At 71.0% G+C, this 198,726-nt stretch carries 189 protein-coding genes, 1 tRNA gene and 3 pseudogenes (1 of these 193 running past the window's edge); 87 read left to right on the top strand and 106 right to left on the bottom strand.

Annotation, left to right across the window (positions count from 1 at the left end; all coding sequences use genetic code 11):
* From AQJ84_RS29025 to pgl, 5 genes are all read left to right on the top strand, one after another.
* Window positions 1–494 (top strand): transketolase-like TK C-terminal-containing protein (locus tag AQJ84_RS29025; RefSeq protein WP_318717188.1); only part of this gene is annotated, 494 nt, incomplete at its 5' end.
* Between the two features lie 34 nt (window positions 495–528).
* A complete protein-coding gene (gene tal, locus AQJ84_RS29020; protein WP_030045713.1) occupies window positions 529–1,647 on the top strand; it encodes a transaldolase in 1,119 nt (372 codons plus the stop codon).
* A 4-nt stretch (window positions 1,648–1,651) separates the two neighbouring features.
* On the top strand, window positions 1,652–3,175 hold the full coding sequence (zwf, locus tag AQJ84_RS29015) for a glucose-6-phosphate dehydrogenase (RefSeq protein ID WP_059198881.1): 1,524 nt from the start codon (window positions 1,652–1,654) through the stop codon (window positions 3,173–3,175).
* Window positions 3,172–4,272, top strand: a complete 1,101-nt coding sequence (opcA, locus tag AQJ84_RS29010; RefSeq protein ID WP_053191923.1) for a glucose-6-phosphate dehydrogenase assembly protein OpcA — start codon at window positions 3,172–3,174, stop codon at window positions 4,270–4,272. Before zwf ends, opcA begins: the two co-directional genes overlap by 4 nt.
* Window positions 4,269–5,051: a 6-phosphogluconolactonase gene (gene pgl / locus AQJ84_RS29005; protein WP_030045710.1), complete on the top strand. Its 783-nt coding sequence runs from the start codon at window positions 4,269–4,271 to the stop codon at window positions 5,049–5,051. The genes opcA and pgl overlap by 4 nt, the downstream gene beginning before the upstream one ends.
* Window positions 5,052–5,158: 107 nt before the next feature.
* On the opposite strand, the gene AQJ84_RS29000 is transcribed toward pgl, so the two are convergent.
* From AQJ84_RS29000 to AQJ84_RS28980, 5 genes are all read right to left on the bottom strand, one after another.
* Window positions 5,159–5,998 carry a carbohydrate ABC transporter permease gene (locus tag AQJ84_RS29000; protein WP_030045709.1) on the bottom strand — a complete coding sequence of 280 codons (840 nt, stop codon included), beginning with the start codon at window positions 5,996–5,998 and terminating at the stop codon, window positions 5,159–5,161.
* Window positions 5,995–7,359, bottom strand: a complete 1,365-nt coding sequence (locus tag AQJ84_RS28995; RefSeq protein ID WP_053191922.1) for a carbohydrate ABC transporter permease — start codon at window positions 7,357–7,359, stop codon at window positions 5,995–5,997. The genes AQJ84_RS29000 and AQJ84_RS28995 overlap by 4 nt, the downstream gene beginning before the upstream one ends.
* A gap of 6 nt (window positions 7,360–7,365) precedes the next feature.
* Window positions 7,366–8,694: an ABC transporter substrate-binding protein gene (locus tag AQJ84_RS28990; RefSeq protein ID WP_053191920.1), complete on the bottom strand. Its 1,329-nt coding sequence runs from the start codon at window positions 8,692–8,694 to the stop codon at window positions 7,366–7,368.
* Window positions 8,695–8,732: 38 nt separating this feature from the next.
* A complete protein-coding gene (locus AQJ84_RS28985; protein ID WP_374935407.1) occupies window positions 8,733–10,391 on the bottom strand; it encodes a glycoside hydrolase family 13 protein in 1,659 nt (552 codons plus the stop codon).
* Window positions 10,392–10,557: 166 nt separating this feature from the next.
* Entirely contained in the window at window positions 10,558–11,829 is a 1,272-nt protein-coding gene (locus AQJ84_RS28980) for an ABC transporter substrate-binding protein (RefSeq protein WP_030045702.1), read from the bottom strand.
* 120 nt (window positions 11,830–11,949) lie between these two features.
* Here AQJ84_RS28980 and AQJ84_RS28975 point away from each other — a divergent pair, with 120 nt between their 5' ends.
* The 3 genes from AQJ84_RS28975 to AQJ84_RS28965 are packed head-to-tail and all read left to right on the top strand — an operon-like array spanning window position 11,950 to window position 15,727.
* Window positions 11,950–12,465 (top strand): PadR family transcriptional regulator, encoded by a 516-nt coding sequence (locus AQJ84_RS28975; protein ID WP_030045701.1) that lies wholly within the window; start codon window positions 11,950–11,952, stop codon window positions 12,463–12,465.
* Window positions 12,435–13,211 carry an ABC transporter ATP-binding protein gene (locus tag AQJ84_RS28970; protein ID WP_030045700.1) on the top strand — a complete coding sequence of 259 codons (777 nt, stop codon included), beginning with the start codon at window positions 12,435–12,437 and terminating at the stop codon, window positions 13,209–13,211. Before AQJ84_RS28975 ends, AQJ84_RS28970 begins: the two co-directional genes overlap by 31 nt.
* 53 nt (window positions 13,212–13,264) lie before the next feature.
* The gene (locus tag AQJ84_RS28965) at window positions 13,265–15,727 is read left to right on the top strand and encodes an ABC transporter permease (RefSeq protein ID WP_030045699.1); all 2,463 of its coding nucleotides are present in this window, start codon (window positions 13,265–13,267) and stop codon (window positions 15,725–15,727) included.
* Window positions 15,728–15,844: 117 nt separating this feature from the next.
* Here the strand turns inward: AQJ84_RS28965 and pgi are convergent, their stop codons facing one another.
* From pgi to uvrC, 12 genes are all read right to left on the bottom strand, one after another.
* On the bottom strand, window positions 15,845–17,500 hold the full coding sequence (gene pgi, locus AQJ84_RS28960; protein WP_053191918.1) for a glucose-6-phosphate isomerase: 1,656 nt from the start codon (window positions 17,498–17,500) through the stop codon (window positions 15,845–15,847).
* 73 nt (window positions 17,501–17,573) lie between these two features.
* Window positions 17,574–18,842 carry an MFS transporter gene (locus AQJ84_RS28955; protein WP_030039590.1) on the bottom strand — a complete coding sequence of 423 codons (1,269 nt, stop codon included), beginning with the start codon at window positions 18,840–18,842 and terminating at the stop codon, window positions 17,574–17,576.
* 133 nt (window positions 18,843–18,975) lie between these two features.
* Window positions 18,976–19,311: an RNA polymerase-binding protein RbpA gene (locus tag AQJ84_RS28950; RefSeq protein WP_003957010.1), complete on the bottom strand. Its 336-nt coding sequence runs from the start codon at window positions 19,309–19,311 to the stop codon at window positions 18,976–18,978.
* A gap of 216 nt (window positions 19,312–19,527) precedes the next feature.
* A complete protein-coding gene (secG, locus tag AQJ84_RS28945; RefSeq protein WP_030039589.1) occupies window positions 19,528–19,758 on the bottom strand; it encodes a preprotein translocase subunit SecG in 231 nt (76 codons plus the stop codon).
* A gap of 101 nt (window positions 19,759–19,859) precedes the next feature.
* Window positions 19,860–20,636 (bottom strand): triose-phosphate isomerase, encoded by a 777-nt coding sequence (gene tpiA / locus AQJ84_RS28940; protein WP_030039588.1) that lies wholly within the window; start codon window positions 20,634–20,636, stop codon window positions 19,860–19,862.
* A 5-nt stretch (window positions 20,637–20,641) separates the two neighbouring features.
* Window positions 20,642–21,853, bottom strand: coding sequence for a phosphoglycerate kinase (locus AQJ84_RS28935; RefSeq protein ID WP_030039587.1), 1,212 nt, complete (start codon window positions 21,851–21,853; stop codon window positions 20,642–20,644).
* Window positions 21,854–21,988: 135 nt separating this feature from the next.
* Window positions 21,989–22,999 carry a type I glyceraldehyde-3-phosphate dehydrogenase gene (gap, locus tag AQJ84_RS28930; RefSeq protein ID WP_030039586.1) on the bottom strand — a complete coding sequence of 337 codons (1,011 nt, stop codon included), beginning with the start codon at window positions 22,997–22,999 and terminating at the stop codon, window positions 21,989–21,991.
* A gap of 225 nt (window positions 23,000–23,224) precedes the next feature.
* Window positions 23,225–26,176, bottom strand: coding sequence for a M14 family metallopeptidase (locus AQJ84_RS28925; protein ID WP_030039585.1), 2,952 nt, complete (start codon window positions 26,174–26,176; stop codon window positions 23,225–23,227).
* A gap of 155 nt (window positions 26,177–26,331) precedes the next feature.
* A complete protein-coding gene (gene whiA, locus AQJ84_RS28920; protein WP_030039584.1) occupies window positions 26,332–27,321 on the bottom strand; it encodes a DNA-binding protein WhiA in 990 nt (329 codons plus the stop codon).
* Window positions 27,312–28,379, bottom strand: coding sequence for a gluconeogenesis factor YvcK family protein (locus AQJ84_RS28915; protein WP_030039583.1), 1,068 nt, complete (start codon window positions 28,377–28,379; stop codon window positions 27,312–27,314). Before AQJ84_RS28915 ends, whiA begins: the two co-directional genes overlap by 10 nt.
* Window positions 28,376–29,335, bottom strand: a complete 960-nt coding sequence (gene rapZ / locus AQJ84_RS28910; protein ID WP_030039582.1) for an RNase adapter RapZ — start codon at window positions 29,333–29,335, stop codon at window positions 28,376–28,378. Before rapZ ends, AQJ84_RS28915 begins: the two co-directional genes overlap by 4 nt.
* On the bottom strand, window positions 29,332–31,389 hold the full coding sequence (gene uvrC / locus AQJ84_RS28905; protein ID WP_030039581.1) for an excinuclease ABC subunit UvrC: 2,058 nt from the start codon (window positions 31,387–31,389) through the stop codon (window positions 29,332–29,334). The genes rapZ and uvrC overlap by 4 nt, the downstream gene beginning before the upstream one ends.
* Before the next feature lie 168 nt (window positions 31,390–31,557).
* On the opposite strand from uvrC, the gene AQJ84_RS28900 reads away from it, so the two are divergent.
* The 4 genes from AQJ84_RS28900 to AQJ84_RS28885 all read left to right on the top strand — a co-directional run bounded on the left by AQJ84_RS28900 (window position 31,558) and on the right by AQJ84_RS28885 (window position 35,494).
* A complete protein-coding gene (locus AQJ84_RS28900; RefSeq protein ID WP_037802578.1) occupies window positions 31,558–31,794 on the top strand; it encodes a hypothetical protein in 237 nt (78 codons plus the stop codon).
* Window positions 31,795–32,308: 514 nt separating this feature from the next.
* Window positions 32,309–33,265, top strand: a complete 957-nt coding sequence (locus AQJ84_RS28895) for a hypothetical protein (protein WP_053191916.1) — start codon at window positions 32,309–32,311, stop codon at window positions 33,263–33,265.
* 206 nt (window positions 33,266–33,471) lie between these two features.
* The gene (locus AQJ84_RS28890) at window positions 33,472–34,524 is read left to right on the top strand and encodes a LacI family DNA-binding transcriptional regulator (RefSeq protein ID WP_030039577.1); all 1,053 of its coding nucleotides are present in this window, start codon (window positions 33,472–33,474) and stop codon (window positions 34,522–34,524) included.
* Window positions 34,525–34,588: 64 nt separating this feature from the next.
* Window positions 34,589–35,494 carry a carbohydrate kinase family protein gene (locus AQJ84_RS28885; protein ID WP_030039576.1) on the top strand — a complete coding sequence of 302 codons (906 nt, stop codon included), beginning with the start codon at window positions 34,589–34,591 and terminating at the stop codon, window positions 35,492–35,494.
* 53 nt (window positions 35,495–35,547) lie between these two features.
* On the opposite strand, the gene AQJ84_RS28880 is transcribed toward AQJ84_RS28885, so the two are convergent.
* The 3 genes from AQJ84_RS28880 to uvrA all read right to left on the bottom strand — a co-directional run bounded on the left by AQJ84_RS28880 (window position 35,548) and on the right by uvrA (window position 41,286).
* Window positions 35,548–37,500 carry a tetratricopeptide repeat-containing protein gene (locus tag AQJ84_RS28880; protein ID WP_030039575.1) on the bottom strand — a complete coding sequence of 651 codons (1,953 nt, stop codon included), beginning with the start codon at window positions 37,498–37,500 and terminating at the stop codon, window positions 35,548–35,550.
* On the bottom strand, window positions 37,497–37,916 hold the full coding sequence (locus AQJ84_RS28875; protein ID WP_051869725.1) for a DUF4231 domain-containing protein: 420 nt from the start codon (window positions 37,914–37,916) through the stop codon (window positions 37,497–37,499). The genes AQJ84_RS28880 and AQJ84_RS28875 overlap by 4 nt, the downstream gene beginning before the upstream one ends.
* Before the next feature lie 295 nt (window positions 37,917–38,211).
* Window positions 38,212–41,286: an excinuclease ABC subunit UvrA gene (gene uvrA, locus AQJ84_RS28870; RefSeq protein WP_053191914.1), complete on the bottom strand. Its 3,075-nt coding sequence runs from the start codon at window positions 41,284–41,286 to the stop codon at window positions 38,212–38,214.
* Window positions 41,287–41,509: 223 nt separating this feature from the next.
* Here uvrA and AQJ84_RS28865 point away from each other — a divergent pair, with 223 nt between their 5' ends.
* Window positions 41,510–42,199, top strand: a complete 690-nt coding sequence (locus tag AQJ84_RS28865) for a maleylpyruvate isomerase family mycothiol-dependent enzyme (protein ID WP_030039572.1) — start codon at window positions 41,510–41,512, stop codon at window positions 42,197–42,199.
* Window positions 42,200–42,245: 46 nt separating this feature from the next.
* Complete coding sequence (locus AQJ84_RS28860) at window positions 42,246–42,899, top strand: MBL fold metallo-hydrolase (protein WP_030039571.1); 654 nt, start codon at window positions 42,246–42,248, stop codon at window positions 42,897–42,899.
* Between the two features lie 186 nt (window positions 42,900–43,085).
* Here the strand turns inward: AQJ84_RS28860 and AQJ84_RS28855 are convergent, their stop codons facing one another.
* Window positions 43,086–45,182: a hypothetical protein gene (locus AQJ84_RS28855; protein WP_128092233.1), complete on the bottom strand. Its 2,097-nt coding sequence runs from the start codon at window positions 45,180–45,182 to the stop codon at window positions 43,086–43,088.
* Between the two features lie 164 nt (window positions 45,183–45,346).
* On the opposite strand from AQJ84_RS28855, the gene AQJ84_RS44790 reads away from it, so the two are divergent.
* Entirely contained in the window at window positions 45,347–45,469 is a 123-nt protein-coding gene (locus tag AQJ84_RS44790; protein WP_259294338.1) for a hypothetical protein, read from the top strand.
* A gap of 330 nt (window positions 45,470–45,799) precedes the next feature.
* Window positions 45,800–46,588, top strand: coding sequence for a DnaA ATPase domain-containing protein (locus AQJ84_RS28850; RefSeq protein ID WP_053191912.1), 789 nt, complete (start codon window positions 45,800–45,802; stop codon window positions 46,586–46,588).
* A 161-nt stretch (window positions 46,589–46,749) separates the two neighbouring features.
* On the opposite strand, the gene AQJ84_RS43615 is transcribed toward AQJ84_RS28850, so the two are convergent.
* Complete coding sequence (locus tag AQJ84_RS43615; RefSeq protein WP_128092232.1) at window positions 46,750–47,103, bottom strand: hypothetical protein; 354 nt, start codon at window positions 47,101–47,103, stop codon at window positions 46,750–46,752.
* A 793-nt stretch (window positions 47,104–47,896) separates the two neighbouring features.
* Here AQJ84_RS43615 and AQJ84_RS28840 point away from each other — a divergent pair.
* Entirely contained in the window at window positions 47,897–48,217 is a 321-nt protein-coding gene (locus tag AQJ84_RS28840; RefSeq protein WP_225877175.1) for a hypothetical protein, read from the top strand.
* Between the two features lie 433 nt (window positions 48,218–48,650).
* The gene (locus AQJ84_RS43210; RefSeq protein ID WP_157874968.1) at window positions 48,651–48,791 is read left to right on the top strand and encodes a hypothetical protein; all 141 of its coding nucleotides are present in this window, start codon (window positions 48,651–48,653) and stop codon (window positions 48,789–48,791) included.
* A gap of 57 nt (window positions 48,792–48,848) precedes the next feature.
* Here AQJ84_RS43210 and AQJ84_RS28830 read toward each other — a convergent pair whose 3' ends face one another.
* Window positions 48,849–49,382, bottom strand: a complete 534-nt coding sequence (locus AQJ84_RS28830) for a hypothetical protein (RefSeq protein WP_128092231.1) — start codon at window positions 49,380–49,382, stop codon at window positions 48,849–48,851.
* A 157-nt stretch (window positions 49,383–49,539) separates the two neighbouring features.
* Between AQJ84_RS28830 and AQJ84_RS28825 the strand changes: the two genes are divergently transcribed.
* Complete coding sequence (locus AQJ84_RS28825; protein ID WP_030039565.1) at window positions 49,540–49,740, top strand: hypothetical protein; 201 nt, start codon at window positions 49,540–49,542, stop codon at window positions 49,738–49,740.
* A gap of 184 nt (window positions 49,741–49,924) precedes the next feature.
* Here the strand turns inward: AQJ84_RS28825 and AQJ84_RS43205 are convergent, their stop codons facing one another.
* Window positions 49,925–50,098, bottom strand: coding sequence for a hypothetical protein (locus AQJ84_RS43205; RefSeq protein WP_157874967.1), 174 nt, complete (start codon window positions 50,096–50,098; stop codon window positions 49,925–49,927).
* A gap of 220 nt (window positions 50,099–50,318) precedes the next feature.
* On the opposite strand from AQJ84_RS43205, the gene AQJ84_RS28820 reads away from it, so the two are divergent.
* The 3 genes from AQJ84_RS28820 to AQJ84_RS28810 all read left to right on the top strand — a co-directional run bounded on the left by AQJ84_RS28820 (window position 50,319) and on the right by AQJ84_RS28810 (window position 51,920).
* Window positions 50,319–50,777 carry a hypothetical protein gene (locus AQJ84_RS28820; protein ID WP_051869720.1) on the top strand — a complete coding sequence of 153 codons (459 nt, stop codon included), beginning with the start codon at window positions 50,319–50,321 and terminating at the stop codon, window positions 50,775–50,777.
* A 323-nt stretch (window positions 50,778–51,100) separates the two neighbouring features.
* Window positions 51,101–51,364, top strand: a complete 264-nt coding sequence (locus AQJ84_RS28815) for a DUF4873 domain-containing protein (RefSeq protein ID WP_030039563.1) — start codon at window positions 51,101–51,103, stop codon at window positions 51,362–51,364.
* A 1-nt stretch (window position 51,365) separates the two neighbouring features.
* Window positions 51,366–51,920: a hypothetical protein gene (locus tag AQJ84_RS28810; RefSeq protein WP_063753077.1), complete on the top strand. Its 555-nt coding sequence runs from the start codon at window positions 51,366–51,368 to the stop codon at window positions 51,918–51,920.
* Here the strand turns inward: AQJ84_RS28810 and AQJ84_RS28805 are convergent.
* A complete protein-coding gene (locus AQJ84_RS28805) occupies window positions 51,896–52,129 on the bottom strand; it encodes a hypothetical protein (protein WP_128092230.1) in 234 nt (77 codons plus the stop codon). The genes AQJ84_RS28810 and AQJ84_RS28805 overlap by 25 nt on opposite strands.
* Window positions 52,130–52,448: 319 nt before the next feature.
* Between AQJ84_RS28805 and AQJ84_RS28795 the strand changes: the two genes are divergently transcribed.
* From AQJ84_RS28795 to AQJ84_RS44785, 3 genes and pseudogenes are all read left to right on the top strand, one after another.
* Window positions 52,449–52,784, top strand: a complete 336-nt coding sequence (locus AQJ84_RS28795; RefSeq protein ID WP_059198880.1) for a hypothetical protein — start codon at window positions 52,449–52,451, stop codon at window positions 52,782–52,784.
* Between the two features lie 164 nt (window positions 52,785–52,948).
* Window positions 52,949–54,011 (top strand): annotated as a pseudogene (locus AQJ84_RS45265) (IS630 family transposase).
* A 37-nt stretch (window positions 54,012–54,048) separates the two neighbouring features.
* On the top strand, window positions 54,049–54,180 hold the full coding sequence (locus tag AQJ84_RS44785; RefSeq protein ID WP_259294337.1) for a hypothetical protein: 132 nt from the start codon (window positions 54,049–54,051) through the stop codon (window positions 54,178–54,180).
* A gap of 69 nt (window positions 54,181–54,249) precedes the next feature.
* Here AQJ84_RS44785 and AQJ84_RS28780 read toward each other — a convergent pair whose 3' ends face one another.
* Window positions 54,250–54,513, bottom strand: a complete 264-nt coding sequence (locus tag AQJ84_RS28780; protein ID WP_030039559.1) for a hypothetical protein — start codon at window positions 54,511–54,513, stop codon at window positions 54,250–54,252.
* Between the two features lie 103 nt (window positions 54,514–54,616).
* On the opposite strand from AQJ84_RS28780, the gene AQJ84_RS28775 reads away from it, so the two are divergent.
* The 3 genes from AQJ84_RS28775 (at window position 54,617) to AQJ84_RS28770 (ending at window position 55,748) form a co-directional block, all read left to right on the top strand.
* Entirely contained in the window at window positions 54,617–55,039 is a 423-nt protein-coding gene (locus AQJ84_RS28775; RefSeq protein ID WP_128092228.1) for a hypothetical protein, read from the top strand.
* Window positions 55,040–55,132: 93 nt separating this feature from the next.
* Window positions 55,133–55,288: a hypothetical protein gene (locus AQJ84_RS43200; RefSeq protein WP_157874966.1), complete on the top strand. Its 156-nt coding sequence runs from the start codon at window positions 55,133–55,135 to the stop codon at window positions 55,286–55,288.
* A gap of 208 nt (window positions 55,289–55,496) precedes the next feature.
* Entirely contained in the window at window positions 55,497–55,748 is a 252-nt protein-coding gene (locus AQJ84_RS28770) for a hypothetical protein (RefSeq protein ID WP_051869718.1), read from the top strand.
* A gap of 359 nt (window positions 55,749–56,107) precedes the next feature.
* On the opposite strand, the pseudogene AQJ84_RS45260 reads toward AQJ84_RS28770, so the two are convergent.
* The 5 genes and pseudogenes from AQJ84_RS45260 to AQJ84_RS28750 form a co-directional block, all read right to left on the bottom strand.
* Window positions 56,108–56,353 (bottom strand): annotated as a pseudogene (locus AQJ84_RS45260) (competence protein CoiA family protein); the annotation flags it as partial.
* Window positions 56,354–56,624: 271 nt separating this feature from the next.
* On the bottom strand, window positions 56,625–57,293 hold the full coding sequence (locus tag AQJ84_RS28765; RefSeq protein ID WP_030039556.1) for a hypothetical protein: 669 nt from the start codon (window positions 57,291–57,293) through the stop codon (window positions 56,625–56,627).
* 13 nt (window positions 57,294–57,306) lie between these two features.
* Entirely contained in the window at window positions 57,307–58,296 is a 990-nt protein-coding gene (locus AQJ84_RS28760; protein ID WP_037802627.1) for a site-specific integrase, read from the bottom strand.
* A 151-nt stretch (window positions 58,297–58,447) separates the two neighbouring features.
* Entirely contained in the window at window positions 58,448–58,804 is a 357-nt protein-coding gene (locus AQJ84_RS28755) for a hypothetical protein (RefSeq protein ID WP_030039554.1), read from the bottom strand.
* Between the two features lie 57 nt (window positions 58,805–58,861).
* The gene (locus tag AQJ84_RS28750; RefSeq protein WP_030039553.1) at window positions 58,862–59,290 is read right to left on the bottom strand and encodes a hypothetical protein; all 429 of its coding nucleotides are present in this window, start codon (window positions 59,288–59,290) and stop codon (window positions 58,862–58,864) included.
* A gap of 426 nt (window positions 59,291–59,716) precedes the next feature.
* Between AQJ84_RS28750 and AQJ84_RS28745 the strand changes: the two genes are divergently transcribed.
* From AQJ84_RS28745 to AQJ84_RS28725, 5 genes are all read left to right on the top strand, one after another.
* Complete coding sequence (locus tag AQJ84_RS28745) at window positions 59,717–59,989, top strand: hypothetical protein (protein ID WP_030039552.1); 273 nt, start codon at window positions 59,717–59,719, stop codon at window positions 59,987–59,989.
* Window positions 59,990–60,189: 200 nt separating this feature from the next.
* On the top strand, window positions 60,190–61,236 hold the full coding sequence (locus AQJ84_RS43605) for a hypothetical protein (protein WP_030039551.1): 1,047 nt from the start codon (window positions 60,190–60,192) through the stop codon (window positions 61,234–61,236).
* Between the two features lie 306 nt (window positions 61,237–61,542).
* A complete protein-coding gene (locus tag AQJ84_RS28735) occupies window positions 61,543–61,722 on the top strand; it encodes a hypothetical protein (RefSeq protein WP_030039550.1) in 180 nt (59 codons plus the stop codon).
* A 400-nt stretch (window positions 61,723–62,122) separates the two neighbouring features.
* The gene (locus AQJ84_RS28730; protein ID WP_030039549.1) at window positions 62,123–62,476 is read left to right on the top strand and encodes a hypothetical protein; all 354 of its coding nucleotides are present in this window, start codon (window positions 62,123–62,125) and stop codon (window positions 62,474–62,476) included.
* A 208-nt stretch (window positions 62,477–62,684) separates the two neighbouring features.
* A complete protein-coding gene (locus tag AQJ84_RS28725; RefSeq protein ID WP_053191910.1) occupies window positions 62,685–63,137 on the top strand; it encodes a hypothetical protein in 453 nt (150 codons plus the stop codon).
* Between the two features lie 91 nt (window positions 63,138–63,228).
* On the opposite strand, the gene AQJ84_RS28720 is transcribed toward AQJ84_RS28725, so the two are convergent.
* Window positions 63,229–64,743, bottom strand: a complete 1,515-nt coding sequence (locus AQJ84_RS28720; protein WP_051869716.1) for a recombinase family protein — start codon at window positions 64,741–64,743, stop codon at window positions 63,229–63,231.
* An 18-nt stretch (window positions 64,744–64,761) separates the two neighbouring features.
* Here AQJ84_RS28720 and AQJ84_RS41450 point away from each other — a divergent pair.
* From AQJ84_RS41450 to AQJ84_RS28705, 4 genes and pseudogenes are all read left to right on the top strand, one after another.
* Window positions 64,762–64,947, top strand: a pseudogene (locus tag AQJ84_RS41450) (MBL fold metallo-hydrolase); the annotation flags it as partial.
* Window positions 64,948–65,271: 324 nt separating this feature from the next.
* Window positions 65,272–66,156: an ABC transporter substrate-binding protein gene (locus tag AQJ84_RS28715; protein ID WP_030039546.1), complete on the top strand. Its 885-nt coding sequence runs from the start codon at window positions 65,272–65,274 to the stop codon at window positions 66,154–66,156.
* Window positions 66,153–67,091, top strand: a complete 939-nt coding sequence (locus AQJ84_RS28710; RefSeq protein WP_030039545.1) for an amino acid ABC transporter permease — start codon at window positions 66,153–66,155, stop codon at window positions 67,089–67,091. The genes AQJ84_RS28715 and AQJ84_RS28710 overlap by 4 nt, the downstream gene beginning before the upstream one ends.
* On the top strand, window positions 67,088–67,840 hold the full coding sequence (locus tag AQJ84_RS28705) for an amino acid ABC transporter ATP-binding protein (RefSeq protein ID WP_030039544.1): 753 nt from the start codon (window positions 67,088–67,090) through the stop codon (window positions 67,838–67,840). The genes AQJ84_RS28710 and AQJ84_RS28705 overlap by 4 nt, the downstream gene beginning before the upstream one ends.
* 47 nt (window positions 67,841–67,887) lie before the next feature.
* Here the strand turns inward: AQJ84_RS28705 and aroQ are convergent, their stop codons facing one another.
* Window positions 67,888–68,361 (bottom strand): type II 3-dehydroquinate dehydratase, encoded by a 474-nt coding sequence (aroQ, locus tag AQJ84_RS28700; protein WP_030039543.1) that lies wholly within the window; start codon window positions 68,359–68,361, stop codon window positions 67,888–67,890.
* A gap of 102 nt (window positions 68,362–68,463) precedes the next feature.
* Here aroQ and AQJ84_RS28695 point away from each other — a divergent pair, with 102 nt between their 5' ends.
* Both AQJ84_RS28695 and AQJ84_RS28690 read left to right on the top strand, forming a co-directional pair.
* Window positions 68,464–69,510: a S66 family peptidase gene (locus AQJ84_RS28695; protein ID WP_030039542.1), complete on the top strand. Its 1,047-nt coding sequence runs from the start codon at window positions 68,464–68,466 to the stop codon at window positions 69,508–69,510.
* A 60-nt stretch (window positions 69,511–69,570) separates the two neighbouring features.
* On the top strand, window positions 69,571–70,878 hold the full coding sequence (locus AQJ84_RS28690; RefSeq protein WP_225889175.1) for an MFS transporter: 1,308 nt from the start codon (window positions 69,571–69,573) through the stop codon (window positions 70,876–70,878).
* Here the strand turns inward: AQJ84_RS28690 and AQJ84_RS28685 are convergent.
* From AQJ84_RS28685 to AQJ84_RS28655, 7 genes are all read right to left on the bottom strand, one after another.
* Complete coding sequence (locus AQJ84_RS28685; RefSeq protein WP_030039539.1) at window positions 70,868–71,968, bottom strand: calcium:proton antiporter; 1,101 nt, start codon at window positions 71,966–71,968, stop codon at window positions 70,868–70,870. The genes AQJ84_RS28690 and AQJ84_RS28685 overlap by 11 nt on opposite strands.
* Window positions 71,969–72,027: 59 nt before the next feature.
* On the bottom strand, window positions 72,028–72,330 hold the full coding sequence (locus AQJ84_RS28680) for a hypothetical protein (RefSeq protein ID WP_030039538.1): 303 nt from the start codon (window positions 72,328–72,330) through the stop codon (window positions 72,028–72,030).
* Window positions 72,331–72,459: 129 nt separating this feature from the next.
* The gene (locus tag AQJ84_RS28675; RefSeq protein ID WP_030039537.1) at window positions 72,460–73,461 is read right to left on the bottom strand and encodes a TerC family protein; all 1,002 of its coding nucleotides are present in this window, start codon (window positions 73,459–73,461) and stop codon (window positions 72,460–72,462) included.
* A 224-nt stretch (window positions 73,462–73,685) separates the two neighbouring features.
* On the bottom strand, window positions 73,686–75,818 hold the full coding sequence (locus AQJ84_RS28670) for a TerD family protein (protein WP_053191906.1): 2,133 nt from the start codon (window positions 75,816–75,818) through the stop codon (window positions 73,686–73,688).
* A gap of 51 nt (window positions 75,819–75,869) precedes the next feature.
* Entirely contained in the window at window positions 75,870–76,436 is a 567-nt protein-coding gene (locus AQJ84_RS28665; RefSeq protein WP_030039536.1) for a TerD family protein, read from the bottom strand.
* Window positions 76,437–76,684: 248 nt separating this feature from the next.
* On the bottom strand, window positions 76,685–78,820 hold the full coding sequence (uvrB, locus tag AQJ84_RS28660) for an excinuclease ABC subunit UvrB (protein ID WP_030039535.1): 2,136 nt from the start codon (window positions 78,818–78,820) through the stop codon (window positions 76,685–76,687).
* 40 nt (window positions 78,821–78,860) lie between these two features.
* Entirely contained in the window at window positions 78,861–79,730 is an 870-nt protein-coding gene (locus AQJ84_RS28655) for an MHYT domain-containing protein (protein WP_030039534.1), read from the bottom strand.
* A 278-nt stretch (window positions 79,731–80,008) separates the two neighbouring features.
* Here AQJ84_RS28655 and AQJ84_RS28650 point away from each other — a divergent pair, with 278 nt between their 5' ends.
* Window positions 80,009–80,884: a glycerophosphodiester phosphodiesterase gene (locus AQJ84_RS28650; protein ID WP_030039533.1), complete on the top strand. Its 876-nt coding sequence runs from the start codon at window positions 80,009–80,011 to the stop codon at window positions 80,882–80,884.
* Window positions 80,885–80,976: 92 nt separating this feature from the next.
* A complete protein-coding gene (locus tag AQJ84_RS28645) occupies window positions 80,977–81,531 on the top strand; it encodes a methylated-DNA--[protein]-cysteine S-methyltransferase (protein ID WP_030039532.1) in 555 nt (184 codons plus the stop codon).
* A gap of 52 nt (window positions 81,532–81,583) precedes the next feature.
* On the opposite strand, the gene AQJ84_RS28640 is transcribed toward AQJ84_RS28645, so the two are convergent.
* On the bottom strand, window positions 81,584–82,012 hold the full coding sequence (locus AQJ84_RS28640; protein ID WP_030039531.1) for a VOC family protein: 429 nt from the start codon (window positions 82,010–82,012) through the stop codon (window positions 81,584–81,586).
* 98 nt (window positions 82,013–82,110) lie between these two features.
* Between AQJ84_RS28640 and AQJ84_RS28635 the strand changes: the two genes are divergently transcribed.
* Together AQJ84_RS28635 and AQJ84_RS28630 are read left to right on the top strand one after the other, a co-directional pair.
* Window positions 82,111–83,019 (top strand): pseudouridine-5'-phosphate glycosidase, encoded by a 909-nt coding sequence (locus tag AQJ84_RS28635; protein WP_030039530.1) that lies wholly within the window; start codon window positions 82,111–82,113, stop codon window positions 83,017–83,019.
* Window positions 83,020–83,093: 74 nt separating this feature from the next.
* The gene (locus AQJ84_RS28630; protein WP_030039529.1) at window positions 83,094–83,984 is read left to right on the top strand and encodes a carbohydrate kinase family protein; all 891 of its coding nucleotides are present in this window, start codon (window positions 83,094–83,096) and stop codon (window positions 83,982–83,984) included.
* Between the two features lie 96 nt (window positions 83,985–84,080).
* Here the strand turns inward: AQJ84_RS28630 and AQJ84_RS28625 are convergent, their stop codons facing one another.
* Complete coding sequence (locus tag AQJ84_RS28625) at window positions 84,081–84,875, bottom strand: methyltransferase (protein WP_030039528.1); 795 nt, start codon at window positions 84,873–84,875, stop codon at window positions 84,081–84,083.
* A gap of 276 nt (window positions 84,876–85,151) precedes the next feature.
* On the opposite strand from AQJ84_RS28625, the gene AQJ84_RS28620 reads away from it, so the two are divergent.
* Window positions 85,152–86,279 (top strand): magnesium and cobalt transport protein CorA, encoded by a 1,128-nt coding sequence (locus tag AQJ84_RS28620; protein WP_030039527.1) that lies wholly within the window; start codon window positions 85,152–85,154, stop codon window positions 86,277–86,279.
* Window positions 86,280–86,297: 18 nt separating this feature from the next.
* Here the strand turns inward: AQJ84_RS28620 and AQJ84_RS28615 are convergent, their stop codons facing one another.
* Both AQJ84_RS28615 and AQJ84_RS28610 read right to left on the bottom strand, forming a co-directional pair.
* Window positions 86,298–86,729 (bottom strand): CBS domain-containing protein, encoded by a 432-nt coding sequence (locus tag AQJ84_RS28615; RefSeq protein WP_030039526.1) that lies wholly within the window; start codon window positions 86,727–86,729, stop codon window positions 86,298–86,300.
* A 281-nt stretch (window positions 86,730–87,010) separates the two neighbouring features.
* The gene (locus AQJ84_RS28610) at window positions 87,011–87,652 is read right to left on the bottom strand and encodes a nucleoside/nucleotide kinase family protein (RefSeq protein WP_030039525.1); all 642 of its coding nucleotides are present in this window, start codon (window positions 87,650–87,652) and stop codon (window positions 87,011–87,013) included.
* A gap of 182 nt (window positions 87,653–87,834) precedes the next feature.
* Here AQJ84_RS28610 and AQJ84_RS28605 point away from each other — a divergent pair, with 182 nt between their 5' ends.
* From AQJ84_RS28605 to AQJ84_RS28595, 3 genes are all read left to right on the top strand, one after another.
* Window positions 87,835–88,566: a DUF2293 domain-containing protein gene (locus AQJ84_RS28605; RefSeq protein ID WP_078631752.1), complete on the top strand. Its 732-nt coding sequence runs from the start codon at window positions 87,835–87,837 to the stop codon at window positions 88,564–88,566.
* A gap of 310 nt (window positions 88,567–88,876) precedes the next feature.
* Window positions 88,877–89,356 (top strand): anthrone oxygenase family protein, encoded by a 480-nt coding sequence (locus tag AQJ84_RS28600; RefSeq protein WP_030039523.1) that lies wholly within the window; start codon window positions 88,877–88,879, stop codon window positions 89,354–89,356.
* 168 nt (window positions 89,357–89,524) lie between these two features.
* Window positions 89,525–91,012: a glutamate synthase subunit beta gene (locus tag AQJ84_RS28595; RefSeq protein WP_030039522.1), complete on the top strand. Its 1,488-nt coding sequence runs from the start codon at window positions 89,525–89,527 to the stop codon at window positions 91,010–91,012.
* Between the two features lie 175 nt (window positions 91,013–91,187).
* On the opposite strand, the gene AQJ84_RS28590 is transcribed toward AQJ84_RS28595, so the two are convergent.
* On the bottom strand, window positions 91,188–91,736 hold the full coding sequence (locus tag AQJ84_RS28590) for a carboxymuconolactone decarboxylase family protein (RefSeq protein ID WP_374935425.1): 549 nt from the start codon (window positions 91,734–91,736) through the stop codon (window positions 91,188–91,190).
* 47 nt (window positions 91,737–91,783) lie between these two features.
* On the opposite strand from AQJ84_RS28590, the gene pdxR reads away from it, so the two are divergent.
* Window positions 91,784–93,199 (top strand): MocR-like pyridoxine biosynthesis transcription factor PdxR, encoded by a 1,416-nt coding sequence (pdxR, locus tag AQJ84_RS28585; protein ID WP_053192486.1) that lies wholly within the window; start codon window positions 91,784–91,786, stop codon window positions 93,197–93,199.
* Between the two features lie 277 nt (window positions 93,200–93,476).
* Here pdxR and AQJ84_RS28580 read toward each other — a convergent pair whose 3' ends face one another.
* Both AQJ84_RS28580 and AQJ84_RS28575 read right to left on the bottom strand, forming a co-directional pair.
* Window positions 93,477–93,731: a DUF397 domain-containing protein gene (locus AQJ84_RS28580; RefSeq protein ID WP_030039518.1), complete on the bottom strand. Its 255-nt coding sequence runs from the start codon at window positions 93,729–93,731 to the stop codon at window positions 93,477–93,479.
* The gene (locus tag AQJ84_RS28575) at window positions 93,732–94,592 is read right to left on the bottom strand and encodes a helix-turn-helix domain-containing protein (protein ID WP_030039517.1); all 861 of its coding nucleotides are present in this window, start codon (window positions 94,590–94,592) and stop codon (window positions 93,732–93,734) included.
* 242 nt (window positions 94,593–94,834) lie between these two features.
* Here AQJ84_RS28575 and AQJ84_RS28570 point away from each other — a divergent pair, with 242 nt between their 5' ends.
* The 3 genes from AQJ84_RS28570 to AQJ84_RS28560 all read left to right on the top strand — a co-directional run bounded on the left by AQJ84_RS28570 (window position 94,835) and on the right by AQJ84_RS28560 (window position 98,272).
* Window positions 94,835–95,650 (top strand): ATP-binding protein, encoded by an 816-nt coding sequence (locus tag AQJ84_RS28570; protein ID WP_225877174.1) that lies wholly within the window; start codon window positions 94,835–94,837, stop codon window positions 95,648–95,650.
* Entirely contained in the window at window positions 95,647–96,084 is a 438-nt protein-coding gene (locus AQJ84_RS42570; protein ID WP_030039514.1) for a hypothetical protein, read from the top strand. Before AQJ84_RS28570 ends, AQJ84_RS42570 begins: the two co-directional genes overlap by 4 nt.
* Window positions 96,085–96,385: 301 nt before the next feature.
* Window positions 96,386–98,272 (top strand): ABC transporter ATP-binding protein, encoded by a 1,887-nt coding sequence (locus tag AQJ84_RS28560; RefSeq protein ID WP_079022724.1) that lies wholly within the window; start codon window positions 96,386–96,388, stop codon window positions 98,270–98,272.
* A gap of 2 nt (window positions 98,273–98,274) precedes the next feature.
* On the opposite strand, the gene AQJ84_RS41445 is transcribed toward AQJ84_RS28560, so the two are convergent.
* The 5 genes from AQJ84_RS41445 to AQJ84_RS28540 all read right to left on the bottom strand — a co-directional run bounded on the left by AQJ84_RS41445 (window position 98,275) and on the right by AQJ84_RS28540 (window position 102,849).
* Window positions 98,275–98,463, bottom strand: coding sequence for a hypothetical protein (locus AQJ84_RS41445; RefSeq protein ID WP_078631750.1), 189 nt, complete (start codon window positions 98,461–98,463; stop codon window positions 98,275–98,277).
* A gap of 352 nt (window positions 98,464–98,815) precedes the next feature.
* Window positions 98,816–100,954 (bottom strand): FUSC family protein, encoded by a 2,139-nt coding sequence (locus AQJ84_RS28555; protein WP_053192484.1) that lies wholly within the window; start codon window positions 100,952–100,954, stop codon window positions 98,816–98,818.
* Between the two features lie 282 nt (window positions 100,955–101,236).
* Entirely contained in the window at window positions 101,237–101,995 is a 759-nt protein-coding gene (locus AQJ84_RS28550; RefSeq protein WP_030039511.1) for a nucleotidyltransferase domain-containing protein, read from the bottom strand.
* 41 nt (window positions 101,996–102,036) lie between these two features.
* Window positions 102,037–102,465: a hypothetical protein gene (locus tag AQJ84_RS28545; protein WP_030039510.1), complete on the bottom strand. Its 429-nt coding sequence runs from the start codon at window positions 102,463–102,465 to the stop codon at window positions 102,037–102,039.
* Between the two features lie 3 nt (window positions 102,466–102,468).
* The gene (locus AQJ84_RS28540) at window positions 102,469–102,849 is read right to left on the bottom strand and encodes a hypothetical protein (protein ID WP_030039509.1); all 381 of its coding nucleotides are present in this window, start codon (window positions 102,847–102,849) and stop codon (window positions 102,469–102,471) included.
* Between the two features lie 565 nt (window positions 102,850–103,414).
* Between AQJ84_RS28540 and AQJ84_RS28535 the strand changes: the two genes are divergently transcribed.
* Both AQJ84_RS28535 and AQJ84_RS28530 read left to right on the top strand, forming a co-directional pair.
* Entirely contained in the window at window positions 103,415–103,843 is a 429-nt protein-coding gene (locus AQJ84_RS28535) for a RidA family protein (protein WP_030039508.1), read from the top strand.
* On the top strand, window positions 103,840–104,307 hold the full coding sequence (locus AQJ84_RS28530) for a GNAT family N-acetyltransferase (RefSeq protein WP_053192483.1): 468 nt from the start codon (window positions 103,840–103,842) through the stop codon (window positions 104,305–104,307). The genes AQJ84_RS28535 and AQJ84_RS28530 overlap by 4 nt, the downstream gene beginning before the upstream one ends.
* Window positions 104,308–104,422: 115 nt before the next feature.
* Here AQJ84_RS28530 and AQJ84_RS28525 read toward each other — a convergent pair whose 3' ends face one another.
* Together AQJ84_RS28525 and AQJ84_RS28520 are read right to left on the bottom strand one after the other, a co-directional pair.
* On the bottom strand, window positions 104,423–105,160 hold the full coding sequence (locus AQJ84_RS28525; RefSeq protein ID WP_037802566.1) for an aspartate/glutamate racemase family protein: 738 nt from the start codon (window positions 105,158–105,160) through the stop codon (window positions 104,423–104,425).
* Window positions 105,161–105,165: 5 nt separating this feature from the next.
* Window positions 105,166–106,656, bottom strand: coding sequence for an NCS1 family nucleobase:cation symporter-1 (locus AQJ84_RS28520; RefSeq protein ID WP_037802565.1), 1,491 nt, complete (start codon window positions 106,654–106,656; stop codon window positions 105,166–105,168).
* Between the two features lie 199 nt (window positions 106,657–106,855).
* On the opposite strand from AQJ84_RS28520, the gene AQJ84_RS28515 reads away from it, so the two are divergent.
* Window positions 106,856–107,521, top strand: coding sequence for a GntR family transcriptional regulator (locus AQJ84_RS28515; RefSeq protein ID WP_030039504.1), 666 nt, complete (start codon window positions 106,856–106,858; stop codon window positions 107,519–107,521).
* Between the two features lie 22 nt (window positions 107,522–107,543).
* Here the strand turns inward: AQJ84_RS28515 and AQJ84_RS28510 are convergent, their stop codons facing one another.
* Window positions 107,544–108,254 carry a uracil-DNA glycosylase gene (locus AQJ84_RS28510; RefSeq protein WP_030039503.1) on the bottom strand — a complete coding sequence of 237 codons (711 nt, stop codon included), beginning with the start codon at window positions 108,252–108,254 and terminating at the stop codon, window positions 107,544–107,546.
* 268 nt (window positions 108,255–108,522) lie between these two features.
* Between AQJ84_RS28510 and AQJ84_RS28505 the strand changes: the two genes are divergently transcribed.
* On the top strand, window positions 108,523–109,194 hold the full coding sequence (locus tag AQJ84_RS28505) for an RNA-binding S4 domain-containing protein (RefSeq protein ID WP_030039502.1): 672 nt from the start codon (window positions 108,523–108,525) through the stop codon (window positions 109,192–109,194).
* A gap of 170 nt (window positions 109,195–109,364) precedes the next feature.
* Here AQJ84_RS28505 and AQJ84_RS28500 read toward each other — a convergent pair whose 3' ends face one another.
* The 3 genes from AQJ84_RS28500 to AQJ84_RS28490 all read right to left on the bottom strand — a co-directional run bounded on the left by AQJ84_RS28500 (window position 109,365) and on the right by AQJ84_RS28490 (window position 111,659).
* Entirely contained in the window at window positions 109,365–109,853 is a 489-nt protein-coding gene (locus AQJ84_RS28500; protein ID WP_030039501.1) for a DoxX family protein, read from the bottom strand.
* A 99-nt stretch (window positions 109,854–109,952) separates the two neighbouring features.
* On the bottom strand, window positions 109,953–110,633 hold the full coding sequence (locus AQJ84_RS28495) for a class I SAM-dependent methyltransferase (RefSeq protein ID WP_030039500.1): 681 nt from the start codon (window positions 110,631–110,633) through the stop codon (window positions 109,953–109,955).
* Window positions 110,634–110,759: 126 nt separating this feature from the next.
* Window positions 110,760–111,659, bottom strand: coding sequence for an acyltransferase domain-containing protein (locus AQJ84_RS28490; RefSeq protein ID WP_030039499.1), 900 nt, complete (start codon window positions 111,657–111,659; stop codon window positions 110,760–110,762).
* Between the two features lie 78 nt (window positions 111,660–111,737).
* Between AQJ84_RS28490 and AQJ84_RS28485 the strand changes: the two genes are divergently transcribed.
* Window positions 111,738–112,004 (top strand): DUF6343 family protein, encoded by a 267-nt coding sequence (locus tag AQJ84_RS28485; RefSeq protein ID WP_030039498.1) that lies wholly within the window; start codon window positions 111,738–111,740, stop codon window positions 112,002–112,004.
* A 9-nt stretch (window positions 112,005–112,013) separates the two neighbouring features.
* Here the strand turns inward: AQJ84_RS28485 and AQJ84_RS28480 are convergent, their stop codons facing one another.
* The 4 genes from AQJ84_RS28480 to rpsA form a co-directional block, all read right to left on the bottom strand.
* A complete protein-coding gene (locus AQJ84_RS28480) occupies window positions 112,014–112,394 on the bottom strand; it encodes a tetratricopeptide repeat protein (RefSeq protein ID WP_030039497.1) in 381 nt (126 codons plus the stop codon).
* A gap of 49 nt (window positions 112,395–112,443) precedes the next feature.
* On the bottom strand, window positions 112,444–113,073 hold the full coding sequence (gene coaE, locus AQJ84_RS28475; protein WP_030039495.1) for a dephospho-CoA kinase: 630 nt from the start codon (window positions 113,071–113,073) through the stop codon (window positions 112,444–112,446).
* A 55-nt stretch (window positions 113,074–113,128) separates the two neighbouring features.
* Complete coding sequence (locus AQJ84_RS28470) at window positions 113,129–114,067, bottom strand: PAC2 family protein (RefSeq protein ID WP_030039494.1); 939 nt, start codon at window positions 114,065–114,067, stop codon at window positions 113,129–113,131.
* A gap of 199 nt (window positions 114,068–114,266) precedes the next feature.
* Window positions 114,267–115,772: a 30S ribosomal protein S1 gene (gene rpsA / locus AQJ84_RS28465; RefSeq protein ID WP_053192478.1), complete on the bottom strand. Its 1,506-nt coding sequence runs from the start codon at window positions 115,770–115,772 to the stop codon at window positions 114,267–114,269.
* Window positions 115,773–116,131: 359 nt separating this feature from the next.
* Here rpsA and AQJ84_RS28460 point away from each other — a divergent pair, with 359 nt between their 5' ends.
* Both AQJ84_RS28460 and hrpB read left to right on the top strand, forming a co-directional pair.
* On the top strand, window positions 116,132–116,962 hold the full coding sequence (locus tag AQJ84_RS28460; protein WP_078631748.1) for a class I SAM-dependent methyltransferase: 831 nt from the start codon (window positions 116,132–116,134) through the stop codon (window positions 116,960–116,962).
* Between the two features lie 49 nt (window positions 116,963–117,011).
* Complete coding sequence (gene hrpB, locus AQJ84_RS28455) at window positions 117,012–119,558, top strand: ATP-dependent helicase HrpB (protein ID WP_053192476.1); 2,547 nt, start codon at window positions 117,012–117,014, stop codon at window positions 119,556–119,558.
* Here hrpB and AQJ84_RS28450 read toward each other — a convergent pair.
* From AQJ84_RS28450 to AQJ84_RS28445, 3 genes are all read right to left on the bottom strand, one after another.
* The gene (locus tag AQJ84_RS28450; protein ID WP_030039491.1) at window positions 119,548–120,540 is read right to left on the bottom strand and encodes a DUF3068 domain-containing protein; all 993 of its coding nucleotides are present in this window, start codon (window positions 120,538–120,540) and stop codon (window positions 119,548–119,550) included. The two genes, hrpB and AQJ84_RS28450, sit on opposite strands and share 11 nt — an antisense overlap.
* Before the next feature lie 21 nt (window positions 120,541–120,561).
* A complete protein-coding gene (locus AQJ84_RS42565; protein ID WP_107082795.1) occupies window positions 120,562–120,696 on the bottom strand; it encodes an SPW_0924 family protein in 135 nt (44 codons plus the stop codon).
* Window positions 120,697–120,864: 168 nt separating this feature from the next.
* Complete coding sequence (locus tag AQJ84_RS28445) at window positions 120,865–122,676, bottom strand: lytic transglycosylase domain-containing protein (protein WP_053192474.1); 1,812 nt, start codon at window positions 122,674–122,676, stop codon at window positions 120,865–120,867.
* Between the two features lie 286 nt (window positions 122,677–122,962).
* On the opposite strand from AQJ84_RS28445, the gene AQJ84_RS28440 reads away from it, so the two are divergent.
* Window positions 122,963–123,814 (top strand): DUF4184 family protein, encoded by an 852-nt coding sequence (locus tag AQJ84_RS28440; RefSeq protein WP_053192472.1) that lies wholly within the window; start codon window positions 122,963–122,965, stop codon window positions 123,812–123,814.
* Here the strand turns inward: AQJ84_RS28440 and AQJ84_RS28435 are convergent.
* The gene (locus AQJ84_RS28435) at window positions 123,738–124,295 is read right to left on the bottom strand and encodes a hypothetical protein (RefSeq protein ID WP_030039489.1); all 558 of its coding nucleotides are present in this window, start codon (window positions 124,293–124,295) and stop codon (window positions 123,738–123,740) included. The two genes, AQJ84_RS28440 and AQJ84_RS28435, sit on opposite strands and share 77 nt — an antisense overlap.
* Before the next feature lie 465 nt (window positions 124,296–124,760).
* Window positions 124,761–127,487: a DNA polymerase I gene (polA, locus tag AQJ84_RS28430; protein ID WP_030039488.1), complete on the bottom strand. Its 2,727-nt coding sequence runs from the start codon at window positions 127,485–127,487 to the stop codon at window positions 124,761–124,763.
* 179 nt (window positions 127,488–127,666) lie between these two features.
* Here polA and AQJ84_RS28425 point away from each other — a divergent pair, with 179 nt between their 5' ends.
* The 8 genes from AQJ84_RS28425 (at window position 127,667) to AQJ84_RS28390 (ending at window position 137,246) form a co-directional block, all read left to right on the top strand.
* Window positions 127,667–129,946 (top strand): FdhF/YdeP family oxidoreductase, encoded by a 2,280-nt coding sequence (locus AQJ84_RS28425; RefSeq protein ID WP_030039487.1) that lies wholly within the window; start codon window positions 127,667–127,669, stop codon window positions 129,944–129,946.
* Between the two features lie 67 nt (window positions 129,947–130,013).
* The gene (locus AQJ84_RS28420) at window positions 130,014–130,502 is read left to right on the top strand and encodes a PaaI family thioesterase (RefSeq protein WP_030039486.1); all 489 of its coding nucleotides are present in this window, start codon (window positions 130,014–130,016) and stop codon (window positions 130,500–130,502) included.
* 183 nt (window positions 130,503–130,685) lie between these two features.
* The gene (locus AQJ84_RS28415) at window positions 130,686–131,306 is read left to right on the top strand and encodes a hypothetical protein (RefSeq protein ID WP_051869714.1); all 621 of its coding nucleotides are present in this window, start codon (window positions 130,686–130,688) and stop codon (window positions 131,304–131,306) included.
* Window positions 131,307–131,579: 273 nt separating this feature from the next.
* Complete coding sequence (locus tag AQJ84_RS28410) at window positions 131,580–132,812, top strand: branched-chain amino acid ABC transporter substrate-binding protein (protein ID WP_030039484.1); 1,233 nt, start codon at window positions 131,580–131,582, stop codon at window positions 132,810–132,812.
* Between the two features lie 129 nt (window positions 132,813–132,941).
* Window positions 132,942–133,871: a branched-chain amino acid ABC transporter permease gene (locus AQJ84_RS28405; RefSeq protein WP_053192470.1), complete on the top strand. Its 930-nt coding sequence runs from the start codon at window positions 132,942–132,944 to the stop codon at window positions 133,869–133,871.
* A gap of 5 nt (window positions 133,872–133,876) precedes the next feature.
* Complete coding sequence (locus tag AQJ84_RS28400) at window positions 133,877–135,667, top strand: branched-chain amino acid ABC transporter permease (protein ID WP_030039483.1); 1,791 nt, start codon at window positions 133,877–133,879, stop codon at window positions 135,665–135,667.
* Window positions 135,668–135,672: 5 nt separating this feature from the next.
* The gene (locus AQJ84_RS28395; protein WP_030039482.1) at window positions 135,673–136,533 is read left to right on the top strand and encodes an ABC transporter ATP-binding protein; all 861 of its coding nucleotides are present in this window, start codon (window positions 135,673–135,675) and stop codon (window positions 136,531–136,533) included.
* Window positions 136,530–137,246, top strand: coding sequence for an ABC transporter ATP-binding protein (locus AQJ84_RS28390; protein WP_030039481.1), 717 nt, complete (start codon window positions 136,530–136,532; stop codon window positions 137,244–137,246). Before AQJ84_RS28395 ends, AQJ84_RS28390 begins: the two co-directional genes overlap by 4 nt.
* A gap of 81 nt (window positions 137,247–137,327) precedes the next feature.
* Here the strand turns inward: AQJ84_RS28390 and AQJ84_RS28385 are convergent, their stop codons facing one another.
* Complete coding sequence (locus tag AQJ84_RS28385; RefSeq protein ID WP_030039480.1) at window positions 137,328–137,993, bottom strand: ANTAR domain-containing response regulator; 666 nt, start codon at window positions 137,991–137,993, stop codon at window positions 137,328–137,330.
* Between the two features lie 102 nt (window positions 137,994–138,095).
* On the opposite strand from AQJ84_RS28385, the gene AQJ84_RS28380 reads away from it, so the two are divergent.
* Window positions 138,096–138,169, top strand: a tRNA-Leu gene (locus AQJ84_RS28380).
* Window positions 138,170–138,363: 194 nt separating this feature from the next.
* Here AQJ84_RS28380 and pyk read toward each other — a convergent pair.
* Together pyk and AQJ84_RS28370 are read right to left on the bottom strand one after the other, a co-directional pair.
* On the bottom strand, window positions 138,364–139,794 hold the full coding sequence (gene pyk / locus AQJ84_RS28375) for a pyruvate kinase (protein WP_030039479.1): 1,431 nt from the start codon (window positions 139,792–139,794) through the stop codon (window positions 138,364–138,366).
* 144 nt (window positions 139,795–139,938) lie between these two features.
* A complete protein-coding gene (locus AQJ84_RS28370) occupies window positions 139,939–140,649 on the bottom strand; it encodes an SIMPL domain-containing protein (protein ID WP_030039478.1) in 711 nt (236 codons plus the stop codon).
* A 139-nt stretch (window positions 140,650–140,788) separates the two neighbouring features.
* Here AQJ84_RS28370 and AQJ84_RS28365 point away from each other — a divergent pair, with 139 nt between their 5' ends.
* On the top strand, window positions 140,789–142,588 hold the full coding sequence (locus AQJ84_RS28365; RefSeq protein ID WP_030039477.1) for a bifunctional metallophosphatase/5'-nucleotidase: 1,800 nt from the start codon (window positions 140,789–140,791) through the stop codon (window positions 142,586–142,588).
* A gap of 71 nt (window positions 142,589–142,659) precedes the next feature.
* Here AQJ84_RS28365 and AQJ84_RS28360 read toward each other — a convergent pair whose 3' ends face one another.
* From AQJ84_RS28360 to AQJ84_RS28335, 6 genes are all read right to left on the bottom strand, one after another.
* Window positions 142,660–144,084, bottom strand: a complete 1,425-nt coding sequence (locus AQJ84_RS28360) for a lysine N(6)-hydroxylase/L-ornithine N(5)-oxygenase family protein (protein WP_030039476.1) — start codon at window positions 144,082–144,084, stop codon at window positions 142,660–142,662.
* Window positions 144,081–145,448 carry a pyridoxal phosphate-dependent decarboxylase family protein gene (locus AQJ84_RS28355; protein ID WP_030039475.1) on the bottom strand — a complete coding sequence of 456 codons (1,368 nt, stop codon included), beginning with the start codon at window positions 145,446–145,448 and terminating at the stop codon, window positions 144,081–144,083. Before AQJ84_RS28355 ends, AQJ84_RS28360 begins: the two co-directional genes overlap by 4 nt.
* Before the next feature lie 213 nt (window positions 145,449–145,661).
* Entirely contained in the window at window positions 145,662–148,163 is a 2,502-nt protein-coding gene (gene pepN / locus AQJ84_RS28350) for an aminopeptidase N (protein WP_059198882.1), read from the bottom strand.
* A 56-nt stretch (window positions 148,164–148,219) separates the two neighbouring features.
* Window positions 148,220–148,771, bottom strand: a complete 552-nt coding sequence (locus AQJ84_RS28345) for a response regulator (RefSeq protein ID WP_030039472.1) — start codon at window positions 148,769–148,771, stop codon at window positions 148,220–148,222.
* Window positions 148,772–148,912: 141 nt separating this feature from the next.
* Entirely contained in the window at window positions 148,913–149,263 is a 351-nt protein-coding gene (locus tag AQJ84_RS28340) for a chorismate mutase (protein WP_030039471.1), read from the bottom strand.
* Window positions 149,264–149,274: 11 nt separating this feature from the next.
* Entirely contained in the window at window positions 149,275–150,165 is an 891-nt protein-coding gene (locus tag AQJ84_RS28335; protein ID WP_030039470.1) for a helix-turn-helix domain-containing protein, read from the bottom strand.
* Between the two features lie 90 nt (window positions 150,166–150,255).
* Here AQJ84_RS28335 and AQJ84_RS28330 point away from each other — a divergent pair, with 90 nt between their 5' ends.
* Both AQJ84_RS28330 and AQJ84_RS28325 read left to right on the top strand, forming a co-directional pair.
* Entirely contained in the window at window positions 150,256–152,031 is a 1,776-nt protein-coding gene (locus tag AQJ84_RS28330; protein ID WP_030039469.1) for a glycoside hydrolase family 35 protein, read from the top strand.
* A gap of 38 nt (window positions 152,032–152,069) precedes the next feature.
* Entirely contained in the window at window positions 152,070–152,951 is an 882-nt protein-coding gene (locus AQJ84_RS28325; RefSeq protein ID WP_053191277.1) for a hypothetical protein, read from the top strand.
* Window positions 152,952–153,187: 236 nt separating this feature from the next.
* On the opposite strand, the gene AQJ84_RS28320 is transcribed toward AQJ84_RS28325, so the two are convergent.
* Together AQJ84_RS28320 and AQJ84_RS28315 are read right to left on the bottom strand one after the other, a co-directional pair.
* Window positions 153,188–154,105, bottom strand: a complete 918-nt coding sequence (locus AQJ84_RS28320) for an SDR family oxidoreductase (protein ID WP_030039466.1) — start codon at window positions 154,103–154,105, stop codon at window positions 153,188–153,190.
* Window position 154,106: 1 nt separating this feature from the next.
* On the bottom strand, window positions 154,107–154,859 hold the full coding sequence (locus AQJ84_RS28315; RefSeq protein ID WP_225877173.1) for an SDR family oxidoreductase: 753 nt from the start codon (window positions 154,857–154,859) through the stop codon (window positions 154,107–154,109).
* Between the two features lie 83 nt (window positions 154,860–154,942).
* Between AQJ84_RS28315 and AQJ84_RS28310 the strand changes: the two genes are divergently transcribed.
* The 4 genes from AQJ84_RS28310 to AQJ84_RS28295 are packed head-to-tail and all read left to right on the top strand — an operon-like array spanning window position 154,943 to window position 158,314.
* Complete coding sequence (locus AQJ84_RS28310) at window positions 154,943–155,698, top strand: enoyl-CoA hydratase family protein (protein WP_030039464.1); 756 nt, start codon at window positions 154,943–154,945, stop codon at window positions 155,696–155,698.
* Window positions 155,695–156,543, top strand: coding sequence for a CoA transferase subunit A (locus tag AQJ84_RS28305; RefSeq protein WP_053191274.1), 849 nt, complete (start codon window positions 155,695–155,697; stop codon window positions 156,541–156,543). The genes AQJ84_RS28310 and AQJ84_RS28305 overlap by 4 nt, the downstream gene beginning before the upstream one ends.
* Window positions 156,540–157,256, top strand: a complete 717-nt coding sequence (locus AQJ84_RS28300; protein ID WP_053191272.1) for a CoA-transferase subunit beta — start codon at window positions 156,540–156,542, stop codon at window positions 157,254–157,256. Before AQJ84_RS28305 ends, AQJ84_RS28300 begins: the two co-directional genes overlap by 4 nt.
* The gene (locus AQJ84_RS28295; protein ID WP_030039461.1) at window positions 157,256–158,314 is read left to right on the top strand and encodes an NAD(P)H-dependent flavin oxidoreductase; all 1,059 of its coding nucleotides are present in this window, start codon (window positions 157,256–157,258) and stop codon (window positions 158,312–158,314) included. The genes AQJ84_RS28300 and AQJ84_RS28295 overlap by 1 nt, the downstream gene beginning before the upstream one ends.
* On the opposite strand, the gene AQJ84_RS28290 is transcribed toward AQJ84_RS28295, so the two are convergent.
* The 3 genes from AQJ84_RS28290 to AQJ84_RS28280 are packed head-to-tail and all read right to left on the bottom strand — an operon-like array spanning window position 158,298 to window position 160,905.
* Window positions 158,298–159,455: an acetyl-CoA C-acetyltransferase gene (locus AQJ84_RS28290; RefSeq protein ID WP_030039460.1), complete on the bottom strand. Its 1,158-nt coding sequence runs from the start codon at window positions 159,453–159,455 to the stop codon at window positions 158,298–158,300. The two genes, AQJ84_RS28295 and AQJ84_RS28290, sit on opposite strands and share 17 nt — an antisense overlap.
* Window positions 159,456–159,489: 34 nt before the next feature.
* Complete coding sequence (locus AQJ84_RS28285) at window positions 159,490–160,101, bottom strand: TetR/AcrR family transcriptional regulator (protein WP_030039459.1); 612 nt, start codon at window positions 160,099–160,101, stop codon at window positions 159,490–159,492.
* Between the two features lie 15 nt (window positions 160,102–160,116).
* Window positions 160,117–160,905, bottom strand: coding sequence for an SDR family oxidoreductase (locus AQJ84_RS28280; RefSeq protein WP_053191270.1), 789 nt, complete (start codon window positions 160,903–160,905; stop codon window positions 160,117–160,119).
* Window positions 160,906–160,964: 59 nt separating this feature from the next.
* On the opposite strand from AQJ84_RS28280, the gene AQJ84_RS28275 reads away from it, so the two are divergent.
* Together AQJ84_RS28275 and AQJ84_RS28270 are read left to right on the top strand one after the other, a co-directional pair.
* Window positions 160,965–162,104, top strand: a complete 1,140-nt coding sequence (locus tag AQJ84_RS28275) for an acyl-CoA dehydrogenase family protein (RefSeq protein WP_030039457.1) — start codon at window positions 160,965–160,967, stop codon at window positions 162,102–162,104.
* Window positions 162,104–163,138: an acyl-CoA dehydrogenase family protein gene (locus tag AQJ84_RS28270; RefSeq protein WP_053191268.1), complete on the top strand. Its 1,035-nt coding sequence runs from the start codon at window positions 162,104–162,106 to the stop codon at window positions 163,136–163,138. Before AQJ84_RS28275 ends, AQJ84_RS28270 begins: the two co-directional genes overlap by 1 nt.
* Before the next feature lie 12 nt (window positions 163,139–163,150).
* On the opposite strand, the gene AQJ84_RS28265 is transcribed toward AQJ84_RS28270, so the two are convergent.
* The 4 genes from AQJ84_RS28265 to AQJ84_RS28250 form a co-directional block, all read right to left on the bottom strand.
* On the bottom strand, window positions 163,151–163,876 hold the full coding sequence (locus tag AQJ84_RS28265; RefSeq protein ID WP_053191267.1) for a vWA domain-containing protein: 726 nt from the start codon (window positions 163,874–163,876) through the stop codon (window positions 163,151–163,153).
* Window positions 163,877–164,009: 133 nt separating this feature from the next.
* Window positions 164,010–165,473, bottom strand: a complete 1,464-nt coding sequence (locus AQJ84_RS28260; RefSeq protein ID WP_053191265.1) for a glutamate synthase subunit beta — start codon at window positions 165,471–165,473, stop codon at window positions 164,010–164,012.
* Window positions 165,466–170,067: a glutamate synthase large subunit gene (gene gltB, locus AQJ84_RS28255; RefSeq protein WP_078631744.1), complete on the bottom strand. Its 4,602-nt coding sequence runs from the start codon at window positions 170,065–170,067 to the stop codon at window positions 165,466–165,468. The genes AQJ84_RS28260 and gltB overlap by 8 nt, the downstream gene beginning before the upstream one ends.
* 370 nt (window positions 170,068–170,437) lie before the next feature.
* The gene (locus AQJ84_RS28250; protein ID WP_030039448.1) at window positions 170,438–171,169 is read right to left on the bottom strand and encodes a VIT1/CCC1 transporter family protein; all 732 of its coding nucleotides are present in this window, start codon (window positions 171,167–171,169) and stop codon (window positions 170,438–170,440) included.
* A 269-nt stretch (window positions 171,170–171,438) separates the two neighbouring features.
* Here AQJ84_RS28250 and AQJ84_RS28245 point away from each other — a divergent pair, with 269 nt between their 5' ends.
* Genes AQJ84_RS28245 through AQJ84_RS28215 form a run of 7 tightly spaced genes read left to right on the top strand, consistent with a single transcriptional unit; the run spans window position 171,439 to window position 179,433 of the window.
* Window positions 171,439–172,578, top strand: a complete 1,140-nt coding sequence (locus tag AQJ84_RS28245) for an ADP-ribosylglycohydrolase family protein (RefSeq protein WP_079022657.1) — start codon at window positions 171,439–171,441, stop codon at window positions 172,576–172,578.
* The gene (locus AQJ84_RS28240; RefSeq protein WP_374935395.1) at window positions 172,575–173,933 is read left to right on the top strand and encodes an ADP-ribosylglycohydrolase family protein; all 1,359 of its coding nucleotides are present in this window, start codon (window positions 172,575–172,577) and stop codon (window positions 173,931–173,933) included. Before AQJ84_RS28245 ends, AQJ84_RS28240 begins: the two co-directional genes overlap by 4 nt.
* Before the next feature lie 8 nt (window positions 173,934–173,941).
* Window positions 173,942–175,117 (top strand): ADP-ribosylglycohydrolase family protein, encoded by a 1,176-nt coding sequence (locus AQJ84_RS28235; protein WP_053191262.1) that lies wholly within the window; start codon window positions 173,942–173,944, stop codon window positions 175,115–175,117.
* Window positions 175,105–176,490 carry an ADP-ribosylglycohydrolase family protein gene (locus tag AQJ84_RS28230; protein ID WP_053191260.1) on the top strand — a complete coding sequence of 462 codons (1,386 nt, stop codon included), beginning with the start codon at window positions 175,105–175,107 and terminating at the stop codon, window positions 176,488–176,490. The genes AQJ84_RS28235 and AQJ84_RS28230 overlap by 13 nt, the downstream gene beginning before the upstream one ends.
* Window positions 176,487–177,380, top strand: coding sequence for a ribokinase (gene rbsK, locus AQJ84_RS28225; protein WP_030039441.1), 894 nt, complete (start codon window positions 176,487–176,489; stop codon window positions 177,378–177,380). Before AQJ84_RS28230 ends, rbsK begins: the two co-directional genes overlap by 4 nt.
* A complete protein-coding gene (locus tag AQJ84_RS28220; RefSeq protein WP_053191259.1) occupies window positions 177,377–178,603 on the top strand; it encodes a CaiB/BaiF CoA transferase family protein in 1,227 nt (408 codons plus the stop codon). The genes rbsK and AQJ84_RS28220 overlap by 4 nt, the downstream gene beginning before the upstream one ends.
* Window positions 178,600–179,433 carry an HpcH/HpaI aldolase/citrate lyase family protein gene (locus tag AQJ84_RS28215; RefSeq protein WP_030039438.1) on the top strand — a complete coding sequence of 278 codons (834 nt, stop codon included), beginning with the start codon at window positions 178,600–178,602 and terminating at the stop codon, window positions 179,431–179,433. The genes AQJ84_RS28220 and AQJ84_RS28215 overlap by 4 nt, the downstream gene beginning before the upstream one ends.
* 59 nt (window positions 179,434–179,492) lie before the next feature.
* On the opposite strand, the gene lgt is transcribed toward AQJ84_RS28215, so the two are convergent.
* From lgt to hisI, 11 genes are all read right to left on the bottom strand, one after another.
* Entirely contained in the window at window positions 179,493–180,476 is a 984-nt protein-coding gene (gene lgt, locus AQJ84_RS28210; protein ID WP_030039437.1) for a prolipoprotein diacylglyceryl transferase, read from the bottom strand.
* Between the two features lie 93 nt (window positions 180,477–180,569).
* Window positions 180,570–181,346 (bottom strand): DsbA family protein, encoded by a 777-nt coding sequence (locus AQJ84_RS28205; protein ID WP_053191257.1) that lies wholly within the window; start codon window positions 181,344–181,346, stop codon window positions 180,570–180,572.
* An 89-nt stretch (window positions 181,347–181,435) separates the two neighbouring features.
* Entirely contained in the window at window positions 181,436–182,254 is an 819-nt protein-coding gene (gene trpA / locus AQJ84_RS28200) for a tryptophan synthase subunit alpha (protein WP_053191255.1), read from the bottom strand.
* Window positions 182,251–183,537, bottom strand: a complete 1,287-nt coding sequence (trpB, locus tag AQJ84_RS28195) for a tryptophan synthase subunit beta (RefSeq protein ID WP_030039436.1) — start codon at window positions 183,535–183,537, stop codon at window positions 182,251–182,253. The genes trpA and trpB overlap by 4 nt, the downstream gene beginning before the upstream one ends.
* Before the next feature lie 68 nt (window positions 183,538–183,605).
* Window positions 183,606–183,821, bottom strand: coding sequence for a tryptophan biosynthesis modulator TrpM (gene trpM / locus AQJ84_RS41440; protein WP_079022656.1), 216 nt, complete (start codon window positions 183,819–183,821; stop codon window positions 183,606–183,608).
* 21 nt (window positions 183,822–183,842) lie between these two features.
* Window positions 183,843–184,652, bottom strand: coding sequence for an indole-3-glycerol phosphate synthase TrpC (gene trpC, locus AQJ84_RS28190; protein WP_030039435.1), 810 nt, complete (start codon window positions 184,650–184,652; stop codon window positions 183,843–183,845).
* A 166-nt stretch (window positions 184,653–184,818) separates the two neighbouring features.
* Window positions 184,819–185,256, bottom strand: coding sequence for a DUF2752 domain-containing protein (locus tag AQJ84_RS28185; RefSeq protein WP_030039433.1), 438 nt, complete (start codon window positions 185,254–185,256; stop codon window positions 184,819–184,821).
* Between the two features lie 88 nt (window positions 185,257–185,344).
* Window positions 185,345–185,596 carry an HGxxPAAW family protein gene (locus AQJ84_RS28180; protein ID WP_030039432.1) on the bottom strand — a complete coding sequence of 84 codons (252 nt, stop codon included), beginning with the start codon at window positions 185,594–185,596 and terminating at the stop codon, window positions 185,345–185,347.
* Between the two features lie 114 nt (window positions 185,597–185,710).
* Window positions 185,711–186,352 (bottom strand): TIGR02234 family membrane protein, encoded by a 642-nt coding sequence (locus AQJ84_RS28175; protein WP_030039431.1) that lies wholly within the window; start codon window positions 186,350–186,352, stop codon window positions 185,711–185,713.
* Between the two features lie 70 nt (window positions 186,353–186,422).
* The gene (locus AQJ84_RS28170) at window positions 186,423–187,901 is read right to left on the bottom strand and encodes an anthranilate synthase component I (RefSeq protein ID WP_030039430.1); all 1,479 of its coding nucleotides are present in this window, start codon (window positions 187,899–187,901) and stop codon (window positions 186,423–186,425) included.
* A gap of 11 nt (window positions 187,902–187,912) precedes the next feature.
* A complete protein-coding gene (hisI, locus tag AQJ84_RS28165; protein WP_030039429.1) occupies window positions 187,913–188,329 on the bottom strand; it encodes a phosphoribosyl-AMP cyclohydrolase in 417 nt (138 codons plus the stop codon).
* A 75-nt stretch (window positions 188,330–188,404) separates the two neighbouring features.
* Between hisI and AQJ84_RS28160 the strand changes: the two genes are divergently transcribed.
* Window positions 188,405–189,040 carry a TIGR03085 family metal-binding protein gene (locus AQJ84_RS28160; RefSeq protein WP_053191253.1) on the top strand — a complete coding sequence of 212 codons (636 nt, stop codon included), beginning with the start codon at window positions 188,405–188,407 and terminating at the stop codon, window positions 189,038–189,040.
* 12 nt (window positions 189,041–189,052) lie between these two features.
* Here the strand turns inward: AQJ84_RS28160 and AQJ84_RS28155 are convergent, their stop codons facing one another.
* From AQJ84_RS28155 to hisD, 10 genes are all read right to left on the bottom strand, one after another.
* Entirely contained in the window at window positions 189,053–190,303 is a 1,251-nt protein-coding gene (locus AQJ84_RS28155) for an MFS transporter (RefSeq protein ID WP_053191251.1), read from the bottom strand.
* 15 nt (window positions 190,304–190,318) lie between these two features.
* Window positions 190,319–190,909, bottom strand: a complete 591-nt coding sequence (locus AQJ84_RS28150) for an ArsR/SmtB family transcription factor (protein ID WP_030039426.1) — start codon at window positions 190,907–190,909, stop codon at window positions 190,319–190,321.
* Window positions 190,910–191,032: 123 nt separating this feature from the next.
* Window positions 191,033–191,788 carry an imidazole glycerol phosphate synthase subunit HisF gene (gene hisF / locus AQJ84_RS28145; protein ID WP_030039425.1) on the bottom strand — a complete coding sequence of 252 codons (756 nt, stop codon included), beginning with the start codon at window positions 191,786–191,788 and terminating at the stop codon, window positions 191,033–191,035.
* Window positions 191,785–192,180, bottom strand: a complete 396-nt coding sequence (locus AQJ84_RS28140; RefSeq protein ID WP_030039424.1) for a RidA family protein — start codon at window positions 192,178–192,180, stop codon at window positions 191,785–191,787. The genes hisF and AQJ84_RS28140 overlap by 4 nt, the downstream gene beginning before the upstream one ends.
* Window positions 192,177–192,917 carry a bifunctional 1-(5-phosphoribosyl)-5-((5-phosphoribosylamino)methylideneamino)imidazole-4-carboxamide isomerase/phosphoribosylanthranilate isomerase PriA gene (gene priA / locus AQJ84_RS28135; protein ID WP_030039423.1) on the bottom strand — a complete coding sequence of 247 codons (741 nt, stop codon included), beginning with the start codon at window positions 192,915–192,917 and terminating at the stop codon, window positions 192,177–192,179. The genes AQJ84_RS28140 and priA overlap by 4 nt, the downstream gene beginning before the upstream one ends.
* Window positions 192,917–193,567 carry an imidazole glycerol phosphate synthase subunit HisH gene (gene hisH, locus AQJ84_RS28130; RefSeq protein WP_030039422.1) on the bottom strand — a complete coding sequence of 217 codons (651 nt, stop codon included), beginning with the start codon at window positions 193,565–193,567 and terminating at the stop codon, window positions 192,917–192,919. Before hisH ends, priA begins: the two co-directional genes overlap by 1 nt.
* On the bottom strand, window positions 193,558–193,722 hold the full coding sequence (locus tag AQJ84_RS43600; RefSeq protein ID WP_030039421.1) for a hypothetical protein: 165 nt from the start codon (window positions 193,720–193,722) through the stop codon (window positions 193,558–193,560). The genes hisH and AQJ84_RS43600 overlap by 10 nt, the downstream gene beginning before the upstream one ends.
* Entirely contained in the window at window positions 193,719–194,321 is a 603-nt protein-coding gene (gene hisB, locus AQJ84_RS28120; RefSeq protein ID WP_030039420.1) for an imidazoleglycerol-phosphate dehydratase HisB, read from the bottom strand. The genes AQJ84_RS43600 and hisB overlap by 4 nt, the downstream gene beginning before the upstream one ends.
* Window positions 194,318–195,427, bottom strand: a complete 1,110-nt coding sequence (locus AQJ84_RS28115) for a histidinol-phosphate transaminase (RefSeq protein ID WP_053191249.1) — start codon at window positions 195,425–195,427, stop codon at window positions 194,318–194,320. The genes hisB and AQJ84_RS28115 overlap by 4 nt, the downstream gene beginning before the upstream one ends.
* The gene (hisD, locus tag AQJ84_RS28110; RefSeq protein WP_030039419.1) at window positions 195,424–196,749 is read right to left on the bottom strand and encodes a histidinol dehydrogenase; all 1,326 of its coding nucleotides are present in this window, start codon (window positions 196,747–196,749) and stop codon (window positions 195,424–195,426) included. The genes AQJ84_RS28115 and hisD overlap by 4 nt, the downstream gene beginning before the upstream one ends.
* A gap of 169 nt (window positions 196,750–196,918) precedes the next feature.
* On the opposite strand from hisD, the gene AQJ84_RS28105 reads away from it, so the two are divergent.
* Window positions 196,919–198,496, top strand: coding sequence for a hypothetical protein (locus AQJ84_RS28105; protein WP_053191247.1), 1,578 nt, complete (start codon window positions 196,919–196,921; stop codon window positions 198,494–198,496).
* A gap of 137 nt (window positions 198,497–198,633) precedes the next feature.
* On the top strand, window positions 198,634–198,726 hold the 5' portion of the coding sequence (locus AQJ84_RS28100; protein ID WP_030039417.1) for a hypothetical protein. Its footprint extends 930 nt past the window's final position; 93 of the gene's 1,023 nt are visible here — the first part of the coding sequence; it begins with the start codon at window positions 198,634–198,636; the stop codon falls past the right edge of the window.

The raw sequence follows: 198,726 nt of genomic DNA, 5'->3' as shown, positions 1-198,726 counted from the left end.
GCCGCTACACCAAGGTCTTCGGCAAGGGCGCCCCGCACGGCCTGGCGCTGACCCGCCAGGGCGTGCCGACCTACGAGCCCAACGAGGACGCGGCCAAGGGCGGTTACGTCCTGTTCGAGGCGTCCGGCGGGACGCCCGAGGTGGTGCTCATCGCGACCGGTTCCGAGGTGCACGTCGCCGTCGAGGCGCGCGAGCAGCTCGAGGCCGACGGTGTGCCGACGCGGGTCGTCTCCATGCCGTCCGTGGAATGGTTCGAGGAGCAGGACCAGGGGTACCGGGACAGCGTCCTGCCGCCGGCGGTCAAGGCGCGCGTCGCGGTCGAGGCCGGTATCGGTCTCACCTGGCACAAGTACGTGGGTGACGCCGGTCGCATCGTTTCCCTGGAGCACTTCGGTGCTTCGGCCGACGGCAAGGTGCTCTTCCGCGAGTTCGGCTTCACTGCCGAGAACGTGGCCGCCCAGGCCAGGGAATCGATCGCCGCCGCCCAGCGCTGACGCTCATATACGACACGTAGGAGATGCAATTTCCATGACAGACGCACTCAAGCGCCTCTCCGAGGAAGGCGTGGCGATCTGGCTGGACGACCTGTCGCGCAAGCGGATCACGTCCGGCAACCTCGCCGAGCTGATCGACCAGCAGCACGTCGTGGGCGTCACCACCAACCCGTCGATCTTCCAGAAGGCGATCTCCGAGGGCGACGGTTACGACCAGCAGCTCTCCGACCTCGCCTTCCGCAAGGTCAGCGTCGAAGAGGCCATCCGCATGATCACGACGGCGGACGTCCGTGACGCCGCCGACATCCTGCGCCCGGTCTTCGACGCCACCGACGGCAAGGACGGCCGGGTCTCCATCGAGGTCGACCCGCGCCTGGCCCACAACGTCAAGGCGACGGTCGCCGAGGCCAAGCAGCTGGCCTGGCTGGTGGACCGCCCGAACACCCTGATCAAGATCCCGGCCACCGAGGCGGGCATTCCGGCGATCACCGAGGTCATCGGCCTCGGGATCAGCGTCAACGTCACGCTGATCTTCTCGCTGGAGCGCTACCGCATGGTGATGGACGCGTTCCTCGCGGGCCTGGAGAAGGCCAAGGAGCGCGGCCTGGACCTGTCGAAGATCCACTCCGTGGCGTCCTTCTTCGTGTCCCGCGTGGACACCGAGATCGACAAGCGGATCGACGCGCTCGGCACCGACGAGGCCAAGGCCGCCCGCGGCAAGGCGGGCGTGGCCAACGCGCGCCTCGCCTACCAGGCGTACGAGGAGGTCTTCTCCTCGGACCGCTGGACCACGCTGGAGAGCTCCGGCGCCAACAAGCAGCGTCCGCTGTGGGCGTCGACCGGCGTCAAGGACAAGGCGTACAAGGACACGCTGTACGTCGACGAGCTGGTGGCGCCGAACACGGTGAACACCATGCCCGAGGCCACGCTCTTCGCCACCGAGGACCACGGCCAGATCCGCGGCGACGCCGTCGCCGGCACCTACGAGCAGGCCCGCGCCGACCTCGACGCCGTCGAGAAGCTCGGGATCTCGTACGACGACGTGGTCCGGCTGCTCGAGGAAGAGGGCGTCGAGAAGTTCGAGGCGTCCTGGAACGACCTGCTCAAGTCGACCGAGGCAGAGCTTCAGCGCCTCGCCCCTTCGGAGGGCTGAAACCTTGTCGAGCAGCAACCCGCTGCGTGACCCCGCCGACCGACGGCTCCCGCGTATCGCGGGGCCGTCGGGCCTGGTCATTTTCGGCGTCACGGGCGATTTGTCACGAAAGAAGCTCATGCCCGCCGTGTACGACCTCGCGAACCGGGGTCTGCTGCCACCGGGTTTCTCGCTGGTCGGCTTCGCACGCCGTGAGTGGCAGCACGAGGACTTCGCACAGGAGGTCCACGACGCGGTCAAGGAGCACGCCCGTACGCCGTTCCGTGAGGAGGTCTGGCAGCAGCTCATCCAGGGGATGCGCTTCGTCCAGGGCACCTTCGACGACGACGACGCGTTCGAGCGGCTGCGCGGCACGATCGAGGAGCTCGACAAGGCCCAGGGCACGGGCGGCAACTTCGCCTTCTACCTGTCGGTGCCGCCGTCGGCCTTCCCCGTCGTCATCCAGCAGCTGAAGAAGCACAACCTGGCCGACCAGACGAGCGGCTCCTGGCGGCGCGCGGTCATCGAGAAGCCCTTCGGGCACAACCTCGAGTCGGCCGAGGAGCTCAACGCGATCGTCCACCAGGTCTTCGCCCCGGACCAGGTCTTCCGTATCGACCACTACCTGGGCAAGGAGACCGTCCAGAACATCCTGGCGCTCCGCTTCGCCAACACGATGTTCGAGCCGATCTGGAACCGGTCCTTCGTGGACCACGTGCAGATCACCATGGCCGAGGACATCGGCATCGGCGGCCGGGCCGGCTACTACGACGGCATCGGCGCCGCCCGCGACGTCATCCAGAACCACCTGCTCCAGCTGATGGCCCTCACCGCCATGGAGGAGCCCGCCTCCTTCGACGCGGACGCGCTGGCCGCGGAGAAGACCAAGGTGCTCGGCGCGGTGAGGCTGCCCAAGGACCTGGGCCGCGACACCGTCCGCGGACAGTACGCGGCCGGCTGGCAGGGTGGCGAGAAGGTCATCGGCTACCTCCAGGAAGACGGCATCAACGCCAAGTCGAAGACCGACACGTACGCGGCCATCAAGCTGGAGGTCGACAACCGCCGCTGGGCGGGTGTCCCCTTCTACCTCAGGACCGGCAAGCGTCTGGGCCGCCGGGTCACCGAGATCGCGGTGGTCTTCCAGCGGGCCCCGCACTCCCCCTTCGACCACACGGCGACGGAGGAGCTCGGCAAGAACGCCATCGTCATCCGCGTCCAGCCCGACGAGGGCGTCACGGTCCGCTTCGGCTCCAAGGTGCCCGGCACCTCCATGGAGATCCGGGACGTGTCCATGGACTTCGCGTACGGCGAGTCCTTCACGGAGTCCAGCCCCGAGGCGTACGAGCGGCTCATCCTCGACGTCCTGCTCGGCGACTCGAACCTCTTCCCGCGCACCGAGGAGGTCGAGCTGTCCTGGAAGATCCTCGACCCGATCGAGGTGTACTGGGACAAGCACGGCAAGCCCGCCCAGTACCAGGCCGGCACCTGGGGCCCCAACGAGGCGGACGAAATGCTCGAGCGAGACGGACGGAGCTGGCGCCGGCCATGAAGATAGACCTCACGGACACCACGGCCAGCAAGGTCAACAAGGCGCTGGTACAGGGCCGCCGGGCCATCGGCACACCGGCCGTCGGCATGGTGCTCACACTGGTCATCGTCACGGACGAGGAGAACGCGTACGACGCCCTGAGGGCCGCCAACGACGCCTCGCACGAGCACCCCTCGCGCACGCTCGTGGTCATCAAGCGCGTCTCGCGTTCGCCCCGGGACCGTACCCAGTCCCGGTTGGACGCCGAGGTGCGGGTGGGCGCCGACGCGGGCAGCGGCGAGACGGTCGTCCTGCGGCTGTACGGCGAGGTCGTGGACCACGCCCAGTCGGTCGTCCTGCCGCTGCTGCTGCCGGACGCCCCGGTCGTGGTCTGGTGGCCGGTGAACGCGCCCCTGGACCCGGCGGGCGACGCGCTGGGCGCCCTCGCCCAGCGCCGGGTCACCGACACCTACGCCTCCGAGCAGCCGGTGCGGGAGCTCGGCTCGCGGGCCGACGCCTACACACCGGGTGACACGGACCTGTCGTGGACCCGCATCACGCCCTGGCGTTCGATGCTGGCCGCGGCCCTGGACCAGGTCACCTGCGAGGTGGCGGCCGTCGAGGTGGAGGGCGAGGAGTTCAACCCGAGCTGCGAGCTGCTCGCGATGTGGCTCGCGGACCGGCTGGACGTCCCGGTGAAGCGGTCGCTGTCATCGGGCCCCGGCCTCACGGCGGTGCGTATGCAGACCGACTGCGGCCCGATCGTCCTGGACCGCGCGGACGGCTCCCTCGCCACCCTCTCCATCCAGGGTCAGCCCGACCGTGCGGTGGCGCTCAAGCGCCGCGAGACGGCCGAGCTGATCGGGGAGGAGCTGCGGCGGCTGGACCCGGACGACACGTACGCCTCCGCGCTGCGGTTCGGGGTGCACCGCCTGAACGTCTCCAACGGCAACGGCAAGGACGCCGAGGCCTTTGGCGGCGAGCCGGACACCGAGGCCCCGGAAGCAGTGGCCAAAGGAGAACCGGCCGCGGTCGCCGCTCCCGTCGAGACGGCTGCGAAAGCTCCCGCGAGGGAAGAGGCGGCGCAGGCCCCGGTGAAGAAGGCGGCGGCGAAGTGAGCACTCCGCAGCTGGTCGTGCACCATGACAAGGAGCTGATGGCCCAGGCCGCCGCGGCCCGTCTGATCACCAAGGTCGTGGACGCGCAGGCCTCCCGGGGCTCGGCGTCCGTGGTCCTGACGGGCGGCCGCAACGGCAACGGCCTGCTGGCCGCGCTCGCCGCCGCTCCGGCCCGCGACGCCATCGACTGGGGGCGGCTGGACCTGTGGTGGGGTGACGAGCGGTTCCTTCCGGAGGGCGACCCGGAACGCAATGTCACGCAGGCCCGCGAGGCCCTGCTGGACTCGGTGCCCCTGGACCCCGAGCGCGTGCACGCCATGCCCGCGTCGGACGGTCCCCACGGAGCCGACGCGGACGCGGCGGCCGCCGCCTACGCGCAGGAGCTGTCCCGGGCGGCGGGCCCCGAGAACCACGGAGCCGTGCCGACCTTCGACGTCCTGATGCTGGGCGTCGGCCCGGACACCCATGTGGCGTCCCTGTTCCCGGAGCTCCCCGCGGTACGGGAGACCGAGCGCACGGTCGTCGGCGTCCACGGCGCCCCGAAGCCCCCGCCGACCCGCACCACCCTCACCCTCCCGGCGATCCGCGCCGCCCGCGAGGTCTGGCTCCTGGCCGCCGGCGAGGACAAGGCCCAGGCCGCGGCGATCGCCCTCTCGGGCGCGGGCGAGATCCAGGCCCCGGCGGCGGGGGCGTACGGCAGGCAGCGCACCCTGTGGCTGCTGGACTCGGCGGCCGCCTCCCAGCTGCCCAGGTCGCTGTATCCGCCGGCGTCCGCGTGACGTGCGGGTGGGGGCGGCGGAGGTCTCCTTCCTCCACCGCCCCCACCGCCCCGGGCTGCTTCCGCCCGCTCAGCGGGTCGCCATGCCGCCGTGGGGCGACGCTCCGGTCACTTGACCGATCCCGCCATCACCCCTTGCACGAAGTGCCGCTGGAACGCGAAGAACACGGCCACCGGCACCACCAGCGACACGAACGCCCCCGGCGCCAGCACGTCGATGTTGCTGCCGAACTGCCGTATCTGCGACTGGAGTTGCACGGTCAGGGGTTGTGACGAGCTGTCCGCGAACAGGAGCGCCACCAGCATGTCGTTCCACACCCACAGGAACTGGAAGATGGCCAGGCTGGCGATGGCCGGCCGGCCCACCGGCAGGATCAGCCGCGTGAAGATGCGCCATTCGCTTCCGCCGTCCATCCGCGCCGCCTCCAGCATCTCCTTCGGCAACTCGGCGAAGTAGTTGCGCAGCAGGAACACGGCGAACGGCAGCCCGTACGCGACGTGGAACAGCACCACACCGGGAATCGTGCCGAACAACCCGAGCTGCCCGAAGAGCTTGGCGACCGGCAGCAGCCCGATCTGCACGGGCACCACCAGCAACGCCACCACGACCAGGAAGATCGCCTCCCGCCCGGGGAAGTCCAGCCACGCGAAGGCGTATCCGGCGAGCGCGGCCAGGACGACGACCAGCACGGTCGTCGGCACCGAGATGAGAACCGTGTTCCAGAACGCCTGGGTGATCCCGGCGTTCTTCAGCAGCGCCGAGTAGTTGTCGAAGGACAGCTGGCCGGGACTGGCGAACACGGTCCACCAGCCGCCCGTCGCCGTGTCCTGCGCGGACCGCAGCGACGACAGGAACAGCCCGGCCAGCGGGGTGACCCAGACCAGCCCGACCACCACGAGGAAGGCCTGCACCACACCGTTGGACAGGCCGCGCCGGACGGTGTTCATCGCTGACTCCTTCGGAAACGGCGGACGTTGAAGACCATGGCCGGGAGCACCAGGAGCAGCAGCAGGACCCCGAGGGCGCTGCCCAGCCCCTGGTTGTTGCCACCGCCGAACGACACCAGCCACATCTGGGTCGCGAGCACGGTCGCGTCCTCCTGCACGGGCCCGGGCGCGATGATGTAGACGAGGTCGAAGACCTTCATCACGTTGATCACGAGCGTCACGAACACCACGGTCAGGACGGGTGCCAGCAGCGGTACCGTGATCCGCCGGAAGATCTGCCACTCGCTCGCGCCGTCCATCCGCGCCGCTTCCAGCGCGTCCCGCGGCAGTGTCGCGAGCCCGGCGCCGATCAGCACCATCGCGAAGCCGGTCCAGATCCACAGGTACGCCCCGATGATCGCCGGAGTGACGAGCGTCGGCCCGAGCCAGGAGACACCCTCGTACGGCGGGGCGAAGTTCGACGCGGGCAGCCGGACCGAGTACGAGCCCGAGTCCAGCCCCGAGAAGCGGAAGGAGCCGTCGGCCGCGGTGGTCGCCGTGGCGACCGCCTCCCCGCCGCGCACCGCCTCGACCTTCATCTCCGGCAGCCCGCTCTCCCGTCGGTCGACCTTCCCCTGCTCCCCTCCCCCACCGGGTGTGAAGTCCAGGTAGACGACTCCGCTCAGCTCGTCCGGCGCCGCCTCGCGCCCCGCCGCCGCGTACGCGGGCACGGCACCCGCGGGAAGGTCCCGCGGCGCCACGCCGACCAGCCCGAGCGCCACCGAGTCGCCCGGCGACACACCCGCGCCCGTCCGGTACGAGCCGTCCGCGCCCTTCGTCAGGCCCAGGCCGTCACGGGCCCGGGCGGTCGGGTAGGACGACGTGCCCGCGAACGCGTCGTGGACGGAGACGACGGCGGCGTTCAGCACGCCCTTGTCCGGGTCCTCGTCGTAGGCGAGCCGGAAGATGATGCCCGCGGCGAGGAAGGACACCGCCATCGGCATGAACAGCAGCAGCTTGAACGCCGTCGCCCAGCGCACCTTCTCCACCAGCACGGCAAGGATCAGCCCCAGGCCGGTCAGCAGCGCCGGGGCCACGACCACCCAGATCGTCGTGTTGCGGACGGCCTTGAGCGTGGCCGGGTCGTGGAACATCTCGGAGTAGTTCTCGCCGCCCACGAAGCGGGTGCCGGAGGCGTCGAAGAAGCTGCGCCCGACGGAGAACAGCACGGGGTAGACGACGAGGGCGCCGAGCAGCAGCAGCGCGGGGAAGACGAACAGCAGGGCGACGATCCGCCCGCGCCGTCGCGTGCGCCGCGCACGCTCCGCGTGCCCGTCGTGCGGCGGGCTCGTCTCTTTCTCTTTCACCAGTGTGGTGGTCATGACCGGTCAGCCCCGGTATGCCTTGGCCGCCGCGGCTTCCAGCCCGGCCGCCGTCGCCTTCGGGTCGGACGGGTCGCGCAGGAAGTCTTGGAGCAGCTTCCACTCGCCCGCCCCCTTCGTGCCGCCGAAGGCCGCCGGAGCCTGGTCGGACATGTCGAAGCGGACCGAATCCCCGGCGTCGACGAGCGACTTGGCGGTGGCACGCGTGACGTCGTCGCCGTACGACGCCAGGTCGAGGTTCTTGTTCGGGGACAGGAAACCGCCCGCCTCGGCCCACACGGCCGCGGCCTCGGGAGTCGCCAGGTACTCCAGGAGCCGGGTCGCGGCCTTCTGGTTCTTGCCGTCCTTCAGCACCACGGCCGCGTCGCCGCCGCTGACCACCGGCGCCTCACCGCCGTCGACCGCCGGGAACGGGAAGAAGTTCGCGTCCTGGCCGATCGTCCTGCCGAACTGGTCCTTGGCGACCCCGGCGACGAAGTCGCCCTCGTAGACCATGCCGGCCTCGGGCTCGGGCCCGAACACCTTCTCCACCGAGCCCGGGAAGTCGGTGTTGAGGGCTTCCTTCTGCCCGCCCGCGATCAGCTGCCCGTCCTTGAACAGCTTGCCCAGCGTGGTGAGCGCCCTGACCACGGACACGTCGGTCCACTTCAGCCGATGCGCGGCGAGGGCGTCGTACTTCTCGGGTCCGGCCTGGGAGAGATAGATGTTCTCGAACCAGTCGGTGAGCGTCCAGCCGTCCTGGCCGGCCACCGAGAAGGCGGCGAGACCGGAGTCGGAGACGGTGTGCCCGGCCTTCAGCATCTGGTCGTACGTCGTCGGCGGCTTGACGCCGGCCTGGGCGAGGGCGTCGGGGCTGTACCAGACGGTCGACTTGTGGGCGGCCTTGAAGTAGAGGCCGTAGAGGGTGCCGTCGACGCTGCCGTACGTCTTCCAGACGTTCGCGTAGTTGGCGTCGACGGACTGCCGGGTCGTCTTGGACAGGGGCTTGAGCCAGCCCTTCTCGGCGAACTGCTTCAGCACGCCGACCTGCGGCACCATCACCACGTCGGGGGCGTTGCCGCCCTCGATCTTGCTGCCGACGACGGTGGAGACGTTGTCCCCGGTGGACACGAACTGCGTCTTGGCGCCGGTCTTCTCGGAGAAGGCCTCCAGGACCTTCTGGAAGTTCTTCTGTTCGCTGCCGGACCAGACGCCGGCCACGGTGACGGTCTGGCCGCTGAGTGCCTTGTCGCCGCCGCCGGCCGTGACGGGGCCGCCACCGCCACAGGCGGTCGCACCGAGCGCCAGGGCGAGGGCCGTGCAGCTGGCGAGCAGGGTCGTACGTCGTCGCATCATCGTTGATGTCCCTTCGAGGGTTGGGAGTTGCCGGAGGGTCAGGGGGTGGCGCCGTCGCCGATCCACCAGGCGGCGGTGGAGCCGGGGAGCACTCCGGTGGGGCAGGGGCCGCTGGACAGCAGCGGCGTGCCGGTGACGGGCGCGGGCGTGGGCGCCGTACCGAAGTTGACGGCGCAGACGAAGTCGTCACCCTCGCCGCCGCGGGCGAAGGCGAGGACGCCGGGCGGGGTGTCCAGCCAGCGCAGCGCGCCTTCACCCAACTGCGGGAGGGCGGCACGGAGTTGGAGGCCGTCGCGGTACAGGTGCCAGAAGGAGCGGGTGTCGGCGAGGGCGCGGTCGGTGGAGTGTTCGGCGAACCACTCGGGCTGCGGCAGCCACGGCTTGGCGCCCTCGGCACCGGAGGTGAAGCCGAACGGCGAGGCCTGCCCCGACCATGGCAGCGGCACCCGGCAGCCGTCGCGGATGCGGGCGCGGCTGCCGGTGCGGCGGAAGATCGGGTCGGTGAGGACGTCGTCGGGCAGGTCGACGACCTCGGGCAGGCCCAGTTCCTCCCCCTGGTAGATGTACGCGGCTCCGGGGAGTGCCAGCATCATCAGCGCGGCGGCGCGGGCGCGGGCGGCCCCCAGACCGCTGCCTTCCGTCGCGGGTTCGCCGTAGCGCGTGACCGTGCGGACCTGGTCGTGGTTGTTGAGGACCCAGGTGACCGTCGAGCCCGTGCCGGCGATGTCCTGCATGGCCTCGGCGATGACCTTGCGGAAGGCGTCGGCGTTCCAGGGCGCGCTCAGCAGGTCGAAGAAGAAGGCCTGGTGGAGCTCGTCGGGGCGCACGTACAGGGCGTGCTCGCGGGCCGTCGGGACCGAGACCTCGCCGACCAGGAGCCGCTCGCGCCCGTCGCGCTCCGTGTACTCCTCGCACACCGCCCGCCAGTGCCGCCACACGTCGTGGACCTCGGGCTGGTTCCAGGCGAGCGGGTTGACCGAGTCGCGGGTGCGGGCGTCCGCCTCGGGGTCCGGGGAGTCGGGCAGGCCGGGGTGCTTGAAGAGGCCGGCGGCGACGTCGATGCGGAAGCCGTCGACGCCACGGTCGAGCCAGAAGCGGAGGGTGCGGTCGAACTCCGCGGCCACCTCGGGGTTGCGCCAGTTCCAGTCCGGCTGTTCCGGCGTGAACATGTGCAGGTACCACTGGCCGGGGCGGCCGTCCGCCTCGGTGACGCGGGTCCAGGCCGGGCCGCCGAACATGGCGTGCCAGTTGTTGGGGGGCTCGGAGCCGTCCGGGCCGCGGCCGTCGGCGAAGTGGAAGCGGGCGCGGGCGGCCGGGCTGTCGGGCCGCGAGGCGAGCGCCTCGCGAAACCACGGGTGCTCGATGGAGCAGTGGTTGGGGACGATGTCCAGGAGCACCCTGACGCCGAGCCGCCGTGCGGACGCCACCAGCCGGTCGAACTCGGCGAGGTCGCCGAAGACCGGGTCGACTCCGCGGTAGTCGGCCACGTCGTAGCCGTGGTCGTGCTGCGGCGACGGGTAGAAGGGGCTCAGCCAGATGCCGTCGACGCCGAGCTTCTTCAGGTACGGCAGTCCGGCCCTGACCCCTGCGAGGTCGCCGATGCCGTCGCCGGTGCTGTCCAGGAAGCTGCGGACGTACACCTGGTAGATCACTGCGTCACGCCACCAGTGGTGGATGTCGATGCGCTTGGGACTCACCCCGTGGACCTGTCTGTGCGTGCTAACGGTTATGCATGCATGTTAGGTAGGCGTTTCACAGGGGTGTCAACGAGAAGGCAGGCACCAGTTGAAAGTCAGGGCAGTAAATCAGTATTTATCGGGCGCACAGCACATGACTGAGATGGGCTCGTTACCTAACATGTAACTAGCGCTGGGGAATGGCCGCGAGTTCCCGCGCCAGCCGCCGCACCGCGGCCTCGGGCGTCTCGTGCCCCGCCATGGCGTCGTGCACGACGGCCTGCACCACCAGGCTGACCTGGTCGTAGCGCGGGCTCTTGGGGCGCGGCTCGGCGGAGCGGATGCTCGCGCGCAGGGTCGGCAGGTACGGGAACTGCCTGATCAACTCGGGGTCTTCGTACATCGCGGCCCGTACGGGCGGCAGCGCGCCCCGGGTGAGGACCTGGCGCTGGACACCCTCGCTGGTGAGGTACGCGATCAGGCGCGCGGCTGAGTCGGGGTGCCGCGCGTGCGAGCTGACGGCCAGGTTCGAGCCGCCGAGGACACCAGTCCCCGGCCCGTCGCGACCCGGCAGCGGTACGGCGCCGATCCTGCCGGCGACCTTGGACCCCTTGGCCGAGGCGGCGACGTAGGCGTAGGGCCAGTTGCGCAGGAAGAGGAGCCGGCCGTCCTGGAAGGCCTGCTTGGACTCCTGTTCCTTGTACGTCAGCGCCCGCTTCGGTATCCAGCCCTCGCGCACGCCCCTGGCGAGGAACCCGATGCCCTCGCGGGCCGCGGCCGACTCGACGGTGACGCGCTCGCCCTCGTCGCCGAGGATGCTGCCGCCCGCCGAGTAGACGGCCTCGGCCGCGTTGACGGTGAGGCCCTCGTACGGCAGGAACTGGCCCGCGTAGCCGTCGAGCCCGTACTTCGGGGCGATGGTCTTCGCGGCCCGCTCCAGTTCGGCCCAGGTGCGCGGCGGCGGGACGCCCTCCTTGGCGAGGACGTCCTTGCGGTAGAGGAGAAGCCCGGCGTTGGTGACGTACGGGACGGCGTACAGCTGTCCGTCGTAGGTCGCCGTGTCGACGACCGGCGGCAGGAAGCTCTTCAGCGGGAAGCGCTCGCGCGGCAGCGGACGGATCCAGTCGGCGGCGGCGAACTCCGAGGTCCAGTTGACGTCGATGTTGAGGACGTCGAACCGGCTGCGGTCGCCGTCGCGCAGGTCGGTGGCCATCTGCGCGTGGGTCTCGTCGGCGGAGTCCGGGAGCTCGACGAGGGTCACCCGCTCGCCGGGGTGGGTGCGGTTCCAGCCCTCCAGCAGGGGGCCGAGATAGCCGGTGAGGTCTCCGGCGGTGGCGAGGGTGAGCGGGCCACGGCTGCCCCCGAGCCCCTCGTCGGCCCGCGCGCCGGAGGTGACGTACCCGGTCAGGACCACGACAAGGACGAGAAGGCCCCTACCGGCGGCGTGTATCCACCGCATAGGTTCCTCCCTGTACACCGGCACCGGGCTTCTTCGCCTGGGTCAGAGGCCATGTATACCTGTTAGGTATGGGCGATACTAGGGCCTGGAGCACATTCGAAGACTAGGAGGACAGCACGAGTGCGCCTGCCTCTCCTGGCTCTCCTCGCACGCGGTCCGGCCCACGGCTACGAGCTCAAACAGGACCTTGAGCAAGTGCTGGGCTCCGCGTACCCTCAGCCGAACGTCGGCCAGATCTATGTCACCCTCGGCCGCCTCGAGAAGTCGGGACTCATCGAGGGCGAGGAGATCGAGCAGTCCAGCCGGCCCAACAAGAAGATCTACCACCTCACCGACGCCGGGCGTGAGGCGCTGCGCGCCTGGTACGAGGAGACGGCGGACGAACCGAGGGTTCGGGACGAGTTCTTCATGAAGCTGGCCCTCGCTCCGCAGACCCGTCTCGCCGACCAGATCGCCCTCATCAACAAGCAGCGGCGCCATTACCTCAACACCATGCGCGGTCTGTCGAAGCTGGCCGCCGCCGAGAACCGGGACAACCGCATGGCCCACCTGCTGATCGAGGGCGCGATGCTGCATCTGCAGGCCGACCTCGACTGGCTGGAGCGATGCCAGGAAGAGCTGGAGGAGCCGGAGTGAGCGACAGCCCCACTCCTGTGCTGCGCGCCGAGGGCCTGGTCAAGACACACCACGGCGAGGGAGCCCCGGCACAGGCCGTGCGCGGGGTCGATCTGCGGGTCCGGCACGGCGAGTTCGTGGCGATCACCGGCCCGTCCGGCGCCGGGAAGTCGACGCTCCTGCACCTGCTCGGCGGACTCCAGCGGCCGGACGGCGGCAGCATCTGGCTGGACGGCGAGTGCACCGACTCCTACAGCGAGGCCCGCTGGGCCGTGGAGCGCAGGAAGCGCATCGGGATCGTCTTCCAGTTCTTCAACCTGGTCTCGAACCTCTCGGTCGCCGACAACGTGGAACTGCCTGCGCTGCTCGCCGGAGTCTCCCCGAAGCGGGCGCGCGCCGAGCGGGAGGAACTGCTGGCCGAGCTGGGCCTCGGCGGCAAGGAGCGGAGCATGCCGGGCGAGCTGTCCGGCGGTGAGCAGCAGCGGGTGGCGCTGGCCCGGGCGCTGGTCAACCACCCTCCACTGCTGCTGGCCGACGAGCCCGCGGGCAGCCTGGACAGCAAGGGCACCCGCGAGGTGATGCGGCTGCTGTCCCGCTTCCACCAGCGCGGCCAGACCATCCTGCTGGTCACCCATGACGCACGGCTGGCGAGCGCCGCGGACCGGGTGATCAGCTTCTTCGACGGCCGGATCGCCGACGACGCGGAACTGGACGTCGTGCCGCCGCCCGGCACCGGCATATCCGGCGTGCTGCAACTCAAGGACTGACATGCGCGTGTACGACCGTTTGCTCACCGTGCGCGAGCCGAGGGGCTGAGGCCGTGCGAGCCACGTTGCGCTGGGCGCACTCCGATCTGCGCACGCACCGAGGTGAAGCGCTGTTCCTGGTGCTGGCCACCGCGGGCATCGTCGCCTCGCTCCTGCTGGCCACGGCGCTGTTCGGGTACGCGACCAATCCCTGGCAGCGGGTCTTCACACAGTCGCGCGGGGCGCACGTGTGGATCCACACCGGCCCGTCCGCGCAGGTGCGGCAGCTGGCGGGGCTGGACGGCGTCGAGTCCGTCTCCGGCCCCTACCCCACCGCCTCCGCCACCCTCGCCTCCCGTGGCGTGCGCGCCCCGGTCGAGCTGCGCGGCACGGACGAGCGCGCAGCCGTCGACCGCCCGCTGGTCACCGCCGGACACTGGCTTCGGTCCGCGACCCCCGACGGGGTCGTCGTGGAGAGCCGCCTGGCCCGCGCGCTGCTGGCCGAACCCGGCGACACCCTCACCCTCCCCGGCACCGCGCGGAGACTGACCGTCCTCGGTATCGCCGACAGCGCCGAACCTCGCTACCGACCGGGCGAGCGGCCGGGCCTGGTCTGGGCACTGCCCTCCGCCGTAGGTGACCCCGCCGGCCAGGCGATCGGACTGCGCCTGACGAACCCCGACGACACGGACTACGCGGTCCAGCGCGCCGTCACCGTGCTGGGAGCCGGTGCGGTCAGCGAGGTCTCCACCTGGCAGCAGGCCCGCGCCGAGGCGCAGGGCGACAACCGGCTGCTGGGGCAGGTGCTGGGTCTGTTCGGCCTGGGCGCGCTGATCGCGGCCGGGCTCGCCGTGCACGGCGCGATCGGCACCCGTATCCGCGGCCACCTCAGGGACATCTCCATCCTCAAGGCCGTCGGGTTCACCCCCGGCCAGGTCGTCCGCGTCTTCCTGCTCCAGCACATCGCCTACGCGCTGCTCGGCGCCGTGGCCGCGGCGGCGCTCACCCAGGCTCTCGGCAGCCGGATCCCGGGCCGCCTCGGGGACGCGCTGGGCGTGTGGCAGGGGCTGCCCGGGCACACGGCGGCACTGATCGTCATACCGGTGGGCGCGGTGCTGTTCATCGCCGCCACCACCGGACTCGCCGCCTGGCGAGCGGGACGCGTTCCTCCGGTACCGGTGCAGCGCCCCGCAACCACACCCACCGGCCGGCTGACGGACGTGGCCCGCCTCTTCCTCGGGCCACGGTCCTCGGCTCCAGCGGACGTACGACTGCGGGGCCTGACCCGCCGGATCCTCGGCCGTCGGCCCTGGGCTCCGTCCACCGAGCGACGCCCCGACACCGCACACCCCACGCCCGCCCCCCGGCCGCCGGTCCTGCCGGCCGGGCAGCTGGGCGGTCTGGCGCGGCGGGCGCTCGGGCTCGGGCTCCCGCCCGCACTGGTGCTGGGCTGCCACCGGGCGTTCTCGCGCCGCGGGCGGTCACTGGGGACGGTGGCCCGGCTCGCTCTTCCGCTCCTGCTGATCGTCGTCGCGATGAGCGCGTGGACCACCATCGACCGCTTCCACAGCAGCCCTGAGCGGATCGGCCTTCCGACCGCGCTCACCGTCCACGCGGACACCGGTCTCACCGACCGGGAAACACGGTCGCTGCTGGAGGGTGATCCGCAGGTCGCCGCCGCCTACCCGGGAGTGGAAGTGGCGGCCCTGGTCCCGGGCCAGACGGCCACCATCGCTCTGCGCGGCCTCGGCACCCGCCAGGCCCCGTACCCGTACACCCTGGCCGAGGGCCGCCTGGCGCACGGCCGCGACGAGGCGGTGGCCGGGCAGGGCCTGCTCGACGCGCTGGACGTGCGGGTCGGCGACTGGGTGCGGATGACGGTGGGCGACCAACCGCAGATCCTGCACATCGTGGGTCGCAGCATAGAGCCGGAGAACGCCGGCCGGGTCATCTCCACCTCCCTCGACACCCTCCGCGAGAACGATCCGGGACTGGGAGCGACGCTCTATCAGCTCCGGCTGCGCGCGGGCGCCGACCCGCACGAGGTCGCCGGCCGGCTGACCGCGGCCGGCGACGGGCACCTGGACGTGCACGCCGTGACGAACCCGGCCGACGGGCTCTCGCCGCTGCGCGGGGTCGTCGTGGGTCTGATCGCCGTACTGGCCCTGATCGGGCTCATCGAGCTGCTGACCGCGATCGGCGGCACCGTGCGCGAGGGCGAACGGGACCTGCTGGCGCTCAAGGCCATCGGTCTGTCCCCGCGGCAGATCACCGCCATCACCGTCACCGCCACCGGCTGCACCGCCCTGGCCGCCGTCCTCGTCGGTACGGCGCTGGGCACGCCGGTGGCTCGCTGGCTGATCGACGCCCAGGGCAGATCGAGCGGCATCGGCAGCGGGCTGGCCCAAAGCCCCTCCCCCGCGATCCTGGTGCTGTTCGGGGCGGCCGCGGTGCTGGGCGCGGCCGCGCTCGCCGCCCTGCCCGCGGCCCGCGCGGCCCGCCGCCGACTCGCGGACACGCTCAGCGCGGTGGCCTGAGGCGACGCCGTCCAGCGGGGTCAGCCCCCGAGGAGCCGTAGAGGCCGGGGCTTACGGGAAGCGGGCGCTCGTGCGCCGCCCGCTTCCCGCACTCAGGTCAGCGCCGACCGCTCAGCTTCACTGTCGACCGCGCAGCTCCCGGTACGCGGCCACCAGGGCCTTCGTGGACGCGTCCAGGCCCGGCACCTCGGCCCCTTCCGTCAGCGCGGGCTCGACGCGCTTGGCGAGGACCTTGCCGAGCTCGACGCCCCACTGGTCGAAGGAGTCGATGTTCCAGATCGCGCCCTGGACGAACACCTTGTGCTCGTAGAGGGCGATGAGCTGCCCGAGGACCGACGGGGTCAGTGCGCGGGCGAGGATGGTGGTCGTGGGGCGGTTGCCCCGGAAGGTCTTGTGCGGCACCAGCTCCTCGGGGGCACCCTCCGCGCGCACCTCCTCGGCGGTCTTGCCGAAGGCCAACGCCTGCGTCTGGGCGAAGAAGTTGGCCATCAGCAGGTCGTGCTGGGCCACCAGCCCCGGCTGGAGGTCGGCGACCGGCTCGGCGAAGCCGATGAAGTCGGCCGGGATGAGCTTGGTGCCCTGGTGGATCAACTGGTAGTAGGCGTGCTGCCCGTTGGTGCCGGGCGTGCCCCACACCACCGGCCCGGTCTGCCAGTCGACGGGGTTGCCGTCACGGTCCACGGACTTGCCGTTGGACTCCATGTCCAGCTGCTGGAGATAGGCCGTGAACTTGGACAGGTAGTGGCTGTAGGGCAGCACCGCGTGCGACTGGGCGCCGAAGAAGTTGCCGTACCAGACGCCCAACAGGCCCAGCAGCAGCGGCACGTTGGCCTCGGCCGGCGCGGTCCGGAAGTGCTCGTCGACGAGGCGGAAGCCCTCCAGCATCTCCCGGAAGCGCTCCGGGCCGACGGCGACCATCAGGGACAGACCGATCGCCGAGTCGAAGGAGTAGCGGCCGCCCACCCAGTCCCAGAACTCGAACATGTTCGCCGTGTCGATGCCGAACTCCGACACCTTCCCGGCGTTCGTCGACAGCGCCACGAAGTGCTTGGCGACGGCGTCCTGACCGGCCTTGAGCTCGGTGAGCAGCCAGTCGCGCGCCGAGGTCGCGTTGGTGATCGTCTCGATCGTCGTGAAGGTCTTGGACGCGATGACGAACAGCGTCTCGGCCGCGTCCAGGTCACGGACGGCCTCGTGCAGGTCGGCCCCGTCCACGTTCGACACGAAGCGGACCGTGAGGTCGCGGTCGGTGTACGCGCGCAGCGCCTCGTAGGCCATCGCGGGGCCCAGGTCGGAGCCGCCGATGCCGACGTTGACCACGTTCCTGATCCGCTTGCCGGTGTGCCCGGTCCACTCCCCCGAGCGGACCCGCTCGGCGAAGTCGGCCATCTTGTCGAGGACGGCGTGCACACCCGGCACGACGTTCTCCCCGTCGACCTCGACCACCGCGTCACGCGACGACCGCAGTGCGGTGTGCAGCACGGCCCGGTCCTCGGTGGTGTTGATGCGCTCGCCGCGGAACATGGCGTCCCTGAGGCCGAAGACGTCGGCCCGCGCGGCCAGCTCACGCAACAGCCGGAGGGTCTCGTCGGTGACGAGCTGCTTGGAGTAGTCGACGTACAGGTCACCGACCCGCATCGTGTACCCGCTGCCGCGCCCGGGGTCGGCGGCGAACAGCTCGCGCAACCGCACGTCGCCGAGTTCCTCGCGGTGCCTGGCCAGAGCGGTCCACTCGGGCGTCTCGTTGAGCCTGGTACGGCCGTCTGCGTTCATGTCGGACTTCAGCCCTCTTTCCTACCTGTCCCTGCTGCGTACCCTGCCCCGCTGCGGTTCCCAACCTAATTGATCAGCGTGGCGCGCGAGCTGTCGTGGCGCCGTCGTCCGGCGCAACAACAGGTACGTGCGCCGTGAGCGCGGGTATCAGCGAGATGACGGACAGGACGAAGAAGGCGGCTGTGAGCAGGGGCGGGGCATTGAGACCCCAGGCGGTGGCGACGGCGCCGCCCAGCATGGCCCCCAGCGGCACCCCGCCCATCGCGAGGGTCCGGAAGGCGGAGGCGACCCGGCCCAGCAGTTCGGCGGGGGTGCGCTCCTGCATCAGCGTCGTCGTGTTGACGTTCCACACCATGCCCATGACCCCGAAGACGCACAGGGCTGCCACCAGAGCGGTCAGGCTGCGCACGGTGCCCATCACCACCAGGGCCACGGTCTGCACCACACCGGCGAGCAGCACGGCCCGCATCCGGCCGAGGCCGTCGACCAGGCGGCCGTTGAGCACTCCCCCGAGCAGCCCGCCGACGGTGAAGGCGACGCCCGCCGCCGCGTACCCCGCGGGACCGGTGTCGAGCCAGCCGGTCACCAGGACGACCAGGGTGGCGATCAGCGCGCCCATGCCGATGTTGCACAGGGCGGTGGCGGCGCACAGCCCGCGCAGGGCGCGGTCGCGCCACAGGGTGTGCAGCCCCTCCGCGATCTCCCGGCGCAGGGTGCTGCCGCCCGGTCTCGGCTTCCGCTCGGGTGCCTGGGCCCGCAGGGAGGCCACCAGCGCGGCCGCCACGAGGAACGTCGCGGCGTCGGCCAGGAAGGGGACGGCCGCTCCGGCGGCGAGCAGCACCGGCACGACCGGCCCGCCCACCATGCCGCCGGCGATGCGCTGCCCGGTCATCAGGCGGGCGTTCGCGCTGCCGAGGGCTGCCGGGGCGACCAGGGCGGGGAGCAGGGCGGTGGCAGCGTTGTCGAAGAGGGTCTGGAGGGCGGTCAGGGTGATGGCCAGCGCGATGAGCAGGCCGATCGAGGCGTGCCCGAAGGCCACGGCGGCCGCGAAGGCGGCGACCAGCAGCCCGCGCGCCAGATCGACCGTCCACATGGCCCGCCGCTGGTCCACCCGGTCGGCGACGGCGCCCCCGAGCAGCCCCAGCACCAGCCACGGCAGGTAACCGCAGGCGGTCACGGACGCGACGAGCAGCGGCCGGTCCGTCAGGGACACGGCGAGCAGGGGCAGCGCCGCGGCGCGCAGGGAGTCGCCGAAACTGGAGAGCACGGCGGCGCTCCACAGCCGCCCGAATCCCCCACGCCACGCGGGCACCCGCGCGCCCACCACGTCGACCGTCGCCACCGCTCCCCCTCACGATTCGCCGATGCACAAACCGTAGAGGGCACCACTGACAACCGGGTCGCGAGCGAGGCCGCCCGGGCCGCTGAAACAGGTTCGGCCAGGCATCTGTGGATGCCCGGCCGTCTCTCGACTCCTAGATCTCGCCCCGCAGTTTGGCGAGCGCCTCGGCGAGGATCGCCTCGCCGTCCGCGTCGCTGCGTCGCTCCCGCACATACGCCAGGTGCGTCTTGTAGGGCTCGGTGCGCGGCGGGTCCGGTGGGTTGTCCCGGTCCTGGCCGGCGGGAAAGCCGCAGCGCGGACAGTCCCAGGTGTCGGGAACCTGCGCGTCGCTGGCGAAGCTGGGCTGCGTCTCATGCCCGTTGGAGCACCAGAAGGAGATGCGCAGACGCGGCGCGGACTCGCCCCGCTCGGCCTCGCCCATCGGCCCCGCCCCGACCCGGCTTCCTCGGATCGCGTTGCCACTTGCCACGGTCGTAACTCCCTGCGTGATGGTGCCGCAAAGCGAGTCGGCGTTTCGCTTCACTGCGAGCGCCTCAGTCTACGTAAGGCCCAACGCGCGTCCAGTGATTGGAGTTACAGGCCCCCCTACACAAAGACGCAAGCCCCATGATAGGCCGCGCTCAGCTGCGCGTACCGAACATGGGGCCTTACGTGCGGAATGGCCGTGCTTCGTGTGCGACGCTGATCAGTTGTTCGCCTTCATCAGCAGGCCGAGCACGACAATGCACGCGAACCACAGCACACCGACCACCACGGTGATGCGGTCGAGGTTGCGCTCGGCGACCGAGGAGCCACCGACGGACGACTGCATGCCGCCACCGAACATGTCGGAGAGGCCGCCGCCCTTGCCCTTGTGCATCAGCACCAGCAGCATCAGCAGCCCGCTGAAGACGATCAGGGCGATCGAGAACCCCATAACCACGGCTGGACCAACTTCCTCGGATCTGGATGAACGTCGGGGGCACAGCGCTGCGCTGTGCCCCCGACAGGGTACGACGTATCGCCGCTACCGCATACTCACTGGTCGCGGAAGCGCACGATCTTGACGAACTCGTCCGCGTCCAGCGACGCGCCGCCGATCAGGGCGCCGTCGATGTCCGCCTGGGCCATGATCTCGGCGACGTTGCCGGACTTCACGGAGCCGCCGTACTGGATGCGGACCTTGTCGGCCAGCTCCTGCGTGTACAGCTCGGCGACCTTGCCGCGGATGGCCGCGCAGACCTCCTGGGCGTCCTCGGCACCGCAGACCTTGCCGGTGCCGATGGCCCACACGGGCTCGTACGCGATCACGACGGTCTCGGCCTGCTCGGCCGGGAGGTCCTTGAGACCGCCCTCGACCTGGGTGAGGGTGTGCGTGACGTGGTTGCCCGCCTCGCGGACCTCCAGCTCCTCGCCGACACACAGGATCGGGGTCAGGCCGTGCTTGTAGGCGGCCTTGACCTTGGCGTTCACCTGCTCGTCGGTCTCGTTGTGGTACTGGCGGCGCTCGGAGTGGCCGATCGCCACGTACGTGCACTTCAGCTTGGCCAGCATCGGGCCGGAGATCTCGCCGGTGTAGGCGCCGGAGTCGTGCGCCGAGATGTCCTGGGCGCCGTACTTGATCTTGAGCTTGTCACCGTCGACCAGGGTCTGCACGGAGCGCAGGTCTGTGAAGGGCGGCAGGACGGCGACCTCGACGGCGTCGTAGTCCTTGTCGGCCAGGGCGAAAGCGAGCTTCTGGACGTGGGCGATGGCCTCGAGGTGGTTGAGGTTCATCTTCCAGTTGCCCGCCATCAGCGGCGTGCGGGTGCTCATTGAGGTCAGTCCTCCAGTGCGGCGAGGCCGGGGAGCGTCTTGCCCTCGAGGTATTCGAGGGAGGCGCCGCCGCCGGTCGAGATGTGGCCGAATGCGTTCTCGTCGAAGCCCAGGATGCGGACGGCCGCGGCGGAGTCGCCGCCGCCGACGACCGTGAAGCCCGGGGAGTCGAGGAGGGCCTGGGCGACCGCCTTGGTGCCCTCGGCGTAGTCGGGGTGCTCGAAGACGCCCATGGGGCCGTTCCAGAAGACGGTGGCGGCGTCGGCGAGCTTCGAGGCGTACAGCTTGCGGGTCTTGGGGCCGATGTCCAGGCCCAGCTCGTCGGCGGGGATGGCGTCCGCGGCGACGGTGTTGGGGTTGCCCGGCGCCTTGGTCTTCAGGTCCGGGAACTCGGTGGAGGTCAGCACGTCGACGGGGAGCACCAGCTCGACGCCGTTCTTCTGCGCCCGCTCGATGTACTCCTGGACGACCGGGATCTGGTCCTCCTGCAGGAGGGACGCGCCGACCTCGTACCCCTTGGCCTTGAGGAAGGTGAACACCATGCCGCCGCCGATGAGGAGGCGGTCCGCCTTGCCGAGCAGCTGGTCGATGACGGCGAGCTTGTCGGAGACCTTGGAACCGCCGAGGGCGACGACGTAGGGCCGCTTGACGTCCTCGGTGAGCTTCTTCAGGACAGCGACCTCGGTGGCGATGAGGTAGCCGGCCGCGTGCGGGAGGCGGGCCGGGAGGTCGAAGACCGAGGCGTGCTTGCGGTGCACCGCGCCGAAACCGTCCCCCACGTACACGTCGGCCAGGGCCGCGAGCTGATCGGCGAAGGCACCGCGCTCGGCGTCGTCCTTGGAGGTCTCACCGGCGTTGAAGCGCAGGTTCTCGATGACGGCGACCGAGCCGTCGGCGAGGCCGGCGACGGTCGACGTGGCGGACTCGCCGACCGTGTCCGTCGCGAACGCCACGTCGGTGCCGAGCAGTTCACCCAGGCGCGCGGCGGCCGGCCCGAGCGAGAAGGCCGGGTCCGGGGCACCCTTGGGGCGGCCCAGGTGCGAGGCGACGACCACCCGGGCGCCCGCCTCGGCGAGGGCCTTGACGGTGGGCAGGACGGCGCGGATGCGGCCGTCGTCGGTGATCGTGGTGCCGTCCAGCGGCACGTTCAGGTCGGCGCGGACGAAGACCCGCTTGCCCGCGACGCCTACGGCGAGAAGTTCGTCGATCGTCTTCATGGGGACAACTCCTGAGGAGGGCTCGTGATGCTCGTGATCGTAAGAGGGCTTGATCCGTACGTGAGTCAGGGCTCGGACAGCGCGTCCCTGCGCTGCCCGAGCCCTGCTCTCACATCAATGTGCCTGCTCTGTTGATCAGAGCTGGTTGCCGACGAAGACCGTCAGGTCGACGAGGCGGTTGGAGTAACCCCACTCGTTGTCGTACCAGCCGAGGATCTTCACCGAGTTGCCCTCCTGGACCATGGTCAGGGAGGAGTCGAAGGTGCAGGAGGCCGGGTCGCCGACGATGTCGGAGGAGACGATCGGGTCCTCGGTGTAGGTCAGGAAGCCCTTGAGGTCGCCGTCGTCGGAGGCCTTCTTGAACGCGGCGTTGACCTCGTCCTTGGTGACCTCGCGCTGCAGCGTCACGACCAGGTCGGTGGCCGAGCCGGTCGGAACCGGGACGCGCATCGCGATGCCGTCGAGCTTGCCCTTGAGCTGCGGGAGGACCAGGGCGGTGGCCTTGGCGGCACCCGTCGTGGTCGGGATGATGTTCTCGGCCGCGGCGCGGGCACGACGCAGGTCCGAGTGCGGGAAGTCCAGGATGCGCTGGTCGTTCGTGTACGCGTGGACCGTCGTCATCAGGCCCTTGACGATGCCGAAGTTCTCGTCGAGAACCTTGGCCATCGGCGCCACACAGTTGGTGGTGCAGGAGGCGTTGGAGATGACGTGGTGGTTGGCCGCGTCGTACTTGTCCTGGTTGACGCCCATCACGATGGTGATGTCCTCGTCCTTGGCCGGAGCCGAGATGAGGACCTTCTTGGCGCCGCCGGTGATGTGCTTCTCGGCGTCGGCCTTCTTGGTGAAGATGCCGGTCGACTCGATGACGATGTCGACGCCGAGGTCGCCCCACGGGATGTCGGCGGGGTTGCGCTCGGACAGAACCTTGATCGTCTTGCCGTCGACGGTGATCGTGTCGGCGGTGTGCGACACCTCGGCCTTCAGGCGGCCCAGGATGGTGTCGTACTTGAGCAGGTGAGCGGTGGTCGCGGTGTCACCCAGGTCGTTGACAGCCACGATCTCGATGTCAGCACCCTGCTCCAGCAGCGCGCGGAAGTAGTTACGACCGATGCGGCCAAAGCCGTTGATGCCTACGCGGATCGTCACGAAACCGATCTCCTCGTTGGTACGCCGGGTTCGACTCCGGCGAGCTGTATGGGATGTCCCCGACCGCCTACGACCCTACCTCCCTGAGCCCTCCGGAGTGACATCGAGACGGCCCATACACGGCAGGGCGGTCCGTACCGGCCAGTAGGGGTACGGACCGCCCGGGCCCGAAGAACCGATCACCCGATTTGACTACATAGGGTCACGACGGTTTGACCGGGGGCGTCACCCGTCGAGAGCGGTGAGCGCCTTCTTCACCAGCGCCTTCCGCTCGGCCGCCGAGGCGATGTGCTCCAGGCCGAAGCCCAGCAGCACGGTGTCGTGCGTGGTGACCGCTCCATATGTCTGGAAGAGCGCCCCGGTGCGCGCCCAGTCCTTGAGGACGGCCGGGCTGCCCGCGGGCGGTCCGGCGACCTTCCAGACGCCCAGCGACGTCTCGAAGCCCTCGGTCTGGGTGGCGGCGCCGCCGACGACCAGCGAGGCCTCGTCGGCGAGGACGCCGTGGCCGCCGCTGCCCGGGTCGGTGACGTAGCTGATCGAGACCTCGACGGACTTGCCGGCGTACGCGCTCAGGTCGAAGTTCACCTGCTGCCAGCCGCCGGAGGCGCCGGTGAGGGCGTTCCAGGCGCCGGTGGTCCCGTTGGCGGTGCAGCCGCCGGGCGCCACGGTGAGGTAGTGCTCGAGCTGCGGGTGCCCGCCCACGTAGTACCCGGCCGAGCAGTCCTCCGGCACGGTGGTCCTGGTGGCACCGCCCGTGTCGGGCAGCGTCGTCCAGTCGTCGGCGCCCGTGGTGTGGGCCTCGACGATCACGTTGTCGTAGCCCGGCTCGGTGTCCCACAGCAGCCGGGTGCGCAGCGCGGGCGCGTCCGCCGCGCTCACTCCGGTGAGGTCGACGGTGCGGGTGAGCCGCTTGTAGGCGTCGTCGGTGTGGACGGCGGCGGCCATGAAGGAGCCCGCGTACGGCCCGTACGGGTTGGCCGTCCCGCTGAACTGTCCCGCGCCCGCGCTCGCGAACTGCGGGTACGTGTCGACGGGCAGTTCGTCGGACGTCACGCCGTACGTCCCCGCCCGGTCCAGGGGGTTGCCGGCGGCGGGGCCGAGTGCGCCCGTGAAGCCGGCGAGGCCGCCGGAGCCGGTGAAGCCGGTGGCCCCCGGGGTCGACGCACGGGTGTAGGCGCCCAGGTAGTACTGGCTGAAGTCGTTCGACAGGGTGCCGCCGCCGAGGTCGACGCTGCCGCCGGCCAGCTCGCCGGCCTCGACCAGCTTGCCGCCCTCGTTGAGGAAGGCACGCAGCTGGAGCTGGGTGGCGACGCCCGGGGTGCTCGCGCCGGTGTAGTGGACGACGGTGCCGAAGTGGCTCAGCACGCCGAGCGCGTCGGGCGCGCCCTGTGCGGCGACGTCCCAGACGAGCGCCTTGCGGCCGTTGGCCTTGAGCGCGTCGACGTACTTCTGCGCCTGTGTGGCGGTCGCGCCCTCCTCGGCGACGACGAGCGTGTCCGCCTTGGGGCGCTCGGCGACGGTGTACGTGAAGTGCTCGCTGGAGACCTTCTTGCCGCTCCTGGTCTCGCCGGTGAACCACACCTCGACCTTGTCGCCCGGGACGCCGTCCTGGACCTCGGCCCGGTACTCGTCGAAGTAGATATTGTCCTCACCGCCGTACCGCTCGCCGCCCTTCCAAGGCTTGAGCGCCATGTCCAGGGTTCGGCCGCCGTTGACGCGGTACCTCAGTTCCTTGTCGCGCACCGCCTTGCGTACGACGACGGAGACCTCCTGGTCCGCTCCGCGCGAGTACGACGTGGTGAACGCGGCCGGGGTGAAGTCGGCGGCGCTCAGACCGGCCGCGGACTTCGGCTGGTCGGGCCTGGCGGCGGACTCGGCGAGGGAGAGCGCGAAGGGGATGTTCTTGGCGAACTCCTGCTGGATCAGCGTCTCGTCGTCCGGGAAGGTGAAGATCGACAGGCAGTCCTGCGGCTTCCAGGCGTCGTCGGGGTCGACGTTCGAGGCGGTTTCGCAGGTCGACATCTCCGGGGTGAACATCGCCATGCCGTTGACGTTCGCCGCGTGGCCGTCGGCCTCGCCGTTGGTGGTGTACAGCTCCGAGGACACCTGCGGGTGGTAACCCGGGATCGCGGAGTTCTCCGGGGTGCCGGCGAGTGCCTCGTAGAGGACGTCGTCCGGGGTCTCGGTGGCCACCTGCCAGCCGACTCCGTAGAGGAGGAGTTCGGCGGCGGAGTGGTAGTTGATGCCGTAGGTGAAGCCGACGCGCTTCTGGAAGGCGTCCAGGGCCTGGGTCTCCGGCTCCGAGCCGGGGCTCGCGCCCCGGTAGGTCTGGCTGGAGGGGCTGGGGGACGAACCCTCGTCGTCGTAGCCCCACTTGTAGGAGAAGTTGCGGTTGAGGTCGACGCCGTCGCCGGTGCCGATGGCGCCGTCACCGTTGTTGTCGCGCAGGTTCTTGCGCCACAGGCGGTTGTCGGAGTTCTGGAAGGTGTAGTCGTAGCCGTCCGGGTTGGCCGACAGGACGAACCACAGCTCGGTCGTGTCGACGAGCTTCTTGATCTTCTTGTCCGTCTTGTAGTTGTCCAGGTAATGGTGCATCAGCCGGCGGGTCATCTCCGGTGTGATCCACTCGCGCGCGTGCTGATTGGACATGTACAGCACGGACGGCTTGGAGCCGTCCTTGGTCTTCTTGGCGCCCTTGGTCAGCTTCACGGCCAGGATGTCCTGGCCGTTGACCGTCTTGCCGATGGAGACGACCTTGGTGAGGCCGGGGTTCTCCTGCCCGGTCCTGACGATCTCCTCCTTCAGGCCGCCGCTGCCGCTGTACGGCCGGAACACGCCCTCGGCGGCCGCCTCGGCGCGGTCCGCGGCCTTGGCCGACAGTTTGTGCTCGGTGAGATCGACGCCCTGGTCCTCGAGCCGGTCGGCCTGACGGTCGGTGAGGTAGACCTCGACCGTGGCCTCGCCCTTCTCGGGTACCTGCTCGCCGAGTTCGTGGCTGTCCTGACCGGCCGCCAGCAGCAGGGGTACCTGCTTCTGCGTGACCTCGGCGCGGAAGACCTTGACCTCGTTCGGATCGGGAGAGTCTGCGCTCTGTGCCGCCTGGGCGATGGGTGCGATTCCCGCACCGCCGAGCAGGAGCGCGCCAACAGCGAGGATCGGTCTCGCTTTTCGTCTCATGAACCCCCCTAGCAGTGGTTCGCCACGTCAGCGACGAACAGAGGTCAGGCTCATATCAGTTCATGATCGAGTCAAGGGTGCCTCAAGGACACACAAACGCCGGTGCCGATCACCCAAGTGGGTGTCGGCACCGGCGTGTTGGAAGTGCTGCGGGGTCAACCGACGAGGTTGTCCGCCATCTCCTCGGTGATGCTGGACTCCGTGCCGGGGATGCCGAGGTCCTGGGCCCGCTTGTCGGCCATCGCCAGCAGGCGGCGGATACGCCCGGCGACGGCGTCCTTGGTCAGCGGCGGGTCGGCGAGCGCGCCCAGCTCCTCCAGGGATGCCTGCTTGTGGTCCATGCGCAGCCGCCCGGCGGCGGCGAGGTGCTCGGGGACGTCGTCGGCGAGGATCTCCAGGGCGCGCTGGACACGGGCGCCCGCGGCGACGGCCGCGCGCGCCGAGCGGCGCAGGTTGGCGTCGTCGAAGTTGGCGAGCCGGTTCGCCGTGGCCCGCACCTCGCGGCGCATCCGGCGCTCCTCCCAGGCCAGCACCGACTCGTGGGCGCCGAGCCGGGTCAGCAGGGCGCCGATCGCGTCACCGTCCCGGACGACCACCCGGTCCACTCCGCGTACCTCCCGGGCCTTGGCCGCGATCGACAGGCGGCGGGCCGCGCCGACCAGGGCGAGCGCGGCCTCGGGGCCGGGGCAGGTCACCTCCAGGGAGGAGGAGCGGCCCGGCTCGGTGAGCGAGCCGTGCGCCAGGAAGGCCCCGCGCCAGGCGGCCTCCGCGTCACAGGTGGCACCGGAGACCACCTGCGGGGGCAGACCCCGGATCGGACGGCCCCGGCCGTCGACCAGGCCGGTCTGCCGGGCCAGCTGGTCACCGCCGGCGACCACCCGCACGACATAGCGCGAGCCGCGGCGCAGTCCGCCCGGTGCCATCACGATCAGCTCGGAGCTGTGGCCGAAGATCTCCAGGATGTCCCGCTTGAGGCGACGGGCCGCCATCGCGGTGTCCAGCTCCGCTTCGATCACGATGCGCCCGCTCACCAGGTGGAGGCCTCCGGCGAACCGCAGAATGGCGGAGACCTCCGCCTTTCTGCAGCAGGTACGGGTGACGGGGAGCCGGGAGATCTCATCCTTCACCGCTGCCGTCATCGCCATGGGCCGATCCTTCCATGCATCCGAAAAATACGGTCGTACGCGGCGGCAAGGAGCTCCGGGTCATGTCTTGGGGACCCATCCCTCCGGGCGACCGGGGCCAGCTCGACCGCGGCACCGAGCCGCTTGGCGGCCTCGGTGAGAACATCGCGGTCGGGCACGGCGGCCTCGTCGGCCAGCACCACGTCCAGGGCGAGTTTAGGGGCGTGTCGTCCCAAAACCTCCAAATGACGCTGCGGGGAGAAGCCTTCGGTTTCTCCCGGCTGCGGAGCGAGGTTCAGGGAGAGTACCCGGCGCGCCTTCGTCTGCGTGAGCGCGTCCAGGAGTTCGGGTACGAGCAGGTGCGGGATGACCGAGGAGAACCAGGAGCCGGGGCCCAGCACCACCCAGTCGGCGTCGAGGACGGCCGCCACCGCCTCCGGTACCGCGGGCGGGTCGTGCGGAACCAGGTGCACGGACTGCACCTCGCCGGGGGTGAGGGCGACGGTCGCCTGTCCCCGCACGGTGTCGACGTCCTCGGGCCGGTCCGGGTCATGGCCCCTGACCAGGGCCTGGAGCTCCAGTGGTACGGCGGACATCGGCAGCACGCGCCCGTGCGCGCCCAGCAGCCTGCCGACCAGGTCGAGGGCCTGGACGTGGTCGCCCAGCTGCTCCCAGAGGGCGACGATCAGCAGGTTGCCGACCGCGTGTTCGTGCAGCTCGCCCTTGGACTGGAAGCGGTGCTGGATGACGCGGGCCCAGGTCTGGCCCCAGTCGTCGTCGCCGCACAGTGCCGCCAGGGCCTTGCGCAGGTCGCCGGGCGGCAGCACGCCCAGCTCGTCGCGCAGCCGGCCGCTGGAGCCGCCGTCGTCGGCCACGGTGACGACGGCGGTGAGGTCGCCGGTGATCCGGCGCAGGGCGGCCAGCGAGGCGGACAGGCCCATGCCGCCACCCAGGGCGACCACCTTGGGCTGCGCGCCCCGGCGGCGCGGCCTGGCGCCCCGGGCCTCGACGGGCTTGCTCGCGCGCCCCTCGGGTACCGCCCGGCGCAGCCTGCTCAGCCGGGGTGAACGTCCGGTCATTCCCGTCCCATGTCCCGGTGCACGACCACCGTCTCCACGCCCTCGGCCGCGAGGCGCGCGGCGAGTTTCTCCGAGGTGGCGACCGAGCGGTGCTTGCCGCCGGTGCAGCCGATGGCGATCGTCACGTACCGCTTGCCCTCGCGGCGGTAGCCGGCCGCGATGAGCCGCAGCAGCTCGGCGTAGCGGTCGAGGAACTCCTTGGCGCCGGGCTGGTTGAAGACGTACGCCGACACCTCCTCGTTGAGGCCGTTGAAGGGGCGCAGCTCCGGGACCCAGTGCGGGTTGGGCAGGAAGCGCATGTCCGCGACCAGGTCGGCGTCGACCGGCAGGCCGTACTTGAAGCCGAAGGACATGACGGTGGCCCGCAGCTCGGGCTCTTCCTCGCCGGCGAACTGCGCGTCCATCTTGGCGCGCAGCTCGTGCACGTTGAGGCTGGAGGTGTCGATCACCAGGTCGGCGTCGCCGCGCAGCTCGCGCAGCAGCTCGCGCTCGGCGGCGATGCCGTCGACGATCCGGCCGTCGCCCTGGAGGGGGTGCGGGCGGCGCACCGACTCGAAGCGGCGCACCAGGGCCTCGTCCGAGGACTCCAGGAAGACGATCCGCCGCGTGACCTGCCTGCTGTCGAGGTCGGCGAGGGACTCGCGGAGGTTGTCGAAGAAGCGGCGGCCGCGGACGTCGACGACGACCGCGATCCGCGCCACGTTGCCCTGGGAGCGGGCGCCGAGTTCCACCATGGTGGGGATCAGCGCGGGCGGGAGGTTGTCGACGACGAACCAGCCGAGGTCCTCCAGACACTTGGCCGCGGTCGAGCGGCCGGCTCCGGACATCCCGGAGATGATCACCAGCTCGGGGATGGCCGCGTCCGGGACCGCGGCCGTCTCGTTGGGCGTGCCCGTACTCACCTGTGCTCCGTCTCCGGCCTGGCCTTGTTGCCCGTCGTGCTCGTTCACATTCATGTCTCCTGCCCCCGTCGTTCGTCCGGGGCGCCCGTCGTCACGGGCTCCCCTCCGGAACCCATGGTGCCGGGTTCCTCTTCATCCATGATCTCTCCAGTCGCCGTGTTCACCGCCGGCGTGGCCGGAGCCGCCTGGGCGAAGGCCACGGCGATCGTCTCGGCCGTCTTGCGGCCTATGCCGGGAACCTCGCAGATCTGGTCGATGGTGGCAGATCGGAGTTTCCGCAACGAACCGAAATGCTTCAGCAGTGCCTGCTTGCGCGCGTCCCCGAGCCCCGGGACGTCGTCCAGGGGGCTCGACCGGAAGCGCTTGGCGCGTTTGGTGCGCTGATAGGTGATCGCGAAACGGTGGGCCTCGTCGCGGACGCGCTGGAGGAGGTAGAGGCCCTCGCTGGTGCGGGGCAGGACGACCGGGTCGTCCTCGTTCGGCAGCCAGACCTCCTCCAGGCGCTTGGCGAGGCCGCAGACGGCGATGTCGTCGATGCCCAGCTCGTCGAGGGCCTTCTTCGCGGCGGCCACCTGGGGCTGCCCTCCGTCGACGACGACGAGTTGCGGCGGGTAGGCGAAGCGCTTGGGGCGGCCGTCCTCCTCGGTGAGGCCGTTGCCGTGTCCGTCGGCGTCGGGGGTCTCGCCGTCGGCCCACTCCCCCGTCTTCTCCTTCTCGGCGAGGTAGCGCCGGAAGCGGCGGGTGATCACCTCGTGCATGGAGCGGACGTCGTCCTGTCCCTCGAAGCCCTTGATCTGGAAGCGGCGGTACTCGCTCTTGCGCTGTAGGCCGTCCTCGAAGACGACCATGGAGGCCACCACGTCGTCGCCCTGGAGGTGCGAGATGTCGTAGCACTCGATCCTGAGCGGGGCGCTGTCCAGGTCGAGGGCGTCGGCGATCTCCTCCAGGGCGCGCGAGCGGGTGGTCAGGTCGGAGGCGCGCTTGGTCTTGTGCAGGGCGAGCGAATGGAGCGCGTTGCGCTGGACGGTCTCCATGAGGGCCTTCTTGTCGCCGCGCTGCGGGACGCGCAGCGACACGGCGGACCCGCGGCGCCCGGTCAGCCACTCCTGGACCGGCTCGACCGGGTCGGGCAGGGCCGGGACGAGGACCTCCCTGGGGACCGAGTCGCCCCTCTCCTCGCCGTAGAGCTGCTGGAGGGCGTGCTCCACCAGGGCGCCGGTGGTGATCTCCTCGACCTTGTCGGTGACCCAGCCGCGCTGGCCGCGCACGCGTCCGCCACGGACGTGGAAGATCTGCACGGCCGCTTCCAGCTCGTCCTCGGCGACCGCGATCAGGTCGGCGTCGGTCGCGTCGGCGAGCACGACCGCGTTCTTCTCCATGGCCTTCTTCAGGGCCCCGATGTCGTCGCGCAGGCGGGCCGCCCGCTCGTACTCCATCTCCTCGGCCGCCTCCGTCATCTGCTTCTCCAGACGGCGGAGGTACGTGCCCGTACGGCCGGCCATGAAGTCGCTGAACTCGTCGGCGAGTTCGCGGTGCTCCTCGGCGGAGACGCGGCCCACACAGGGCGCGGAGCACTTGCCGATGTAGCCGAGGAGGCAGGGGCGGCCGGTGCGGGTGGCGTTCTTGAAGACGCCGGCGGAGCAGGTGCGCACCGGGAAGACGCGCAGCAGGAGGTCCACGGTGTCGCGGATCGCCCACGCGTGCCCGTACGGCCCGAAGTAGCGCACGCCCTTCTTCTTGTGCCCGCGCATCACCTGGACGCGCGGGAACTCCTCGTTCATGGTCACCGCGAGGTACGGGTAGCTCTTGTCGTCTCGGTACTTGACGTTGAACCGGGGGTCGTACTCCTTGATCCAGGAGTACTCCAGCTGCAGGGCCTCCACCTCCGTGGACACCACCGTCCACTCCACGGACGCGGCCGTGGTGACCATGGTGCGGGTGCGGGGGTGCAGGCCCGCCAGGTCCTGGAAGTAGTTCGCCAGGCGTTGGCGCAGGCTTTTCGCCTTTCCGACGTAGATCACCCGGCGGTGCTCGTCACGGAACCTGTACACCCCGGGAGAGTCCGGGATCTGTCCCGGCTTGGGGCGGTAGCTGGAGGGGTCGGCCATGTCTCACACCCTACTGGCGGGGGCTGACAGCGTGGCGGCCTGTGGACAACGGGCAGGCGGCGTCGGCGGCGGTGCCCTCGGTGATCCACAGGCCGCGGCCGAGGGGGTACGAACGACCGGAAACGGAATTGCGGGCCTGCCGTGACTACTTGGGCACGTAGGCGGGGAATGCTCAAGTCACTGCGGGTACAGAGGGACCGACCGTCCGGCGAGGACGGCGTCGTCGTCGGAGGGCTGCGGGACATGCGGCGTACACGGATCGAGAAGCGACGGCGGTCGGGTCGTACGGACCGGACCACGAACGACCCTTACGCGCCGTACGACTCCCTCGACCCGCGAGACCCCGACATCGTCCGCGCCAAGCGGCTGATCGAGGAGCGCCGCGGCACCGGCCGACACCTCTAGAAGGGCCGGGACGCGGCACCACCCTTCGCGTCCGGCACGGACACAGCACCACCCGGCGCCACCCTTCGCGTCCGGCACGGACACAGCACCACCCGGCGCCGCCCTTCGCGTCCAGCACGGGCACAGCACCACCCGGCGCCACCCTTCGCATCCGGCACGGGCACAGCACCGCCCGGCGTCTCCGGCATGTTCCGGCACGGAGCGCGACTCCGGCCATCATCTCCAGCACGTGTACGGCGCGGCACACATAGCCGCCCCGAGGACGCACCCCGCGATCGCCGCCCCCCGCGCGCCGGTTCCTGCCCGAGTGAGGGCACGAAGTCGGCCAGGAGTGGGCCGCGATCGGGTATCAGGTGTTGTCGGGACTTGGTCAACACGCTTCAATGCGGGGGAACTCGGGGCCTGAACGACGGCGTACGGATGTGAAGACCCCCGGCGCCGGCGCGGTGGCCCCCGACCGCCTTCCGCGAACGGCCTGACCAGCCGTTGTGAAAGCCCACAGAAAGGCCCCTGCATGCCGCACGCCACACAGCACGCGGACGTCGTCACCGTCGCCACCGCGGAACTGGACTCGGCCCTGCGTGGCGGCCCCTTCCATGTCGCGCTGCGCGCCGCGATCGCCGCCCGCGGGCTGCCGCTGCAGCGTGTACAGCACCATCTCTCGCGCCACGGGGTGAAGGTCGGCGTGACGAGCCTGAGCTACTGGCAGCAGGGCGCCCGCCGTCCGCAGCGCCCCGAATCGCTGCGCGCCGTACGGGCTCTGGAGGAGATCCTCCAGCTGCCGGAGGAGTCGCTGATCCGGCTGCTCGCCCAGAGCGACGAGGACCCGGCCGGGCAGCGGCCCGCCGCCCGTTCCTACCGCTCCCTCGTCGAGGCCTCGGGCGTCCTGGAGCAGCTGCTCGCCGAGCTGGACTCGCCGCTCGACGGCGGACTGCACACCCTCGGACACCACGAGCGGGTACGGATCGGCGCCCGCCGCGAACTGGCGGGGCGCGAGTCGCACCACATCGTGCGGGCCCACCGCGACGGCGTCGACCGTTTCGTGGCCGTCCACCACGGCGACCCGGGGTGCGTGCCGGAGCGCATACGCGTCCACGCCCTGGAGAACTGCCGTACCGGACGCCTGCGTTCGGACCCCGACACCGGCGTGCTCGTGGCGGAGCTGCTCTTCGACACCAGGCTGCGGGCCGGCGACACGTTCCTCTTCCGCTACGGCGTCCAGGACGGCACGGCGGGAGCGTCGCGGGAGTACGTCCGCGGATTCGGTCCGGCGGGCGGGCAGTACGCGCTCCAGGTGCGCTTCGACGAGCACGCGCTGCCGACCCGCTGCCACCGGTTCGCCCAGCACTCGGCGGCGGCACCACGCAGCGGCCGCCAGGAGCTGCCCCTCACCGGCAGGCACCACTCCGTACACCTCGTCGAGCCGCGGGTGCGGTCGGGGATCGTGGGGATCGGCTGGGACTGGGAGTGAGCGCGCCGGATCGGGAGTGAGCGCGCCGGATCGGGAGTGAGCGCGCCGGATCGGGAGTGAGCGCGCCGGGGGAGTGAGCGGCGGAGCTCTTCCGCGTCCGTCCCGTCCGTCGCCCGGCACGTGATCCCGCGTAAACGCTTGCGCAAGCGTTTACGTCTGCCCTCGAATGGGATACGTTCCCCCTACCGTTCCGGGGAGGGTGACCCATGCCGACCATGGCTGACGTCGCACGCAGCGCCGGCGTGTCCGTGGCGACCGTCTCGCACGTGCTGAACGACACGCGGCCGGTCCTGCCGCACACCCGCCAGGCCGTGCTGGACGCCGTCGAGGAGCTCGGCTACACGCCCAACACCCTCGCCCGCTCCCTGGTGACGTCCCGCACCCGCTCCATCGGCCTCGCGGTGTCGGCGATCAGCAATCCGTACTTCACGGAGATCCTCCAGGGAGTGGAGGCCGCCGCCCTGGAACACGGCTACAGCCTGCTGATCGCCGACCCGCACGACGATCCGGAGCACGAGCGCAAAGTCGTCCAGCTCCTGCACGAGCGGCGGGTGGACGGCATGATCGTCGCGCCCTCGGCCGACCCGCGCGAGCTGGTCGCCTACCTGACGCGTCACGACGTACCGGCCGTGTTCCTCGACCGGGTGATCGACTCCCCCGAGGACCACGCGCCACGCTTCGACCAGGTCTGCGCCGACAGCGCCGAGCCGACGGCCCGGCTGATCACACATCTCGCCGGGCTGGGCCACCGCCGGATCGCCCTGGTCGCGGGCCGCCCCGGGCTGAGCACCACCCGCGAGCGGACCACCGGTTACCGGCACGGCCTCGCCGCCGCCGGTTACCCCTTCGACGAGCGGCTCGTCGTGCACGGCGACTCCGCGTCGGCCGGCGGCGAACGGGCCACCGCGGCCCTGCTGGCCCTCGCCGCGCCACCCACCGCCCTGGTCACCGCCAACAACGCGATGACCATCGGTGCCCTGCGCGCGCTGCGCGAACACGGTCTGTCCGTGCCGGACGACATCGCGTTGTGCTGCTTCGACGACTTCGAATGGGCGGACCTGTTCACGCCCCGGTTGACCGCGATCGCCCAGCCCGGCAGGCAGATCGGCGCCGAGTCGGTCCGGGTGCTCCTGGAGCGGCTCGCCGCGCCGGACCGGCCCGCCCGGACCGTGCGGCTCGAATGCGCCTTCGTCCACCGCACCTCGTGCGGCTGCGCCGACGAGCCGGAGCGCTCGGCCGAGGCCCCGCGGCCTCGGTGACACGCACGGCCCTCGCTCCCCCGCAGCCCTCACACCCCCTGAGTCCCGGAAAGGAACCGTTTTCGTGATCGTCGTCGCCGGAGAGGCACTGATCGACCTGGTACCGCAGGGCACGGGCGCCCTCGCGGGCCTGAAGCCGGCGCTCGGCGGCGGCCCGTACAACACGGCCCTGGCCCTCGGCCGCCTCGGCTCCCCCGCGGCCTTCTGCTCCCGCGTCTCGTCCGACGCCTTCGGGGAGGCGCTGCTCGACGGCCTGCGGCGGGAGGGAGTGGACGTGACGGCCGTACAGCGCGGTCCGCAGCCGACCACGCTCGCGGTCGCCACCATCGACACACACGGTTCGGCCGCCTACTCCTTCTACGTCGACGGCACCGCGGACCGGCTGTTCACGGCGCCCCCGGCGCTCCCCGAGCAGACTCGCGCGATCTCCTTCGGCACCTGCTCGCTCGTTTTGGAGCCAGGCGCGAGCGCCTACGAGGAGCTGATGCGGACCGCGGCCGCGCAGGGCGTGTTCACCGCGCTCGACCCGAACATCCGGGAGGGGCTGATAGCCGACGCCGACGCCTACCGGACCCGCTTCAAGAGCTGGCTGCCCTCGGTGTCGCTGCTCAAGCTCTCCGAGGAGGACGCGCTGTGGCTGGGCGGCACCCCGCGTGAGTGGCTGGCCGCGGGCCCCGCGGCTGTTGTGATCACCCAGGGCGGCGACGGGCTGACCGCCTTCACCCGCGACGGGGCCGTGCACTCGGTGCCGGGCGAGAAGGTCGACGTCGTCGACACGATCGGCGCCGGCGACACCGTGAACGCCGCCCTGCTGCACGGCCTGTCCACCCGGGACGTCCTGACCCCGGAGGCGCTCGCCGGTCTGGGCGCGGACGGCTGGGCAGACCTGCTGCGCTTCGCCGCGCGAGCGGCGGCGATCACCTGCTCACGCGCGGGGGCCGAGCCCCCGTACGCGGCGGAACTGGCCTGAGACGGCGATCACGCTCCCTCACCGTGACGAGGATGTCCTCCCCGCCCCGGATGTCACAGGGTGTTCCCTTCGGCAGCTGCGGAGAGGACGGCGAGCAGTGGCTCGATCACTTCGGTCGGGTCTCCCACCGCCAGGAGGAGGTCGAGTTGGCGACGCATGGAGGAGACTTCGGCGCCGTCGGCGTACTGGACCGCGTATCTGTAGTGGCACAGTGCTTCGGCGGGCGGCTCCAGAGCCACGTCCTCCTGCAACAGGTGGTGGTGGACGGCGAGTTCGGCGAGGGTGGCGTGCTCCCAGGTGTCTTGCGGGCTGATCGGGCGACGTTCGACGGCGAACCGGACCACCGGGAGCAGCGACTGCGCCAGGGCAGCATCTCCCCGGCCTCCGCCGAAGTGATGTCCCCTGACCCGCACAAGGGCGAGCGCGTTGATGCCCGGATAGTAGTCACCGGGGTCGGCCACCATGCCGCTGTGGTACGCCTCGATGGCTCGGGCCAGATGAGGGGAGGCCAACTTTTTCCCTCCGAGCTTGAAAGCGAGTTCGAAGGCTCGCTTGGCCGCGCTGCCGAGCAAGCCCCATGTTTCGGAGGACCCAGGGTGCAGTCCGTCGAGTGCCAGTAGTCTGCGTTCGGCCTCCCGCAGGTACTCCAGCCGCTCCTCGGACGTCCCCTCACGGTGTATCAGCGTGAACGCATACCCCTGCTGCATACGGACCCGGTCGAAGACGGCGTCGGCTTCGGCCAGCGGCTTGAGCAGTTTCCGCCCTGCCTCGAGCTTTCCCAGTTGCACGAGGGCGAGTCCGATCTGCTCCAGCTGGGCGTGACAGTTGCTGTCGGACAACCCGTCCTTCCGCACCTTGCCTGCGATTTCGAGCAGCTTCGGGGCGTCGCGCAGAGCCGCTGCCAGGGAGATCTCCTCGCTGTACCGCGTGAGCCGCGCGAAGAGCTCCACGTCGGCGTCGGGGGGCAGTTGGACGGGTTCCAGTGCGGGGAACACCGCCCACACCGGACTGTCGGCTCCCCGCGCCGCGCTCAGCGCGCTCTGGAGCTTGCGAATGGCCTCGACCGCCTGCCGGTCGCTGACCTTCTTCATTCCCCGCTCGTAGCGCTGAATGGTCGAATGCCCCAGGTCGAAGGGCGGTGTCACCCAGTGCGGCGCCATGAGAAGGGTGGCGGCCGGCCGCCAGGCGTGCCGCACACCCAACTCCCACAGGACGTTGGGGTTGAGGGTGGCGAGGTCCGCCACAAAGAGGTCGGCGGTGTTGATGCTGTGCAGCATGCGCGCGTCGATGCTCTTCAGGCCGGCCTCAAGGTCAGTGCGGATCGGCCGGTAGCCGCTGCCCAGCAGGGCGGGTACGAGCACTCGGTGCCAGGTCTCGTCCGCCTCGAACCGCTTGAGTTCCCGGGTGGCGTCGGCCTTGCCGCCGTAAGGCATGGCGACGAACGCCGTCGGAGCACCGGCCTGGCTCTGCGAGGGACTGAGGCGCAGCACGAGGTCACCGTTGGCCTGTGCCGCCCGGATCAGGGACCCGGTGTGGTCCTCTCCCTCCCGGTCCCCCTCCGTCACCGCGACCACCACCAGTTCCTCGGGATCGTCGGCGGGCTGGGCCGACTCGCCACGGCGGTCCCGGGCATGACGCAGGATCGCCTGGTTGACGGCACGGAACCCGTCGTCGTCGGCCTGTGCTCCCGGTACGGGGATCAAGGCGGCCTCCGCCCGCGCCGTCAGCGTGCGGTAGCGCTCCTCCCATTGCCGTCCCCGGTCGGCGACCGAGGCGGCGACGAACGCCTCGGGGTCCTCGGTGACCAGGAGGTCGACCGGGATGCCGGCGCGCAGTGCCGCCCCGGCGGCCAGCAGGTCCGTGCCCGCGGCGGCCGATCCCACGGCGAGCCGCGGCCGCAACCCGGCGAAGAGGAGCTTCAGCCGCTCCTCGAGCCACCCCACGGCGGAATCGGGAAGGACGCCGTCGGGTCCTGAGGGACGCCGGCCGGTGAAAACCACGATCATGCTGTCTCCCGTTCCGCCCAGTGCGTGGTCTCGTTGCTGAGAATCCGCTCGATGGACTCGGCCAGCAGGACGTCGACGTCCGCCGCCTGCGCGTAGTGCCCCGCTCGGGCCACATACAGGTACTGCTCGCGGCGCAGGTTCTCGCACGAGGAGCGGTAGTTGATCCAGTTCTCCTGGAACTTGAACAGCTGCTGCGCGCCCTCGATGACGGCGATCATGGCGCCCATCAGGGCCGCGATCCAGGTGGGCGCGGACGCCGCGACCACCACCGGAAGTCCCGCCGCGAGCAGCAGCGTGGACAACTTCAGCTGCTTGAACCGCCGTTGGGCATGACTGCTCTTGCGGTCGAACCATGTCATCTGGTCCTGCAGGCGCTCCCATGTGACCTCGGCCGACCGTGCCCCGCGTGGCTGCATCGGCCCGCTTCTGGCTGCCGGAACTTCAGGCTCCCCCACCGGCTCCCCCTCTGTGGTCCTTCGCGGCGCGGCCCCGCGCGGTCACGGGCCGTACCGACACGATCACGATGGCGTAAGCGCGCGGGCTCGGCAAGAACGCCGGTCGTTGCCCGGCGTGTGTCGTAGGCCGTGAGCCGTGAGCCGTGGGGAGTGAGCCGCGGGGGGTGTTCACGACGAAGCCGGGGCCGCCGCGGGCTTGTTGTGCTCAGCCCGCAGCGGCCCCGCCTTCGAAGGGGTCGCGCTTCCCGCTCCCCCGTCAGGCCTTGCGGGCCCGGGTCGTCTTCTTCGCGGGCGCGGCCTTCTTGGTGACTGCGGCCGCCCCCTTCGCGGTCGTGCTGTTGACGGCCTTGGCCGTCTTCGCGGTCGCCTTGGCCGTCTTCGCGGTCGCCGTCTTGGCCGTGGCGGTCCTCTTCGCCGCCGATGTGGCCGCCACGGACTTCTTGGCCGTCGCCCTGCGCGGGGCCTTCACCGAGGCCGCGTCGCTGATCCGGTCGGCGCCGAGGACCTCCTGGAGGAACTTGCCGGTGTGGCTGGCGGGGACCGCCGCGACCTCCTCGGGCGTGCCCTCGGCGACGACCAGCCCGCCGCCGGCACCGCCTTCGGGGCCCATGTCGACGACCCAGTCGGCGGTCTTGATCACGTCGAGGTTGTGCTCGATGACGATGACCGTGTTGCCCTTGTCGACGAGTCCGGCCAGGACTGTCAGCAGCTTGCTGATGTCCTCGAAGTGCAGACCGGTGGTGGGCTCGTCCAGAACGTAGACCGTGCGCCCGGTGGAGCGCTTCTGGAGCTCGCTGGCGAGCTTCACGCGCTGGGCCTCGCCGCCGGAGAGGGTGGTCGCGGACTGACCGAGACGGACATAGCCGAGACCGACGTCGTTGAGCGTCTTCAGGTGGCGGGAGATCGCCGGCACGGCCTCGAAGAAGTGCATGGCTTCCTCGATCGGCATGTTCAGGACGTCGGCGATGGACTTGCCCTTGTAGTGGACCTCCAGGGTCTCCCGGTTGTACCGGGCGCCGTGGCAGACCTCGCACGGGACGTACACGTCCGGGAGGAAGTTCATCTCGATCTTGATGGTGCCGTCGCCCGCGCAGTTCTCGCAGCGGCCGCCCTTGACGTTGAAGGAGAAGCGGCCCGGCAGGTAGCCGCGGACCTTCGCCTCGGTCGTCTCGGCGAAGAGCCTGCGCACGTGGTCGAAGACGCCGGTGTACGTCGCCGGGTTCGACCGGGGGGTACGGCCGATGGGTGACTGGTCGACGTGGACGACCTTGTCCACGAGGTCGTCGCCGTCCACACGCGTGTGCCGTCCCGGAACGCTCCGGGCGCCGTTGAGCTCACGGGCCAGGTGCGTGTACAGGATGTCGTTGACCAGCGTCGACTTGCCGGAACCGGACACGCCGGTGACCGCGGTGAACACGCCCAGCGGGAAGGACACGTCGATGTCCTGCAGGTTGTTCTCGCGGGCGCCGTGCACGGTGAGCAGGCGGGACGGGTCGTGCGGGCGCCGGATGTCGGGCAGCGGGATGGACTTCTTGCCGGACAGGTACTGGCCGGTCTGCGACTCGGCGTTGGCGAGCAGCTCCTTCAGGGAGCCGCTGTGCACGACCTTGCCGCCGTGCTCGCCGGCGCCGGGGCCGATGTCGACGATCCAGTCGGCGATCTTGATGGTGTCCTCGTCGTGCTCCACGACGATGAGCGTGTTGCCCATGTCGCGCAACCGGACCAGAGTCTCGATCAGCCGGTGGTTGTCGCGCTGGTGCAGACCGATCGACGGCTCGTCGAGAACGTACAGGACGCCGACGAGTCCGGAGCCGATCTGGGTGGCCAGGCGGATGCGCTGGGCCTCGCCGCCGGAGAGCGTGCCGGCCGCCCGGTTCAGGGAGAGGTAGTCCAGACCGACGTCGACCAGGAACCTCAGTCGTTCGTTGACCTCCTTCAGCACCCGCTCGGCGATCTTCTTGTCGCGGGCGCTGAGCTTCAGCTCGCCCAGGAAGTCCGCGCAGTCGCTGATGGACATCCCGGAGACCTCGGCGATCGACTTCCCCATGACGGTGACCGCGAGGACGATCGGCTTGAGGCGGGTGCCCTCACAGGTGGGACAGGGCACCTCGCGCATGTAGCCCTCGAAGCGCTCGCGGCTGGCGTCGCTCTCGGACTCGCTGTGCCGGCGCTTGACGAAGGGGACCGCGCCTTCGAAGGGCGTGGTGTACACGCGCTCGCGTCCGTACCGGTTGCGGTAACGGACCTCGATCTGGGTCTTGTGGCCCTGGAGCAGTGCCTTCTTGGCACGCTGCGGCAGACCTGCGAAGGGGATGTCCGTACGGAATCCCAGCGCGTCCGCGAGGGCGCCGATCAGGCGGCTGAAGTAGTCCTTGGTGTGGCCGTGCGACCAGGGGTGGATGGCGCCCTCGTCGAGGGACTTGTCCTCGTCCGGGACGATCAGCTCGGGGTCGACCTCCATGCGGGTGCCGATGCCGGTGCACTCGGGGCAGGCTCCGAAGGGCGAGTTGAAGGAGAAGGAGCGGGGCTCCAGCTCCTCGAAGGAGAGGTCGTCGTACGCGCAGTACAGGTGCTCCGAGTACATGCGCTCGCGCTCCGGGTCGTCCTCGGGGAGGTCCACGAAGTCGAGCACGACCATGCCGCCGGACAGGCCGAGCGCGGTCTCCACGGAGTCGGTGAGGCGGCGCTTGGCGGAGTCCTTCACCGTGAGGCGGTCGACGACCACCTCGATGGTGTGCTTCTCCTGCTTCTTCAGGGTGGGCGGGCTGGAGAGCTGGATCGTCTCGCCGTCCACGCGCGCGCGGGAGTAGCCCTTGGTCTGGAGGTCGGCGAAGAGGTCGACGAACTCGCCCTTTCGCTCGCGCACCAGCGGCGACAGCACCTGGAAGCGGCTGCCCTCCGGCAGCTCCAGCACCTTGTCGACGATGGCCTGCGGCGACTGGCGCGAGATCGGGCGGCCGCACTCGGGACAGTGCGGCTTGCCGATGCGCGCGAAGAGCAGGCGCAGGTAGTCGTAGACCTCGGTGATGGTGCCGACCGTGGAGCGGGGGTTGCGCGAGGTCGACTTCTGGTCGATGGAGACCGCGGGCGAGAGGCCCTCGATGAAGTCGACGTCCGGCTTGTCCATCTGGCCGAGGAACTGGCGGGCGTACGAGGAGAGGGACTCCACATAGCGCCGCTGGCCCTCGGCGAAGATGGTGTCGAAGGCCAGGGAGGACTTGCCCGACCCGGACAGGCCCGTGAAGACGATGAGCGAGTCGCGAGGCAGGTCGAGCGAGACGTTCTTCAGGTTGTGCTCGCGCGCGCCACGGACGATGAGACGGTCGGCCACGCCGGTCCGCACCTTTCTTGAGAGAAGTGACAGGGGCGAGGCCCCCGTGCTTTCTCAGACTAGGGGGAGCCACTGACAACGCCGGTCGGATTCCGGGATGCATAACAATCCCCAGCCATCCAGCATGCCCGACGCCACGCCCGACCATATAGCACGTGCATTCGATTTACGGCACAGCTTCACCAGCTTCACCCAAAGGGGTGGCGGGGCTAGGGTCAGCAGCATGATTGATCACGCTCATGACCTGGCGTCTGTACGTGAGGCGACCGACCGGCTGCTCACCGCAGTCGCCGACCTGGACAACGCGACTGTGACCGAGGCGTCACGGCTGCCCGGCTGGACGCGCGGTCACGTGCTCGCCCATCTCTCCCGTAACGCGGACGCGCTCGTCAACGTCCTCGAGGGCCGTCCCATGTACGTCTCCGGCGAAGCCAGGGACGCCGACATCGAGCGTGACGCCCCGCGTCCGCTCGACGTCCAGCTCTCCGACCTGCGCGACAGTGCGGCCCGCTTCCAGGAGACGGCAGCCGTTCCGGCGGACTGGTCGCGCACGGTGGAGCTGCGGCACGGTGTCACCGACACCGCGTCCCGGGTGCCCTTCCGACGGTGGATCGAGGTGGAGCTGCACCACGTCGACCTCGGGATCGGGTACGAGCTGGAGGACCTCCCGCAGGAGTTCGTACGGCGGGAGACCGACTTCCTCGCGGCGCGCTTCGCAGGCCACAAGGACGTGCCCGCGACCCGCATGAGCACCGGCGAGGGCCGGACCCTGACCACCGGCGGCGGTGCCGGAGGCGGACCGGTCGTGGTCGAGGGTCCCGCCGCCGACCTGCTCGGCTGGCTCGCGGGGCGCCGCGACGGCTCCGCGCTGACGGTGAAGGACGGCACCCTGCCGGCCCTGCCTCCGCTGTGAGCCCGTGGCCGGACCACGAACGGCGCCCCGCTATAGGCTGGCGGTCATGACGTACAGCGGACAGGTGACGGTCGGCGGCCCGGCGGACGTGCACGAGCTCAAGGACCTGATGATCACAAAGATCGCGGTCGGCCCGATGAACAACAACGCCTATCTGCTGCGTTGCCGGGCCACCGACGAGCAGCTGCTGATCGACGCCGCCAACGACGCGGAGACCCTGCTCGGCAGCATCGGTCACGACGGCATCGCGTCGGTCGTCACCACGCACCAGCACGGCGACCACTGGCAGGCGCTCGCCGACGTCGTCGCGGCCACGGGCGCGCGCACGTACGCGGGACGGGACGACGCCGAGGGCATCCCCGTGGCGACCGACGTACTGGTCGACGACGGCGACACCATCCGGGTGGGGCGCGTGGAACTCACCGCGCGCCATCTGGTCGGCCACACGCCGGGCTCGATCGCCCTCGTCTACGACGACCCGCACGGACACCCCCACGTCTTCACCGGGGACTGCCTCTTCCCGGGCGGTCCCGGTAGGACAACACGTCCGGAAGAGTTCAACTCCCTGATGGGCGGCCTAGAGACCAAGCTCTTCGACGTCCTGCCCGACGAGACGTGGATCTACCCCGGCCACGGCAACGACACCACCATCGGCACGGAGCGGCCCCACCTCGCGGAGTGGCGCGCACGAGGCTGGTAACCGTCCACGACGACCGCCCCTGCTTCGAAACCGAATAGGGGGCGGTCGCGCGTTCAGGCCCGCTCAACGTTCGGGAGGGTCAAGCCCCACGGACGGTGGCCTATAGAGAGCACCGTCACCGACGCCGGCAGCAGTGACCGCCAGGGTCGGGGGCTGTTGCATGGGCTGCGGTCTGCTGGGCGGGGTTCACCTGGCAGGCAGCGGAACCTCCCACCTCTCCGCAATCCATCCCTTCGGCTCCCAGCCGTACTGCCTCAGCCTTCTCCCCTCTTCCACCCGTCCGGCCGCGCACAGCAGATCGGCCGCCAGCGTCATGGCGCCGGTATTGCCAGCTTCAGCGTGGAGCCGCAGCCGCTCCAAGGCCTCGGCTATCCGTGTGGGCTTCTGCAACAACCAGGCATAGTCGTCCCTCAACATCAGTGGGGCCCACTCCGTGGTAACCCTCGCGCCGTCGACGACGTTGCGCTGGACCCAGGCATCCGCGGCCTCGATTTGTTCCATCTTCTCCGGCAGGGTGTCCATCCCCAAGGGGGCGGAATCACTTGCCTCGGAAGCACGCTGGTGGCACGTGAATGCTTCGTCCGTCCTGCCGTGCCTCGTCAGCAACAAGACTGCCCATCCGAGGGCGAGAAGGTCGCCAGACTCGGCGCCGCGCTGGTACCAGGCGATCACCTCCTCCATCCGGTCAGCCACCCGCAAGAGGTCGGCCGCCGGTCTCAGCGCACGGGTGTCGCCGGCCTCGGCGGCGCTCCGGTAGAGAAGCATGGCGATGCGGAGAAGACCACGGGCGTGGGCTGCGCGGGCCAGTGATGCGCGGGCTGCGGGAGTACCGTGATCAATCAGAGCGTCCCACGTGTGAGCCGGAACGGGGACAACGGGAGCATCGCGGGCGTCGGGAGCCCGAGGAACGGTGCCGATGGAACGTCGGCCGTGTTGTTCGAGGTAGTCGGCGAGGCGGTAGTGGGGCTGGGCAGGAGCGGCTTGGCCGCGCCGAGGGCGGATGCGGCTCAGCGGGCCGCGGGTGCCGCGCACCGGGCGGGCGACATGAGCGAGGGCTTGTTCGAGCCAGTCGTCGTCCAGCAGGTCCCACTGAGTGTCGGTGAGGTAGCCCTCGGCAGCGGCTTCCAGCAGAGCCAGGGGCAGGGCAGTGCCGTGACCGAGGCGGCGGACGTCCATGGCGGCCTCGATCAGCGCTTTCGCCGCCGGGGGCGCGGTGCGGTACCGCTCGACCAGGGCGGGGATGCCAGCCAGATACTGGGTGACCTGCCCTTGCTCTGAGTGTCGAAGGGCTTCGGCCAGGCGGGGGTCGCTGGTGGCGGTGACCTCTGCGGTCTTCAGCTCATCGACGGTGAAGACCTCGGGGACAGTGATGCTCTTGTTCGTGACCAGTTGGCGGGCCTGCGAATACAGGTCCGACCCCGTCGCGGGAACGGGGACGTAGGCGAGTGCGTCCCACTGCTCGGGCCAGATGGTGCCCAGGACCAGCACAGGGCCGCGCTCGGGGGTGTTCAGCAGCTCACGGAGGCCGGAGGCGACCTGCGCGCTGTGCTCCTGGTCCAGGAGGTAGTCCTGGGCTTCGTTGAGCCACACCACGGTCTGCGGCGCCACCAGGTCCGATTGCCCGAACACCGCTGAGGGGCGGTCCGGCTCGATCGGGTGCCACAGCCGCCATCCGTCCGGCAGTTGCTTCACCGCTTCCCAGCAGGCCCGGGTCTTGCCCGTGGAGGACCCGCCGACCAGGACCGCGATGCCGCTCTGCCCGCTCTCGGCGGCGGACACCACCGAACGCAGCCGCGCGTCGAACTCCCGCGGGACGTAGGCCGGCAGCGCGCCGAGCTTGCCGATGGCAGCGCCGACGTCAAGGGCCGGGTGCACCTCCAGACGGTCCAGGACAAGCAGGTCGTCGAACTCGCTGATCGGCCGACCCGCAGAGGTGTACATCCCGGCCTCGGTCCACAGCTTGCGCACCCGCGCGGCCAGATCGCCCTCGTCCCACGCGGCGCGGCGGGCGAGCACCATGGCGATGGAGACCGCGTCAGCCTGGCTGGGCGACAGGTTCGGGGAGCTGATGGTGCGGCTGATGGTGTCCCGGCTCGGCGCCCCTGCGAGGTTGTCGTCGGCCTCGATGTCCGCAGTCATGTCGTCCAGGCTCGGGGCGTTCGCCGCCAGGTACGCCTCGTACAGCAGATCTTTCAACTCCCGCAACGGACGCGGCCATTTCACCCGTGCCCGCTCCAGCCTTCGCGGCCGCCTGGTGGGCCCGCCCCCCTTGTTGCGACTCATCGCACCATCATCCCCCGCTCCGGTCCCGGGTACAGCCTGAACAGCACCGATACCGCCGCAGGCGGGGCGCTCGTCGCAATTGGGAGTCGATCTTTGTGCTGGGCCGAGTGTCGAGAGCGAGCTGGCCAGCTGCCTACCCGCTGATCGCGACCCATGGAGGTCCCATGTCCCGTAAGCACCTGACGCGCCCCGAGCGCCTGGCCCTTGTCTACGCCGTCCTGGGCGGAGTCGTCTCCGGTGCGGCCGGAACTTTCGTCGCCTGGCTGCTGGGCCACCTCTCCTTCTAATTCCCATCCGGGGGCCTCCTGTCCAGGCGGCCCCCGGACTCGTCCGCTTGGCTGTCGCATCGGCAGCGGAGTGGAACCCGAGTTCCCCGCCCGTGCAGGAGCTGCCTGCCCGCGCGATCTCCAGCGAGCCGTTTCCGGTCGGCGGCTGGGGCGGCGGTGGCGGGCGACGAAGGACCCCGGCGACGAACCGGACTGGTCGACCCCGGACAGGTCCGGCACTGGTGTACGCGCCCGGCAGGCCGAAGCCCAGGCTCCGACGGCCAGTTGAGAATCGAGCACCACGGCAGAAGGTGGCTGCATGGCGATCGTCGTGCTGCGCGGGGAACGCGCATGACAAGCCAGAGCGGCAAGGCGAGGGGGTCGCCCGGCATCGCCAGCGGCCCCCTCGCGCTCGTCATCGGCCAGGGCGAGCCGACCGCCCGCCTGAACTTGAAGTACCTCTTCGACACGTTCGTCATCAGCGCTCCACCCGCTTCGCCCATGCGACCGCGGTGGCCGAGGCGTCCGCGAAGGCCTACACCCCCTGTTCAGGGGGAGTCGGGCCTCGGCAAGACGCGCCTGCTGCACGCGATCGGGCACTACGCGCGCAGCCTCTACCTGGGCACGCGGGTGCGGTACGTGAGCTCCGAGGAGTTCACCAACAAGTTCATCAGCTCCATCCGCGACGGCAAGGACGACAGCTTCCGCAAGCGCTACCGCGAGATGGACATCCTGCTCGTCGACGACATCCAGTTCCTCGCGGACAAGGAGTCGGCGCAGGAGGAGTTCTTCCACACCTTCAACACGCTCCACAACGCCAACAATCCGGGTGACGGCCTTCGCGTCGCTCAACCGGCAGCCGGTGGACCCGGGCCTGACGGAGACCGTCCTCAAGGACCTGACCCCGGGGGCGACGACTCCACGCCGGAGATCACCTCGACGGCCATCATGGGCACGACGGCCGACTACTTCGGCCTTACCATCGACGACCTCTTCGGCAGTTGTCGGAGTCGGCAGCTGCTCACGGCCCGGCAGATCGCCATGTACCTGTGCCGCGAGCTGACCCACCTGTCGCTGCCGAAGATCGGCGCGCTGTGCGGCGGCCCGCGACCACACGACCGTCATGCACGCGGACCGTAAGATCCGCAATCTGATGGCCGAGCGGCACTCCATCTACAACACAGTCACCGAGCTGACCAACCGCATTAAGAACGACGGCATTGGGGGCCGCCCCGGCCGAAGCTCTGTCGGCGGCTCGATCGTCGCGTCCACCCTCAGCACCACGGACCTGCCCCTGAGTCCTACGTTGAACCTCGATCGAGGACAGCTCCCTCCGCAAGGACAAGGTCGACGACTCCGCGGACGATGTCGTTCCTGAAGCCGATGCCGGACTTCATCGTCGAGAAGGTCGAGGCCGTCATCAGGTAGACCTTCACGGGTTGGCGTCGGCGTAGCCAAACTGGGTCGCGTACTTCGCCTACCAGGAGCTGCTGGAGAACACCGCCCACATCGAGCGCGGCGCGAACGTCGTGGCCAAGGGTGGCAAGCACAAGACGTACATCACGTCGATGGGCAAGAAGCTCCTCCTGGTCATGACGTAGATCAGGAACGGCTCTCCACAGACCCGACACGCCGAACACCGTGATGCGCGTCACGCGCAAGCCGAACTGAACGGCGACAGCACACGGCGGGATCAATCGCAGACGCCCGCTGAACTGCGGTTTTCACTCCTAGCCGCCTAGTTGTCAGTTGCGTGCCCAGAATGCGCCCTCTACTGCGTCGAGTTGCGCGCTCGGGCGCCGTGAGCGAGCCCCGGTTGTCAGTGACGTGCCATAGATTCGGCGCTGCGCCAACCCTTCGCATGACGAAGGGAGATCCTCCGGCGCGGCCCGCCTCCTACAGCTGCCGCGACCCGCTGGATCTCCCTCTCGCCTGTTGTCGGGCCCCACCGCTGTGATCGAGACAGGAGACCCATGAACGAACGTACCTCACGCCTAGGACATCGCCCCGCTGCGCCCTCAGCAGACATACCGCCGTTCCTTACGGTGCACACCACGGTGGTGCTCCTGGCAGCGCTGCTCATCGGCTGTGTGGGCGGAACTCTTACCTTCCTCAGCGGCAGCCCCCTGGCCGGAGCTGTCCTTGCCGGGTTGACCGGCGGAGGCGCCAGCATCCCCGTGTTGCGCTCCCTGATCCGGTAACCCCGAAGGAGCCGGGCGGCTGTGCCACGTGGTCACCGGGGCCCCAGTAGGGCCGGACCCCGGTGACCACGTGGCACGAGAACGTCCCGGCCAACCCTCAGTTCGGGCAGCGAACCTTCCGCCGACCCAGCTGCTCTGGTGGGTAGAGGTCAGGTGAGGCCGGCGGTGGCGTTGTCTTCCCAGCCGTCGACCCGCTGGAAGTAGCCGTTCATGGAGCAAGCCGGGCGCTCAGACCTGGTACGAGTCCGTGCACATCACCTGCCGCAGCCCGGAGGCTGAGGCGGTCGGCAAGGCCGAGAACGAGCGGATCTACGCCCCGCGGCGCAAGCGCGCCGAGAAGGCGAAGACGGAGCCGGCCACCAAGGCGCAGGGGAAGTCCCTGGCCACGCTCGCGGAGAAGGTCGGCGAGGAGCGGTTCGACGCCGAGTTCGCCAAGGTGATCAAGCAGCGACATCGGCCCGCGCGCTATCCAGCAGCGCTGCGCGACGGCCGCGAAGCGGCTGACCAAAGCCAGGGCCCGCAAGCTCATCACCGCCTTGGTCGGCCACGGCGCACCCGGCCCTGCTAGGTCTAGCAGACCCGCTAGCGGCCCAAATCCCCTGTGATCAGCTATCTAGCGTCTAGCAGGAGCACCCCCAGGAAACGGGAAACACCCACCTCAGCAGGAGGAGACACCCCATGTGGCTTGCTATGGCCGCGCTCGTGCTCTGGCTCGACGGTTACTCAGTGTTGTGCGCGGTGAAGCCGTTCGCTCCGTGCCGCAGGTGCGCCGGGGCGGGGCAGATCGAGTGGTTCCGGAAGGTGCGGACGTGCCCGCGCTGCCGTGGGAAGAAGCTTCGGCTGCGCGTCGGCCGGCGGGTGCACAACGCGTGGCGCCGGACGCATGAGGCAGGCAGACGCTGAGGCGCCACGGCACGCGAAGGAAAGTTGGGGTCCCCACTGTCTGGGTGCCCAGCCGCGACCGTAGAGACCGAAGGACCCTCACCCCAATGGAGGTATCCATGACCGGCTCAACCGTCGTCTTCCAGGCCTGCGGCTGTGGCGGCACCCTCATCGCCACGCCAGCCCGTCCCGGCGCTGAGGCCAAGACCCACCACCTCGACCTCGAAGGCATCGCCGTTCCCTGCCCCAACAACCGCTGAACGTTAGAAGGCCCGGCACCCGCTATTGAGGTGCCGGGCCTTCGCAGGGTTGCGGAGTCACTGTGGCACGGGAACCGCAACTGGCTCGTCTTGTCCATCCCAGGTCAGATGGATCGCTATGACGGGCGGGAACCTCCCATCCTCGTCGACGGTGAACTCGTATCCCTCACCAGGTCGTAGGGATTCCCCGAATGGGAAGTTCACGCTTACCCCCGTCTGCTCAGGCAGCATGCCCCTTACGTTGGTCGCTGGCCCGGTCCCGGTGTTACGCAGGATGTACCGCCGGTACGGCGCCTGGGTGCCGTCCCACGCCTGTCGCGCGGAGGCCTCCACCACGAAGGCAGGCCTCGGCCGGGCAGCCTCTTCTTCTGCTGCTCGCCGCTCCTCCGTCTCCCGGCGGATCTCGGCCAGCGTCGCCTCGTCCACCACTGCCGAGCGCTCGGCAGCTGCGGCGCTGCGGTCCGATGAGTCTGCAGACCGCTTGGCCGCGTCAGCCGACGCGTTGCTGTGCTTCAGAGCCACGCCGCTGAACACGGCTGCCACGATCGCGACCACAAGTGCGCCCCACCCCGGTGCATCTCCCCAGTTCATGCCGGGACGATAACGGTCTCCACAATCTCGTGACAGGGGACTAGCGTGATGAGTGGGCTGTCAGACGCCTGGTCGCTGCGAAACACACAGCCGCGACGGTCCGACAGGGGCAGAACCAGAACCCGCCACCCAGCTGACCCTGCCGCATCATGGGGCCATGGAGTCGCACATGATCCTGCCCGGCCACCTCACCGCCCACCAGACCGCCCGCGTCCTCGGCGTCGAGCTGGTCACTGTCCGGCAGCTGGTCCGCCGCGGCCGCCTCACCCGCTCCGGCGGCACACCACGACAACCCTGGTACGCCGCCCCCGACGCCGCCGCCCTCGCCGCCGAACGCCAAGCACGCAACGCCGCTTGACCGCAGGTCAGGGCCGTGTCACGATCTCGGTGAATAATTGTGCCCCGAAACAGGCACCACAGACGCACACGAAGCCCCGGCCACCACCCCGGCCGGGGCTTCGTCGTGCCCGGCTACAGATGGCCGATGAAGGGGCCGAGCCACCAAGACCACACGATGTACGCGATAAAGGAAGCCGCCACGATCAAGGCCAGCACGACGGCACAGCCGTCCTCGCCCCCGACAGCGCGGCAATGGTCAAGGCAATCAGCAACACGGTGCCTACGAGGACCGACACAATCACGCCGACCCAATGGGCGATCGACCACGAGCCCACATCCTCGGCCAGCAGGAACTGAGCAGAAGCGACAACTGTCATGAGTCCCCCGCATGAAGGCGAATGAGCCATTCAACCGCCTATCGGACATAACCGATAGGGCGTGCGCGCAGAAGGATCTGGCAACTGACCTTGCGCGGCGATGAGGCTGCCGCTCACAGCCGGGCGGTGGACCCCCGAGCGTCACAACACGGCCACAGCGCCCCCACGACGGCTCCACGCATCGCATGATGCCCCCTCAGCATCCAAGCCCGGGGGAACCATGAAGACCCGCACAGCCGCCTGCGCCGCCCTCCTCGCCCTCACCGCCACCCTCACCGCGTGCAGCGGCGGAGACGACGCCAAGGCCGACCCAGCCGCATGCAAGACCGCCATGCGCAAGCAGCTCAAGGACGCCATCGACGCCGGTGCCACAGCCACACCCGGCACCCACCCGTCCCAGTGCGACGCCATCGCCACCAAGACCCTGGAGAAGTACGCCGGCGAGCTCATGGCCGACCAGGTCGGCGCAGCCGTCAACAGCGCCCTGCCCGAAGCGATCACCACCACCGGCGTCAGCCCCGAGTGCCGGGCCTGGATCGAAGGCGAACTCCGCAGCACAGGCGGCGGCGTCGACGCCACCGAAGGCGTCAAGGTCTGCGGCAACCTGCCCGAGGACGAGCTCAACCAGGCCATCGAGGACGTCACCAACAGCCTGCTGACGGCCACGCCTACCCCCTGAGGGACGGGAGGGCGCCCGTGACCGCCAACCCTCGCAACGGGCGCCCCTACCGCCGAGTCTGCGCCTGGCCCCGAGCCCAACGCCTCCACTACTGGATCTGCGGCCACAACATCGGCTACGAACTGAACGCAAAGCCCCCCGCTGTCTCACCCTCGACCACGAGCAGCCGCTCTCCAAGGGCAGCGACCTCCTCGACCCCGCCAACGCCCGCAGCCCACACCGCCGCTGCAACTCAGCGCGAGGCAACCGCACCGGACCCCGCCCCAACCCCTGGGCCTCACGGCGGTGGTGACAGTCCCCCGAGCTACCGCCACCATGAGCGTATGCCGTACATGGGATCTGCCACCGTCACCTCGAACGGCCAGACCTACGAGGTGCAAGTCGACCTGCGAGCCAGCGAGAACGGCCGCTACTGGAGCGGCCGACTCACAGCCGCCTCTCCAGACATCTGCTTCGAAATCCAGCAGGACCAGCGCCCAAGGCTCCGGCTGCCCGATGGAAGCGAAGACACCTTCACCTTCCTGGAGTGGACCCTCAACATGTCGGCTGTAACGATCTTCGGAAGCGGAGCACCACCCTTCGAGTGAGGTGACGCCGCGTGCTCTACATCGTCACCGGGCCGCCAGCCTCGCGCACGCCACCGCGCGTGACATCGTCATCGACCTCGACCGCATCGCCCGCTCTCTCTCCGGCCCCGGCGCCCCGCAGTGGAACCAGGAGCCGGACCTGCTGCGCGTCGCCCACAAGGCTCGGTACGCCGCCATGTACGAGGCGTTCGAGCATCGCGACAAGGTCGACGTCTACCTGATCCACACGATGCCCACGGCCAAGTGGCTCGCCCGGTACAGGCGCATGGCCGCCAAGGTCATCGCCGTCGACCCCGGGCGCACCATCGTCATGCAGCGCATCGAAGCCATGAGCGACCCCGAGATGAAGCGCGTCGCCACCCGCTGGAACCAGTCACGTCCGGCCGGCCGTCCGGACCCCGACGGCCGGCCGGACGCTGGAGTGGTGATCAAGAGCCCGGCCACTTTAGGGACAGGACCGGGCGACCCAACGGGAAACGGGCGGTGCTTCCTCCCCCGCCCTGCCTCCCTCCCCACCCCTGGGACCGTCAATCAGCCCTGTATGAATTCCTGGTAGCTCGCAGGTATGCGGACCCCGCGGCCTGCGTCGTCCATCCGCTGGAGGGCCTGCCGCGCCTCCTCCCACTCCAGATCCCCGCTGAAGTGGAAGTCTGCAAGCAATCGGGTGGTGTCCCAAGACGTGAGGCTCTTGCGGCCGGCCATACGGCTCGCGTCCCGGTCGTCGGTCAGCAGCACCGCCCCGGCAAGCTCGGCTCTCGTGAGCATCGCGTGTCGTCCCAGTCCTGCAATCCGGCTTCCTGCACGAACGCGGCAATGTCCAGGACCCTGTACGCCATACCGACGAAGTGGTCGCCGAGGCGGACACGCCGGCCGCCGTCCTCGCCGGGCGGGTAGACGATCACGGGCATCGCGGAAGCCATGCCGTCAGCGTCACCCTGACGTCGCACGGGCGCATCCGCACTCCGCCGACCGAGCGACGCAACACGGATGCTCAGCACCTCGCCATGCCACCACGATGACCGATCCGGCCGCAGTATCCGCAAACGGGCGGCGGCCTGCGCCTCTCCGGGTCATCCTGTGCGGCATGTACACACAGGGGGATCCGACGCCGAGCGCGCACCTGACCTACTCCACACGTCCGCGCATGTTCCGCGCTCCGTGGCAGCGCTGGGTCTGGGGTGCGGTGCCGCTCGTCAGCATGTCCGTGCTGGCGTTCCTGCCGTTCGCTGTGGCTTGGCGGCGCGGCATTGTTCCCGCGTGGGTCGGGGCCCTGTATTTCCTCGGCAGCGCCACCGTGTTCGGCTTCGCTGTGGCCCAACCGCACGTGAATGCCCTGTTCCCCATCGCGGTATGGGCGTTCATGATCACGGCTGTGGTTCACGTGTTGCGTCTCGACCCCTTCAAGGGGCAGGCCAAGTAGTCCGGCCGGTGACCTCCCTTGGCGTCACACTGAGGAAAGTTAGAGTCCCCCGCTGTCCGGCCACCGTCAGCTGAACTAAGGGGTGAAAGTCCCCTGCCTACTGAGCTTCAAAGCGTGGTGTCGTAGGGGCTGACGCCTCATGATCCCTGCGGTATGCCGACCGCATGAGGTATGCGCAAGGGGGCGGACTGACCGACGAACGGCGGGCTTTCCGCGAGAAGTTGAGGATGGAGGCGGCCGAGCGGTTCAGGCAGGGCGACGAGAACACGGTCATCGCTCACGACCTGCGGGTCAGCGTCCGGTCGGTACAGCGGTGGCGCAGAGCCTGGTCGCAGAACGGGCCCCGGGCCCTGGCCTCCAAGGGCCCGGCATCGCTGCCGCTGCTCAGTGACGAACTGTTCGCCGTGCTCGAGCGGGAGCTGGCCAAGGGGCCGGTGGCACACGGTTGGCCGGACCAGACCTGGACCCTGTCACGGATCAAGACGCTGATCGGACGCCGCTTCCACAAGAGCTACACCGTGCAAGGGGTGGCCGCCATGCTCAAGCGGCACGGCTGGAGCTGCCAGTCCCCGCCCGGCGGGCAATCGAGCGGGACGAGAACCTGGTGGCCGGCTGGATGAAAGAGACCTGGCCGAACGTGGAAGGACCGTGGCGGCGCTCGACGCCTGGCTCGTCTTCGAGGACGAAGCCGGATTCTCGATGACGCCGCCGACCACCCGCACCTGGTCCCGCCGCGGACACACCCCGGTGATCCGCGTCCGGGGCCGCTCCCGCCGCCGCTTATCGGTGGCCGCCCTGGCCTGCTACAAGGCCGGCGAACCCTCGCGGCTGATCTACCGGCCCTGCGCGGACGCCCGGCCTGACGGACGCAAGAGCTTCTCCTGGAAGGACTACCGCGACCTGATCCAGACCGCCCACCAGCAGCTTGGCGGCCCGATCGTGCTGGTCTGGGACAATCTCAACACCCACCTGACGGCTGGCATGCGCCGCTACATCGCCGGCCGCGACTGGCTCACCGTCTTCCAACTACCGCCCTACGCACCCGACCTCAACCCGGTCGAAGGCTTCTGGTCCGTCCTGCGACGCACCACCACAGCCAACCGCGCCTTCGCCGACCCCAACGACCTGATCACCGCCGTCCGGCGCGGCCTACGCCAGCTCCAGTATCGCCCCGACGTCCTCGACGGCTGCCTCACCGGCACCGGCCTCCGGCGCCAGCAACCATGACGACATCACGCATTCAAGGTCAGTAATGGAGGTTCAGATGTCCGATTCGACCTATCAGGCCTGCGGCTGCGGTGGCACGCTCGTCGTCGCCCCTGCCCGCCGCGACGCCGAGCCCAAGCGTGAGCACCTAGACGCGACCGGCCGGCCCGCCCCCTGCCCCAGCGACTGACGGAACGTGGAAGCCCCCGCGCGGTACTCGCGACCGGCGGGAGCTTCGGCATGCTGGGCAGTCCGCTCGTCAGCCCTCCTGCTGGCTGACGTACCTGGCTATCAGCTGAAGAGTCTCGGCGAAACTCGCCCCCTGCTCCTCGTGACGCAGTTGCAGCAGGTACGCGGACAGGTTCGTGAGCGCGGTGATGATGTCGTTTGTCGGGTCTTCGAGTTCTCGCTTCAGGGCTTCGAGCCGCTCGCCCATGAAGTCGTTCTCAACCTGGCTCGCGGCCCACGCCGTCATGATCTCGACCCCCAACAGGGTCGACTTGCTTCGGTATTCGTCGCTCATTGACGCATCGTGGCATGCCGGAGTGACAGTGCAGCCGGACGCCCGGCCCGCCGTCCGTCCGCATGCCCAGGCTCAGCGCCACAGCGCCGTGTACGTTCCCGGGATGCGGAAGATAGCGATTCTGTGCACCGCCGTCGCGCTCACAATGCTGCTGCCCTTGGCCGTGGGGCTGGGCTTCAGTGAGAGAGCGGGGTTGGCCGGGCTCACCGTGGGCGGCGCCGTGGCCACGGTCGGAGGGTTGTTGTGGGGGGCTCGCAAGCTGCGAGCCGAGTTCCGGACACTGAAGTGGCAGATGGAAGGCCTCGGCCTGGTTACGCATTCGGAGTTGGCGGCTGACGAGCAGGGACAACTCCGAGAGTTGATCCTCAAGCCCTCGTCGGTTGGCCTGGACGTGCTCTACGTCCGCGAGTTGGTGCGGCTGAACATCCTCGAGCACGCCGCCGAAAGCCTTGGTACGCCGCTCGCGCTCGCGCTCATCGGATTGGTCGGGAGCACCGGGGCAAGCGTCTGGTCCCTCTGGGCCTGATGTCCCGCCGCGCTACTCGATCAGCGCGACGAGCCGCTGTCAGACCCACCTGTCATCCTTCCCTCCAACTCTCCGTGGAGGGAGGTGAAGGAGATGTCGAAGAAGGAGAAGGCGGCCGTGGCCATGGTAGTAGCCCTGGTTGGCAGTGCGTACCTCGGCAAGGTCGCCAAGCAGCAAGGCGCAGCGCTCGGGCTGTCCGCGGTGGCCGTTAGCGTGATCGGTTACGCCGTGGCCTACGCCATGGCGTAGTGCGGTACCAGGGCCCGGCCCTCCCCGATGCCGACAGGGAGGCCGGGGCCCCGTCGCGCCCGCCAGTATGGCGACACCGAACGACAATGCCCACCGTCCCCGTCGGGCGGGTACACGCCCGACCCGCAGGTGCCCGCTGAGCCATCCGCACGGGCAAACCCCGCGATCAGGCGGAGCAGCACCGTCATCGGCCGGATAGCCATGAGGCATGAGCAACCTCGTTCGACGCACGAAGTATGAACGCCGAGTCCCCCTCCCGGCCGGCCTTGTCCCCCTGCTCACCCAGCGAGAGATCGAGACGTTCTACGGCGTCTCCACCTGGCAGATCGACCAGTGGCGCAAGGCCGGCATGCCCGACGAGCCGTTCGCCGGCCAGGGCCGCCGCTACGACCTGGCGAAGTGCCAGGCGTGGCACGAGGCGAACGCGACGGACGCCCGGTCGGGATTGGTCGCCGCATGACCGAGGCAGAGCGCCTCGCCATCCTCGGCCCTGAGATCGTCGCCTCCATCCGCGCCCGCGTGAAGGAAGCCCCCGAGCCGAGCGACGAACTCGTCGATGAACTCCGCTAGATCATGACGCGCCCGCCGGTGAGATCCCGGGGGCCGACCGATGACGGAACGGCCCGCCGCTGAATGCGCGTGTCCTCCATCGTTCTCCAGGGTGGAAGCCGAAGCAGCCCTCGGCCCAGCGGGTATGGAGGAGATCAGAAAGATCGTTGACGAGGCGCCCCCGCTCAGTCCAGAGCAGGCTGCGGCTGTCAGAGCCATTTTCACCGACGGTCGTCGAGCGGCCGCCAAACGCGATCCATGCCTCTGCCCAACGTGCTCCAAGCTGAACCAGCAGGAGCGGACTCCGTAGGCACTCATCCGCTCCGTGCGGTTGCGGATCTCGGCAGCGGTGATGCTCGCCAACTGCGCCTCCAGGGCCAGCCGGCGGCCGCCAGCCGTGGAGACGAGGACGTCCGCCCGCCAACGGCCGTCCGGCCCGCTCACCTCCAGTTCGGCCATCCACCCGGCCGCGCGGGCGGCCTGGGCAAGTTCCAGCTTGAGCAGGTGATGGGCCATGGACTCCTCCGCCAGCGTGCAGGTCGGAGCACCGGGCGCATGGGCGAAGAACCGCAGACCCAAGCTCGAGACCTTGGCGTGCATCCCGTGGCCGCACTCCGGACAGGCCAGCGGGGCTGGCGGCCGCACCCGGTGGACCGCCTCCCACTGCCAGCCGCAGCCGAGATCCGGCAGAGAGGCGTCCAGACGCCCCCGGTCCGAGTGAACGGCGGTGAAGCTCACGGCTGTTTCCAGCCGGTACGGCCTGGCTGTGCGCTTCCCCCCGGGCAGGTCACAGCGCCCTCACGGGTTCCACGTCGGCCGGGAGCGGGCGCGCTCCCATGAACAGGCCAGCCCACTCCAGATCGACCAGGACGTGAACCTCCTCGTCGTCGTACGGCCAGCGGGCTACGGCACCCTCCGTGAGTAAGTGCGCGAAGGTGCGGCTCGGCAGGGTATATCCGACCTCCAGCGGTACCGAGGACGGGCGCACCTCGAACGGCGCCTGAATGGCCCCGTGGAGCACGTGCGCGCCCAAGACGGGAACAGCGGTGCTGCGCCATGCCGTGACCGGCTCCGTCCACTCCAGCGAGCCATCGCAGTCGGCCCCGTGCTGGGTCATGTCCAGGTGGGCCACGAACGGAGCCGGGAGCCCCTGGAGGCTGGCGGCATTGCCCACGCGGTCGGCGTCCGCTCCGGGTGATGCACCAACTCGGATGCGGTGGCGGGCGATCCTGCCGTAGGCGAGCCGGGTCATGACGCTCGTGAACGCGGCGACCTGATGTGACGGCCAGGAGCCCGGCCGCGCCGGCGTCTGCCCGACCATGGCGGCGAGCCAGTCGGGGAAGTGCCCTTCCCGCAGCCGGGCGGCCACAGTATGCAGGTGCCTCGCCTGGTCCGCGTCGGCGAGCATGTCGGCCAGCTCGTCCTCCGCGATGTCCTCATGGATGGTGCGCCCCACGGCGCCTCCTGTCTCAGATGAGCCCGGCGGTGGCGTTGTCCTCCCACCCGTCGACTCGCTGGAAGTAGCCGTTCATGGAGCGGGAGTGCCGGGCCCATCCGCCCTGGTCGGCGATCGTCACGGCGTCTTTCCCGCGCTTGCGGGCGGTCGTGGCCAAGCCGATGCGAAGGCTGTGGCCGGTCCAGGCAAGGTGAACCCCGGCGCGGCCGCTGATCCGCTTGACGGCCCGGGTGACGGAGTCGGGGACCATACCGCCGGTGACGTTGCCGTGCCTGTCGATGCCGACGAACGCGGGCGCGGTGGGCTCCGACCAGGGTGGCGGAGCCTCGGCGGCGAGGCGGGCCCGATACACCTTCCACGCCTCCACGGGGCAGATCTCCGGGTCGTCCTGATAATTGATCTTTGCGTCCCGGACGGAGTGCTTGGTTTTGCCGGTGAGCACCGACACGACCATGCCTCGCGGAGTCAGGGCGACGTCCCCGGCGAGGAGGCCGGCGGGGTCCTGGGCACGTGAGGCGTAGTAGAAGCCAGTCAGGATGAGCGCCTTGTCCCGGGCCCCTGCGAGGGTGTCGGGGCAGACCCTCACTACGCGGTAAAGGTCGGGCACCTCGGCGGCCGCCGCCTGGCCCCGGCCGCGCCGCTCGCCCTCCTGCAGCAGCCGAACGGCCAGACCGTCCAGCGACTTACGGGCGGCCGCCTGGTCCTCGCGGTTCACGGCGCAGCCGCGCTCCCGCAAGCCGACGACAACCCCGGCGAGGATCGTGCTTGCCGACGACGGGGCATAGCCATTGTCATTCTGCTGGCCCTCGCGCAGCATCCACATCACGAACGCCACCAGGGAGCCGCGGGTGCCCTCGTTGCGCGGGAAGCCCTGGGCGGTTGTGAATCGCTCCCAGACCCGCCAGGACTTCGCGTAGGTGTCCTGAGTGTTAGCCGGGGTGATCTCTCGTGCGACGGCGTCCGCCAGGTCCTCTGCTTCGGCCAGACGGTGCGCGGCGGTCACGCCATGACGCTGAGCCCACCTATCGATGAGGGCGGCGCGAGGGTCTGCGGCCTCCGTGTCCACCAACTCGGTCGCGGTCGTCATCACTCCGTCCAACATGATGCTCCTAGCGGTAGCTGGGGTGGAATCAGCGGGAAACGAGGCCATGCGGTCACTGCTCTGCGCCCCCGGGGACGTCGAAGCTGAAGCCGACCTCGAACGCGGGCGGGTCGTCGTACGCGGAGTGCCGCATCCGCTGCTCCCGTATGTCGAAGAAGCCGTCCTCGACGAGGGTGTTGCCGTCCCAGTACCAGCGGGCCAGACGGTCGGCGGCCCCGGCGAACTTTGTCGTCGAGCCCGCGCTCACACTGATACTGCCGACCGACGCTCCGTCAGGCATGCTCTCCCTCAGAGACTTCACCAGGGCGGGGATCTCCTTCAGCCTGGTGGTGAGCCCGGAGACGGCATTCACCGCGGATTGACGGGGCGGCGGCATCCAGCCCTCGCGGCCGACGATGACACCGGCCACGAGGTCGCGGGTGATCTCAAGCTCGGCGGTCTGCGCGGGGCCGAAGCACAGGCGCCACTACCGCTCAAACAGCCAGTCCGACCACCCCTTGCCGGGGTCCGGCTCGTACGCCACGCAGCGGTTGTACGTCCGCCGCGGCAGCTCTTCCTTCATCTGGTCCCGCTCGGCGCGGGAGACGTAGAGCACGGGCCGAGCGCCGGCGGCGATGAGCCGTTCGCGGTGGAGGACGAGACCCCACGGCGGGTAAGGCCCCCGGCGGACACCTTCACGGAGCATCACCCGGCGGGCCTCCTCAGTGGCCTCGCTGAAGCAGATCACCGGCGCGTCGGTCCCGTAGGTCGTGTTCCCCCGTAGCACGCCGCTGTGCAGGATGCTGACCAATCGCTCCTCAGCGCTCCCCTGGGCGAACTCCGGAACGTCGGTATCCGACCGGGGCCGACCCGTGAAGTGGACCAGGGTGTCCGGCAGGTCGGGGTGCGTGCTCATGGTGCTGGTCCCTCTCCTAGTCGCGCCTGGCCGACGGACCGTCGTGCCCGGTTTCCTGGCATCGGATAAGGAGAGGTTATCCGACGTCAGACGGGGACATGCGGGAACGCACGGGAAGATCCGGGGACATGGGTCCTGGAGGGCCGGACCGGCGACTGACCAGCCGGAAGGTGCCGGTTCACTGGGACACGCTGAAACGGGCTGTGACGCACTTCACTGTTTGACGAAATCGCCGAATGACAATTTCCTCCTTAACGACAGAGGACCCACGCTCCCGCATGGAGGTGGGTCCTCATTGCTGTCTGAGACCCGTCCGGACCTCTCAAGGGGCGTAGGGCCCCGTATCCGCAGGGCCCTGGTTGGGGCCCGTCCGCCGGGATCTTGGCGGGTCGAGGCGGCGGGCCCCCCGAGCCGAAAAGGCCCGTCATGACGGTACACATCGAAGGTGTTCGCCTTGCGATCTTCGTGATCGCCTGTGTTGTGGGCTACGGCCTCTACCGCCACTCGCGGACCCAGCTAGCGCCCGGCAACGTGGGCGAGGCAATCATGGTCGCCGCCGCCGTGGTGACCGCACTGGTGCTGGTCTTCACCGGCACCGAAGAGGATGCGAGCGAACTCGGTACGCCCACCGAGCGGCACTCTTCCACCAGCCCGCCGGCTGCACCGCCTGCCGCCCCTTCGGGAACTCCGGCTCCGTGAAGGGTTCAACGTCGCTACCGTGGAGGCGGCCGCCCTCGCGTCGGCCCGACTCCGAGCCGGACCCGCCCACGCCGGGACGGCGACGAGGACAAGGGGCTCAGCCTCACGCGACGTCAGCAACGCCCCGTAGCGCCTCTCGTAGTCCACCGACGCCACGGCGGCCGATGCGTGGGGTCCGCCGCCGGGAGAGCGACCGGTCCATGACCACCGACAAGCATGCCAAGCGCGCCGCCCGCGACCTCGCGGCGCGAGAGGGCATCTCGTACACCGCCGCCCGCCGCCGCCTCGCCGGGGCAGTCGACCAAGAGCCGCGGCCGCCGGTCGCGGTGCCGATCGCCAGCACGCCATGCCCGGAGGGCTGCGACGGCACGGGCCACCCGGGCACCGCGTGCTGGGCGTGGAGGCCGGCCGACGCGACGAGCACGGCGAGCTGGGACGTGCGCCGTGCTGCAGAACTGCCCGGCGGCCGCGCGGACCAGGTCATGCGACGCCACGAGGAAGCCAGGGAGAACGTCTCCTCCCGGTGGGCTCGGTTCCACGCGTGGGAGACGAAATGGCTGCTCGCCCTGGTCTACGCGATGCTCACGGACCAGCGCCCGGAGCTGATGCCGGACCGCGCGCGGTTGCGGGCCGCCGTCGAGGCGGACGACCTGGCGGCGGTCGACGCGCTCATGGAGCCACTGGACCGGGCGGCCGCGCGCCTCATGACGAAGGTGCCGGCCGTCTGGTGGGGCGAGGTGAAGCCGCGGATCGACGCGTACGCGGACGCCGTGGAGAGCGACGACCGGGAGCTGAGGACCTGGCAGGAGGTCGACGCCCGGCACGTCGTAGGCCGCCTGGTCGACCAGTGGCGCAGAACGTGGGAGCCGACCGTGCGGAACGCCTCGGGTGTCCTGGAGGCACCGGGCGTGATGTGGCTCGCGGTCAAGGGTTGGCTGGACGCCCTCCTGGTCGACCGGCACGGCGGCCACGCCCCCGGTGCCCGGGTCCGCTTCGGCGACGGCCGCCCCGCCGTGGTGTACGCCGTGGAGTGGGGCGAGGACGGCCCGCCGGTCGCCTACCGCGTCCGGGAGCTGGAACCCGGCGCGCACGGCAACGTGGGCCGCCTGGTGCCGTCCCTGTCGAGTGACGTCCTGGTCCCGGCCGCCGACTGCCGCGAGGACACCCCGTGCGCGGTGTGCGGCCGCACGGCCGGCATGGCGGAGGCCCTGTGCGATGGCTGCGCCCCCCGCTTCGGCCCTGTGTGATGCTCGGGACCGGACCCCGCTAGGGCGGCTGCCAGCCAAACATGCGTGCGTCTTCGGTCAAAGTCGCAGCCCAGCGCGCCTACAGATGCCCACAGTTGCTGACGAACCTTGTTCACCTGCCCACAGATTCACGCAACTGGTGCCCGTTCTGGGGTCAGTTGCGGGGCTAAAGCCCTGTCCGGCAGGGTCATCGCATCGGGCCATCGACCCGATCACCCACGGGGAGCCCCGTCCGATGGCCCGGGCAGGCAATCGTCGGACGTGAGCTCCCTGCGCGGGACCCCAACCACGACAGGGAGAGATCCGATGCACGACGGTAGCAAGACGGACAGCGAGGGCGGGGAGCAGCCGGAGGGCCGCATGGCCGGGCTCTGGCGCCGCATGTGGGAGTGGCGTGTCCAGCAGCACCTGGCGCGTGGCCTGGCCTACGGCGTCGGGAGTGGGGCTGTGAGCCTGCTCCTGCTGTGGGTGCAGACCCGGTACTGACGCTAGTCGTCCCCACCGGGGAGCCGTTTCGGCGATCCGGGCGGCAATGCGGTAGCCGGGGCTGTTGTCGAGACGGCCCCGGCGCCGGTCGTAGGGGGGGCGAAGTCCTGTGGAGCTTGGCTCGGGGGCGTCCAGGGCGTGGGTGACAGCGTCGTGAACAGCACTACATGTCCGTTCGCCGAACAGAGCCGCTTCGTCCGCTGCCGGTGCGGCGAGCCGACCCGGGCGGGCTCCCCGTACGTAATGTGCGGGGCGTGCCGCGCGGAGGAGATGCCCGGGCCGTTGGACGACTGACCCATCCCGGCCGGGGACACGTCCCTTATGGGGACCGGTTGGTGGGCGGAGGAGATACGCGCGAAACCCGCCACTTCCCCTCCCCGGAGCCTCCTACAGTGGCCCCATGAACATTCGCTGGGGTGGCTCGGTCTGGGAACTGATGCTGGTGAAGCGCGCGGTAGGGACGGCCCTGTCGAACTCGGCGAGCGGCGGGTACAGCACGCTCCTGCGTGACGGCGCCAGGAACCTGGTTGGCCACGCGGACCTGCTCAACGGAAAACGTGCCGTCGCCGGACTTGTCGCGGTCTCCGCGGTAGCGGGCGGTGCGCTCACCGCCGCCACCATGAAGGCGACGCCGCACCTCAAGACAAAGTTCCGCTCCGCGGCCCAGGACACGGCAGAAGGGGCGGCAGAAGCCGCCTCCGACCCCGTCGAGGAGCCGGAAACCCTCCAGGGGCCGCGGCTACGCGCTGTCTGACCATCAGGCAAAGCGCCAGCGCGGCGCCTGGGTGGACGGTGCACGCGTCCCCGGGCTGCCGTCGCGGCGCGTCTCGTGGCGTGGCCGCCGTGGGCGCGTACGTCATCGGCGGCCGCCGTACGTCAACCGGTTCACGTACGGCCCGGGCAGGCGCCGGCACCTCGGGCGGCCCGAGGACCCGCTGTCGGGAGTTGCGGTAGAGCAGCGGATGCTTCACAAGCTGCGCGATGACGTGCAGCGCGAAACGGCGATGATCGAAGAGCGCGGTGACGATGCCGAGCCGGCGCTGGGGTGGGTACTGGAGGAGGTGATGAAGCTCCGGGCTGAGGACGACCAGGCGGTGAAGGACGGAAAGCGGGAGTCGGACAGGGAACATGAACTGCACATGATCGAGAGCGATCTGGTAGGGCTGGGAAAGCCCGACTGGCTCCAAGTGGGGGTGGCATTGGGGTCGGCGCAGCGCCGGGAGATGCTCGCGAAGCTGAGGCAGCGCGATCAAGAGGCGCGCAACGCCATGGCCGCAGGCCGTGAGGAGTTCGTGACGGCTGCGGGGGATTGGCTGGCCGGTCCTCCCCCTCTGGACGGCCCTCGAGGCACTGTTCGCGTCCTGCCCGGCACAAGGTGGCATTGCCGCCTGCGACTGCTACGCAGCCGTTCTTGAGCACCTGGCACCAATACAGTCCCTGAGCCCCCCGCCGGAGTCGCCAACAGTGTCGTAAATGATCCTGCCGGCCCTTGCGGCATCCGCGTGCTCAGTCGCCCGTCCGCGCCCAGTGGAGCTGAATGGTGGTCTGGTCGAACCCAGGGCCGCGCCGCGCTACGGGATGCACCTTCAACCGCAGGCCCAGGCCGTCCAGGACCCGCCGCTGCTGCGGCACCTCGAGCGCTTCCCACGTCTCCTCCGACCGAGGCCCCACAAGGCCGTCGAAAGCGTCGAGGTCGAAGGCCGGCCGCAGCCGCCGGGCCTCGTTCTGCGCGTCCGTGATCTGCTTCGCCAGCTTCGCCGTGATACGCCGCAACTGCTCACGGGTGATGATCCCGTCCGCGTAGTCGTCCGCCGCCGCCTCCTGGCGCGCCTTCAACCCCTCCGCCCGCTCAAGCGCCGCCAGGGCCGCCGAGTCGTCTCCGCGGAAGACCTCGGCCGCCTCGGGCCGCGACAGCACCGCCACAACTACCCGCCCCACGTAGCGGTCGAGCGCTTCCTCGTTCCGGCCAACGCAGCCGCGCGCGTCGCAGACGTACGTCGGCTGCTTCCTGCCCCGGGACGCGTTCCCCTTCAGCGCAACCCGGAGCACCGACCCGCACGGCCCGCACGTGGCGACCTCGCCCCACGTCAGCAGGTGCTTCCGCGCCCCCGGCAGTTCCCGCACCACGGCCCGTTCCGCGAACAGGTTCCGCAGCTGTGCGTACTGCTCGTCCGTGATGAGCGCCGGCCATGCTGCCTTGTACTCCACGCCTTGATGCACGCGGAGCGCCACGTTCGCCGGCCGCAGCGCGAGCTTCTTCACGCTGGTCTTGTTCCACAGCGACCCGTTCTCGTTCTGCCCGACCGCCCGCCGCTTGAGCTGCATCCCGGCACCGGGCGATGGCACACCACGCTCGTTCAGGTCAGCCGTGATGCCGATGAGACTGCCGCCAGCCAGCAGGCGGGTGACGATCTCCCGGACAATGCCGGCCTGTACCGGGTCCTCGACGTCATGGAATCCGCTCACCTGGCCTCGCGTGTCGTACACGTACTGACGCCGCCACCCGTACGCCACGGCGCCGTTCGCCCGGCCCTCCTGGGCGCGCTCCAGGGCGGCCCGAGCCACCCGCTCACTCTTCACCTCGGACTCGGCGGTGTCGGACTCGCCGAGGTTGGCGAGCTGCGACCGGTCCGACGCCTTCGCCATGTTGAACAGGCCGCCCGACTCGAACGCGACCCAGCACCCCGCGTGCCGCAAGTCCTCGATCGCCTGTGCGCGCTCAACACGGCGCCGCCACACGCGCGACGGGTGGTAGCCCGCGACGATGACCCGGACACCGGGTTCGCGGGCGGCCTCGATGGCGTCGGCCATCAGCCGGTCGTACTCGGGGCGTTCCTCGCCCGAGTGGGCGGAGACGTCGTTCTCGATGTACTCGCCGCCAACCTCCCAGCCGTTCTCCTCGGAGAACGTGCGCAGGTCGCTCATCTGCCGGTTGACGCCCCGTCGGCGGTCGCGGGGGTCCTCGGAGATCCGCGCGTACAAGAAGACGAGGGTACGGCGCGGGAGCGTCTTAGTGTTCACGGTAGAAAACCCTAGGAGTTCCCTGGCGGTGTGGGCAATACCCGTAAGGATCCGAAGGCGTTCGCCAGTCTGATCCACGACGTCGAGACCAAGATCTTCGACGCCCTGCCGGACGAGACCTGGGTGTATCCCGGACACGGCGACGACACGAGCCTGGGCGCCGAGCGGCCGCACCTGCCGGAGTGGCGTGCGCGGGGGTGGTGACGCCCGCGCACTCGGCGGGCGCGAAGCGGTGAGTTCGCGCTCCGCGGCTGCACCGCGCACGCGCCCCGTGTGAACGCTTCACACACGCCGGTGCCACGCGCGCGCTCCCCGCGCAGGTTGTTGCGCGGTCAACTGGTGGGAGCCCCGCACAGGATGACGGCTCCTGCGCGGTAAGGGCCGCCGGTCTACCGATCCCCGCCCTCGACCGGCGGCCTCGGCGCGTTGTGCGGGCGAGTTCACGAGATTGCAACACCCGCTCCCACTATGCGAGCAGATCCCGCCGTGACCTCGACAAACGAGGCGACGGACTGTCACTCTCCCGCCATGCACCCTGCCTCGCGCGCGCTGCGCCGCGCCGTCGCCGCCGCGACCACAGCCCTGCTCGCCACCGCTGTCGGCTGCGCTCCGCAGCCGGAGGAGACGGCCGGCGACAAGCCTTCGGGATCGGCCGGGGCCACCTGTGCCCAGGGCAAGTTGGCCACCGAGACCTCCGGCAAGCTCACCATCGCCACCGACACCCCCGCCTACGAACCGTGGTTCAAGGACGACAAGCCCGCGAACGGCGAGGGCTTCGAGTCCGCCGTCGCCTACGCCGTGGCGAAGGAACTCGGCTACGCGAAGAGCGCCGTCGTCTGGCAGAGCGTCCCCTTCAACAAGGCCTTCGCGCCCGGTGAGAAGACGTTCGACTTCGACATCAACCAGGTGTCGATCAGCACCGAGCGCAAGAAGGCCGTGGACTTCTCGTCCGGCTACTACGACGTGCGCCAGGCCGTCATCGCCCTCAAGGACAGCAAGGCGGCGAAGGCGACGACTCTCGCGGACCTGAAGGGCCTCAAGCTGGGCGCCCAGGTCGGCACGACCAGCCTCGACTACATCGAGGACGTGGTGAAGCCGACGCAGCAGGTCGCCGCCTATGCCAAGAACGACCAGGCCAAGTCCGCGCTGAAGAACGGCCAGGTCGACGCCGTCGTCGTGGACCTGCCGACCGCCTTCTACATCACCGCGGCCGAGGTGACGGACGCGAGGATCGTCGGGCAGTTCGAGAACCAGGGCGGTACGCCGGAGCAGTTCGGGCTCGTGCTCGACAAGGGCAGCGCGCTCACCTCGTGCGTGACGGCCGCCGTCGACACCCTCCGGGAGAACGGCACCCTGGCGAAGCTCGAGCAGAAGTGGCTGTCCGACGCGGTCGACGCCCCGGTGCTCAAGTGACGCTCACGAAGGACGAGTCCGGCCGGGAGGGGGCGGACGACAAGGGCGACGGGGGCCACGGGGACGCCGGTCCGGGAGGCGAGGCGGAGGCGTACGTCCCCTCTCGGCGGCGGATCGACCGTGAGGCCTACGAGCGAGCCCGCTCCCGCCGGGCCACCGCGATCGCCGCGCTCTCCACCCTGGTCACGGGAGTCGTCCTGTACCTGGTCGTCGTCAACGCTCCCGGCTGGCCGCGCACCAAGGAGACGTTCTTCAGCGGCCAGTACGCGCGCGAGGCCTTGCCCAAGGTCCTCGAAGGGCTGTGGCTCAACGTCCGGCTGCTGCTGGTCTGCGGCGCCGCCGTGCTGGTCCTGGGGATGCTCATAGCCGTCGCCCGCACCCTGCGGGGCCCGGTGTTCTTCCCGCTGCGGGTGCTGGCCGCCGCGTACACCGACTTCTTTCGGGGCCTGCCGCTCATCATCAACCTGATGATCGTGGTCCTCGGTGTCCCCGCCCTGCGGCTGCAGGGGGTGACCGTCGACCCGGTGCTGCTGGGCGGTACGGCTCTGACGCTGACGTACTCGGCGTACGTCGCCGAGGTGTTCCGCGCCGGCATCGAGTCCGTCCACCCCTCGCAGCGCGCCGCGGCCCGCTCGCTCGGTCTCAACAACCGCCAGGCGCTGCGGTACGTCGTCCTCCCCCAGGCCGTGCGCCGCCAGGTACCTCCCCTGCTGAACGACCTGGTGTCCCTCCAGAAAGACACCGGCCTGGTGTCCATCGGCGGCGCGATCGACGCCGTACGCGCCGCCGACATCATCGTCGGTCGCAGCCTCAACTACACGCCGTACATCGTCGCGGGGCTGGTCTTCGTGGCGCTGACCATCCCCATGACACGGTTCACGGACTGGGTGACGGCCCGGATGGACCGCAAACGGGCCCAGGGAGGATCCCTATGAGCGACGAGCCCGTGCTGCGCATGGAATCGGTCCGCAAGACCTTCGGCGGCTCGGTCGTGCTGCGGGACGTCGATCTGGAGGTCGCCCCGCACACGGTGACCGCGCTGATCGGTGCCTCCGGCTCCGGCAAGTCCACGCTGCTGCGGTGCGCGAACCTCCTGGAGGACATCGACGACGGAGCCATCTGGCTGGACGACGAGGAGATCACCGACCCTCGGGTCGACCAGGACGCGGTACGGCGCCGCATCGGCGTGGTCTTCCAGGCCTACAACCTGTTCCCGCACATGACGGTCCTCGAGAACATCACCCTGGCTCCGCGCCGGGTGCACGGCGTGGCCCGTGCCGAGGCCGAGGCACGCGCGCGTGAGCTGCTGGAGCGGCTGGGTCTCGGTGGGAGGGCGGGCGAGTACCCGGACCGGCTGAGCGGCGGACAGCAACAGCGGGTCGCCATCGTGCGCGCCCTGGCCGTACGTCCCCGGCTGCTACTCCTCGACGAGATCACCGCCGCCCTGGACCCGGAGCTCGTGGGCGAGGTCCTCACCGTCGTCCGCGACCTCAAGGACGACGGGATGACCATGGTCCTGGCCACGCACGAGATGGGCTTCGCCCGCGAGGTCGCCGACCAGGTGTGCTTTCTGGACGGTGGCGTGGTGCTGGAGCGCGGCAGCGCCGAGCAGGTCTTCGGTGATCCGCAGCAGGAGCGCACCCAGCGCTTCCTGCGGCGGATCGTGGAGGCGGGGCGGCTCTAGGAGCTCACCAGCTCACGGGAAAGCCTCCCCGAGGGGATCGTAAACGCTTACGCGTCGGCCTTCCCCGCCCCCACCAGCGCTGCGACGCGCTCCACTCCGAACACGTACCCCTGCACTCCGCACCCCGCGATGACACCGTCGGCGCGCAGGGAGACGTACGAGTGGTGACGGAACGACTCACGTTGGTGGATGTTGGAGATGTGGACCTCCAACACCGGCAGGCCGTCACAGGTGTTGAGCGCGTCCAGGATCGCCACGGAGGTGTGCGAGTAGGCGCCGGGGTTGATCACGATCCCCGAGTGGTTCAGCCGCGCCTCGTGGATCCAGTCGACCAGCTCGCCCTCGTGGTTGGACTGGCGGAAGTCCACCGTGCCGCCGTGCGAGGCCGCCGCCTTGGCGCACAGGGCCTCGACGTCGGCGAGGGTGTCGGAGCCGTAGATCTCCGGCTGGCGCTGACCGAGCAGGTTCAGGTTGGGGCCGTTGAGGATCATGATCGGGGCGTTGGCCAGGGTGCGGGGCACGGTTCCTCCGGTCCGTTCAAGGTAGGCGATCCGTCGAGGACCGCTGCTCGGACCCGGTTTATCACGGTGCACGGCCGGACCCACGGCCCGTACCCTCCCCGCATGACGACGATCTCGTACCCGCCCAAGCCCTCACCCGGCGACCGGATAGCCGTGATCTCGCCCGGGGCCGGACTGCCCGGACTCTTCCCGCGCCCCTACGAGCTGGGCCTGGAGCGGCTGCGCAAGGAGTTCGGCCTCGAACCGGTCGAGTACCCGGCGACGCGCAAAATGGGCTCCACACCGCAGGAACGGGCCGACGACATCCACGCCGCCTTCGCCGACCCGGACGTCAGGGCGGTCATCGCGTCGATCGGCGGCGACGACCAGATCACCGTTCTGCCGCTGCTGGACCGGGAGTTGATCGCCGCGAACCCGAAGCCCTTCTTCGGGATGAGTGACAACACGAACCTGCTGGCCTTCCTGCGCAACGCCGGCATCGTCGGCTACCACGGTGCGTCAGTGATGTGCGAGCTGGGCCGCCCCGGTGCCATGCATCCGCAGACCGCCGAGTCCCTGCGCGCCGCGCTGTTCACCTCGGGCGCGTACGAGTTGCAGCCCGCCGAGCACTGGAACGACGTCAACGGCGACTGGGCCGACCCCGCGACCTTCGACGCGGAGCCGGAGACCCGGCCGGGCACCGGATGGACGTGGGTCAACCCCGACCGGGTGGTCGAGGGCCGTAGTTGGGGTGGCTGCCTGGAGATCCTCGGCTGGCTGCTGATGGCCGACCGCGAGGTGGCGCACGACCTGACCGAGTACGACGGCGGAGTGCTCCTGCTCGAGACCTCCGAGGACCTGCTGAGTGCCACGGAGGTCTTCTCCACACTGCGCAACATGGGCGAGCGCGGCCTGCTCCAGCGCTTCTCCGCACTGCTGATGGGCCGTGCGAGGACCTGGTCCCTTGAGCACCCCAACAGCCTGCAGGACGCCGCTCGTTACGCGACAGAGCAGCGCGAGGCCGTGCTGCGCGCCATGCGGGCGTACGCCCCCGACCTCCCGATCGTCTTCGACGTCGACTTCGGCCACACCGATCCGCAACTCGTCATCCCGTACGGCGGCCTCGTCCGCGTCGACGGTCCCGCCCGGCGCATCACCGTCACCTACTGACGCGGGCCGCGACCCCACGCGCCCCCGTAACCCGCGATCACTGTGGGTAGTTGACGCGGCATGCACGACGTACGCACCGTAAGGGCGCCCTCCATGCCGCGGCTCGCGGCCGCCTCGCTCGCCGGGACGGCCATCGAGTTCTACGACTTCTTCGTCTACGGGACCGCGGCGGCCCTGATCCTGGGGCCCCTCTTCTTCCCGACGTTCTCACCGGTGGCCGGGACGCTCGCGGCCTTCGGCACGTTCGGCGTGGGGTTCGTCGCGCGACCGCTGGGATCGGTGCTGTTCGGGCACATCGGGGACCGCCACGGGCGCCGGCCGGTCATGGTCGCCTCACTGCTGCTGACCGGCGCCTCCACCGTGGCGGTCGGCTGCGTACCGACGTACGAGACGATCGGCGTCGCCGCGCCCCTGCTGCTCCTGGTGCTGCGCTTTCTGCAGGGGCTCGGGCTCGGCGGGGAGTGGGGCGGTGCCGTGCTGCTGACCGCGGAGCACGCGCCCGCCGAACGACGTGGCCTGTGGTCGAGCTTCCCGCAGATCGGGCCCGCGGTGGGCTTCCTGCTCGCCAACGGCGTGGTGCTCGCCCTGTCGGCGACGCTGACCGAGGCGCAGTTCGCGCAGTGGGGCTGGCGGGTGCCGTTCTGGGCGGCGGGGGTGCTCGCCGTGGTCGGGCTGTGGCTGCGTTCGTCGCTCGTCGAGAGCCCCGGCTTCCTCGAGATCGACGACCACGCGCGCGTGCCGCTCGCCGAGGTGGCACGCCACCACTGGCGGCTGGTGCTGCTCACCGCGGGGGCTCTCGCGGTCGGCTACGCGATCTTCTACGCCGTGACGACATGGTCCCTCGCGTACGCCACCGAACGGCTCGGTGTGAGCCGCAGCGTCATGCTGACCTGCATCATGGCCGCGGTGCTGGTGAAGGGCTCGCTGGCACCGGTGGCGGCGCTGCTCGGCGACCGTTACGGACGGCGGCCGCTGTGCCTGGCCGGGTGCGCGGCCGCCGCCGTGTGGATGTTCCCGATGGTCGCGCTCCTCTCGACGGGAGAGCCGTTGCTGATGTTCCTCGGCTTCCTGGGGGCGATGCTGGCGTTCATCACCATGTTCGCCGTGATCGCCGCCTATCTGCCGGAGCTGTACGAGCCCCGGGTGCGCTGTACCGGTGCCGCGGTCGGCTACAACCTCGGCGGGGTCGTCGGTGGCGCGCTCACGCCCATCGTGGCGACCGCGCTCGTCGAACAGGGCGGTCGGGTGCCGTGGGGTGTGGGCGCGTACCTGACGGGGATCGCGCTGCTCAGCCTGGGATGCTTCGCCATGCTGCCGGAGACACGACCAGCGCGGCCCGAGGCGTCGGCGCAGCCGGCTATGGATTGATCGCCAGCTCCAGGTAGGCCGCGAACAGCACCAGATGCACGCCGCCCTGCAGCGGCGTGGCCCGTCCCGGCACCACCGTCAGGGAGCTCACCACCACCGTCAGGGCGAGCAGCACCATGTGGGTGGCGCCGAGGCCCAGGACGAGCGGGCCGGAGAGCCAGATCGACGCGAGGGCGACCGCGGGGATGGTCAGACCGATGCTGGCCATCGCGGACCCGAGTGCGAGATTGAGGCTCGTCTGGACCCGGTCGCGGCGGGCGGAGCGCAGCGCGGCGATGGTCTCGGGCAGCAGCACCAGCAGCGCGATGATCACACCGACGACCGCTTGGGGCAGGCCGGCCGCCTCCACCCCGGACTCGATGGTCGGCGACACCCCCTTGGCCAGGCCGACCACTCCGACGAGGGCCAGGCCCAGCAGTCCGAGGCTGATCAGGGCGGTGCGCGCGGGTGGCGCGGCGGCGTGCTGCTCGACGGTGATCACCTCGCCCTGGCGGGTGATCGGGAGGAAGTAGTCGCGGTGCCGTACGGTCTGGGTCGCCACGAACAGGCCGTACAGGACCAGCGAGGAGAGCGCCGCGAAGGTCAGCTGGACGCCGGAGAACTCCGGCCCGGGCTTGCTCGTGGTGAACGTCGGCAGTACCAGGCTTAGCGTGGCCAGGGTGGCGACGGTCGCGAGAGCGGCACCGGTGCCCTCGGGGTTGAAGACCGCGAGGCCGTGACGGAGGGACGCGACGAGGAGGCTGAGGCCGACGATGCCGTTGCAGGTGATCATCACGGCTGCGAAGACCGTGTCCCTGGCGAGGGTCGAGCTCTTGTCCCCGCCGTCCACCATCAGGGTGACGATGAGGGCGACCTCGATGATCGTGACGGCGACGGCCAGGACGAGGGAGCCGAAGGGTTCGCCGACCCGGTGAGCGATCACCTCGGCGTGGTGCACGGCGGCCAGGACGGCTCCCGCGAGGACCAGCGTCACGAGCGCGACGACAGCGCCCGGCAGGTCCCGCCCCCAGGTGAACAGCAGCATGACGACCGCGAGCACCGGCACCGCGGACGTCCACCGTGTGGCGAGCGAACCGGCCCGAGCGATCATGCAGTGATCGTCGCAGAGGCGAACAGGCCCCGCACTCCGGGAGCGCGGGGCCGGTCAGCTCACTTGAACTCAGTGGAGTCCAGTACGTCACAGTCGATGAAGGACGGTCCCCTGGTGCACATCGAGGCCATCCGCTCCGCGAACTCGCCCGTCTCGGGGGCGCTGCTGTTGCGCATGGCCTCCTCGTACGAGTTGAACTCCATCACCACGAAGTAGCGGTCGGGCGTGTTGCGGTCCTGCAGGATGAGGCGGTGCGTGGGGCCGTCGCCGCGGTCGGCGAACCGTTGTTCGACCTGCTTGGCCATCTCCCGGATCTCACCCATGCGGTCGGTCTCGAACTCGATGATCTGCACGAAGGTCATGGGTGCCTCCCACCCGGACAAGGGCGCCCCGGGGCGGGGAACGCTCTGTCCCAAGGAAGCACCGCGAGCGGTGCTCGGCAATTCGCCGAGCACCGCTCGCGGGGGTGGTTGTTCCTACGTCCGGCGCGGTCAGGCCTCGATGCTGTCCTTCGGAGCGCCTTCGCTCTCGGCCTGCGCCGCCTCGGCCGCCGCCTGCTTCTTGGACGCCCGGAGGCTGGTGATCGTGGTGATGATCAGGACCGAGCAGATCACGCCGAGGGAGACCGGGATGCTGATCTCCGGGACGTGGACACCGGACTCGTGCAGTGCGTGCAGGACCAGCTTGACGCCGATGAAGCCGAGGATGATCGACAGGCCGTAGCTGAGGTGGACCAGCTTCCGGAGCAGACCGCCGATCAGGAAGTACAGCTGCCTCAGACCCATCAGCGCGAACGCGTTGGCCGTGAAGACGATGTACGGGTCCTGGGTCAGACCGAAGATCGCCGGGATGGAGTCGAGGGCGAACAGGACGTCCGTCGTACCGATCGCGAGCATCACGACCAGCATCGGGGTCATGACCCGCTTGCCGTTCTCCTCGATCCACAGCTTGGTGCCGTGGTAGCGGTCCGCCACGCCGAAGCGGCGCTCGGCGGCCTTGAGCAGCTTGTTCTCCTCGAAGTCCTCGTCCTCGTCGTCCGCCCGGGCCTCCTGGATGAGCTTCCAGGCGGTCCAGATCAGGAAGGCGCCGAAGAGGTAGAAGACCCACGCGAAGCTGGCGAGGATCGCCGCACCGGCGGCGATGAAGATCGCTCGCAGGACCAGGGCTATGAGGACACCCACCAGCAGCACCCGCTGCTGGTACTGCGACGGGACCGCGAACTTCGCCATGATCAGGACGAAGACGAAGAGGTTGTCGACGCTCAGGGACTTCTCGGTGATGAAGCCCGCGAAGAACTCACCGGCGGGCTGGCCGCCGCCGAAGACCAGCAGACCGATGCCGAAGAGGCCGGCCAGGGCGATCCAGACGATCGTCCAGATCCCCGCTTCCTTGATGGACACGTCGTGCGGCTTGCGGCCGATGAAGAAGTCGACCGCGATGAGGGCGGCAAGGCCCACGATCGTCAGGACCCACAGGGTCAGGGAAACATCCACTGCGCCTCCGGCAGTACGTAACGGCAGGAACCAGCGTCGTCGCGCTGCCGGAGGTCTCTTCCACCCAGGGTGGGCCGACGCCCCGGGATCTGAACCGATCCGTATTGACGGGTACGCCGCATCGACAGGGAGTACTCCCCTCCGTGAGGAAAACGGTACCTCAATCACCAAGGAAAGGTAAAGCGATTGGCAAAAGAAGGGTCAAGGGTGCAGGTCAGATCGCTTTACGTGTACTTGGTACGGGCTGTCGCGACCTGTTGGAGCACCTGCTGGAGCACCTGGCTGCCGTTCGGCACGAGCGAGGGCTCGTACGTCCAGGCGTGCCCGACCCAGGGGTCGGCCAGGTGGTCGTCCGGCACGGGGGTGATGCGCAGCAGCGAACGCCACAGGGGGTCGAGCAACGGGCCGTAGCCCGCGGCCTCCTCGCGGTCGGCGACCATCATCAGGTGGACGCCGACGGCGGGGCCCTCGTCCGCGAGATAGCGCAGCCGGGTCACGGCACGGTCGTCGAACCCGTGCGGGAAGTCGTTGACGATCAGCAGCTGCTCGGCGGTGTCGAGATCGGGCGGAAGTGAGTCGGCCGCGCCCGCGCGCACCGCCATCTGCACCAGGTCCACCCGCTCGGTGAGCCGGCCCAGGACGTCCGCCACACCCGCCGCCCCCAGGGCGGGCGGGGCGGCCAGCACGCCGGTCCGCACGAGCGGGGAGAGCGCCTGGGCCGCCGAGCCGGCGGGGTCGATGACATGCACGGTGAACTCGCCCGCGGGATACACGGCCAGCAGCCGGGCCGCGTGCGCCACCGCCGTCTCCATGGCCAGGCGTCGCAGGTCGTGGGAGTCGGCGAAGGAGTCGTCGAGCGTTCCGGCCTGTCCGCTGTCGATCCACAGACCGCGTTCCAGTGGCAGCCGGACCAGCATCGGGATACGTAGCTCGGCCGCCTCGGGCAGACGCAGGTCGCCCAGGCGCAGGGCCATGGGAACCTCCGTCGGCACGCGGTAGCCGTGCCACACGGGGTTGTCCCAGCGCGCGTAGGCCGGAGGCAGAGCGGGCTCGACGACCTCCGCCTCGGCGGTGAGCTGCGTCAGGTCCCGCTCCAGGGCCGCTGTGGCCTGCTCGACGAGCTGAGCGTGCTTGGCCCGGGCCGCCTCACGCGCGGCGTCACCCTGGCCACCGATCCGGCTGCGCGGGTCGGACAGGACCTGGTCGAGTTCCTTCTCCATGCGCGAGTCGGCGAAGTCGACGGCGCTGCGGTAGGCGGCCGCGGTGCGGGCGAGGTCCTCGAACATCCCCCACACCTGGTTGTAGAGCCGCTCGTCCATGGACCACCCGGTGGCGTCCCCCGCGACTGGGAGCGCCGGCTGCCCGGGCCGGGCAGGCGGCGCGGTCGGCGCAGGCGGCGGCGCCGCGCTCCGCCGCCGCGGATGGCTGTAGTCGATCGGCCCGCCGACGCCGGCGCTGCCCTGCCCACGAGCCGCGGAGCCGTCCGTGGGCGCGGCGGCGGCGGCGGTGCCCTGAGCGCCGTCGGAGGGTGCGCCGGCCGCCGGGCCGTTATGCGTTCCGTACGGAGAGGTGGGCGGTTGGGGTGCGCCGGCCCCCGGGACGCCCTGAGCGTCGTACGGAGACGCCGGTTGGTTCAGGGCGCCGGGGGGCTGGTTTCCGTAGGGCGGGGCCGGGTGCGGTGCTGCGACGCCGGTGGTCGCCTGGGGGGCCGGGCCGCCCTGGTCGCCGCCGAGAGCCGGCGCGGCAGGCTGCCTGGGGCGGTCGGTATCCGTGGGGCGTGGTGGTGCGGGGACCGAGCGGGCGAGGCCCTGGGCGACCGCCTCGTTGATGCCGCTCGCCAGCTGGTGAGCGGCATCGAGCCCCTGGTCGCCGAGGAGTTCGGCGAGTCCGCCCGCGTACCCCTGGCCGATGGCGCGCACCTTCCAGGCGCCCTGCCGACGGTAGAGCTCCAGGGCGACCACGGCCGACTCGGCGTCCAGACCGGTGATCGTGTAGCTGGCGATCTCGGTGCCGTCGAGGTCGGTGACCACGAGGAACGGGGCGGGGACGGCCCCGAAGCGCGGCGGTGCCGCCCCGGCGGGACTGGGCAGGGCGAGCAGCACACTGACCCGGTGTACGGCCTCCGGCACGGCGCCGAGGTCGACCGCGAGGCGGTGGTCGGCGGCCGCCTGCCGGGAGACCTCGAGTCCGGGCAGGGTGGGTGCGCCCGGATGGGCGACCCACTCCGCGCCGTGGACCTTGCCGTGCTCGTCGCTGAGCGTGGCCCCCGCCACGATCGGCGTGCCGGCCGCCACCCGGATCTCGAGGCGGGCCTGGGAGAGCGGGTGGTTCTGTCCCCGCACCAGCTCGGCCGTCATCGCCTTCTCCCCCTGTGTCGTGTGGTGTGTACCGCGCCCCCCGCGCAGCCTCTACAGGTGCGGCAGGATCGCCGGCATCAGGTCCTGGAAGGTCCGGCCGTTGGCCTGGGTGCCGAGGGCCGTCATCGTCCAGCCCGGGCCGGTGCGGTGCACCTTGGCCATGATCTGGGCCGTGTACGCGCCGCCGCCCGCGAGGGTGTACCGGGCGAGCTCCTGGCCGTTGGTCTCGTCGACCAGGCGGCAGAACGCGTTCTGCACCTCCTGGAAGGTCTGGCCCGTGAAGGAGTTCACCGTGAAGACGATCTGGTCGATGTGGACCGGCACACGGGCCAGGTCCACGAGGATCGCCTCGTCGTCACCGCCCTGCCCCACGCCGCCGACGAGGTTGTCACCGGTGTGGCGCACCGACCCGTCGTCGCTCACCAGGTGACGGAAGAAGACGACGTCGACCGGCTGCTTGTCAGCGAACAGGACGGCCGAGGCGTCGAGGTCGACCTCGCGGGTGCGCGTGCCGAACAGACCGCGCCGGGGGGCCGCCTGCCAGCCGAGGCCCATGCGCACCGCTGTCAGGCTGCCGCCGTCGCTCTTCTGCAGGCTGATGGCCTGACCCTTGGTCAGATTGACGCCGCCGCCGGGCGCGCCGCCCTTGGATACGTCCACCACGGGCTGGTCCCCTCTCGTATTCCCCTGTTGCCGCGGGATCCGCGGATGACGAGAACCCTACGCAGAGCCACTGACAGTGCCGTACCCCGGCCCGCACTTTGTGTCGGTCTTGCAACACAGCGCGTGTACAGGAGGGTGCCTGTGCAGGTGAGCGGGGGGGCGGACGGCGCCGGTCCGGTCGAGCCTCGGCGCCGTCCCGTGTGTCAGGCCAGGCCGGCCTCCCGCATCTGGCGGAGTTCCTTCTTCATCTCGGAGACCTCGTCGCGCAGTCGGGCCGCGATCTCGAACTGGAGATCTGCCGCGGCGGCGCGCATACGCTCCGTCATCTCCTCGATCTGCTCGGCGAGCTCGGCCGCAGGACGGTCGGTGGGAACCTTCTCCCCGGCCTTGCCCTTGGCCGCCTTGGTTCCCTTGGCCGCCTTCCCGAGGGCCGGCACGGGTGCCTTGGCGCCCTTCCCGTCCTTGCCCTTGCGGTAGCCGGAGCCGAGCAGCTGCTCGGTGTCGATGTCCTCGCGGGCGATCTGCGCCACGATGTCGTTGATCTTCTTGCGGAGCGGCTGGGGGTCGATGCCCCTCTCCGTGTTGTACGCGACCTGCTTCTCCCGGCGGCGGTTGGTCTCCTCGATGGCCTTCTCCATCGCCGGGGTGATCTTGTCGGCGTACATGTGGACCTGGCCGGAGACATTGCGCGCCGCGCGGCCGATGGTCTGGATGAGGGAGGTGCCGGAGCGCAGGAAGCCCTCCTTGTCGGCGTCGAGGATCGCCACCAGGGACACCTCGGGCAGGTCGAGGCCCTCTCGGAGCAGGTTGATGCCGACGAGCACGTCGAACTCGCCCGAGCGCAGCTCCCGCAGCAGTTCGACGCGGCGCAGGGTGTCGACGTCGCTGTGCAGATAGCGGACCTGGATGCCGAGTTCCAGGAAGTAGTCGGTGAGGTCCTCGGCCATCTTCTTGGTGAGGGTGGTGACCAGGACACGCTCGTCCTTCTCGACCCGTTCGCGGATCTCGTGCACCAGGTCGTCGATCTGGCCCTCGGTGGGCTTGACGACCACCTCGGGGTCGATCAGACCGGTGGGGCGGATGATCTGTTCGACGGCGCCGTCCGCGCGCGAGAGCTCGTACTTGCCGGGGGTCGCGGACAGGTAGACGGTCTGCCCGACGCGCTCCTGGAACTCCTCCCACTTCAGGGGACGGTTGTCCAGGGCGGAGGGCAGCCGGAAGCCGTGGTCGACGAGGGTGCGCTTGCGGGAGGCGTCGCCCTCGTACATGGCGCCGATCTGCGGGACGGTGTTGTGCGACTCGTCGATGACCAGCAGGAAGTCGTCCGGGAAGTAGTCGAGCAGGGTGTTCGGCGGGGAGCCGGGCGAGCGGCCGTCGAAGTGCATCGAGTAGTTCTCGACACCGGAGCACGAGCCGATCTGGCGGAGCATCTCGAGGTCGTAGGTGGTACGCATGCGCAGGCGCTGGGCCTCCAGGAGCTTGCCCTGCTTCTCCAGTTCGGCCAGGCGCTCGCCCAGTTCCTTCTCGATGTCGTTGGCGGCCCGCTCCAGACGCTCGGGTCCCGCGACGTAGTGGGAGGCCGGGAAGACGTACAGCTGCTGGTCGTCGCTGATGATCTCGCCGGTGAGCGGGTGGAGGGTGGACAGGCCCTCGATCTCGTCGCCGAACATCTCGATGCGGACGGCGAGCTCCTCGTAGACCGGGAAGATCTCGATGGTGTCGCCGCGGACGCGGAAGGTGCCGCGGCTGAAGGCCAGGTCGTTGCGCGTGTACTGGATGTCCACGAAGCGGCGCAGCAGCTGGTCGCGGTCGATCTCGTCGCCGACCCGCAGGGGGACCATGCGGTCCACGTACTCCTGCGGTGTGCCGAGGCCGTAGATGCAGGACACCGAGGCGACCACGACGACGTCGCGGCGGGTGAGCAGCGAGTTGGTCGCGGAGTGACGCAGCCGCTCGACCTCCTCGTTGATCGAGGAGTCCTTCTCGATGTAGGTGTCCGACTGCGGGACGTAGGCCTCGGGCTGGTAGTAGTCGTAGTACGAGACGAAGTACTCGACTGCGTTGTTGGGCAGCAGCTCGCGGAACTCGTTGGCCAGCTGGGCGGCCAGGGTCTTGTTCGGCGCCATCACGAGGGTGGGGCGCTGGAGCTTCTCGATCATCCAGGCGGTGGTGGCGGACTTTCCGGTGCCGGTCGCGCCCAGCAGCACGACGTCCCTCTCACCGGCCTCGATGCGCCGGGCGAGCTCGGCGATGGCCGCGGGCTGGTCGCCGCTGGGCTGGTACGGGCTGACGACCTCGAAAGGCGCCACCGTGCGTTCGATGTGGGAAACGGGCCGCATGCCACCAACCGTACGACCCCCCACTGACAATGCGGTCTGATCAGCGGTTCTGCGGCGTGCGGGAGTCCCAGGGGTCCACACTCCGGCGAGTGCGGAGGGAGGGGCGGCGGGTGGCGTGGTGGGAGACGAGTTCGCGCGCGGGAACGCCCGGCTTGTTCTCGGCGGGGGTCCGGACGGGCTTCCCCATGACCATCAACGGGTCGAACATCACGACGACGCCCGCGAGGAGCAGGAAGGCGAGCGGGCCGATCATCATGGGCGCCAGGAAGGACGGGGCGGCGTCCCCGGTGGCCGGGGACGTGGAGCTGTGCAGATGGACGCTGAGGGCGGCCATGCCCGTGTAGTGCATGCCGGTCACGGCGAGGCCCATCACGAGGCTCGCGCCCACGCTCCACAGGAACCCGCGCACCTGTCCGGCCGCCCACAGGGCCGCGGTAGCGGCGACGACGGCTATGACGACCGAGAAGGCCACGGTGACGGTGTTGTACTCCAGCTTGCCGTTGAAGCGCATGCCGGCCATGCCCAGGTAGTGCATCGAGGCGACGCCGAGGCCGGTGACCGCACCCCCGGTCATCAGGGCCGTGCCGGACGCCCCCTTGTAGCCGACGATGAAGATCCCGATGCCCACCATGACGATGGCCACGCCCAGGCTCGCGAACGTCATCGCGGGGTCGTAGTGGATCGGCGCCTGCCGGATCTTGAAGCCCATCATCGCGACGAAGTGCATGGTCCAGATGCCCGAGCCGATCGCGGTCGCCCCGAGGGCGAGCCAGCCGGGGCGCCACGAGTTGCTGACGATCATGGACCTGGTGGTACAGCGCAGTCCGAGGGCTCCGCCCAGACAGGCCATGAGGTAGGCCACCAGCGGTGTGACGAGTCCGTAGCTGAATCCGTCGACCGTGCCTTGCATGCGCGGCTGCCCTTCCGCCTTTTTGCTCCCGGAAATCCCTGATGTGCGCCCTTTCCCGGGCCGCCCACGCGGTCAGGGTTGACGCAGAGAGTATGACTCCCACCGGAATGGTCGAACGATTTTCCGGCAAAGAAACACGCCCTTGCCCCAGTTGTGCGGCATCAGTGAGCGGACTTGGGACAGCCGCATTCAACTTGTGGTCATTCCGTACCCACCTCCCGTTGACCCTCTGCTGTCACAGTGGTGCTGTCAGTGATCGCTCGACGCGAGGAGTACGCATGCACGCCCGCGCACTTGCCGCCACGACCACCGCGCTCCTGGGAACCGCCGCCTTCCTGCCCCCCACCGCCGACGTCCGGGCCGACGCAGCCGTGAAACGGCCCACGGTCATCGCCCACAGGGGTGCCTCCGCCTACGCGCCCGAGAACACCCTTGCGGCCGTCGACAAGGCGGCCGCGCTGGGCATCGACTGGGTCGAGAACGACGTCCAGCGCACCAAGGACGGCAAGCTCGTCGTCCTCCACGACGACAACCTGCGGCGCACGACGGACGCCGAGGAGGTCTTCCCCTCCCGGGCGCCCTGGAAGGTCCGGGACTTCACCGCGGCCGAGATCGCCCGCCTGGACGCGGGCAGCTGGTTCGGTCCCGCGTACGCGGGCGCACGCGTGCCGACGCTCGCGCAGTACGTGCGCCGGGTGGACGTCCACCAGCAGAAGCTGCTTCTGGAGATCAAGAATCCGGACCTGTACCCGGGCATCGAGGGGCAGACCCTCAAGGTGCTCGGGAACGAGGGCTGGCTCGACCGGCGGCATGTCGCGGGCCGGCTGATCGTGCAGAGCTTCAGCGCACCCAGTGTCCGCGCGGTCCACCAGCTGAAGCCCGCCGTCAAGACCGGTCTGCTCGGGACGCCCTCCGTGGCCAACCTGCCCGCGTACGCGGTCTTCGCCGACCAGATCAACCCGTCCTACAGATCCCTCTCCAGCGGGTACGTCTCCACCGTCCACGCCTTCACGGGTCCGCACGGCAGACCGCTGGAGATCTTCACCTGGACCGTCGACACCGCGGCCACGGCCCGTCGGGTCGCTGGGTACGGCGTCGACGGGGTCATCACCAACAAGCCGGACGTGGTGCGCACCGCGCTCGGCGGGAACTGACCACGCTTCGTCCGCTCGGTCCACCCGGGCAGCTCCCGGCCTTCCGGGCGCTTGCGCGGGCGATGTCAGTGGCGGGTCGTACGGTGGGCCGCATGAACAGCCATGGGCAGGACGAGCCGCAGGTCGTGTGGGCCGTCGTCGCCAGTGACATCGGCCCTCTGCTGCTGGCCGCGACCCGAGAGGGTCTGGTCAATGTGGTGTTCCACGCCACGGACCCGGTCCGTGACAAGGCGCTGGACCGGCTCGCGTCCCGGCTGGGCGGCGAGCCCGTCGAGGCGCCCGGCTCCCCGCTGCTCGCCGAGGCGATACGCCAGGTGCGGGCGTACTTCGCGGGCCGGCGGCACGACTTCGAACTCCCGCTGGACTGGTCGCTGATCTCGGGATTCAACCGGCAGGTACTGCGCGAGCTGGCGACCGGTGTCCCCTTCGGCTCGGTCGTCGGCTACGGCGATCTGGCGGGGCGCGTGGGGCAGCCGGGCGCTGCCCAGGCGGTGGGCGTGGCGATGGGCTCCAATCCACTGCCGGTCGTGGTGCCCTGCCACCGGGTCGTGGAGAGCGACGGCGGCATCGGAGGGTTCGGCGGCGGCCTGGAGACCAAGCGGAAGCTACTGGCCCTGGAAGGCGTGCTGCCCGAACCGCTGTTCTGAGCGCCCGGGCAGCCGGTGTGTGCGACGGGCGTGCGTGGACACGCCGTGGACGTCAGCCGTAGTGACGCGCCTCGAAGACGTTGCCGTCGGGGTCGCGGAAGTAGAAGCTGCGCTCGGCCTTTCCGCGGGCGCCGAAGGACCCGTGCGCGACGTCCGACACTGGCACGGAGTGTTCCTCCAGACGGGAGCGGAGGCTGTCGAAGGCGTCCTGTGGCAGTGCCAGGCACACGTGGTTGACGGGGTGTCCGGCGCTGTCCGCCGCGCCGGGGAGCATCGTCATGTGCTCCGCCATGGTCGACGGCATGAGGTCGATGATGGCCTCGTCGTTGACGCGTACGGAGGGAAACGACACCTCGCCCGCGGTGAACTCGGAAAGCCGGACGGTCTCCAGGCCGATGGCCTTCTCGTAGAAGCGGGCGGCGGTCACCGGGTCGCGCACCCAGAGGACTATGTGGTCGAGACGTGTCGTGTTGTCCGTCATCCCCCCAGGCTGGTGTCGTCCCCCACAGGACGCAAGTGTTTGACCTGGCGCGCCGCCCGCCAGAGATGAGGGGAGACCGACCGACAGGAGGCAGGCACGTGGTGCTGGTGGTGTCCGAAGAAGTGCGCGACGCGATCGACGCGCGTCGACCCGTGGTGGCCCTGGAGTCCACGATCATCGCGCACGGGCTGCCGCGCCCGCGCAATCTGCAGGTGGCGCTGGAGCTGGAGGAGGTCGTGCGGCAGGAGGGTGCCGTACCCGCGACGATCGCCGTGCTGGACGGGCGGCCCCACGTCGGCCTGGACAAGCAGCAGTTGGAGCGGGTCGCCAACGAGGACGGCATCCGCAAGCTGGGCCACCGCGATCTGCCGCTGGCCGTGGCCGCCGGGGCGAGTGGCGCGACCACGGTGTCGGCGACGGCCCTGCTGGCGGCCCTGGCGGGCGTGCGGGTGTTCGCCACGGGCGGGTTGGGCGGGGTACACCGGGAGTGGACGGTGACGCAGGACGAGTCGGCCGACCTCGGCCTGCTGGCACGGACCCGGATCACCGTGGTGTGCGCGGGCGTGAAGTCGATCCTGGACGTGCCGGCGACCCTGCAGCGGCTGGAGACGCTGGGCGTCGCGGTGGCAGGATACGGCACCGACCGCTTCCCCGGCTTCTATCTGTCCGACTCGGGGCATCCCGTGGAGTGGACGCTGGACAGCCCGGGGCAGGTGGCGGACGTCATGCGGGCGCAGGACGCGGTCGACGGGCCCGAGTCGGCCCTGATCGTCGCCAACCCGGTGCCGGAGGCGGAGCAGCTGGATCCCGGGCTGCACGCGCGCGTGCTGGCCGAAGCGCTGCACGCGTGCGAGGAGGAGGGGATCACGGGCCAGGGAGTGACGCCGTTCCTGCTGAACTACCTGGTGCAGCACACCGACGGAGCCTCGCTGACCGCCAATCTCGCGGCGGTGCGCGGCAACGTTCGGCTGGCGGCTCGGATCGCGGCGGCCTGGGCCGGGGCGTGACAGCGGGGCGGACGGGCCCCGAGGCGGCTGCCACGGCAGACCATCGGCAGCACCGGGCCCGGCCTGACGGCGCGTTGTTGGTGGTCGGCGACGTCATCACGGACGTCGTGGCCCGACACCGGGGACCGCTCACAGCCGGCACGGACACGGCCGCGGCGATCCGGACGGTGCCGGGTGGCGCGGGCGCCAACGTGGCCTGCTGGGCTGCTCACACGGGCAGCTGTGAGGTGCGACTGCTCGGACGGGTGGGCGCGGACTCGGCCGCCTGGCACGAACGGGAGCTGGTCGCGCGCGGCGTACGGCCCCGGCTGGTCGTCGACCCCGACGCACCGACCGGGACGGTGATCAGCCTCGTCGACACGGGTGCGGCCGGTGAACGGACGTTCCTGACGGACAGCGGCGCGTCGCTGCGGCTCGCGCCCGAGGACTGGTCGGACGCACTGCTGGACGGGGTCGCACGGCTGCATCTGTCGGGCTACCTGCTCTTCTCCGAGCCGAGCCGCGCCCTGGTGGCGGTGGCGCTGGGGGCGGCACGCGCGCGTGGGGTGCCGGTGAGCATGGACCCGGCGTCGGCCGGGTTCCTCGTGGAGCTGGGAGTCGACCGGTTCCTGGCGCTGGTCGACGGAGTGGACATCCTGCTGCCCAGCCGTGACGAGGCCTGTCTGCTCACGGGGCTGACCGATGCGGCGGACGCGGCGGCCAAGCTCAGCCTCCAGGTCCCGCTGGTGGTCGCGAAGCAGGGCCGGGAGGGTGCGTTGGTGGCCCGGTCAGGCACGGTGGTCGCCCACGTCCCCGCGGTACCGGCGACACCCCGGGACACCACCGGAGCCGGCGACGCCTTCACCGGCGCCTTCCTCGCCGCCCTGCTCGCGGGCGCCGGCCCCGAGGCCGCGGCGGCACAGGGGTGCCGGGCCGGGGCGACGGCGGTGGAGCGGGTGGGAGGCCGGCCGCCGGTGAACGACTGACGGGGCGGGGTGGGGCAGGGCGGGACGAGCGCTGGTGGCCGATGACGTGTGTCCGATACCCACGAGCGCTGCCCCGCGGCGCCTACCCCTCGCGGCCTACCCCTTGCGCCCCCACGCCGAGATCATCGGTGCCGTGGCGAGGTCCATGCCTCCGGAGGCGACGTTCGCGAGGTGGCGGTCGATGTCCTGGTCCGTGGCGAGGCCCGCGGTGACGAGCTGGTCGCGGATCTGGCGGATCGTCGCGGACTCCAGGGCCGCGCAGGCCGGCGAGGTGACCGGGAAGTACGCGTCGGCCTCCACCCGGCGCAGGCCCGCCTCGCGGAGCAGCCGCGGCAGCCTGCGGCCGTAGGCGAGATCGGCACCTCGGTCGGCCAGCAGTTGGCGGAAGCCCTGCCGGAGCCTGTTCGCCAGCTGCTGCTCGGGCCCCTGCTCGTCGGGGCAGATCAGGGGTTGCAGGGCGGGATCGGCGTCCTCGACCAGGAGTCGTCCGCCGGGGCGTAGTGCCTTGACCATCGACCGCAACGCCTTTTCCCGGTCCGGCACATGGACCAGGACGAGCCGGGCGTGGACCAGGTCGAACCCCTCCCCGGGCGGCTCCTGGGCGCCCACGTCGTGGACGCGTACCTCGACCGGCTGCCGGGCGGCCGCGGTGAGGCGTGAGGTGTCGACGTCGGTCGCGACGACCCGTCCGGTCGGGCCGACCTTCTTGGCCAGCCAGGACACGACGGAGGTACCGCCGGCGCCGACCTCCCAGCAGCGCCAGCCGGATCCGATGCCGAATCCTTCGAGGTGCCGGAAGGTCGTGGGGTCGAAGAGGGTGGCGAAGGCGTCGAAACGCTCCCCCGCCTCCGTCTGCCGGTTGTCCAGGAGATACCCGTCGGTTCGCGTCATAGAAGGATCATCCCAGTTGCCCGGCTTGTCCGGAGGGGACGACGCGGCGCCGGGGGGAGGACGACGCGGCGCCGGGGACGGAGATGACGGGGCGCTTCCCGGGCAGGCCGCCGGACACGCCGTTCGACACAGTGCCGAAGCCTGGTTGTCCACAGCCGGGAACAAAGCGGAAGCCCCAGCTCCCACAGGCTTACCCGGCACACACCCGGAGCTGGCAAACTGGCTCGCCAGGGCGCGGAAACGCGACGCGGGGGAGATCCACGCAAGGAGATGCAGATGTCCATGGCAGGGAATCTGCGGAAGGTCACGAGCCTCGGCAGGGTCGGCGGCCTCCGCAAGGTGGCACGGCTGGCCCGTCGGCGCCCGCGTGTCGACCTGAGTCATCCGGCCCGGTCCCCGCTGGGTTCGTCGGTGGTGAACTGCGTGACGTACCGGGACGGCGTCCGGGCCCCGGCAGGCGTCGATCTGGTCGACGCCGTGGAGCGGGTGCGCAAGAACCGCGACGGGTTCGTCTGGCTCGGACTCCATGAGCCGACGAACCAGGAGTTCGCGGGGATCGCGGAGCTCTTCGACCTGCACCCGCTGGCCGTCGAGGACGCGATCGAGGCGCACCAGCGCCCGAAGCTGGAGCGCTACGGCGAGACGCTGTTCGCCGTGTTCAAGACGGTCTGCTACGTCGAGCACGAGGAGCTCACGGCGACCAGCGAGGTGGTCAACACGGGCGAGATCATGGTGTTCGTCGGCCATGACTTCGTGATCACGGTACGACATGGGCGGCACGGCTCCCTGGGCCCGCTGCGCGAGGAACTGGAGTCGGCTCCCCAGCAGCTGGCCCAGGGACCCGCCGCGGTGCTGCACGCGATCGCCGACCATGTGGTCGACGACTATCTCAACGTCACCGACTCGGTGCAGTCGGACATCGACCTGGTCGAGATGGCCGTCTTCGCGGAGAACGGCGCCCGGGTCGACGCCGGACGCATCTACCAGCTCAAGCGTGAACTCCTGGAGCTGAAGCGGGCCGTGGTCCCGCTGAGCCGTCCGCTCGAAGACCTCGCCACGCGACCGATCCGGGTGGTCGACGCGGAGATACAGGCCTACTTCCGTGACGTCTCCGACCATCTGCTGCGCGTCAAGGAACAGATCGCCGCATTCGACGAACTGCTCAACTCGATCCTGCAGGCGCACCTCGCGCAGGTGACGGTCGCGCAGAACGAGGACATGCGGAAGATCACGGCATGGGCCGCCATAGTCGCCGTACCGACGATGGTGTGCGGGGTGTACGGCATGAACTTCGACCACATGCCGGAGCTGCACTGGCGATACGGCTACGGCATGGTCATCGGCGTCATATCCGTCGCGTGCCTGGTCCTGCACCGCGGCTTCCGGCGCAACGGCTGGCTGTGACGCCCGGCGCGACAGGGGTCAAGGGCGGCCGGGGGCCCTGGCGTAGACGTTCTCGGCCCAGGTCGCGAGCTGGTCCTCCGTCAGGTGCTGGGCCAGGTCGGCCTCGCTGATCATGCCGACCAGGCGCTTGTTGTCGATGACGGGGAGCCGGCGGATCCGGTGCTCCTGCATCTCGTAGAGCACCTCGCTGACGTCGGCGTTCGCGTCGATCCAGCGCGGGGTGCCGTGGGCCATCTCGCCCGCGGTGACCCTGGCCGGGTCGTGGCCCACGGCGACACAGCCGACGACGATGTCGCGGTCGGTGAGGATGCCGCAGAGCCGCTCGTTCTCGTCACTGATGGGCAGGGCTCCGACGTTCAGCTCGCGCATCAGCTGGGCGGCGCGGTCCAGGGTTTCGTGGGCGGGGATCCACTGGGCACCACGGTGCATGATGTCTCCGGCGGTGGTCATGTGGTTACCTCCCGATGCCGGGCGGCCGGCGCGGCACGAGGGGCACCGCAAGTCCCGGCGCCCTACATTCTCGCCGCGCTGCCGGACTCACGCACTCCGGACTCACGCACTCCGGACGCACGCACCGCGGGCGGCGGTCCCACGCAAGCCCTGCACCACACGGGCGCGGAGACCTCCGACGCCCCTGATCCTCGCGCTCTGCGGAGACCCACGTCCTTCCGGGGGCGACGCGGATGATCACGCGTAGCTCGTCGTCCTTCCTGACGGGCGGCCGGCTCGGGTCAGCCGTTCCAGGCCGGGTGGCGCGGGTCGTCGGCGCGAACCAGGACGTCGGCCGCGCGGGCGGGGTCGGTCTCGGCCTCGTAGCGCTCGAAGGCGGGAAGGGTCCAGTGCTCGGCCTCGGGGGTGCGGCGGCGCAGGGCGCCGGGCGAGAGGAGGACGTGGGCGGTCAGGTCGAAGGGGAACCAGTGGCGCAGCAGGAGAGGGCCGTGCAGCAACAGGAAGCCGCCGGGCGGCAGTTGGACGTAGGGGCTGCGGGTGGCGCGGTCCGTGGTGGGGTCCCACAGGTCGGGCAGGACACGGCCGTCGCCGCCGGGTTCGAGGGGGCCGAAGACCTCGCGCCAGAGGGAACCGGTGTCGAACCAGCCGTCGTAGTAGGCCTCCACGTCCTGGTGGCCGTACTCCAGACGGAGCGAGGCGGGCCGCAGGAAGCCCTGGGTGCCGACGACCAGCGAGGGCCGCCCGCGTATGCGCAGTGCCTCCGAGACGCGTTCGGCGAGGTCGCCCGGCCGGGCCGCCGGAGCGCCGTCGAAGGCGATGCGCGGCCAGGGGCTGCCGTCGGCCGGTTCCAGGTCGAGCAGTCGTTCGGCCAGCAGGTCGCCGAGCCGGTCCCAGGTGATCGCTTGGAGTCGCACACGGCCCATGATGCTGCAGGGCCGGGTGAGGGTGCGTCGCGCTCGTGGGCACGGTGGACGGCGAACCGGCGGAGGCCACGCCGCGTCGCCGTACCCGTAAGGCCGCGGCGGCCACGGAGTCCGCGGAGGGCGCCACGTGAGGCAGGACCCGAAGGGCGTAGTTCCACGTCGGCGGCGGGCATGAACCCGGTATGGCACCTCTCGCGCATCCCCCGCCTCGAACCGGCCTTCTCGTCATCCAGCCGCTGCGCCGACGGCACTGCGGGGAGTGTCGTGGCGGGCCGTCGCCTCTGCTCGTGCTGGAGGAAGGTGCCCCGCGCTGCCTCGACTGCGCGGATCTCGGGCACCTGGTGTTCCTGCCGAGCGGCGACACGGCACTGACCCGCCGGTCGCGGGAGGAGAGTGCGCTGTCGGCGGTGGTGGTGCGGTTCAACCGGCGCAAGGGCCGTTACGAGCGGCAGGGCGTCCTCGTCGAGGAGGCGGGGCTGGCCCGGGCCGAGGCCCGGTGTCTCGCGGACGCGGAGGCGCGGCGGCGACGCCGGGTGCGGGACGCCGCGCGGCGGGCGGCGCAGGACCTGCGGTTCACCGACGCCTTCGCGGCGGAGATCCGGCGTCTCTTCCCGGGCTGCCCGGCCGGCCGCGCCCGTTCGATCGCCGAGCACGCCTCGGTGCGGGGCAGCGGTCGGGTGGGGCGGAGTGCGGCGGGGCGGGCGTTGTCCGAGCGGGCGGTGATCTCGGCGGTCGTGGCGTCCGTACGGCATGTGGACACGCCGTACGACCAGTTGCTGATGAACGGAGTGGCTCGCCAGGAGGCGCGGCGGCGGATCGCGGGCGTGGTGGAGGCGGTGCTCGCGGGATGGCGGGCGTCGGGGGTTGGGGTGGAGGTGGGGGTGGAGGTGGGGGCTGCGGAGGCGGCCGGCTGACGCGCGGCCCCGTCCAGCCCAGCGCCCCTGTGGCCCATGCGCCGTGCGCCGTGCGCCGTGCCTTGAGTGCTGAGCCTGGGGTCTGACCCCTGACGTCGTCCCCCTGACGTCTGACCTCAGGTCTCAGGTCTCAGGTCTCCGGCCTCAGGTCACAGGCCACAGGACACAGGTCACAGGCCTGAGAGCCTGTGGACGCTCGCGTATGTCCCCGCGCGGCTCGGGCATGGTTCGTGGGGCCGGGTGGGGATTGACTCGGGGTGACGGGGTGGTGCCGGGCCGGGCTCGGCCGAATGCGGGAGTTGGTGTCGGGATGATCGAGGGGCCTTACTTCGTACTGGTCGTGGCGGGCGTGCTGGGGACCGGGCTGGTCGCCGGGGTCTTCTACGGTTTCTCGTCGTTCGTGATGCGGGGCCTCGCCGAGCTGCCGCCCGCGCAGGGCGTCGCGGCGATGAACGCGATCAACGTGAGTGCGGTCCAGCCGCCGTTCATGATCCTTTTCGCCGGGACGGCGGTGCTGAGCGCGGTGATCGCGGTGGTGACGTTCGTGCTGTGGCCCGACGAGGGCACGGTGGAGCTGTTGGTGGGCAGTGGGCTGTACCTGTTCGGGGTGTTCGGCCTGACCATGGTGGCGAACGTGCCGCGCAACGACGCCCTGGCCAAGCTGGAGCCGGGGACCCGGGAGGCGGCCGCGTACTGGCCGACGTACGTCCGTGAGTGGACGCTGTGGAACCACGTCCGGACGGGCGCTTCGGCCGCCGCGGCGGTGGCCTACGTAATGGCTCTCACCTGACCGCGGACGCCGTGGTGGCCGCCGTCGAGCAAGCGCTGTCCGACGCTCTGCGCGAGTCACCGAGGGGACGTATCGTGGCCGAGAGAAGTCCGCAAGGGTGCCGCTCGATGACGCACGGCCACGTCGGACGACGCGTAGGCGTCGCAAGCGTAGGCAAGGAAGACGGCCATGGCCGATCCCAAGGGATTCATGACCACGCCTCGCCAGGACTGGTCCCGCAGGCCGGTCGAGGAGCGGGTCCGAGACTGGGACGAGGTCTACGTCCCCGGAGCGCTGCTGCCCATCATCAGCAAGCAGGCCGACCGCTGCATGGACTGCGGCGTCCCGTTCTGCCACGAGGCCTGCCCGCTCGGCAATCTGATCCCCGAGTGGAACGAGCTGGTGTCCCGGGACGACTGGCGTACGGCCGCCGACCGGCTGCACGCCACCAACAACTTCCCCGAGTTCACCGGCCGGTTGTGCCCGGCGCCGTGCGAGGCGGGGTGCGTGCTGGCCATCAACCAGCCTGCGGTCACCATCAAGAACGTCGAGGTCGCGGTCGCCGACCAGGCCTGGGAGCTGGGGTTCACGCCGCCCCGGGCACCGGAGCGGCTGTCCGGACGTACGGTCGCGGTGATCGGGTCGGGGCCCACCGGGCTCGCCGCGGCACAGCAGCTGACGCGAGCAGGTCACACGGTCGCCGTGTACGAGAAGGACGACCGGATCGGCGGACTGATGCGGTACGGCATCCCCGCGTTCAAGATGGAGAAGCACCATCTGGAACGGCGGATCGAGCAGATGCGGGCTGAGGGCACGAAGTTCCGTACGTCGACCGCGGTCGGGCGGGACGTCGGGGCCGCCGAGCTGCGCGCCCGTTACGACGCCGTGGTGATCGCCACCGGGGCGACGGCATGGCGTGAACTGGACGTGCCAGGGCGGGAGTTGGGCGGTATCCACCAGGCGATGGAGTACCTGCCGCTGGCCAACCGGGTGTGCCAGGGGGATCTGGACGCCTCCCCGATGTCCGCCGCCGGGAAGCACGTCGTCATCGTCGGCGGCGGGGACACGGGGGCCGACTGCCTGGGCACGGCGGTGCGGGAAGGTGCCGCGTCCGTGACGCAGCTGGACATCTACGCACAGCCGGACAGCGAGCGAGACGAGGACATCGATCCCTGGCCGACGTACCCCAAGCTCTATCGACTGTCGGCCGCGCACGAGGAGGCGGGCGAGCTGCGGACGGCCCCGGCGGCGGACGCCGACGCGCGGCTGTTCGCGGCGTCCACGCTCCGCTTCACCGGGGGCGCCGACGGGCACGTACGGTCGCTGCACCTGGTCGAGGTGGACACGCGGCGGCGACCTGTTCCGGACACCGCGCGGACCCTGCCCGCCGATCTCGTGCTGCTCGCCCTCGGTTTCTCCGGGCCCGACCGGAAGGACGGGCTCATCGACCAGCTGGGGCTGGCACTCGAACCCCGCGGGACGCTCACCCGCGACTCCGGGTTCGCGACGAACGTGGCCGGCGTGTTCGCCGCGGGGGACGCCGCGCGCGGGCAGTCGCTCGTCGTGTGGGCGATCGCCGAGGGCCGGGCCGTGGCAGCCGCCGTGGACCGCCATCTGACGGGGAGTTCACGACTGCCGGCACCGATCGGTCCGTATGACCGGCCGATGGTCGTGTGACCGTTGACAGCCGTGTGACCGGCCGGTTCATGCGACCGGTGATAGCCGTGTGACCGGTTGATAAGCGTGTGACCGGCCGGTGGTCATGTGACCGGCCGGTACCACCCCCAGCGCCGGCCGGGCGGGGCCGAGGCCCACGTGATCGGCCGGCCGACATCCGGGTCACCGGGAACGGCTAGCGGCGTTCGCCCGTCCCGGCCACCTTGCCCGTCGACAGGGCCACCCGGTTCCAGGTGTTGATCGTGAGGATCAGGGCGATGACGTGGGCGAGTTCCTGTTCGTCGAAGTGGGCCGCGGCGCGGGCGTAGACCTCGTCCGGGACGCCGCCGTCGGCCACCAGGGTCACCGCCTCCGTGAGGGCGAGGGCCGCCTGCTCCTTCTCGCTGAAGAAGTGGCGGGCCTCGTGCCAGACGGCGACCATGTGCAGGCGGTCCTCGCTCTCGCCCGCCTTGCGTGCGTCGTTCGTGTGCATGTGCAGGCAGTACGCGCAGTGGTTGAGATGCGAGGCACGGATCTGGATCAGCTCGACGAGCGCGGGGTCGAGGCCCTCGCGGGCGGCGGCGTCGAAGCCGATGAGGGCGCGGAAGACCTTCGGGGCGGACTTGGCGAAGTCCAGGCGGGTCCGCTCGGCGGTCCCGGCGCTCCCGGCGCTCCCGGCGCTCCCGGCGCTCCCGGCGCTCCCGGCGGAGGAAGTGGTCGTGGTGTCGATCGCGTTCGTCGTCATGTCCATCAACCTACGGTCCACAAAGACCGTCTGTAGGGTTCATTTCCATGGATGAATCGTGGGTCAATTCCGCGGAGCGGATCGGTGCCGACCTGCACCTGGAGCTGTCCGGCCCGGGCGGACGGCGGGCCGCCCTGATCGGGGCGCTGCGCGAGGCCGTGCGGGGCGGGCGGCTGGCTCCCGGGACCCGGCTGCCGCCCTACCGCTCGCTCGCCGCCGATCTCGGGGTCGCTCGCAACACGGTGGCCGACGCGTACGCGGAGCTCGTCGCGGAAGGCTGGCTCACCGCCCGGCAGGGCTCGGGCACGCGGGTCGCGGGGAGGGTCGAGCCGCTGCGACACGCCGAGCGGGTGCCCCGGAAGGCACCTCCACGCGCGCGTGGCCCACGGCACGACCTGGGGCAGGGCACCCCGGACGCGTCGTCGTTCCCGCGCACGGCCTGGCTCGCCTCCTATCGGCGGGCGCTCCAGCAGGCGCCCAACGAGGCGTTCGGGCCGGGCGATCCGGCGGGCCGCGTCGAGTTGCGGGAGGCGCTCACGGAATACCTGGCACGCGCGCGTGGTGTACGCACCGAGCCGGACCGGATCGTGATCTGCTCCGGCTTCGCGCACGCTCTGCGGCTGCTCTTCGGGGAGGGAGTACTGCGCGGGCCGCTGGCCGTCGAGGCTTACGGCCTCGGCTTCCACCGGGGGCTACTGGAGACCGCCGGCGTGAGGACCGTACCGCTGCCCCTGGACGAACAAGGCGCACGGGTCGAGCGGTTGGGACGCGAACGAGCCGTACTGCTCACGCCCGCGCACCAGTTCCCGACCGGCGGGCCACTGGACCCGACGCGCCGGACCGCGGTGGTCGACTGGGCACGCGCGCGTGGCGGTGTCATCGTCGAGGACGACTACGACGGGGAGTTCCGGTACGACCGCAAGCCGGTGGGTGCCGTCCAGGGGCTCGACCCGGAGCGCGTGATCTTCGTCGGCTCGGTCAGCAAGAGCCTGTCACCGGCGGTGCGCCTGGGGTGGATGGTCCTGCCGGAGCGGTACGTCGACGGCGTACTTGCGGCCAAGGGTGAGCGCGAGGCCTGGGCGAGCGTCCTGGACCAGCTGAGCCTCGCCGACTTCGTCTCGCGAGGTTCGTACGACCGGCATGTGCGGCGTATGCGGCAGCGGTACCGCAGTCGCCGCGACCGGCTCGCCGCGGCGCTCGCCGAGCACGCGCCGCACGTCGAGGTCACCGGTGTCGCGGCCGGGCTGCACGCCGTGCTCCGGCTGCCGCCCGGCACCGAGCGTTCCACGGTCAAGGCCGCCGCCTGGCAGGGCATCGCCCTGGACGGCCTCGCCGAGTTCCGGCACCCGAACACGGACATGCCCGCCCGCGACGGCCTGGTGGTGGGGTACGCGACGCCTTCGGAACACGCGTACGGGGCGGCCCTGGGCGCGCTGTGCGGGGTGTTGCCACCGGCCGGGTGAGCGGCGAGACCCTGTCCGGCCGCGGCCCTCAGCCCGCCTGGCCCGCGCGTCCGCGCAACCCTCGTCCCCCGTCCTTGCCCCCGCCCCCGCCTCCATCCACGTACTCACCCTCGCCCTCACCCATGCCGCCCCTCAGGGCTTTCGCGCCGCCGCCCCGTACCCGGGCCGGTGGGGTCCCGCCCGGTCATGAGGCACTCCGTAAGACGCAATGAACAGCCAATTCAATCAATTCATTATCAGAACAAAGGAGTTGAGCAATCAGAAAAAGTCGATCACGTCACGACAACAGGAAGTCGGCCTCCCCCGCTTTCGCGCCCTCGATGAACGCGGTCATCTCGTCCGAGGTGTAGATCAGCGCCGGACCGTCCGGGTCGGTGGACTGGCGGACGGCGATCCGGCCGTCGGCGAGCTTCATCGCCTCCAGGCAGTTCCCGCCGTTGCCGCCGCTCCACGGCTTGTGCCAGCCTTCGCTGCCCAAGTCCCGCGCGGGCATCCCGTTGTAGACGGTTATGCGCGGCTTGATGCGATCCATTCACAGCTCCTTGCGGAGATCCCGGAGGATCTCCTTCGTGCGATGTGCAGTAGCGGCCTGCGCCGCCATGCGGTCCATGACCTCGAGGTGGGTCGCCACCTCGGTACGCGCGTCCAGGTAGACCGCGCCGGTCAGGTACTCGCTGTAAACCATGTCCGGGAGTTCCGGCACGGCGAATCTGAAGAGCACGAAGGGCCCGTAGGTACCGGGGTGCGGCCCGTTCGCGAACGGGGCGATTTGCAGCGTGACGTTGGGCAGCTTCGTGGCGTCGAGCAGTTTGTCGATCTGGGCACGCATCACCTCCGGGCCGCCGACGGGGCGGCGCAGCACGGTCTCGTCCATCACGACCCACAGTCGGGGAGCGTCCTGACGGGTGAGCAGTTCCTGGCGTTGCATGCGCAGCGCGACATGGCGCTCGATGTCGTCGGGGCTGGTCTGGCCGATCGCGCCGGAGCGCAGGACGCCACGCGCGTAGTCCTCGGTCTGGAGCAGGCCGGGCACGAAGTGCGGCTCGTACTGGCGGATGAGGGCGGCCGCGCCCTCGAGGCTGACGTGCATGGAGAACCAGCCGGGCAGGACGTCGTGGAAGCGCTGCCACCATCCGGGCTGGTTGGCCTCCTCGGCGAGCTGGACGAAGCCCTCGGCCTCCAGGTCGGTGACACCGTAGGCCTTCAGGAGCAGCTGGAGGTAGGGGATCTTGAGGCCGACCTCGGCCATCTCCATGCGGCGGACCGTGGCGGGGGCGACGCGGAGGATGCGGGCGGCCTCCTCACGCTTCAGGCCTGCACGTTCCCGCAGGTCCAGCAGACGCCTGCCGAGGACGACCTGGCCGACCGTCGGCGCGGACCGCGGTTCGCTCACCCTCCACCTCCACAGAATCCCTGCACACCACCATGCCGTCTGCCCTGAGCGTGCACCCCGCACCTGTCTTCCGCGCACCGCACCTGCATGCTGACAGCCCTGCGGCGCCATTCGAAGACCTATTCGAAGATCTGTACGGATCTCCGGTGATCCCAACTGGCGCCGCTCGACATGCTGTTGCGAGCAGTGTGCCACGGCCCCTCACCGCGTCATACGGCACTCTGCATTTTCCAGAGTGACACTTGCCAAGTGTTCACGGCGGGGCGATAGTGGCAAGCGTGATTCCGTCCCCGCCCTTAGGAGCAGATGCCGCCGCGGACCGCCCCACCGGTCTCGGCGCCGATGCGGTTCCCCCCGCTCGGGCGCGTTCGAGAGTGGGCGAGGGAGTGAGCCCCGAGACGGCCACTGCCGTGCGCCGGTTCCGCTTCGAGCTGGCCGCGCATCCTGGCTCTCCCGCGCAGGCCAGACGGCTGACGCGGGCCCGGCTGACCGGCTGGTCGGTCTGCGAGGACACCTGTGACAGCGCCGCCCTGGTGGTCTCCGAACTGGTCACCAACGCCATCGTGCACACCGCGAGCCATCGTGTCGTCTGCGAGCTGCACGACGGTGACGACCTGGTGCGAATAGCCGTACGTGACGAGGGCTGCGCGTCGGGTGAGCCCCACCCGTCCCCGCAGCGGCCCGAGGAGGAGCAGGGAAGAGGTCTGCTGCTCGTCGAGGCCCTCTGTCACGCCTGGGGTGCCCATGAGCACGGCCCCGGCCTGCTCGTCTGGGCGGATCTGCCTCGCAAGGCCGACACCCCCCGGGACGACGCCGACGTGCCGCGTAACGACCTTGGCTGGGGAGCCCGCCCGAAGCCGGGTCCGTCCGGCGGATCGGGCGAGGACGACGAGGCGGAGGCACACCACCGGGCGGTGCCCGACACCGCGGCGCCCGGCAACGAGGCACGTGATCACGAGGCACGTGATCACGAGGCACGTGACGAGGCCCGTGATCACGAGACGGGGACCGTCGCGGTCCTCCCGGCCCGGCGAGGCCGCGATCGGGGCGGTCTGTGAGGCCGGGGTCGCGCGGCGGCAAGGTGCTGAGCCTGGACACGCTGGTCCGCCTCCGGCGCGGGCTGCGTACCCCCCAGAGCCCTCGGCGCCTGCCCCTCCCCCAGGGCATGACGGCACCGCTGGGCTGTGACGCGGTGGCGGTGCCCGCCCGTCTCGGGCCCCTCCTGATGCCCAGGCTGCCGCAGACGGGGTGCGTCTACGCCGACGAGACGCACTGGTGGTGGATCGTTCCGTCCGACTCCGACTACGCCCTGGAGTGGCCCGCCCCCGCGCGTTACGTCACCGGAGCGCTGGTCCCGGACAGTGCGCCCCTTCCGCAGCTGATCCACGAGCCGGACGGCACGCTCCCCTACACCCCGCCGATACCGCTCTTCCTGGCCCTGTGCCGGCTCACGGGCACGACTCCCACCTGGTCCAGGCCGGTCAGCGCGTAGGCCGCCTGGCGTGCGCCCGCGCGCTTCCCCTTCTTCGGCACACGCCCTGCCCCGGGCCTGTCCGCCCCCGCGATAGTGGCCGTTCGTCCACGATCGGGGGAGGTCGACGGTGGCGCACCAGCACGGCCGGGACAAGGGCGCCGGCAAGAGCGGCGGCAAAGACAGCGAGGGAAGCAAGGCCAGCGAGGGCGCCGACGGCGGGACGTCCCGGAAGGACGGCAACGGTAAGGGCACGGGCGCGGACAATCCCCGGGTCTCCGACTCGGAGCGCCTGCTCTTCGGCGGCCCCCTGCGCTACGACATGGGCTGGAACTCGCACGCGGACGCGTTCCTGGAGCTGAACTTCCGGTCCATGGTCATCCGGCTCCCGTCCCTGCTGACGGCCAGCTTCCGGCTCGCCTGGCAGGCCGACCGGCGCGCCGCCCGGGTCGTACTGGCCGCCGAGGTGGGCCGCGGCCTCACCCAGGCCGTCAGCCTGCTCGCCGTCAACACCGTGCTGGGCCGGCTGATCGGCGGCGGCGCCCTGGAGGACCGGCTGCGCGGCGCCGTGCCCGCGCTGGTCGTGATGGCCGCCGTGATGGTGGTCGGGGCGCTGCTGCGGGCCGCCTCGACGTATGCCACCGGACGCCTGGAGCCCAAGGTGGAGCGGGTGGCGACCGAGCGGTACCTGGAGCGGGCGGCCACCGTGGAGCTGGCCGCGATCGAGGACCACGCCTTCCACAAGCTGCTGGACACCGCGCAGTACGGCGCCGCCTCGGCCCGCCGGATGATCTCGTTCGCCGCCCGTGTGGTGAACGCGCTGATCTCGCTGATCGCCGCGGCGGGCGTCCTGACGGTGCTGCACCCGGCGCTGCTGCCGCTGCTGGTGACGATGACCCTGCCGAGCGGCTGGAGCGCGCTGACGATCGCACGCCGCCGCTACGAGTCGTTCCACGCCTGGGTGCAGCACGCGCGCGCGGGACGGCTGCTCGGCGCGCTGCTGATCGAGCCGGAGGCGGCTCCCGAGATCCGCGTGCACGGTGTCGGCCCGTTCCTCCTGCGTCACTTCCGCTCGATGTCGGAGACCGCCGAGGCCGAGCAGGCCCGGCTGGCCCGGCTGGCCGCCCGTACCGGTCTGATCGCGGCGGGCTGGACGGGCCTGGCGACGGCGGCGACGTACGCGACGCTGGGCGGGCTGCTGCTGGCGGGCGCGATGGCCCTGTCGGTGGCGGGCACGGCCGTGATCGCCATCCGCACGGGTTCGCAGAGCCTCGACACCCTCGTCGTGGAGGTGAACGCCCTGCACGAGGAGGCGCTGTTCGTCGGCGATCTGCAACGCCTGTACGTCGAGGCAGCCGAACGGGCGATCCCGGTGGGCGGAGCCGCCCTGCCGGACGATCCGCGGGAGATCCGGTTCGAGGACGTCACCTTCACCTACCCGGGTGACGCGACCCGGCCCGCCCTAGACCAGGTGTCCCTCACGGTCCCGCTCGGCAAGATCGTCGCCCTGGTCGGCGAGAACGGCTCCGGCAAGACCACCCTGGTGAAGCTGCTGGCCGGGCTCTACACGCCGGACCGTGGCCGGATCATGTGGGACGACGTCGACGCGGCGGGCGCGGACCGGCAGCTGCTCGCGGAGCGCGTCGCGATGGTGGCGCAGGACTTCAAGCGGTGGCCGTTCACGGCCCGGGTCAACGTGGCGGTCGGCCGTTCCTCCGTGCCGCTCACCGACGAGCGGGTTACGGGCGCGGTCGGGGAGGCCGGTGCCGAGGAGGTGCTGGCGGATCTGCCGCGTGGCCTGGACACGCTGCTGGCCCGCAACTTCAGCGGTGGGCACGAGCTGTCGGGCGGGCAGTGGCAGCGGCTCGGGATCGCCCGGGCGGCATACCGGCACGGCCGCATCCTGATCGTGGACGAGCCGACCGCCGCCCTGGACGCCCGGGCGGAACTGGAGGTCTTCGAGAAGATCCGCGCCCTGGCGGGCACCGGCCAGACCGTCATCCTCATCACCCACCGGCTGGCGTCCGTACGCCATGCGGACCTGGTGCACGTCCTGGACCAGGGCCGGCTCGCGGAGTCCGGCACGCCCGACGAACTGCTGGCGAGGGGCGGGATCTACGCGGAGTTGTACTCGCTCCAGGCGGAGCAGTTCACGGCGAAGGTGCCGTCACAGGCGTCGATGCAGGTGCCCGCCCCGAAGGCGGGCTGACCTCAGGCCAACGCGTCGACGGCTGCCTCTCCGCCGCGCACGATCACCAGGAACGTGTCCGTGGCGAGGTCCATGACGACCTCTGCGGGCAGCCCCTCAAGTCGCCGCGCGTGCGCGAACTCCTCCGCCGGCCACGAGCCTCGCGGCCCACCTGCGGGAAAGCGTTCGAGCACTGTTCGCCCGTTCACCACCCTGCACCTCCAGAAGCGTCGTACTTTGTAGGAGTTAACGCGTTCCGGAGGCTGAACGCCTCGCCCAGTTGCTGGACTGAGACGTAGTTGACACTTGTTCACCCCGGAGTGTGAGGGTCCTGTCACCGTACGGGGGCCTCGGTCACGGTTCGTGCCGTTCCTCGTACTCGTCGTGACAGCGGACGGGCTCACTGCCCACGGGCGCCCGAGAGTCGACGCGCGCCCTCTGGGTTCCTCCCCCACTCCTCCTGCCGTCCCGGCGGTGGCGGAGCGGTTCGGGACGGTCGTCGTTCAGGTGGTACGACGCCGTGGTGGCCGCGCGTCCGCCGACCCACGCGCCCGCGGCCCGGGGCTACCCGGCGAGCGAGATGTCGGGGGCGCTCAGCCCCACCCGCTCGCGGTGTCCGGCGAGTTCGTCGAGCAGGGCGACCAGGCGCTCGGCGTGCTCCGGCGTCAGCCGCCCGGTGTCGTCGAGGTGCACGGCACAGGCGGTGGTCATGTCGACGAGCTGTTCGAGGGTGTCGGCCACCTCGTCCGCGCCCTCGGCGTGCCGGGCGAGCGCGGGGAGTTCGGCGGCGGCGAGGGAGATGGCGGTGCGGGCGTCGGCGAGCGTCCGGTAGGCCTCGCGACGAAGGGTCCAGCGGCGGGCGCGGGTGTCGGAGTGGGGCAGGGAACGGGGGGCGGGGCGGCCCGGGTTGCGGACCTTGCCCAGGAGACGAGCACGGGAGTCGCCCGGGGAACCGGCGTCGGACCGGGGCGTGCCACGAGAGTCGGGGCGGGTGTCGGAACGGGGAACGGCACGGGGGCCAGGCACGGGGCGGGAGTCGGACCGGGGAACGGCACGAGGGCCGGGCACGGGGCGGGCGTCGGAACGGGCGTTGCCCGCTGCTTCCTCGCCAAAATCCCCGGTCGCTCCCGCGCTGCCCACCACCCGCGCGTCGGCCTCCCGCAGGACATGCGCCAGGTACGCGTGCGCGGCGTTCGCCGCCGCGGTGAGCCGGGCACGTACCCCGCCTGCCCGCTGTCCCGGCATCGGCAGGTGCCCCACGATGAGCACGATCGCGCAGGCCAGCAGCGTCTCGCCGATCCGGCCGGCGGACGCCTGGGGTTCGCCGCCCACCATGACCAGCGCGAGGACGAGCACGGTGACGACGGCGGTCTGCGCGGCGAAGTGCCGGGTGGCGACGGGAATCAGCGCGCCACTGACGGCGACCAGCGCGATGAGCCCTTCCGGCCGGGGCAGCACCGCCGCGAACCCGGCGAAGACGAGGGCGCCCAGCACGGTCCCGACCGCACGGCTCAGTACGCGGGAGGCGAGCGGCCCGAGGTCGGGCTTGACGAGGAAGACGGCGGTGGCGGGCAGCCAGTACCAGTGGGTGTGCTCCCCGTACCAGCGGGTGTGGTGCAGGGCCTGCGCCACACCCGCGCTGGCCCCGAAGCAGAGGGCGACCCGCAGCCCGTACTCCCGTCCACCGGCCCCGAAGGCGGTGCGCAGCACGTCCCCGACCCCGCGCCGACGCCTGTGCAGGTCGCCGCCCCTGCCCCGGTCGAAGGCCTCGGCGGCCTGTAGGAGGGCGTCGTCCAGGGCGCGCAGCCCGGGCGCGGAACGGGTAGGGGCGGGCAGCGGACCGGTGTGTGTGCTCTCGCGTACGGCGGCGGCCAGACGCCGGGGCCCTTCCGAGGCCCGCCCGGCAACCGTCTCCCCGGCCCAGGCCAGTGCGGTCGCGGCCTCGGCGAGCGGCAGCGCGGCGGCGTACTGCGCGTGCAGCCGCCGCTCGGCCGAGGAGCTGGCGTAGCGCCGCAGCCGGGGCCCGGCGAGGGCGTCCTGCGCGTGGTCGAGCGCGGCGGTCAGGGCGGCCCGCCGCGGGCCGGCGTCGGGCGTGCCCGCGGCGTCGAGCAGCTCGGCCACGGCGTCGTACACGGCGGCTACGGCCTCCCGCTCCCCGTCGAACCTGAAGTCGCCCGCGAGCGCGCCGGGCGTGGGAAGGGCGAGCCGCAGCCCCAGCAGCCATCCGGCGCCCACGAGGAAGGCGAGCGCCCGCTGCCATCCCGCCTCGGGCAGGGGCATTCCGGCCCCGATGGCGGAGGCGACGAGCAACTGCGTACCGGCACCGGAGGCGACGGGCCCGATGGCACTGACACTCCCGGCGACGAGGCCGACCAGGGTGAGCAGCAAGGTCAGGACGACGGCCCCGACCTGCTCTCCGGCATACGTCCCAAGGAGCAGTCCACCGGCTCCCGCGAGCGCGGGCAGGCCCAGCCGCCGCACCGAGGTCCGTCGGCTGCCGGGCCGGTCGTTGATCCCGGCCAGCATGGCGGCGATGGCGGCGACCACTCCGAGGGATGTCTGCCCGGTGAGCACGGCCGCGAGCAGCAGCGGACCGGATGCCAGCGCGCCCCGCAGGACCGCGTTCCAGGGCACGGGTCCCCGCTGGGCGCGAAGGGCGTGCGCGAGCCAGGGCGGAAGGGTCCGAGCGGCGGGGCGTGACACGGGGCTCCTGTCGTCTGTGCGAGGCGGGGTGTGCCTCGGGCGACGGTGGCCGGGCTGTGGACTGTGGCGTCCACGGTAAAACGCGTTGTTGGAGAAGATGGGACAGTCGTATTTCGGGGATGTGACGGTTTGCCGGAGAGGCGTGTTCTTTATGAACGCAATGCCGGCCCGGGCGCACGACTCCGCGGTACGCGCCCTCTCAGGTCCCCTCGCGTCCCTACGCGTCCCTACGCGTCCCTTCGCGCCCTCTCACGTCCCCTCGCGCCGTCCGCTGTCGGATCGCTATCCCTCGACGAGCTGCCGCACCTGGTCCAAGGCAGTGGCCAACGCATGGGTGTCACCGTCGCCCAGTCCCGCGATGACGCCGTCCACGCTTCGCAGCCCGGCTCGCTCCAGCAACCGCTTCTCGTTCGTCACCCACTCCCCGCGCGCCGCGAGCACCCCGTGCCCGGCCTGCACGGCGGCCGTGGCGATCGCGCCGGCGACCTCCGTGAGGCGGGCCGCCGGGGCGTGGTGGGACCTGGCGTACCCGAGGGTGGCCAGGGCGGTTCCCCGCCAGCGCTCGGCGGCGGCCACCCGGAGCTTGTCGGGGTAGGACGCCGGCTGTGGCAGTTCGCCCCGCAGCACGCGGTTGATCGCCAGCTCGGCGACCACCAGGTAGCTCGGGATGCCCGCCAGGTGGAACAGCAGCGGCTCCACCCGGAAGTGCCCTTCCTCCGCTTGCGCCAACTCGTGCTCCACCACGTCGAGATCGCGGTAGTGGACGTCCACGCGCCGCCCGTCGATCGTGAGCCACGCTCCCCCGTTGAACACGCCGCCGCCCCAGCCGCCGACCTCGGAGACCTCGCCGTCCCACCCGACCGCGCGCAGGTCGGCCGGGTCGAAGGGGCCCCGGTAGTAGACGGCCAGGTCCCAGTCGCTGTCGGGCCCTTCGGTGCCCTGCGCGCGGGAACCGCCGAGCGCCACGGCCCGGACGGCGGGCAGGCCGGCGAGGCGGTCGGCGGTGCTGTCGAGGAAGTCACGGTCGGAGAAGGAGGACATGGGGCGCAGCGTACGTACCTGCGCCCCGCGCCTCCACACGTTTACGCCCCGGCTGTGGCCCCGTTGCCGCCGTTCCGGTGGAGAACGTCGGCCAGGAGCACCGCGTACGCCTCAGCCGGCGTCCTCCCGCCGCCCGCGGCCCGGGGGTTGGCCTCCCAGAAGCGCAGACACGGCACGTCTTCCTCGTCCCAGCCGTCCGGCAGATCGTCCGGCGGACTCGGGAACGCGAGCCAGCGGCCCGGTTCGTAGGCGCCGCCGTACCGGGACTGGATGAGGGTGACGGGGTGAAGCGGCGGCAGCGGCGTGCGGCCCGGGCACAGCGCGGCGACGAAGGACTCGTCCACCGCGATGTAGGCCTCGGGCCAGTCGGACTCCGTACGGGTGAGGAGGTGGTCCGGCGGGGCTTCGGCGAGATGGGCGACGATCCGCCGAGCGGCTTCGGGCACGTCCGCGGGTGTGGTCACGAGCACGGGTCAGGCCTCCCAGAGGTCGCGGTGCCGGTGGCGGGTCGGCGGGTGGTCGAGTTCTTCGGCCGCGGCGAGGAGGGCGCCTTCCGGGGCCGCGCGCAGGTGGTTGCGGGCGGTGGTGCGAAAGGCCTGCAGGGCGGCACGGGCCCTTGACTCGTACGGGCTGCTGAACTGCTCGTTCAGCGCACGGGGGTAGGTGTACGCGGCGAATCGCCGCACGACCTGGGTCGGCAGGGGACGGCGTCCCGCGCGCACGGCGTCGGCCGACTCCGCTCGGGAGTACCGGAGCTCGACGAGGGCGTGCCCCGTGCGGGGTCCGGGCAGCTCACGCGACCAGGCCGGATTGTCGCGGTGTCGGCTCGGGACGTGGTGGACGGTACGTGACATGGCAGACCTCCGAAGGCCCACCGGAACTTCCGGTGCGGCCCGCTAGAAGTCCGCTGCCGTGAAACGGCCCAGGTGCTTTGTGCGCATGGAGGCAGGGTGTCGGCAGGGGGCGGGGGCTGTCGAGCGGTTTATCCGCCGTGGGATGGCCGGGGTGATTGTCAGTGGCGTCCGCTTCAATGGGGGTGGTCGTCACAGAGCGTCATGGACAGTCACGGACGAGGGGCCGACGGGCGCCACGGGGGAGGTAGCGATGGTGAGTTGGGGCACGCAGGAGGAGGACGGCAGGCGGTATGTCTCGCTGGCCGGGCTGCGACTGCGCGGGTGGACCGGCGGGTCGGTGCGCCGGCTGCTGGGGAGGCCGGACCGGCTCAGCGTCGATCCGCGGGTGAGGGGTGCTCCCCAGGTCCGGCTGTACCGGCTGGAGCGGGTCGAGGCCGCCGAGCGGACCGGGGGGCTGCGGCCGGGGGTGGTGAGCCGGTGGGGTCCGTGGGAGGGAAATTCGGATGCGGGTTCGGTGCCACGCCCGGATGATCGGCAGGTTGTCCGTCACCGTCCCAGGAGCGTCATGATCCAGCGCGTCACCTCGCCCGCCCTGTTCCCCCCGCCCACCTACTCCCACGCCTCCGTCGTCGAGGCCGGCACGAAGCTCGCCTTTCTCGCCGGTTCGGTGCCCCTTGATGCCGAGGGGGAGCTGGTCGGTGCGGGAGACCCCGTGCGTCAGGCCGAGCAGGTCATCGCCAACCTTCGGGAACAACTGCGCGCCGTCGGCAGCGACTTGGAACACGTGCTGGCGACCGACGTGTACGTCGTGAGCAGCGAGACCGCCGTGCTCTCGGCCGTCTGGGAGGTCGTCGAGGCGTCCGGGCTGAGCGTCGGTCCGCACGCGTCGACCCTGCTCGGCGTGGCGTGCCTCGGATACACCGGGCAGCTCGTGGAGATCACGGCGACGGCTGTCGTCCCGGAGGGCCGGAAGCAGGAGGTCGTACGTCCGTGAGTCACTCCGAATCCGTCGTCACCCTTCGTCGTGCCACCGTCCCGGACGCGGCCGCTGCGGCCGATGTGTGGCTGCGGTCCTTCGCGACGGCCCTGCCGACCGTCGTCCGGCCCCGGTCGGACGACGAAGTGCGCGCCTACTTCCGGGAGGTCGTGGTGCCGCTGCGGGAGACCTGGGTGGCCGAGGCGTCCGGCGGCACCGGCACGGTGGGGGTGATGGTTCTCGACGGCGAGCTGCTGTCCCAGCTCTACCTGGACCCGGCCTGGCGGGGGCGCGGCATCGGCGACCGATTCGTCGGCCTGGCCAAGGAGCGCAGCCCGGCGGGACTGAGTCTGTGGACCTTCCAGGTCAACAGGCCCGCCCACCGGTTCTACGAGCGACACGGCTTCGTCCCCGTCGAGTACACGGACGGCAGCGGGAACGAGGAGCGCGAACCGGATGTGCGGTACGAGTGGCGGCCGTGACCGGGCACTCACCGGCGCCACCCGCCTGCCGCGCTTCAGCCACTGCGACCAGTTCAGCCAGTTCTGCCAGTTCAGCCAGTTCTGCCACTTCAGCCACTGCGACCGCTGCGACCGTTCAGCCGCGTTCGCCGCCGCGATCCCCCGGCCGCCCCCACACCCGCCTCTTCGGCACCGGTTTCGCGAAGCTCCCCGCGCGGCTCGTCGTCAGGCCGAGGGTCACCAGTGACTCCGCCAGTTTCACCGCGGCCCCGACCCCGTCGACGACCGGCAGTCCGAGCTTCTCCCCCACCACACGCTGCAGCCCCGTCATCCCGGCGCAGCCGAGCACCAGCACCTCCGCGCCCGCCCGGCACGCCCGCTCGGCCGCGGTGAGGAACGCCGCCTCTGTCCGGGCCGCGTCGCCCATGTCGAGGACGCTCAGCCCGGTACCGACGACAGCCGCGCAGTTGCGGCCCACGCCGGCCAGTTCCAGGCTGTCCTCGATCTGGCCGCACGACCGTTCCAGCGTGGTGACCACTCCGTACCGGCGTCCCAGCAGGCAGGCTAGGTGAGCCGCCGCCTCTGTGATGTCGACGACCGGCACGTCCACCAGCTCCCGCACGCCCTCACGCCCGTGCTCCCCGAAACCGGCCATGACCACGGCGTCGTACGGCGGACCGTCGTACGTCCGCAGCAGATCGATGACCGCGGCGGCCGAGAGGTGACTGTCGAGCCAGCCCTCCGCCGACTCGGGGCCCCAGATCGGGGTCAGTCCGGTCACGGCGGTGCCCGGGTCAGCGGCGGCCCGGGCACCTCGTACGATCTCCTCGGTCATCTCCTGCGTGGTGTTGCAGTTGGTGACGACGATTCGCACGTTTCTCAGACCTCCATGGGCTTGCCGGACCCGACGGCGCCACCGGCATCGGCATCGCCGGCGCGTTCCGCTCGGCACAGCACCACGTACAGTCCGGCGGCCAGCGCCGTGCCGATGAACCAGGAGTACGGCGCCACCTCGCTGAACGCCTTCACCAGCGCGAGCACCGCCGCGACCGCGGCCGAAGGCAGGAACGCCCACAGGGCCTTGGGGTTGACGCCCTTGTGGTAGCGGTAGCGGGATCCGGGCTGGGCGTTGAAGAGTTCGTCCACGTCGATGCGGCCGCGCTTGACCCAGTAGTAGTCGACCATGATCACACCGAACAGCGGGCCGAGGAAGGCGCCGAGGCCGCCGAGGAAGTAGTTGACGACCGTGGGGTTGGAGAACAGGTTCCACGGCGTCACCAGCAGCGCCACCACCGTGCTGATCATGCCGCCGACCTTGAAGGTGATCTTCTGTGGCCAGACGTTGGCGAGGTCGTACGCCGGGGAGACGAAGTTGGCGACGATGTTGACGCCCATGGTGGCGATGGCGAACGTCAGCGCGCCCAGCACCAGTACCCAGGTGTTGCCGATCTCGGCGACGAGGTAGGCGGGCTCGGTGATCTGCTTGCCGAACACCTCGTACGCGCCTGCCGTGACGACGACCGAGAGGATCACGAACGCCGTCGAGTTGACCGGCAGGCCCCAGAAGTTGCCGCGCCTGACCGTCTTGTAGTCCGGTGCGAAGCGCGAGAAGTCGCAGAAGTTGAGCATCAGGGTGCCGTAGGTGGCGAGGATCAGACCGACCGCGCCGAACCACTGCCGCCACTGCTCGCCGACCGAGACCGGGTTCGGAGTGGTGGTGAGCGAGATGGACCACCCCGCCTTTGCGAAGATCCACACGGCCAGCGCGATCATCACGACCCAGATGGCCGGGCCGCAGAAGTCCTGGAACTTCCGTACGGATTCCATGCCCTGGCTGATGATCGCCGCCTGGACCAGCCACAGCGCCACGAACGACACCCAGCCGAGCGCGTCGAGCCCGAGGAACGAGTTGTGTGTCCAGGACTCCAGACCGGGCCAGGCCGCCAGCAGCATCACGTTGACGGCGACGGAGGCCAGGTAGGTCTGGATGCCGTACCACATGATGGCGATGACGGCCCTGATCAGAGCCGGGATGTTGGCACCCCAGACGCCGAAGGCGATGCGGCTGACGACCGGGAAGGGGACACCGGTGCGCTGTCCGATGCGGCCCATCATGTTCATACCGACGTAGATGATCACGAAGCCGACGAGCAGGGAGGTGAAGATCTGCCAGACGTTCATGCCGAGGAAGAGCAGACCGGCCGCGAAGGTGTAGTTGCCGAGGTTGTGGACGTCGGACATCCACATGGCGAAGAGGTCGAAGACCTTCCAGTTGCGCTTGCCGGCGGGTGCGAGGTCTTCGTTGGTGAGCCGGGGATCGGGGACGAACGCTGCTGTGCCGGTGGCTTCGGCACGGTCGGCGAGGGACACGGGGCCTCCAGGAGGAGCCGGGGGACGGAGGAGGACTGCTAACCGGTGGCGTGTTTCTTTCCGGTGGCTGATTTCCGGTCGCTTGGCTGCGCGTTTGGTATACCAAACTGCGGACATGGTCCTCCCGTCAACCGTTCCGACCGATGTCGTTGCTGTTAACGCTCCGTAAATCACGCCCGGAGTCGGCGAAGATGGGCCCATGAGCTCGACGACGAAGATCGAACCCCTCGGTGCGGTGCGCGAGCGCGTCCTGGCCACTCTGCGCCAGGAGATCATCGCGGGCGGCCTCCGCCCCGGCGACCGGCTCGTCGAGCGCGAACTGGCCGAGCGTTTCGGGGTCTCCCGGGTACCGGTCCGAGAGGCGATCCGCGCTCTGGTGGCCGAGGGGTTCGTCCACTTCGAGACCCCGCGCCGCACCGTCGTGCGCCGCCTCACCGCTCGCGATGTCAAGGAGCTCTTCGAACTGCGCGAGGCGCTGGAGGTCTACGCGGCCGGTCTCGCCGCGGCCCGCGCCACCGCGGAGGAACTCGCCGAGGTCGAGGCGCTCCTCGACCTCGCGGCCGCCGCGACCGAGGCGGGCGACGCCGAGGCCATCACGGACGTCAACAGCCGCCTGCACGACCGCATCGTGGCGATGGCGGGCAACAGCCTGCTGACAGAGGCCCTCGAACCGGTCGCGGGCCGACTGCGCTGGATGACCCGCCGCAACGAGGAGTGGCCCCAACTCCTGGTGGAACACCGAGAGTTGTACGAGGCGATCGCCTCCGGCGACCCGGAACGGGCGCGTGCGCACGCACTCGCCCACGTGCGGACCAACTACCGCTCGACGCTACGCCAGCTGTTCGAGGAGACCGAGGCCCCCTAGCGGGCCGCCCGCCTACCCCACCTCATCCCGAAGCGGGCAGCCCCGCCGTCCGCGCCGCCGCGCCCAGCACGTCCCGCAGCATCGTGGGCGTGAGCCGGCCGGTGAAGGTGTTGCGCTGGCTGACGTGGAAGCAGCCGAACAGGTCGAGGCCGTCGAGCGACACACGCCTGCCGTGGGCGAAGGCGGGGCGCGGACGCGGCACGCTCCAGCCCGCCTCCGCGAACGCGGGCAAGGCGGCCTGCCAGCCGAAGGCGCCGAGTACGACGACGGCCCGCAGCGTCGGCCGCAGCAGGTGCAGCTCCTGGACGAGCCAGGGCCGGCAGGTGTCCCGTTCCCCGGGGGTGGGCTTGTTGGCGGGCGGGGCACAGTGCACGGGCGAGGTGACGCGCACACCGTGCAGTTCCAGGCCGTCGTCCGCCGAGACCGACGTGGGCTGCGAGGCGAGCCCCACGTCGTACAGCGCCTCGTACAGCACGTCACCGGAGCGGTCCCCGGTGAACATCCGGCCGGTGCGGTTCCCGCCGTGCGCGGCGGGAGCCAAGCCCACGATCAGCAGAGCGGCGTCCGGCGGCCCGAAACCGGGCACCGGCCTGCCCCAGTAGGTCCAGTCGGAGAAGGCGGCGCGCTTGGTGCGGGCCACCTCCTCCCGCCAGTCGACCAGCCGCGGACAGGCCCGACAGCCCGCGATCCGCTCATCCAGACCGGCGATACCGGCGAGGCCGCTGCTGTCCATCCCTCCACCGTACGGAAGCACCGCGCGCCGCACCTGCCCCGGGTCCCGCGCCCCCTGCCACACGCACCCACCGCCCGGAGACCCGGAGACCCGTCTGCGCGGCCCCGCGCAGGCTCGGCGGCTCGGCGGCTCGGCGGCGCAGATGCTCAGACGCGGCACCCCGGCACCCCGGCACCCCGGCACCCCGGCACCCCGGCACCCCGGCACCCCGGCACCCGCCAGAAAAACCCACCCAGCCCGCGGGGCACAGGGCACTAAGGTCAAAGGCATGGCTGCTGAGCACACGGACGACGACAAGAGGAGCGGCACGGCGGCCGGGACGCGCAGCCCCGGCAGGCCCGGCCGCGGTACGGGCGCGGGTGAAACCGCCCTCGAAGGGACAGCCGCCCGGAAACCCGGCCCGGACGACGACGGCACCGGCCGCGAAGGCACCGCTCCTGAGGTCAACGGCCCTGAGGTCAGCGGACCTGAGGTCATCGACCCGAAGATCGCCGCCGCGGTGGCCGCCGCCGAGGCCGCCGGTGTGCAGAGCGGCGAGAGCGTGCGCATCGACAGCTGGATCTGGTCGGTCCGGCTGGTCAAGACCCGCTCCATGGGAGCCACCGCCTGCCGGGGCGGGCACGTGCGCGTGAACGGTGAGCGCGTGAAGCCCGCGTACTCCCTGCGCGTCGGCGACGAAGTCCGCGTCCGGCAGGAGGGCTGGGAGCGGGTCGTCGTGGTGAAGCGACTGATCCGCAAGCGGGTCGGCGCCCCGGTGGCCGCCCAGTGCTATGTGGACAACAGCCCTCCACCCCCGCCCCGCGAGGCCGTCGCCCCCGCCGGTGTCCGCGACCGCGGCACGGGCCGCCCGACCAAGCGCGACCGCCGCGAGCTGGAACGTCTGCGCGGGCTGCAGGAGGCCGCGACGGCCGCCCGAAAGGACACCGACCGGGGTCGCTGAACCACCGGCGCACCCAGCGCTGACGGCCGCCGCGGTTGACGACGCGCACACCATGGTGACGACGGTGGCGCCCGGGCGAAGAACCACCCCGGACACCACCGCCGTCACCGATGTCACCCCCGCCACCTACGGCCGTCCCGAACACACGGTCCCGGCGAGGCCCACGATCCTCACGCCTGACGCCGGACCAGCCGGACAAGCCGGAGCAGCCGCGCGTTGTGGTCGCGCCGGGCCCAGGCGATGAGGGTGAGCGGCACGATGAGGATCAGCGGTGTCGCCGCGTTCTCCCCGCCGAAGACGGTGACCGATACGACGAACGCGCCCACCATCAGCGCGCTCAGCGACACCGCCGCCAGCGACTGCAGCACGGGGATCAACAGCGCGATGCCCCCCGCCAGTTCGAGGACCCCGATGGCGTACATGCCCGCGCTGCCCCAGCCCATCTTGTCGAAGCCCTCGGCGGCCGAGGGGTGCGCGATCAGCTTGGGCAGCGCGCTCGCGATCACGAAGAAGAGGGCGAGGAAGACCTGGAGTCCGCGCAGGGCGATCCGGGCACGGCGGCCACGCGGGGTCGGGGACTCGGCGACGACCGTGCGGGACGAGGCGGCCTTGGCCGCGGTGGCGGCGGGGGCGGTGACGGGGACGGTGGTCTCGGACATCGAGGTCTCCTGTGGGAAGCGGTCCGTGGTGCTTTCACAGGGACAGACCGAACCCTGCCCCGAAACTCATCGCCGCCGGGGGCACTTGTCCCGCTGTCCTCAGGTCGCGGGAACGGCCCGCACCCAGACGCCGTCGTCCGTCAGATACTCGTCCACCTCCAGACCCGCCTCCGACAGAGCCTCCTCGAACTGTTCCTTCGTCAGGGGCCGGGCCCGGAACGTCTGGGTCCACGCCGCGTCCGGGAACTCGTACTCCACGTACACCGAGTTGACGCCGTCTGAGACCGGCTCCGAGGACACGATCCGCACGGTGTAGCCGCTGGGGTCGACCCGCTCGCGCGGCAGATCGGTGTGGTAGTCGGCGCCCTCGCGCTGGAGGATGACACAGCCGTCCTTCGCGACATGCCGGGCACAGGTGCGCAGCAATGCCCGTCGCCCCTCGACGTCACCGGTGTGCACGAGGAACGACGCGAGCATCACCACGTCGAACGTCTCGCCCAGGTCGAGGTCCTCGATCGTGCCGCGTATGGTGCGCGCCCCGCGGACACGCTCCAGCATCTCCGCGGACTCGTCGACCGCCGTGATCGTGAAGCCCCGCTCCAGCAGCGGGTGGGTCATGCGCCCCACACCGCTGCCCAGTTCCAGGATGCGCGCACCCGCCGGCACGGCGGCACTGATGATGTCCGGTGCGTCCCCCGCCGACAGCCGCGAATAGAGCTCGACCGCGCAGCCGTCCGGAGTGATCGCTCCCGGTCCCGTCCCCTGATGTCCCGCTCGCATCTTCAGCTCCATGCCCGTCCAACGGGCCGTGCCCGCACGCCGGTTCCCGCCCTCCGCGCGTTCACCCGTCCGAGTTACGACGGGACCCAGCCGTGCCTGCGCGCGGCGGCACCCGGTCGTGCCCGATCACAGCGGGAACCAGCCGTGCCCCATGTACCAGTGCTTGCCGGCCCGCAGGTGATCGCCCACGGCCCGTTCCACCGGCGTTCGCCGTGGCAGGGTCTCCACCGGCAGGTCGGGATCACCGAAGACGAACCGGACCGGCTCGGTGTCCGCCGGCTCGGTGTCCTCGCGGGCGGCCTGGAAGCGACCCTGGAACCGGACGATGTTGGAGTCGGCCGGCAGGTAGTCCCTGAGCTGCGGATCGAGCAGCCAGGAGTGGCAGAGCGCGGCCCGGTACTTCTCCTCGGGGAAGCACCGGGCGAAGAACTCCGCGGCCAGCGCCAGCGAGCGGTCGCAGGCGCCCGGTGACAGCGGGCCGAGGAAGTCGGGGATGTGGAGGTTCAGACAGGGCGTGCCGGGGGCCACGTCCAGCCCTGCCGCCGCGAGCGCCTGTCCCGTCCGCTGTCCGTGCGCCGCGCGCTCGAACTGCAGGCGGCCCAGTTGGTAGAGCTCGCCCCGGAAGTGGTGGGTGAGCCACCGCGGAGCCTCCACCCCGGTCCTGCCGTACCTCCTGCGGTGCACCGCCATGTTGCGTCCCAGGTCGGCGAGGGTGCGCCGGGAGACGTCGGCCGGGACACCGCGCTCACGGTGGTAGGCGCGGGTGTGGGGCAGCGCCGCCACGAACACGTAGACGGGGAAACACCGCTGCAGCGCCCCCGTCGCCCAGTCGAGCTCGGGCGGCTCGACCGGGCGGCCGGCCTCCCCCATGTCCCTGACCAGCTCCTGGACCGCGCCCTCCAGCAGCCGCACCAGCTCCGGGTCGTCCGTGACCCGTCGGCCCATCCGGACGAGTTCGCTGATGTCCTCGTGCGGTACGGCGAGATCCAGCAGCACCTCGGCCAGCTCGTCGGCATCCGGAAGCACGCCCGCCCCCTCCGTTCGGTCCTCTTCGGTGAAACGTCCGCTGTGCAGGGTACTTACCGAAGAGGAGTAGTGATCTCGATGCGTACGGGCAGTGAACCGAGGACAGCGCGCAGTGCTCTGCGGGTGCGGTTCTGGCTGAGCGTGTGGGGGCTGGTCTGGGCGATCTTCGGGACGGTGGCCTTCGCGCTCGCCGGACGACCGGGGTGGGCGATCGCCTGCGGCGTGCTGTGGCTGGTCGTCACCGTCGACATGATGATGATCCTCAGGCACATCCGCCAGGGCCCGCACTACCAGCCGGGCCGCGACATCCCGCCCTACCGGCCCCCGGAGAACCCTCCCCCGTAGGCGGCCGGCTCACGAGTCGAAGCGTGCCGCCTCCAGGTACTGCGGGTTCGGGTCCAGCGCGGCCGCCAGGCGGAAGTGGCGTCGGGCCTGGTCGGGGCGGGCCTGGCGCTCGTAGGTCCGGGCGAGCGCGAAGTGCGCGAACGCGTTGTCCGGCTCACGCTCCAGGACGATGGTGAACTCCAGCTCGGCGGGGCGCAGTTGCGCGGCCGCGAAGAACGCGCGGGCGCGCAGCAGCCGGGCGGCGGTGTTCTCCGGGTGGGCGGCGATGACGGCGTCGAGCAGCTTCACCGCGCCCCGCGGGTCCCGTGCGGCGAGCAGTTGCTCGGCGGCACGGAAGTCGATGACATGCGTCTCCGGAGTACGTCCGGTCGAACCGCTGGTCTCGGGCACGGCAGAGTCCTTCCCTCACTGGGACGGTTCAACGCCCGGGCGGGGCCCGCTATTCCTGGGGCGGGCGGGACGAGACCCCGTGCGCGTGGGCTCTGTGCACGAGGTCCGCCCACACGTCCCGGACGCGTCGCTCCAGGTCCGGCAGCGGTACGTCGTTGTCGATGACGATGTCCGCGATCCGCAGGCGCTCGTCGCGGGTCGCCTGGGCGGCCATGCGGGCGCGGGCGTCGGCCTCGGTCATGCCGCGCAGGGTGACCAGGCGGTCGAGCTGGGTCTCGGGGGCGGCGTCTACGACCACCACGACGTCGTACAGCGGGGCGAGGCCGTTCTCCGTGAGGAGCGGGACGTCATGGACGACGACGGCGTCCCCGGCGGCGGCCGATTCGAGTTCCCGGGAGCGGGCGCCCACCAGGGGGTGCACGATCGAGTTGAGGACGGCGAGCTTCTCGGGGTCGGCGAAGACGATCGAGCCCAGCCTGGGGCGGTCCAGGGAGCCGTCGGCGCCGAGCACCGCCGCGCCGAACGCGTCGACGACCGCGGCGAGCCCGGGCGTGCCCGGTGCGACCACCTCGCGGGCGATCCGGTCCGCGTCGACCAGCACGGCACCGCACGCGACGAGCAGTCGCGACACTTCACTCTTGCCGGCACCGATGCCGCCGGTCAGGCCCACCTTCAGCATGAGCCGAAGCTTAGGGCCTGGCACCGACAGCGCACCCGGCGGGAGGCGGGAGGGCTCAGCCCTCGCCCTCCCGTTCCGCGAGGAACCGCTCGAACTCGAGGCCGATCTCGTCCGCCGAGGGGATGTCGACGGGCTCGGCGATCATGTTGCCGCGTGTCTCGGCGCCCGCGGCCGCGTCGTACTGGTGCTCCAGACCCTGCACGAGCGCGACCAGGTCCTCGTCGCCCTCCCGGATCTGGCGCTCGATCTCGGTCTGCGTGCGGTGGGCCTCCGTGCGCAGCGCGTGCGCGATGCCGGGCAGCACCAGCCCGGTGGCCGCCGTGATGGACTCCAGGGCCGTCAGCGCCGCGTCCGGGTACGGCGAGCGGGCGATGTAGTGCGGCACGTGTGCGGCGACGCCCAGGACGTCGTGGCCGGCCTCCATGAGGCGGTACTCGACCAGGGCCTCGGCGCTGCCGGGCACCTGGGCCTCGTCGAAGGGGCTGCGGTGGCCCGGGACGAGGTCGTGGCGGTTGCCGTGCGGGGTGAGGCCCACCGGGCGGGTGTGCGGGACGCCCATGGGAATGCCGTGGAAGTTGACCGACAGACGCACGCCGAGACGCTCCACGACCTGCTGGACCGCGGCGGCGAAGCGCTCCCACTCGACGTCGGGTTCGGGACCCGACAGCAGCAGGAAGGGCGCTCCGGTGGCGTCCTGGACGAGCCGCACCTCGATGGTGGGCTCCTCGTACTCGACCCAGCGGTCGCGCTTGAACGTCAGCAACGGGCGGCGGGCGCGGTAGTCCACGAGCCGGTCGTGGTCGAAGCGGGCGACGACCTGGTGGGGCAGCGAGTCGAGGACCCGGTCGACGATCTGGTCGCCGGTCTCGCCCGCGTCGATGTATCCGTCGAAGTGGTAGAGCATGACAAGACCGGCCGACTCCTGGGCGAGCGCCATGTCGACAACGGCGAGGCCCTTCGGCTCCCATGCGTACAAACCCTGCGGATCAAGCACTGTGACCGCTCCTCCTCGTGTTCGTACTGCACAACGCGGCGCAGAGGATGGGCATTCCCGCCCACAGCCCTGATCAGGCATGTCTTACGGCCTTTTCATGGACGGGTGCGCTGCGTCACCGGCCCTGGGTCGCACACGGCTGAGGGCCCGTACCTCGAAAGGTACGGGCCCTCAGTCAGGAGCTATCGCTCAGCGGGCGTCAGCTCTGCCCACCGGCCAGCTTCTCGCGAAGCGCGGCAAGCGCCTCGTCCGAGGCCAGCGCGCCGGAGTTGTCCGCACCCTCGGAGGAGTACGAACCGCCGCCACCACTGCCACCGGCAGCGGCCGGGGCAGCAGCCTCGCCACCCTCGGCGGCAGCGGCCTCGTCGGCCTCGCGGGACTTGATGACCTGAGCCTGGTGCTGCTCGAAGCGCGTCTGCGCCTCGGCGTACTGGTTCTCCCACACCTCACGCTGGGACTCGTAGCCCTCGAGCCAGTCGTTGGTCTCGGGGTCGAAGCCCTCGGGGTAGATGTAGTTGCCCTGGTCGTCGTACGACGCGGCCATGCCGTACAGGGTCGGGTCGAACTCCACCGAGGCCGGGTCGGAACCGAAGGACTCGTTGGCCTGCTTCAGCGAGAGGCTGATGCGACGGCGCTCGAGGTCGATGTCGATGACCTTGACGAAGATCTCGTCGTTGACCTGGACGACCTGCTCCGGGATCTCCACGTGGCGCTCGGCCAGCTCGGAGATGTGGACCAGGCCCTCGATGCCCTCGTCGACGCGCACGAACGCACCGAAGGGAACGAGCTTGGTGACCTTACCCGGGACGACCTGACCGATCTGGTGGGTCCGGGCGAACTGCTGCCACGGGTCTTCCTGCGTCGCCTTGAGCGAGAGGGAGACGCGCTCGCGGTCCATGTCGACGTCGAGAACCTCGACGGTGACTTCCTGGCCGACCTCGACAACCTCGGAGGGGTGGTCGATGTGCTTCCAGGAGAGCTCCGAGACGTGCACGAGACCGTCGACGCCACCCAGGTCCACGAAGGCACCGAAGTTGACGATCGAGGAGACGACGCCGGAACGGACCTGACCCTTCTGGAGGGTGGTGAGGAACGTCTGGCGGACCTCGGACTGGGTCTGCTCCAGCCAGGCACGGCGGGACAGGACCACGTTGTTGCGGTTCTTGTCCAGCTCGATGATCTTGGCCTCGAGCTCCTTGCCCACGTAGGGCTGGAGGTCGCGGACGCGGCGCATCTCGACGAGGGAAGCCGGCAGGAAGCCACGGAGGCCGATGTCGAGGATGAGACCACCCTTGACGACCTCGATGACGGTACCGGTGACGATGCCGTCCTCTTCCTTGATCTTCTCGATGGTGCCCCAGGCGCGCTCGTACTGGGCACGCTTCTTCGAGAGGATCAGGCGGCCTTCCTTGTCCTCCTTCTGGAGAACAAGGGCCTCGATCTCGTCGCCGACCTTGACGACCTCGTTCGGGTCGACGTCGTGCTTGATCGAGAGCTCGCGGCTCGGGATGACACCTTCGGTCTTGTAACCGATGTCGAGCAGGACCTCGTCCCGGTCGACCTTCACGATGACGCCGTCGACGATGTCGCCGTCGTTGAAGTACTTGATCGTCTCGTCGATCGCGGCGAGGAAGGCTTCCTCGTTACCGATGTCGTTGACCGCTACCTGCGGGGTGGTTGCGGTGGTCTCGGTGCTGCTCGTCATGTGGGAAAGGGCTCCGGTACGGACGGTGAGTCGTAGGTACTGCTTACGCCGGGAGCCCGTTTCGCTCTGCAGAAGGCCGGACAGCCAAGGAAGCGCCTCACCTGAAATCGGTGATGCGCCTCGACAACCGAGGGGACATACATACAGATGCGAGCGCGACCTGCTACGTCTGAGGTGCGCAGGCCCGCAGCGCAACTTGTAGCATACGGGGGCAGCCGGGCAGGGTCAATGCGCGAAGGCGCACACCCGGGGCGGATCGCCGCATACCCGGCACAAAACCTGTCTCACGAGGCCACGCGGGCCCGAAAAGGCGCCCGGAGTGACGCGCGCCGCGACGAGTCGCACCGAAGAGCCCGCACATTAATACGAGGGAGCCGATCATCCAAGAGCCCGAAGCGCCCGAACCGGAAGCGACCCGGCGGGCGGCCGACGTCACGGAGAGTTCCCGGGCCAACCGGGGCTGGTGGGACCGCAACGCGGACGAGTACCAGGTCGAGCACGGCACGTTCCTCGGGGACGACCGGTTCGTGTGGAGTCCCGAGGGACTCGACGAGGTGGAGGCCGAGCTGCTCGGCCCGCCCGAGGACCTGAAGGGCAAGGACGTCCTGGAGATCGGCGCCGGCGCGGCCCAGTGCGCGCGCTGGCTGGCCGCGCAGGGGGCCCGTCCGGTCGCCCTGGACCTCTCCCACCGCCAGCTCCAGCACGCGCTGCGCATCGGCGGTCCGTTCCCCCTGGTGTGCGCCGACGCCGGGGCGCTGCCCTTCGCGGACGGCTCCTTCGACCTGGCCTGCTCGGCGTACGGCGCGCTGCCCTTCGTCGCCGACCCGGTGCTGGTCCTGAGGGAGGTGCGCCGGGTGCTGCGCCCGGGCGGCCGTTTCGTGTTCTCCGTGACGCACCCGATCCGCTGGGCCTTCCCCGACGAGCCGGGCCCCGAGGGCCTGACCGTCTCCGCCTCGTACTTCGACCGCACGCCGTACGTGGAGCAGGACGACGAGGGCCGCGCGGTGTACGTCGAGCACCACCGCACGCTCGGCGACCGGGTGCGCGACGTGGTGGCCGGGGGCTTCCGTCTGGTGAACCTGGTCGAGCCGGAGTGGCCGGCCTGGAACACCGCCGAGTGGGGCGGCTGGTCTCCGCTGCGCGGCAACCTGATCCCCGGTACGGCGATCTTCGTGTGCGAACGGGACTGAAAGCCCGCGCGCGTGGAGGCCGCTTCCGCGCGCGTACGACACTGGGGGCGTGATCCGTTACGACGCTCTGGACGCCCTGCCCGTACGCGGTGCCCTGCCCGGTCTGGACGACGCTCTGAAGGGGCACGGCACCGCGGTGCTCGTCGCGCCGCCCGGCACCGGCAAGACGACCCTCGTACCGCTTGCCCTGGCGGGACTGCTGGGCGAGGGGCCCGCGCGGCGGGTGGTCGTGGCCGAGCCACGCAGGATCGCCGCCCGGGCCGCCGCACGGCGGATGGCGTGGCTGCTGGGCGAGAAGGTCGGCGACAGCGTCGGCTACACCGTGCGTGGAGAACGGGTCGTGGGACGGCACGCGCGCGTGGAGGTCGTCACGACCGGTGTGCTGTTGCAGCGGTTGCAGCGCGACCAGGAGCTGGCCGGGGTCGACGTGGTGGTCCTCGACGAGTGCCATGAGCGGCATCTGGACGCGGACACGGCGGCGGCGTTCCTCTGGGACGTGAGGGAGACGCTGCGGCCGGAGCTGCGGCTGGTGGCGGCGTCCGCCACCACCGACGCCGACGGGTGGGCGCGGCTGCTGGGCGGGGCCCCGGTGGTCGAGGCGACGGGAGCGGCGTTTCCGGTGGAGGTGGTGTGGGCGCCGCCGACGCGTCCCGTACGGCCGCCGCACGGGATGCGTGTCGATCCCGCACTGCTCACGCATGTGGCGTCGGTGGTGCGGCGGGCGCTGGCCGAGCGGGCCGGGGACGTGCTGTGCTTCCTGCCGGGGGTCGGCGAGATCGCGCGGGTCGCCGGGCAGCTGGGCGCTCTCGGCGAGGTGGATGTGCTCCAGGTGCACGGGCGGGCGCCCGCGGCCGTGCAGGACGCGGTGCTGGCTCCCGCGGCGCGGCGCCGGGTGGTGCTGGCGACCTCGGTGGCGGAGTCGTCGCTGACCGTTCCCGGTGTGCGGGTCGTCGTCGACTCGGGTCTGGCCCGGGAGCCTCGGGTGGACCACGCGCGCGGGCTGAGCGCGCTGACCACGGTCCGGGCCTCGCAGGCGGCGGGGCGGCAGCGGGCGGGGCGGGCCGGGCGCGAGGCTCCGGGGGCGGTGTACCGGTGCTGGGCCGAGGTCGAGGACGCCCGGCTGCCGCGTTTCCCGGCTCCGGAGATCAAGGTGGCCGACCTGACGGCGTTCGCCCTGCAGGCTGCCTGCTGGGGCGATCCGGGGGCCGCCGGGCTCGCGCTGCTGGATCCGCCGCCAGGTGGGGCCATGGCGGCGGCCCGGGACGTACTGACGGCGATCGGGGCGGTCGACTCCGCCGGAAGGGCCACGGAACGGGGCCTGCGGCTGGCGCGGTTGGGGCTGCATCCCCGACTGGGACGGGCGTTGCTGGACTCCGCCGCGGTGGTGGGCGGTGAGCGGGCCGCCGAGGTGGTCGCGCTGCTGAGCGAGGAGCCACCCCGGGAGTACGGGGATGATCTGGCGGCGGCCCTGCGGACCGCTCGGCGCGGGGGTGACGCCTACGCCGGCCGGTGGCGTGCCGAGGTACGGAGGCTGCGGGCCGCCGCGACCGGGTTCTCCCACCCGCCTGCCCGGGACTCTCTTCCGGGGCGGACCGACGTCGGAGGTCGGCCTGGGGACACCGGTGAGGACGGCCGTGTCGGGCTCGTCGCCGCTCTGGCGTTTCCGGAGCGCGTCGCCCGGGCCGATGGCGGCTCCTTTCTGATGGTCTCCGGGACCCGCGCCGAGGTCGGTGACGGGTCCGGTCTGCGGGGCGCCCCCTGGATCGCCGTCGCGGTCGCCGACCGTCCCGTCGGCAAGGGCCACGCGCGCGTGCGGCTGGCGGCGGTGGTGGACGAGGAGGTCGCCCGGACGGCCGCCCGTGCCTTCGTCGACGAACGCGACGAGGTCCACTGGGCCGACGGCGACGTCGTCGCCCGCCGGGTCGAGCGGCTGGGGGCCGTCGAGTTGGCGACGCGGCCGCTCAAGAAGGCCGACACCGGTCTCGTACGGGAGGCGCTGCTCGAAGGGCTGCGGCAGGAGGGGCTCGGGCTGCTGCGCTGGTCGCCCGAGGCCGTCGTCCTGCGCCGGCGGCTCGCCTTTCTGCGTCTGCACGTCGGGGAACCGTGGCCCGACGTCGGCGACGACGCTCTGTACGCGCGCGTGGACGAGTGGCTGGAGCCCGAGCTGGGACGGGCGCGGAGGCGGGCCGACCTCGCGCGGATCGATGCCGGGGAGGGGCTCGGCCGGCTGCTTCCCTGGGCCTCAGGCGAGGCCGGGCGGCTGGACGAGCTGGCGCCCGAGCGGATCGCGGTGCCGAGCGGCTCGCGGATCAGGATCGACTACGGCAATCCCGAACAGCCCGTCCTCGCCGTGAAGTTGCAGGAGCTGTTCGGCCTGCAGGAGTCACCGCGGGTCGCCGGGGTGCCGCTGCTCGTCCACCTCCTCTCCCCCGCCGGGCGACCCGCCGCCGTCACCGCCGACCTGGCCTCCTTCTGGAAGGACGGCTACAAGGGCGTACGGGCGGAGCTGCGCGGCCGGTACCCGAAGCACCCGTGGCCCGAGGACCCGGCCGCGGCGGAGCCGACACGCCACACCAACGCGCGGCTCAGGCGGTGACGGGTTCCGGCTTCGAGGTGTCCGCCGGGGCCGGGCCCGCCCCGCGGCGGCCACGGGCCTCCAGGTACAGCGACAGGGCCAGCAACAGCAGGCCCAGGACCAGGAAGCCCCACGGCAGGTACGAGGTCATCAGCAGGACCAGGGTGCGGTTGGACTTGACCAGGTCCACCGTGTGTTCGATGTAGTCCTCGCGCATCTTCACGTGCCCGGCGAAGGCCGTCACCTTCTCGCGGCCGCCGAGGAGGGTGCCGCCGCGCAGCTCCTCCTTGTGGATCTCCTCGCCGTAGACGGGGGCGCCGGTGAGGGGTTCGACCCAGAACTTGCGGACCGTGGTGTACCAGCGGGTGGTGCCGGTCCTGGCGACGGACTCGGGGGTGATTCCGGCGACGGGCATGGTCTTGGGGAAGGGCACCTTGGTCCAGGGGATGGTCTGCTCGAAGTAGTAGACCTCGACGCCCCGGAAGTCCTGGGTGCCCTCGTAGTGGATGGGCGCGGTGACGCGTGCCTGCGCGTCGAAGTACTCGTAGTCCCGTTTCTCCGTGAGGAAGGGCCACTTGAACTCGATGCCCTCCCGTTTCACGGGGTCGCCGTCGACCATCTCGCCGGTGGCGTGGACGGGCTCCTGGGTGTGGGCGTCGAAGATGTACCGCTCGGGGATCTTGGAGACCATCTTGCCGTCGGGGCCCTGCACGTAGGACAGGCCGTCCCAGACCACGACGTCCCGGCCCGCCGTCCTCTCGATCCTCTCGGAGGCCTCCACGTTGCCCTTGAGGGTCTGTACGACGGTGACCTTGGGGACCTTTTCGGCCTTCATCGTGCCGTAGTCGAGGAGGGTGGCGTCCTTCGCCTCCAGGACCATGTCCTGGTACTGGCCGGCGGGGATCTTGGCCAGGCGCGGGAAGGCGTACCAGCGCAGCAGGGGGGACAGCGCCGCGAAGAACACGGCGAGGGCGAGCAGGGCGAGACTGGTCTTGCGGCGCATCTCGGTCTCCGTCCCTGGCGGTTACGGGTGTGCGGGCACGGTCGTCAGCAGCGGCTTCGGGGACGTGCCGCCGCTCGGGGTGCCCATGGCCGTGATCGTGAATACCAGGACGAGCGCGACGGCTAGACCGGTCGCGGCGGCGATCAGGGCGCGCATGCCTGCCTCCGGGCGATCTGGAGCTGATACATCGTCAGGTCCGGCACCGTAGCAACGGGCGGGTGAGATGAGAACACGTTGCACACACAACGACGGCGCCCCCTCGGTGAAGGGGCGCCGTCGTCGTCGTTCGTCGCGCTCGGCGGGCTCGCCGCGTCCGCCGACGGGCTATGCCGAAGGGCTGGGCGAGGGACTGGCCGACGTGTCGGCCGACGGGCTCGGGGACGACGTGTCGGCCGACGGGCTCGGGGACGACGTGTCGGCCGACGGGCTCGGGGACGACGTGTCGGCCGACGGGCTCGGGGACGACGTCTCGGCCGCCGCCACGGTCAGTTGGACGTTCAGCGCCGCGCCGCCCGCGGTCTCGATGCGGAGCATGAAGGTGCCGGTGGTGTCGTCGGCGTACAGCTTCGGCAGCTTCAGGACGCCGTTGGCGTCCGTCTCCAGGCCGGTCAGGGTGCGCACGGTCTTGCCGTCCGCGTCCTTGAAGTAGGGGCCGTTCTCTGCCTGCGTGGGGTCGAGCGCCGACTTGATCAGGGTGGCGGTGGCGGCCACCTTGTCCGCGACCGCGCCCTTGTAGGTCGCCTTCACCTCGACCTGGTCGGCGAACTCGCCGCCCGGGGTGCAGGTCAGCGCGGTGTCGCTGGTGCGGGTGAGGACGTCGGCGGCGCGCTCGGAGACGGTCGCCTTGTAGTCGAGGCCGGTGACGGAGCGGCCCACGACGGTCACCCGCACGGTGAAGTCACCGGTCTTCTCACCGGCCTTCAGCGCGGGCGCCACGGCCACACCGGTGCTGTTGGTGACGACCGTGGCGACGTTCTCGCCGCCGGTGAAGGTGGCGTCGGTGGCGCCGACGATCGTGAAACGCAACCGGACCTTGGCGACGGCCACGCCGGCCTTGGTCTCGGCCCGGGCGCTGACCTTCTCGGTGAAGGCGTCGCCCGCCTGTGCGGTGAGGGCTGCGGTGCCCGCGTCCTCCAGGTGGTGGACCGTGTCGGTGGGGGTCTGGGGCTTGGCGGGCGGCGTGCTCGGCGGGGTCGTCGCGGGCGGCTTCGGGGTGGGCGAGCCCTTGCCCGGGTCCGGCTTCTGGGTCCCGGAACCGGGCGTGTGGGAGGCCGGGGGCGAGGGCTGGGGGCTCACCGTGTCGTAGTCGTCGCTGCGGCTGTCGGGCAGCGAGCCGGTGCCGTCCGGGATCTCGTGGGTGCCCTTGCGGTAGTAGTCCAGCCACGACAGGACCGTGTTCAGGTAGTCCTGCGAGTGGTTGTAGCTGAGGATCGCGCGGTCGAGGTCGGCCTGGGTGGACAGGTCCCAGCCGAAGCGGCACAGGTAGTGGCCGGCCGCCAGCGCGGCGTCGTAGATGTTGTTGGGGTCCTTCTTGCCGTCGGCGTTGCCGTCACGGCCGGCCCACTCCCACGTGGAGGGGATGAACTGCATGGGGCCGACAGCCTGGTCGTACGCGCTGTTGCCGTCGTACGCGCCGTTGTCGGTGTCCTTGATGAGCGCGAAGCCGTTGCCGTCGAGCTGCGGGCCGAGGATCGGGGAGGTGGTGGTGCCGTCCGCGCTGACGGCGCCGCCGCGGGCCTGGCCCGACTCGACCTTGCCGATCGCGGCGAGGAGCTGCCAGGGCAGGTTGCAGCCGGGCTTGGCCGACTGGAGTTCGGACGCGGCCTTCTTGTAGGCGTCCAGGACGGTGGCGGGGATGCCCGACTCGGTAGGCCCCTTGGAGACGGGCGTGCCGATGGTCGGTGAGGGGTTCGGGCTGTTCAGCGGCGGCAGGTCCGTGTAATAGGGCGAGTTGCCGGTCGCGCCGCCGGCGGCGGCGTCGGGCGCGGTGTCGGCGCCGGTGGTGACCGGTCTGCCGCTCTGGTCGCCGGCCATCGCACCCGGCCCCTGGGAGGCGGACAGAGCCGCGACCGCGAGCGCGGCCACGGCGGTGGTTGCCGCACCCTTGCGCAGCCTCCTGCCGAATTGCGCCGCCATAGAGTGAACCCCTCCCGTGGACGCCCGAGCGCCCGTCCCTGTCCGTCTGTCACACACGGCCGTTCGCGGCCGTGCTCGATCTGTTGTGACGATCGACCCGCCCCAAGGGTTGCCCCCTGCGGCGAGGTTCATGTCCTGTTCGCCCGTCCGACCTCGCTCCCCGGCGCGGTGACCCAGGCGACCCTACGACAACTTCCTTTCCTCGGGCACCCGTTCGTGCCCGATTTTCACCGGTTGGCCATATGGCATCGTGACGTGCCCGGTCACTCGTATCCAAGGAGCCCCGTTGCCGTTCACCCTCAGCCATGCGGCAGCCGTGCTGCCCGCCGTGCGCACCGACGGAACCGGCCGGGGCCGACTGGTGCCGGCCGCGCTCGTGGCGGGTTCGTTCGCGCCCGACATGACCTACTACGCGGCGAGTGTCCTGTCCGGGGCCATGGAGTTCGGCGAGTTCACCCACTCTTTCCCGGGCGTCTTCACTCTCGACGTGCTGGTCGCCTGGGGGCTGGTCGGACTGTGGCTGCTGGTGCGCGAGCCGCTGGTGGCACTGTTGCCACCGGCCCGGCAGCGGAGGGTGGCCACGCTGTCGCGCTGCGGGGCGCCACGCGCGCGCGTACGGCCCGTCTCGGTGGTGTGGTGGTACGTGTCCGCCGCGCTCGGGGCCCTGACCCACGTCGTGTGGGACGCGTTCACACATCTCGACCGGTGGGGGATGCGCGTGTTTCCCGTCCTGGGCGAGAAGGTGGCGGGTTCCCCTTTGTACTGGTACCTGCAGTACGGCGGTTCCGCGGTGGCCGCGGTAGTGATCGCCGTGTTCGTCGGGTACGCGCTGCGGCGGGTGCCCGCGGCCGGTCCGGTGGGGGTTCCCGCGCTGTCGGCACGGGACCGGTGGTGGGCCGCTGCCGTGATCGGCGGGTGCGCGGCGGTCGCGGCGGTACAGCGGGCGACGCGGTGGTGGGAGTACTGGGGGTCCACCGCGAAGCCGTGGGAGCTGATCCCGACGCTGTGTTTCGGCGCGGGCGCGGGCCTGGTCCTGGGGGTCGTGCTGTACGCCGTGGGGGTCAGGGTGTGGCGTCCGGCTCCGGTCCCCGCCGGTTCGGGCGTGGGTGACGCGGAGCGTCGGTCGGCCACTCGCTGACCGCCGTGAACACCGTGAACGTGGGCAGCCGACGGGTCCGGGGCAGCAGGGTGAGGGCGAGAGCCAGGTAGCCGCGGCCCAGTTCGGCCCACAGCCCCCACCCGGGCGCCTCGCGCTCCTGTCGTACGGCCTCCCGGTCGCGGCGCTCGAACCGGCGCCGGGTGCCTGCGGCGGCTTGGCGCACGGCTGTCGCGAGGCCGGCGGGGCCGCGGGCGGCGCCGGTGGCGGTGGCGGTGGCGCCACGACGGAGGGCTGCGGCCAGGTCGGCGGGAGCGGTGACGGTCGCTCTGGCTCGGGCTCTGGCTGAGGCCGTGACTGTGGCCGTGGACCGACGTATGGCCGTTGCCAGGTCCGTGGGGATGCGGGCGGTGCTTGCGGCGGGCGCGAAGCCGGGGACCGACGGCGGGGGCGGTGCAGGCGGGGCCGTGTCGGCGTGCGCCTGTGCGGGGGCCGTCCGGCGGTGGAGCGTGCGTATACCCATGGCCGCATCCTTACGGGCGCGGGCACTGGGGGGCGCCTTCGCGGGGGCCACGCGGGTGACGGGTTCGCCCGGGGGTGGGGGGGCCGGAGCGGGGGCGATCGGTGCCCAGGGGTGCGGTGCGGTGACGCCTGCCAGCGTGGCGCGGTACCCCGTGCCACGCGGCAGGAGTGGTGCCCGAAACGCGGTACGCGGCACCCCGGGCCTCGCGGGCGGGAGCGGCGCCTGAAGCGCGGTGCACGCCACCAGGCGCGACGGCACCGGGGCTCGATGGATGTCACCGTGGCTCGATGAGCGGCGCCGGGGCACGAGGGGCGGCGCCGGGACGAGACGGACGGCGCCGAGGGTGCCGGGGAGCGAGGGGTGCCGGGGAGCGAGGGTTTCCGGCAGGCGGAGGTTGCGGACGGGCGGAGGGCCGCTCGTCGCTTCGACAGTGACGAAGCCGGCCCTCCGCGCGGTCGCCGGAGGCTAGTGCGCCGCGGACTCCCAGTCCGGGCCGACGCCCACCGAGACGTCGAGGGGGGCTCGGAGGTGGACGGCGTTGGCCATCTCGTGGCGCAGGAGTTCCTCCGTGGCCGCCCGCTCGCCGGGGGCGATCTCCAGGACGATCTCGTCGTGGACCTGGAGGAGCATGCGGGACTTGAGGTCCGCCGCACGCAGGGCCTTGTCCACGTTCAGCATGGCGATCTTGACGATGTCCGCGGCCGTCCCCTGGATGGGGGCGTTGAGGGCCATCCGCTCGGCCGCCTCGCGACGCTGGCGGTTGTCGCTGTTGAGGTCGGGCAGGTAGCGGCGGCGCCCGAAGAGCGTCGCCGTGTAGCCGGTCGCCCGGGCCTCGTCGACCGCCCGGCGCAGGTAGTCCCGTACGCCGCCGAAGCGCTCGAAGTACGCGTCCATCAGGGCACGCGCCTCGCCCGCCTCGATGTTCAGCTGCTGGGAGAGACCGAACGCCGACAGGCCGTACGCCAGGCCGTACGACATCGCCTTGATCTTGCGGCGCATCTCCGCGTCCACCGCGGTGGGCTCCACCGCGAAGACCTGCGCGGCGGCCGTGGTGTGCAGGTCCTCGCCGGAGGTGAACGCCTCGATCAGGCCCTCGTCCTCCGAGAGGTGGGCCATCACCCGCAGTTCGATCTGGCTGTAGTCGGCCGTCATGAGCGACTCGAAGCCCTCGCCGACCACGAAGCCGCGGCGGATGGCCCGGCCCTCGTCCGTGCGGACCGGGATGTTCTGCAGGTTCGGGTCCGTCGAGGACAGGCGGCCGGTCGCCGCGACCGTCTGGTTGAAGGTCGTGTGGATACGGCCGTCCGTCGCGACAGTCTTGATCAGCCCCTCGACGGTGACGCGCAGCTTGGCCTGCTCACGGTGCCGGAGCATGATCACCGGCAGTTCGTTGTCCGTCTGGGACGCCAGCCACGCGAGCGCGTCGGCGTCGGTCGTGTAGCCGGTCTTGGTCTTCTTCGTCTTGGGCAGGCCCAGCTCGCCAAAGAGGACCTCCTGGAGCTGCTTGGGCGAGCCGAGGTTGAACTCGTGCCCGGCGGCCTCGTGCGCCTCCTTCACCGCCTGCTGGACGGCGCCGGCGAACATCTGCTCCATGGCCTCCAGGTGGGCCCGGTCGGCGGCGATGCCGTGCCGCTCCAGCCGCGCCAGCAGGGCGGACGTGGGCAGCTCCATGTCACGCAGGAGGTCCGCGGCGCCGACTTCCTCGAGACGGCTCTCGAAGGCCCCGCCCAGGTCGAGGATCGTGCGGGCCTGGAGCATCAGGGCCTCGGCCTCGGCCCCGTCGTCCGCGCCGAAGGCCAGCTGACCGTCGGCCGTCGCGGCGGGAGCCAGCTCGCGGTGCAGGTACTCCAGGGACAGCGCGTCCAGATCGAAGGAGCGGCGGCCCGGCTTGACCAGGTAGGCGGCGAGTGCCGTGTCCATGGTGACGCCGGCGACGCTCCAGCCGTGCTCGGCGAGGACCCGCATCGCGCCCTTGGCGTTGTGGAAGATCTTGGGCCGGTCGGCGTCGGCCAGCCAGGCGGCCAGCGCCGTCTCGTCGGCCTCGTCCAGCTGGGACGGGTCGAACCAGGCGGCCTTGCCGTCGGCCGCGGCGAGGGCGATCTCGGCGACCGAGCCGGTGCCGAGCGCCCAGGCGTCGACCGTGGCCACGCCGAGGACCTGCGAGCCGTGCTCGGCGAGCCAGGCGGCCAGCTCGCCGGTGGCGAGCACGGTGCCGTCCAGTTCCACGCCGTCCGTGAGGACCGGGGTCGCCTCCGCCTCCTCGTCGCCCGGGTCGACCGCGAACAGCCGCTCGCGCAGCGAGGGGTTGCGGATCTCCAGGGTGTCGAGAACCATCGCGACCGCCGTGCGGTCGTACGGAGCGCGCTCCAGGTCGGTGACCGCCTTCGGCAGTTCGACGGTGCGCACCATCTCGGTCAGCCGCCGGTTGAGCTTGACGGCCTCCAGGTGGTCGCGGAGGTTCTGGCCGGCCTTGCCCTTGACCTCCTCGACGCGCTCGACCAGCTCCGCGAACGAACCGAACTGGTTGATCCACTTCGCGGCGGTCTTCTCGCCGACGCCCGGGATGCCGGGCAGGTTGTCGGACGGGTCGCCGCGCAGGGCCGCGAAGTCCGGGTACTGCGCGGGCGTCAACCCGTACTTCTCGAGGACCTTCTCCGGGGTGAACCGGGTCAGCTCGGAGACGCCCTTCGTCGGATACAGGACGGTGGTGTGCTCGCTCACCAGCTGGAAGGAGTCACGGTCGCCGGTGACGATGAGCACCTCGAAGCCCTCGGCCTCGGCCTGCGTGGCGAGGGTCGCGATGACGTCGTCCGCCTCGAAGCCGTCGACCGCGAAGCGGTGTGCGTGCATCGCGTCGAGCAGTTCGCCGATCAGCTCGACCTGACCCTTGAACTCGTCCGGGGTCTTGGAGCGGTTCGCCTTGTACTCCGTGAACTCCTCGGAGCGCCAGGTCTTGCGGGACACGTCGAAGGCCACCGCGAAGTGCGTGGGCTCCTCGTCACGCAGGGTGTTGGCCAGCATCGACGCGAAGCCGTAGATCGCGTTCGTCGGCTGGCCCGTCGCGGTCGTGAAGTTCTCCGCGGGCAGCGCGAAGAACGCGCGGTAGGCCAGCGAGTGCCCGTCCATGAGCATCAGGCGCGGACGGCTGCCGCCGGAGGTGTTTGCGGTCGTCTTCGATGCTGTTTCTGCCACGACCCCGATCCTGCCACGCCGCACTGACAGTCGGCCGCCATCGGTGCCCTCGAGGGCTCCCGGGGCTTTCGGGGCCCGCCGCCGGGAGGCCGAAGCACCCGCCCGCGATCGATCGTTGTCACCTGCACGTGCGAGGATCGGAGACGTACTTCACACGTGTACGCGAAGGGGAGCCCGCGATGGCAACGAAGCCGCCCAAGGCAGATCCGGTCCAGGACGCGCCGCAGGTCGCCGAGCCGAAGCACGCCGCCGCGGGCATGCCGGCCATCGGGCACACCCTGCGCATGGCGCAGCAGCAGATGGGCGTGAAGCGCACCGCCCTGACCCTGCTGCGCGTCAACCAGAAGGACGGCTTCGACTGCCCGGGCTGCGCCTGGCCGGAGCCGGAGCACCGGCACGCCGCGGAGTTCTGCGAGAACGGCGCGAAGGCGGTCGCCGAGGAGGCCACCCTGCGCCGGGTCACGCCGGAGTTCTTCGCCGCCCACTCCGTGGCCGACCTCGCGACCAGGAGCGGCTACTGGCTGGGCCAGCAGGGCCGACTGACGCACCCCGTGTACCTCCCCGAAGGGGGAACGCACTACGAGCCCGTGACCTGGGAGCGCGCCTTCGACATCGTCGCGGAGGAGATCACCGCCCTCTCCTCCCCCGACGAGGCCCTCTTCTACACCTCCGGGCGCACCAGCAACGAGGCCGCGTTCCTCTACCAGCTCTTCGCCCGCGAGCTCGGCACGAACAACCTGCCCGACTGTTCCAACATGTGCCACGAGTCCTCCGGCTCCGCCCTGTCGGAGACGATCGGCGTGGGCAAGGGCAGCGTCCTGCTCGAGGACCTCTACAAGGCCGACCTGATCGTCGTCGCCGGCCAGAACCCCGGCACCAACCATCCCCGGATGCTCTCCGCCCTGGAGAAGGCCAAGGCCAACGGCGCGAAGATCATCAGCGTCAACCCGCTGCCCGAGGCCGGCCTGGAGCGTTTCAAGAACCCGCAGACCGCGCAGGGCATGCTCAAGGGCGCCGCGCTCACCGATCTGTTCCTGCAGATCCGCATCGGCGGCGACCAGGCCCTCTTCCGTCTCCTCAACAAGCTCATCCTGCGGACACCGGGCGCGGTCGACGAGGAGTTCGTCCGCGAACACACCCACGGCTACGAGGAATTCGCCGCCGAGGCGCAGGCCGCCGACTGGGACGACACGCTCACCGCGACCGGCCTCACGCGCGCACAGATCGAGGAGGCCCTGGGCATGGTCCTCGCCTCGGAGCGCACCATCGTGTGCTGGGCGATGGGCCTGACCCAGCACAAGCACTCCGTGCCGACCATCCGCGAGGTGGTCAACTTCCTCCTGCTGCGCGGCAACATCGGCCGCCCCGGCGCGGGCGTGTGCCCGGTGCGCGGCCACTCGAACGTGCAGGGCGACCGCACCATGGGCATCTTCGAACGCCCCGCGCCCGCCTTCCTCGACGCCCTGGAGAAGGAGTTCGGGTTCGCCCCGCCGCGCAAGCACGGGTACGACGTCGTACGGGCCATCCGCGCGCTGCGCGACGGCGAGGCGAAGGTCTTCGTCGCCATGGGCGGCAACTTCGTCTCCGCCTCCCCGGACACCGAGGTCACCGAGGCCGCCATGCGGCGCGCCCGGCTGACCGTGCACGTGTCGACGAAGCTCAACCGCTCGCACGCGGTCACGGGCGCGCGTGCCCTGATCCTGCCGACCCTCGGCCGCACCGAGCGCGATCTCCAGGGCGGCGGCGAGCAGTTCGTGACCGTCGAGGACTCCATGGGCATGGTGCACGCCTCCCGCGGCCGTCTGGAACCCGCGAGCGACCGGCTGCTGTCCGAGCCGGCCATCGTGTGCCGTCTGGCCCGCCGGGTGCTCGGCGAGGACAGCAAGGTGCCGTGGGAGGAGTTCGAGAAGGACTACGCCACCATCCGCGACCGCATCGCCCGCGTGGTCCCCGGCTTCGAGGACTTCAACGCGCGCGTCGCCCACCCCGGCGGCTTCGCCCTCCCGCACGCCCCGCGCGACGAACGCCGCTTCCCCACGGCCACCGGCAAGGCCAACTTCACCGCCGCGCCGGTGGAGTACCCCGAGCTGCCCGAGGGCCGTCTGCTGCTGCAGACGCTGCGCTCGCACGACCAGTACAACACCACGATCTACGGTCTCGACGACCGCTACCGGGGCATCAGGAACGGCCGCCGCGTGGTGCTGGTGAACCCCGAGGACGCGCGGACGCTGGGGGTCGCCGACGGGTCGTACGTCGACCTCGTCGGCGAGTGGAAGGACGGGGTCGAGCGGCGGGCGCCCGGGTTCCGGGTCGTGCACTACCCGACGGCGCGGGGATGCGCGGCCGCCTACTACCCCGAGACCAACGTGCTCGTCCCCCTGGACGCCACCGCCGACACCAGCAACACCCCGGCCAGCAAGTCCGTGGTCGTACGTCTGGAACAATCGGCAACCGACTGAGCGTTCGCTCAGCCAGTAGGTAGCCGTACGCAAGCCGTACCGACCACGACGAACGGAGCCGGGCGCCATGGGCGAGCAGCAGCACGTGAAGTTCCCGCAGGAGATCATCGACGAGTACGCCGCCCTCGGTGTGGATCTGCCGGCGCTGTTCTCGGCGGGGCACCTCGGGTCGCGGATGGGCGTACAGATCGTGGAGGCGTCGGCGGACCGCGTCGTCGGGACCATGCCGGTCGAGGGAAACACCCAGCCGTACGGCCTGCTGCACGGCGGGGCGTCCGCCGTGCTCGCCGAGACGCTCGGCTCGGTGGGCTCCATGCTGCACGGCGGCAGCTCGAAGATCGCGGTCGGGGTCGACCTCAACTGCACGCATCACCGAGGAGCCCGCTCGGGGCTCGTGACCGGCGTCGCCACTCCGGTGCATCAGGGCCGGACCACCGCCACGTACGAGATCGTGATCAGTGACGAGGCCGGGCGGCGGGTCTGCACCGCGCGGCTGACCTGCCTGCTGCGCGACGCCTCACCGCAGGACGAGACCAGGATGCGCACCGCCGGCTGACCACGCGGGACCGTCGGCGCCGGGAAGCTCACCGCGACCCGACGCCGGCAGAGCGCACGCGCCCCCTGACCGGCCGAGCCCCTCTGCCCACCAGCACCCCGAGACACCCACCGCACGCACCGACCCCAACCCCCACCGCTCAACGGCGAGCCCCCGGTACCGTTCCCCCATGAGGCCGCCGCCATGACCGGCACCGGACCCGTCGAACCCGTCAACTCCTCGGAGACGGGCGAGAGTCACGACGTCATCGGCGTCGACTCACCCCGCCCCACGGACCGCCTGCGCGAACGCTGGAGCGCCCTGCCGCCACGCACCCGCACCGCCGCGCTCCTCGCCCTCCTGACCGCCGCCGTGGCGACCGGGGTCCTCCTCGCGCCCCACCACCACCGCACCGAACGGCCCGAGCCCGCCCCTTGGCCCGCCAACGTCACCGCGTGGCACTATCTGGGACCGGTCTCTCCCCCCAACTCCCCCGCGTTCGCGGGCCGTTTCCGCTTCGCGGTCACCGTCGGCAAAGGCCCGCCCGTCACCCTGGAGGTCACCGGCGCCTCCTCCCCCGGCCTGCGCGCCCGCGCCCTGCCCGAACCGGACTTCACCGTGCGCCCCGGAACACCCCGCCGGATCACGGTGCAGATATCGGTTTCCCACTGTTCGGGTCTGCCCCTGAATGCCGATCTCCCCTTTCTCGACGTAACGCTGCGTAACACACGCGCAATACAGCGCCACAGCTTCATCTTCGGCGGCGCTTTCTCCCGGGACCTTTCCGAGCTCCTCCACGCGGCCTGCGCCCCGACCAGCTCATGACAAGCCCCACTGCCAAGCGGAAGTGCGGGTTCTCAGAATGCGGACCGAGCGGATATTCCGCCAAACCGGCCGAGAGCACCCCTCCGGGAAGCGATCCCTCCATCACGTCATAACAAGAAAGTCACAAGGAAGCGCGCAGCGATGCCCCTGGCCACAGACCGGGCTTAGAGTCACGGCCAGTCACCGCTCCATCGGGAGTTCGGTACCAGCGCGGCACCCTCGCCCCCACAGGGGCATCCGTGCCTGCGGAAAGGACTGATTGTGCGACGTTCCATGGTGATACTTACCTCCGTCCTCGCGACTGGAGCTCTGACGCTCACCGCCTGCGGCTCCCGAGACGACAACGGCGGCGGCGACAGTGGCGACAACGGGGACAGCAAAACCCTGACGATCGGCGTGGACGCCCCGCTCTCGGGCGAGAACTCCACCACGGGCCTCGGCATCCAGTACGGCGCCCAGATCGCCGTCGACGACGCCAACAAGAACAAGCTCGTCCCGGGCGTCACCTTCAAGCTGAAGGCCCTGGACGACAAGGCGCAGCCCGCCACCGGCCAGTCGAACGCCACGTCCATCACGGGCGACAAGACCGCCGTCGGCGCCGTCGGCCCGCTGAACTCCGGCGTCGCCCAGACCATGCAGCAGGTCTTCGCCTCGGCCAACATGGTCCAGATCTCCCCCGCGAACACCAACCCCGAGCTGACGCAGGGCAAGAACTGGCAGACGGACAAGAAGCGGCCGTACAAGACGTACTTCCGCACCGCCACCACCGACGAACTGCAGGGCAGCTTCGCCGCCGGCTACGCCTACAACAAGCTCAAGAAGAAGAAGGTCTTCGTCGTAGACGACAAGCAGACCTACGGCGCCGGCCTGGCCAAGATCTTCGCCGAGCAGTTCAAGAAGGTGGGCGGAAAGGTCGTCCAGACCGACCACGTCAACACCGGCACGAAGGACTTCGGCTCCCTCGTCACCAAGATCAAGAACTCCGGCGCCGACCTGCTCTACTACGGCGGCCAGTACGACGAGTCCGCGCTGATCACCAAGCAGCTCAAGGACGCCGGCGTCAAGATCCCGCTCTTCGGCGGCGACGGCATGTTCGCCTCCACCTACATCGAGGCCGCGGGCGCCTCCTCCGAGGGCGACCTCGTCACCGCCATCGGTGTCCCCGCCGACACCCTGCCGGCCGCCAAGACCTTCATCGAGACCTACAAGGCCAAGGGCTACAAGGGTGACTACGGCGCCTACGGTGCCTACGCCTACGACGCCACCACCGCCATCATCAAGGCCGTGAAGGCCGCCGTGGACGCCAACGACGGCAAGGTCCCCAGCGACATCAACGCCCTGCGCTCCACCGTCGTCGACGAGGTCCAGAAGTCCGACTTCGAAGGCCTCACCGGCAAGGTCGCCTTCGACCAGTACGGCGACACCACCAACAAGCAGCTGACGGTCTACCAGGTCGAAAAGGGCGAGTGGAAGGCTGTCGAGACCGGCACCGCCGAGCTCAACTGACCCACCCCCAGCACACCTCACCACGGGCTGCGCGGAAGGAGGATCCCGACCGCGCGGCCCGTTTCCACACCCAGACCACCCCGGCACGCATCCAGTGCACACGACCACCAGCGACATGGAGGCCACGCGGTGAACACCCTGCCGCAGCAGCTGGCCAACGGGCTGCTCCTAGGCTCGATGTACGGGCTGATCGCCATCGGCTACACGATGGTGTACGGCATCGTCCAGCTCATCAACTTCGCGCACGGCGAGATCTTCATGACCGGGGCCTTCGGCGCCCTCACGGTCTACTTCTACATCCTCCCCGACGGCACGGCGATGGCCGTAGCCGTCCCCCTGATGCTGATAGGCGGCGGCATCGTCGCCATCCTCATCGCCGTCGGAGCGGAACGGTTCGCCTACCGACCACTGCGCGGAGCACCACGGCTAGCACCACTCATCACCGCGATCGGCCTCTCCCTCGCGCTCCAGGAGGTCGTGCGCAACTTCTACCCCGACGCCGACCGCGCCCGCGCCTTCCCCGGCCTCGACACCACCCACGACATCGGCTCCGTCACCATCAAGGACGCCGACATCTTCCTCGTGGTCGCCGCCATCGTGTGCATGTCCGCCCTCGCCTTCTTCGTCCGCAAGAGCCGCACCGGCCGCGCCATGCAGGCCACCGCCCAGGACCCGGACACGGCGCAGCTCATGGGCATCGACACCAACCGCATCATCGTCATCGCCTTCGCCATCGGCGGCTTCTTCGCCGCCGTGGCCGCCGTCGCCTACGGCCTCAAGTACGGCAACATCGACTACCGCATGGGCTTCCTGATGGGCCTCAAGGCCTTCACCGCCGCGGTCCTCGGTGGCATCGGCAACATCTACGGCGCCATGCTGGGCGGCCTCGTCCTCGGCGTCGCCGAAACCCTCGCCTCCGCCTACATCGACGGGATCCCCGGCATGCAGCAGCTCGGCGGCCAGGGCTGGTCCGACGTGTGGGCCTTCGCCCTCCTCATCCTCGTCCTCCTGCTGAGGCCACAAGGCCTGCTCGGCGAACGCGTCGCGGACAGGGCGTGATCACGATGACCGACACCACCAAGACGCAGCCCGCCACCCGCGGCCTCATCCCACTCCCCGAAGCCGCCGCCCGCGGCCTCCTCCTCGCCGGCGGCATAGCCACCGCCGCCTCCGCGTTCCTCGCCTGGACCTGGACCTCCGCGTTCCCCGGCGACCTCACCATCAACGGCTACCCCGGCGGCCTGCAGTGGCTCACCTTCACCGCAGGCCTCCTCACCACCCTCTTCGCCCTCGCCCTCTACGGCGTCCGCGGCCTCGGCTGGCTCCTGCCCGCCCGTAACAACGCCCCGCTCGCCCTCACCGCCCTCGGCGGCTTCGGCACCACGTGGTTCACCGTCATCGCCATCAGCAACAAACTCGGCGGCGTCGTCAACCTCGAACCCGGCGGCTGGATCGCGGCCATCGCCTCCCTGCTGCCCGTCATCGGCGCCTTCGCCCTCCACCAACAGGGCGTCGGCGAAGGCAGCGTCAAGGAATCCATCAAGGCGTACCTCACCAAGCCCGACTCCATCCCCGCCGCCCAGCCCCTCACACCCTGGCTGGAACGCGCCGTCATCACCCTCGTCACGATCCTCGGCCTCGGCGTCTTCACCTACGGCATCGACACCGAGTACGGCGAACTCTTCATCGGCTACCTCATCGTCGTCGCGTTCTCCCTCTGGGCCCTGAACACCGCCGGCCTCAACGACCGGTTCTCCCGCCTCGTCGCCCACAACCGCAGCTTCACGCTCGCCATGGGCTTCCTCGCGGCCATCGCGTTCCCCTTCACCCAGACCGACGACCACTACGCCAACATCGGCGTCAACATCCTGATCTTCGGGACCGTCGCCCTCGGCCTCAACATCGTCGTCGGCCTCGCCGGCCTCCTCGACCTCGGATACGTCGCCTTCCTCGGCGTCGGCGCCTACACCGCCGCCCTCGTCTCCGGCTCCGAGTTCTCCCGCTTCTCCGGCGTCCAGTTCCCCTTCTGGGCCGCCGCCCTCACCGGCGCCGCCGCATCCCTCATCTTCGGCGTCCTCATCGGCGCCCCCACCCTGCGGCTGCGCGGCGACTACCTCGCCATCGTCACCCTCGGCTTCGGTGAGATCTTCCGCATCGCCGTCAACAACATGGACGGCGACTCCGGCCCGGACATCACCAACGGCCCCAACGGCATCCCCTCCATCCCGGACCTCAACTTCTTCGGGTTCAACCTCGGCCAGTCGCACGACATCGGCGGCTTCACCCTCGGCCGCTTCGCCAACTACTACCTGCTGATGGTCCTGATCATGGCGATCGTCGTCCTGGTCTACACCCGCGCCGCCGACTCCCGCATCGGCCGCTCCTGGATCGCCATCCGCGAAGACGAGACCGCCGCCACCGCCATGGGCATCAACGGCTTCCGCGTCAAGCTCATCGCCTTCGCCCTCGGCGCCTCCCTCGCCGGCCTCGCCGGCACCGTCAGCGCCCACGTCACCTACAGCGTCGTCCCCACGCCCTACCAGTTCGCGGGATCGACACCCCCCAACTCGGCGTTCCTCCTGGCCGCCGTCGTCCTCGGCGGCATGGGCACCGTCGCCGGCCCCATCCTCGGCGCCGCCCTGCTCTACCTCCTGCCCGAGAAGCTCGTCTTCCTCCAGGACAAGTCGCTGCTCGCCTTCGGTATCGCGCTCATCCTCCTGATGCGCTTCCGCCCCGAGGGCATCATCGCCAACCGCCGCCAACAACTCGAGTTCCACGAAACCGGCCAACTCGCCGTACCAGAACAGACAACACTGACCGACGAACCGGCCACCGCGACCAAGGCGGGGGCGTGAGCACCATGACCACACCTGTACTCGAAGCCCGCAACGTCACCATGCGCTTCGGCGGCCTCACCGCCGTACGGTCCGTCGACTTCACGGTGAACTCCGGCGAGATCGTCGGCCTCATCGGACCCAACGGCGCCGGCAAGACGACCTTCTTCAACTGCCTCACCGGCCTGTACGTCCCCACGGAAGGCACCGTCTCCTACAAGGGCACGGTCCTGCCGCCCAAGCCCCACCTCGTCACCCAGGCCGGCATCGCCCGCACCTTCCAGAACATCCGGCTCTTCGCCAACATGACCGTCCTGGAAAACGTCCTCGTCGGCCGCCACACCCGCACCAAGGAAGGCCTGTGGTCCGCACTCCTGCGCGGCCCCGGCTTCAAGAAGGCGGAGAAGGCCAGCGAGGAACGGGCCATGGAACTCCTCGAGTTCATCGGCCTCGCCCACAAGCGCGACCATCTCGCACGCAACCTCCCCTACGGCGAACAGCGCAAGCTGGAGATCGCCCGGGCCATGGCCTCCGAACCCGGACTGCTTCTCCTCGACGAGCCGACCGCCGGCATGAACCCCCAGGAGACGCGCGCCACCGAAGAGCTGGTCTTCGCCATCCGCGACAAGGGCATCGCCGTCCTCCTCATTGAGCACGACATGCGCTTCGTCTTCAACCTGAGCGACCGGGTCGCCGTCCTCGTCCAGGGCGAGAAGCTCGTCGAAGGCACCTCCGAGGTCGTCCAGGCCGACGAGCGTGTCATCGCCGCGTACCTCGGCGAACCGTTCGAAGGCGAACCGGGCGAAGCCGAAGCCGCGGAAGTCGCCGCGGCCGAAGCGGAGGCCGCGGCGCCCAGCACCACCAGCACCAAGGGAGAAGGCCAGTGACCGCACTGCTCGAGGTCGAGGACCTCCGGGTCTCCTACGGCAAGATCGAAGCCGTCAAGGGCATCTCCTTCAGCGTCGAAGCCGGCCAGGTCGTCACCCTCATCGGCACCAACGGCGCCGGCAAGACCACCACCCTGCGCACCCTCTCGGGGCTCCTCAAGCCGACCTCCGGAAAGATCATCTTCGACGGCAAGCCGCTCTCCGGCGTCCCCGCCCACAAGATCGTCGCGCTCGGACTGGCCCACTCCCCCGAAGGCCGCCACATCTTCCCCCGCCTCACCATCGCCGAGAACCTCCAACTCGGCGCGTTCCTGAGGAAGGACAAGGAAGGCATCGAGAAGGACGTCCAACGCGCCTACGACCTCTTCCCCATCCTGGGCGAACGCAGGAAGCAGGCCGCGGGAACCCTCTCCGGCGGCGAGCAGCAGATGCTCGCCATGGGCCGCGCGCTCATGTCCCAGCCGAAGCTCCTGATGCTGGACGAGCCCTCCATGGGTCTGTCCCCCATCATGATGCAGAAGATCATGGCGACCATCGCCGAACTCAAGTCCCAGGGCACGACGATCCTCCTCGTCGAACAGAACGCCCAGGCCGCGCTGTCACTCGCCGACCAGGGACACGTCATGGAGGTCGGCAACATCGTCATCTCCGGCACCGGACAGGACCTGCTGCACGACGAGTCCGTCCGCAAGGCGTACCTGGGCGAGGACTAGGACACGCCTGACTCCACACGAAGAGGCCCGCGCCCCCGGTACAGATCGGGGACGCGGGCCTCTTCGTGACTACACGCCGTCCTACTTGCCGTTCGCCTTGCCGTTCTTCTTCTCGTCGGCGTCCTGGATGACCGCCTCGGCGACCTGCTGCATCGACATCCGACGATCCATCGACGTCTTCTGGATCCACCGGAACGCGGCGGGCTCGGTCAGCCCGTACTCCGTCTGCAGGATCGACTTCGCACGGTCCACCAGCTTGCGGGTCTCCAGACGCAGGGTGAGATCCGCGATCTCGTTCTCCAGCTCACGCAGCTCCGTGAACCGGGACACGGCCATCTCGATCGCCGGCACGACGTCACTCTTGCTGAACGGCTTCACCAGATACGCCATCGCACCGGCGTCCCTCGCCCGCTCCACGAGGTCGCGCTGCGAGAACGCGGTCAGCATCAGCACCGGGGCGATCCGCTCCTCGGCGATCTTCTCCGCCGCCGAGATCCCGTCCAGCTTGGGCATCTTCACGTCGAGGATCACGAGGTCGGGCTTGTGCTCGCGGGCGAGTTCGACGGCCTGCTCACCGTCACCGGCCTCGCCGACCACGGAGTAGCCCTCTTCCTCCAGCATCTCTTTGAGGTCGAGGCGGATCAGAGCCTCGTCCTCGGCGATGACGACGCGGGTCGTCAGCGGAGGCACGTGCGACTTGTCGTCGTCGGGCGCGTCTACGGGCTGGGGCGACTCGGGGGCGGTCACGGGGGCTCCTTGGTACGGGGCAGGTCACTGCTTGCCCTGAGCCTACCTAGCTCCTGTATGTTTGATGCACCGAGGGGATAGACTAACCTTCGGTTCGAAGAGGCTCCGGTAGTCCAATCGGCAGAGACGATACCCTCAAAAGGTATTCAGTGTGGGTTCGAGTCCCACCCGGGGCACTTAACCTTCGATTCGAAGGAGCCCAATCAGAAGCGGATGTTCCCGTTCTCATGAACATCCGCTCGCCATCCGCTCCTGGCGATCACGTATCGAGCCGGCGATGGCTGCGACCCCTTCAACGTCTCCGTCGCCCGCAAAGCCTTCGTAGCCCTCATGGGCACCCCCGTGGGACCCAAGCACTGACCGAACCGGATTACTTGTCGTCCTCCCCGATGTGGTGCACCCGGACCAGGTTCGTCGAGCCCGGGACGCCCGGCGGGGAGCCCGCCGTGATGACGACGATGTCGCCCGGCTCGCAGCGGCCGTACTTGAGCAGCAGTTCGTCGACCTGGTCGACCATCGCGTCTGTCGAGTCCATCTGCGGTCCCAGGAAGGTCTCCACGCCCCAGGTGAGGCTGAGCTGGGAGCGGGTGGCCTGCAGGGGGGTGAAGGCGAGCAGGGGGATGGGTGAGCGGTAGCGGGAGAGGCGGCGGACCGTGTCGCCCGACTGGGTGAAGGCGACGAGGAACCTGGCGCCGAGGAAGTCGCCCATCTCCGCTGCCGCTCGGGCGACCGCGCCGCCCTGGGTGCGGGGTTTGTTGCGTTCGGTGAGCGGGGGCAGGCCCTTGGCGAGGATGTCCTCTTCGGCCGCTTCGACGATCTTGGCCATGGTGCGGACGGTCTCGACGGGGTATTTGCCGACGCTTGTCTCCCCGGACAGCATCACCGCGTCCGTGCCGTCGATCACGGCGTTCGCGACGTCCGAGGCCTCGGCGCGGGTGGGGCGGGAGTTCTCGATCATCGAGTCGAGCATCTGGGTGGCGACGATGACCGGCTTGGCGTTGCGCTTCGCCAGCTTGATCGCGCGCTTTTGGACGAGGGGGACCTGTTCGAGGGGCATCTCGACGCCGAGGTCGCCGCGGGCGACCATGATGCCGTCGAAGGCGGCGACGATGTCGTCGATGGCGTCGACGGCCTGGGGTTTCTCCACTTTGGCGATGACGGGGAGGCGGCGGCCTTCCTCGTCCATGACGCGGTGGACGTCCTCGATGTCGCGGCCGCTGCGGACGAAGGACAGGGCGATGACGTCGAAGCCGGTGCGCAGGGCCCAGCGGAGGTCGGCGACGTCCTTGTCGGAGAGGGCGGGGACGGAGACGGCGACGCCGGGGAGGTTCAGTCCTTTGTGGTCGGAGATCATGCCGCCTTCGACCACGGTGGTGTGGACGCGGGGGCCGTCGACGGCGGTGACTTCGAGGCTGACCTTGCCGTCGTCGACGAGGATGCGTTCGCCGGGGGTGACGTCGGTGGCGAGGCCGGCGTAGGTGGTGGCGCAGGTGTGGCGGTCGCCTTCGGTGTCCTGTTCGACGGTGATGGTGAAGGTGTCGCCGCGTTCAAGGAGTACGGGGCCTTCGGTGAAGTGGCCGAGGCGGATCTTCGGGCCTTGAAGGTCGGCGAGGAGGCCGACACTGCGGCCGGTTTCGTCGGAGGCCTTGCGTACGCGGTGGTAGCGCTCCTCGTGCTCGGCGTGGGTGCCGTGGCTGAGGTTGAATCGGGCGATGTCCATTCCGGCGTCGACCAGGGCTTTGATCTGGTCGTACGAGTCGGTGGCGGGGCCCAGGGTGCAGACGATTTTCGCTCGGCGCATGAGGCGACCTTAGGGCTTACCGGTGGGTAGAGAATTGGTCGGGCGTGACGACGCAACGACCTTTGGGTGACGCGCTATTGACAAGTGTTGAATTGTGCGCCTGAGTGCTCTGATGAGCAATCGGAGTGACCAGACGCCTTCTGTTCACAGTTGGGGTGGTGCCATGGTGAAGCGGGCGTTGACCTGGGCGTGGACGCGTTGGCGTTGGGGTTCGAGGTCGAGGGGGGCGGCGGCGGTGGCCTCGGCGCCGTAGGCGGCGGAGCGCATGCGGCTGCCGGCGGCGGTGGGGTAGGCCGGTGGGGTGTTCTCGGCGCCGATGTCGGCGAGTTCGACCAGGGCGGCCAGGGTGGTGCCGAGCGCCTCGGCGTATTCCCTGGCGCGTTGCACGGCTTCGCGTACGGCCTGCTGGCGGGCCTGCCGGTGGGCGGGTGAGTCGGGGCGCAGGGCCCACCAGGGGCCGTCGACTCGGGTGAGGTCGAGGTCGGCCAGGCGGGTGGTGAGTTCACCGAGTGCGGTGAAGTCGGTGAGCTCGGCGGTGATGTGGACGCGGCCGTGGTAGGCGTGGATGCGTTCGCCGCGGCCTTCCTTGAGTTGTGGGGTGATGGAGAAGGAGCCGGTCTCCAGTCGTTCGACCGCGTCGCCGTAGGTCTTGATGAGGTCGAGGGCGGTGGTGTTGCGGCGGGTGAGGTCGTCGAGGGCGGTGCGGCGGTCCTTGCCGCGGGAGGCGACGGTGACGCCGATGCGGGCGATCTCGGGGTCGACTTCGAGTCGTGCTTCGCCGCGGACGGCGATGCGGGGCGCGTCGGGGGTGCCGTAGGGCACGGCGGGTGAGGGCTCCTCCGTTGGGGTGGTCATACGCCCCACTCTGTCACTGGTTGGCTGTCTGTGGGCCCCTGGCGGTCATCAGATCGAAACCTGCGGGGGCTATTGCGCTACGGCATGCACGGGTCAGAATCTACGCGCGTTGTTGACCTTTCCCCGAGGAGTAGCAGACATGCCGTTGAACCGCCGGAAGTTCCTGAAGAAGTCGGCTGTGACCGGGGCGGGAGTCGCGCTGGCCGGTGCCGCGGCTCCGGCGGCTGAGGCTGCGGAGGCGAGGAAGGGCCGGCCCGCGAAGCGGTACTCCCTGACGGTGATGGGCACCACCGACCTGCACGGTCACATCTTCAACTGGGACTACTTCAAGGACGCGGAGTACACGGACGCCGCCGGCAACGCGCAGGGGCTGTCGCGGGTGTCGACTCTGGTGAACCAGGTCCGTGCGGAGAAGGGCCGCCGGAACACGCTGCTGCTGGACGCGGGTGACACGATCCAGGGCACTCCGCTGACGTACTACTACGCGAAGGTCGACCCGATCACCGCCAAGGGTGGTCCGGTGCACCCGATGGCGGCGGCGATGAACGCCATCGGCTATGACGCGGTGGCGCTGGGCAACCACGAGTTCAACTACGGCATCGAGACGTTGCGCAAGTTCGAGGAGCAGTGTGACTTCCCGCTGCTGGGTGCGAACGCGCTGGACGCGAAGACGTTGAAGCCGGCGTTTCCTCCGTACTTCATGAAGACGTTCCACGTGAAGGGGGCGCCGCCGGTGAGGGTGGCGGTGCTGGGTTTGACGAACCCGGGTATCGCGATCTGGGACAAGGCTTATGTGCAGGGCAGGTTGACCTTCCCGGGGCTGGAGGAGCAGGCGGCGAAGTGGGTGCCGAAGCTGCGGTCCATGGGTGCGGACGTCGTCGTGGTGTCGGCGCACTCGGGTTCTTCGGGTACGTCGTCGTACGGTGACCAGTTGCCGTACGTGGAGAACTCGGCGGCGCTGGTGGCGCAGCAGGTGCCGGGGATCGACGCGATTCTGGTGGGGCACGCGCATGTGGAGATCCCCGAGTTGCTGGTGACGAACGAGAAGACCGGCAGGAAGGTCGTGCTGTCGGAGCCGCTGGCCTATGCGGAGCGGCTGTCTCTGTTCGACTTCGAGCTGGTCTTCGACAAGGGCCGCTGGTCGGTCGAGTCGGTGAAGGCGTCGGTGCGGAACTCGAACACGGTGGCCGACGACCCGAAGATCACCAAGCTGCTGAAGGACGACCACGACATCGTGGTGGCGTACGTCAACCAGGTGGTCGGTACGGCGACCGAGGGGCTGACGACGGTGGAGGCGCGGTACAAGGACGCGCCGATCATCGACCTGATCACGAAGGTGCAGGAGGACGTGGTCAGGGCGGCGCTGGCGGGTACGGAGTACGCGTCGGTGCCGGTGATCGCGCAGGCGTCGCCGTTCTCGCGGACGTCGGCGATCCCGGCCGGCGATGTGACGATCCGGGATCTGTCGAGCTTGTACGTGTACGACAACACGCTGGTCGCGAAGCTGATGACGGGTGCGCAGATCAAGGCGTACCTGGAGTACTCGGCGCAGTACTTCGTGCAGACAGCGGCGGGCGCGGCGGTCGACGTGGAGAAGCTGACCAACGCGGGTGGCCGGCCGGACTACAACTACGACTACGTGTCGGGGCTGACGTACGAGATCGACATCGCCGAGCCGGCGGGTTCGCGGATCAGGAACCTGTCGTACGGGGGTGTCGCGCTGGATGACGCCCAGAAGTTCGTGCTGGCGGTGAACAACTACCGGGCCAACGGTGGTGGGGCGTTCCCGCATGTGGCTTCGGCGACGGAGTTGTGGTCGGAGTCGACGGAGATCCGGACCCGGATCGCGGAGTGGGTGACGGCGAAGGGTGTGCTGGACCCGAAGGACTTCGCGTCGGTGGACTGGAAGCTGACGCGGGGTGGCACGCCGGTCTTCTAGCGGCTCGAGCGGGTTCGTTCACGGCGTCGGCGACGGGTTTCGTGCCGGCGCCGTGGACGTGTCGGGTGTGGTCATCTTCCGTCGGTGAGGGGTGTGAGGGCCGGGGTGGCCTTCCGGGCCTGCGGGACCCTCGGTGGGTGTGGGTCCAGGCCGAAGGTGGTGAAGGCGGTGCGCGTCGGCAGGGGGTAGGGCTCTTTGCCGGTGAGGGAGTTGAGGATGGTGGCGCTGCGCCAGGCGGCGAGGCCGAGGTCGGGGGTGCCGATGCCGTGGGTGTGGCGTTCGGCGTTCTGCACGTGGGCGGCGCCGGTGACGGACGGGTCGAGGACGAGGCGGAAGTGGTCGTCGACGCGGGGGCGGTCGCGGCTGTCGCGGCGCAGGTAGGGGTCGAGGCCGGCGAGGATGCGGTCGAGGGGGCGTTCGCGGTAGCCGGTGGCGAGGACGACGGCGTCGGTGGTGAGTCGGGAGCGGCTGTTCTGCTGGATGTGTTCGAGGTGGAGTTCGACCTTGGTGGTGGCGATGCGTCCGGCGGTGCGGACGCGGACGCCGGGGGTGAGGACGGCGTCGGGCCAGCCGCCGTGCTGGGTGCGGCGGTAGAGCTCGTCGTGGATGGCGGCGATGGTGGCGGCGTCGATGCCTTTGTGGAGTTGCCACTGGGTGGTGACGAGGTGGTCGCGGACGCCTTCGGTGAGGGCGTGGAAGTAGCGGGTGTAGTCGGGGGTGAAGTGTTCGAGGCCGAGCTTGGAGTACTCCATGGGGGCGAAGGCCTCGGTGCGGCCGAGCCAGTGGAGTTTCTCGCGGCCCGCGGGGCGGTTGCGTAGCAGGTCGAGGAAGATCTCCGCACCGGACTGTCCGGAGCCGATGACGGTGACGTGGTCCGCGGTGAGGAAGGTGTCGCGGTGGTCGAGGTAGTCGGCGGCGTGGATGACGGGCACGGTGGGGGCGTCGACGAGGGGTCTGAGCGGGTTCGGTACGTAGGGTTCGGAGCCGATGCCCAGGACGATGTTCCGGGTGTGGGTGCGGCCGAGGGCCTCGGCTTCGCCGTCCGCGTCGAGTTGGGTGAAGTCGACTTCGAAGAGGTCGCGTTCGGGGTTCCAGCGGACGGCGTCGACCTGGTGGCCGAAGTGGAGTCCGGGGAGGTTCTCGGACACCCAGCGGCAGTAGGCGTCGTATTCGGCGCGTTGGATGTGGAAGCGCTCGGCGAAGTAGAAGGGGAAGAGTCTCTCGCGGGCCTTGAGGTAGTTGAGGAAGGTCCAGGGGCTGGCGGGGTCGGCGAGGGTCACCAGGTCGGCGAGGAAGGGGACTTGGATGGTGGCGCCTTCGATGAGCAGGCCGGGGTGCCAGTCGAAGGCGGGGCGCTGTTCGTAGAAGACGGTGTCGAGTTCGGCGAGGGGGTGGGCGAGGGCGGCGAGGGAGAGGTTGAAGGGGCCGATGCCGATGCCGACGAGGTCGCGGGGTGCGTCGGGCTCGTGGTGTGGGGGGTGGGGCGTCGGGCTCATCGGGGTGTGGTTCCTTCCACGAGTTTCAGGAGCCCGGCCAGGTCGTCGGGCCGGATGTGGGGGTTGAGGAGGGTGGCCTTGAGCCAGAGCCGGCCGTCGGCGCGGGCCCGGCCGAGGACGGCTCGGCCGTGGGTGAGGAGTGTGCGGCGCACGGCGGCGACGGTGTCGTCGGTGGCGTGTACGGGGCGGAACAGGACCGTGCTGATGGTGGGCCGGTCGTGGAGTTCGAGGGTGGGGTGGGCGTCGACGAGTTCGGCGAGGGTGTGGGCGTGGGCGCAGACCTGGTCGACGAGAGTGCCGAGGCCGGTGCGGCCGAGGGTTGTCAGGGTGGCGGCGATCTTGAGGATGTCGGGGCGGCGGGTGGTGCGCAGGGATCGGCCGAGGAGGTCGGGCAGGCCTGCCTGGGTGTCGTCGTCGGCGTTGAGGTAGTCGGCGCGCTGGTCGAGGGCGGTGAGGTCGTGGGTGTGGCGGACGGCGAGGAGGCCGGCGGCGACGGGCTGCCAGCCGAGTTTGTGCAGGTCGAGGGTGACGGTGTCGGCGGCGTCCAGGCCGGTGAGCTTCGGGCGGTGGGTGTCGCTGAAGAGGAGGCCTCCGCCGTAGGCGGCGTCGATGTGCAGGCGGGCGTGGTGGGCGTGGCAGAGGGCGGCGATCTCGGGGAGCGGGTCGATGAGGCCGGCGTCGGTGGTGCCTGCGGTGGCGGCGACCAGGTGGGGGCCGGGCAGGGTGTGGAGGGCTTCGTCGAGTGCGGCGGGGTCGAGCGTGCCGGCGGGTGCGGGGACGGCGACGGGGTCGGGCAGGCCGAGCAGCCATGCGGCGCGGGTGAGCGAGTGGTGGGCGTTGGCCGCGTGGACGAGCCGGACACCGGCGCCGCGGGTCTCGCGGGCGAGGAGGAGGGCGAGTTGGTTGGCTTCGGTGCCGCCGGTGGTGACGAGGGCGTCGGGGGTGCCGGTCGGGTAGACCTGCGCGGCGAGCGTCCGTGTCACCCGGGTTTCCAGTTCTGAGGCCGCGGGTGCCTGGTCCCAGGAGTCCAGGGACGGGTTGAGGGCGCTGACGGCGAGGTCGGCGGCCGTGGCGACGGCGAGGGGCGGGCAGTGCAGGTGGCCTGCGCACAGCGGGTGGGCGGGGTCGGCGGCGCCTTCGGCGAGTGCGTGGACGAGGAGTCGTAGGGCGTCCGGGTCGCCCTGGTCGGGCAGTACGTCCCCGACGGTGTCCCGCAGGCGGGCGGCTACGGCGTCGGGGCCGCCGGTGGGCAGCGGGCCGCCGCGGGAGGCGGTGCCGGTGCGGAGTGCGTCGAGCACGGTGTCGAGCAACGGCCGCAGGGCGTCGGGGCCTTCGGGGCCGGAGGCGAGGCGCGGCGTGCTCATGGGCGGTCCTCGGGAAAGCCGGGCAGAGGGAGTTCCAGCTTGTACGTGGATGCGCCGCCACGCCCGAAAAGCCCGGGAAACAGAACCCGAAAGAGGGTACGTCCGTACGGGGAAAACATGTCGGAGCGCGGCCGGAGGAAGACCTCGGCCGCGCCCCGGAACATGCAGAGCTACCGGAACACCCTGAGTGCCCTAAGTGCCCTGAGTGCCGCGTTACGCTCCCCTGACCCGCAAAGCCCGTCCCAGGTCGTCCAGTTGGTCGGCCAGCTTGCGTCGCAGCGCGGGGATCGGCTCGCCCTCGCCCAGGCACTGTTCACCCAGGCGGAGCGTCTCCTCGTCGACGGCGTAGGCCGGGAAGGCCCAGCGGCCGGCGGCCTCGGCGATGGCAGGGCCGCGGCGGGCGGCGAGGGGGACGGCGTCCTGGAAGAAGCGCGGCACGTACTGCCGTACCAGGTCGGCCTGTTCGGGCTGCCAGAAGCCCTGGGCGGTGGCGGTGAAGAGGTAGTTGGAGAGGGTGTCGTCGGTGAACATCGCCTCCCAGGCCCGCTGCTTGGCCTCCGGGTCGGGCAGGGCGGCCCGGCAGCGGGCGGCGCCCTCCTGGCCGCTGGCGCTGGGGTCGCGCTCCAGTTCGGCGGCGATGGCGGCCTCGTCGGTGGCGCCGAGCACGGCGAGCCGGGCGAGGACGCGCCAGCGCAGCTCGGGGTCGAGTTCCGGGCCGCCGGGCACGGTGCCGTCGGCGAGCCAGGCGGCGATGGTGTCGGGGTGGGCGGCGACGTCGATGTGGTGACGTACGGCGATGAGGCGCAGGCCGGGGTGGTCGCCGTCCTCGGTGCGGCGGATGAGGTCGCGGCACAGGGCGTTGAGGGTGGCGAGGGCGTCGGGCCGCTCCTCGGGGGTGAGGTAGCGGTCGGTGATCTGGCCGACGGCGAAGGCGAGGACGCCCTGCACGATCGCGAGGTCGGTCTCCCGCGGGAGGTGGGTGCGGGCGGCCTCCAGGTAGGCGGCGGCGGGCAGTTCGCCGTCGCGGACGGCGTCCCTGAGGGCGTTCCAGACGACCGCGCGACTGAGGGGGTCGGGCAGGCCGGAGAGGGCTGCCTGGACGGTGTCGAAGGAGCGCGGGTCGAAGCGGACCTTGGCGTAGGTGAGGTCGCCGTCGTTGAGGAGGAGCAGGGCGGGGCGCTTGCCGATGGGGTGGGGGGTGGGGTGCGGGACGTCGAGGTCGAGGCGTTCGCGCAGGACTAGGTGGCGGCCCTCGTCGGCGACGTCCTGGTCGTAGAGGCCGACGGCGATGCGGTGGGGGCGGCTGCCGGCGTGGCCGACGGTGAGGGTGCAGGTGCCGTCGTCGCCGGGGGCGACGGTGGGGGTGAGGGTGTCGACGCCGGTGGTGCGCAGCCAGGCGTCGGCCCAGGCGTGGACGTCGCGGTCGGTGCCCGAGGCGAGGGAGTCGATGAAGTCGGCGAGGGTGGCGTTGGCGAACCGGTGGCGGGCGAAGTGGGTGTTGATGCCGGCGAGGAAGTCCTTCTCGCCGAGCCAGGTCACCAGCTGGCGCAGCGCGGAGGCGCCCTTGGCGTAGGAGATGCCGTCGAAGTTGAGCAGGGCGGACGCGGTGTCGGGGACGGCGTCGGGGTCGGGGGCGACGGGGTGGGTGGAGGGGCGCTGGTCGGCGTCGTAGCCCCAGGCCTTGCGGGCCACACCGAACTCGGTCCAGGTGTCGGTGAAGCGGGTGGCCTCGGTGAGGGTCTGGTAGCCCATGTACTCGGCGAAGGACTCGTTGAGCCAGATGTCGTCCCACCAGCGCAGGGTGACGAGGTCGCCGAACCACATGTGGGCCATCTCGTGGGCGATGACCATGGCGCGGGTCTGGCGTTCGGTGTCGGTGACGGCGGAGCGGTAGACGAAGTCGTCGCGGAAGGTGACCAGGCCGGGGTTCTCCATGGCGCCGGCGTTGAACTCGGGGACGAACGCCTGGTCGTAGGAGTCGAAGGGGTAGGGCTCCTCGAACTTCTCGTGGTAGCGGTCGTAGCACTGCCGGGTGATCTCGAAGAGCTCGTCGGTGTCCACGTCCAGGTACGGGGCGAGGGAGCGGCGGCAGTGGATGCCGAAGGGCAGGCCGCGGTGTTCGGTGCGGACGGAGTGCCAGGGGCCGGCGGCGACGGCGACGAGGTAGGTGGAGATCAGGGGGGTGGTGGCGGCTTTCCAGCGGCCGTCGCCGAGGTGTTCGGTGATGCCGTTGGCGAGGACGCTCCAGCCTTCGGGGGCCTGGACGGACAGGTCGAAGACGGCCTTGAGGTCGGGCTGGTCGAAGGCGGCGAAGACGCGTTGGACGTCGTCCATGAACAGCTGGGTGTAGAGGTAGGTCTCACCGTCGGTGGGGTCGGTGAAGCGGTGCATGCCCTCGCCGGTGCGGGAGTAGCGCATGGCGGCGTCGACGCGCAGTTCGTGTTCGCCGGGGGCGAGGTTCTTCAGGGGCAGCCTGTTCTCGTCCAGGGTCTCCGGGTCGAGGGGCTGCCCGTCGAGGGTGACGGAGCGCAGTTCGGCGGGCTTGACCTCGAAGAACGTGTCCGTGTCGTCCTGGTCCGCGCGGACGGTGAACCTGATGACGGTGCGGGAGTCGAAGGTGTCGTCCCCGGTGGTCAGGTCCAGGTCGATGGTGTAGCGGTGGACGTCGAGGAGCCGGGCACGGGTCTGCGCTTCGTCGCGCGTCAGTACGGACATGAACGACATGCTGCCTGATGCCGTCGGCATGGCACAGAGGCGGATCGGTACGCGGCCTATGTCCGGTCCTGTTCGAGCTCCCCGGTGTGCGCCCCCTGTCCGCGCTGGACGGGCACGCGGGTGTCCGGGTGGGGCAGGGCGGGGCGGGCGGGGTGTTCCCCGGCGTCGGCGTGGCCCTTGACCAGGGCGCGTAATTCGCGGACCTCGTGGGCGAGGGCGAGGTGGCGCTGGTGGGTGTCGAAGAGGTAGCGGACCTTGGTGCGCAGTGCCCAGGGGTCGATGGGTTTCATGACGAGGTCGGCGACGCCCAGTCCGAAGGCGGTGGAGGTCAGTTCGTGGTCGGCGCCGAAACCGGTGAGCAGGATGACGGGAATGTGCTGGGTCTGTTCCAGGCGCCGCATGTAGCGGACCACGTCGAGGCCGCTGACGCCGGGCATGCGCACGTCGAGCAGGAGGAGTCCGACCCGGCCGCGCAGGACCTGTTTGAGGGCTTCGTCGCCGCTGGTGGCGCGGGCCAGCCGGTAGCCCAGCGGGGCCAGGGCGCTCTCCAGGGCGTACAGCGTGTCCTCGTGGTCGTCGACGATGAGGATCCTGGCATCCGACGGCATGGCCCGACGTCCCTCCCTCGTGGGCAACCCAGCTTATGCCCGAGGAGCTGACGCGGTGTGCTCGTCAGCTGACAAGGAGTGCACAGCGCAGCATGCCGCTCCCCGGCCCCGGTGTCACGTCCCCGGGGGCCGGGGAGGAGGTCAATTCGCCATGGGCGTAGAACCGTTGACCGCGTCCTCGGCGATGCGCTCGTGGTGCCTGATCACTTCGGCGATGATGAAGTTGAGGAACTTCTCGGCGAAGGCGGGGTCGAGCTTGGCGTTCTCGGCGAGGGTGCGCAGGCGCTCGATCTGCCGGGCCTCGCGGGCGGCGTCGGCGGGCGGCAGCTGGTGCCTGGCCTTGAGGTGGCCGACCTGCTGGGTGCACTTGAAGCGTTCGGCGAGCATGTGGACGACGGCGGCGTCGATGTTGTCGATGCTGTCGCGCAGCCGGGCGAGTTCCGCGCGGACAGCCGGGTCGACGTCTCCGGTGGGGGTGTTGCTGGTGGTCATGGGCGACCACATTACGGGGCGGCCGGGCGCTCGATGACAGGTGGATCCGCGGGGTCCGGGATCCGGTTGCTCCAGCCGCCGGGGACCGTGCGGCTCTGCTGGGCGCGGAAGCGGACGGGTGCGGTGCCGACGCGGCGGGTGAACAGGCGGGAGAAGTAGGCCGGGTCGTCGTAGCCGACGCGGCGGGCGACGGCGGCGACGGGCAGGGTGGTGGTGGCGAGGAGTTCCTTGGCGTGGCCGAGGCGGATGCCGAGGAGGTAGTCCTTGGGGCTGCAGCCGGCGCCGCGGCGGACGGCGGTGCGCAGTTCGGCGGTGGTCATGCCGTGCCGGGCGGCGTGGTCGGCGACCGACAGCGGTCTGCAGGCGTCGCGGGCGAGGGCCTTGAGGACCTGGTCGCCGTCGGGGGCGAGGTCGGCGCGGGCGCGGCGCAGGGCGACGAGGAGTTCGTGGACGGCGGCGCCGGTCTCCACCTCCAGGAGGGGGTTGTCGCGGCGGGCCGCGCGGGTCATGCGGGTGATGACGGCTCGCGGGCCGGTGGCGTCGGACAGGGGGACGACGGGGCGGTCGGGTTCGATGTAGCCGAGTTCGGTGTAGGTGGCGGTGGCGGGGCCGGTGAAGTCGACGAATCCCTCGTCCCAGCCGGCGTCGGGGTCCGGCGCGTAGTGGTGGGGGACGCCGGGGGTGAGCCACAGCAGGGCGGGTGCGGTCACGGTCATGCGGCGTCCGTCGGGGGCGAGGTACCAGCCGGAGCCGGCGCTGATGACGACGGCGACGTGGTGGTCGAGGGTTCGGGGGCCGACGGTGGGCAGGGCGCCGTACTGGAGGCCGACGCCGAGGCAGACGACGCCGAGCCGGTGGTGGGCGGGGCCGGGCGTGAAGAACCGCATCCAGGTGTGGTACATCCGCGTCCCTCCCGGCGGTCGTCGTTGTGTCCAAGCAGCGCCGATCTTTGTCCATGGACGTGATCGACGCCAGGGGTGAGGGTGCGGGGTATGGGCGAGTTCACGGTGGGGGACACGGACTTCCTGCTGGACGGGCGGCCGGTGCGGCTGCTGTCCGGTGCGCTGCACTACTTCCGGGTGCACGAGGCGCAGTGGGGGCACCGGCTGGCGATGTTGCGGGCGATGGGCCTCAACTGCGTGGAGACGTACGTGCCGTGGAACCTGCACGAGCCGAGGCCGGGCGAGTTCCGGGACGTGGCGGCGCCGGGCCGGTTCCTGGACGCGGCGCGGGAGGCGGGGTTGTGGGCGATCGTGCGGCCGGGGCCGTACATCTGTGCCGAGTGGGACAACGGCGGGCTGCCGCACTGGCTGACGGGGCACACGCGCACGCGTGACGAGCGTTTCCTGCGGCCTGTGGAGGACTGGTTTCGCCGGCTGCTGCCCGAGGTGGTGTCCCGGCAGGCCGACCGCGGCGGTCCGGTGGTCATGGTGCAGGTCGAGAACGAGTACGGCAGCTACGGCTCGGACGCGCGGTATCCGGCCCGCCTCGCCGAACTGCTGAGGTCGCTGGGCGTCACGGTCCCGCTGTGCACCTCGGACGGCCCGGAGGACCACATGCTCACCGGCGGTTCGCTTCCCGGCGTGCTCGCCACGGTGAACTTCGGCTCCCACGCGCGCGAGGCGTTCGCGTCGCTGCGCCGGCACCGGCCCGGCGGGCCGCTGATGTGCATGGAGTTGTGGTGCGGCTGGTTCGACCACTGGGGTGGCGGGCACGTCGTGCGCGACGCCGAGGAGGCCGCGGCGACGCTGCGGGAGATCCTGGAGTGCGGGGCGTCGGTCAATCTGTACATGGCGCACGGCGGGACCAGTTTCGCGGGCTGGGCGGGCGCCAACCGGGGCGGCGGTGAGATGCACGACGGTCCGCTGGAGCCGGATGTGACGTCCTACGACTATGACGCGCCCGTCGACGAGTACGGCCGCCCCACGAGGAAGTTCTGGCGGCTGCGCGAGGTCCTCGCCGGGTACGCCGAGGGACCGTTACCCCAGCCGCCGCCCCCGCCCGCGCCGTTGGGCGATCGGGCCGAGGTCCGCCTGGACGGCTTCGCGCCCCTGGCAGCGGTGCTGGAGGCCCGCGGGGGCCCCGAGGTCACGTGTCCCATGCCGCCGACCTTCGAGGAGCTGGGCGTCGACAGGGGGGTGGTGCGTTACGAGGTGACGGTGCCGGGGCCGCGCCGCCCCTACCCGCTGACCGTGCGCGGGCTGCGGGACCTGGCGGTGGTGTACGTCGACGGGGAGCGGGCCGGGGTGCTCACCGAGGACGACGACCGTCTCGGGGAGCCCGTCGCGGGGCACGCGCGCGTGGAGCTGTGGGTGGAGTCCCTGGGGAGGGTCAACTACGGACCGCGGACCGGCGAGCCCAAGGGGATCACCGGGGGCCTGCTGCACGAGCGGCAGTTCCTGCACGGCGTACGCGCGCGTGGGCTGCGTCTGGACGCGCTGGACGACGTCGAGGGCATCGCCTTCCAGGACCCGCCCGGCGATGGCTCCCCCGGCCTGTACCGGGGCACGGTCACGGTCCACGGCCCCGGGGACGCCTGTCTGGAGCTGCCCGGCCGGACCCGTGGCTTCGTGTGGATCAACGGGTTCAACCTGGGCCGTTACTGGTCGGCGGGCCCACAGCGGTCGCTGTATGTGCCCGGGCCGGTGCTGCGGGACGGGACCAACGAGGTATGGGTACTGGAGTTCGAGCAGGGGTCGGCGTCCCCGCCCGCGCTCCGGCCCGTACCGGCGCCGGCGCCCGGCGAAGATCGATCCGCGTCACCGTAGAGTGGAGTCGGGTTTCACGGCCTCCTGGGGGTGCGGGCGTGGCGAACGACGGACCGGTCGAGCACGGCTATCCACATCTGGAGACGGTGCGGGCCGCCGTCACCGCGCTGTACAGGCGGCTGTCCTACGACACCGTGCAGACCTTCGCGACCAGCGTGGCCCCCGCCGACGTCGCGTTCTGCGACACGGACGACCTGTATCTGGGGGCGCAGCGGGTGGCCCGTGAGCTGGTGCGGCACTACCGGCTTCCGGACGCCCGGCTGGTCGTGAGCTTCCGCGAGATGACCCACGCGGCGAACGTCGAACTGACCGCCGGACCCGAGTACTTCGTCGAGCTGAACGACCGCTTCCGCACCCACCGCCGGGACATCGGCGCGGCCCTCGCCCACGAGGTGATGCACGTCTACCTGCACCGGCTGGACCTCTCCTTCCCCGGCACCCGGGAGAACGAGATCCTCACCGACACCGCGACGACGTACCTCGGCGCCGGCTGGCTGCTCCTGGACGCCTACCGGGAGGACGCGGCGTCCTCGCAGAAGCTCGGCTACCTCACCCCGGAGGAGTTCGGCTACGTCCTCGCCAAGCGCGCCCTGGTCTTCGGCGAGGACCCGTCGGTGTGGTTCACCAGCCCGCAGGCCTACACGGCGTACGCCAAGGGCATGGCCCGGGCCCGCCAGGACGAACAGCAGCCCCCGCTGACGGCGGCGGGCTGGGCGGGACGGCGCCGCTACGCCCGCGACCGGCGCCACGCGCCCGGCCCCCAGCCCGGCGTGCCGTACACCTTCTCCCCCGACAGCGGCGGCAGCCTGCGCGTCTCCTTCCCCTGCCCGACCTGTCACCAGCGGATCCGGGTGCCGGTGCGGGGCCGGATGCGGGCCCGGTGTTCGCTGTGCAGGACCGTGCTGGAGTGCGACACCTAGCCGACGACGCCTGACCGCGACGCCTGACCGACGACATCCGGCCGGCGGAACCCGGCCGGAGGCACACGGCGGAACCCGGCCGGAGGCACACGGCGGAACCCGGCCGGAGGCACACGGCGGAACCCGGCCGGAGGCACACGGCGGCACCCGGCCGGAGGCACTCTCCTCCGCGCGCGACGCCGTCGCCGTGCGGAGGAGAGTGCCGCCCATCCCGCCGGCAGCAGCGCGCCCAGCCCTCATCCCACCGCCCCGTACACCGCCGCCGGAGCCTCCGCCTGCGCCAGCAGGTTCAGTGTGGCCACGCCCGCCTCGGCCGGCGTCCAGCGGGCGCCCTTGTCGGTGCTCGGGCCCGGCCGCCAGCCCTCCATGACGGTGATCCGGCCGCCCTCGGCCTCGAAGACCCGCCCGGTGACGCCCGCGCCGGCGGCCGAGCCGAGCCACACCACCAGCGGCGACACGTTCTCCGGCGCCATCGCGTCGAAGCCCTCCGCGGGCGCCGCCATCGTCCGTGCGAAGGTCTCCTCCGTCATCCGGGTGCGGGCGGCGGGCGCGATCGCGTTGACCTGGACGCCGTAGCGTCCCAGCTCGGCGGCCGCGACCAGTGTCAACGCGATGATCCCGGCCTTCGCGGCGCTGTAGTTGCCCTGCCCGACGGAGCCCGACAGACCCGCCCCGCTGCTGGTGTTGACGACCCGCGCCTCGGGCCTGCGGCCGGCCTTCGCCTCCGCCCGCCAGTGCGCGGCCGCGTGCTTGAGGGGCAGGAAGTGGCCCTTGAGGTGGACCCGTACGACCGCGTCCCAGTCGTCCTCGTCGAGGTTGACGAGCATGCGGTCGCGCAGGAAGCCCGCGTTGTTGACGAGGGTGTCCAGACGGCCGTAGGTGTCCAGGGCTGTGCGTACCAGGGACGCGGCACCCTCGGTCGTCGCGATGTCACCGCCGTGCGCGACCGCGTCGCCGCCCGCCGCGCGGATCTCCCGTGCCACCCGCGCGGCCGGACCGTCGTCGTCCGGCGTGCCGTCCAGGCCGACGCCGAGGTCGTTGACGACGACCCGGGCGCCCTCGGCCGCACAGGCGAGCGCGTGCGCCCGGCCCAGCCCTCGGCCGGCGCCGGTGACGACCACGACACGCCCCTCGCACAGCAACGGTCCTCTCATCTCACTCCTCCTTGTTGACGGTCGCGGCGTCGAGATAGGCGGGCCGCTCCCCGCCGCCGTGGACGAGCAGCGAGGCCCCGCTGATGTAGGCCGCGGCGTCCGAGGCGAGGAAGACCGCGGCCTCGCCCACCTCCACCGGGTCCGCCAGGCGGCCCGCCGGGACGGTGCGGGAGACGGCCTCGACGCCGTCCTCGCCGCCGTAGTGCAGGGCGGACAGCTCGGTGCGGACCATGCCGAGGACGAGGGTGTTGACCCGGATGTCGGGGGCCCACTCGACAGCCATCGAACGGGCCAGGTTCTCCAGGCCGGCCTTGGCCGCGCCGTACGCCGCCGCGCCGGGCGAGGGCCGGGTACCGCTGACGCTGCCGATCATCACGACGGAGCCTCTGGCCCGGCGCAGCCGGTCGTACGCGGCGAGGGTGGCGGTCAGCGGGGCGGTGAGGTTGAGTTCGAGGACGCGCGCGTGCCGCTCGGCCTCCGACTGAGCCAGCAGCCGGTAGGGCGTGCCGCCTGCGTTGTTGACCAGGACGTCGACCCGGGCCAGAGCTTCGAAGAACCCGCGCACGGCCTGCGGGTCCCGCAGGTCGAGCGGCGCGAACACGGCTCCCTCGACGGGCTTTTCGGGTGGGCGCCGCGCGCAGACGACGACCTCGGCGCCGGCGCGGACGAACGCCGCCGCGATCCCCGCTCCGACCCCGCGCGTCCCGCCCGTGACGACCACGGCCTTCCCCCGCAGACCGACGCCGTTGTCCACAGGCCCTCCCACCCGGATCCATTCGCTGCTAGCTTCGACCTCGAACCTAACAAACGTTTGGTGGAAAGGTAGCTGATGCGCCCATGGGTGTCTCCACCTCCTCTCCGGAAAAGGGGATTTCCGTCGTCACGGTCGACTTCCCGCCGGTGAACGCCCTGCCGGTGGACGGCTGGTTCGCGCTCGCCGACGCCGTGCGCGCCGCCGGCCGGGACACCGGGGTCCGGTGCGTGGTGCTCATCGCCCGGGGGCGGGGGTTCAACGCGGGCGTGGACGTCAAGGAGATACAGGCGCACGGGCGGCAGGCGCTGGTCGGCGCCAACCGGGGCTGCTTCGAGGCCTTCGCCGCGGTGTACGAGTGCGAGGTGCCGGTGGTCGCGGCGGTGCAGGGCTTCTGTCTGGGCGGCGGCGTCGGCCTGGTGGGCAACGCGGACGTGATCGTGGCGAGCGAGGACGCCACCTTCGGGCTGCCCGAGCTGGACCGGGGTGCGCTGGGCGCCGCGACACATCTGGCGCGGCTGGTCCCGCAGCACCTGATGCGCGCGCTGTACTACACCTCGCGCCGGGCCACCGCCGCCGAGCTGCACGCGCACGGGTCGGTGTGGCAGGTGGTGCCGCGCGCCGAACTGCACACGGCCGCCCTGCGGTTGGCCGGCGAGATCGCCGCCAAGGACGGCGAGCTGATCCGGCTGGCCAAGGCGGCCATCAACGGCATCGACCCGGTCGACGTGCGCCGCAGCTACCGCTTCGAGCAGGGCTTCACCTTCGAGGCGAGCGTCAGCGGGGTGGCGGACCGTGTCCGCGGCACCTTCGGGAACAAGGGCGAGGAGGGGCGTGGGTGAGCGACAAGACGATGACCGCCGAGGAGGTCGTCTCGCGGCTGGAGAGCGGCATGACCCTCGGCATCGGCGGCTGGGGTTCCCGCCGCAAGCCGATGGCGCTGGTCAGAGCCCTGCTCCGGTCGGAGATCAGGGACCTCACGCTCGTCTCGTACGGCGGCCCGGACGTCGGAATGCTCGCCGCGGCCGGTCGCGTCCGCAGACTGGTCACCGCCTTCGTCACCCTCGACTCGATCCCGCTCGAACCGCACTACCGGGCGGCCCGGGAGAGCGGCGCCTTCGAGCTGACGGAGATCGACGAGGCGATGTTCATGTGGGGGCTGCACGCGGCCGCCAACCGGCTGCCGTTCCTGCCGGTGCGGGCCGGGATCGGTTCGGACGTCATGCGGGTCAACCCCGGCCTGCGGACGGTGACCTCGCCCTACGACGACGGGGAGACGTTCGTGGCCGTGCCGGCCCTGCGGATGGATGCCGCGCTGGTCCACCTGGGGCGCGCGGACCGGCAGGGCAACGGTCAGTGTCTCGGCCCCGACCCGTACTTCGACGACCTGTTCTGCGAGGCGGCGGACACCGCGTACCTCTCCTGCGAGCGGATCGTGGACACGGCCGAGCTGACCAAGGAGGCTCCGCCGCAGACCCTGCTGATCAAACGTCACACGGTCACGGGGGTCGTCGAGGCCCCGGGCGGCGCGCACTTCACCTCCTGCGCCCCGGACTACGGCCGGGACGAGGACTTCCAGCGGCAGTACGCGACCACGCCCTGGGCGGACTTCGCCGGGCGGTTCCTCGACGGGGACGAGCAGAGGTACCAGTCGGCCGTACGGGCCTGGTCCGAGGAGCGGTCATGACCGTCACCCGCGCCGAGTACTGCGTGATCGCCTGCGCCGAGGCCTGGCGGGGCGCCGGTGAGATCCTGGCCAGTCCCATGGGGCTGATCCCGTCGATCGGGGCCCGTCTGGCCCGGCACACCTTCGCGCCCGACCTGCTGCTGACCGACGGCGAGGCGATGCTCGTCGGCCCGGACGGCACCGTCGAGGGCTGGCTGCCGTACCGGCAGCACCTCGCCCTGGTCACCGGCGGGCGGCGGCACGTGATGATGGGTGCCAGCCAGATCGACCGGTACGGCAACCAGAACATCTCGTGCATCGGCGACTGGTCGAAGCCCAGGAGACAGTTGCTCGGCGTGCGCGGCGCGCCGGTCAACACACTGAACAACCCGACGAGTTACTGGGTCCCTCGGCACTCCCGGCGGGTCTTCGTCGAGAAGGTCGACATGGTGTGCGGGGTCGGCTACGACCGGGCGGCGGGCGCCCGCCACCACCGCGTCCCCAGAGTCGTCACCGACCTGGGCGTCCTCGACTTCGCCACCCCCGACCACGCGATGCGCCTGGCCTCGCTGCACCCGGGCGTCACCGTGGAGCAGGTCCGCGAGGCGACCGGCTTCGAGCTGGCCGTCCCGGACGAGGTGCCGTACACCCGTGAACCGACGCCTCAGGAGCTGGAGTTGATCCGCGAGGTGCTCGACCCGGTCGGCGCCCGCCTGCGGGAGGTCGGGGCCTGATGGAGACCGCGTTCACCCGGCTCACCGGCGTCCGGCACCCGATCGTGCAGACCGGAATGGGCTGGGTGGCGGGCCCGCGGCTGGTCTCGGCGACGGCGAACGCGGGCGCGCTGGGCATCCTGGCCTCCGCCACCATGACCCCGGACCGGCTGCGGGAGGCGATCCGCGAGGTCGGGTCCCGTACGGACGCTCCCTTCGGCGTCAATCTGCGGGCGGACGCCTCGGACGCCGGCGACCGGGTGCGGATCATGATCGAGGAGGGCGTGCGGGTCGCCTCCTTCGCCCTCGCGCCCTCCCCGGCGCTGATCGCCGAGCTCAAGGAGGCCGGCATCGTGGTCATCCCCTCCGTGGGTGCCCGGCGTCATGCCGAGAAGGTCGCGGCATGGGGCGCGGACGCGGTGATCGTGCAGGGCGGTGAGGGCGGCGGGCACACCGGCGAGGTGGCGACGACCGTCCTGCTGCCGCAGGTGGTGGACGCGGTGTCGATACCGGTGGTGGCCGCGGGCGGTTTCCACGACGGACGGGGTCTGGTCGCCGCGCTCGCCTACGGGGCGGCCGGGGTGGCCATGGGCACGCGGTTCCTGCTCACCTCGGACTCGACGGTGCCGGACGCGGTGAAGGCGCGGTACCTGGCGGCGACGGTGCGGGACGTGACGGTGACCCGGGCGGTCGACGGCCTGCCGCACCGCATGCTCCGTACGGAACTGGTCGCCGCCCTGGAGCGCGCGGGCCGCGCCGGTGCCCTGTTCCGGGCGGTACGGGCAGCGGCCGGCTTCCGCGGGCTGTCCGGGCTGACCTGGCGGCAGCTGGTCCGCGACGGGCTCGCCATGAGGCACGGCAGGGACCTGACCTGGAGCCAGGTCCTGCTCGCCGCGAACACGCCGATGCTGCTGAGGTCGGCGATGGTGGACGGGCGTACGGACCTCGGGGTGATGGCCTCCGGGCAGGTCGCCGGGGTGATCGGCGACCTGCCGTCGTGCGCGGAGCTGGTGGAGCGGATCGTGGCCGAGGCGGAAGGGACCCTGAAGACGCTCGGAGCGCTCAGACCCGCTCGATGATCGTCACGTTCGCCTGGCCGCCGCCCTCGCACATCGTCTGGAGCCCGAACCGGCCGCCGGTGCGCTCCAGTTCGTGCAGCAGGGTCGTCATGAGCTTCACGCCGGTGGCGCCCAGGGGGTGGCCCAGGGCGATCGCGCCCCCGTTGACGTTCACCTTCTCCGGGTCCGCGCCGGTCTCCTTCAGCCACGCCAGGACGACCGGGGCGAAGGCCTCGTTGATCTCGACGAGGTCGATGTCGTCGAGGGACAGGCCCGTCTTCTTCAGGGCGTGGGCGGTGGCCGGGATCGGGGCGGTCAGCATCCGGATGGGGTCCTCGCCGCGCACGGAGAGATGGTGCACGCGCGCGCGGGGCCGCAATCCGTGCTCCCGCACCGCCCGCTCCGAGGCCAGCAGCATGGCGGCCGCCCCGTCGGAGACCTGCGAGGAGCAGGCCGCGGTGACGGTGCCGCCGCCGATGACCGGTTTCAGAGCGGCCATCTTCTCCAGGGAGGTGTCCCGGCGCGGACCCTCGTCGACGGCGACCTGACCGTGGGCCACGATCTCCCGCTCGAAGCGCCCCTCGTCGATGGCCCGCAGCGCCCGCCGGTGGGAGCGGAGCGCGAACTCCTCCTGGTCCTGCCTGCCGATGCCCCACTTGGCGGCGATCATCTCGGCGCCGGCGAACTGGTTCACCGCCCGGTCTCCGTACCGCGCCCGCCAGCCCTCGCTGCCCGCGAACGGGCCCTCGTGGAACCCCAGGGGCTCGGCCGCCTGCCGGGTCGCGAAGGCGATCGGGATCTGCGACATGTTCTGCACACCCCCGGCCACGACCAGGTCCTGCGTCCCGGACAGCACGCCCTGCGCCGCGAAGTGCACGGCCTGCTGGGAGGAGCCGCACTGCCGGTCCACCGTCACGCCGGGCACCTCCTCCGGCAGCCCGGCCGCCAGCCAGCAGGTCCGCGCGATGTCCCCGGCCTGCGGTCCCACGGCGTCGAGGCAGCCGAAGACGACGTCCTCGACGGCGGCCGGATCCACCCCGGCCCGCACGACCAGTTCCCTGAGCACGTGGGCGCCCAGGTCGGCCGGGTGGACCCCGCTCAGCCCTCCCCCGCGCCGCCCGACGGGCGTACGGACCGCTTCGACGATGTAGGCCTCGGCCATGGCAACTCCCTCACGTAAGGGGTACTTGAAAGGGCTATTCGCGTACGGCGATCCCGTCCAGCACCATCGACAGGTACTGCCGGGCGATCTCCTCCGGGCTGTGCTGTCCGCCGGGCCGGTACCAGGACGCGGCGACCCACACCGTGTCGCGCACGAACCGGTAGGTGAGCCGGACGTCGAGGTCGGCCCGGAACACCGCGGCGGCGACCCCGCGCTCCAGCGTGGACAGCCACGCCTTCTCGAACTTGCGCTGCGACTCGGCGAGGAACGCGAATCGCTCCTGCGCGACCAGCTGCTTGCTCTCCTTCTGGTAGATCGCGACGGCGGCACGGTGCCGGTCGATCTCCCGGAACGACTCGGTGACCAGCGCTTCGAGGGTCTCGCGTGGCCCGAGCCCGCCGTCGAGGACGCTGTCGTAGCCGTCCCAGAGCTCGTCGAGGAAGGTCCGCAGGATCTCCTCGAGCATCGACTCCTTGGAGTCGAAGTGGTAGTAGAGGCTGCCCGCGAGCATGCCCGCGTGGTCCGCGATCTTGCGCACGGTGGTGGCGTTGTAGCCCTGGTCGGCGAAGACCTCGGCGGCGGTTTCGAGGAGTTCGCGGCGGCGCGCCGGAGCGGCGGTCACCTGGGGCTTCTTCTTCGTAGACACGGATCCATTGTGGTCCTAGGCGTGCTGGCCGCTGACGGACACCACTTCTCCCGTCATGTACGAGGAGTAGTCCGACGCCAGGAAGACGATCACGTTGGCCACCTCCCACGGCTGGGCGTACCGTCCGAAGGCCTCGCGCGTGGTCAGTTCCGCCAGCAGCGCTGGGGTCGTCACCTTCACGAGGTGCGGGTGCATGGCGAGGCTCGGCGACACGGCGTTGATCCGCACCCCGTACTCGGCGGCCTCCATCGCCGCGCACCGGGTCAGCGCCATGACGCCCGCCTTCGCGGCCGCGTAGTGCGCCTGCCCGGGCTGGGCGCGCCAGCCGACGACGGAGGCGTTGTTGACGATCACACCGCCGGCGCCGCCGTCCCGGAAGCGCCGCAACGCCGCCCGGACGCATCGGAACGTGCCGTTCAGCGTCACGTCCAGCACCTTCGACCACTGCTCGTCGCTCATGTCGGCGAGCGTCGACGTGCCGCCGAGACCGGCGTTGTTGACGACGACGTCCAGCCGGCCGTGTTCCCGTACGGCCGCGTCGAACAGCGCACGCACCTGTGCCTCGTCGGTGACGTCGCAGGGGACGGCCGTCACCGCGCCCGGGAAGTCCCGGCCCAGCTCGGCCTCGTGCTCCTTGAGCCGGCGCGCGTGCGCGTCGCTGATCAGCACGCGCGCTCCCTCCTCCAGGAAGCGGCGCGCGGTCGCCCCGCCGATGCCCGCGCCGGCCGCCGCGGTGATGACGGCCGTGCGCCCGCCGAGCAGTCCGTGCCCGGGGACGTAGGCCGGAGCCTCGACGTCTGTCATGGCAGCACGCTAACCTACCAAACACTTGTTAGGGAAGGTCAGGGAAGGAGAGCGGCTCCGTGGACCTCACCCACTCCCCCGCCGACGAGGCGTTCCGCGCCGAGGCCCGCGCCTGGCTGGACGCCCATACTCCGCCCGTCCCCCTGCCCTCCCTGGAGACCGAGGAGGGTTTCGCGGCGCACCGCGCGTGGGAGGCCGAACTCGCGGCCGATCGCTGGTCGGTCGTCAACTGGCCCACGGAGTACGGCGGCCGGGACTGCGGCCTGATCCGCTGGCTGCTCTTCGAGGAGGAGTACCACGCGGCGGGCGCGCCCGGCCGGGTCGGCCAGAACGGCGTCAGCCTGCTGGCGCCGACCCTCTTCGAGCACGGCACCGGGGAGCAACGCGCGCGCGTGCTGCCCCCGATGGCGACCGGGGAGGTGATCTGGGCGCAGGCCTGGTCGGAGCCCGAGGCGGGGTCGGACCTGGCCTCCCTGAGGTCCAGGGCGGTGCGCACGGCCGGCGGCTGGCTGCTGAGCGGCCAGAAGACGTGGTCGTCGCGGGCGGCCTTCGCGGACCGCGCCTTCGGCCTGTTCCGCAGCGACCCGGACACGCCCGGACCGCACCAGGGGCTCACCTACCTGATGTTCGACCTGCGTGCGCAGGGCGTCACCGTCCGCCCCATCGGACGTCTCGACGGCAAGCCGGCCTTCGCGGAGCTCTTCCTGGACGAGGTGTTCGTGCCCGACGACGACGTGATCGGCGAGCCGGGCCAGGGCTGGCGTGTCGCCATGTCGACAGCGGGCAACGAACGCGGGCTGACGCTCCGCTCCCCCGGCCGCTTCCTCGCGAGCGCCGCACGTCTGGCCGGCCTCTGGCAGGCGCGGGGCCGCCCGCAGGACTCGGCCGACCGCGTGGCCGACGCCCTCATCGGCGCCCGCGCCTACCAGCTCTTCACCTACGCCGCCGCCGCCCGCTTCCTCGACGGCGCGTCGACCGGCCCCGAGTCCAGCCTCAACAAGGTCTTCTGGTCCGAGTACGACATCGCGCTGCACGAGACGGCACTCGATCTCCTCGGCGCGGACGGCGAATGGGCGGACACCGGCTGGTCCGAGGGCTATGTCTTCGCCCTCGCCGGCCCCATCTACGCCGGCACCAACGAGATCCAGCGCGACATCATCGCCGAGCGCCTGCTGGGCCTGCCGAAGGGACGCCGCTGATGCGTTTCCTCCTCGACGCCGAGCAACAGGCGTTCGCCGCCTCCCTGGACGCCATGCTGACGGCCGCGGCCACGCCCGCGGCGGTTCGGGACTGGAGCCGGGGTGCCCCGGCGAGCGGCCGAGCGCTGTGGCGGCGCGTCGCAGAGGCGGGCGTGTTCGCGCTGGCGATACCGGAGGCGTACAAGGGGCTGGACCCCCGGCCCGTCGAGCTCGCCGTCGCTTTCGTGGAGCTGGGACGGCACGCGGTGCCGGGACCGGTGGTGGAGACCGTCGCCGCGGCCGCCCTGCTCACCGCGCTGGACGACCCGGGTCCGGCCGAACGCCTGCTGCCCGCGCTCGCTTCGGGCGACGCGACGGCGACCCTGACGCTGGGACCGTACGCGCTGGACGCGGACACGACGGACGTACGCCTGACGGTGTCCGGGCCCACCGCACCGGCCCGCCCGAGCGAGGTGCCCGGACCGGCGGCGCCGGCTCCCCCCACCGAACTGCGCCTCGCCCCCGCCCCGGGGGCCCCGCCCCGCCCCTGCCTCGACCCCGCCCGACGGCTCTTCGCCCCGGCACCCGGCGGGGAGCTCCTGGCCACCGGCGCGCACGTGGCGGCCGCCTCCGCCCAGGCCCTCACCTGGGCCCGCCTGGCCACCGCCGCCCAGGCCCTCGGTGTCGGACTCGCGCTCCTGGACCGGACCGTCACCCATGTCAGGCAGCGCACCCAGTTCGGTGTCCCGGTCGGCTCGTTCCAGGCCGTCAAGCACCGACTGGCAGACGCGAAGATCGCGTTGGAGTTCGCACGCCCGCTGCTCTTCGGCGCCGCCCTGACGATGACCGAGCAGGACGTCGCCGCCGCCAAGGTCACGGCCTGCGAGGCGGCGTACGCCACCGCCCGGACGGCCCTTCAGCTGCACGGCGCGATCGGCTACACGGCGGAGTACGACCTGTCGCTCTGGCTCACCAAGGCCCGCGCCCTGCGCGGCGCGTGGGGCAGCCCGGCACAGTGCCGGGCCCTCGTCGTCGGTGGTGACCGCCGCTGGTGACCCGGCAGGCGCTCAGGAGGGCCGTACGATCCCCCGCGCCCGCGCGTCCACCAGCCACTTCGGGAACTCGCCGACGAGACGGTCGTACAACTCCGCGTCCGAGACCTTCCGCGGGTCCACACCCGCGTGGAAGAAACCGGCGTTGTCGACGACCCGCTTGCCCGGCACCGCCAACTCGTCGAGCCTGCGCAGGAAGTCGAACTGGCGGCTGTCCGGATCGCCGAAGCCGATGAACTGCCAGAAGAGGGGGAGCTTCGCGGCCTTGCACAGGTACCGTTCCGCGGCGAGCTTGTTGATCGGTCCGCCGTCGGTCTGGAAGACGACGAGGGCGGGTGCGGCGGCCCCGCTGTCGAGGTAGTGGTCGATGACGGCGTCCATCGCCAGGTGGTAGCCGGTCTTGCCCATGTGCCCGAGCCCGGCCACGATGCGCTCGATCCGCCCCTCGTGGTCGGCCAGCGCGATGTCGGTGACGGCGTCCACGTCGGTGGAGAAGAACACCACCGGCACCCGCCCGTCGTCGTCGAGGTGCGCCGACAGCCCGAGCACCCGGTCCGCGAGGGCCTGCACGCTGCCGTCCTTGAAGTACGGCCGCATCGAGCCCGAGTAGTCGACCACGAGGTAGACCGCGGCCCGCAGCCCGTCCAGCCCGTGCCGCTCCAGCGACGCACCGGCGCTCTTGTACAGGCTGACCAGCGCGGGCGCGGCCTCCTGCACCTTGCTCAGACTGATCGCGACCATGGGCGTCACCCTCCCACACCCATGCGACGGCGCCTGCCCGTTCGTCCGGTCGGGGACAAGGGGCAGGCGCCGTCTGTGTTCCGTACGCCTTTGTACGGGACGTGTGCGGGGACCCGCGGTGGATCCTTCGATGTCAGACCATCAGGGAGCGGTCCGTCGGACGGATCGGGGCCGGCAGCTCGCTGGCGCCGGTCAGGAAGCGGTCGACGCCCTTGGCGGCCGAGCGGCCCTCGGCGATCGCCCACACGATGAGCGACTGGCCGCGGCCGGCGTCACCGGCGACGTACACGCCCGGAACGTTGGTCTGGAAGTCGGCGTCGCGGGCGATGTTGCCGCGCTCGTCGAGCTCCAGGCCGAACTGCTCGACCAGGCCGTTCTCGCGGTCGGTGCCGGTGAAGCCCATGGCGAGGGTGACCAGCTGGGCGGGGATCTTGCGCTCCGTGCCCGGCTTCTGGGTCAGCTTGCCGTCGACGAACTCCACCTCGGTGAGGTGCAGCCACTGGACGTTGCCGTCCTCGTCGCCCTCGAAGTGGGTCGTCGAGACGGAGTAGACCCGGTCGCCACCCTCCTCGTGCGCCGAGGTGACCTTGTACAGCATCGGGAAGGTCGGCCACGGCTGGGAGACGGGGTTCCGGTCCTCGTTGGGCCGGGGCATGATCTCCAGCTGCGTGACGGAGGCCGCGCCCTGGCGGTGGGCGGTGCCCACGCAGTCCGCGCCGGTGTCGCCACCGCCGATGACCACGACGTGCTTGCCCTCGGCCGTGATGGGCGGCGCCACGTAGTCGCCCTCCTGCACCTTGTTGGCCAGGGGCAGGTACTCCATGGCCTGGTAGATGCCGGTCAGCTCGCGGCCCGGGACCGGAAGGTCACGCGCGGTGGTGGCACCGGCGGCGATGACGACCGCGTCGTACCGCTTGCGCAGGTCCGTCGCCTTGAGGTCGCGGCCGATCTCGATGCCGGTGCGGAAGCGGGTGCCCTCCGCGCGCATCTGCTCGATACGGCGGTTGATGTGCCGCTTCTCCATCTTGAACTCGGGGATGCCGTACCGGAGGAGGCCTCCGATGCGGTCCGCGCGCTCGTAGACGGCGACGGTGTGGCCGGCCCGGGTCAGCTGCTGGGCGGCGGCGAGACCGGCGGGGCCGGACCCGATGACCGCGACCGTCTTGCCCGACAGCCGCTCGGGCGCCTGCGGGGCGACGTCACCGGTCTCCCACGCCTTGTCGATGATCGAGACCTCGACGTTCTTGATGGTGACCGCGGGCTGGTTGATGCCCAGCACACACGCCGACTCGCACGGGGCCGGGCACAGCCGGCCCGTGAACTCCGGGAAGTTGTTCGTCGCGTGCAGACGCTCCGACGCGGCCGCCCAGTCCTCGCGGTAGGCGTAGTCGTTCCACTCGGGGATGAGGTTCCCCAGCGGACAGCCGTTGTGACAGAACGGGATGCCGCAGTCCATGCACCGGCTGGCCTGCTTGCTGATGATCGGCAGCAGCGAGCCGGGGACGTAGACCTCGTTCCAGTCCTTCAGGCGTACGTCGACGGGGCGGGACTTGGCGACCTCACGGCCGTGGTTCAAAAAGCCCTTCGGGTCAGCCATTGATCGCCGCCTCCATCATCTTCTCGGTGATCTCGGTCTCGGAGAGACCGGCCTGCTCGGCGGCGACCTTGGCGGCGAGCACTGCCTTGTACGTGCTGGGGATGATCTTGCTGAAACGCTCCACGGAGGCGGGCCACTCGGCGAGCAGCTTCTCGGCGACCGTCGAACCGGTCTCCTCGGCGTGGCGGCGCACCACGTCGTGCAGCCACTGCTTGTCGGTGTCGTCCAGTTCCTCGACGGCGTCGACGTTGCCCACGTTGACGTTGTCGCGGTTCAGGTCGATGACGTAGGCGACGCCTCCGGACATGCCGGCCGCGAAGTTGCGGCCGGTCTCGCCGAGGACCACCGCGTGACCGCCGGTCATGTACTCGCAGCCGTGGTCGCCCACGCCCTCCGAGACCACCAGCGCACCGGAGTTGCGGACGCAGAAGCGCTCACCGGTCCGGCCGCGCAGGAACAGCTCGCCGCCGGTCGCGCCGTAGGCGATGGTGTTGCCCGCGATCGTCGAGTACTCGGCGAGGTGGTCGGCGCCCCGGTCCGGACGCACGATCACACGGCCGCCCGAGAGCCCCTTGCCGACGTAGTCGTTGGCGTCGCCCTCCAGGCGCAGCGTGACACCGCGCGGCAGGAAGGCGCCGAAGGACTGGCCGGCGCTGCCGGTGAAGGTGATGTCGATGGTGTCGTCGGGCAGGCCCGCGCCACCGAACTTCTTGGTCACCTCGTGGCCGAGCATGGTGCCGACCGTGCGGTTGATGTTGCGGACCTTGACCTGGGCGCGCACCGGCTGGGCTCCGGTCGCGGAGTCCGCGGCCAGGGCGTCGGCGGCGAGCTTGATCAGCTCGTTGTCGAGCGCCTTCTCCAGGCCGTGGTCCTGCTCGATCAGCTGGTGGCGCACGGCGCCCTCGGGCAGCTCGGGCACGTAGAACAGCGGCTCCAGGTTCAGGCCCTGGGCCTTCCAGTGGTCGACCGCGCGGGTCACGTCGAGGGTCTCGGCGTGGCCGACGGCCTCCTCGATGGAGCGGAAGCCCAGCTCGGCGAGGATCTCGCGGACCTCCTCGGCGATGAACTGGAAGAAGTTCACGACGTACTCGGCCTTGCCGGAGAACCGGTCCCGGAGGGTCGGGTTCTGGGTGGCGATGCCGACCGGGCAGGTGTCCAGGTGGCAGACGCGCATCATGACGCAGCCGGAGACGACGAGCGGGGCGGTCGCGAAACCGAACTCCTCGGCGCCCAGCAGCGCGGCGATGACGACGTCACGGCCGGTCTTGAGCTGACCGTCGGTCTGCACGACGATGCGGTCGCGCAGGCCGTTGAGCAGCAGGGTCTGCTGGGTCTCGGCGAGACCGAGCTCCCAGGGGCCGCCCGCGTGCTTCAGGGAGGTCAGGGGCGAGGCACCCGTACCACCGTCGTGACCGGAGATCAGGACGACGTCCGCGTGCGCCTTGGACACACCGGCCGCGACCGTGCCGACGCCGACCTCGGAGACCAGCTTCACGTGAATCCGCGCCTGCGGGTTCGCGTTCTTCAGGTCGTGGATCAGCTGGGCCAGGTCCTCGATGGAGTAGATGTCGTGGTGCGGCGGCGGGGAGATCAGACCGACACCCGGGGTGGAGTGACGGGTCTTGGCGACCCACGGGTACACCTTGTGGCCGGGCAGCTGGCCGCCCTCGCCGGGCTTGGCGCCCTGGGCCATCTTGATCTGGATGTCGTCCGCGTTGACCAGGTACTCGGAGGTCACACCGAAGCGGCCGGAGGCGACCTGCTTGATGCTGGACCGGCGGGCCGGGTCGTACAGACGGTCCGCGTCCTCGCCGCCCTCACCGGTGTTGGACTTGCCGCCCAGCTGGTTCATGGCGATGGCGAGCGTCTCGTGCGCCTCGCGGGAGATCGAGCCGTACGACATGGCGCCGGTCGAGAACCGCTTGACGATCTCGGAGGCCGGCTCGACCTCGTCGATGGAGATCGGCTGACGGTCGCCGGACTTGAAGCCGAACAGGCCGCGCAGCGTCATCAGGCGCTCGGACTGCTCGTTCACCCGCTCCGTGTACTTCTTGAAGATGTCGTACCGGCCGCTGCGGGTGGAGTGCTGCAGGCGGAAGACCGTCTCCGGGTCGAACAGGTGCGGCTCGCCCTCGCGGCGCCACTGGTACTCGCCGCCTATGTCGAGGGCGCGGTGGGCGGGCGCGATGCCGCTGGCCGGGTACGCCTTCGCGTGGCGGGCGGCGACCTCCTTGGCGACGACGTCGATGCCGACGCCGCCGATCTTGGTGGCGGTGCCGTTGAAGTACTTGTCCACGAAGGCCTGGTCGAGACCGACGGCCTCGAAGACCTGGGCGCCTCGGTAGGAGGCGACGGTCGAGATGCCCATCTTGGACATGACCTTGAGGACGCCCTTGCCGAGGGCGTAGATCAGGTTGCGGATGGCCTGCTCGGCCTCGATGCCCGGCAGGAAGGTGCCGGCGCGGACGAGGTCCTCGACGGACTCCATCGCCAGGTACGGGTTCACGGCCGCGGCGCCGAAGCCGATCAGCAGGGCGACGTGGTGGACCTCGCGGACGTCACCGGCCTCGACCAGCAGGCCCACCTGGGTGCGCTGCTTGGTGCGGATGAGGTGGTGGTGGACGGCCGCGGTGAGCAGCAGCGACGGGATCGGCGCGTGCTCGGCGTCCGAGTGGCGGTCGGAGAGGACGATCAGCCGGGCGCCGTTGTCGATGGCGGCGTCGGCCTCGGCGCAGATCTCCTCGATGCGCGCGGCGAGGGCGTCACCGCCGCCGCTCACCCGGAACAGGCCGGAGAGGGTCGCGGCCTTCATGCCGGGCATGTCGCCGTCGGCGTTGATGTGGATGAGCTTGGCCAGCTCGTCGTTGTCGATGACCGGGAAGGGCAGGACGACGCTGCGGCAGGAGGCGGCCGTCGGGTCCAGCAGGTTGCCCTGCGGGCCCAGCGAGGAGCGCAGCGAGGTGACGAGCTCCTCGCGGATCGCGTCCAGCGGCGGGTTGGTGACCTGCGCGAACAGCTGGGTGAAGTAGTCGAAGAGCAGGCGCGGGCGCTCGCTCAGCGCGGCGATCGGCGAGTCGGTGCCCATCGAACCGATCGGCTCGGCACCGGCCTTGGCCATCGGCGCGAGGAGGACGCGCAGCTCCTCCTCGGTGTAACCGAAGGTCTGCTGGCGGCGGGTGACCGAGGCGTGCGTGTGCACGATGTGCTCACGCTCGGGCAGGTCGGACAGCTCGATCTCGCCGGCCTCCAGCCACTCCGCGTACGGGTTCTCCGCGGCGAGCTGGGCCTTGATCTCGTCGTCCTCGACGATGCGGTGCTCGACGGTGTCCACGAGGAACATGCGGCCGGGCTGGAGGCGGCCCTTGCGGACGACCTTGGCCGGGTCGATGTCGAGGACGCCGACCTCGGAGCCGAGGACGACGAGGCCGTCGTCGGTGACCCAGTAGCGGCCGGGGCGCAGACCGTTGCGGTCGAGAACCGCGCCGACCTGCTTGCCGTCGGTGAAGGTGACACAGGCCGGGCCGTCCCAGGGCTCCATCAGGTTGGAGTGGAACTGGTAGAAGGCGCGCCGGGTCGGGTCCATGGAGTCGTGGTTCTCCCACGCCTCCGGGATCATCATCAGCACGGAGTGCGGCAGCGAACGGCCGCCCAGGTGCAGGAGTTCGAGGACCTCGTCGAAGGACGCCGAGTCGGAGGCGTCCGGCGTACAGATCGGGAAGACCCGGTCGATGGCCTTCTCGTCGGTGCCGAACAGGTCGGAGACCAGCTGGGACTCGCGGGCGGCCATCCAGTTGCGGTTGCCCTTGACGGTGTTGATCTCACCGTTGTGCGCGACGAAGCGGTAGGGGTGCGCGAGCGGCCAGCTCGGGAAGGTGTTCGTGGAGAACCGGGAGTGCACGAGCGCGATCGCGGAGGCGAAGCGGCGGTCGGACAGGTCCGGGAAGAAGGGCTCCAGCTGGCCGGTGGTCAGCATGCCCTTGTAGACGATCGTCCGCGCGGACAGCGACGGGAAGTAGACGCCGGCCTCGCGCTCGGCGCGCTTGCGCAGCACGAAGGCCTTGCGGTCGAGGGCGATGCCCTCCGAGGCGCCGTCGGCGACGAAGACCTGCCGGAAGGCGGGCATCGTCGAACGCGCGGTGGCACCCAGCAGTTCGGGGGCGACCGGGACGTCGCGCCAGCCGAGGACGGTCAGGCCCTCCTGAGCGGCGATCGTCTCGATCTGCGAGACGGCGTCCTTGGTGTCGTCCTCCGGCAGGAAGGCGGTTCCGACCGCGTACGCACCGGCCGCGGGCAGCTCGAAGGGGGCCACCTCACGGAAGAAGGTGTCCGGCACCTGGGACAGGATGCCCGCGCCGTCGCCCGAGTCGGGCTCGGAGCCGGTGGCGCCGCGGTGCTCCAGGTTGCGCAGAACGGTGAGCGCCTGCTCGACCAGCGCATGGCTCGCCTCGCCGGTGAGGGTGGCCACGAATCCGACGCCACAGGCGTCGCGCTCGTTGCGGGGGTCGTACATACCCTGCGCAGCAGGGCGAGCATCCATGAAGGACCACTTCTGGCCATTCGTGGAGTGCTGGGACGGCTGGCGCGGCGTACGCATCGGCTCTCCCGTCGTCGTCAAGTGGCATATGCAGATTGCCGAGGGACGACGTTGGCCCTCTGCGTGAGTGCAAAATTTCGTGCAGGTTACATGATGGAGCGGATCTCGGGAACCGGATACTCCGTTCCAGCATGCGGACGCCACGGGGTGCGACGGGGGTATCGCGCACGTGGCTTGAAGTATGTGGGACCGAACGGGACAGATCAGTGTCCGTCGGGTCCAGGGGGCGCAGTGGGCACCGTCGCCCTCTCCGCGAGTGCGCCGCAGGCGTCGTTGCCCGCAGCGCTTACGGCTCATGCCCGGTGGTTAAGCATTCGAAACCAGCGAGTAACGGCTACTTATGCGGCCCATCGCATAACTTGCAGCCGACCTATCCTACGGCCGTTCCGAACAAACTGCCCAGGGCGTACGTCACACCGGCCGCCGCACCTCCCAGAGCGAGCTGCCGCAGCCCGCTGAACCACCAGGTCCGTGCCGTCACCTTGGCCACGACCGCACCGCACGCGAACAGCCCGACGAACGCGAGCAGTACGGCGGGCCACAGCGTGGTGGCGCCGAGGAGGTACGGCAGTACGGGAAGCAGGGCGCCCAGCGCGAACGCCCCGAAGGAGGAGACGGCGGCGACCAGCGGCGAAGGCAGGTCACCGGGGTCGATGCCGAGCTCCTCGCGGGCGTGTATCTCCAGCGCCTGCTCGGGATCGCGCGAGAGCTGCCGGGCCACCTCCCGGGCCAGCCCGGGTTCGACACCACGCCCCTCGTACAGGGCGGCGAGCTCGGCCTCCTCGTCCTGCGGGTGCTTCCTCAGCTCGCGGCGCTCCACGTCCAGCTCCGCCTCGACCAGCTCGCGCTGCGAGGCGACGGAGGTGTACTCGCCGGCGGCCATGGAGAAGGCGCCGGCCGCGAGGCCGGCGAGTCCGGTGATGACAATGGTCTGCTGACCCACCGAGCCGCCCGCGACGCCGGTCATCAGCGCGAGGTTGGAGACCAGGCCGTCCATCGCCCCGAACACCGCGGGGCGCAGCCAGCCGCCGTTCACATCGCGGTGCGTGTGGTTGTCCCGGTGCGCGTCGTGCAGTGGCGCCTCGGTCTCGATGATGGCCATACGGTCCCCCAGATTGCTTGTTCGGAACACTTCTTTGGACTTCTTCTACTTTTCGACAACGACCACACTACGTCGCCGCATTCCCGCTCGCCAGCAAGGAAAGGCTCCGCTAACCTGCGGCTTTACCTTCGGACGCTCATTCGATCGGCATCCCGCACAGATGTCGACCGGGTGATGCTGCGGGCCGCGAGGCACTGGCGAACCCCTCCGGTGGGACACATCCGCAAAGGGCTCCGCCCCCTGCGCAGCCCCCGGAGGAGAGGCCGCGTATGGCATCGATCGCCTGCATTCCCTCGGTCCCGGCGCCCGGGGACGCCGCCGAACTACGCGAGCGGGCCCGCGGCGCCCTGCTCGGCCTGGCGGTGGGTGACGCCCTCGGGGCCCCGGCCGAGAACATGAAGCCCTCCGAGATCCGCGCCCGCTGGGGCCGTATCACCGGTTACGTCGCCGACAAGCCCTCCGGCACGGACGACACCGAGTACGCGATCTTCTCGGGCCTCCTGCTGGCCCGGCACGGCTCCGCCCTCACCCCGGCCCATGTCGAGGCGGCCTGGCACCAGTGGATCGCGGACCGGGACGAAGGCCCCTTCCGGGGCGCGGGCTTCAGCGAGCGCGGCACGCTGGAGAACCTGCGTCGCGGCCTCGCGGCCCCCATCTCCGCCCAGCACCGGCACGCCTGGAGCGACGGCCTGGCGATGCGCGCGGCCCCCTTCGGCGTCTTCGCGTCCGGCCGCCCCGCCGAGGCCGCCCGTCTGGTGGCGATCGACGGCTCGGTGAGCCATGACGGCGAGGGCATCTACGGCGGACAGGCGGTGGCCGCGGGCGTGGCGGCGGCGATGGCGGGCGCCCCCACCGTCGCGGTGGTCGCCTCGGCCCTGGCGGTCGTCCCCGACGACTCGTGGACGGCCCGTTCCCTGCGCCGCGCGGTCGCCGTGGCCCACCGCGGCGAGCGGGCGGTCCGGTCGGCCGTCGTCATCGGCGGCTACCCGTGGACCGACCTCGCCCCCGAGGCCGTCGCCCTCGCGTTCGGCGCCTACGCGGCCGCCGACGGCGACTTCGTCCACGCGGTCCTCACCGCCGTCAACATGGGCCGCGACGCCGACACCACGGCGGCGGTGGCCGGGGCCCTGGCCGGCGCGACCCAGGGCGCCTCCGCGATCCCGGCGGACTGGGCGGCTGCCATCGGCCCCGCCCGCGGCAGCTGCCTGCCCTCGATGGCGGGCCACCACGTCCTGGACGTGGCGGAGTTGCTGACGCCGGGAGAGGACGGGAGGTGGGGGACGATGGGGTTCGTGGCGGGCGAGGGCCCGGTACCGGGCAGGGCCCCCGCACCCGGCGAAGGCCCCGTACGGGACGAGACGACGGCTTTCGCCCTGGCGGCGGACGACGGCGCGGAGGTGGCCTCGTGAGACCGCCCGGCCCATGGGACGAGGCGGCGCCCGCCGGCGCGGTCCAGCCCCTCACGGACCTTCCTGACACCACAGGTCCCGCGTTCGAGCTGCTGACCCCCTCAGCACAGCCGATCCACCCCGCACCCGCCGACGGCTGGCATGCCCCACCGGGGCCACCGGCACCCGACAGCGAAAGCCGCACGGGTGGTGCGAGTGGGAACACACAGGCCGAAGGCGAAGCCAAGGCCGTCCACCCCAAGGCTCGCCGAATCGAGGGCCTCCTGCTCGGCCTGGCCGCAGGCGACGCCGCCGGCTGGCCCGCCGCCCGCCACAGAGCCGCCCGCATGCCGGACTGGACCCGCCGCCTCACCCGGGAACTCGACACCTTCGCCGAACAGAACGCCACGACGACCCTCCCCGTGCCCATCGCCCTGAACCAACCCCCCGAACCCCTCCGCCTGGGCCCCTCCGACGACGCGGAATGGGCAGCCTTCGCCGCGGAAGCCGTCCTCCGTGCCGGTGACGACACCGCCCTGGGAGACCTCAGCCGAGAACGCCGCACCCGAGCCGCGATCGACCTCACCTGGAACGCCCTGGCCTGCGAAGTCGCCGCGGCGGCGGACCGCGCCCCCGAGATCGAGTCCGCCGTCCTGCCCCTCCGCGCCCGCATCTCCGTCCGCGCAGGCCTCGGCAACCTCGCCACCGGCCTGCGTCCGCCCGCCACCGGCCACGACAACCCGCACTACTTCGACGACGCCGCCTGCGTACGGGCCTGCGTCCTCGCCGTGGCCCACCCCGGCGACCCCCGGCTCGCCGCGGACCTCGCCGAGTTCGACGCCCGCTACACCCAGGACGGCGACGGAGTGCACGGTGCCCGCGCCATGGCGGCCGCCCTCGCACTGGCCCTCGCCGGAGCCGACGTGGGCACATGCGTCACCGCCGCCCTCGCGGAACTCCCCGAGACCACCGAGATCGGCCGCAACGCCCGGCACGCCCTCCGGCTCGCCCGGGACGCGGAGAGCACCTTCGCCCTGATCCCGCTGCTCGAACACCAGATCGTCGACCACGTCTACAGCTACGGCATCGCCGCCGCCGAGACCGTCCCGGTCGCCCTGGCGCTGGCCACCGCGGCAGGCGGCCGCATCGCACAGGCGGTCCCGGCGGCGGCCTGTCTCTCCCGGGTCGCGGACTCCGCCCCCGCCCTCGTCGGCGCCCTCACCGGCGCGCTGGGCGGCGGCGTCTCGATCCCCCAGGCCTGGCGCCACGCCTGCCGCACCCTCTCCGGCTGCGCCCTGCCCCGGCTCACCGGCACCGACCTGGTGGAACTCGCCGAACTCCTGGAAGCCGCACAACCGGCCCCGCCAGGAGGATGATTCGGGGCATGACGCCCAAAGCAACAGAAAGCCACGAGTCAGGTCTGGACGACCGCATCACCGGCGCCCTCGTCGGCGCGGCCGTCGGCGACGCGCTGGGCGGCCCGGTCGAGGGCTACTCCCCCGAGCAGATCCTGGAACGCCACGCCGGCCGCGTCCACGGCGTCGTCGGCCCCTGGAACGGCGACGCCTGGCGCACGGCACGCCCCATCGCGCCGTACCACAAGGGCGATGGCCACGTCACCGACGACACCTTGATGACCCACGCACTCGTCCGGGTCTACGCCCAGGTCCGCGACCACCTGGACGCGTACGCGATCGCCGACCACCTGGTCCCGGACCTGATGACCAACCCGCGCTGGATCCCGGAGCTGGAGGCGGAGGCACTCCCCCTCCAACGCGTCTTCCTCGCGGAGAAGTGGCTGGTGACCCGCCTCCACTACGGCCACGCCGACCCCCGCGAGGCCGGCGTCGGCAACATCGTCAACTGCGGTGCGGCGATGTACATGGCCCCGGTCGGCCTGGTCAACGCGGCCAACCCGGCGGGCGCGTACGCCGAGGCACTGGACATCGCGGGCGCCCACCAGTCGTCGTACGGCCGGGAGGCGGCGGCCGTCTTCGCGGCGGCGGTCGCGGCGGCGAGCACACCCGGCGCGACCCCCGACTCCGTCGTCACCACCTGCCTGACGCTGGCGAAGGACGGCACCCGGACGGCGATCGAGAAGGTCTGCGAAACGGCGTCCCGGCACCGGGACTTCGAATCGGCGCTCGCCCCGTTGCGGGAGGCGGTGACGCCCTACGACACGGTGGGCCCCGACTACCGGCAGCCCTCCCTCGGCGCCCGCCGCCCGTCGCGCCTGCACACGATCGAGGAACTGCCCGTGGCCCTGGGCATGTTGCTCGTGGCCGGCGGCGACTACCGCCACGCGGTCCTCGGCTCGGTGAACTACGGCCGCGACTGCGACTCGATCGCGACGATGGCCGGTGCGCTCGCGGGCGCGCTGGGCTCACCGGCTCCGGAGGAGTGGGCGAAACAGGTCTCCGAGGCCAGCCGCCTGGACCTGTGGGAACCGGCGGCCACCCTCGCCGCCGTGACCCGGGAGATCTTCGACCGGGACGTACGCGGACGGCGCGCCCACGAGGCGGCGTTCACCGCCCTCGGAGGTCCGAGATGCTCCGACTGACCTGGGTCCAGCCCGAGGACCTGATCGGCCACGAACTCCGCCAGGCGGCCCAGGACGGCCGGGAGCCGACGGCGATCGCGGCGCGGTGGAGAGCGGCCGGCGGCCCCGAGGCCCCCCTGCACGCGGGCGCCTCACCGCGCCCGGCGTCACGCTACCTGCGGCTGCTGGCGGAGGACCTGCTGGACGAACTGGCGGACCTGCCGAGCCGGTTGGCGGAGCGGGAACCCACCGACCTCGCCAGGATCAAGGCCGCCTGCCCGCACTGGCCGTCCGCCCCGGCCTCCGTCGGCCCCCGCCCGGTCCCCGGCCCCGAGCGTCTGGAGGCCGCCTGGCTGGGCCGGGCGGTCGGCTGCCTGCTGGGCAAACCCGTCGAGAAGCTCCCCCTCGACGCCATCCGCGAACTCGCCCGCTCCACCGGCAACTGGCCCCTGAACACGTACTTCACCGCCCGGGGCGTCCCCGGCGAACTCCTCGCCCGCCACCCCTGGAACCGCCGCTCGGCGCCGACCTCCCTCGCCGAGAACATCGACGGCATGCCCGAGGACGACGACCTCAACTACCCCCTCCTCAACCTTCTCCTGCTCCAACGCCACGGCAAGGCCTTCACCACCACCGACGTGGCGGCCCTCTGGCTCGACGAGCTCCCCGCCGGGCGCACGTTCACCGCCGAACGCGTCGCCTACCGCAACCTCCTCACCGGCCTGGAACCCCCGCGCACGGCCCGCCACCGCAACCCCTTCCGCGAATGGATCGGCGCCCTGATCCGGGCCGACGTGCACGGCTGGACCAACCCCGGCGACCCGGCCGCCGCAGCCGAACAGGCCCACCGCGACGCCACCCTCACCCACACCGCCAACGGCGTCTACGCTGCGATGTTCACGGCGGCCACCATCGCCCAGGCGGCCACCGGCACCCACGACGTCCACACCTGCCTGCGCACCGGTCTCACCGTCGTCCCCCCGGCCTCCCGGCTGGCCCGGGCCGTCGCCCACGCCGTCCGGCTGGCCCGGACGCACGACGACTTCGACACGGTCGTGGACGAACTCCACGCCACCCACGCACGCACCCACCACTGGGTCCACGCCGTCCCCAACACCGCGCTGATCGCCGCCGCCCTCACCCACGCCGACGGCGACTTCACCGGCTCCGTCTGCCGCGCCGTGTCGGGTGGCTGGGACACCGACTCCAACGGCGCCACGGCCGGCAGCGTCGCCGCCCTCCTCACCGACGGCCCCGCCGCCCTCCCCGACCGCTGGACGGCGCCCCTCAAGAACCGCCTGTCCACGTCCGTCGGCGACTTCGACGGCACCGGCTTCGACACACCGGCCCGCCTCACCCACGCCCTCATCCACCTGGAGACACCCCGCCCATGACCCACATCGCCGTGCTCGGCAGCACGAACATGGATCTGGTCGCGTACGTCGAGAAGGCGCCGCGGCGCGGAGAGACCGTGACGGGACGGGAGTTCCGCACGGTCCCCGGCGGCAAGGGCGCCAACCAGGCGATCGCCGCGGCCCGCGCGGGCGCCATGGTCTCGATGATCGGCGCGGTCGGCGACGACCCCTTCGGCGCCCGTCTGCGCTCCACCCTGGAGCACTCCGGCGTCACCACCGACCGCCTGCGCACCACCGAGGGCCCCTCCGGCACGGCGCACATCGTCGTCGACGACGAGGGCGGCAACGCGATCGTCGTGGTCCCCGGCGCCAACGGAACCGTCGACCACCTCGTCCCCGGCGACGAGGGCCTCATCGCCACCGCCGACGCCCTGCTCCTCCAGCTGGAGATCCCCCTGGCCGCGGTCCTCGCGGGCGCGGAGACCGCCCGCAAACACGGAGTCCGTACGATCCTCACCCCGGCCCCCGCCCGACCGCTGCCTCCCGGACTGCTCACCGCCACCGACCTGTTGGTGCCCAACGAGCACGAAGCCGCCGCCCTCACCGGCCTCACCGACCCGCACCGCGCGGCCACCGCCCTGCTGGAACAGGTCCCGGAGGTGGTCGTCACCCTGGGCGCGGCCGGCAGCCTCCACGCGGCCCGCGGAGCCGAGCCGTTCACCGTCCCCGCGCCAAGGGTCGCCGCCGTGGACTCGACCGGCGCGGGCGACACCTTCGTCGGCACCCTGGCGGTGGCACTCGGCGAGGGCCGGCCGACGCGCGAGGCCCTGGCCTGGGCGGCCACGGCCGCCGCACTCTCCGTACAGCGGGCGGGCGCCTCGGCCTCGATGCCGTACCGCTCCGAGATCGAAGCGCGGTACACCGCATGAGCACAGACCGCCGCACCACGCCGGACGACCCCACGACCGCCGCCCCCCTCACCGGCCTGCGCGTCCTCGATCTCGCCACCCTGTTCGCCGGGCCGCTCGCGGCCACGATGCTCGGCGACTTCGGAGCCGAGGTCATCAAGGTCGAGCACCCCACGAAACCGGACCCCTCCCGCGGCCACGGCCCGTCCAAGGGCGGCGTGGGCCTGTGGTGGAAGCTGCTGGGCCGCAACAAGCGCACCATCACCCTCGACCTGTCGAAGCCGGGCGGCCGCACCACCCTCCTCCGCCTCGTCGCGACCGCCGACGTCGTCATCGAGAACTTCCGTCCCGGCACCCTGGAGAAGTGGGACCTCGGCTGGGAGGAGTTGTCGGCCGCCAACCCCCGCCTGGTCCTCACCCGGGTCACCGGCTTCGGCCAGTTCGGCCCCTACGCCCACCGCCCCGGCTTCGGCACCCTCGCCGAGGCCATGAGCGGCTTCGCCGCGATCACCGGCGAACCGGACGCGCCGCCGACCCTGCCGCCCTTCGGTCTCGCCGACTCGATCGCGGCCCTGGCCACGGCGTACGCGGTGATGACGGCGCTCGCCGCCCGCGACCGCACCGGCGAGGGACAGGTCGTCGACATGGCGATCATCGAACCGATCCTGACGGTGCTGGGCCCGCAGCCGACCTGGTACGACCAGCTCGGTCTCGTCCAGCCGCGCACCGGCAACCGCTCCCAGAACAACGCCCCGCGCAACACCTACCGCACGGCGGACGGCACCTGGGTCGCCGTCTCCACCTCCGCCCAGTCGATCGCCGAGCGGGTGCTGCGGCTGGTCGGCCGGCCGGAGCTGATCGACCAGCCGTGGTTCGCCACCGGAGCCGGCCGGGCCGCCCACTGCGACGTCCTGGACGAGGCGGTCGGCGCCTGGATCGCCGAGCGCACCCGCACCGAGGTCCTCGCGGCGTTCGAGAAGGCGGAGGCGGCCATCGCCCCGGTCCAGGACGTCCGGGACGTGATGGCCGACCCGCAGTACCAGGCCCTGGACACCGTCACGACGGTCGACGATCCCGAACTGGGCCCGCTCCGCATGCAGAACGTCCTCTTCCGCCTCTCCGCCACCCCCGGCTCGATCCGCTGGGCGGGCCGCCCGCACGGCGCGGACACCCGCGAGGTGCTGACCGAGCTGGGCCTGACGGCAGCCGAACTCGGCGCCCTGCGCGAGGCGGGCGCCGTATGACCGCACCACCCCTGACCTGGCTGTACGCCCCGGGGGACCGCCCTCACGTGGTCACCAAGGCCCTCGGCTGCGGCGCCGACGTCGTCGTGATCGACCTGGAGGACGCGGTCGCCCCGGACCGCAAGGAGTACGCGCGCTCGGCCACCGTCGAGTTCCTCTCCCAGCCGCAGCCGGTGCCGGTCCACGTCCGGGTGAACGCCGTGGACGGCCCGTTCGCGGTGGCGGACCTGACCGCGGTGGCGGCCCTTCCGGGCGTCTCGGGTCTGCGCCTGCCCAAGGTGACGTCGCCCGGGCAGATCGTCCGTATCGCCGAGGGCACCGCCCCCGCCGAGGGCGGCGCTCCCCCGCTGCACGCCCTCCTCGAATCAGCCCTGGCCGTCGAACACGCCCATGCCATCGCCTCCGCGCACCCGGCCCTGCGCGGCATCGCCCTGGGCGAGGCGGACCTCCGTGCCGACCTCGGTGTACGCGGCGACACGGGCCTGGACTGGTCCCGTTCCCGCGTGGTCGTGGCCGCGCGGGCGGCTGGCCTACCCCCGCCGTCCCAGTCCGTGCATCCCGACATCCGCGACCTGGACGCCCTGGCCGTCTCCTGCGCCCACGGCCGCGCCCTCGGCTTCCTGGGCCGCGCCGCGATCCACCCCCGTCAGCTGCCGGTGATCGAACGCGCCTATCTGCCCTCGGAGGAGGAGATCGAGAAGGCCGAGACGATCGTCAAGGCGGCGACGAGCGAGCCGGGCGCCCAGGCGCTGCCGGACGGCCGCTTCGTCGACGCGGCGGTGGTGGCGGCGGCCCAGCGCACCCTGTCCCTGGCCGCCCGCAGGAGCTAGGAACAACAACGAGGGCGCCCGGGTCATCCCGGGCGCCCTCGTTGCCGTACGACCAGCGGTCAGGTCTTCTTCCCCGAACCTGCCTCGTCCTTGACCTCTGACGTTGTCGCCGACTCCGTGTCGTCCCCGGCGTCCGTCTCCGCCGCCGCCTTGGCGTCGGTGTCGGACTCCTCGTCGGCCTGCGTACCGGCCCCCGCCTCACCGTCCGGGGTGTCGTCACCGTCGGAGGCACCCGGCTCGACGACGGTCTCACGCCCCGGCCGCTTCTTCGCCGAGAGCACGAAGTAGACCACCGCGAGCACGAAGACGAGCAGCGCGGTCCAGTTGTTCAGACGCAGGCCCAGGATGTGGTGGGCCTCGTCGACGCGCATGTACTCGATCCAGAACCGGCCCACGCAGTACGAGGCGACGTACAGCGCGAACGCCCGCCCGTGGCCGAGCTTGAAGCGGCGGTCCGCCCAGATCACGAGGACGGCGACGCCGATGCACCACAGCGACTCGTACAGGAACGTCGGGTGGTAGTAGCCGGGCACCCGGCCGTCCGTGGACGACGTGATGTGCAGGGCCCAGGGCAGGTCGGTCTCCCGGCCGTACAGCTCCTGGTTGAACCAGTTGCCCCAGCGGCCGATCGCCTGGGCGAGGGCGATACCGGGGGCGAGGGCGTCGGCCCACGCGGGCAGCGGGATGCCCCGGCGCCGGCAGCCGATCCACGCGCCCACCGCACCGAGCGCGATCGCGCCCCAGATGCCGAGGCCGCCCTCCCAGATCTTGAAGGCGTCCACCCAGTCGCGGCCCTCGCTGAAGTACAGCTCGTAGTCCGTGATCACGTGGTAGAGCCGACCGCCGACCAGACCGAACGGCACGGCCCAGACAGCGATGTCGGCCACCGTGCCGGCCCGCCCGCCCCGGGCGACCCAGCGCCTGTTGCCGAGCCAGACGGCTACGAAGACGCCGATGATGATGCAGAACGCGTAGCCGCGCAGCGGAATGGGGCCGAGGTGCAGCACCCCGCGCGACGGGCTGGGAATGTAGGCAAGTTCCATGGCAAGGTCGACGCTACCGTGCCGGGCCGTGCCCACGGCAGGCAGCCCGGCTACGGGTCCATAACGGGCGGGTGTGAGGCGACTTACCGCTCGTCACCCTTTGGCGGCCTCCTGAACCAGCTGCTTCAGCTTCGCCGGCGTCATCGTCTGGTCCTGGTAGATGTTCTTGCCGTCGAGGATCACTGTGGGCGTGCCGGTGAAGCCGCCGTTGCGGAAGGCCGCCGCGGACTTGTCCACCCAGCTGTTGTGGGTGCCCTTCTCGACACAGGTGCGGAACGCCGGGGTGTCGAGGCCGTCGACCTTGGCCGCCAGTTCGATGACCTTGCTGTTCTCGGCGAAGGCGTCGTCGGTCTCCTCGGGCTGGTTGTCGAACAGCACGTCGTGGTACGCCGTGAACTTCCCGGCGTCCTGGGCGCAGGCCGCCGCGTTGGCGGCGGTGCGGGAGCCGGTGCCGCCCATGTTGCCGTCGATGATCGTCGCCAGGTGGTAGTCGACTTTCAGCTGACCGGAGTTCGTCAGCTCGTGGATCACCGGCCGGTACGCCGTCTCGAAGGCCTTGCAGGCCGGGCAGCGGAAGTCCTCCCAGACGGTGAGCGTCGACTTGGCGCTCTCCTTGCCGACCGGGATGGCGAGGCTGTCCTTGCCCTTCGCCCCCGAGGGCACCACGACCGGGCCCGCCGACTCGCTGCCGTCGTCCTTGCCCACGTTGGCCGCGACGACACCGATCACCGCCGCGAGGCCCAGCACGCAGACCACGCTCGCGCCGACGATGAGCACCCGGCGGCGCTTCTCCGCGGACTTCTGCTTCTCGCGCTCTTCCGCCAGCCGCTCCCTGGCGGTGCGCTTTCCCTGTCGGTTCTTCTCGCTCACATCCCGCAGAACGAACCGGGGAGGCGCACCGCGCCTCCCCGGCCCCAGGTCCACCCGTTCGAGTGACCCGTACGAAATGTCCCGCCTTGCTACGCCGTTCCGCGCACGCCCTTCGCGAGCTCACCGGCGAGCGCCCGGACCGCTTCGACCCCGGCCGCGTCGTCCGGCGCGTCCAGCATCCGCTTGACGAAGGCCGAGCCGACGATCACGCCGTCGGCGAAGCCGGCCACCTCGGCGGCCTGCCGGGCGTCGGAGACGCCGAGGCCGACGCAGACGGGCAGGTCCGAGCCGGTGGCGCGGGTGCGCTCCACCAGGTCCTGGGCCTGCGCGCCGACCGAGGCGCGGGTGCCGGTGACGCCCATCAGCGAGGCGGCGTAGACGAAGCCGCTGCCCGCCTCGGTGATCCGGGCGAGCCGCTCGTCCTTGCTGCTGGGAGCGACGACGAAGACGGTCGCGAGGCCGTGCTTGTGCGCATGCTCCCTCCACAGCGCCGACTCCTGCACGGGCAGGTCGGGCAGGATGCACCCGGCACCGCCCGCCGCCGCGAGCTCGGCGGTGAAGCGCTCGACGCCGTAGCGGTCGATCGGGTTCCAGTACGTCATCACGAGCACCGGCTTGCCGGTCGCCTCGTGGGCCTCGCGGACCGTCCGCATTACGTCCGCGATCTTGACGCCGCCGCGCAGGGCGATGTCGTCGGCGGTCTGGATGACCGGGCCGTCGAGGACCGGGTCGCTGTGCGGCAGACCGACCTCGACGACGTCGGCGCCGCCGTCGAAGACGGCCTTGATCGCCTCGATGCCGCCGTCCACGGTCGGGAACCCGGCCGGGAGGTAGGCGATGAGGGCGGCGCGGCCCTCGGCCCTGGCGGCGGCGAGGGTGTCGGACAGCAGTTGGATGTTCCCGCTCACTTGGCGTCCCCCTCGATCTCTGCGGCGTCGGCGTCCTGGTCGGCGGCGACCTCGGCGTCGGTGTCGTACAGGCCGAAGTAGCGGGCGGCGGTGTCCATGTCCTTGTCGCCGCGGCCGGACAGGTTGACCACGATCAGCCCGTCCTTGCCCAGCTCCCTGCCGACTTCCAGGGCACCGGCCAGCGCGTGGGCGCTCTCGATGGCCGGGATGATGCCCTCGGTGCGCGACAGCAGACGCAGGGCCTGCATGGCCGCGTCGTCGGTGACCGCGCGGTACTCGCCGCGGCCGCTGTCCTTGAGGTAGGAGTGCTCGGGACCGATGCCGGGGTAGTCCAGTCCGGCCGAGATCGAGTAGGGCTCGGTGATCTGGCCCTCCTCGTCCTGAAGGACGTAGGACCGCGACCCGTGCAGGATGCCGGGCTCGCCGGCGGTCAGGGTCGCCGCGTGCTCGCCGGTCTCCACGCCGTGCCCGGCGGGCTCGCAGCCGATGAGGCGTACGTCGGCGTCGGGGATGAAGGCGTGGAAGAGGCCGATGGCGTTGGAGCCGCCGCCGACGCAGGCGACGGCCGCGTCGGGAAGGCGGCCGGCCCGCTCCAGGAGCTGGCGGCGGGCCTCGACGCCGATGACGCGGTGGAAGTCGCGGACCATGGCCGGGAAGGGGTGCGGGCCGGCCACCGTGCCGAAGAGGTAGTGCGTGCGGTCGACGTTGGCGACCCAGTCGCGGAACGCCTCGTTGATCGCGTCCTTCAGCGTGCGGCTGCCGGACTTCACGGCGATGACCTCGGCGCCGAGCATGCGCATCCGGGCCACGTTCAGGGCCTGGCGCTGGGTGTCGATCTCGCCCATGTAGATGGTGCACTCGAGCCCGAACAGCGCGCAGGCGGTGGCGGTCGCGACACCGTGCTGACCGGCACCGGTCTCCGCGATGACGCGGGTCTTGCCCATACGCTTGGTGAGCAGGGCCTGGCCGAGCACGTTGTTGATCTTGTGCGAGCCGGTGTGGTTGAGGTCCTCGCGCTTGAGGAACACCCGGGCGCCACCGGCGTGTTCGGCGAACCGCGGCACCTCGGTGAGGGAACTGGGCCGGCCGGTGTAGTGCACGAGCAGGTCGTCGAGCTCGCGGGCGAACTCGGGGTCGTGCTTCGCCTTGTCGTACTCGACGGCGACCTCGTCCACGGCGGCGACGAGCGCCTCCGGGATGAACTTGCCGCCGAACGCGCCGAAGTAGCCCTCGGCACTGGGGAGCTGACCCTCGGGGTCGGGAATGAAGAACTCGCTGGGCATGCGGAAACCTCACGGTGAGTTTGTGGAAGAACACTGATCGCCGTGGGGGCGGAGCTTGTCGGACGACCTCAGGCCGTGTGCGGCCGGTCGCGCAGTTCCCCGCGCCCCTGACAGGCCGACCGGTGCCATCGCATGCCGTTCACCTGACCCGGCTCGTCCCCGATGACGTACCGCACCCTGCGGCCGTGCACCCGCCTCGCGGGCGCGCGGCAGCCACGGGGGCGGCAGCCGCGCGCGAGGCGGGCGTACCGGTCCGTGGTCGTCTGGGGGGTCGTCGCGGTCATCGGGCCAAGCCTAGCCGCAGATCAGCCGCGGCCGTGCCGCAGTGCGGGGTGTTCGCCCGCCGCCACCAGGTCGGCGACCGCCGTCTTGGGGTCCTTGCCGGTCACCAGCGACTCGCCGACCAGGACCGCGTCGGCGCCGGCGTTGGCGTACGCGATGAGGTCGTGCGGGCCGCGGACCCCGGACTCGGCGATCCTGACCAGGCCGGCGGGGATCTCTGGGGCCACCCGCTCGAATGTCCCGCGGTCGACCTCGAGCGTCTTGAGGTTACGCGCGTTGACGCCGATGATCTTCGCTCCGGCGTCCACCGCGCGCTCGACCTCGTCCTCGTCGTGCACCTCGACGATCGGGGTGAGCCCGATGGACTCGGCCCGCTCGATGAGGGACTCCAGGGCCGACTGCTCCAGGGCCGCGACGATCAGCAGCGCGAGGTCGGCGCCGTATGCCCGGGCCTCCCACAGCTGGTACGAGGTGACGATGAAGTCCTTGCGCAGGACCGGGATGTCCACGCGGGCGCGGACGGCCTCCAGGTCGGCCAGCGAGCCGCCGAAGCGGCGCTCCTCGGTCAGTACGGAGATGACGGCCGCGCCGCCCGCCTCGTAGTCCGCGGCCAGGCCCGCCGGGTCGGCGATCGCGGCCAGCGCGCCCTTGGACGGGCTGGAGCGCTTGACCTCACAGATGACCTTGACGCCGTCGCCCCGCAGCGCGGCGACCCCGTCCTTGGCCGCGGGAGCCTTCGCCGCGCGCTCCTTGAGCTCGTCGAGGCTGACGCGCGCCTGCCGTTCCGCGAGGTCGGCACGGACTCCGTCGATGATCTCGTCGAGCACACTCACGCGAGCGGCCCCCTTCCAGACGGTTGACTGTTCAAGCGGTTCAGCTTCCGCCACCGGCCCGCCTCAGCGGACGAAAACCGATGGTCACTGTGATGGTATCCGGAGGAAGGCGTAGGCCTCGCATCCGGTTGACGCCGGTCCCACTACCTGGACCTCCGTGAGTGGATCAAGGATGTAGCCAGCCACCGAACGGCAGGTTCCGGACAACGGTGAAGACCAGCAGCAACGCGCCCAGACTCCACAGGTGCACCGGCCCGAGCGTGAACCCCGCCGGCCGGCCGCGCACCGCGCGGACCACCCAGACGGTCCACACCACCGCGAAGGCGAGGTAGCCGGCGACGGCCAGGGCGTTGTCACCGAGCGCCGTGACGAGGTCTCCGTGCACGAAGGCGTGCGCGGAGCGCAGTCCGCCGCAGCCGGGGCAGTAGACGCCGGTCAGCCGCAGCAGCGGGCAGACGGGGTAGTGACCGGGCTCGTTGGGGTCCACGGTCCCCACGTACGCGAAGGCGCCCACGACCGCCGCGAGCACTCCCGCGGGTATGGCCAGCCGCCCGAGCAGGGCCCCGGCGTCGGAAGGTGTCGTCCTCTGGCTGTCGGCGTCCACGCTCGCATTGTGCCCTGCGCACCCGGGACACGCGTGAGGGGCGGCCCCGGCACCACGCCGGACCGCCCCCGCACGAAGTCGTTCGCGATCAGCTCTCGACGCCCGCGGGCTCGCGCTTGGCCGCGACCTGGTGGGCCGGGTGGGTGTCCTTCGGCTGGCCGAGACCCATCTTCTTCATGATCCAGCCGACCACGCCGCCGAGGACCACGATCACCATGCCGACCCAGAAGCCCGCCGGCTGGGCCAACACCATGAAGGCGCCCGCGACGCAGAAACCGATGAAGGCGATTGTGACACCGGTCCAGGCGGCCGGGGTGTGACCGTGGCTGCTGCCCGCCATGACTTGCTCCTCGTTGCTGTGTACCTGTCTGAGCCGGACGCTCATGGGTCATTGTTCCGCACGCGTGCGTGCGGGGTGCCCGGGGGTCCGCCCTCGCGCGTCGGCGTCGAACGCCTAGGCGCCGGTGGGGTCCTCGCCCCGGTCCAGGGCCTTCCACATGTCCTCGGGGCGGTCGGGGTCGACGGAGGGTGCCCTGCGGCGCGGACGGGGGGCGCCGGAACGCTCGTAGCGGCCGGACATCGCGGGCCACAGCCGGCCGTAGCGCAGGGCGAGCAGACCGGCGAGCAGGAGCAGGACGCCGCCGACGGCCGCGACGTACGGCCAGGCGGTGTGGGAGAGCGTGTCGACGGTGGCCGAGGTGTCGCCGGAGGCCTGCGCGGCCTGCTCGTCGAGCGCGGAGCTGTCGTTGACGCCGAGGAGGGCCGCCGCGATGATGCCGGCGCCGGAGAGCGCGAGCACGGCGGCGACCATGAAGCGGCCGGCCCGGCGGACGGCGAAGACGGCGACCAGGGCGGCGAGGCCGACTATGGCGAGGGACGCGGGCACGCCCGTGACGTCGCTTCCCTTGGCGGTCAGCGGGAAGTCGCCGCCGGCGACCGTCGCGGTGCCCTGCGACCACCGCTGCCGGGTGGCGAGCAACGCCACGGCCGCGCCGAGCGCCCCGCTGAGCAGGGCGGCGGCAAGACTCAGTCGGCCGGCCCGGGCGGGGCCTATGGCTTCGGAACGGGGGTGAGGTACGGCAGTCACGTACTCCACTATCGCCTGAACCCCGGGCGAATGGTGACCCGGGGTTCAGTGAGAAGCGCCCCATTGCGGGGGAAGCGTCCTATCCGCCCAGCCGGTTGGCCGTGTGGACGGCGCGCAGGACCGCCGCCGCCTTGTTGCGGCACTCGGTGTCCTCGGCCACCGGGTCGGAGTCGGCGACGATGCCGGCGCCCGCCTGGACGTACGCGGTGCCGTCCCGCAGCAGGGCGGTGCGGATCGCGATGGCGGTGTCGGAGTCGCCGGCGAAGTCCAGGTAGCCGACACAGCCGCCGTACAGGCCCCGCCGGGAGGGTTCCAGCTCGTCGATGATCTGCATGGCGCGGGGCTTGGGGGCGCCGGAGAGGGTGCCCGCCGGGAAGCAGGCCGTGAGGACGTCGAAGGCCGTACGGCCCGGGGCGACCTTGCCGGTGACCGTCGAGACGATGTGCATGACGTGCGAGTAGCGCTCGACGGACATGAAGTCGACGACCTCGACGGAGCCCGGCTCGCAGACCCGCCCGAGGTCGTTGCGTCCCAGGTCGACGAGCATGAGGTGCTCGGCGCGCTCCTTGGGGTCGGCGAGCAGCTCGTCGGCGAGGGCCTGGTCCTCCTGCGGGGTGGCGCCGCGGTGCCGGGTGCCGGCGATCGGGTGGACCAGGGCGTGCCCGTCCTCGACCTTGACCAGGGCCTCCGGGGACGAGCCGACGACGTCGAAGTCCTGGAAGCGGAACAGGTACATGTACGGGGAGGGGTTGGTCGCCCGCAGGACCCGGTAGACGTCCAGCGCGGCGGCCGTGCACGGCGTCTCGAAGCGCTGCGAGGGGACGACCTGGAAGGCCTCGCCGGCCCGGATGCGCTCCTTGATGTCCTCGACCGCCACCTGGAAGTCGGGGCCGCCCCACAGGGCGGTGTACTCGGGGAGCTCGGAGGGGGGCAGGACGGCCGGGGGCTGGGCGACGGGGCGCGAGAGGTCCGCCTCCATCGCGTCCAGACGGGCCACGGCGTCGGCGTGGGCCTCGTCGACACCCGTGTCGAGGTCGTTGTGGTTGATCGCGTTGGCGATCAGCAGGACCGAGCCCTCCCAGTGGTCCATCACGGCGAGGTCGCTGGTGAGGAGCATGGTCAGCTCGGGCAGCCGGAGGTCGTCCCGCTCGCCGGGACCGATCTTCTCCAGTCGCCGCACGATGTCGTAGCCGAGGTAGCCGACCATGCCGCCGGTGAAGGGCGGCAGGCCCTCCTGGTGGGGGGTGTGCAGGGCCTCGATGGTGGCGCGCAGGGCGGCGAGGGGGTCGCCCTCGACCGGGACGCCGACCGGTGGGGTGCCCAGCCAGTGGGCCTGGCCGTCGCGCGCCGTCAGGGTCGCTGCCGAGCGCACGCCGACGAAGGAGTACCGGGACCAGGAACGGCCGTTCTCCGCGGACTCCAGCAGGAAGGTGCCGGGGCGCTCGGCCGCGAGCTTGCGGTAGAGCGCGACCGGGGTGTCGCCGTCGGCGAGGAGCTTGCGGGTGACCGGGATGACGCGGCGGTCGGTGGCCAGCTTGCGGAACGTCTCGAGGTCCATGGCGGCTGACCTTACTGATCCAGTGACGGTACGTCGGAACCGGCGCCGCCCTCGACGGACTTGAGGACGTCCTCGTCGAAGCAGGTGCGCGCGCCGGTGTGACAGGCGGCGCCGACCTGGTCGACCTTGACCAGCACGGTGTCGGCGTCGCAGTCCAGGGCGACGGACTTGACCCACTGGAAGTGGCCGGAGGTGTCGCCCTTGACCCAGTACTCCCGGCGGCTGCGCGACCAGTAGGTGCAGCGGCCGGTGGTGAGGGTGCGGTGCAACGCCTCGTCGTCCATCCAGCCGAGCATGAGCACCTCTCCGGTGTCGTACTGCTGGGCGATGGCGGGCAGGAGTCCGTCGGCGCTGCGCTTGAGGCGCGCGGCGATCTCGGGGTCGAGCCGGCTGGGCGTGCCGGGCGTGCTGCTGGTCATGGGTGCCATTGTGCCGCCAGGCACTGACAGTCACCGTGGGGTGTCCACTGTGCGGACCGCGGGGGCGGTCGTAGGCTGGCTGTCATGTCGACCTTCGCCAAGCGTGAACGACTTCTTCTGGCCGACCTGTTGGAGGCGGCGGGCCCCGAGGCCCCGACCCTCTGCGAGGGCTGGCTGACCCGTGACCTGGCCGCGCACGTGGTGGTGCGCGAGCGCCGCCCCGACGCGGCCGGCGGCATGCTGATCAAGCAGCTCGCGCCCCGCCTGGACAGGGCGATGGCCGAGTTCGCGGCCAAGCCGTACGAAGAGCTGATCCAGCTGATCCGGACCGGCCCGCCCCGGTTCTCGCCGTTCTCCCTCAAGCAGATCGACGAGGCGTCGAACACCATCGAGTTCTACGTCCACACCGAGGACGTCCGCCGGGCCCAGCCCGACTGGTCGACGCGCGAGCTCGACCCGGTCTTCCAGGACGCCCTGTGGTCCCGCCTGGAGCGCACCGCCCGCCTGATGGGCCGTGCTGTCCCCACCGGCCTGGTGCTGCGCCGCCCGGACGGCCAGACCGCGGTCGCCCACCGGGGCACTCCGGTCGTCACGGCGACCGGCGAGCCGTCGGAGCTGCTGCTGTTCCTGTACGGCCGGCAGGACGCCGCCAAGGTGGACCTGGACGGCGACAAGGAGGCGATCACCAGACTGCACGGCGGCAAGCAGCTGGGCATCTGACCGTCCGCGGGGTCAGCGGGGCAGTTCGGCGCGTCGCAGGCCCCGCACGCACAGGGCGACCACCCCGCCGAGGCCGCAGACCACGGCGCTGACGACGAAGACCGGGCCGGTTCCCCACACGCCGATGGCCGCGGCGGACAGCGGCATGCTCAGCGGGGCGAAGCCCAGGCTCACCAGGCCGGAGACCGCTGTGACGCGCCCGAGGTAGGCGGGCTCCGCCTGGGTCTGCAGCAGGGCGGCGCACAGGGCGCCGCTGAGCCCGGCGAGCAGCCCGACGAGCAGGGCCACCCCGGCGGCCGCGAGGACGCCCGGCGCGTGGGCGAGGGCGCCGATCGCAACGGAGCCCGCGAGGATGGCGTACCCCGCGATCCGCCCGGCGTGCGGCAGGCGCCCGCGCACGGTCAGCAGCAGGGAGGCGGCTCCCGCGCCGGCGCCGAACCCGGCGAGCACCCAGCCCATCCCGGCGGCGCCCCAGCCGCGTTCGTCGGCCAGCAGGGTCAGGCCCACGTTGAGGGGGCCGACGAAGCCGAGGTCGCCGAGGGCGATGGCCACCATCAGCGGGGCCAGGACACGGTGGCGGCGGATGTAGCGCAGTCCGCCCACGAGGTCCCGCCAGGCGGTGTCCGCACGGGCGGCGGCCCGGTCGTCCGGGGGCAGTTCCCGCAGTCGTACGGAGACCAGCAGTGGCAGCGACACCGCTATCAGCAGGCCCGCCACCGCGAAGGCGGCGGGTGCGCCGCCGACCGCCACCGCGAGGCCGCCGAGCGGGGCGCCGACGACGCTCGCGAACCGGATGCCCAGCCCGCGCATGCCCTGCACGCGCGCGAGTTGGTCGCGAGTCGTCACGCGCGCGGGCAGGGCCCCGACGGCCGGCATGAAGACGGCGTCGACGGTGCCGAAGACCAGGGCGAGCAGGGCCAGCGGCCACAGGCCCGGGTCGGTGAGGAACAGCAGCGCCGCCACGGCGAGTCCGGCGGCGCAGCGCACCGCGTCGCTGCCGATGACGACGCGGCGCGGTCCGAACCGGTCGGCGACCACTCCCCCGCCCAGCATCAGCAGGGCCCGCGGCAGCGCGCTGACCGCCATGACCACCCCGGCCTGCGTGGCCGTGCCGGCCTGTACGGCCGCCCAGGACAGGGCGATGTAGTACACGCTGTCGCCGACCATCGAGAAGGTGTAGGCGGCGAGCCAGCGCAGGACGTTGCCGTCACGGTGGGCCGGTCTGCCGACGGCGACGGCCGGGGGTATGAGGGTGTCGGGCACCGGAGGGGCGTCCTCTCAGCCGCGGAACGGGAAGGCGTACGTGTGCACCGCGACGTTCTCGCGGCCCTCGGCGTCACCGGCGTCGACGGCTGCCCGGCCGCGCTCCTCGTACCTGCGGACGAGGTCGGACATCTCCTGGGACAGTCCGGCCAGTTCGTCGGACGTGAGGCGCAGCAGCCACTCGGAGGAGCCGGACGCCGTCGTCCACGCGTCGCTCCAGTGCGCGCGCTCGTCGAGGTGACGCCGGTACATGTCGGCACGCTGCTCGAAGAAGAGCCTGCCCGCCGCGCTGTGGGCGGCGGCCTTCTCGGGGGCGTCGCGGAAGTCCTCGTCGCGGATGCTCACCCCGTCCGAGGCCGGCTGCCACCATCGCTCCCGGCCGTCCTCGCTGTGGGCGGCGGCCTCCTCGATGAGCCCGTGCTCGGCCAGCTTCCGCAGGTGGTAGCTGACCAGTGAGACGGCCTCGTCGACCTGCTCGGCGAGATGCGAGGCGGTCGCCGAGCGCGTGATGACCAATTGCCGGTACAACCGCGCCCGCAGCGGGTGCGCCAGGGCCTTCAGCGTCCCGAGGTCGGTGATCCGGCGGTCCCTCTCCCTGCCTGTCATACGCCCACCGTAAGTACGAAGGAAAAGTTGCACAACATACTTTGCGCAATTTTCCTTTCGCGCCTGCCGGAGAAGAAGCCCGGGCCGCCTCTGAAGGCGGCCCGGGCTTCGGGGGACGCGGAATCACCTCACCGGGTGACCCGCCTCCCGCAGTGCGTCCTTGACCTGGCCGATGCGCAGGTCGCCGAAGTGGAACACCGACGCGGCCAGCACCGCGTCAGCGCCCGACGCGACGGCCGGCGCGAAGTCGGTGAGCTTGCCAGCGCCGCCGGAGGCGATCACCGGGACCGTCACGTGCTTGCGGACGGCGGCGATCATCTCCAGGTCGTAGCCGTCCTTGGTGCCGTCCGCGTCCATCGAGTTCAGCAGGATCTCCCCCGCGCCCAGCTCCGCGGCCCGGTGCGCCCACTCGACGGCGTCGATGCCGGTGCCCTTGCGGCCGCCGTGCGTGGTCACCTCGAAGGAGCCCGACTCGGTGCGCCGCGCGTCCACCGACAGGACGAGCACCTGGCGGCCGAAGCGTTCGGCGATCTCACGGATCAGGTCGGGACGCGCGATCGCGGCCGTGTTGACGCCGACCTTGTCGGCGCCCGCCCGCAGCAGCTTGTCCACGTCCTCGGCGGTGCGCACTCCGCCGCCGACGGTCAGCGGGATGAAGACCTGCTCGGCGGTGCGGCGCACCACGTCGTAGGTCGTCTCGCGGTTGCCCGACGAGGCGGTGATGTCCAGGAAGGTCAGCTCGTCGGCGCCCTCGGCGTCGTACACCTTGGCCATCTCGACGGGGTCGCCCGCGTCGCGCAGGTTCTGGAAGTTGACGCCCTTGACGACCCGGCCGTTGTCCACGTCCAGGCAGGGGATGACTCGTACGGCCAGGGTCATGCGGTGGCTCCTCGGAACGCCTCCACCTCGACCTCGACGACCAGACTGGGGTCCACGAAGCCGGAGACGATGATCATCGATGCGGCGGGCCGGACGGCGTCGAACAGCTCCTTGTGGGCGCGTCCCACATCGTCCACGTCGCGGGCGTGGGTGAGGTACATACGGGTACGCACCACGTCCTCGCGGCCCAGACCCAGCTTCCCGAGCGCCGCGAACGCGACGTTGAAGGCGTTGACCGTCTGCTCGTACGGACCGCCGCCGGCGATCTCGCCGTCCACGATCGAGGTGCAGCCGGAGACCAGCACCAGGCCGTTGGGCAGTTCCACCGCCCGGGAGTACCCGAAGGTGTCCTCCCAGGGCGCGCCGGTCGTGACGCGTCGCAGTTCGCTCACTTGGCTACCGCCTCCAGGGCTTCTTCAAGGGTGAACGCCTTCGCGTACAGGGCCTTTCCGACGATGGCTCCCTCGACACCGAGGGGTACCAGCTCGGCGATGGCCCGCAGGTCGTCCAGCGACGACACGCCACCGGAGGCCACCACGGGCCGGTCGGTCGCCGCACAGACGTTGCGCAGCAGTTCCAGGTTCGGGCCCTGGAGCGTGCCGTCCTTGGCGATGTCGGTGACCACGTACCGCGCGCAGCCCTCCTTGTCGAGGCGCGCCAGCGTCTCGTAGAGGTCGCCGCCGTCACTGGTCCAGCCACGACCGCGCAGCGTCGTGCCGCGGACGTCGAGACCGACCGCGATCTTGTCGCCGTGCTCGGCGATGACCTTGGCGACCCACTCCGGAGTCTCCAGGGCGGCGGTGCCGAGGTTCACCCGGGTGCAGCCGGTGGCGAGGGCCGCGGCGAGCGCCGCGTCGTCCCGGATGCCGCCGGAGAGCTCCACCTTGATGTCCATCGCGTCGGTGACCTCGCCGATCAGGGCGCGGTTGTCGCCGGTGCCGAAGGCGGCGTCCAGGTCGACCAGGTGCAGCCACTCGGCTCCCGAGCTCTGCCAGGCGAGGGCGGCCTGCAGCGGGGAGCCGTACGAGGTCTCCGTGCCGGACTCGCCGTGCACGAGCCGGACCGCCTGGCCGTCACGGACGTCCACGGCGGGCAGGAGCTCGAGGCGTCCTGAGGGGTTCGAAGGCATCAGAGGGTTCCGATCCAGTTGTTCAGCAGCTGCGCTCCGGCGTCGCCGGACTTCTCGGGGTGGAACTGCGTGGCCCACAGGGCGCCGTTCTCCACGGCGGCCACGAAGGGCTTGCCGTGGGTCGACCAGGTGACCCTGGGGGCCCGGATGGCCGCGTTGTGCGTCTCCAGGCTCCAGTCGTGGACGGCGTAGGAGTGCACGAAGTAGAAGCGCGCGTCCGCGTCCAGCCCGGCGAACAGCTCGGAGTCGGTCGGCGCGTCCACGGTGTTCCAGCCCATATGGGGCACGATGTCGGCCTGCAGCGGCTCGACCGAACCGGGCCACTCGTCGAGGCCCTCGGTCTCCTCGCCGTGCTCGATGCCGCGCGCGAAGAGGATCTGCATGCCGACGCAGATGCCCATCACCGGACGCCCGCCGGACAGGCGGCGGTCGATGATCCAGTCACCGCGTGCTTCCTTCAGGCCCTTCATGCAGGCGGCGAAGGCGCCGACGCCTGGCACCAGCAGCCCGTCGGCGTTCATGGCCCGGTCGTAGTCACGCGTGATCTCGACGTCGGCTCCGGTGCGCGCGAGGGCGCGTTCGGCGGAGCGGACGTTGCCGAAGCCGTAGTCGAAGACGACTACCTTCTTCGCGGCGGTGCTCAATTCCACACCTCCAGCCTCATGACGCCCGCGACCAGACACATCGCGGCGCCGATCGAGAGCAGCACGATGAGGTTCATCGGCATCTTCTGCTTGACGAACGAGACGATCCCCCCGACCAGGAAGAGACCGAAGACGATCAGGATGGTCGACAGCCCGTTCACAGCGCGCCCTTCGTGGAGGGAAGGATGCCGGCCGCGCGCGGGTCGCGCTCGGACGCGTACCTCAGCGCCCGGGCCAGCGCCTTGAACTGGCACTCCACGATGTGGTGCGCGTTGCGCCCGTAGGGCACGTGCACGTGCAGCGCGATCTGCGCCTGGGCGACGAAGGACTCCAGGATGTGCCGGGTCATCGTGGTGTCGTACTCGCCGATCATCGGCGCCATCTTCTCGGGCTCGGTGTGCACGAGGTAGGGGCGGCCGGAGAGGTCGACGGTGACCTGGGCGAGCGACTCGTCCAGCGGGACCGTGCAGTTGCCGAAGCGGTAGATGCCCACCTTGTCGCCGAGCGCCTGCTTGAAGGCGGCGCCCAGCGCGAGGGCGGTGTCCTCGATGGTGTGGTGGGAGTCGATGTGCAGGTCGCCCTCGGTCTTCACGGTGAGGTCGAACAGACCGTGCCGGCCGAGCTGGTCGAGCATGTGGTCGTAGAAGCCGACGCCTGTCGACACATCGACCTTGCCGGACCCGTCGAGGTCGATCTCGACGAGGACCGAGGTCTCCTTCGTGACCCGTTCGATTCTGCCGATACGGCCTTCGCGGCTCATGCGCTCTGCTCCTTCTTCAGTTCACGTACCGCGTCCAGGAACGCGTCGTTTTCGGCGGGCGTTCCGGCGGTGACCCGCAGCCAGCCCGGTACGCCGTTGTCGCGGACCAGCACGCCCCTCTCGAGGATCTTCCGCCAGACCTCGTGGGCGTCGGCGAAGCGTCCGAACTGCACGAAGTTGGCGTCCGAGGCGGTCACCTCGTAGCCGATCGCCCGCAGCTCGTCGACCAGCCGGTCCCGCTCGGACTTCAGCTGCTCGACGTACCCGAGCAGGGTGCCGGTGTGCTCCAGGGCGGCCAGCGCGGTCGCCTGCGTGACGGCCGACAGGTGGTACGGCAGGCGTACGAGCTGCACGGCGTCCACCACCGCCGGGTGCGCGGCGAGATAGCCGAGGCGCAGGCCGGCCGCGCCGAAGGCCTTGGACATCGTCCGCGAGACGACGAGGTTCGGCCGGCCCTCGATGAGCGGCAGCAGCGAGCCGCCGTGGCTGAACTCGATGTACGCCTCGTCGACCACGACCATCGAGGGCTTCGCGGCCTGTGCGGCCTCGTACAGCGCGAGGACCGTCGCCGCGGGTACCGCCGTGCCCGTGGGGTTGTTGGGGGTCGTGACGAAGACGACGTCCGGCCGGTGCTCGGCGATCGCCTTCTCGGCTGCGGCGAGGTCGATCGTGAAGTCGTCGTTGCGCGGGCCGGAGATCCACCCGGTGCCGGTGCCGCGCGCGATGAGCCCGTGCATCGAGTACGACGGCTCGAAGCCGATCGCGGTGCGGCCCGGTCCGCCGAAGGTCTGCAGCAGCTGCTGGATGACCTCGTTGGAGCCGTTGGCGGCCCAGACGTTGGCCGGGCCGACCGGGTGGCCGGAGGTGTCCGTCAGGTACTCGGCGAGCTTGGTGCGCAGCTCCACCGCGTCCCGGTCCGGGTAGCGGTTGAGATCGCGGGCGGCCTCCCGCACACGCTCGGCGATGCGCTCGACCAGCGGCTCGGGCAGCGGGTAGGGGTTCTCGTTGGTGTTCAGCCGTACGGGGACGTCCAACTGCGGGGCGCCGTAGGGGGACTTGCCGCGCAGCTCGTCCCGTACGGGGAGATCGTCGATGCCGAAACTCACTTGCTCTCAGGTACCTTCCATCCGAACCGCGCCTTGACCGCCGCCCCGTGCGCGGGCAGGTCCTCCGCCTCCGCCAGCGTCACGACGTGATGCGCGACGTCGGCCAGCGCGTCCTTCGTGTAGTCGACGATGTGGATGCCGCGCAGGAAGGACTGGACGGACAGGCCCGAGGAGTGACAGGCGCAGCCGCCGGTGGGCAGGACGTGGTTGGAGCCTGCCGCGTAGTCGCCGAGCGAGACCGGCGCCCAGGGCCCGACGAAGATCGCGCCCGCGTTGCGGACCCGGTCGGCCACCGCGGCGGCGTCGGCCGTCTGGATCTCCAGGTGCTCGGCGCCGTACGCGTCGACCACCCTGAGGCCTTCCTCGACACCGTCGACCAGGACGATCGCGGACTGCCTGCCCTTGAGGGCCGGGACGATCCGGTCCTCGATGTGCTTGCTGGCCGCGACCTGCGGCTCCAGCTCCTTCTCGACCGCGTCGGCGAGCTCGACGGAGTCGGTGACCAGCACGGCGGCGGCCAGCGGGTCGTGCTCGGCCTGGCTGATCAGGTCGGAGGCGACGTGCGCCGGGTCGGCGGTGTCGTCCGCGAGGATCGCGATCTCGGTCGGGCCGGCCTCGGCGTCGATGCCGATCTTGCCGGTGAAGTAGCGCTTGGCGGCGGCGACCCAGATGTTGCCGGGGCCGGTGACCATGTTGGCGGGCGGGCAGGACTCGGTGCCGTACGCGAACATCGCGACGGCGGTGGCGCCACCGGCCGCGTAGACCTCGTCGACGCCGAGCAGGGCGCACGCGGCGAGGATGGTGGGGTGCGGCAGCCCGTCGAACTCGGCCTGTGCCGGGGAGGCGAGGGCGATCGAGGGGACGCCGGCCTCCTGGGCGGGCACCACGTTCATGATCACGGAGGACGGGTAGACGGACCGCCCGCCGGGCGCGTAGAGACCGACCCGGTCGACCGGTACCCACTTCTCGGTCACGGAGCCACCCGGCACGACCTGGGTCGTGTGGGTGGTGCGGCGCTGCTCGCGGTGGACGAGACGGGCGCGGCGGATGGACTCCTCCAGAGCCGCGCGCACCGCCGGCTCCAGCTCCCGCAGAGCGTCGGCCAGGGCCTCGGCCGGAACCCGGACGGACTCCAGGCGCACCCCGTCGAACTTCTCGGCGAAGTCGATCAGCGCCGCGTCGCCTCGATGATGCACGGCCTCGCAGATCGGACGCACCTTCTCCAGGGCGGTCTGAACGTCGAAGTCGGCTCGGGGCAGCAGGTCGCGCAGGGCGGGGCCCTCGGGAAGGGCGTCGCCGCGCAGATCGATTCGGGAGATCACACCGTCAATTCTCTCAGACCCTCGTCAGAGGCTGACCGCGCGTTCCAGTGGCTGATACGCCGCCCGCGGGCAACCCGGAAGATCCCCTTCACGTCTAGTGTTCGGGGAGTTACTCAGCGGGCATGAACAGATGTGCGAAGCCGATGGGGACGAGGGGGATGGAAGCGAAGTGACCGAAGGGGCCGGCATCCGGGACGGGGAGCTGCCGGACGATCTGACGGCGGCCGAGGCCGGCATGTGGCAGTCGTTCCGCAACGGCACGGTGTACGACCTGAGCAGCGGCGACACGGTCGTCGACGATCCGCACGGCGGGCACCCCTGGGGGCCCGAGCGGACCGTGCGGGCCCGCATCGTGTGCTGGCTGCTCCTGGACGGCCCGCCCGCGCTGGCGGGCCGGGTGTCCTCGCTGAAGCTCGTCGGCGTGCAGATCAGCGGCAGCCTGGACCTCGCGGGCGGCACCGTGGTGCCGTACGTGGAGATGCGCGGCTGCCGGTTCGAGCGGGACGTGCTGCTGCCGGAGGCGCGCTTCACGACCATGCGGATGGTGGACTGCTCGGTGCCGCGCCTGGAGGCGGCCCGGGTGCACACCGAAGGCGACCTGCACCTGCCCCGCTGCCGCTTCCACAACGGCATCCGGCTCACCGACGCGCAGATCGGCACGGACCTGCTGCTCAACCAGGCGATCGTCTACCGCGACCGCAGCGGACGCTCGATCGCCGCGGACGGCCTGGCCGTCGGCCAGGACCTCCAGGCCGAGATGCTGGAGTCGCACGGCGAACTGCGGCTGCGCAGCGCCACGATCGGCGTCTCGCTGAGCCTGCGCGGCGCCCGGCTGGTCAACCCGTACACCCGGTTCGCGCTGAACGCCCCCCAGCTGACCGTGGGGCGCTCGCTGTACCTGACCCCGGCGGGCGTCGGCAGCACCCTGCTGAGCGGGACCACACCCGCGCGCGGGACGCGCATCCAGCGCTTCGCCTGCCAGGGCGGGGTGCGGCTGGACGACGGGCGGTTCGGGGACGCGGTCGACCTGGAGCGGGCCCGGTTCACCTTCACGGACGACCAGGAGCTCTCGCTGCGCCGCGTCCAGACGCCCGAACTGCGCTTCCTCGGGGAGCGGCCGGCCCGGGGCATGGTCGTGCTGTCGGGCGCGCGGGTGGTCAACCTGATGGACCGGGCGGACGCCTGGCCGGGCCCGGGCAGACTGCACATGGGCGGGTTCGGCTACGAGAACCTGGTGCCGCGCGGCCCGTTCCCGTTGGACGAACGGCTGGAGTGGGTGGCGGCGGCGACCGCCGAGTACAACCCGGAGCCGTACGAGCGGCTGGCCACCGTGCTGCGGGCGGGCGGCGAGGACGAGGACGCCCGCGAGGTGCTGCTGGCCAAGCAGCGCCGACGGCGTGAGAGCCTGCCGGTCGCCGCCAAGCTGTGGGGTTACGCGCAGGACTGGACGGTCGCCTACGGATACCGGCCGGGCCGGGCCGCCGTGTGGATGGCGGTGCTGTGGGCGGCGAGCTCGGTGGCCTTCGCGCACGCCAGTCATCCCCCGCTCAAGCGCGGGGAGCATCCGCCGTGGAACCCGACCCTGTTCGCCCTGGACCTGCTGCTCCCGGTCATCGACCTGGGCCAGGTCGGGTTCTGGCAGCTGAGCGGCGGCTGGCAGTGGGTGGCCGCCGTGATCGTCCTGCTGGGCTGGGTTCTGGCGACGACGGTGGCGGCCGGGGCGACCCGGCTGCTGCGCCGGAACTAGAAACTGCGGTGACGGGTGGGGCTCCTGACGCGCCAGTTGTTGAACGGTCACCTTTTTGCCATCCCTTGACCGGACGGCGTACAACTTTCCACGAGTTGACCGTTCCCGCTGGCGCCGTCGTGACCTGCGGTCTTTCAATGGTCGGCACCATGGCTCTGCTGCCGCCGTTCATCCGCTCCACGCGGGTGCACGTAACCCCCACATACCCCGTCCGCGGGCTGCCCGCCGAC

The organism is Streptomyces resistomycificus, assembly GCF_001514265.1.
Taxonomy (GTDB): domain Bacteria; phylum Actinomycetota; class Actinomycetes; order Streptomycetales; family Streptomycetaceae; genus Streptomyces; species Streptomyces resistomycificus.
The sequence above is the reverse complement of the archived record's forward strand: the minus strand, read 5'-3'. Positions and strand labels throughout refer to the sequence as shown.

What these genes read in the sequence shown, in the direction of transcription:
- AQJ84_RS28510 (WP_030039503.1), bottom strand. Translation starts at nt 108,254, where the DNA reads ATGGACAGCAGCGGCCTCGCCGGTATCGCCGGTCTGGATGAGCGGATC.
- hisB (WP_030039420.1), bottom strand. Translation starts at nt 194,321, where the DNA reads ATGAGCCGCGAAGGCCGTATCGGCAGAATCGAACGGGTCACGAAGGAG.
- AQJ84_RS28320 (WP_030039466.1), bottom strand. Translation starts at nt 154,105, where the DNA reads ATGAGAGGACCGTTGCTGTGCGAGGGGCGTGTCGTGGTCGTCACCGGC.
- AQJ84_RS28935 (WP_030039587.1), bottom strand. Translation starts at nt 21,853, where the DNA reads ATGAAGACGATCGACGAACTTCTCGCCGTAGGCGTCGCGGGCAAGCGG.
- AQJ84_RS28300 (WP_053191272.1), top strand. Translation starts at nt 156,540, where the DNA reads ATGACCGTCACCCGCGCCGAGTACTGCGTGATCGCCTGCGCCGAGGCC.
- AQJ84_RS28150 (WP_030039426.1), bottom strand. Translation starts at nt 190,909, where the DNA reads ATGACAGGCAGGGAGAGGGACCGCCGGATCACCGACCTCGGGACGCTG.
- whiA (WP_030039584.1), bottom strand. Translation starts at nt 27,321, where the DNA reads ATGGCGATGACGGCAGCGGTGAAGGATGAGATCTCCCGGCTCCCCGTC.
- AQJ84_RS28655 (WP_030039534.1), bottom strand. Translation starts at nt 79,730, where the DNA reads ATGCAAGGCACGGTCGACGGATTCAGCTACGGACTCGTCACACCGCTG.
- AQJ84_RS28550 (WP_030039511.1), bottom strand. Translation starts at nt 101,995, where the DNA reads ATGTCCTCCTTCTCCGACCGTGACTTCCTCGACAGCACCGCCGACCGC.
- secG (WP_030039589.1), bottom strand. Translation starts at nt 19,758, where the DNA reads ATGGGGTTCTCGATCGCCCTGATCGTCTTCAGCGGGCTGCTGATGCTG.
- gltB (WP_078631744.1), bottom strand. Translation starts at nt 170,067, where the DNA reads ATGCGTACGCCGCGCCAGCCGTCCCAGCACTCCACGAATGGCCAGAAG.
- priA (WP_030039423.1), bottom strand. Translation starts at nt 192,917, where the DNA reads ATGCCTTCGAACCCCTCAGGACGCCTCGAGCTCCTGCCCGCCGTGGAC.
- AQJ84_RS28560 (WP_079022724.1), top strand. Translation starts at nt 96,386, where the DNA reads ATGGGCTGGAACTCGCACGCGGACGCGTTCCTGGAGCTGAACTTCCGG.
- AQJ84_RS28620 (WP_030039527.1), top strand. Translation starts at nt 85,152, where the DNA reads ATGTCCATGGCAGGGAATCTGCGGAAGGTCACGAGCCTCGGCAGGGTC.
- AQJ84_RS28400 (WP_030039483.1), top strand. Translation starts at nt 133,877, where the DNA reads ATGACCGACACCACCAAGACGCAGCCCGCCACCCGCGGCCTCATCCCA.
- AQJ84_RS28705 (WP_030039544.1), top strand. Translation starts at nt 67,088, where the DNA reads ATGAGCGACGAGCCCGTGCTGCGCATGGAATCGGTCCGCAAGACCTTC.
- AQJ84_RS28180 (WP_030039432.1), bottom strand. Translation starts at nt 185,596, where the DNA reads ATGGCGGGCAGCAGCCACGGTCACACCCCGGCCGCCTGGACCGGTGTC.
- AQJ84_RS28360 (WP_030039476.1), bottom strand. Translation starts at nt 144,084, where the DNA reads ATGAGCCCGACGCCCCACCCCCCACACCACGAGCCCGACGCACCCCGC.
- tal (WP_030045713.1), top strand. Translation starts at nt 529, where the DNA reads ATGACAGACGCACTCAAGCGCCTCTCCGAGGAAGGCGTGGCGATCTGG.
- AQJ84_RS28310 (WP_030039464.1), top strand. Translation starts at nt 154,943, where the DNA reads ATGGGTGTCTCCACCTCCTCTCCGGAAAAGGGGATTTCCGTCGTCACG.
- opcA (WP_053191923.1), top strand. Translation starts at nt 3,172, where the DNA reads ATGAAGATAGACCTCACGGACACCACGGCCAGCAAGGTCAACAAGGCG.
- AQJ84_RS28750 (WP_030039553.1), bottom strand. Translation starts at nt 59,290, where the DNA reads ATGAGCACGCACCCCGACCTGCCGGACACCCTGGTCCACTTCACGGGT.
- AQJ84_RS28850 (WP_053191912.1), top strand. Translation starts at nt 45,800, where the DNA reads ATGACAAGCCAGAGCGGCAAGGCGAGGGGGTCGCCCGGCATCGCCAGC.
- AQJ84_RS28900 (WP_037802578.1), top strand. Translation starts at nt 31,558, where the DNA reads ATGCTCAAGTCACTGCGGGTACAGAGGGACCGACCGTCCGGCGAGGAC.
- AQJ84_RS28420 (WP_030039486.1), top strand. Translation starts at nt 130,014, where the DNA reads ATGGGCGAGCAGCAGCACGTGAAGTTCCCGCAGGAGATCATCGACGAG.
- AQJ84_RS28680 (WP_030039538.1), bottom strand. Translation starts at nt 72,330, where the DNA reads ATGACCTTCGTGCAGATCATCGAGTTCGAGACCGACCGCATGGGTGAG.
- AQJ84_RS28280 (WP_053191270.1), bottom strand. Translation starts at nt 160,905, where the DNA reads ATGACAGACGTCGAGGCTCCGGCCTACGTCCCCGGGCACGGACTGCTC.
- coaE (WP_030039495.1), bottom strand. Translation starts at nt 113,073, where the DNA reads ATGCTGAAGGTGGGCCTGACCGGCGGCATCGGTGCCGGCAAGAGTGAA.
- AQJ84_RS28330 (WP_030039469.1), top strand. Translation starts at nt 150,256, where the DNA reads ATGGGCGAGTTCACGGTGGGGGACACGGACTTCCTGCTGGACGGGCGG.
- AQJ84_RS28590 (WP_374935425.1), bottom strand. Translation starts at nt 91,736, where the DNA reads ATGACGACGAACGCGATCGACACCACGACCACTTCCTCCGCCGGGAGC.
- AQJ84_RS28485 (WP_030039498.1), top strand. Translation starts at nt 111,738, where the DNA reads ATGCGTACGGGCAGTGAACCGAGGACAGCGCGCAGTGCTCTGCGGGTG.
- AQJ84_RS28290 (WP_030039460.1), bottom strand. Translation starts at nt 159,455, where the DNA reads ATGGCCGAGGCCTACATCGTCGAAGCGGTCCGTACGCCCGTCGGGCGG.
- AQJ84_RS28875 (WP_051869725.1), bottom strand. Translation starts at nt 37,916, where the DNA reads ATGCAGCCACGCGGGGCACGGTCGGCCGAGGTCACATGGGAGCGCCTG.
- AQJ84_RS28605 (WP_078631752.1), top strand. Translation starts at nt 87,835, where the DNA reads ATGGCACCTCTCGCGCATCCCCCGCCTCGAACCGGCCTTCTCGTCATC.
- AQJ84_RS28535 (WP_030039508.1), top strand. Translation starts at nt 103,415, where the DNA reads ATGATCCAGCGCGTCACCTCGCCCGCCCTGTTCCCCCCGCCCACCTAC.
- AQJ84_RS43605 (WP_030039551.1), top strand. Translation starts at nt 60,190, where the DNA reads ATGACCACCGACAAGCATGCCAAGCGCGCCGCCCGCGACCTCGCGGCG.
- trpM (WP_079022656.1), bottom strand. Translation starts at nt 183,821, where the DNA reads ATGACCGCGACGACCCCCCAGACGACCACGGACCGGTACGCCCGCCTC.
- AQJ84_RS28925 (WP_030039585.1), bottom strand. Translation starts at nt 26,176, where the DNA reads ATGAGACGAAAAGCGAGACCGATCCTCGCTGTTGGCGCGCTCCTGCTC.
- AQJ84_RS28295 (WP_030039461.1), top strand. Translation starts at nt 157,256, where the DNA reads ATGGAGACCGCGTTCACCCGGCTCACCGGCGTCCGGCACCCGATCGTG.
- AQJ84_RS28260 (WP_053191265.1), bottom strand. Translation starts at nt 165,473, where the DNA reads ATGGCTGACCCGAAGGGCTTTTTGAACCACGGCCGTGAGGTCGCCAAG.
- AQJ84_RS28820 (WP_051869720.1), top strand. Translation starts at nt 50,319, where the DNA reads ATGAAGACCCGCACAGCCGCCTGCGCCGCCCTCCTCGCCCTCACCGCC.
- AQJ84_RS28580 (WP_030039518.1), bottom strand. Translation starts at nt 93,731, where the DNA reads ATGGATCGCATCAAGCCGCGCATAACCGTCTACAACGGGATGCCCGCG.
- AQJ84_RS28915 (WP_030039583.1), bottom strand. Translation starts at nt 28,379, where the DNA reads ATGACCGGACGTTCACCCCGGCTGAGCAGGCTGCGCCGGGCGGTACCC.
- AQJ84_RS28160 (WP_053191253.1), top strand. Translation starts at nt 188,405, where the DNA reads ATGTCGACCTTCGCCAAGCGTGAACGACTTCTTCTGGCCGACCTGTTG.
- AQJ84_RS28775 (WP_128092228.1), top strand. Translation starts at nt 54,617, where the DNA reads ATGCGGAAGATAGCGATTCTGTGCACCGCCGTCGCGCTCACAATGCTG.
- rapZ (WP_030039582.1), bottom strand. Translation starts at nt 29,335, where the DNA reads ATGAATGTGAACGAGCACGACGGGCAACAAGGCCAGGCCGGAGACGGA.
- AQJ84_RS28860 (WP_030039571.1), top strand. Translation starts at nt 42,246, where the DNA reads ATGACGTACAGCGGACAGGTGACGGTCGGCGGCCCGGCGGACGTGCAC.
- AQJ84_RS28500 (WP_030039501.1), bottom strand. Translation starts at nt 109,853, where the DNA reads ATGTCCGAGACCACCGTCCCCGTCACCGCCCCCGCCGCCACCGCGGCC.
- AQJ84_RS28685 (WP_030039539.1), bottom strand. Translation starts at nt 71,968, where the DNA reads ATGATCGCTCGGGCCGGTTCGCTCGCCACACGGTGGACGTCCGCGGTG.
- AQJ84_RS28270 (WP_053191268.1), top strand. Translation starts at nt 162,104, where the DNA reads ATGCGTTTCCTCCTCGACGCCGAGCAACAGGCGTTCGCCGCCTCCCTG.
- AQJ84_RS28540 (WP_030039509.1), bottom strand. Translation starts at nt 102,849, where the DNA reads ATGTCACGTACCGTCCACCACGTCCCGAGCCGACACCGCGACAATCCG.
- AQJ84_RS28505 (WP_030039502.1), top strand. Translation starts at nt 108,523, where the DNA reads ATGGCTGCTGAGCACACGGACGACGACAAGAGGAGCGGCACGGCGGCC.
- AQJ84_RS28770 (WP_051869718.1), top strand. Translation starts at nt 55,497, where the DNA reads ATGAGCAACCTCGTTCGACGCACGAAGTATGAACGCCGAGTCCCCCTC.
- AQJ84_RS28370 (WP_030039478.1), bottom strand. Translation starts at nt 140,649, where the DNA reads ATGACCACCCCAACGGAGGAGCCCTCACCCGCCGTGCCCTACGGCACC.
- pdxR (WP_053192486.1), top strand. Translation starts at nt 91,784, where the DNA reads ATGGATGAATCGTGGGTCAATTCCGCGGAGCGGATCGGTGCCGACCTG.
- hisI (WP_030039429.1), bottom strand. Translation starts at nt 188,329, where the DNA reads ATGGCACCCATGACCAGCAGCACGCCCGGCACGCCCAGCCGGCTCGAC.
- AQJ84_RS28990 (WP_053191920.1), bottom strand. Translation starts at nt 8,694, where the DNA reads ATGATGCGACGACGTACGACCCTGCTCGCCAGCTGCACGGCCCTCGCC.
- AQJ84_RS28610 (WP_030039525.1), bottom strand. Translation starts at nt 87,652, where the DNA reads ATGGGCCGTGTGCGACTCCAAGCGATCACCTGGGACCGGCTCGGCGAC.
- AQJ84_RS28640 (WP_030039531.1), bottom strand. Translation starts at nt 82,012, where the DNA reads ATGACGGACAACACGACACGTCTCGACCACATAGTCCTCTGGGTGCGC.
- AQJ84_RS28735 (WP_030039550.1), top strand. Translation starts at nt 61,543, where the DNA reads ATGCACGACGGTAGCAAGACGGACAGCGAGGGCGGGGAGCAGCCGGAG.
- AQJ84_RS28595 (WP_030039522.1), top strand. Translation starts at nt 89,525, where the DNA reads ATGGCCGATCCCAAGGGATTCATGACCACGCCTCGCCAGGACTGGTCC.
- AQJ84_RS28670 (WP_053191906.1), bottom strand. Translation starts at nt 75,818, where the DNA reads ATGACGGCCGAGCTGGTGCGGGGACAGAACCACCCGCTCTCCCAGGCC.
- AQJ84_RS28730 (WP_030039549.1), top strand. Translation starts at nt 62,123, where the DNA reads ATGAACATTCGCTGGGGTGGCTCGGTCTGGGAACTGATGCTGGTGAAG.
- AQJ84_RS28615 (WP_030039526.1), bottom strand. Translation starts at nt 86,729, where the DNA reads ATGACCACCGCCGGAGACATCATGCACCGTGGTGCCCAGTGGATCCCC.
- AQJ84_RS28220 (WP_053191259.1), top strand. Translation starts at nt 177,377, where the DNA reads ATGAGCACAGACCGCCGCACCACGCCGGACGACCCCACGACCGCCGCC.
- rpsA (WP_053192478.1), bottom strand. Translation starts at nt 115,772, where the DNA reads ATGACGAGCAGCACCGAGACCACCGCAACCACCCCGCAGGTAGCGGTC.
- AQJ84_RS28445 (WP_053192474.1), bottom strand. Translation starts at nt 122,676, where the DNA reads ATGGCGGCGCAATTCGGCAGGAGGCTGCGCAAGGGTGCGGCAACCACC.
- AQJ84_RS28215 (WP_030039438.1), top strand. Translation starts at nt 178,600, where the DNA reads ATGACCGCACCACCCCTGACCTGGCTGTACGCCCCGGGGGACCGCCCT.
- AQJ84_RS28895 (WP_053191916.1), top strand. Translation starts at nt 32,309, where the DNA reads ATGCCGCACGCCACACAGCACGCGGACGTCGTCACCGTCGCCACCGCG.
- AQJ84_RS28365 (WP_030039477.1), top strand. Translation starts at nt 140,789, where the DNA reads ATGCCGTTGAACCGCCGGAAGTTCCTGAAGAAGTCGGCTGTGACCGGG.
- AQJ84_RS29000 (WP_030045709.1), bottom strand. Translation starts at nt 5,998, where the DNA reads ATGAACACCGTCCGGCGCGGCCTGTCCAACGGTGTGGTGCAGGCCTTC.
- AQJ84_RS28410 (WP_030039484.1), top strand. Translation starts at nt 131,580, where the DNA reads ATGGTGATACTTACCTCCGTCCTCGCGACTGGAGCTCTGACGCTCACC.
- AQJ84_RS28170 (WP_030039430.1), bottom strand. Translation starts at nt 187,901, where the DNA reads ATGGACCTCGAGACGTTCCGCAAGCTGGCCACCGACCGCCGCGTCATC.
- AQJ84_RS28825 (WP_030039565.1), top strand. Translation starts at nt 49,540, where the DNA reads ATGGAGTCGCACATGATCCTGCCCGGCCACCTCACCGCCCACCAGACC.
- AQJ84_RS28865 (WP_030039572.1), top strand. Translation starts at nt 41,510, where the DNA reads ATGATTGATCACGCTCATGACCTGGCGTCTGTACGTGAGGCGACCGAC.
- AQJ84_RS28355 (WP_030039475.1), bottom strand. Translation starts at nt 145,448, where the DNA reads ATGAGCACGCCGCGCCTCGCCTCCGGCCCCGAAGGCCCCGACGCCCTG.
- AQJ84_RS28335 (WP_030039470.1), bottom strand. Translation starts at nt 150,165, where the DNA reads ATGTACCACACCTGGATGCGGTTCTTCACGCCCGGCCCCGCCCACCAC.
- AQJ84_RS28450 (WP_030039491.1), bottom strand. Translation starts at nt 120,540, where the DNA reads ATGCGCCGCAAGACCAGTCTCGCCCTGCTCGCCCTCGCCGTGTTCTTC.
- AQJ84_RS28830 (WP_128092231.1), bottom strand. Translation starts at nt 49,382, where the DNA reads ATGAACTGGGGAGATGCACCGGGGTGGGGCGCACTTGTGGTCGCGATC.
- pyk (WP_030039479.1), bottom strand. Translation starts at nt 139,794, where the DNA reads ATGCGCCGAGCGAAAATCGTCTGCACCCTGGGCCCCGCCACCGACTCG.
- AQJ84_RS28435 (WP_030039489.1), bottom strand. Translation starts at nt 124,295, where the DNA reads ATGGGTATACGCACGCTCCACCGCCGGACGGCCCCCGCACAGGCGCAC.
- AQJ84_RS28495 (WP_030039500.1), bottom strand. Translation starts at nt 110,633, where the DNA reads ATGCGAGCGGGACATCAGGGGACGGGACCGGGAGCGATCACTCCGGAC.
- uvrC (WP_030039581.1), bottom strand. Translation starts at nt 31,389, where the DNA reads ATGGCCGACCCCTCCAGCTACCGCCCCAAGCCGGGACAGATCCCGGAC.
- pepN (WP_059198882.1), bottom strand. Translation starts at nt 148,163, where the DNA reads ATGTCCGTACTGACGCGCGACGAAGCGCAGACCCGTGCCCGGCTCCTC.
- AQJ84_RS28695 (WP_030039542.1), top strand. Translation starts at nt 68,464, where the DNA reads ATGACGACGATCTCGTACCCGCCCAAGCCCTCACCCGGCGACCGGATA.
- tpiA (WP_030039588.1), bottom strand. Translation starts at nt 20,636, where the DNA reads ATGAGCACCCGCACGCCGCTGATGGCGGGCAACTGGAAGATGAACCTC.
- AQJ84_RS28725 (WP_053191910.1), top strand. Translation starts at nt 62,685, where the DNA reads ATGCTTCACAAGCTGCGCGATGACGTGCAGCGCGAAACGGCGATGATC.
- AQJ84_RS28745 (WP_030039552.1), top strand. Translation starts at nt 59,717, where the DNA reads ATGACGGTACACATCGAAGGTGTTCGCCTTGCGATCTTCGTGATCGCC.
- AQJ84_RS28345 (WP_030039472.1), bottom strand. Translation starts at nt 148,771, where the DNA reads ATGCCGTCGGATGCCAGGATCCTCATCGTCGACGACCACGAGGACACG.
- AQJ84_RS28395 (WP_030039482.1), top strand. Translation starts at nt 135,673, where the DNA reads ATGACCACACCTGTACTCGAAGCCCGCAACGTCACCATGCGCTTCGGC.
- rbsK (WP_030039441.1), top strand. Translation starts at nt 176,487, where the DNA reads ATGACCCACATCGCCGTGCTCGGCAGCACGAACATGGATCTGGTCGCG.
- AQJ84_RS28645 (WP_030039532.1), top strand. Translation starts at nt 80,977, where the DNA reads ATGAACAGCCATGGGCAGGACGAGCCGCAGGTCGTGTGGGCCGTCGTC.
- AQJ84_RS28715 (WP_030039546.1), top strand. Translation starts at nt 65,272, where the DNA reads ATGCACCCTGCCTCGCGCGCGCTGCGCCGCGCCGTCGCCGCCGCGACC.
- AQJ84_RS28250 (WP_030039448.1), bottom strand. Translation starts at nt 171,169, where the DNA reads ATGGCCATCATCGAGACCGAGGCGCCACTGCACGACGCGCACCGGGAC.
- AQJ84_RS28600 (WP_030039523.1), top strand. Translation starts at nt 88,877, where the DNA reads ATGATCGAGGGGCCTTACTTCGTACTGGTCGTGGCGGGCGTGCTGGGG.
- AQJ84_RS43200 (WP_157874966.1), top strand. Translation starts at nt 55,133, where the DNA reads ATGTCGAAGAAGGAGAAGGCGGCCGTGGCCATGGTAGTAGCCCTGGTT.
- AQJ84_RS28970 (WP_030045700.1), top strand. Translation starts at nt 12,435, where the DNA reads ATGCCAGGAAGAGCTGGAGGAGCCGGAGTGAGCGACAGCCCCACTCCT.
- AQJ84_RS28425 (WP_030039487.1), top strand. Translation starts at nt 127,667, where the DNA reads ATGGCAACGAAGCCGCCCAAGGCAGATCCGGTCCAGGACGCGCCGCAG.
- AQJ84_RS28780 (WP_030039559.1), bottom strand. Translation starts at nt 54,513, where the DNA reads ATGAGCGACGAATACCGAAGCAAGTCGACCCTGTTGGGGGTCGAGATC.
- AQJ84_RS43210 (WP_157874968.1), top strand. Translation starts at nt 48,651, where the DNA reads ATGACCGGCTCAACCGTCGTCTTCCAGGCCTGCGGCTGTGGCGGCACC.
- AQJ84_RS28815 (WP_030039563.1), top strand. Translation starts at nt 51,101, where the DNA reads ATGCCGTACATGGGATCTGCCACCGTCACCTCGAACGGCCAGACCTAC.
- AQJ84_RS28340 (WP_030039471.1), bottom strand. Translation starts at nt 149,263, where the DNA reads ATGACCACCAGCAACACCCCCACCGGAGACGTCGACCCGGCTGTCCGC.
- AQJ84_RS28415 (WP_051869714.1), top strand. Translation starts at nt 130,686, where the DNA reads ATGACCGGCACCGGACCCGTCGAACCCGTCAACTCCTCGGAGACGGGC.
- AQJ84_RS28515 (WP_030039504.1), top strand. Translation starts at nt 106,856, where the DNA reads ATGAGCTCGACGACGAAGATCGAACCCCTCGGTGCGGTGCGCGAGCGC.
- AQJ84_RS43205 (WP_157874967.1), bottom strand. Translation starts at nt 50,098, where the DNA reads ATGACAGTTGTCGCTTCTGCTCAGTTCCTGCTGGCCGAGGATGTGGGC.
- AQJ84_RS28625 (WP_030039528.1), bottom strand. Translation starts at nt 84,875, where the DNA reads ATGACGCGAACCGACGGGTATCTCCTGGACAACCGGCAGACGGAGGCG.
- AQJ84_RS28265 (WP_053191267.1), bottom strand. Translation starts at nt 163,876, where the DNA reads ATGGTCGCGATCAGTCTGAGCAAGGTGCAGGAGGCCGCGCCCGCGCTG.
- AQJ84_RS44790 (WP_259294338.1), top strand. Translation starts at nt 45,347, where the DNA reads ATGTCCCGTAAGCACCTGACGCGCCCCGAGCGCCTGGCCCTTGTCTAC.
- AQJ84_RS42565 (WP_107082795.1), bottom strand. Translation starts at nt 120,696, where the DNA reads ATGCGCGCCCTGATCGCCGCCGCGACCGGTCTAGCCGTCGCGCTCGTC.
- AQJ84_RS28230 (WP_053191260.1), top strand. Translation starts at nt 175,105, where the DNA reads ATGCTCCGACTGACCTGGGTCCAGCCCGAGGACCTGATCGGCCACGAA.
- AQJ84_RS28650 (WP_030039533.1), top strand. Translation starts at nt 80,009, where the DNA reads ATGCACGCCCGCGCACTTGCCGCCACGACCACCGCGCTCCTGGGAACC.
- pgi (WP_053191918.1), bottom strand. Translation starts at nt 17,500, where the DNA reads ATGAACGCAGACGGCCGTACCAGGCTCAACGAGACGCCCGAGTGGACC.
- AQJ84_RS28855 (WP_128092233.1), bottom strand. Translation starts at nt 45,182, where the DNA reads ATGAGTCGCAACAAGGGGGGCGGGCCCACCAGGCGGCCGCGAAGGCTG.
- AQJ84_RS28890 (WP_030039577.1), top strand. Translation starts at nt 33,472, where the DNA reads ATGCCGACCATGGCTGACGTCGCACGCAGCGCCGGCGTGTCCGTGGCG.
- AQJ84_RS28690 (WP_225889175.1), top strand. Translation starts at nt 69,571, where the DNA reads ATGCACGACGTACGCACCGTAAGGGCGCCCTCCATGCCGCGGCTCGCG.
- hisF (WP_030039425.1), bottom strand. Translation starts at nt 191,788, where the DNA reads ATGACCCTGGCCGTACGAGTCATCCCCTGCCTGGACGTGGACAACGGC.
- trpB (WP_030039436.1), bottom strand. Translation starts at nt 183,537, where the DNA reads ATGCCCAGCGAGTTCTTCATTCCCGACCCCGAGGGTCAGCTCCCCAGT.
- AQJ84_RS28880 (WP_030039575.1), bottom strand. Translation starts at nt 37,500, where the DNA reads ATGATCGTGGTTTTCACCGGCCGGCGTCCCTCAGGACCCGACGGCGTC.
- AQJ84_RS28795 (WP_059198880.1), top strand. Translation starts at nt 52,449, where the DNA reads ATGTACACACAGGGGGATCCGACGCCGAGCGCGCACCTGACCTACTCC.
- AQJ84_RS28980 (WP_030045702.1), bottom strand. Translation starts at nt 11,829, where the DNA reads ATGCGGTGGATACACGCCGCCGGTAGGGGCCTTCTCGTCCTTGTCGTG.
- AQJ84_RS28235 (WP_053191262.1), top strand. Translation starts at nt 173,942, where the DNA reads ATGACGCCCAAAGCAACAGAAAGCCACGAGTCAGGTCTGGACGACCGC.
- uvrB (WP_030039535.1), bottom strand. Translation starts at nt 78,820, where the DNA reads ATGCGGCCCGTTTCCCACATCGAACGCACGGTGGCGCCTTTCGAGGTC.
- AQJ84_RS28995 (WP_053191922.1), bottom strand. Translation starts at nt 7,359, where the DNA reads ATGACCACCACACTGGTGAAAGAGAAAGAGACGAGCCCGCCGCACGAC.
- AQJ84_RS28245 (WP_079022657.1), top strand. Translation starts at nt 171,439, where the DNA reads ATGGCATCGATCGCCTGCATTCCCTCGGTCCCGGCGCCCGGGGACGCC.
- lgt (WP_030039437.1), bottom strand. Translation starts at nt 180,476, where the DNA reads ATGGAACTTGCCTACATTCCCAGCCCGTCGCGCGGGGTGCTGCACCTC.
- AQJ84_RS28805 (WP_128092230.1), bottom strand. Translation starts at nt 52,129, where the DNA reads ATGCTCACGAGAGCCGAGCTTGCCGGGGCGGTGCTGCTGACCGACGAC.
- AQJ84_RS44785 (WP_259294337.1), top strand. Translation starts at nt 54,049, where the DNA reads ATGTCCGATTCGACCTATCAGGCCTGCGGCTGCGGTGGCACGCTCGTC.